General features: G+C 71.4%; 195 protein-coding genes, 4 tRNA genes and 1 pseudogene (1 of these 200 cut by a window edge). 75 read left to right on the forward strand and 125 right to left on the reverse strand.

What is annotated here, in order from left to right:
* Positions 1-791, reverse strand: the start of a protein-coding gene (locus ACFZDA_RS06190) for a SulP family inorganic anion transporter (RefSeq protein WP_391075643.1). The gene continues 916 nt to the left of window position 1, outside the view; only the first 791 of its 1,707 coding nucleotides appear in the window; the start codon lies at positions 789-791; its stop codon lies beyond the left edge, outside the window.
* A gap of 713 nt (positions 792-1,504) precedes the next feature.
* Positions 1,505-2,110 carry a carbonic anhydrase gene (locus ACFZDA_RS06195; protein ID WP_391075646.1) on the reverse strand — a complete coding sequence of 202 codons (606 nt, stop codon included), beginning with the start codon at positions 2,108-2,110 and terminating at the stop codon, positions 1,505-1,507.
* A gap of 227 nt (positions 2,111-2,337) precedes the next feature.
* Between ACFZDA_RS06195 and ACFZDA_RS06200 the strand changes: the two genes are divergently transcribed.
* The 4 genes from ACFZDA_RS06200 (at position 2,338) to ACFZDA_RS06215 (ending at position 5,852) form a co-directional block, all read left to right on the forward strand.
* Positions 2,338-3,126, forward strand: coding sequence for a winged helix-turn-helix domain-containing protein (locus tag ACFZDA_RS06200; RefSeq protein WP_391075649.1), 789 nt, complete (start codon positions 2,338-2,340; stop codon positions 3,124-3,126).
* Complete coding sequence (locus ACFZDA_RS06205; RefSeq protein ID WP_391075652.1) at positions 3,123-4,628, forward strand: ATP-binding protein; 1,506 nt, start codon at positions 3,123-3,125, stop codon at positions 4,626-4,628. The genes ACFZDA_RS06200 and ACFZDA_RS06205 overlap by 4 nt, the downstream gene beginning before the upstream one ends.
* Before the next feature lie 112 nt (positions 4,629-4,740).
* Entirely contained in the window at positions 4,741-5,241 is a 501-nt protein-coding gene (locus ACFZDA_RS06210; RefSeq protein WP_391075656.1) for an excalibur calcium-binding domain-containing protein, read from the forward strand.
* Between the two features lie 92 nt (positions 5,242-5,333).
* Positions 5,334-5,852: an NUDIX domain-containing protein gene (locus ACFZDA_RS06215; protein WP_391075658.1), complete on the forward strand. Its 519-nt coding sequence runs from the start codon at positions 5,334-5,336 to the stop codon at positions 5,850-5,852.
* Positions 5,853-6,139: 287 nt separating this feature from the next.
* Here the strand turns inward: ACFZDA_RS06215 and ppdK are convergent, their stop codons facing one another.
* On the reverse strand, positions 6,140-8,887 hold the full coding sequence (gene ppdK / locus ACFZDA_RS06220; protein WP_391075662.1) for a pyruvate, phosphate dikinase: 2,748 nt from the start codon (positions 8,885-8,887) through the stop codon (positions 6,140-6,142).
* Positions 8,888-9,292: 405 nt separating this feature from the next.
* On the reverse strand, positions 9,293-10,519 hold the full coding sequence (locus tag ACFZDA_RS06225) for an ROK family protein (protein WP_391075665.1): 1,227 nt from the start codon (positions 10,517-10,519) through the stop codon (positions 9,293-9,295).
* Positions 10,520-10,640: 121 nt separating this feature from the next.
* Here ACFZDA_RS06225 and ACFZDA_RS06230 point away from each other — a divergent pair, with 121 nt between their 5' ends.
* From ACFZDA_RS06230 to ACFZDA_RS06240, 3 genes are all read left to right on the forward strand, one after another.
* Complete coding sequence (locus tag ACFZDA_RS06230; RefSeq protein ID WP_391075669.1) at positions 10,641-12,050, forward strand: hypothetical protein; 1,410 nt, start codon at positions 10,641-10,643, stop codon at positions 12,048-12,050.
* On the forward strand, positions 12,050-13,987 hold the full coding sequence (locus ACFZDA_RS06235; protein ID WP_391075672.1) for a glycogen debranching N-terminal domain-containing protein: 1,938 nt from the start codon (positions 12,050-12,052) through the stop codon (positions 13,985-13,987). The genes ACFZDA_RS06230 and ACFZDA_RS06235 overlap by 1 nt, the downstream gene beginning before the upstream one ends.
* 152 nt (positions 13,988-14,139) lie before the next feature.
* Positions 14,140-15,936, forward strand: a complete 1,797-nt coding sequence (locus ACFZDA_RS06240; RefSeq protein WP_391075674.1) for a CDP-alcohol phosphatidyltransferase — start codon at positions 14,140-14,142, stop codon at positions 15,934-15,936.
* On the opposite strand, the gene dusB is transcribed toward ACFZDA_RS06240, so the two are convergent.
* The gene (dusB, locus tag ACFZDA_RS06245; protein WP_391075677.1) at positions 15,937-17,070 is read right to left on the reverse strand and encodes a tRNA dihydrouridine synthase DusB; all 1,134 of its coding nucleotides are present in this window, start codon (positions 17,068-17,070) and stop codon (positions 15,937-15,939) included. It lies immediately after the preceding gene.
* Between the two features lie 78 nt (positions 17,071-17,148).
* Between dusB and ACFZDA_RS06250 the strand changes: the two genes are divergently transcribed.
* Positions 17,149-18,600, forward strand: a complete 1,452-nt coding sequence (locus ACFZDA_RS06250) for a DHA2 family efflux MFS transporter permease subunit (RefSeq protein ID WP_391075680.1) — start codon at positions 17,149-17,151, stop codon at positions 18,598-18,600.
* Here the strand turns inward: ACFZDA_RS06250 and ACFZDA_RS06255 are convergent.
* Positions 18,597-19,535 (reverse strand): helix-turn-helix domain-containing protein, encoded by a 939-nt coding sequence (locus ACFZDA_RS06255; RefSeq protein WP_391075683.1) that lies wholly within the window; start codon positions 19,533-19,535, stop codon positions 18,597-18,599. The genes ACFZDA_RS06250 and ACFZDA_RS06255 overlap by 4 nt on opposite strands.
* 101 nt (positions 19,536-19,636) lie before the next feature.
* Between ACFZDA_RS06255 and ACFZDA_RS06260 the strand changes: the two genes are divergently transcribed.
* Both ACFZDA_RS06260 and ACFZDA_RS06265 read left to right on the forward strand, forming a co-directional pair.
* Entirely contained in the window at positions 19,637-21,070 is a 1,434-nt protein-coding gene (locus tag ACFZDA_RS06260; protein ID WP_391075686.1) for an MFS transporter, read from the forward strand.
* 116 nt (positions 21,071-21,186) lie between these two features.
* Positions 21,187-21,393, forward strand: coding sequence for a hypothetical protein (locus ACFZDA_RS06265; RefSeq protein ID WP_391075689.1), 207 nt, complete (start codon positions 21,187-21,189; stop codon positions 21,391-21,393).
* Between the two features lie 10 nt (positions 21,394-21,403).
* On the opposite strand, the gene ACFZDA_RS06270 is transcribed toward ACFZDA_RS06265, so the two are convergent.
* From ACFZDA_RS06270 to ACFZDA_RS06290, 5 genes are all read right to left on the reverse strand, one after another.
* On the reverse strand, positions 21,404-22,261 hold the full coding sequence (locus tag ACFZDA_RS06270) for a GNAT family N-acetyltransferase (protein ID WP_391075693.1): 858 nt from the start codon (positions 22,259-22,261) through the stop codon (positions 21,404-21,406).
* A gap of 99 nt (positions 22,262-22,360) precedes the next feature.
* A complete protein-coding gene (locus ACFZDA_RS06275) occupies positions 22,361-22,948 on the reverse strand; it encodes a TetR family transcriptional regulator (RefSeq protein WP_391075696.1) in 588 nt (195 codons plus the stop codon).
* A gap of 25 nt (positions 22,949-22,973) precedes the next feature.
* Positions 22,974-23,978: an aldo/keto reductase gene (locus tag ACFZDA_RS06280; protein WP_391075699.1), complete on the reverse strand. Its 1,005-nt coding sequence runs from the start codon at positions 23,976-23,978 to the stop codon at positions 22,974-22,976.
* 78 nt (positions 23,979-24,056) lie between these two features.
* A complete protein-coding gene (locus tag ACFZDA_RS06285; RefSeq protein ID WP_391075702.1) occupies positions 24,057-24,671 on the reverse strand; it encodes a LysE family transporter in 615 nt (204 codons plus the stop codon).
* 146 nt (positions 24,672-24,817) lie between these two features.
* Positions 24,818-26,200, reverse strand: a complete 1,383-nt coding sequence (locus ACFZDA_RS06290) for a glycine--tRNA ligase (RefSeq protein ID WP_391075705.1) — start codon at positions 26,198-26,200, stop codon at positions 24,818-24,820.
* Positions 26,201-26,440: 240 nt separating this feature from the next.
* On the opposite strand from ACFZDA_RS06290, the gene ACFZDA_RS06295 reads away from it, so the two are divergent.
* From ACFZDA_RS06295 to ACFZDA_RS06310, 4 genes are read left to right on the forward strand one after another with little or no spacing between them, the layout of a single operon-like run.
* On the forward strand, positions 26,441-27,415 hold the full coding sequence (locus tag ACFZDA_RS06295) for a metal ABC transporter solute-binding protein, Zn/Mn family (protein ID WP_391075708.1): 975 nt from the start codon (positions 26,441-26,443) through the stop codon (positions 27,413-27,415).
* A 20-nt stretch (positions 27,416-27,435) separates the two neighbouring features.
* The gene (locus ACFZDA_RS06300; RefSeq protein ID WP_391075711.1) at positions 27,436-28,203 is read left to right on the forward strand and encodes an ATP-binding cassette domain-containing protein; all 768 of its coding nucleotides are present in this window, start codon (positions 27,436-27,438) and stop codon (positions 28,201-28,203) included.
* On the forward strand, positions 28,203-29,105 hold the full coding sequence (locus tag ACFZDA_RS06305) for an iron chelate uptake ABC transporter family permease subunit (RefSeq protein WP_391075713.1): 903 nt from the start codon (positions 28,203-28,205) through the stop codon (positions 29,103-29,105). The genes ACFZDA_RS06300 and ACFZDA_RS06305 overlap by 1 nt, the downstream gene beginning before the upstream one ends.
* A 58-nt stretch (positions 29,106-29,163) precedes the next feature.
* Complete coding sequence (locus tag ACFZDA_RS06310) at positions 29,164-29,583, forward strand: Fur family transcriptional regulator (protein ID WP_086848540.1); 420 nt, start codon at positions 29,164-29,166, stop codon at positions 29,581-29,583.
* A 114-nt stretch (positions 29,584-29,697) separates the two neighbouring features.
* Here ACFZDA_RS06310 and ACFZDA_RS06315 read toward each other — a convergent pair whose 3' ends face one another.
* The 3 genes from ACFZDA_RS06315 to ACFZDA_RS06325 are packed head-to-tail and all read right to left on the reverse strand — an operon-like array spanning position 29,698 to position 31,551.
* On the reverse strand, positions 29,698-30,528 hold the full coding sequence (locus ACFZDA_RS06315; protein ID WP_391075715.1) for an isoprenyl transferase: 831 nt from the start codon (positions 30,526-30,528) through the stop codon (positions 29,698-29,700).
* Positions 30,529-30,562: 34 nt separating this feature from the next.
* Complete coding sequence (gene recO, locus ACFZDA_RS06320) at positions 30,563-31,309, reverse strand: DNA repair protein RecO (protein WP_020273157.1); 747 nt, start codon at positions 31,307-31,309, stop codon at positions 30,563-30,565.
* Between the two features lie 26 nt (positions 31,310-31,335).
* Positions 31,336-31,551, reverse strand: coding sequence for a hypothetical protein (locus tag ACFZDA_RS06325; protein WP_086599578.1), 216 nt, complete (start codon positions 31,549-31,551; stop codon positions 31,336-31,338).
* A 399-nt stretch (positions 31,552-31,950) separates the two neighbouring features.
* On the opposite strand from ACFZDA_RS06325, the gene ACFZDA_RS06330 reads away from it, so the two are divergent.
* The gene (locus ACFZDA_RS06330; protein ID WP_391076780.1) at positions 31,951-32,397 is read left to right on the forward strand and encodes a GNAT family N-acetyltransferase; all 447 of its coding nucleotides are present in this window, start codon (positions 31,951-31,953) and stop codon (positions 32,395-32,397) included.
* Here ACFZDA_RS06330 and ACFZDA_RS06335 read toward each other — a convergent pair.
* On the reverse strand, positions 32,388-33,545 hold the full coding sequence (locus ACFZDA_RS06335; RefSeq protein ID WP_391075718.1) for an abortive phage infection protein: 1,158 nt from the start codon (positions 33,543-33,545) through the stop codon (positions 32,388-32,390). The genes ACFZDA_RS06330 and ACFZDA_RS06335 overlap by 10 nt on opposite strands.
* Before the next feature lie 95 nt (positions 33,546-33,640).
* The gene (locus ACFZDA_RS06340) at positions 33,641-34,078 is read right to left on the reverse strand and encodes a protein-tyrosine phosphatase family protein (RefSeq protein ID WP_391075720.1); all 438 of its coding nucleotides are present in this window, start codon (positions 34,076-34,078) and stop codon (positions 33,641-33,643) included.
* Positions 34,079-34,291: 213 nt separating this feature from the next.
* On the opposite strand from ACFZDA_RS06340, the gene ACFZDA_RS06345 reads away from it, so the two are divergent.
* The 5 genes from ACFZDA_RS06345 to ACFZDA_RS06365 are packed head-to-tail and all read left to right on the forward strand — an operon-like array spanning position 34,292 to position 40,811.
* Positions 34,292-35,920 carry an ABC transporter substrate-binding protein gene (locus tag ACFZDA_RS06345; protein ID WP_391075723.1) on the forward strand — a complete coding sequence of 543 codons (1,629 nt, stop codon included), beginning with the start codon at positions 34,292-34,294 and terminating at the stop codon, positions 35,918-35,920.
* A 4-nt stretch (positions 35,921-35,924) separates the two neighbouring features.
* Complete coding sequence (locus tag ACFZDA_RS06350) at positions 35,925-36,887, forward strand: ABC transporter permease subunit (protein WP_391075725.1); 963 nt, start codon at positions 35,925-35,927, stop codon at positions 36,885-36,887.
* The gene (locus tag ACFZDA_RS06355) at positions 36,887-38,857 is read left to right on the forward strand and encodes an oligopeptide/dipeptide ABC transporter ATP-binding protein (RefSeq protein ID WP_391075728.1); all 1,971 of its coding nucleotides are present in this window, start codon (positions 36,887-36,889) and stop codon (positions 38,855-38,857) included. The genes ACFZDA_RS06350 and ACFZDA_RS06355 overlap by 1 nt, the downstream gene beginning before the upstream one ends.
* On the forward strand, positions 38,854-39,882 hold the full coding sequence (locus tag ACFZDA_RS06360) for an oligopeptide/dipeptide ABC transporter ATP-binding protein (RefSeq protein WP_391075731.1): 1,029 nt from the start codon (positions 38,854-38,856) through the stop codon (positions 39,880-39,882). Before ACFZDA_RS06355 ends, ACFZDA_RS06360 begins: the two co-directional genes overlap by 4 nt.
* On the forward strand, positions 39,879-40,811 hold the full coding sequence (locus ACFZDA_RS06365) for a dihydrodipicolinate synthase family protein (protein ID WP_391075734.1): 933 nt from the start codon (positions 39,879-39,881) through the stop codon (positions 40,809-40,811). The genes ACFZDA_RS06360 and ACFZDA_RS06365 overlap by 4 nt, the downstream gene beginning before the upstream one ends.
* 132 nt (positions 40,812-40,943) lie before the next feature.
* Here ACFZDA_RS06365 and ACFZDA_RS06370 read toward each other — a convergent pair whose 3' ends face one another.
* Together ACFZDA_RS06370 and leuA are read right to left on the reverse strand one after the other, a co-directional pair.
* Positions 40,944-41,642 carry a TerB family tellurite resistance protein gene (locus ACFZDA_RS06370; protein ID WP_391075736.1) on the reverse strand — a complete coding sequence of 233 codons (699 nt, stop codon included), beginning with the start codon at positions 41,640-41,642 and terminating at the stop codon, positions 40,944-40,946.
* Positions 41,643-41,828: 186 nt separating this feature from the next.
* Positions 41,829-43,550 (reverse strand): 2-isopropylmalate synthase, encoded by a 1,722-nt coding sequence (leuA, locus tag ACFZDA_RS06375; protein ID WP_391075739.1) that lies wholly within the window; start codon positions 43,548-43,550, stop codon positions 41,829-41,831.
* Positions 43,551-43,870: 320 nt separating this feature from the next.
* Between leuA and ACFZDA_RS06380 the strand changes: the two genes are divergently transcribed.
* From ACFZDA_RS06380 to ACFZDA_RS06390, 3 genes are all read left to right on the forward strand, one after another.
* Positions 43,871-44,941 carry a M4 family metallopeptidase gene (locus ACFZDA_RS06380; protein WP_391075743.1) on the forward strand — a complete coding sequence of 357 codons (1,071 nt, stop codon included), beginning with the start codon at positions 43,871-43,873 and terminating at the stop codon, positions 44,939-44,941.
* A gap of 20 nt (positions 44,942-44,961) precedes the next feature.
* A complete protein-coding gene (locus ACFZDA_RS06385) occupies positions 44,962-45,228 on the forward strand; it encodes a protealysin inhibitor emfourin (RefSeq protein WP_391075747.1) in 267 nt (88 codons plus the stop codon).
* A 71-nt stretch (positions 45,229-45,299) separates the two neighbouring features.
* Positions 45,300-46,622, forward strand: a complete 1,323-nt coding sequence (locus tag ACFZDA_RS06390; protein ID WP_391075750.1) for a GH1 family beta-glucosidase — start codon at positions 45,300-45,302, stop codon at positions 46,620-46,622.
* Here ACFZDA_RS06390 and ACFZDA_RS06395 read toward each other — a convergent pair.
* Genes ACFZDA_RS06395 through ACFZDA_RS06405 form a run of 3 tightly spaced genes read right to left on the reverse strand, consistent with a single transcriptional unit; the run spans position 46,612 to position 48,587 of the window.
* Positions 46,612-47,424 (reverse strand): SAM-dependent methyltransferase, encoded by an 813-nt coding sequence (locus tag ACFZDA_RS06395; RefSeq protein ID WP_391075753.1) that lies wholly within the window; start codon positions 47,422-47,424, stop codon positions 46,612-46,614. The two genes, ACFZDA_RS06390 and ACFZDA_RS06395, sit on opposite strands and share 11 nt — an antisense overlap.
* 42 nt (positions 47,425-47,466) lie before the next feature.
* Positions 47,467-47,718, reverse strand: a complete 252-nt coding sequence (locus ACFZDA_RS06400) for a DUF397 domain-containing protein (RefSeq protein ID WP_391075755.1) — start codon at positions 47,716-47,718, stop codon at positions 47,467-47,469.
* Positions 47,715-48,587 (reverse strand): Scr1 family TA system antitoxin-like transcriptional regulator, encoded by an 873-nt coding sequence (locus tag ACFZDA_RS06405; protein ID WP_391075758.1) that lies wholly within the window; start codon positions 48,585-48,587, stop codon positions 47,715-47,717. Before ACFZDA_RS06405 ends, ACFZDA_RS06400 begins: the two co-directional genes overlap by 4 nt.
* Positions 48,588-48,836: 249 nt before the next feature.
* Between ACFZDA_RS06405 and ACFZDA_RS06410 the strand changes: the two genes are divergently transcribed.
* Positions 48,837-49,283 carry an ATP-binding protein gene (locus ACFZDA_RS06410; RefSeq protein WP_391075760.1) on the forward strand — a complete coding sequence of 149 codons (447 nt, stop codon included), beginning with the start codon at positions 48,837-48,839 and terminating at the stop codon, positions 49,281-49,283.
* A gap of 17 nt (positions 49,284-49,300) precedes the next feature.
* Here the strand turns inward: ACFZDA_RS06410 and era are convergent, their stop codons facing one another.
* Complete coding sequence (gene era / locus ACFZDA_RS06415) at positions 49,301-50,263, reverse strand: GTPase Era (protein WP_391075763.1); 963 nt, start codon at positions 50,261-50,263, stop codon at positions 49,301-49,303.
* A 173-nt stretch (positions 50,264-50,436) separates the two neighbouring features.
* Between era and ACFZDA_RS06420 the strand changes: the two genes are divergently transcribed.
* On the forward strand, positions 50,437-51,747 hold the full coding sequence (locus tag ACFZDA_RS06420) for an ammonium transporter (protein ID WP_391075766.1): 1,311 nt from the start codon (positions 50,437-50,439) through the stop codon (positions 51,745-51,747).
* On the forward strand, positions 51,744-52,082 hold the full coding sequence (locus ACFZDA_RS06425) for a P-II family nitrogen regulator (RefSeq protein WP_010042075.1): 339 nt from the start codon (positions 51,744-51,746) through the stop codon (positions 52,080-52,082). The genes ACFZDA_RS06420 and ACFZDA_RS06425 overlap by 4 nt, the downstream gene beginning before the upstream one ends.
* A 22-nt stretch (positions 52,083-52,104) precedes the next feature.
* On the opposite strand, the gene ACFZDA_RS06430 is transcribed toward ACFZDA_RS06425, so the two are convergent.
* From ACFZDA_RS06430 to ACFZDA_RS06470, 9 genes are all read right to left on the reverse strand, one after another.
* A complete protein-coding gene (locus ACFZDA_RS06430) occupies positions 52,105-52,581 on the reverse strand; it encodes a hypothetical protein (protein WP_391075769.1) in 477 nt (158 codons plus the stop codon).
* Positions 52,582-52,763: 182 nt separating this feature from the next.
* Positions 52,764-53,117 carry a cytidine deaminase gene (locus tag ACFZDA_RS06435; protein WP_391075772.1) on the reverse strand — a complete coding sequence of 118 codons (354 nt, stop codon included), beginning with the start codon at positions 53,115-53,117 and terminating at the stop codon, positions 52,764-52,766.
* 20 nt (positions 53,118-53,137) lie between these two features.
* Complete coding sequence (locus ACFZDA_RS06440) at positions 53,138-53,497, reverse strand: MmcQ/YjbR family DNA-binding protein (protein WP_391075775.1); 360 nt, start codon at positions 53,495-53,497, stop codon at positions 53,138-53,140.
* A complete protein-coding gene (locus ACFZDA_RS06445; protein WP_391075778.1) occupies positions 53,494-54,804 on the reverse strand; it encodes a CNNM domain-containing protein in 1,311 nt (436 codons plus the stop codon). Before ACFZDA_RS06445 ends, ACFZDA_RS06440 begins: the two co-directional genes overlap by 4 nt.
* A 7-nt stretch (positions 54,805-54,811) precedes the next feature.
* Positions 54,812-55,309: an rRNA maturation RNase YbeY gene (gene ybeY, locus ACFZDA_RS06450; protein WP_150480783.1), complete on the reverse strand. Its 498-nt coding sequence runs from the start codon at positions 55,307-55,309 to the stop codon at positions 54,812-54,814.
* Between the two features lie 13 nt (positions 55,310-55,322).
* On the reverse strand, positions 55,323-56,390 hold the full coding sequence (locus ACFZDA_RS06455; RefSeq protein ID WP_391075781.1) for a PhoH family protein: 1,068 nt from the start codon (positions 56,388-56,390) through the stop codon (positions 55,323-55,325).
* A gap of 160 nt (positions 56,391-56,550) precedes the next feature.
* Positions 56,551-57,687 carry a PfkB family carbohydrate kinase gene (locus ACFZDA_RS06460; protein ID WP_391075784.1) on the reverse strand — a complete coding sequence of 379 codons (1,137 nt, stop codon included), beginning with the start codon at positions 57,685-57,687 and terminating at the stop codon, positions 56,551-56,553.
* 143 nt (positions 57,688-57,830) lie between these two features.
* The gene (locus tag ACFZDA_RS06465) at positions 57,831-59,120 is read right to left on the reverse strand and encodes an enolase C-terminal domain-like protein (RefSeq protein WP_391075786.1); all 1,290 of its coding nucleotides are present in this window, start codon (positions 59,118-59,120) and stop codon (positions 57,831-57,833) included.
* Positions 59,117-60,088 (reverse strand): 5-dehydro-4-deoxyglucarate dehydratase, encoded by a 972-nt coding sequence (locus tag ACFZDA_RS06470; RefSeq protein WP_391075789.1) that lies wholly within the window; start codon positions 60,086-60,088, stop codon positions 59,117-59,119. The genes ACFZDA_RS06465 and ACFZDA_RS06470 overlap by 4 nt, the downstream gene beginning before the upstream one ends.
* A 99-nt stretch (positions 60,089-60,187) precedes the next feature.
* On the opposite strand from ACFZDA_RS06470, the gene ACFZDA_RS06475 reads away from it, so the two are divergent.
* Complete coding sequence (locus ACFZDA_RS06475) at positions 60,188-60,967, forward strand: IclR family transcriptional regulator C-terminal domain-containing protein (protein ID WP_391075792.1); 780 nt, start codon at positions 60,188-60,190, stop codon at positions 60,965-60,967.
* Positions 60,968-61,170: 203 nt separating this feature from the next.
* Positions 61,171-62,484, forward strand: coding sequence for an MFS transporter (locus ACFZDA_RS06480; RefSeq protein WP_391075796.1), 1,314 nt, complete (start codon positions 61,171-61,173; stop codon positions 62,482-62,484).
* Positions 62,485-62,532: 48 nt separating this feature from the next.
* Here ACFZDA_RS06480 and ACFZDA_RS06485 read toward each other — a convergent pair whose 3' ends face one another.
* From ACFZDA_RS06485 to hrcA, 10 genes are all read right to left on the reverse strand, one after another.
* Positions 62,533-63,525 carry an adenosine deaminase gene (locus ACFZDA_RS06485; protein WP_391075799.1) on the reverse strand — a complete coding sequence of 331 codons (993 nt, stop codon included), beginning with the start codon at positions 63,523-63,525 and terminating at the stop codon, positions 62,533-62,535.
* A 20-nt stretch (positions 63,526-63,545) separates the two neighbouring features.
* Entirely contained in the window at positions 63,546-64,451 is a 906-nt protein-coding gene (locus ACFZDA_RS06490; protein WP_391075802.1) for a ribonuclease Z, read from the reverse strand.
* 12 nt (positions 64,452-64,463) lie between these two features.
* Positions 64,464-64,817, reverse strand: coding sequence for an HIT domain-containing protein (locus ACFZDA_RS06495; RefSeq protein ID WP_391075805.1), 354 nt, complete (start codon positions 64,815-64,817; stop codon positions 64,464-64,466).
* Between the two features lie 98 nt (positions 64,818-64,915).
* A complete protein-coding gene (locus ACFZDA_RS06500; RefSeq protein ID WP_391075808.1) occupies positions 64,916-68,152 on the reverse strand; it encodes a S41 family peptidase in 3,237 nt (1,078 codons plus the stop codon).
* 45 nt (positions 68,153-68,197) lie between these two features.
* On the reverse strand, positions 68,198-68,755 hold the full coding sequence (locus ACFZDA_RS06505) for a hypothetical protein (RefSeq protein WP_391075810.1): 558 nt from the start codon (positions 68,753-68,755) through the stop codon (positions 68,198-68,200).
* A 49-nt stretch (positions 68,756-68,804) separates the two neighbouring features.
* Positions 68,805-69,197: a VOC family protein gene (locus ACFZDA_RS06510; protein ID WP_391075812.1), complete on the reverse strand. Its 393-nt coding sequence runs from the start codon at positions 69,195-69,197 to the stop codon at positions 68,805-68,807.
* A gap of 17 nt (positions 69,198-69,214) precedes the next feature.
* Positions 69,215-69,955, reverse strand: a complete 741-nt coding sequence (locus ACFZDA_RS06515) for a 16S rRNA (uracil(1498)-N(3))-methyltransferase (RefSeq protein ID WP_391075816.1) — start codon at positions 69,953-69,955, stop codon at positions 69,215-69,217.
* Positions 69,952-71,028: a nitronate monooxygenase gene (locus ACFZDA_RS06520; RefSeq protein WP_391075819.1), complete on the reverse strand. Its 1,077-nt coding sequence runs from the start codon at positions 71,026-71,028 to the stop codon at positions 69,952-69,954. The genes ACFZDA_RS06515 and ACFZDA_RS06520 overlap by 4 nt, the downstream gene beginning before the upstream one ends.
* A 314-nt stretch (positions 71,029-71,342) precedes the next feature.
* Positions 71,343-72,479, reverse strand: coding sequence for a molecular chaperone DnaJ (gene dnaJ, locus ACFZDA_RS06525; RefSeq protein WP_306967031.1), 1,137 nt, complete (start codon positions 72,477-72,479; stop codon positions 71,343-71,345).
* A complete protein-coding gene (hrcA, locus tag ACFZDA_RS06530) occupies positions 72,479-73,495 on the reverse strand; it encodes a heat-inducible transcriptional repressor HrcA (RefSeq protein WP_086563135.1) in 1,017 nt (338 codons plus the stop codon). Before hrcA ends, dnaJ begins: the two co-directional genes overlap by 1 nt.
* A 171-nt stretch (positions 73,496-73,666) precedes the next feature.
* Between hrcA and ACFZDA_RS06535 the strand changes: the two genes are divergently transcribed.
* Together ACFZDA_RS06535 and ACFZDA_RS06540 are read left to right on the forward strand one after the other, a co-directional pair.
* A complete protein-coding gene (locus ACFZDA_RS06535; RefSeq protein ID WP_391075823.1) occupies positions 73,667-74,398 on the forward strand; it encodes an MBL fold metallo-hydrolase in 732 nt (243 codons plus the stop codon).
* Between the two features lie 31 nt (positions 74,399-74,429).
* A complete protein-coding gene (locus ACFZDA_RS06540) occupies positions 74,430-75,233 on the forward strand; it encodes a DUF3097 family protein (RefSeq protein WP_391075826.1) in 804 nt (267 codons plus the stop codon).
* Positions 75,234-75,261: 28 nt separating this feature from the next.
* Here the strand turns inward: ACFZDA_RS06540 and hemW are convergent, their stop codons facing one another.
* Together hemW and ACFZDA_RS06550 are read right to left on the reverse strand one after the other, a co-directional pair.
* The gene (gene hemW / locus ACFZDA_RS06545; protein ID WP_391075829.1) at positions 75,262-76,494 is read right to left on the reverse strand and encodes a radical SAM family heme chaperone HemW; all 1,233 of its coding nucleotides are present in this window, start codon (positions 76,492-76,494) and stop codon (positions 75,262-75,264) included.
* Positions 76,495-76,521: 27 nt separating this feature from the next.
* Positions 76,522-78,696, reverse strand: a complete 2,175-nt coding sequence (locus tag ACFZDA_RS06550) for a SpoIIE family protein phosphatase (RefSeq protein ID WP_391075833.1) — start codon at positions 78,694-78,696, stop codon at positions 76,522-76,524.
* Between the two features lie 102 nt (positions 78,697-78,798).
* On the opposite strand from ACFZDA_RS06550, the gene ACFZDA_RS06555 reads away from it, so the two are divergent.
* Positions 78,799-82,896: a HAMP domain-containing protein gene (locus tag ACFZDA_RS06555; protein ID WP_391075836.1), complete on the forward strand. Its 4,098-nt coding sequence runs from the start codon at positions 78,799-78,801 to the stop codon at positions 82,894-82,896.
* Positions 82,893-83,348 carry a response regulator gene (locus ACFZDA_RS06560; RefSeq protein WP_391075838.1) on the forward strand — a complete coding sequence of 152 codons (456 nt, stop codon included), beginning with the start codon at positions 82,893-82,895 and terminating at the stop codon, positions 83,346-83,348. Before ACFZDA_RS06555 ends, ACFZDA_RS06560 begins: the two co-directional genes overlap by 4 nt.
* Before the next feature lie 65 nt (positions 83,349-83,413).
* On the opposite strand, the gene ACFZDA_RS06565 is transcribed toward ACFZDA_RS06560, so the two are convergent.
* Both ACFZDA_RS06565 and lepA read right to left on the reverse strand, forming a co-directional pair.
* Positions 83,414-85,288 carry an AMP-binding protein gene (locus ACFZDA_RS06565; RefSeq protein ID WP_391075840.1) on the reverse strand — a complete coding sequence of 625 codons (1,875 nt, stop codon included), beginning with the start codon at positions 85,286-85,288 and terminating at the stop codon, positions 83,414-83,416.
* A 266-nt stretch (positions 85,289-85,554) separates the two neighbouring features.
* Positions 85,555-87,423 (reverse strand): translation elongation factor 4, encoded by a 1,869-nt coding sequence (lepA, locus tag ACFZDA_RS06570; protein WP_391075842.1) that lies wholly within the window; start codon positions 87,421-87,423, stop codon positions 85,555-85,557.
* A 245-nt stretch (positions 87,424-87,668) separates the two neighbouring features.
* On the opposite strand from lepA, the gene rpsT reads away from it, so the two are divergent.
* Positions 87,669-87,935, forward strand: a complete 267-nt coding sequence (rpsT, locus tag ACFZDA_RS06575) for a 30S ribosomal protein S20 (protein ID WP_010042013.1) — start codon at positions 87,669-87,671, stop codon at positions 87,933-87,935.
* Positions 87,936-88,157: 222 nt separating this feature from the next.
* On the opposite strand, the gene ACFZDA_RS06580 is transcribed toward rpsT, so the two are convergent.
* Positions 88,158-88,553 carry a nuclear transport factor 2 family protein gene (locus tag ACFZDA_RS06580; protein WP_391075845.1) on the reverse strand — a complete coding sequence of 132 codons (396 nt, stop codon included), beginning with the start codon at positions 88,551-88,553 and terminating at the stop codon, positions 88,158-88,160.
* An 86-nt stretch (positions 88,554-88,639) separates the two neighbouring features.
* Here ACFZDA_RS06580 and ACFZDA_RS06585 point away from each other — a divergent pair, with 86 nt between their 5' ends.
* Positions 88,640-89,089 (forward strand): VOC family protein, encoded by a 450-nt coding sequence (locus ACFZDA_RS06585; protein WP_391075847.1) that lies wholly within the window; start codon positions 88,640-88,642, stop codon positions 89,087-89,089.
* 11 nt (positions 89,090-89,100) lie between these two features.
* Here ACFZDA_RS06585 and holA read toward each other — a convergent pair whose 3' ends face one another.
* The 9 genes from holA to leuS form a co-directional block, all read right to left on the reverse strand.
* A complete protein-coding gene (gene holA / locus ACFZDA_RS06590) occupies positions 89,101-90,090 on the reverse strand; it encodes a DNA polymerase III subunit delta (protein ID WP_391075850.1) in 990 nt (329 codons plus the stop codon).
* A 93-nt stretch (positions 90,091-90,183) separates the two neighbouring features.
* On the reverse strand, positions 90,184-90,429 hold the full coding sequence (locus ACFZDA_RS06595; RefSeq protein WP_086561908.1) for a hypothetical protein: 246 nt from the start codon (positions 90,427-90,429) through the stop codon (positions 90,184-90,186).
* 38 nt (positions 90,430-90,467) lie between these two features.
* Positions 90,468-91,349 (reverse strand): YceI family protein, encoded by an 882-nt coding sequence (locus tag ACFZDA_RS06600; protein WP_391075854.1) that lies wholly within the window; start codon positions 91,347-91,349, stop codon positions 90,468-90,470.
* A 221-nt stretch (positions 91,350-91,570) separates the two neighbouring features.
* Positions 91,571-92,410, reverse strand: coding sequence for an arylamine N-acetyltransferase (locus ACFZDA_RS06605; RefSeq protein ID WP_391075857.1), 840 nt, complete (start codon positions 92,408-92,410; stop codon positions 91,571-91,573).
* A gap of 4 nt (positions 92,411-92,414) precedes the next feature.
* Positions 92,415-95,078: a ComEC/Rec2 family competence protein gene (locus ACFZDA_RS06610; RefSeq protein WP_391075860.1), complete on the reverse strand. Its 2,664-nt coding sequence runs from the start codon at positions 95,076-95,078 to the stop codon at positions 92,415-92,417.
* Positions 95,075-96,253 carry a helix-hairpin-helix domain-containing protein gene (locus tag ACFZDA_RS06615; protein ID WP_391075863.1) on the reverse strand — a complete coding sequence of 393 codons (1,179 nt, stop codon included), beginning with the start codon at positions 96,251-96,253 and terminating at the stop codon, positions 95,075-95,077. The genes ACFZDA_RS06610 and ACFZDA_RS06615 overlap by 4 nt, the downstream gene beginning before the upstream one ends.
* 119 nt (positions 96,254-96,372) lie before the next feature.
* Positions 96,373-97,218: a DegV family protein gene (locus ACFZDA_RS06620; protein ID WP_391075866.1), complete on the reverse strand. Its 846-nt coding sequence runs from the start codon at positions 97,216-97,218 to the stop codon at positions 96,373-96,375.
* Positions 97,219-97,290: 72 nt separating this feature from the next.
* A complete protein-coding gene (locus tag ACFZDA_RS06625; protein WP_391075869.1) occupies positions 97,291-98,082 on the reverse strand; it encodes a hypothetical protein in 792 nt (263 codons plus the stop codon).
* A 147-nt stretch (positions 98,083-98,229) separates the two neighbouring features.
* The gene (leuS, locus tag ACFZDA_RS06630; protein WP_391075872.1) at positions 98,230-101,109 is read right to left on the reverse strand and encodes a leucine--tRNA ligase; all 2,880 of its coding nucleotides are present in this window, start codon (positions 101,107-101,109) and stop codon (positions 98,230-98,232) included.
* Positions 101,110-101,576: 467 nt separating this feature from the next.
* On the opposite strand from leuS, the gene ACFZDA_RS06635 reads away from it, so the two are divergent.
* Positions 101,577-102,845: a cytochrome b/b6 domain-containing protein gene (locus tag ACFZDA_RS06635; protein ID WP_391075875.1), complete on the forward strand. Its 1,269-nt coding sequence runs from the start codon at positions 101,577-101,579 to the stop codon at positions 102,843-102,845.
* On the forward strand, positions 102,842-104,458 hold the full coding sequence (locus tag ACFZDA_RS06640) for an NADH-ubiquinone oxidoreductase-F iron-sulfur binding region domain-containing protein (protein WP_391075877.1): 1,617 nt from the start codon (positions 102,842-102,844) through the stop codon (positions 104,456-104,458). The genes ACFZDA_RS06635 and ACFZDA_RS06640 overlap by 4 nt, the downstream gene beginning before the upstream one ends.
* Positions 104,459-104,583: 125 nt before the next feature.
* Here ACFZDA_RS06640 and ACFZDA_RS06645 read toward each other — a convergent pair.
* From ACFZDA_RS06645 to ACFZDA_RS06690, 10 genes are all read right to left on the reverse strand, one after another.
* Positions 104,584-104,656 (reverse strand) — tRNA-Ala (locus ACFZDA_RS06645).
* Between the two features lie 127 nt (positions 104,657-104,783).
* On the reverse strand, positions 104,784-105,017 hold the full coding sequence (locus tag ACFZDA_RS06650) for a hypothetical protein (protein WP_006136074.1): 234 nt from the start codon (positions 105,015-105,017) through the stop codon (positions 104,784-104,786).
* A 3-nt stretch (positions 105,018-105,020) separates the two neighbouring features.
* Positions 105,021-105,191 carry a hypothetical protein gene (locus tag ACFZDA_RS06655; RefSeq protein WP_391075880.1) on the reverse strand — a complete coding sequence of 57 codons (171 nt, stop codon included), beginning with the start codon at positions 105,189-105,191 and terminating at the stop codon, positions 105,021-105,023.
* Between the two features lie 202 nt (positions 105,192-105,393).
* Positions 105,394-105,466 (reverse strand) — tRNA-Ala (locus ACFZDA_RS06660).
* A gap of 75 nt (positions 105,467-105,541) precedes the next feature.
* Positions 105,542-106,216, reverse strand: a complete 675-nt coding sequence (locus ACFZDA_RS06665) for a histidine phosphatase family protein (protein ID WP_391076783.1) — start codon at positions 106,214-106,216, stop codon at positions 105,542-105,544.
* Positions 106,207-106,653, reverse strand: coding sequence for a ribosome silencing factor (gene rsfS / locus ACFZDA_RS06670; protein WP_391075884.1), 447 nt, complete (start codon positions 106,651-106,653; stop codon positions 106,207-106,209). Before rsfS ends, ACFZDA_RS06665 begins: the two co-directional genes overlap by 10 nt.
* 104 nt (positions 106,654-106,757) lie before the next feature.
* Positions 106,758-108,416, reverse strand: a complete 1,659-nt coding sequence (locus ACFZDA_RS06675; protein WP_391075886.1) for a LytR C-terminal domain-containing protein — start codon at positions 108,414-108,416, stop codon at positions 106,758-106,760.
* A 16-nt stretch (positions 108,417-108,432) separates the two neighbouring features.
* Entirely contained in the window at positions 108,433-109,176 is a 744-nt protein-coding gene (gene nadD, locus ACFZDA_RS06680; RefSeq protein ID WP_391075889.1) for a nicotinate-nucleotide adenylyltransferase, read from the reverse strand.
* Between the two features lie 94 nt (positions 109,177-109,270).
* A complete protein-coding gene (locus ACFZDA_RS06685) occupies positions 109,271-109,435 on the reverse strand; it encodes a hypothetical protein (protein WP_010041970.1) in 165 nt (54 codons plus the stop codon).
* 152 nt (positions 109,436-109,587) lie between these two features.
* Positions 109,588-109,749 (reverse strand): hypothetical protein, encoded by a 162-nt coding sequence (locus tag ACFZDA_RS06690; protein ID WP_391075892.1) that lies wholly within the window; start codon positions 109,747-109,749, stop codon positions 109,588-109,590.
* A gap of 125 nt (positions 109,750-109,874) precedes the next feature.
* Here ACFZDA_RS06690 and ACFZDA_RS06695 point away from each other — a divergent pair, with 125 nt between their 5' ends.
* The gene (locus tag ACFZDA_RS06695; protein ID WP_391076786.1) at positions 109,875-111,011 is read left to right on the forward strand and encodes a M48 family metalloprotease; all 1,137 of its coding nucleotides are present in this window, start codon (positions 109,875-109,877) and stop codon (positions 111,009-111,011) included.
* Positions 111,012-111,041: 30 nt separating this feature from the next.
* Here ACFZDA_RS06695 and ACFZDA_RS06700 read toward each other — a convergent pair whose 3' ends face one another.
* The 5 genes from ACFZDA_RS06700 to proB form a co-directional block, all read right to left on the reverse strand.
* Entirely contained in the window at positions 111,042-112,112 is a 1,071-nt protein-coding gene (locus tag ACFZDA_RS06700; protein ID WP_391075895.1) for a hypothetical protein, read from the reverse strand.
* A gap of 89 nt (positions 112,113-112,201) precedes the next feature.
* Positions 112,202-112,804, reverse strand: coding sequence for a hypothetical protein (locus ACFZDA_RS06705; RefSeq protein WP_391075898.1), 603 nt, complete (start codon positions 112,802-112,804; stop codon positions 112,202-112,204).
* Positions 112,805-112,936: 132 nt separating this feature from the next.
* Positions 112,937-114,223: a glutamate-5-semialdehyde dehydrogenase gene (locus ACFZDA_RS06710; RefSeq protein WP_391075902.1), complete on the reverse strand. Its 1,287-nt coding sequence runs from the start codon at positions 114,221-114,223 to the stop codon at positions 112,937-112,939.
* A gap of 109 nt (positions 114,224-114,332) precedes the next feature.
* On the reverse strand, positions 114,333-114,791 hold the full coding sequence (locus ACFZDA_RS06715; protein WP_391076789.1) for a hypothetical protein: 459 nt from the start codon (positions 114,789-114,791) through the stop codon (positions 114,333-114,335).
* A gap of 133 nt (positions 114,792-114,924) precedes the next feature.
* Positions 114,925-116,031 carry a glutamate 5-kinase gene (gene proB, locus ACFZDA_RS06720; RefSeq protein ID WP_391076791.1) on the reverse strand — a complete coding sequence of 369 codons (1,107 nt, stop codon included), beginning with the start codon at positions 116,029-116,031 and terminating at the stop codon, positions 114,925-114,927.
* 325 nt (positions 116,032-116,356) lie between these two features.
* On the opposite strand from proB, the gene ACFZDA_RS06725 reads away from it, so the two are divergent.
* Positions 116,357-118,429, forward strand: coding sequence for a hypothetical protein (locus ACFZDA_RS06725; RefSeq protein ID WP_391076794.1), 2,073 nt, complete (start codon positions 116,357-116,359; stop codon positions 118,427-118,429).
* A gap of 85 nt (positions 118,430-118,514) precedes the next feature.
* On the opposite strand, the gene ACFZDA_RS06730 is transcribed toward ACFZDA_RS06725, so the two are convergent.
* The 24 genes from ACFZDA_RS06730 to ACFZDA_RS06845 form a co-directional block, all read right to left on the reverse strand.
* Positions 118,515-119,723, reverse strand: coding sequence for a glycosyltransferase (locus tag ACFZDA_RS06730; RefSeq protein ID WP_391075905.1), 1,209 nt, complete (start codon positions 119,721-119,723; stop codon positions 118,515-118,517).
* Positions 119,724-119,927: 204 nt separating this feature from the next.
* The gene (locus tag ACFZDA_RS06735; protein WP_391075907.1) at positions 119,928-122,063 is read right to left on the reverse strand and encodes a hypothetical protein; all 2,136 of its coding nucleotides are present in this window, start codon (positions 122,061-122,063) and stop codon (positions 119,928-119,930) included.
* A gap of 172 nt (positions 122,064-122,235) precedes the next feature.
* Positions 122,236-123,732, reverse strand: coding sequence for a D-ribitol-5-phosphate cytidylyltransferase (locus ACFZDA_RS06740; RefSeq protein WP_391075909.1), 1,497 nt, complete (start codon positions 123,730-123,732; stop codon positions 122,236-122,238).
* A 481-nt stretch (positions 123,733-124,213) separates the two neighbouring features.
* Entirely contained in the window at positions 124,214-125,764 is a 1,551-nt protein-coding gene (locus ACFZDA_RS06745; protein ID WP_391075912.1) for an alkaline phosphatase D family protein, read from the reverse strand.
* Between the two features lie 179 nt (positions 125,765-125,943).
* Positions 125,944-127,425, reverse strand: coding sequence for an FG-GAP-like repeat-containing protein (locus ACFZDA_RS06750; protein WP_391075915.1), 1,482 nt, complete (start codon positions 127,423-127,425; stop codon positions 125,944-125,946).
* Between the two features lie 163 nt (positions 127,426-127,588).
* Entirely contained in the window at positions 127,589-129,025 is a 1,437-nt protein-coding gene (obgE, locus tag ACFZDA_RS06755; protein WP_391075917.1) for a GTPase ObgE, read from the reverse strand.
* 126 nt (positions 129,026-129,151) lie between these two features.
* Positions 129,152-129,406: a 50S ribosomal protein L27 gene (rpmA, locus tag ACFZDA_RS06760; protein WP_010041940.1), complete on the reverse strand. Its 255-nt coding sequence runs from the start codon at positions 129,404-129,406 to the stop codon at positions 129,152-129,154.
* A gap of 14 nt (positions 129,407-129,420) precedes the next feature.
* Positions 129,421-129,741 (reverse strand): 50S ribosomal protein L21, encoded by a 321-nt coding sequence (gene rplU, locus ACFZDA_RS06765; RefSeq protein ID WP_020269559.1) that lies wholly within the window; start codon positions 129,739-129,741, stop codon positions 129,421-129,423.
* A gap of 230 nt (positions 129,742-129,971) precedes the next feature.
* Complete coding sequence (locus ACFZDA_RS06770; RefSeq protein WP_391075920.1) at positions 129,972-134,174, reverse strand: Rne/Rng family ribonuclease; 4,203 nt, start codon at positions 134,172-134,174, stop codon at positions 129,972-129,974.
* A 254-nt stretch (positions 134,175-134,428) separates the two neighbouring features.
* On the reverse strand, positions 134,429-135,211 hold the full coding sequence (locus ACFZDA_RS06775) for a TIGR03936 family radical SAM-associated protein (protein WP_391075923.1): 783 nt from the start codon (positions 135,209-135,211) through the stop codon (positions 134,429-134,431).
* A 48-nt stretch (positions 135,212-135,259) separates the two neighbouring features.
* Complete coding sequence (locus ACFZDA_RS06780) at positions 135,260-136,447, reverse strand: hypothetical protein (protein WP_391075926.1); 1,188 nt, start codon at positions 136,445-136,447, stop codon at positions 135,260-135,262.
* Between the two features lie 98 nt (positions 136,448-136,545).
* Positions 136,546-137,016 carry a GNAT family N-acetyltransferase gene (locus tag ACFZDA_RS06785; protein WP_391075929.1) on the reverse strand — a complete coding sequence of 157 codons (471 nt, stop codon included), beginning with the start codon at positions 137,014-137,016 and terminating at the stop codon, positions 136,546-136,548.
* Between the two features lie 55 nt (positions 137,017-137,071).
* The gene (locus ACFZDA_RS06790) at positions 137,072-139,036 is read right to left on the reverse strand and encodes a TIGR03960 family B12-binding radical SAM protein (RefSeq protein ID WP_391075932.1); all 1,965 of its coding nucleotides are present in this window, start codon (positions 139,034-139,036) and stop codon (positions 137,072-137,074) included.
* 119 nt (positions 139,037-139,155) lie between these two features.
* The gene (locus tag ACFZDA_RS06795; RefSeq protein ID WP_391075935.1) at positions 139,156-140,661 is read right to left on the reverse strand and encodes a CHAD domain-containing protein; all 1,506 of its coding nucleotides are present in this window, start codon (positions 140,659-140,661) and stop codon (positions 139,156-139,158) included.
* Between the two features lie 67 nt (positions 140,662-140,728).
* The gene (locus ACFZDA_RS06800; RefSeq protein WP_391075937.1) at positions 140,729-141,337 is read right to left on the reverse strand and encodes a hypothetical protein; all 609 of its coding nucleotides are present in this window, start codon (positions 141,335-141,337) and stop codon (positions 140,729-140,731) included.
* 21 nt (positions 141,338-141,358) lie between these two features.
* Positions 141,359-142,561 (reverse strand): rod shape-determining protein RodA, encoded by a 1,203-nt coding sequence (gene rodA, locus ACFZDA_RS06805; protein ID WP_391075940.1) that lies wholly within the window; start codon positions 142,559-142,561, stop codon positions 141,359-141,361.
* A complete protein-coding gene (gene mrdA, locus ACFZDA_RS06810; protein ID WP_391075943.1) occupies positions 142,558-144,804 on the reverse strand; it encodes a penicillin-binding protein 2 in 2,247 nt (748 codons plus the stop codon). Before mrdA ends, rodA begins: the two co-directional genes overlap by 4 nt.
* A 184-nt stretch (positions 144,805-144,988) precedes the next feature.
* Positions 144,989-145,660 (reverse strand): rod shape-determining protein MreD, encoded by a 672-nt coding sequence (gene mreD / locus ACFZDA_RS06815; protein WP_391075946.1) that lies wholly within the window; start codon positions 145,658-145,660, stop codon positions 144,989-144,991.
* 13 nt (positions 145,661-145,673) lie between these two features.
* Positions 145,674-146,621: a rod shape-determining protein MreC gene (mreC, locus tag ACFZDA_RS06820; protein WP_391075950.1), complete on the reverse strand. Its 948-nt coding sequence runs from the start codon at positions 146,619-146,621 to the stop codon at positions 145,674-145,676.
* A 144-nt stretch (positions 146,622-146,765) separates the two neighbouring features.
* Positions 146,766-147,785, reverse strand: coding sequence for a rod shape-determining protein (locus tag ACFZDA_RS06825; protein ID WP_004001297.1), 1,020 nt, complete (start codon positions 147,783-147,785; stop codon positions 146,766-146,768).
* Between the two features lie 265 nt (positions 147,786-148,050).
* Entirely contained in the window at positions 148,051-148,464 is a 414-nt protein-coding gene (ndk, locus tag ACFZDA_RS06830) for a nucleoside-diphosphate kinase (RefSeq protein WP_391075953.1), read from the reverse strand.
* A gap of 65 nt (positions 148,465-148,529) precedes the next feature.
* The gene (locus ACFZDA_RS06835; protein ID WP_391075956.1) at positions 148,530-148,886 is read right to left on the reverse strand and encodes a DUF4233 domain-containing protein; all 357 of its coding nucleotides are present in this window, start codon (positions 148,884-148,886) and stop codon (positions 148,530-148,532) included.
* Between the two features lie 5 nt (positions 148,887-148,891).
* Entirely contained in the window at positions 148,892-150,415 is a 1,524-nt protein-coding gene (locus ACFZDA_RS06840) for a glutamate ligase domain-containing protein (protein WP_391075959.1), read from the reverse strand.
* Positions 150,416-150,576: 161 nt separating this feature from the next.
* Positions 150,577-153,201 (reverse strand): valine--tRNA ligase, encoded by a 2,625-nt coding sequence (locus tag ACFZDA_RS06845; protein WP_391075962.1) that lies wholly within the window; start codon positions 153,199-153,201, stop codon positions 150,577-150,579.
* Positions 153,202-153,339: 138 nt separating this feature from the next.
* On the opposite strand from ACFZDA_RS06845, the gene ACFZDA_RS06850 reads away from it, so the two are divergent.
* Positions 153,340-154,290, forward strand: coding sequence for a hypothetical protein (locus ACFZDA_RS06850; protein ID WP_391075965.1), 951 nt, complete (start codon positions 153,340-153,342; stop codon positions 154,288-154,290).
* Positions 154,291-154,350: 60 nt separating this feature from the next.
* On the opposite strand, the gene clpX is transcribed toward ACFZDA_RS06850, so the two are convergent.
* From clpX to ACFZDA_RS06875, 5 genes are all read right to left on the reverse strand, one after another.
* Positions 154,351-155,637 (reverse strand): ATP-dependent Clp protease ATP-binding subunit ClpX, encoded by a 1,287-nt coding sequence (gene clpX / locus ACFZDA_RS06855; protein WP_020271910.1) that lies wholly within the window; start codon positions 155,635-155,637, stop codon positions 154,351-154,353.
* A gap of 182 nt (positions 155,638-155,819) precedes the next feature.
* Complete coding sequence (locus ACFZDA_RS06860; RefSeq protein ID WP_086560987.1) at positions 155,820-156,527, reverse strand: ATP-dependent Clp protease proteolytic subunit; 708 nt, start codon at positions 156,525-156,527, stop codon at positions 155,820-155,822.
* Between the two features lie 109 nt (positions 156,528-156,636).
* Positions 156,637-157,242, reverse strand: coding sequence for an ATP-dependent Clp protease proteolytic subunit (locus ACFZDA_RS06865; RefSeq protein ID WP_010041894.1), 606 nt, complete (start codon positions 157,240-157,242; stop codon positions 156,637-156,639).
* Positions 157,243-157,501: 259 nt separating this feature from the next.
* Positions 157,502-158,899: a trigger factor gene (tig, locus tag ACFZDA_RS06870; RefSeq protein ID WP_391075969.1), complete on the reverse strand. Its 1,398-nt coding sequence runs from the start codon at positions 158,897-158,899 to the stop codon at positions 157,502-157,504.
* Positions 158,900-159,093: 194 nt separating this feature from the next.
* Positions 159,094-159,170: transfer RNA gene (locus ACFZDA_RS06875), tRNA-Pro, on the reverse strand.
* Between the two features lie 165 nt (positions 159,171-159,335).
* On the opposite strand from ACFZDA_RS06875, the gene ACFZDA_RS06880 reads away from it, so the two are divergent.
* Positions 159,336-159,406: transfer RNA gene (locus tag ACFZDA_RS06880), tRNA-Gly, on the forward strand.
* 1,512 nt (positions 159,407-160,918) lie between these two features.
* Here the strand turns inward: ACFZDA_RS06880 and ACFZDA_RS06885 are convergent.
* Positions 160,919-161,113, reverse strand: coding sequence for a hypothetical protein (locus ACFZDA_RS06885; RefSeq protein ID WP_391075972.1), 195 nt, complete (start codon positions 161,111-161,113; stop codon positions 160,919-160,921).
* A 695-nt stretch (positions 161,114-161,808) separates the two neighbouring features.
* Here ACFZDA_RS06885 and ACFZDA_RS06890 point away from each other — a divergent pair.
* Positions 161,809-162,921 carry an acyltransferase family protein gene (locus ACFZDA_RS06890; RefSeq protein ID WP_391075975.1) on the forward strand — a complete coding sequence of 371 codons (1,113 nt, stop codon included), beginning with the start codon at positions 161,809-161,811 and terminating at the stop codon, positions 162,919-162,921.
* A 15-nt stretch (positions 162,922-162,936) separates the two neighbouring features.
* Here ACFZDA_RS06890 and ACFZDA_RS06895 read toward each other — a convergent pair whose 3' ends face one another.
* Together ACFZDA_RS06895 and ACFZDA_RS06900 are read right to left on the reverse strand one after the other, a co-directional pair.
* Entirely contained in the window at positions 162,937-163,398 is a 462-nt protein-coding gene (locus tag ACFZDA_RS06895; RefSeq protein WP_391075978.1) for an HD domain-containing protein, read from the reverse strand.
* 30 nt (positions 163,399-163,428) lie between these two features.
* Positions 163,429-164,607 carry a SpoIIE family protein phosphatase gene (locus ACFZDA_RS06900; protein ID WP_391075981.1) on the reverse strand — a complete coding sequence of 393 codons (1,179 nt, stop codon included), beginning with the start codon at positions 164,605-164,607 and terminating at the stop codon, positions 163,429-163,431.
* Positions 164,608-164,778: 171 nt separating this feature from the next.
* On the opposite strand from ACFZDA_RS06900, the gene ACFZDA_RS06905 reads away from it, so the two are divergent.
* Positions 164,779-166,038, forward strand: coding sequence for a GNAT family N-acetyltransferase (locus ACFZDA_RS06905; RefSeq protein WP_391075984.1), 1,260 nt, complete (start codon positions 164,779-164,781; stop codon positions 166,036-166,038).
* Between the two features lie 25 nt (positions 166,039-166,063).
* Here ACFZDA_RS06905 and ACFZDA_RS06910 read toward each other — a convergent pair whose 3' ends face one another.
* Positions 166,064-166,879: a DNA-formamidopyrimidine glycosylase family protein gene (locus tag ACFZDA_RS06910; RefSeq protein WP_391075987.1), complete on the reverse strand. Its 816-nt coding sequence runs from the start codon at positions 166,877-166,879 to the stop codon at positions 166,064-166,066.
* A 666-nt stretch (positions 166,880-167,545) separates the two neighbouring features.
* Positions 167,546-168,031 carry a ribose-5-phosphate isomerase gene (locus ACFZDA_RS06915; protein ID WP_391075990.1) on the reverse strand — a complete coding sequence of 162 codons (486 nt, stop codon included), beginning with the start codon at positions 168,029-168,031 and terminating at the stop codon, positions 167,546-167,548.
* A 216-nt stretch (positions 168,032-168,247) separates the two neighbouring features.
* Between ACFZDA_RS06915 and ACFZDA_RS06920 the strand changes: the two genes are divergently transcribed.
* A complete protein-coding gene (locus tag ACFZDA_RS06920; RefSeq protein WP_391075993.1) occupies positions 168,248-169,708 on the forward strand; it encodes an amino acid permease in 1,461 nt (486 codons plus the stop codon).
* Positions 169,709-170,076: 368 nt separating this feature from the next.
* Entirely contained in the window at positions 170,077-170,820 is a 744-nt protein-coding gene (locus ACFZDA_RS06925) for a hypothetical protein (protein ID WP_391075996.1), read from the forward strand.
* A 97-nt stretch (positions 170,821-170,917) separates the two neighbouring features.
* On the opposite strand, the gene ACFZDA_RS06930 is transcribed toward ACFZDA_RS06925, so the two are convergent.
* On the reverse strand, positions 170,918-171,499 hold the full coding sequence (locus ACFZDA_RS06930; protein WP_391075999.1) for a biotin transporter BioY: 582 nt from the start codon (positions 171,497-171,499) through the stop codon (positions 170,918-170,920).
* Between the two features lie 539 nt (positions 171,500-172,038).
* On the opposite strand from ACFZDA_RS06930, the gene ACFZDA_RS06935 reads away from it, so the two are divergent.
* Complete coding sequence (locus ACFZDA_RS06935) at positions 172,039-173,421, forward strand: amino acid permease (RefSeq protein WP_391076001.1); 1,383 nt, start codon at positions 172,039-172,041, stop codon at positions 173,419-173,421.
* Here ACFZDA_RS06935 and ACFZDA_RS06940 read toward each other — a convergent pair whose 3' ends face one another.
* The 4 genes from ACFZDA_RS06940 to ACFZDA_RS06955 form a co-directional block, all read right to left on the reverse strand.
* Positions 173,422-175,614, reverse strand: coding sequence for a tetratricopeptide repeat protein (locus ACFZDA_RS06940; protein ID WP_391076004.1), 2,193 nt, complete (start codon positions 175,612-175,614; stop codon positions 173,422-173,424). It lies immediately after the preceding gene.
* Positions 175,611-176,030, reverse strand: coding sequence for a hypothetical protein (locus ACFZDA_RS06945; RefSeq protein ID WP_391076007.1), 420 nt, complete (start codon positions 176,028-176,030; stop codon positions 175,611-175,613). The genes ACFZDA_RS06940 and ACFZDA_RS06945 overlap by 4 nt, the downstream gene beginning before the upstream one ends.
* Positions 176,031-176,190: 160 nt before the next feature.
* Positions 176,191-176,805: a histidine phosphatase family protein gene (locus ACFZDA_RS06950; protein WP_391076010.1), complete on the reverse strand. Its 615-nt coding sequence runs from the start codon at positions 176,803-176,805 to the stop codon at positions 176,191-176,193.
* On the reverse strand, positions 176,802-178,337 hold the full coding sequence (locus tag ACFZDA_RS06955) for an FGGY family carbohydrate kinase (protein WP_391076013.1): 1,536 nt from the start codon (positions 178,335-178,337) through the stop codon (positions 176,802-176,804). The genes ACFZDA_RS06950 and ACFZDA_RS06955 overlap by 4 nt, the downstream gene beginning before the upstream one ends.
* Positions 178,338-178,499: 162 nt before the next feature.
* Here ACFZDA_RS06955 and ACFZDA_RS06960 point away from each other — a divergent pair, with 162 nt between their 5' ends.
* From ACFZDA_RS06960 to ACFZDA_RS07005, 10 genes are read left to right on the forward strand one after another with little or no spacing between them, the layout of a single operon-like run.
* The gene (locus tag ACFZDA_RS06960; RefSeq protein WP_391076015.1) at positions 178,500-179,921 is read left to right on the forward strand and encodes an extracellular solute-binding protein; all 1,422 of its coding nucleotides are present in this window, start codon (positions 178,500-178,502) and stop codon (positions 179,919-179,921) included.
* A gap of 2 nt (positions 179,922-179,923) precedes the next feature.
* A complete protein-coding gene (locus tag ACFZDA_RS06965; protein WP_391076019.1) occupies positions 179,924-180,802 on the forward strand; it encodes an ABC transporter permease subunit in 879 nt (292 codons plus the stop codon).
* Positions 180,799-181,623 (forward strand): ABC transporter permease subunit, encoded by an 825-nt coding sequence (locus ACFZDA_RS06970; protein WP_391076022.1) that lies wholly within the window; start codon positions 180,799-180,801, stop codon positions 181,621-181,623. Before ACFZDA_RS06965 ends, ACFZDA_RS06970 begins: the two co-directional genes overlap by 4 nt.
* A complete protein-coding gene (locus tag ACFZDA_RS06975) occupies positions 181,620-182,708 on the forward strand; it encodes an ATP-binding cassette domain-containing protein (RefSeq protein ID WP_391076025.1) in 1,089 nt (362 codons plus the stop codon). Before ACFZDA_RS06970 ends, ACFZDA_RS06975 begins: the two co-directional genes overlap by 4 nt.
* Complete coding sequence (locus ACFZDA_RS06980; RefSeq protein WP_391076027.1) at positions 182,705-183,529, forward strand: DeoR family transcriptional regulator; 825 nt, start codon at positions 182,705-182,707, stop codon at positions 183,527-183,529. Before ACFZDA_RS06975 ends, ACFZDA_RS06980 begins: the two co-directional genes overlap by 4 nt.
* Positions 183,507-184,586 carry an ATP-binding cassette domain-containing protein gene (locus tag ACFZDA_RS06985; protein ID WP_391076030.1) on the forward strand — a complete coding sequence of 360 codons (1,080 nt, stop codon included), beginning with the start codon at positions 183,507-183,509 and terminating at the stop codon, positions 184,584-184,586. Before ACFZDA_RS06980 ends, ACFZDA_RS06985 begins: the two co-directional genes overlap by 23 nt.
* Positions 184,583-185,614 carry an NAD(P)-dependent oxidoreductase gene (locus ACFZDA_RS06990; RefSeq protein WP_391076033.1) on the forward strand — a complete coding sequence of 344 codons (1,032 nt, stop codon included), beginning with the start codon at positions 184,583-184,585 and terminating at the stop codon, positions 185,612-185,614. Before ACFZDA_RS06985 ends, ACFZDA_RS06990 begins: the two co-directional genes overlap by 4 nt.
* A gap of 30 nt (positions 185,615-185,644) precedes the next feature.
* Complete coding sequence (locus ACFZDA_RS06995; protein WP_391076035.1) at positions 185,645-187,069, forward strand: FGGY family carbohydrate kinase; 1,425 nt, start codon at positions 185,645-185,647, stop codon at positions 187,067-187,069.
* A 26-nt stretch (positions 187,070-187,095) separates the two neighbouring features.
* The gene (locus ACFZDA_RS07000; RefSeq protein ID WP_391076038.1) at positions 187,096-188,157 is read left to right on the forward strand and encodes a glycerophosphodiester phosphodiesterase family protein; all 1,062 of its coding nucleotides are present in this window, start codon (positions 187,096-187,098) and stop codon (positions 188,155-188,157) included.
* The gene (locus tag ACFZDA_RS07005) at positions 188,157-188,378 is read left to right on the forward strand and encodes a hypothetical protein (protein WP_391076041.1); all 222 of its coding nucleotides are present in this window, start codon (positions 188,157-188,159) and stop codon (positions 188,376-188,378) included. The genes ACFZDA_RS07000 and ACFZDA_RS07005 overlap by 1 nt, the downstream gene beginning before the upstream one ends.
* Before the next feature lie 3 nt (positions 188,379-188,381).
* Here the strand turns inward: ACFZDA_RS07005 and ACFZDA_RS07010 are convergent, their stop codons facing one another.
* A complete protein-coding gene (locus ACFZDA_RS07010) occupies positions 188,382-189,017 on the reverse strand; it encodes a DsbA family protein (protein WP_391076045.1) in 636 nt (211 codons plus the stop codon).
* 137 nt (positions 189,018-189,154) lie between these two features.
* On the opposite strand from ACFZDA_RS07010, the gene pepN (ACFZDA_RS07015) reads away from it, so the two are divergent.
* Both pepN (ACFZDA_RS07015) and ACFZDA_RS07020 read left to right on the forward strand, forming a co-directional pair.
* Entirely contained in the window at positions 189,155-191,734 is a 2,580-nt protein-coding gene (pepN, locus tag ACFZDA_RS07015) for an aminopeptidase N (RefSeq protein ID WP_391076049.1), read from the forward strand.
* A gap of 195 nt (positions 191,735-191,929) precedes the next feature.
* Entirely contained in the window at positions 191,930-192,970 is a 1,041-nt protein-coding gene (locus ACFZDA_RS07020) for a hypothetical protein (protein WP_391076052.1), read from the forward strand.
* Positions 192,971-193,049: 79 nt separating this feature from the next.
* Here the strand turns inward: ACFZDA_RS07020 and ACFZDA_RS07025 are convergent, their stop codons facing one another.
* The 3 genes from ACFZDA_RS07025 to ACFZDA_RS07035 all read right to left on the reverse strand — a co-directional run bounded on the left by ACFZDA_RS07025 (position 193,050) and on the right by ACFZDA_RS07035 (position 196,745).
* A complete protein-coding gene (locus ACFZDA_RS07025; protein WP_391076055.1) occupies positions 193,050-194,192 on the reverse strand; it encodes a serine hydrolase in 1,143 nt (380 codons plus the stop codon).
* Positions 194,193-194,284: 92 nt separating this feature from the next.
* Entirely contained in the window at positions 194,285-196,039 is a 1,755-nt protein-coding gene (locus tag ACFZDA_RS07030; RefSeq protein WP_391076058.1) for a TIGR03767 family metallophosphoesterase, read from the reverse strand.
* A gap of 256 nt (positions 196,040-196,295) precedes the next feature.
* A complete protein-coding gene (locus tag ACFZDA_RS07035) occupies positions 196,296-196,745 on the reverse strand; it encodes an NUDIX domain-containing protein (protein WP_391076797.1) in 450 nt (149 codons plus the stop codon).
* A 237-nt stretch (positions 196,746-196,982) separates the two neighbouring features.
* Between ACFZDA_RS07035 and ACFZDA_RS07040 the strand changes: the two genes are divergently transcribed.
* Positions 196,983-200,279, forward strand: coding sequence for a S8 family serine peptidase (locus ACFZDA_RS07040; protein WP_391076061.1), 3,297 nt, complete (start codon positions 196,983-196,985; stop codon positions 200,277-200,279).
* Between the two features lie 62 nt (positions 200,280-200,341).
* On the opposite strand, the gene ACFZDA_RS07045 is transcribed toward ACFZDA_RS07040, so the two are convergent.
* Both ACFZDA_RS07045 and ACFZDA_RS07050 read right to left on the reverse strand, forming a co-directional pair.
* Positions 200,342-201,367, reverse strand: coding sequence for a hypothetical protein (locus ACFZDA_RS07045; protein ID WP_391076064.1), 1,026 nt, complete (start codon positions 201,365-201,367; stop codon positions 200,342-200,344).
* A gap of 1 nt (position 201,368) precedes the next feature.
* Complete coding sequence (locus tag ACFZDA_RS07050; protein ID WP_059420040.1) at positions 201,369-201,905, reverse strand: RNA polymerase sigma factor; 537 nt, start codon at positions 201,903-201,905, stop codon at positions 201,369-201,371.
* A 361-nt stretch (positions 201,906-202,266) separates the two neighbouring features.
* Here ACFZDA_RS07050 and ACFZDA_RS07055 point away from each other — a divergent pair, with 361 nt between their 5' ends.
* Positions 202,267-203,283 (forward strand): aspartate-semialdehyde dehydrogenase, encoded by a 1,017-nt coding sequence (locus ACFZDA_RS07055; RefSeq protein WP_391076067.1) that lies wholly within the window; start codon positions 202,267-202,269, stop codon positions 203,281-203,283.
* Here the strand turns inward: ACFZDA_RS07055 and ACFZDA_RS07060 are convergent.
* Complete coding sequence (locus ACFZDA_RS07060; protein WP_391076070.1) at positions 203,280-203,780, reverse strand: DUF1203 domain-containing protein; 501 nt, start codon at positions 203,778-203,780, stop codon at positions 203,280-203,282. The two genes, ACFZDA_RS07055 and ACFZDA_RS07060, sit on opposite strands and share 4 nt — an antisense overlap.
* A gap of 107 nt (positions 203,781-203,887) precedes the next feature.
* On the opposite strand from ACFZDA_RS07060, the gene ACFZDA_RS07065 reads away from it, so the two are divergent.
* Together ACFZDA_RS07065 and pepN (ACFZDA_RS07070) are read left to right on the forward strand one after the other, a co-directional pair.
* Positions 203,888-204,034 carry a hypothetical protein gene (locus ACFZDA_RS07065; RefSeq protein WP_391076073.1) on the forward strand — a complete coding sequence of 49 codons (147 nt, stop codon included), beginning with the start codon at positions 203,888-203,890 and terminating at the stop codon, positions 204,032-204,034.
* A gap of 55 nt (positions 204,035-204,089) precedes the next feature.
* Entirely contained in the window at positions 204,090-206,663 is a 2,574-nt protein-coding gene (gene pepN, locus ACFZDA_RS07070; RefSeq protein WP_391076076.1) for an aminopeptidase N, read from the forward strand.
* Between the two features lie 96 nt (positions 206,664-206,759).
* On the opposite strand, the gene ACFZDA_RS07075 is transcribed toward pepN (ACFZDA_RS07070), so the two are convergent.
* Positions 206,760-207,731: an EamA family transporter gene (locus tag ACFZDA_RS07075; RefSeq protein WP_391076080.1), complete on the reverse strand. Its 972-nt coding sequence runs from the start codon at positions 207,729-207,731 to the stop codon at positions 206,760-206,762.
* Positions 207,732-207,836: 105 nt separating this feature from the next.
* Between ACFZDA_RS07075 and ACFZDA_RS07080 the strand changes: the two genes are divergently transcribed.
* A complete protein-coding gene (locus ACFZDA_RS07080; RefSeq protein ID WP_391076084.1) occupies positions 207,837-208,355 on the forward strand; it encodes a MarR family transcriptional regulator in 519 nt (172 codons plus the stop codon).
* Between the two features lie 159 nt (positions 208,356-208,514).
* On the forward strand, positions 208,515-209,072 hold the full coding sequence (locus tag ACFZDA_RS07085) for a DapH/DapD/GlmU-related protein (protein ID WP_391076801.1): 558 nt from the start codon (positions 208,515-208,517) through the stop codon (positions 209,070-209,072).
* Positions 209,073-209,182: 110 nt separating this feature from the next.
* Here ACFZDA_RS07085 and ACFZDA_RS07090 read toward each other — a convergent pair whose 3' ends face one another.
* The 3 genes from ACFZDA_RS07090 to ACFZDA_RS07100 form a co-directional block, all read right to left on the reverse strand.
* The gene (locus ACFZDA_RS07090) at positions 209,183-209,482 is read right to left on the reverse strand and encodes a hypothetical protein (RefSeq protein WP_391076086.1); all 300 of its coding nucleotides are present in this window, start codon (positions 209,480-209,482) and stop codon (positions 209,183-209,185) included.
* Positions 209,483-209,567: 85 nt separating this feature from the next.
* Positions 209,568-211,640, reverse strand: coding sequence for a 4-alpha-glucanotransferase (gene malQ, locus ACFZDA_RS07095; RefSeq protein WP_391076089.1), 2,073 nt, complete (start codon positions 211,638-211,640; stop codon positions 209,568-209,570).
* On the reverse strand, positions 211,641-211,937 hold the full coding sequence (locus ACFZDA_RS07100) for a hypothetical protein (RefSeq protein ID WP_086560149.1): 297 nt from the start codon (positions 211,935-211,937) through the stop codon (positions 211,641-211,643).
* 223 nt (positions 211,938-212,160) lie between these two features.
* On the opposite strand from ACFZDA_RS07100, the gene ACFZDA_RS07105 reads away from it, so the two are divergent.
* The 4 genes from ACFZDA_RS07105 to ACFZDA_RS07120 all read left to right on the forward strand — a co-directional run bounded on the left by ACFZDA_RS07105 (position 212,161) and on the right by ACFZDA_RS07120 (position 217,667).
* Positions 212,161-215,019, forward strand: coding sequence for a beta-N-acetylglucosaminidase domain-containing protein (locus tag ACFZDA_RS07105; protein WP_391076092.1), 2,859 nt, complete (start codon positions 212,161-212,163; stop codon positions 215,017-215,019).
* Between the two features lie 82 nt (positions 215,020-215,101).
* Positions 215,102-215,635, forward strand: a complete 534-nt coding sequence (locus ACFZDA_RS07110; protein ID WP_391076095.1) for a helix-turn-helix transcriptional regulator — start codon at positions 215,102-215,104, stop codon at positions 215,633-215,635.
* Positions 215,632-216,318 carry an ATP-binding cassette domain-containing protein gene (locus ACFZDA_RS07115; RefSeq protein WP_391076099.1) on the forward strand — a complete coding sequence of 229 codons (687 nt, stop codon included), beginning with the start codon at positions 215,632-215,634 and terminating at the stop codon, positions 216,316-216,318. Before ACFZDA_RS07110 ends, ACFZDA_RS07115 begins: the two co-directional genes overlap by 4 nt.
* Complete coding sequence (locus tag ACFZDA_RS07120; RefSeq protein ID WP_391076102.1) at positions 216,315-217,667, forward strand: FtsX-like permease family protein; 1,353 nt, start codon at positions 216,315-216,317, stop codon at positions 217,665-217,667. The genes ACFZDA_RS07115 and ACFZDA_RS07120 overlap by 4 nt, the downstream gene beginning before the upstream one ends.
* 99 nt (positions 217,668-217,766) lie before the next feature.
* Here ACFZDA_RS07120 and ACFZDA_RS07125 read toward each other — a convergent pair whose 3' ends face one another.
* A complete protein-coding gene (locus tag ACFZDA_RS07125) occupies positions 217,767-218,303 on the reverse strand; it encodes an HNH endonuclease (protein ID WP_086560153.1) in 537 nt (178 codons plus the stop codon).
* Between the two features lie 314 nt (positions 218,304-218,617).
* On the opposite strand from ACFZDA_RS07125, the gene ACFZDA_RS07130 reads away from it, so the two are divergent.
* The 8 genes from ACFZDA_RS07130 (at position 218,618) to ACFZDA_RS07165 (ending at position 226,969) form a co-directional block, all read left to right on the forward strand.
* Positions 218,618-219,730: a mechanosensitive ion channel domain-containing protein gene (locus ACFZDA_RS07130; RefSeq protein WP_391076105.1), complete on the forward strand. Its 1,113-nt coding sequence runs from the start codon at positions 218,618-218,620 to the stop codon at positions 219,728-219,730.
* A 237-nt stretch (positions 219,731-219,967) separates the two neighbouring features.
* Positions 219,968-221,179: an ROK family protein gene (locus tag ACFZDA_RS07135; protein ID WP_391076108.1), complete on the forward strand. Its 1,212-nt coding sequence runs from the start codon at positions 219,968-219,970 to the stop codon at positions 221,177-221,179.
* Between the two features lie 56 nt (positions 221,180-221,235).
* Positions 221,236-222,573 carry an extracellular solute-binding protein gene (locus ACFZDA_RS07140; RefSeq protein WP_391076111.1) on the forward strand — a complete coding sequence of 446 codons (1,338 nt, stop codon included), beginning with the start codon at positions 221,236-221,238 and terminating at the stop codon, positions 222,571-222,573.
* Between the two features lie 3 nt (positions 222,574-222,576).
* A complete protein-coding gene (locus ACFZDA_RS07145) occupies positions 222,577-223,530 on the forward strand; it encodes an ABC transporter permease subunit (RefSeq protein WP_391076114.1) in 954 nt (317 codons plus the stop codon).
* A complete protein-coding gene (locus tag ACFZDA_RS07150) occupies positions 223,527-224,420 on the forward strand; it encodes an ABC transporter permease subunit (RefSeq protein WP_391076117.1) in 894 nt (297 codons plus the stop codon). Before ACFZDA_RS07145 ends, ACFZDA_RS07150 begins: the two co-directional genes overlap by 4 nt.
* Positions 224,421-224,424: 4 nt before the next feature.
* Positions 224,425-225,690: a 6-phospho-beta-glucosidase gene (locus ACFZDA_RS07155; RefSeq protein ID WP_391076120.1), complete on the forward strand. Its 1,266-nt coding sequence runs from the start codon at positions 224,425-224,427 to the stop codon at positions 225,688-225,690.
* Positions 225,681-226,652 (forward strand): BadF/BadG/BcrA/BcrD ATPase family protein, encoded by a 972-nt coding sequence (locus ACFZDA_RS07160; protein WP_391076123.1) that lies wholly within the window; start codon positions 225,681-225,683, stop codon positions 226,650-226,652. The genes ACFZDA_RS07155 and ACFZDA_RS07160 overlap by 10 nt, the downstream gene beginning before the upstream one ends.
* Before the next feature lie 95 nt (positions 226,653-226,747).
* Positions 226,748-226,969, forward strand: coding sequence for a hypothetical protein (locus ACFZDA_RS07165; RefSeq protein WP_029181646.1), 222 nt, complete (start codon positions 226,748-226,750; stop codon positions 226,967-226,969).
* A 312-nt stretch (positions 226,970-227,281) separates the two neighbouring features.
* On the opposite strand, the gene ACFZDA_RS07170 is transcribed toward ACFZDA_RS07165, so the two are convergent.
* The 4 genes and pseudogenes from ACFZDA_RS07170 to ACFZDA_RS07185 form a co-directional block, all read right to left on the reverse strand.
* Entirely contained in the window at positions 227,282-228,079 is a 798-nt protein-coding gene (locus ACFZDA_RS07170; RefSeq protein WP_391076126.1) for a DUF1963 domain-containing protein, read from the reverse strand.
* 44 nt (positions 228,080-228,123) lie between these two features.
* Complete coding sequence (locus ACFZDA_RS07175) at positions 228,124-228,333, reverse strand: hypothetical protein (RefSeq protein WP_391076129.1); 210 nt, start codon at positions 228,331-228,333, stop codon at positions 228,124-228,126.
* Positions 228,334-228,766: 433 nt separating this feature from the next.
* Complete coding sequence (locus tag ACFZDA_RS07180; protein ID WP_391076132.1) at positions 228,767-229,168, reverse strand: DUF4234 domain-containing protein; 402 nt, start codon at positions 229,166-229,168, stop codon at positions 228,767-228,769.
* A 293-nt stretch (positions 229,169-229,461) separates the two neighbouring features.
* Positions 229,462-229,935 (reverse strand): annotated as a pseudogene (locus tag ACFZDA_RS07185) (site-specific integrase); the annotation flags it as partial.
* Positions 229,936-230,686 lie beyond the last annotated feature (751 nt).

The following is a 230,686-nucleotide window of genomic DNA, read 5'->3' on the forward strand; positions in this document are numbered from 1 at the left end:
GCGATGACCGTGAAGGTGAGGATGGCGGTGATGATCGCCCCGTCCGCCAGGCCGGCGAACTGCTCCGGCCCGGGCAGCGACACGGAGGCGAGCAGATTGCCCACCTGGAGCGTCTTGACGTCCACGCCGGGCAGCGCGGCGACCACGATGCCGATGCCCACGGCGACCAGTGCGGCCGGGATCTTCCCGGCCGGGCCCGGCACCTTCTTCCACAGGAAGCTGAGCACGATCGTGACGACGCCGAGCAGGGCGGCGATCATCGCCTGGGGGTCGGTCAGGATCCCCGCCAGCAGGTCGGGGATGCCGGCCATGTTCTCGATCGCCGTGCCGGGGGCCTTGGCGTCGGCCATCGGATAGGCCTGGCTGAACATCAGCGGCACGCCGATGCCGGCGAGCATGCCCTGGACGACGGCGACCGAGATGGCCTGGAACATCCGGCCGAGCCGCACCAGTCCCAGGATGATCTGGAGGAGGCCGGTGAACAGCACGATCACGCCGAGCATGGCCACGCCGACCTCGGCGACGGTCTCCGCGACCAGCGCGGCGAGGCCTGCGGCCGGCCCGCTGACCTGGAGCGTACTGCCGCGAGCGGCGCCGACGACCAGACCGCCGATCACCCCGGAGATGATCCCGAGCTCGGCGGGCACGCCGGAGGCGACGGCGACACCGATGCACAGCGGCAGGGCGACGAGGAAGACGACGAGCGACGCGGTGATGTCGGTGACGAGGTCACGCTTGGCCCCTGCCTTGCCGCCCCCGCCCGTCACCCGCCCGACCAGCCCACCCAGCACACCGCCCAGGCCGCCCCCGGCACCACCGGTGCCCCCAGGACCACGGGGAGGACCACCGGACCGCCGCCCCGCACCCTCTGATTCCCACGCCGGACCATGACCGGGGACCTCACCCGGGCCGCGGTACGTACCACCACCCGGGCCGACGTACGGGCCGTCATACGGGCTGTCATACGAGCCGTCATACGGACCAGGGGCCGGGCCACCCGACCGAACGCCCATCCGTCCGCGCGCAACGCCCTCCGCCGGACCCCACGCAGAGCCGCCACCCGGCCCACCCGACCGGCCACCCGATCCCCGTCCCGCGACACCCCCGGCCGAGTCCCCGACCGGCCTGCCCATGTCCCAGTCCGAGGCGGCGCCGTCGGAACCAGCCGCCCCCCAGTCCGCCGCGGACTCCTCGCGAGCACCCGTGCCCCAGTCCCCCGGTCCCTCTGCGAAGCCGCCCGGCTCCCAGTGCGCCGCGCCCTGTGAGGAACCGCCCGGGCCCCAGTTCGAGGCACCTCCCTCGGAGCCGGACGAACCCCAACCCGCCGCGCCCTCACCGCGAGCGCCCGGGCCCCCTGGGAAGCTGCCCCGCCCCCAGTCCCCCGGCACCTCCGGGGAACCGCCCACCCCCCAGTCGGCAGCACTCCCCGTGTCCGCGGAACCGGCCTGCCGGCCGCCCGGCATGGCGGCGCCGCCCCGGGTCCGCCCCCGCGCGTGCGCCCCGCTCACGCGGCATGCACCCGGAACGCGCCGTCGTCGCCGAGTTCGTAGACGAACGCCGTGTCGACCTCGTAGTACCAGCCGTGCAGCCGCAGCCGGCCCGCGTCGAGCCGCTGGCGCACCACCGGGTAACTGCGCAGCGCGGCCAGCTGGTTGACGACATTGCCCTGGGAGACCTCCGGCAGCGACGGGTCGTCCGGCGCGGACTGCAGTACGGGGGTCAGTTCGGGGCGGGCGATGTGGAGCCACGCGTCCACGCCGGGCAGCGCGGACAGGTCGTCGCCGGACTTCAGCGCACCCATCGCGCCGCAGTGTGAGTGACCGCACACCACGATGTCCTGAACCCCGAGCACTTCCAGTGCGTACTCGATGGTGGCAGCCTCACCCGAGGCCCCGGACCGTCCGTACGGCGGCACGATATTGCCCGCGTTGCGCAGTTCGAATATCTCCCCGGGCCGCGCACCCGTGATGAGTGCGGGAATGACCCGGGAGTCCGAGCAGGTAATGAACAACGCCTCAGGGTATTGCCCTTCGGCCAGTTTCCGGTATTCGCCACTGTCGAAATCGACGCGCGTCCTGAACGTACGGGCACGATCCAGCAATGCCTTCAACTCCGCCTCCTGAACTCTCCTGAACTGCGGTTTCGTTCGGGTGCACCCCACCGTAGACGGACGACCTACAGAGGAAGGTTAAGTAAGACCCAGAGCCCGGCCAGGAATTGAACATTCTTTGTCGGATACCCAGACGACCAGTCATCTTGTAGCGTGTGAACTCCGGGGCGGAGAATGCGAATTCACGCTGCCCGGATTCATGTCGGCTTCACGGAGAGACAGGACGTATGGGCCTACGAGTGCTGCTCATCGAGGACGACGAGACGATCGCCGAGCCGCTCACCGAAGGGCTGGGCCACTTCGGACTGACGGTCGATCATGTCGCCACGGGCACGGACGGGCTGAGAGGCCCGTACAACGATGTCGTCCTGCTCGACCTGGGACTGCCGGACATGGACGGCATCGATGTCTGCCGCGGCATCCGCCAGGTCTCGGACGTGCCGATCGTCATCCTCAGCGCCCGCGGCGAGGAGGCGGACCGCGTGCTGGGCCTGGAACTGGGCGCCGACGACTACCTGGCGAAACCATTCAGCGTGCGGGAACTGGTGGCCCGGGTCCGCGCGGTGACCCGCCGTACGCAGCGCACCCAGCAGCCCTTCCCCGAGCCCCCGGCCGCACCGGTCACACCCGCACCCACACCCGCCACAGCAGACGACCCCCCTGCCACACCGTCGTTCGATCCGGCCCCCGGCCCTCCGCACGACCCGGGCCCGCTCGTCGTGGACCGCCGCACCCGCCAGGTCTGGGTCGGCGACTCCCCCGTCCCTCTCACCCCCAAGGAGTTCGACCTGCTGGCGCTCCTCAGCGAGGACCCGGGCGCGGTCTACTCGCGCCAGCAGATCCTCGACCGCGTCTGGGATCCGCACTACGACGGCCCGACCAAGACGCTGGACGTCCATGTGGCCGCGCTGCGCCGCAAGCTGGGGCACCCGGCGTGGATCAGGACCCTGCGGGGCGTGGGCTTCCGGCTGGCGGTGCACACGGGCCCGAACGCCCCGCAGGCGGTCTCTCCATGACCCGCCGGCTGCTGATCGGCTACCTCAGCCTCGCCGTGCTGGTGCTGCTCTGCCTGGAGATCCCGCTGGGCTTCGTCTACTCGCGCGGGGAGCGGGAGCAGGTGGTCAACGCGGCGAAGGACGAGGCCGAGTCGGTCTCCGCGTACGCCGCGCTGTCCCTCGCGGCGGGGCGGGCCGAGCGGGACCTGCCCGCGCGGGTGGCGCACTGCGCGAAGCGCATCGGCGGGAAGGTGGTGATCGTCGCCGCCTCGGGCGCGATGCTCGCCACCTCGCATCCGAAGGACACCTCGGTGCCCGGCGCCCTGGCCGACCGGCCGGGCATCGCGGCGGCGCTGCGGGGCACCTCGACGGTGGATGTGCGCACGTCCACGATCGGCGGGGTCGAGTACCTGTCGGTGGCCGCGCCGGTCGGTCAGGAGGCTCAGCCCGTGGGTGCCGTGTGGCTGACGGTGCCCACGCGGACCGTGCACGAGCGGGTCCATCATGTGTGGCTGCTGCTCGCCCTGGGCGGTCTCGCCGTGCTGACGGCGGTGGCCGTGGTCGGCTTCGCCTTCGCCCGCTGGGCCGGCCGCCCCATCCGCGAACTGGAGCAGGCGACGCACGAACTGGCGGAGGGCGTCGGCCGGTTCACCCCGGTGACGATCACGAAGGGTCCGCCGGAAGTGCTCAGTCTGGCCGCCGCGTTCAACCGCACCGCGGCCCGCCTCGCCCATCTGCTGGCCTCCCAGCGGGCGTTCGCCGGCGAGGCCTCGCACCAGCTGAAGACCCCGCTCGCGGCGCTGCGGCTGCGCCTGGAGAACCTGGAACCCGACGTCGCCGCCCGGGCCCGGGGCAGCCTCACCGCGGCCGTCACGGAGACGGACCGGCTCGCGCGGATGGTCGAGCACCTGCTGGCGATGGCCCGGATGGAGGAACACGCGGCGATCCCCGCCACGGTCGACCTGGGCGCGGTCTGCGCGGAACGGCACCGCACCTGGCAGCCCCTGTTCGCACGGGAGAACGTCTCCCTCGTGCTCTTCGCGGGCGGCGTCGGCCCGGTGCTGGCGGTGCCCGGGGCCGTCGAGCAGATCATGGACAACCTGCTGTCCAACGCCCTGCGGGCGTCCCCGCCCGGCAGCACGGTCACGGTCGAGCTGCGGACGCCGGCCCCGCCCCGGCGCGCCCTGCGCGACAGCCGCCCCCGCTGGGTCGACCTGCACGTCACCGACGAGGGCCCCGGCATGACGGAGGAGCAGCGGGCCCGCGCCTTCGACCGCTTCTGGCGCGCCCCGGGCGCCCCCAAGGGCGGCTCGGGACTCGGCCTCGCCCTGGTGCAGCGCCTGGCCCACGCCAGCGGCGGCGAGGCGACCCTGCACGCGGCGGCGACGGGCGGCCTGGACGTGGCGATCCGCCTGCCGTCCGTACGGCCCGCCGCCGAGGGACACGGCCCGGGCACCGACCGGCCGAGGCCGACCCGGAGACGACAGGCACCGGCGCCGCACGCGGCCCCCGTCCAGGCGTAGCCGTCCCACCCGCCTTCACGCGACCATCACAAAATGATCACCCCTCCGTCATCCGGGGCGGCCTGGACCTACGGTCATCCCCTCACGTGTCACCACTGGGGGGATGATGACCATGACCAATCCGTACACCGGGCCGAACGCCCACCCGTATCCCATGCCGCCCGCGCCGCGGCCCGCGCGCCCGGCGCCCCGCTGGGCCCGGAAGCGCTATGTACTGCCCGCCCTCGGCCTGGCCTGGTTCATCGGCGTCGGTATCGGCGCCTCCGGCGACACGACGGCCGACGCGAAGCCCGCGGCCGCCAAGCCGCGGCCGACCATCACGGTCACCGCGACCACCACCGCCACCGCCACACCGCTCGCGAAGAAGCCGGAACCCGCTCCCACGGTCACCGCCACCAAGACCGTCAGAGCCACCACCACGGTCACCGCGCGACCGGCCGCGGGCGGCGGCTCCGACGACAGCGGCTCGGGCGGTTCGGGCGGCTCGGCGGACGTCTACTACGCCAACTGCGACGCCGTCCGGGCCGCCGGTGCCGCCCCCATCCACCGTGGTGAACCCGGCTACGCCTCCCACCTGGACCGGGACAACGACGGGATCGCCTGCGACACGTGACACGAGTACGCCGGTGACCATCGGCGCGTCCGGCCGTTCCACCGTTTGGGCAGCTCGTCGCGGGCTGCCCGGACGACGGAAGGAACACCACCGTGGACACGACCGTGCCCGCCGCCGACGTACCGCGCGTGCTGCCGCGTGACGAGTGGGTCAGGACGCTGCCGCAGACCATCGTCGCCTCGTGCGTGCTGCTCCTCGACGCCGAGGACCGGATGCTGCTGCTGCGCTACGCCGAGGGCCAGCCCGGTGTCGGACTCTGGGGGCTGCCGGGCGGCATGCTCGACCACGGGGAGGACCCCCTCGGTGCCGCGCACCGGGAGCTGCGCGAGGAGACCGGCATCGCCCTGGACGGGGAGCCCCGGCTCATCGGCTACGACCACCGGGCCGATGTGAACGGCACGGGCCCGGTCATCGACTTCTACTTCCACGGAGGCCGTCTCGGCCCCAGGCAGGCCGTCCGGCGCAGCGACGAGCACGACCAGGACGGCCTGTTCGCCCTCGACGACCTGGAGTCCACCGCGCTGGCGGTCCCGCTGCCGGCCCTCGCCGCCCTGCACCGGGCCGCCCTGACCGGGACCGTCGTAGCCCTGCGGGAAGGCCTGCCCGGGTGACCGGGTCGCGTCGCGAGGCGGCGGCCGTCCTGGCGTCCCTCGCGCTGCCCCTGGTCCTCCACTCGCCGTCGTCCCCGGTCGGCACATCGGTTGCGGTCCGCATAGGTGCCCGGCGTCCGGCCTTCCCGAATCCGGCCCCGCCTGAACGGATCGCGGGAGAGCGGGGGCGCGCCTCCGCACAAGGTGCGCCCCCGCTCTTCTCCGTGCTCCGGAGCCGCCGCGATCGGTGAGGGTCGGGGACCGCCGACGGCTCCGGGTCCTTCAGTGGCCCGGCACGGGCCACGGGTCTACCGGTGGTCGCTGCCCTGCGACTGGACCGCCGCCCGGCCCGCCTCCAGCCGGGCGACCGGGATGCGGAACGGGGAGCAGGAGACGTAGTCGAGTCCCACCTCGTGGAAGAAGTGGACCGACTCCGGGTCGCCGCCGTGCTCGCCGCAGACGCCGAGCTTGAGGTCGGGGCGGGTCTCGCGGCCGGCCTGGGCGGCGAGTTTCACCAGGGAGCCGACGCCGTCCTTGTCGATCGTCTCGAACGGGGAGACTCCGAAGATGCCCTTCTCCAGGTAGGCGGTGAAGAAGCTGGCCTCCACGTCGTCCCGGGAGAAGCCCCACACCGTCTGGGTCAGGTCGTTCGTGCCGAAGGAGAAGAACTGGGCGGCCTCGGCGATCTGGCCGGCGGTCAGGGCGGCGCGCGGCAGCTCGATCATCGTGCCGATGGACAGCTTGAGCTGCGTGCCGGAGGCCGCCTCGACCTCGGCGATGACCTTGTCGGCCTCCTCGCGCACGATCTCCAGCTCCTGCACCGTGCCGACGAGCGGGATCATGATCTCGGCGCGCGGGTCGCCCTTGGCGGCCTTGCGTTCGGCGGCGGCCTCGGCGATGGCCCGGACCTGCATGGTGAACAGGCCGGGGATCACCAGGCCGAGGCGCACGCCGCGCAGGCCGAGCATCGGGTTCTGCTCGTGCAGGCGGTGGACCGCCTGGAGGAGGCGGAGTTCGTTCTCGTGCGGCTCCTGGCGGGACTCCGCCAGGGCCACGCGGACCGACAGTTCGGTGATGTCGGGCAGGAACTCGTGCAGCGGCGGGTCCAGGAGGCGGACGGTGACCGGGAGACCGTCCATCGACTCGAAGAGCTGGACGAAGTCCTGCTTCTGCAGCGGCAGCAGCTCCTTGAGGGACTCCTCGCGCTCGGCCTGGGTGTCGGCCAGGATCAGCCGCTCCACCAGCCCGCGCCGGTCGCCGAGGAACATGTGCTCGGTGCGGCACAGGCCGATGCCCTGGGCGCCGAAGCGGCGGGCGCGCAGCGCGTCCTCGGCGTTGTCCGCGTTGGCCCGCACGCGCAGGCGGCGCTTGCGGTCGGCGAACGCCATGATGCGGTGGACCGCCTCGACCAGCTCGTCGGCGTCCTCGGCACCGGCGTGCATCCGGCCCTCGAAGTACTCCACGACCGGGGACGGCACGACCGGTACCTCACCGAGGTACACCTTGCCCGACGAGCCGTCGATGGAGACGACGTCGCCCTCCTCCACGACGTGCCCGCCCGGCACGGTCATCCGGCGGCGCTTGGTGTCGACCTCCAGCTCCTCGGCGCCGCAGACACAGGTCTTGCCCATGCCGCGCGCGACCACGGCCGCGTGGGAGGTCTTGCCGCCGCGCGAGGTCAGGATGCCCTCGGCGGCGATCATGCCGTCCAGGTCGTCGGGGTTGGTCTCGCGGCGGATCAGGATGACCTTCTCGCCGGAGCGGGACCACTTGACGGCGGTGTAGGAGTCGAACACAGCCTTGCCGACGGCCGCGCCCGGCGAGGCCGCGATGCCCCGGCCGACCGTCTCGACCTTCGCGCTCTCGTCGAAGCGGGGGAACATCAGCTGCGCGAGCTGGGCGCCGTTGACGCGGGTGAGCGCCTCGGCCTCGTCGATCAGGCCCTGGTCCACCAGCTGGGTCGCGATGCGGAAGGCGGCGCCCGCCGTGCGCTTGCCGACGCGGGTCTGGAGCATCCACAGCACACCGCGCTCGATGGTGAACTCGATGTCGCAGAGGTCCTTGTAGTGGTTCTCCAGCGTCTCCATGATCTGCATCAGCTGGTCGTACGACTTCTTGTCGATCTGCTCCAGCTCCGCGAGGGGCACGGTGTTGCGGATACCCGCGACCACGTCCTCGCCCTGCGCGTTCTGCAGGTAGTCGCCGTAGACGCCCTGGTGGCCGGAGGCGGGGTCGCGGGTGAACGCCACGCCCGTGCCGGAGTCGGGGCCGAGGTTGCCGAAGACCATCGAGCAGACGTTGACGGCCGTGCCCAGGTCGTGCGGGATGCGCTCCTGGCGGCGGTAGAGCTTGGCGCGGTCGGTGTTCCAGGAGTCGAAGACCGCGTGGATGGCGAGGTCCATCTGCTCGCGCGGGTCCTGCGGGAAGTCCCGGCCGGCCTCGGCCTTGACGATCTTCTTGAACTTGGTGACGAGCTTCTTGAGGTCGGCCGCCTCCAGCTCGGTGTCGACCGTGACCTTCTTGGCCTCCTTGGCCTTCTCCAGCGCGTCCTCGAAGAGCTCGCCGTCGACGCCGAGGACGGTCTTGCCGAACATCTGGATGAGGCGGCGGTAGGAGTCCCACGCGAAGCGGTCGTCGCCGGCCTGCTTGGCGAGGCCCTGCACCGACTTGTCGGAGAGGCCGATGTTGAGGACGGTGTCCATCATGCCGGGCATGGAGAACTTGGCGCCCGAGCGCACCGACACCAGCAGCGGGTCGTCGGCCTGGCCGAGCTTCTTGCCCATGCGCCGCTCCAGCGCGTCGAGGTGCGCACTCACCTCGTCACGCAGTGCCGCCGGCTCCTCGCCGCTGTCCAGGTAGACCTTGCACGCCTCGGTGGTGATGGTGAAGCCGGGCGGCACCGGGAGGCCCAGGTTCGTCATCTCGGCGAGGTTCGCGCCCTTGCCACCGAGGAGGTCCTTGAGGTCCTTGTTGCCCTCGGTGAAGTCGTAGACGAACTTCACGCCGTCAACACTCGTACCGTGATCAGCTACGTGGGGATCTTTGTTTTCCGACACGGGTCTCGACTCCTCGAGGACGCGGTGGCTGCCCTGACGGCGAGGAACATACCCAGATCAAAGGCTTCTGGGTACGTCCACTCGCGCGTCATACGCCTGTAACCACTCGTCCGCCAGCGGATCGAAAGTCAAGGCTCGGCAAGCGATCACAGCCGTATGTTTTCACTTCTTGAACGCACAAACCTCCCATGAGCCAGCGATACGCTCATATGAGCGGCCTTCGGTACGCTTGATTTCGCTCGATGAACGATCAAAGGGTGGCACTCAGTGCCACCCTTTGGAGAAGTGCAGCCGCTCAAGATCCGCTCATCTGAGCGCAACCCTTATCAAGGGTGGCGAGAATCACGCTGCCACAGCCGACGGGATTTCACCATGCGGACGCGTCCCGGGGCCGAAATGTCCCGGTCACACCCCGAGCGCGCGCAGCCGCTCCTCGACCCGTTCGGGGGCATAGAGGTGCTCCACGACCATCGCCCCCGCTCCGACCAGCCCGGACCGCTCACCGAGCCGGGCCGTGACGACGTCCAGGTGGGCGGTGGAGCGGGGCAGCGCCCGCTGGTAGAGCAGTTCGCGCACGCCCGTGAGGAACGGGGTTCCGGCCAGATCTCCGGCGATCATCAGCACCCCGGGGTTGAGCAGCGTCACCACGGTCGCCAGCACGTCCCCGACCCGGCGCCCGGCCTCCCGGGCGAGGCCGACCGCGTCGGGGTGCCCGGAGGCCAGCAGGTCCCGTACGTCCGAGCCGGAGGCCGCCGGCACCCCGGCCTCCGCCAGCCGCCGTGCCACCGCACCCCCGCTCGCGATGGCGGCCAGGCAGCCGTAGGAACCGCACCGGCACAGCGTCTGGGCGCCCTCCGGCACCCGGATGTGCCCGATGTCCCCGGCGCCCCCGTCGATGCCCCGGAACACCGCTCCGTCCACCACGACCCCGGCGCCGATGCCGGTGGAGACCTTGACCAGCACGAAGGCGGAGCAGTCGGGATAGCCGGTGCGCTGTTCGCCGTACGCCATGAGGTTGGCGTCGTTGTCCACCAGCACCGGCACGGGGTCGGCGCCCGTGTGCTCGGTGAGCGCCCGGGCCAGCCGGCTCCTTATGTCGTAGCCGTCCCAGCCGGGCATCATCGGCGGCTGGACGACGCGGCCGGTCTCGGTGTCGACCGGGCCGGGCACGGCCAGCCCCGCCCCGCACACCGACTCGGCCCCGCGGCCGGTCTTCTCCAGCAGTTCGCCGAACCAGCGGCCGAGTTCGCCCAGCACGGCGTCCGGCCCGTCCTCGACGACGAGGGTGCCGGAGTGCTCGGTGAGGATCTCGCCGCTCAGCGACAGCACGGCCGCCCGCGCGTGGCGGGTGTCGAGGTCGGCGGCCAGGACCACCGCGTGCTCGTCGTCGAACTCCAGGGTGATGGAGGGGCGCCCGCCCAGCGGGGAGTCCACCGGCCCCCCGGCGCCCTCGCGCAGCCAGCCCGCGCGGAAGAGCCGGTCGAGCCGCTGCCCGACGGTGGCCCTGGACAGTCCGGTCGCCTGCTGGAGCGCACCCCGGGTCACGGCGCGGCGACTGCGCACCAGTTCGAGCAGTTCGCCGGCACTCGCCTGGCCGGCACCTCGCCCCGTTCTGACGGGCCGTCCGGTCATGCACACCCCCTTGTGTTTCTCAACCTTGCCTTACATAGTGGGTTTTGCGTGTTAAATAGACGTAACCCCACGGTAGCCGCAGCCGAACCGGCCGGCCGGACGTCTTACCGGAGAGCCCCGAGTGGACAGCACCGCCCAACGCGCCCCTCGTCCCACCGGACGAACCGTTGCATACGATCCGTCCAGTGCCGCGACCCCCCTGCACGTCAGGGCCGCCGCCGTGCTGGAGGCCGGCTGGACGGGCTCGTCCACGGTGCCCTCGCGCGGTCTGTATCCGCACCAGTGGTCGTGGGACTCGGCGTTCATCGCGATCGGCCTGCGGCACCTGTCGCCGTTACGGGCGCAGACGGAGCTGGAGACGCTGCTGGCGGCCCAGTGGGCGGACGGACGGATCCCGCACATCGTCTTCAATCCCTCCGTCCCGCTCGACGCGTACTTCCCGAGCCCCGACTTCTGGCGCTCCTCGACCGCGGGGCACGCCGCGGGCGCCCCGCGCACCGTACAGACCTCCGGGATCGTGCAGCCACCGGTCCACGCGCTGGCCGCGTGGCTGGTGCACCTCGCCGACCCCGGTCTGTCCCGGGCGCGCGGCTTCCTCACCCGGATGTATCCCCGGCTCGCGGCCTGGCACCGCTATCTGCTGCACCGGCGCGACCTGGGCGGGGGCGGACTGGTGTCCGTGGTGCACCCCTGGGAGCAGGGTATGGACAACAGTCCCTGCTGGGACCGCCCGCTGTCCCGGGTCACTCCGGCCCCGGCCCGCTCCTTCCGCCGCGCCGACCTCGCCCACGGCTCCCCCGCGAACCGGCCGACGGATCTGGACTACGGGCGGTACGTACGGCTGGCGGCCGACTACCGGGACCGCGGATACGCGGACGGACCGGGAGACTTCGCCGTGGAGGACCCGGCGTTCAACACCCTGCTCATCGCCTCCGAGTACGCCCTGGCCCGGATCGCCCGCGAGCTGGGCGCGGCGGCCCCGGCCCGGCAGGACCGCGCCGAGCGGCTCACCGCCGCCCTGGTGGAGCGGCTGTGGGAGCCGTCGGCGGGGATGTTCCTGTGCCGGGACGTGCGCGCCGGGGAGCTGGTCCCCGAGCGCGGAGTCTCCGGGCTGATCCCGCTGCTGCTGCCGACCCTGCCGCGCGACCTCGCGGCCACCCTGGTGCGCACCCTGGGCGGCCCGCACTTCGGGCTCGGCGGCACGACCCGGCTGGTGCCCAGCTACGACCTGCTCGGCGAGGCCTTCGACCCGCACCGCTACTGGCGCGGCCCGGCCTGGTTCAACACCAGCTGGCTGCTGGAGCGCGGGCTGCGGCTGCACGGCGAGCGCGGCCGGGCCGACGCCCTGCGCAAGGGGATCCTGCACACCGCGGGCGCCTCCGACTTCGCGGAGTACGTGGACCCGTACACCGCACAGGCCTGCGGCGCCACCGGCTTCGGCTGGACCGCCGCGCTCACGCTCGACCTGCTGCACGACCGGCCCGCAGGGGACAGGAACGGCGTCACGGCGATCAAGGGAGGGGACCGGTGATGACCGACCGGCATCATCTGCTCGTGCACGGCGGGACGTTCGCCGCCATCGGCGACCGCGGCGACATCAGCGGCTACCGGGGCGGCAGCGCCCCGGACGGAATGTTCGTACGGGACGCGCGGCACCTGAGCCGGTGGCAGCTCACCGTCGACGGGGCCGTGCCCGACACGCTGACGCCGGTGGCCGACGGGGACACCGCGGCGTGCGTCCTCGTCCCACGCGGTGGGCGCGACGAACCGCCCGCGTACACGCTCTTCCGCGAACAGGCTGTCGGGGACGCCTCGTTCGTGGAGTCGCTGCGGGTCACCAGCAACCGCCCGGCGCCGACGACGGTCCGCCTCGCGGTCACCGCCGACGCCGACTTCACCGACCAGTTCGAGCTGCGCGCCGACCACCGCACCTACGCGAAGGCCGGTGCCGTCCGCGCCCGCCAGGTCCTCGGGCACGGCGTGGAGTTCAGCTACCGGCGCGGCGAGTGGCGGTCCGTCACGACCGTGACGGCCGAGCCCCAGCCGGACACCGTGGAGGAGACCGGCACCGGCGCCCGCCGCCTGGTGTGGACCCTGGACCTCGAACCGCACGGCACGGCCGAGCTGGTCCTGCGGGTCATGGCCCGCCCGCACGGCGACAAGCGCGCCCTGCGCGTGCCCCGCTCCCCCACCGCCCTGAAGGAGCAACTCCTGGCCCGGGAGGGCCGGTTCATGGAGGGCGTGGCCCTGCCCGCCGGCTGGCCGGAGCTGTCCGCGGCCTGCGCCCGGGGCCTCGCCGACCTGGCCGCGCTCCAGGTCCCGGCGAAGGGCCCGGACGGCGAGGAGCTGCGCGTCCCGGCGGCCGGCGCGCCCTGGTTCCTCACCCTGCTGGGCCGGGACGCCCTGCTGACCTCGCTGTTCGCCCTGCCCTACCGGCCCCGGCTGGCCGCCGCCACACTGCCCGCGCTCGCCGCGACCCAGGCCACGGACGCCGGTGCCGGCGAGGTCGCCCAGCCCGGCAAGATCGTGCACGAGGTGCGGCACGGCGAACTGGCGCACTTCGGCCAGGTCCCCTACCGCCGCTATTACGGCTCGGTCGACGCCACGCCCCTGTTCCTCGTCCTGCTCGGGGCGTACACCGAGCAGACCGGCGACACGGGCCCGGCCCGCCGTCTGGAGCCGCACGCCCGGGCCGCGATCGGCTGGATGCTGGACCACGGCGGCCTGACCTCGCGCGGCTATCTCGTCTACCGCGCCGACCAGGGCGGCCTCGCCAACCAGAACTGGAAGGACTCCCCCGGCGCCATCTGCTCCGCCGAGGGCACCCGCCCCCACGGCCCGGTGACGGCCGCGGGCGCCCAGGGCTACGCGTACGACGCGCTGCGCCGCACGGCGTGGCTGGCGCGCACGGTCTGGCAGGACACGACATACGCGGACCTCCTGGAGCAGGCGGCCGGCGATCTGCGCGACCGTTTCCAGCGGGACTTCTGGATGCCGGAGCACTCCTTCCCGGCGCTCGCGCTCGACGGCCGGGGCGAGCAGGTCGACGCGCTCGCCTCCGACGCCGGGCACCTGCTGTGGTCGGGCCTGCTGGACAAGGAGTACGGCGAACAGGCCGGCCGGCGTCTGCTGGAGCCGGACTTCTTCTCCGGCTGGGGCGTGCGCACCCTGGCCGCCGGCCAGCCCGCCTACCACCCGCTCTCCTACCACCGCGGCTCGGTCTGGCCGCACGACAACGCGCTGATCGCCCTGGGCCTGGCCCGCTACGGGCTGCACGACGAGGCCCGCGCGATCGCCCGCGGCCTGGTCGACGCGGCGAGCGCGACCGGCCACCGGCTGCCGGAGGTCCTCGCGGGCTACGGCCGCGACACGCATCCCGAGCCGGTGCCGTACCCGCACGCGTGCGTGCGGGAATCCCGGTCGGCGTCGGCCCCGTTGGCACTGCTCACGGCGGTCGGCGGCGCCTGAGGGCGGTTGGCCGGCCGTTTGCCCGGTGTTTGCCGAGCGCTGGCCCGGTGGGCTGAACACACCTGGTGGGCGCCCCGTACGGAACGGCGGCGGACCCGTACCCCCACGCGGGTCCGCCATCTCGCCGGGTTTCGTACGGGAAGGACCTCCGGGTGCCTGTCTTCACACGCTTTGGCCAGTCATCGCAGCCGGACCTCCCGGGGGACGAGTCCGAGACGGAGGGTGAGGAGAGGGCGGAGGGCGTCACCGCGGCGGTGGGGGCTCCCGCCACCGGATCCCGGCTCGCTCACCTCCGCGCCTGGCGCACCCGCCGTCCCCGGGCCGCCCGCGCCCTCCGTCTGACCACCACCGCCGTCGCCGCCGTCCTGGTGCTCGGGGCCCTGCTCCTGCCCAACACCCTCCCCGCCGTCGAGCCGGACCGCTTCGTGCGGATCCCGGCGGAGGCGGTCGTCGGGGCCGTCGTGATGCTGGTGCTGCCGCGCCGGCCCCGGCTGGTGGCGGCGGTGCTGTACGGGCTCGGTCTCACCGCGCTGACCACGGTGAACCTGCTCGACATGGGGTTCAACGAGTATCTGGGCCGGGGCTTCAACGCCGCGCTGGACTGGGACCTGCTGCCGGACGCGAAGGCCTACGTCGAGGACACCCTGGGCGGGAGCGTGGCGACCGCCGCCGCCGTCGGCGCGGTCCTGCTCATCCTGCTCGTGGCGGCCGTCATGGTCGCGGCGACGATCCGGCTCAGCGACGCACTGGCCCGTCACCGGCCCCGGGCGACCAAAGGCGCCCTGCTCGCCGGCACCGCCTGGGTCACCTGCTCAGCGCTGGGCCTGACGCTGTTCGGCGGCCCGATCGCCTCCGAGCGCGGGGCCGGTGCCCTGCGGGTGCACGCGCAGCGGACGGTGGAGTCGCTGCGCGACGAGGCGGCGTTCGTGGAGCAGTCGAAGGCGGACACCTTCGGCAACACCCCGCCCGGCCAGCTCCTGCCCGACCTGCGCGGCAAGGACGTGATCTTCACGTTCATCGAGAGCTACGGCCGCAGCGCCGTCGAGGACCCGATCATGGCCCCCGGCGTCGACCGCACCCTCGACACGAGCACCGAGGCCCTGGCGAAGTCCGGCTTCCACGCCCGCAGCGGCTGGCTGACCTCGGCGACCTACGGCGGCAGCAGCTGGCTCGGCCACTCCACGACCATGTCCGGCCTGTGGATCGACAACCAGCGCCGCTACCGCACGGTCACCGCGGGGGATCACCTCACCCTCACCAAGGCGTTCCAGAAGACCGGCGCGTGGGACACGGTCGGTGTGATGCCGGGCGTGCAGAAGGGCTGGCCGGAGGAGAAGTGGTACGGCCTCGACAAGCTCTACGACGCCTTCGACCTGGGCTACGAGGGCCCGAAGTTCAGCTGGTCGACGATGCCCGACCAGTACGCGCTGGAGGCGTTCCAGCGCCGGGTGCACGGAAAGAAGCGCGACAAGCCGCTGATGTCGTTCGTCATCCTGACCTCCAGCCACCAGCCCTGGGCGCCCATCCCCAAGACCGTCGGCTGGGACGAACTGGGCGACGGCTCCGTCTTCGACGCCATCCAGAAGTCCGGCAAGAAGGCCGCCGACATCATCACCGACACCACCAAGTCCCGGCAGGAGTACGGCAAGTCCATCCAGTACTCGGTCACCAGCCTCACCCAGTGGCTGGAGCGCTACGGCACCGACGACACCGTCCTGGTCTTCCTCGGCGACCACCAGCCCATCGCCCGGGTCAGCGGCAACCGCGCCAGCCGGGACGTGCCGGTGTCGATCGTCGCGAAGGACCCGAAGGTCCTCGACAAGGTCGCCGGCTGGAACTGGACGGAAGGCCTCAAGCCGGACCGCGACGCCCCCGTGTGGAAGATGAGCGCGTTCCGCGACCGCTTCCTGAAGGCGTTCGGCTCCACACCGCACCCCTCGGGTGGCTGATCAGCCGCCGGAGGTGTCGAGCTCCGCGTCCTCGCCGATGCCCGCGCAGTCGTACGGGTCCTTGAGCCAGCCGTCCGGCAGCACCACCCGGTTGTTGCCGGACGTACGGCCGCGGGGCCCGTCGGCGCCGGCGGGCCAGGGCTGGTCGAGGTCCAGCTCGTCGAGGCCGGCCCGCAGCTCGTCGAGCGACGAGGTGATCGCGAGCCGCTTGCGCATCTCGGAGCCGACCGCGAAGCCCTTGAGGTACCAGGCGACGTGCTTGCGGAAGTCGATCACGCCCCGCGACTCGTCCCCGATCCACTCGCCGAGCAGGGTGGCGTGCCGGACCATGACGTCGGCGACTTCCCGGAGGGTGGGCCGTGCGATGTCCTGAGCGCGCCCCTCGAAGGCCGCGACGAGGTCCGCGAACAGCCAGGGCCGCCCGAGGCACCCGCGCCCCACGACCACTCCGTCGCAGCCGGTCTCCCGCACCATGCGCAGGGCGTCCTCGGCCGACCAGATGTCGCCGTTGCCGAGCACGGGGATCTCCGGCACGTGCTCCTTGAGCCGGGCGATGGCGTCCCAGTCGGCGGTGCCGCCGTAGTGCTGGGCGGCGGTGCGGCCGTGCAGCGCGATGGCGGTGACGCCCTCCTCGACGGCGATCCGGCCGGCGTCGAGGTAGGTGATGTGGTCGTCGTCGATGCCCTTGCGCATCTTCATCGTCACGGGCAGTTCGCCGGCGCCGCTGACGGCCTCGCGCAGGATGCCCCGCAGCAGGTTCCGCTTGTACGGGAGCGCGGAGCCGCCGCCCTTGCGGGTCACCTTCGGCACCGGGCAGCCGAAGTTCAGGTCGATGTGGTCGGCGAGGTCCTCCTCCGCGATCATGCGGACGGCCTTGCCGACGGTCGCCGGGTCCACGCCGTAGAGCTGGATGGACCGGGGGCGCTCACTCGCGTCGAAGTGAATGAGCTGCATGGTCTTCTCGTTGCGCTCGACCAGCGCCCTGGTCGTGATCATCTCGCTGACGAACAGGCCCTTGCCGCGGCTGAACTCCCTGCACAGGGTGCGGAAGGGCGCGTTGGTGATCCCGGCCATGGGGGCCAGGACGACGGGGGGCTGGACGGTGTGCGGACCGATCTGCAGGGGCGTGGACATTCCTCCATTGTGCCGTGCAATGAGATGGCAAAATTCATTAGTTAGCAACACTATCGAAGTCGGCGTACGATGGCGTCCATGCCTGAGCTCAGCCCCCGTCGCCGCATGCTGGTGCTCGCGATCTGCTGCATGAGCCTGCTGATCGTGAGCCTGGACAACACGGTCCTGAACGTGGCCCTGCCGTCGATGCAACAGGACCTGCACGCGAGCACGTCCGGCCTGCAGTGGACGATCGACGCCTACACCCTGGTCCTGGCCTCGCTGCTGATGCTCGCCGGCTCCACGGCCGACCGGATCGGCCGCAAGCGGGTCTTCATGGCCGGCCTGGTCGTCTTCACCCTCGGCTCGGTCCTGTGCTCCCTCGCGCCGAACCTTCAGGCGCTGGTCGCCTTCCGGATGGTGCAGGCCGTGGGCGGTTCGATGCTGAACCCGGTCGCCATGTCGATCATCACCAACACCTTCACCGACCCGCGCGAGCGGGCCCGGGCGATCGGGGTGTGGGGCGCGGTCGTCGGCATATCCATGGCCGCCGGCCCGCTGGTCGGGGGCCTCCTGGTCGAGTCGGTCGGCTGGCGCTCGATCTTCTGGATCAACCTGCCGGTGGGTCTGGCGGCACTGCTTCTCACCCTGCGCTTCGTCCCCGAGTCCCGCGCGCCGAAGGCCCGCCGCCCGGATCCGGTCGGGCAGCTCCTGGTGATCGCGCTGTTCGGCACGCTCACGTACGCGATCATCGAGGCGCCGAGCACACCGCTCACCTCCACCGCCCTGCCGGCCGTCGTCGCCCTGGCCGGGCTGGCCGGACTGCTGTGGTACGAACCACGCCGCGCGCAGCCGCTGATCGACCTGCGCTTCTTCCGCTCGGCGCCCTTCAGCGGAGCCACGGTCATCGCGATCAGCGCGTTCGCCGCACTCGGCGGCTTCCTGTTCCTGTCCACGCTGTACCTGCAGAACGTCCGCGGCCTGAACGCCCTGGAAGCGGGCCTGTGGATGCTGCCGATGGCGGCCCCGACCTTCCTGTGCGCCCCGCTCTCCGGCCGCCTGGTCGGCAGCCGGGGCCCGCGTGTGCCGCTGCTGGTCGCGGGCTGCGCGATGACGGTCAGCGGCATCCTCTTCGCCGCGTTCGAGGCGGAGACGTCGAACGCCACGCTCCTCGCGGGGTACGTCCTGTTCGGCATCGGCTTCGGGTTCGTCAACGCGCCGATCACCAACACGGCGGTCTCCGGCATGCCGCGCGCCCAGGCGGGCGTCGCCGCGGCCGTCGCCTCCACGAGCCGCCAGCTCGGCCAGACGCTCGGCGTCGCGGTGGTGGGCGCGGTGCTCGCCTCCGGCGTGGGCGCGTCCTCCTACCGCGAGATGTTCGTCCCGGCCGCGCGTCCGGGCTGGTGGATCATCGCGGCGTGCGGGTTCGCGGTGCTGGTGCTGGGCGCGGTGAGCAGCGGGCGGTGGGCCCGCAGGACCGCCGAGCGGACGGCCGAGAGGCTGGAGGCGGCGGAGGTGCGGGATGTGGTGGTGACTGCGGAGCGTGCTTAGGGGGCGAGTTGTGGCTGGTCGCGCAGTTCCCCGCGCCCCTGGCGGTCGGTTCCTCTGCTCAGCGCTATGGATCGGAGCTGCTCCAGGCGGTCCCGGGACTCCTGGTCGGCCGGGACGTAGGTGACGATCCGCGGGCCCGTGCCCGGTGTCAGCCACAGGTCCGTGTGGTCGACGGTGATGCGGCCGACGTGGCGGTTGAGGAACTCCTTGCGCTTGGTGCGGTGGGCGACCACCTCGTGGCGGTCCCAGGCCGTGCGGAACGCGGAGGACTCCGTGCGCAGGCGCTTCAGGAGCATCGTCCAGGCGGGCTCGGCGAGATGGCCGGCCATCGCGGCCCGCAAGCGCGCGGCCATCAGCCGCTGCGTCTCCTCCAGGTGCACGATCGACGACTGCCACTCGGCGTGCGTGTAGGACAGGATGACGCAGTTGCGGTCCTCGGGCGGCACCGCGTCCAGGTCGCACAGCAGCAGACCGTACGTGCGGTTGTGGGCGAGGATGTCGTACCGGCTGTTCTGCAGGCAGGCCGGGAACGGCTCGACCTGCTCCAGCAGCGCGCGCATCGCCGGCGTGACCGACGGGCACGTGGTCGCCGGCGTCGGGTCGGCGGCCCCGGCCAGCCGGAAGAGGTGGGCGCGTTCGCTGGGGTCGAGCAGCAGCGCGCGGGCCAGCGCGTCGAGGACCTGGACGGACACCTGGATGTCCCGGGCCTGCTCCAGCCACGTGTACCAGGTGACGCCCACGGCGGAGAGCTGGGCGACCTCCTCGCGGCGCAGCCCCGGTGTGCGGCGCCGGCGGCCGCGGGGCAGGCCGACCTGCTCGGGGGCGATCCGCTCCCGGCGGCTGCGCAGGAACGTCGCCAGCTCGTGCCGCCGGACGTCCGCTTCCCCGGGTGTCCCTGGCGGGCGGGCCGCCGTCTCCTGCGCCATGGTCGTCATACCCTTCAGCCTGCCGCCGCCCGGACCCTGTTTCCAGGTGGCGTTGCTACCAGGATAAGGACACTCTGGTACCAGTCTGGGCGCCACGGCAGGCTGATGACGTGACCACGGAATCCCTCACTTCACGTCCCGTCCGCTCCCCCGCCGCCCCGGCTCCCGTGCTCGGCGGGCTCGGACTGTTCACGGTGCTGCTGGCCGCGGCGCTCCCGCTCATCGACTTCTTCATCGTCAACGTCGCCCTGCCCACCATCGGCTCCGACCTCGCCGCGAGCGAGTCGGTCCTCGAACTCGTCGTCGCCGGGTACGGGGTGTCGTACGCGGTCCTGCTGGTCCTCGGCGGCCGGCTCGGGGACCTGTTCGGCCGGCGGCGGCTGTTCCTCGCCGGCATGGCGGCCTTCGGGCTGACCTCGCTGGCGTGCGGGCTGGCGCCCGGCGCCTGGTCGCTGGTCGCGGCCCGGGTCGCGCAGGGCGCGTCGGCCGCCGCGATGCTGCCGCAGGTGCTGGCCACCATCCAGGCGACCACGACCGGCACCCGGCGCGCGAAGGCCATGGGCCTGTACGGCGCCACCGCCGGGCTGTCCATGGTGGCCGGGCAGATCCTCGGCGGGGTCCTGGTGGCCGCCGACATCGCGGGAACCGGCTGGCGGTCGGTGTTCCTCGTCAACGTGCCGGTCGTCGTCGCCGGGCTGTTCCTGGCCGCCCGCGCGGTCCCCGAGACCCGCTCCACGCGCCCGGAGCCGGTCGACGTCCCGGGCACGGTCCTGCTGGCGGCCTCGCTCCTGACGCTGCTCGTGCCGCTCACCGAGGGCAGGGCGGCGGGCTGGCCGCTGTGGACCTGGCTGTCGCTGGTGGCGTTCCCGTTCGCGGCGGCGGCGTTCTACGTGGTGGAGCGGCGGGCCGACCGCGAGGGCCGTACGCCGCTGGTGCCGCCGAGCCTGTTCGCGCTCGTCTCCCTGCGCCGCGGGCTGCTGCTGGTGCTGCCCTTCTCCATCGGCTTCAGCGGCTTCATGTTCGTGATCGCGGTGGCGTTGCAGCAGGGCGCCGGCCTCGACCCGGTCGCCGCGGGGCTGGCGCTCGCGCCGCTGGCGGTGGTGTTCTTCGTCTTCTCGCTGCTGGGCCCTCGGCTGGTCACCCGGTACGGCACGCGGGTGGTGACGGCGGGAGCCGCGCTCCAGGGCCTGGGCCTGGCCCTGATGGTGCTGGCCGCCTGGCGCTTCTGGCCGCACCTGGGCTTCGTCGAGCTGCTCCCGGGAGCGGCGGTCGCCGGCGCGGGCCAGGCACTGCAACTCCCCGTCATCTACCGGGTCGTCCTCTCCGAGGTGCCGCCCGCCCGCGCCGGTGTCGGCAGCGGCGTGATGATCACCACTCAGCAGTCGGCGCTGGCCCTCGGGGTGGCGACCCTGGGCACGCTGTTCCTGTCCCTGGTCCCGGGGATGGGCATGCGGGACGCCCTGGTCACGACGCTGCTGGTGCAGCTCGCCGGTGTGGTGCTGACCGGCCTGCTCAGCCTCCGGCTGCCGCGCGCGGTCGCCTGAGGTATCTCACGGCCTGATAACTCGCGTCCGGGAAAACCCTGTTGATGTTGGTCTTGCAGCACACTCCTTGCTGCGAGCGGACCGGATCCGCCGTTTTCCTGGACGCGGGAGGCGTCATGGCGCAGAGCGACACCAGCAAGGTCAGCCGCTGGGACCAGCACGGCCGGGAGCATGTGGTGCGGGTGCGGCGCACGGGCGTGCAGCGCACCATCAGATGCGACACCTGCGGCTGGCGCAGGGGCGCCCAGTTCCTGCCCTGGCTGAAGGCCGAGGAACACCTGGCGGAGGCCCACCAGGCGACGGTGGACCCGGCGGCGGCGTGACCGGCCGGCCCTAGTAGAGGATCGAGGGCAGGTACGCCCCGTCGGGCTCGTTGTAGAGCCCGACGGTCATCAGGCTCATCAGCTGCACGACCTTGAGGCCGTTGGACAGGCACCACCTCAGCAGCACGCTGTCGCTCGCGGGGATGAGGATGCCCGGGCCGGCGAACTGCGGGGCCGCCGCGATCAGGGCCTGGAGGTCCGGGGTGGTCTCGCCGACGGCGTGCGCGAAGAAGGCCAGGTCGGTGGCGTACCCGGTGACACGTCCCGCGCGCTCGACGACCCGGGCGGTGCCCTGTTTGAGCCCGTCGGCGACCTCGCCGCCCCGGTCGACGCCGTGGACCTGCCGGCACACGTCGTTGCAGGCGCCCAGGTCCGCGTCCGTGGCCTCCCGCACCACGTAGCCGGGCAGCGCACGCCCGATCGGCGGGCCCTGCACACAGGCCACCGTGGCCCGGTGGACGAAGCCGAGGCTGACGTACAGCGAGAACGACCTGTTGTGGTAGCCGCTCTGCAACAACCGGATGCCCGGCGCCCCGCGCTCGTCGGCCCGCCGCATCACGTCCAGCATCAGGCGGCGGCCCACGCCCGCGTTCTGCACGGCGGGGTCGACGGTGACCGGTCCGACCCCGACGACGGCCGAGCGTTCGTCGAGGAAGTTGCTGCCCACGATCCGGCCGTCGAGCTCGGCGACGACGCTGTAGAAACCGGGGTGCGTCAGGGCTCCCTCGATCACCGCGACACCCACGTCGGGGCTCGGGACGTCGGGTGGGAACGCGTGCTCCCCGGCGATGCCGGCGAAGGCCTCGTAGCAGACCCTTCCGCACTCCGCGGCATCGTCCGCGGTGCCCGGACGCAGTATGAGATCCACGATCGCCAACCCCTTCTCAGCACCCCCGCGCGGCGACCCACCCCTCCCTTCCCATCCTGTGCCTCTCCCGGCGGGGACGCACCCGGTAGGGCGGTCCTCTCAGGCCCGCAGCGCCCGGACCAGCAGGTCCACGAGGGCCGTGAAGTCCGCATCCGTCCCGGGCTCTTCCCACTCCCGGGCGTAGCAGGGGTCGTGGAAGCGGCCCGTGGCGTGGAAGACGGCGCGGGCGGTCGCCCCCGGGTCGGTGGTGGCGAAGGCGCCGGACGCGACGCCCGCCTCGACGATCCGGGTCAGCTGGCCGGTCAGGTCGGCGATGTGCTCGCCCACCACCGTGCCGTTCTCGCCGGTGAGGACCATGTACGTGGCGAACAGCTCCGGATCGTCGCCCGCCTTGCGGCGCTTCGCGGCGAACAGCGTGGCGAGCCAGTCCCGCAGCCGGGCCTCCGGGTCGCGGTCCGCGGCGGCGATGCCGGCCAGCTCCCCGCTCGTGCGGTCCAGCCAGCGCTTGGTGACGGCCTCGCGCAGCGCCGCCTTGGTGCGGAAGTGACGGTAGACGCTGCCGTGGCTGACGCCGAGCGCGCGGGCCACGTCCACCACGGTGGCCTTGGCCGGGCCGTGGCGGCGCAGCACGTCCTCGGTCGCCTCGAGGATGCGCTCGGCGGTAAGGATCTCGCTGGTCGGTGCCATGCCCTGACCGTACCCGGAGCCCGGTTCAGCTCTCGAGGTGTGCCATCTGGGCCGCCGGGTAGCGGTCGCCGGCGGCGGCGCCGGGCGGTACGGCCTCCTCGATCGCGGCCAGGTCGGCCGCGTCCAGCGTGACGTCCAGCGCGCCCAGCGCCTCCGTGAGCCGGTCGCGGCGGCGGGCGCCGACCAGGGGCACGATGTCCTCGCCGCGGGCGAGCACCCAGGCGATGGCGATCTGCGCGACGGTGACGCCCTTCTGCTCGGCGATCTTCCGCAGCGCCTCGACGAGGTTCAGGTTGTGCCGGAGGTTGTCCCCCTGGAAGCGCGGCGACATCGCCCGGAAGTCGCCGGCGCCGAGCTGCCGGTCGGCGGTGAAGTGGCCGGAGATCAGGCCCCGGGAGAGCACGCCGTACGCCGTGATGCCGATGCCCAGTTCGCGCGTGGTGGGGAGGATCTCGTCCTCGATGCCGCGCGAGATGAGGGAGTACTCGATCTGGAGGTCGGAGACGGGCGCGGTGGCGGCGGCGCGCCGGATCGTCTCGGCGCCGACCTCGCTGAGGCCGATGTGCCGCACGTATCCCTTCTCGACCAGTTCCGCGATCGCGCCGACCGTCTCCTCGATCGGCACGTCGGGGTCGAGGCGGGCGATGCGGTAGACGTCGATGTGGTCGACGCCGAGCCGCTGGAGGGAGTACGCGGCGAAGTTCCGCACGGCGGCGGGCCGGCCGTCGTAGCCGGACCAGCCGCCGTCCGGGCCGCGCAGGGCGCCGAACTTCACACTGACCAGGGCCTGTTCACGCCGGGCGGCGGGGGCCGCGCGCAGGGCCTCGCCGATCAGCATCTCGTTGTGGCCCATGCCGTAGAAGTCGCCGGTGTCCAGCAGGGTGACGCCCGCTTCGAGCGCCGCGTGGATGGTCGCGATGGACTCGGCCCGGTCCGCCTCGCCGTACAGCGCGGACATGCCCATGCAGCCGAGACCGAGGGCGGAGACCTGGGGTCCGGTGGTTCCGAGGGTTCGGGTTCGCATCGTCATGGCATCCACCCTGCCATGACAAATGACAGATTTCAATATCTGTCATCCGATACTTGTCAGCCCCTCGCGGAACCCCGGCTACCGCGCCGTGACCGCCAGCTTCGCCCCCAGCGCCACGAACGACCCCGCGAAACCCCGCCGCAGCCACGCCATCACCCGGGGCCGCCCGATCACATGGCTGCGCACCGACGCGGCCAGCACCCCGTACGCGGCGAACACGGCGAAGGTCGCCAGCATGAACACCCCGCCGAGTCCCGCCATGCGCACCACCGCGTGCGGCTCACCGGGGCTCACGAACTGCGGCAGGAACGCGAAGAAGAAGATCGTCAGCTTGGGATTGAGGATGTTGATCAGCACACCCCGTACGATCACCCGCCGCGCGGAGACCGGCGCCGCCCGCCGCTCCTCCACCACGAGCGCCTCCTTGTCCCGCACCGTGGCCCACGCCATGAACAGGAGGTAGGCGACCCCGGCGTACTTCACCACCTGGAACGCGGTGGCGCTGGCGTGCAGCAGGGCGGCGACCCCGGTGACCGTGGCCAGCAGATGCGGCACGATCCCGAGCGTGCACCCGACGGCCGCGACGATGCTCGCGCGCCGGCCGCGGGAGAGCGCTGCCGCGAGGGTGTAGACGACGCCGGTGCCCGGCGTGGCGACGACGACCAGAGTGGTCAGCAGAAAGGCGATGCTCATGCGCTCACCCTGGCGCCGCGCCACGCGCGGAAACAGGGCCAATCGGCGGCGGCCCTGAGGGACCACTCGGCCGTCCACGCGTGAAACGCGCCGGTGCCGGGCCCCTCCGAAGAGGAACCCGGCACCGGCGTGTGTACGGGAAGCGGTCAGCAGCCGACCAGGCGGGCCGCCAGGTAGCCCTCGATCTGGTCGAGGGAGACGCGCTCCTGCTTCATGGAGTCCCGCTCGCGGACGGTGACCGCGTCGTCCTCCAGCGTGTCGAAGTCGACGGTCACGCAGAACGGCGTACCGATCTCGTCCTGGCGGCGGTAGCGGCGGCCGATCGCGCCGGCGTCGTCGAACTCGATGTTCCAGTTCTGGCGCAGCGCCTGGGCGAGGCCCTTGGCCTTCGGGGACAGCTCCGGGTTCCGGGACAGCGGGAGCACCGCGACCTTCACCGGGGACAGGCGCGGGTCGAGGCGCAGCACCGTGCGCTTCTCCATCTTGCCCTTGGCGTTGGGCGCCTCGTCCTCGATGTAGGCGTCCAGGAGGAAGGCCAGCATCGCGCGGCCGACACCGGCCGCGGGCTCGATGACGTACGGAGTCCAGCGCTCGCCGGCCTCCTGGTCGAAGTAGGTGAGGTCCTGGCCGGAGGCCTTGGAGTGGGCACCGAGGTCGTAGTCGGTGCGGTTGGCGACACCCTCCAGCTCGCCCCACTCGCTGCCGCCGAAGTTGAAGCGGTACTCGATGTCGGCGGTGCGCTTGGAGTAGTGGGAGAGCTTCTCCTTGGGGTGCTCGTACCAGCGCATGTTCTCTTCACGCAGGCCGAGACCGGTGTACCAGTTCCAGCGCTGCTCCATCCAGTACTCCTGCCACTTCTCGTCCTCGCCCGGCTTGACGAAGAACTCCATCTCCATCTGCTCGAACTCGCGGGTGCGGAAGATGAAGTTGCCCGGCGTGATCTCGTTGCGGAAGGACTTGCCCATCTGGGCGATGCCGAACGGCGGCTTGCGGCGGGAGGTGGTCTGCACCTGGGAGAAGTTGGTGAAGATGCCCTGGGCGGTCTCGGGGCGCAGGTAGGCGATGGAGCCGGAGTCCTGCGTCGGGCCGAGGTGCGTGGACAGCAGGCCCGAGAACTGCTTGGGCTCGGTGAACTGGCCCTTGTTGCCGCAGTTGGGGCAGTTGACGTCGGCCAGGCCGTTCTCCGGCGGGCGGTTGTGCTTGGCCTCGTAGGCCTCCTCCAGGTGGTCCGCGCGGAACCGCTTGTGGCAGGAGGTGCACTCGGTCAGCGGGTCCGTGAAGGTGGCGACATGGCCGGAGGCGACCCAGACCTCGGGGGCCAGGATCACGGACGAGTCGATCCCCACGACGTCCTCGCGCGACGTCACCATGTAGCGCCACCACTGGCGCTTGAGGTTCTCCTTGAGCTCGACACCCAGCGGGCCGTAGTCCCAAGCGGCGCGCTGACCGCCGTAGATCTCACTACAGGGGAATACGAAGCCACGGCGCTTGCTCAGGCTGACGATGGTGTCGATCTTGTCGGCGGCCACGGTGCTCTCTTCATTACGACGACGAATACTGACGGTGCGGCGCGGAAGCGCCTCGATGAGGGGTGGTGGTCGGGAGACGGGCGGGCGAAGCGAGTTGCTTCCAGCGAATGCTTCAGGTTACCGGCGGGGGCGCCCCCTCAATCAAATCGCTCCCCCTCCCGCGACCGCCAGGCCCCCTCCACGGAACCGGCCCGGCTCCATTGTTGACAACGGTTTCCATATTTGTTGAAAATGAGTGTCATGAACGTACGACGACGCCTCATATCCGCCTCCGCCGTCAGCGCGGCCACCGCTCTCGGCCTCGGCGCCCTCTCCGCCTGCTCCAGCGACAGCGCGGCGACGGGCAACACGGACAAGTTCGATGTCGTCGCGTCGTTCTACCCGATGGCGTTCCTCGCCGAGCAGATAGGCGGCGGCCACGCGAACGTCACCAGCCTGACCGAACCCGGCCAGGAACCGCACGACCTGGAGATCAGCACCAAGCAGCGGGCGCAGCTCGAAGAGGCCGACGCGGCGCTCTACCTCAAGGGCCTCCAGCCCGCCGTCGACGAGGCGGTCTCGCAGACCGGCGTCAAGACGAAGATCGACGCGGCCACGCTGACGACCCTGGAGGACCACGGCAACACCGAGCACGACCACGGGGGCGAGGAGGGCCACGCCGAGGAGGAGGGGCACTCCGAGGAGGCCGAGCACGCGCGCGACCCCCACATCTGGCTGGACCCGGTGAAGTACGCCGAGGTCGCCCAGGGCGTCGGCAAGGCCTTCGAGAAGGCCGACCCCGACCACGCGGCCGACTACAAGAAGAACACCGCGGTCCTGGTCCAGAAGCTGAACGGGCTCAACGGCGACTTCGAGAACGGCCTGAAGGACACGAAGACCAAGGTCTTCTTCACCAACCACGCCGCCTTCGGCTACCTCGCCGAGCGCTACGGCCTCACCCAGGAGGCCATCTCCGGCCTCGACCCCGAGAGCGAGCCCAGCGCCGCCCGGGTCAGGGAACTCCAGCAGGAGGCCAAGGCCGACGGTGTCACCACCGTCTTCTACGAGACACTGGTCTCCGACAAGACCGCGAAGACCCTGGCCCGGGACGCGAAACTGAAGACGGACGTCCTCGACCCGCTCGAGGGCATCACCGACAAGTCCCGCGGCGACGACTACTTCCAGGTGATGGAAGCCAACCTCAAGGCCCTGCAGACGGCCCTGGGAGCCAAGTGATCGACCCATCGGAGGACGGCATGACCGAGCCCGTCGTATCCCTGCGCGGCGTCCGCGCCGACCTGGGCTCGCGCCCCGTCCTGCGCGGCATCGACCTCACCGTGCACCACGGCGAGGTCGTCGCGCTGCTCGGCGCGAACGGCTCCGGCAAGTCCACGGCCGTGCGCAGCATCATCGGCCAGGTGCAGACCGGAGCCGGCAAGATCGAACTGTTCGGCACGGACCGCAGGCGGTTTCGCGACTGGCACCGCGTGGGCTATGTCCCGCAGCGCACCACGGCCGCCGGCGGCGTGCCCGCCACGGTGACCGAGGTGGTCTCCTCGGGCCGCCTGTCCCGGGCCCGCTTCGGCGTGCTGCGCAAGGCGGACCACACGGCCGTACGGCAGGCCCTGGAGCTCGTCGGCATGGCCGACCGGGCCAAGGACTCCGTCAACGCGCTCTCCGGCGGCCAGCACCAGCGGGTCCTGATCGCCCGCGCGCTCGCCTCCGAACCGGAGCTGCTGATCATGGACGAGCCGATGGCCGGTGTCGACCTGGCCAGCCAGGAGGTGCTCGCGCACACCCTGCGCGAACAGGTCTCGCAGGGCACGACCGTGCTGCTCGTGCTGCACGAACTGGGCCCCCTGGAGCCCCTCATCGACCGGGCGGTCGTCCTGCGCGACGGCTGCGTCGTGCACGACGGACCGCCCCCGAAGGCGGTCGGGCAGCACGCCCTGCCCGGCCACGACCACGTACACCCGCACGCACCCGCGGGCGCCGAACCGATCCGCACGGGACTGCTGAGCTGATGGACTTCCTCGACTACGCCTTCATGCAGCGGGCACTGCTCGCCGCCGTCCTGGTCGGCATCACGGCCCCCGCGGTGGGGATCTACCTGGTCCAGCGCCGCCAGGCCCTGATGGGCGACGGCATCGGGCACGTGGCGATGACCGGCGTCGGCCTCGGCTTCCTGCTGACCTGGTCACCGGTGTGGATGGCGACCCTCGTCTCGGTCATCGGCGCGGTCCTCATGGAGCTGATCCGCTGGTACGGCAGGACCCGCGGCGACATCGCCCTCGCGATGCTGTTCTACGGCGGCATGGCCGGCGGTGTGATGTTCATCAACCTCGCGCCGACGGGCTCCAACGCCAATCTGACGTCGTATCTCTTCGGCTCCCTGTCGACGGTGTCCGAGTCGGACGTCACGGCGATCTGCGTGCTGGCCGCCTTCGTCGTCCTGGTCACCCTCGGACTGCGCCGGCAGCTGTTCGCGGTCAGCCAGGACGAGGAGTTCGCCCGGGTGACGGGCCTGCCGGTGCGGGCCCTGAACCTGCTGACCGCGATCACCGCGGCCGTCACGGTGACGGTGGCGATGCGCGTGGTCGGCCTGCTCCTGGTCAGCGCGCTGATGGTGGTGCCCGTCGCGGCCGCCCAGCAGATCGGCCGCAGCTTCGCCGCGACCTTCGTGATCGCCGTCGCGATCGGCGTGAGCGTGACGATCGGCGGCACCGTCACGTCGTACTACCAGGACGTCCCGCCCGGCGCGACGATCGTGCTGCTGACCATCGGCGCCTTCGTCGTGCTGACGGCGCTCGCGGCCCCGCTGGCCCGCCGCCGCGCCCGTGCCCGGAGCGCGGCGCATTCCGCCCATGACCCTGCCGAGTGCGCGATTCCGGCCACCCGGGACGCAGCCGACGAAGTCGGCGTCTGACCGCCCCCGTCCCGGGCTGGCACAATGGCCCGGGCAAGGCAGACGTGAGGAGGCAACGGTGACGACCGCTGGACCGTCCGTGAAGGGCCGCGCCACCAGGCAGCGTGCCGCCGTGGCGGCGGCCCTGGACGAGGTCGACGAGTTCCGCAGCGCGCAGGAACTGCACGACATGCTCAAGCACAAGGGCGACTCGGTCGGGCTCACCACGGTCTACCGCACCCTCCAGTCCCTCGCCGACGCCGGCGAGGTCGACGTCCTGCGCACCGCCGACGGCGAGTCCGTCTACCGCCGCTGCTCCACCGACGACCATCACCACCACCTGGTGTGCCGCGGCTGCGGCAAGGCCGTCGAGGTCGAGGGCCCGGCCGTGGAGAAGTGGGCGGAGGCCATCGCCGCCGAGCACGGCTTCGTGAACGTGGCCCACACGGTGGAGATCTTCGGGACGTGTGCCGACTGCGCGGCTGCCTCCGGCGGCTGAGCCGTTTCCCGCCGTGGGCGTGAGACCCGGTTCCCGGGTGCGGGTCCACGGTGGCCGGTCGCGCAGTTCCCCGCACCCCTGGGGGAACTGCGCCGCCCTTGCCGGTGAGGCCTGCTACTCCTGCTTGCCCTCCATGGCCAGCAGTTCCTCGTTCGGGATCGCGCCGCCGAAGCGGCGGTCCCGGGAGGCGAACTCCAGGCAGGCCCGCCACAGGTCGCGGCGGTCGAAGTCCGGCCACAGCACGTCCTGGAAGACCATCTCGGCGTACGCGCTCTGCCAGAGCAGGTAGTTGGAGGTGCGCTGCTCACCGCTCGGGCGCAGGAACAGGTCCACGTCCGGCATGTCCGGGTAGTACAGGTACTTCGCGAAGGTCTTCTCGTTGACCTTCGACGGATCGAGCTTCCCGGCCTTCACATCGGCCGCGAGCGCCTGCGCCGCGTCGGCGATCTCGGCGCGCCCGCCGTAGTTCATGCAGAAGTACAGCGTGATCTTGTCGTTGCCCTTGGTCTGCTCCTGGGCGATCTGGAGCTCCTTGGCGACCGACCGCCACAGCTTGGGCATCCGTCCGACCCAGCGCACCCGCACACCGAGCTCGTCGAGCTGGTCGCGGCTCTTGCGGATGAAGTCCCGGTTGAAGTTCATCAGGAAGCGCACCTCGTCCGGCGACCGCTTCCAGTTCTCGGTGGAGAAGGCGTACAGGGAGATGGCGCCCACGCCCATCTCGATGGCGCCCTGGAGCACGTCCAGCACCCGCTCGGCGCCGACCTTGTGCCCCTCGGTGCGCGGCAGGCCGCGCTCCTTCGCCCACCGCCCGTTACCGTCCATGACGATCGCCACATGCTGCGGTACGAGCTCGCCGAGCTTCGGCGGCCGAGCGCCGGACGGGTGGGGCTCCGGCGTTTTGTACTCCCGGCGCTGCCGCCCCAGGATCCCGCGTACGGCCATGTGTTTCTCGTCTCCTCGTGCTCTCTTGCTTCGCTTACTTCTCGACGTAGCGCAGGGAGCGCAGCCCGCGCTCCATGTGCCAGTGCAGATACGCGGACACCAGCCCGCTGCCCTCCCGGACGTACCGCGCCTCGCAGGCGTCCGCGGTCTCCCAGTCTCCCGTCAGCAGCGCACCGAGGAGTTCCAGGGCCTGGGGCGAGGGTACGACGCTGCCGGGCACCCGGCAGTCCACGCAGACGGAACCGCCCGAGGCGACCGAGAAGAACCGGTTGGGCCCGGGCATGCCGCACTTCGCGCAGTCGGTGAAGCTCGGGGCGTAGCCGTTGACGGCGAGGGAGCGGAGCAGGAACGCGTCCAGCACGAGATGCGGCGCGTGCTCCCCGCGGGCGAGGGTCCGCAGACCGCCGACCAGCAGCAGGTACTGCTGCACCGCCGGCTCCCCCTCGTGGTCGGTGAACCGCTCGGCGGTCTCCAGCATCGCGGTCCCGGCGGTGTACCGCGCGTAGTCGCTGACGATCCCGCCGCCGTACGGGGCGATGGTCTCGCTCTGTGTGCACAGCGGCAGCCCGCGTCCGACCAGTTCGCTGCCCTTGGCGAAGAACTGCACGTCGACGTGGGAGAAGGGTTCGAGGCGGGCACCGAACTTCGACTTCGTCCGGCGCACGCCCCTGGCCACCGCCCGTACCCGCCCGTGACCGCGGGTGAGCAGCGTGATGATCCGGTCCGCCTCACCCAGCTTCTGGGTGCGCAGCACGATGCCGTCGTCGCGGAACAGACTCATGGCGCCATTCTCGCAGGGTCATGGCGTCAAGGGACCTCGCCCCTGCTGCGGGCGTTGGCGTACGCCGTCGCCGCGCGCAGCCGCTCGGCCGGGGTGGCGTGCCGGACGGCACCGGGGTCGGCGTCCCACTCCTTGCCGCCGCCGTACGGCCTCAGCTGTACGTAGGGCCCCTCATGCCCCATGACGATGCCGATGCGGCCGCTGCGGGTGTCCACGACATAGGCGCCGACCGGGGGCTTCATCGCGGCACCGCCGCGAGCCGCCGGGCGGTCCGAACGGAACTCCGGCCCGATTCGACGAGCGGACAGGGGACTTCCCGCACAAGGTTCACCGGGTGAAGTCCCGGTGACGGCTGGACAATTCCGGTCCTGGCGAGTTCTGCCCGCAATTCTTTCACCGCATCCTCCGCTTCTTCGGCGCAGAGCGCCGAGTGTCGTGCCTCCACCGTGCTCCCCCTCCTTTCGGAGTTTCACTCTTCGCATCTCCACGGTGACGCTCCGCGTCTACACTCGGGAGGGGTCTGTGCCCTACAACTGCGGGGCAGCACAAAGGGGTTCGGCAATGCGAAAAGCTGATTGCCGATAAGCGGTATGCGGTTGTTTCCGCGCCTACGATCCTCCTCCATGGAACAGACCTGGACCATGCGCCCGGCCGAGCCGGCCGATGTCGAGCCGATAGCGGAGCTGCGGGCGGTGGTGATGCGTCCGGACCTGGAGCGCCTGGGCCGCTATGACGAACACCGGGTCAGGCAGCGCCTGCGGGACGGCTTCTCCGCCCGGCACACCTCGATCATCGAGACCGACGGCTCCTTCGCGGGCAGCGTCGCCCTGCGCCCGTCCGAGACCGACGAGAACGTCCACTGGCTGGAACACTTCTATCTCGCCCCGGCCCTCCAGGGCCGGGGCCTGGGAGCGGCGGTCCTGCGCACCCTGCTGACCCGGACCGACGCGGACAGCGCCCTCGTCCGCCTGAACGTCCTCCAGGGCAGCCCGGCCCGCCGCCTCTACGAACGCCACGGCTTCACGATCGAATGCCAGGACCCGGTCGACATCTTCATGGTGAGACGCCCGGACAGCGTTCACCCGTGACCCCCGTGGCCCGCCGCCCCGTACCGGCGGGCCACCGCGTGGAACGCCTCCTTGGGCTCCCAGTGCCAGCCGGAGGCGGGGTCGTCCGGGCGGTCCTTGATCACCTTCGTGAGGGCGTACGTCGCCATGTCGAGGTCGAGGCGGGGCTCCTCCGGGCGGTGCGGGGCGTCCGCGGTGACGAACTCGAAGGTCATCGCCGCGTGCAGGCCCATCGACGCGAAGACGTCCAGCAGTTCGCCCACGTAGTCGGCCTGGACGCGCTCGCTGCGGACCAGGTCGCCCTTGATCTGTGGCGGCTCCTTGTCGTAGTCGACGACGTCCCAGCCCATGCCGGCGGTCTCGGGGGCACCGACGTAGGCGCACGTGCCGAACTCGGTGACGGCGAGGGGCTTTCCCCACCGCAGGTACCGCTTCAGCTCCCGGACGTACGCGGACCGCTTCGGGAAGTACGAGTAGTAGTCGATGCCGACGATGTCGAAGAGGTTCCAGTCCGGGTCGTCGATGGACTGGGCGGCGGCGTAGCTGAGGTTGCCCTTGAAGACGGAGCGGCCGGTCTTCGCGGCCTTCGCCGTGAAGTCGGCGAGGCGGCGCTGCGCCCGGGGCCAGTCGACCGTGCCGTTCTGCAGGTTCCTGATGCGCTCCAGGACCGTCTCGCCCGGCAGGATGCCGGGGACGAACAGCCAGAACTCGCAGCCGACGCTGAAGTCGACACCGGCGCCCTGCCGGCGGAGCCGCTCCGCGAACCGGCCGGTCTCGGCCAGGTGCTCCAGGATGTCCCGCTGCGGGGCGTCCCCGAGCGTCGGCTGCAGCCAGATGTGCAGCCCGCGTTCGGCGGCCTCGGCGGCGGTGGCGGTGAGCCGCTCGACGCCGTCGCCCGTGACGTCGACGGTGTCGGCGTGCAGGTCGTCCCGGATGGCCCGGACATCGGCCCGCATCCGGCGGACGCTCCACGCGGTCCCCGGCGTCTCGCCCTCCCCGACGGTGTAGACGACACCCCGCCGGCGCAGCCCCCTGCCGTGCCGGGGCTCCGCCGCCCGGACCCGTCCCGCCGGTCCCAGCGCCCCGGCGGCCCCCGCCGCCGCCGCTCCGGCCAGGAACTGCGCCCGGCTGATCCCCTTGGCCTGCTTGATTCCCTTGGTCTCTGCCATACCGTTCACAGTGCGAGCCGGCGCCCGGCCCCGCTGTCGGCCGTCGGTCTACGGCGGCGCTACCAAGGTAGGGGGCGCCGCGCCGAAGGAGAGGCTCATCCCTGACCGAACCGGCGTACGAACCGCCGCTGCCAGGGTGTTTCCACCGCATGCCGGTCGTAGTGCCGGCGCACGTACGCCACCGCCTCCTCGGCGGGCACGCCGTCCAGCACCGCGAGGCAGGCCAGGGCCGTGCCCGTGCGGCCGCGCCCTCCGCCGCAGGCGATCTCCACACGCTCCCCGGCGGCCCGTTCCCAGACGTCGGCCAGCACCTCGCGGGCGGCTGCCCGGTCCGACGGGAGGCGGAAGTCGGGCCAGCGGATCCAGCAGGCCTCCCAGGGGACCTCGGGCGGCTGCCTGCCGAGCAGGTAGACACCGTAGGAGGGAAGGGGCGCGCCGGGGTCCAGGGAGTGGCGGAGGCCTCGCCCCCGTACCAGCCGGCCGGACGGCAGTTTCAGGACGCCGGCGCCGCTCTCGGTCCACAGCTCAGTCATGCCCCTCATCATGCCCGCCCTGATGGGGCGTCAACTGCCGCCCGCCGACAGTGCCATTGGTCGCACCTGTGGCGGCTACGCCATTCGTGTGCGATCCCTTGACCGCCCCCACCGCCCCTCTTATGGTCGCGCTGACCGCCGGACGTAGGACGTCGTATCTCCGCTGCTCACCCTCCCCCTGTCTCCTTTCCAGACCTCTCGCTGGAGGACCCCGTGCGCGACGTGACCCACGACGTGCCGGCGACGCACCGCCGGACGTTCCTGAAGTACACCGGCGCGCTGGGCGCGGCCGCCGCCGTCTCCGCGTCGTTGTCGGCCTGTTCGTCCGGGCCGCAGTCCACGAACGACACCGGCGAGGGCGGTGGCCGGGAGCGGACGCTCACGGCCGTGATCGGCTACGGCAACGACGGCAGCTGGGATCCCACCCAGACGGCGTCCGCGTTCTGCATGGCCGCGAACCACCACATCTACGAGGGCCTGCTCGACACCGACCCGATCTCCCGCGAGCCGTACGCGGCGCTGGCGACCGAGGTGCCGAAGGACCCGGGCAGCACGTCGTGGAGGTTCACACTGCGGGAGGGGGCCACGTTCCACGACGGCAAGCCGGTGACCGCCGACGACGTGGTCTTCGTCTTCGAGCGGATCCTCGACCCGGACACCCAGACCCTCGCCAAGGGCTTCTTCGCGAACTGGCTGAAGGAGGTCCGCAAGATCGACGCGCGGACCGTGGAGCTGGTGCTCCAGTTCCCGTTCCCGGACGGGCTGGCGCGGCTGACCCTCGCCAAGATCATGCCGAAGCACGTGTTCTCGCGACCGGGCGCCTGGGACGACGCCATCAAGGGCAAGGCGATCGGCTCGGGGCCGTACCGGCAGACCGCGCACCACCCGAAGTCGAACACGACCTTCGAGGCGTTCGACGGCTACAACGGCCCGCGCAAGCCGGCCTTCCGGAAGATGAACTGGCTGACGATCGTGGACGCGGCACCCCGCGTCGCGAAGATCTCGGGGTCGAGCGCGGGCGCACAGATCGCCGACAACATCCCGTACGCCAACATCGCGCAGTTGGAGAGCGGCGGGCTGACGGTCGCCGGCGGGGCCGGGATGAACAACCTGTTCCTGATGTTCAACACCCAGCACAAGCCCTTCGACGACGTGCGCGTGCGTCAGGCCCTGCACTACGCCATCGACACGCAGAAGATGGTGGAGGTGGCGCTCAAGGGGCACGGCAAGCCGTCGAGTTCCTTCCTCGACGAGGGCAACCCGTCCTACCGCCGGGCCAGAACCGTCTACGACCACGACCCCGACAAGGCGAAGGCGCTGCTGAAGGAGGCCGGGGTCAAGGGGCTGAGCATCGAGATCCTCGCGGTGAACGTCAGCTGGATCGTGGACTGCCTGCCCACCATCAAGGCGTCCTGGGACGCGATCGGCGTGCGGACGACCCTGTCGCCGCAGGAGACCACGGCCGTGTTCACGAAGATGGACCAGAAGCAGGACTACCAGGTCGTCGCCGCCGCCTCCAACCCCAACCAGTTCGGCCTCGACGCCGACCTGATCATGCACTACAACTACGGGCCCGAGAACCTGTGGATGCAGTACACGCGGTGGGCCTCCGACCCCGTCGCCAAGCAGCTCTTCAAGGACATGGACCGGGCCACCCGGGAGCCGGACCCCGAGAAGAAGAAGGCGATGGTCCAGGACTACATCGACGTCGTCGCCGAACAGGCCGTGCTCTACCCGGTCGTCCACAACGAGCTGATGACGGCCTGGGACCCGAAGCGGCTCAGCGGCATAAGGGCCCAGCCCTACCCCGGCATCAACCTCCTCCAGGCCAAGTGGGCCTAGCGGCATGACGGCGGTCCTGCGGATCCTGCTGCGCCGCATCGCCCTGCTCGTGCCGCTGACGCTCGGCATCGTGCTGTTCGTGTTCCTGGTGATGCGGTTCTCGGACGTCGACCCGGCCTCCGCGTTCTTCCAGGGCGCCAACCCCACCCCGCGGCAACTGCACGACTTCCGCGAGGAACACGGCCTGCTCGACCCGCTGCCCGTGCGCTACGCCGACTTCGTCGCCGACCTGCTCCACGGCGACCTGGGCACCAGCGCGCTGACCCGGGCGCCGGTGATCGACCAGGTCACCACCGCGCTGCCGCTCACCCTCCAGCTGACCTTCCTGGGCCTGGGCATCGCGGTCGTGCTGTCCCTGGTGGGCGGCGTGAGCGCGGCGATCCACCGGGACCGGCTGCCCGACCAGATCATCCGGGTCGTGTCGCTGACCGGTGTCGCGGCGCCCGGCTTCTGGCTGGCGCTGCTGATGATCCAGTATCTGGCGGTCGACCTGGGCTGGTTCCCGACCGGCGGCTACATCAACCCGGCCGACTCCTTCACCGGCTGGCTGAAGACGATGACACTCCCCGCCCTCGCCCTCTCCCTGCCGGTGGCGGCGCAGCTGACCCGGATCGTGCGGACGGCCGTGGTGGAGGAGCTGGACAAGGACTACGTACGGACGGCGATCGGGAGCGGGCTGCCGCCCCGGGTGGTGGTCGGGCGGAACGTGCTGCGCAACGCGCTCGTCAACCCGCTCACCGTGCTCGGGCTGCGCGTCGGCTATCTGCTGGGCGGCGCGGTCGTCATCGAGACGATCTTCTCGCTGCCCGGCATGGGCAAGCTGATGATCGACGCCGTGAAGAACGGCGATCCGGCCGTCGTCCAGGGCGTCGTCCTGACCACGGCGGCCGGGTTCGTCGTCGTGAACCTCGTCATCGACGTCCTCTACCTGCTGGTCAACCCGCGACTGAGGGATGCGACCACGTGATGACCCGCAAGAGCCTCACCGAGGCGCTGTCCCGGCCCGGCGTGCGGCTGCGCGGCTGGCGCCGGCTGCCGTCGCTGTCGAAGGCCGCCGTCTGCTTCCTGACGGTCGTCGTCCTGCTCGCGCTGCTCGCCCCGCTGCTCGCCCCGCACGACCCACTCGACCAGCAGCCGCCCGTGGACGGCACCGGGCATCCGTCCGCCGGGCACTGGATGGGCCAGGACAGTCTCGGCCGGGACATCCTCAGCCGGCTGATGTACGGGGCGCGCTGGTCGCTCGCGATCGGGCTCGGCGCCACCGGCCTGGCGCTGGTGGCCGGGGCACTGCTCGGGGCGGTCGCGGCCACCTCGCGCAAGGCGGTCGACGAGACGCTGATGCGCTGCCTGGACGTCGTCATGGCGTTCCCGGGCATCGCGCTGGCCGCCGTGCTGGTGGCCGTGTTCGGCGGCGGCATCACGGTGCTGATCTGCGCGATCGCGTTCCTGTTCACTCCGCCGGTGGCCCGGGTCGTCCGCGCGAACGTCCTCGACCAGTACGGCGAGGACTACGTGACGGCGGAACGGGTGATCGGCGCCCGGACCCCGCACATCGTGCTGAGGCACGTGGCGATCAACTGCGCCGCGCCCGTGCTGGTGTTCTGCACGGTGCAGGTCGCCGAGGCGATCGTCTTCGAGGCGTCGCTGTCCTTCATCGGAGCGGGCGTACGGCCGCCCGACCCGTCCTGGGGCAGTGTCATCGCGGACGGCAAGAACATGGTGCTGACCGGCGGCTGGTGGGCGACCGTGTTCCCCGGCCTGCTGATGCTGGTCACGGTGCTGTCGCTGAACATCCTGTCCGAGGGGGTGTCCGACGCGTGGGCGGCCCCGGCCGCGCGCGAGGTGGAGGTCCCCGAGGACGACCCGGTCCAGGCGCCGGAGCCCGGCAGCGGGGAGGTCGTGCAGCTGCCCGGCCTGCCGGAAGCGGCCCGGCGGCTGCGGGCCCGGGCGCGTCAACTGCCCCGGGACGGGCAGCCGGTGCTCGCCGTGGAGAACCTCACCATCGGCTTCGACCAGCGGCACGGCGGCGTGGACATCGTGGCCGGCATCGGCTTCGAGGTGCGTCCCGGTGAGGTCCTGGGCCTGGTCGGCGAGTCGGGCTGCGGCAAGTCGCTGACGGCCCTCGCGGTCATGGGCCTCCAGCCGAAGGGGGCGCGCGTCGGCGGCCAGGTCCGCTTCGGCGGGCGGGACCTGCTCGCCGAGCCGATGCGCGTACGCCGCAGGCTCCTCGGCCACGAGATGGCGATGGTCTACCAGGACGCGCTGTCGTCGCTGAACCCGGCGATGACGATCCGCGCCCAGCTCAAGCAGGTCGTGCGGCGCGGGGGCCGCCGCAGCCCGGCCGAGTTGCTGACGATGGTCGGCCTCGACCCCGAGCGCACCCTGCGCAGCTACCCCCACGAACTGTCCGGCGGGCAGCGCCAGCGCGTCCTGATCGCCATGGCCCTGTCCCGCGACCCGAAGCTGATCGTCGCCGACGAGCCGACGACCGCCCTCGACGTGACCGTGCAGGCCCAGGTGATCGAGCTGCTGCTGCGGCTGCGCGAGGAGCTGGGCTTCGCGCTGATCCTCGTCTCGCACGACCTGGCCCTGGTCGCGGACGTCACCGACCGGGTGGCGGTGATGTACGGCGGGCGGATCGTGGAGACGGGCGTGACGGCCGACCTGGTGGAGGCGCCGGCCCACCACTACACGCGCGGCCTGCTCGGCAGCGTGCTGTCGCTGGAGTCGGGGCAGGAGCGGATGACACAGATCAAGGGGGTCGTGCCGTCCCCGGCCGACTTCCCCGCCGGGTGCCGTTTCGCCGACCGGTGCCCGCGCGCGAGCGAGGTCTGCCGTACGACGGTTCCGGTTCTGAGCGGAACGCCGGCGCACACGGCGGCCTGCCATCACCCGGCCATAGAGCCGGCGACGACCGGGACCGAGGCGGTGTCATGAACGCACAGCCCGCTCTGGTGGAGCTGTCGGACGCGCACGTGGTGCACAGGGCCCGCAGCGGCGGCCTGTTCACCCGCGACCGGGTGTACGCCCTGACCGGCGCCGACCTGGCGATCGCGCCCGGCGAGACCGTCGGTGTGGTGGGCGAGTCGGGCTGCGGCAAGTCGACCCTGGCGAAGGTGCTGGTGGGGGTGGAGCGGCCGACGCGGGGCACGGTGTCGTTCCGGGGCCGCGACCTGTGGGCGATGCCGCCCGCCGAACGCCGCCGGGCCGTCGGCAGGAGCACCGGCATGATCTTCCAGGACCCGTCGACGGCCCTGAACCGCCGTCTGACCGTACGGCGGATCCTGCGGGACCCGCTGGACGTGCACGACCGGGGCACTCGCGGTCAACGTGACGAGAGGGTCCGGGAGTTGATGTCCCTGGTCGGCCTCCCCCGGGCCCTCGCCGACGCCCTGCCGGGCCAGTTGTCGGGCGGGCAGCGCCAACGCGTCGCGATCGCCCGGGCGCTGGCGCTCGACCCGGACCTGGTGGTGGCGGACGAGCCGACCAGCGCCCTGGACGTGTCGGTTCGCGCCCAGATCCTCAATCTGCTGCTGGATCTGAAGGAACGCCTGGGCCTGGCCCTGGTGTTCGTCTCGCACGACATCCAGACGGTCCGGCGGATGAGCGACCGCGTGATCACCATGTACCTGGGCCGGATCGTCGAGGAGTCCCCGGCCGCCCTGGTCACCGACCGGGCGCGGCACCCGTACACCCGCGCCCTGTTCTCCGCCACGCCCGGTCTGCTCGACCCGATCGAGCCGATCCCGCTGGCCGGTCCGGTCCCGTCGGCGACGCGCCCGCCGAGCGGCTGCCCGTTCCGCACGCGCTGCTGGAAGGCGGACGAGGCGTGCGCGGAGGTGATGCCGGACTTCTCGGTCGCGTCGGCCGCCGCGCACCGCTTCCGCTGCCACCATCCTGTGCAGGAGGACGAGTCGACCCGCGACCTCGTCCGCCGGAGCAACGCGATGGAGGCCCCATGACGATCACCTCGCTGACCGGTGTCATCCCACCCGTCTGCACGCCCCTGACACCGGACCGCGAGGTGGACGTCCCCTCGCTGCTCAGGCTGGTCGACCATCTGGTGGACGGCGGGGTGCACGGCCTGTTCGTGCTCGGCTCGACCTCGGAGGCGGCGTATCTGACGGACGCGCAGCGCAGGCTGGTGGTCGAGTCGGTCGCCGCCCATGTGGGCGGGCAGCTCCCGGTGCTGGCCGGGGTGATCGACATGACGACGGCCCGGGTCGTGGACCACGTCGCGGCGGTCACGGCGGCGGGCGCGGACGCGGTCGTCGTCACCGCCCCGTTCTACGCCCGCACCCACCCGGCGGAGATCGCCCGCCACTACCGCGCGGTCGCCGCCGCGAGCCCGGTCCCGGTGGTCGCCTACGACATCCCCGTCGCCGTCCACACGAAGCTGCCCGCGGACGTGGTCCTGGAGCTGGCCGCCGACGGTGTCCTGGCCGCGCTCAAGGACTCCAGCGGCGACCTGGCCGCCTTCCGCCAGGTCGTGACCGGGGCCAGGACCCACCCGGGCATCACCGGCTTCAGCGTGCTGACCGGCTCCGAGCTGATCGTCGACGCGGCGCTCGCGGTCGGCGCGGACGGCGCCGTGCCCGGCCTCGGCAACGTCGATCCGCAGGGCTACGCCCGCCTGGACCGCCTGTGCCGCGCCGGGGAGTGGGACGCGGCCCGTGCCGAACAGGAGCGGCTGTGCGCCCTGTTCGGCCTGGTCACCGTCGGCGACCCGGCCCGCATGGGCCCCGGCTCCTCGGCCATCGGCGCCTTCAAGGCCGCGCTGCACCTGCGGGGCGTGATCGCCTGCCCGGCCACGGCGGAGCCGCAGGTGCCGTTGTCACAGGCCGAGGTGGAACGGGTCGCGACGTACCTGACGGCGGCGGGGCTGCTCTAGTGGAAGGCGTTCCTGGCCTCCTCGTCCGGGTGTCTGGAACGGTCTCCAGACTCCCGGCGCACGGGGGCGGATTCGTCAGGCCGGGAGTAACGCCCGTGGAGTACCGCCGGGGGCACCCGGCGGGGCGCCACGCTACGACGGGGTGCGTGCCGCCGCAGCCAGTACCCGGGTCACGTCGTCCGAGCAGATGGTGAGCGCGGCCCCCACGGTCGCGAGCACGTCCCGCTCGGCCGGTGTGTAGGGCCCGTCCGCCAGGGCGATGCGCGCCCCCTGGAGCAGGATCGATTCGCGGCCGGCCGTGGCGAGGTGCGGGGCGAGCGGGTCCAGCGCCTCGTGCAGCTCTATGGCCAGCCCCGCACCGCAGGGCTCCCCGGTGATCCGGCCGGTGTCCGCCTCCAGCGCCTCCACGAGGGCGGCCAGCTGCTCCTCCGTGCAGTCGTCGAAGCCGGCCGCGCGCACGGCGAGCACCGCGGCCTCCAGCGCCGTACGGGAACCGGCGCCGCCCGCGGCCAGCACGGCGAGGGCGACGGTGTGCACGGCGTCGCGGAGCATCGCGGAGAAGCGGGTGGTGGTCGGGTGGTCGAGGACGTCCGTGCCGAAGTGGCGGCGGCAGGCGGCGCACTCCACGACCGGGCCGGTCTCGCCGCGCGGCAGCACGGGCAGGCCGAGCAGGGTGAAGCGGCGTTGTCCGGTCAGCCGCTGGTAGTTGCGGTCACCGCCGCAGCCGGGGCAGAAGAACTCTCCGTCACCGGCGGGCGTCCACGCGGTCCGGGTGCCCAGGATGCTCGAAAACCTGGCGGCATGGCCGTTCCGTCCCCGTCCTGGCAGCACGTCGCACCTCCGTCACGCCGCACGGCAGCGTCGCCGCGCTTGCGTGATGTTAGCCACATCCGTGAGGAGGAGTCAGTACCCCGGAGGAGACCTTTCCGTGACCGTCACAAGGATTGGCCGGTATGCGACGGGGCTCCGTCCGCCGGACATCGGCGGACGGAGCCCTCAAACCGGCTGCGGGACTGGTCAGCGCGTCGCGCGGTTGACGGCCGAGACGACCGCCTTCAGCGAGGCCCGCGTGGTGTTCGCGTCGATTCCGATCCCCCACAGGACCTTGTCGTCGATCGCGCATTCGATGTAGGAGGCGGCCTGCGCGGAGGCGCCCTCGCTCATCGTGTGCTCCTGGTAGTCCAGCAGGCGTACGTCGATGCCGACGGACTGGAGCGCGTCGAAGAAGGCCGAGATGGGACCGTTGCCGGAACCGGTCAGGACGGTGTCCTGGCCGTCGACCGTGGCCTCCACCGTCAGCGTGTCCACGCCGTCGGTGTCGGTCGTCGACTGGTTGTTCTTGACCTGGATCCGGCCCCACGGGTTCTCGGGGTTGGGCAGGTACTCGTCCTGGAAGACGGCCCAGATGTCCTTCGGCGTGACCTCGCCGCCCTCTGCGTCCGTCTTCGCCTGGATGATCTTCGAGAACTCGATCTGCATCCGGCGGGGCAGTTCCAGCTTGTGGTCGTTCTTCAGGACGTACGCGATACCGCCCTTGCCGGACTGCGAGTTGACCCGGATGACCGCCTCGTAGGAGCGGCCGACGTCCTTCGGGTCGATCGGCAGGTACGGCACCGCCCACTCGATGTCGTCGACGGTGACGCCCTTGGCGGCGGCGTCGGCCTCCATCGCGTCGAAGCCCTTCTTGATGGCGTCCTGGTGGGAGCCGGAGAAGGACGTGTAGACCAGGTCGCCCACGTACGGGTGGCGCGGGTGGACCTCCATCTGGTTGCAGTACTCCCACGTACGACGGATCTCGTCGATGTCGGAGAAGTCGATCTGCGGGTCGACGCCCTGGGAGAAGAGGTTCATGCCCAGGGTGACCAGGTCGACGTTGCCGGTGCGCTCGCCCTGGCCGAACAGGCAGCCCTCGACGCGGTCGGCACCGGCCATCAGGGCCAGCTCGGCGGCGGCGACGGCCGTGCCGCGGTCGTTGTGCGGGTGGATCGACAGGCAGACGTGTTCGCGGCGGGAGAGGTTGCGGCCCATCCACTCGAAGCGGTCCGCGTGGGTCGAGGGGGTCGAACGCTCCACCGTGGCGGGCAGGTTGAGGATGATCTCGCGGCCCGGGCCGGGCTGCCAGACGTCCATGACGGCCTCGCAGACCTCCAGCGCGAAGTCCAGCTCGGTGTCGGTGAAGATCTCCGGCGAGTACTGGTAGCCGAACTCCGTCTCCGGACCCAGCAGCTTCTCCGCGTACTCCATGACCAGCCGCGTGCCGTCGACGGCGATCTGCTTGACGTCGTCCTTGGAGCCCCGGAAGACGACCCGGCGGAAGACGGGGGCGGTGGCGTTGTAGAGGTGGACGGTCGCGCGCTTGGCGCCCTTCAGCGACTCCACCGTGCGCTCGATCAGGTCCTCGCGGGCCTGGGTCAGTACGGAGATGGTGACGTCGTCGGGGATGGCCCCGGGCTCTTCGATGATCGAGCGTACGAAGTCGAAGTCGGTCTGGCCGGAGGCCGGGAAGCCGACCTCGATCTCCTTGTACCCCATCTTGACCAGCAGGTCGAACATCGCGCGCTTGCGGGCGGGCGACATGGGGTCGATCAGGGCCTGGTTGCCGTCGCGCAGGTCCGTGGAGAGCCAGCGGGGGGCGGTGGTGACGCGCTGGTCCGGCCAGGTGCGGTCCGGGATGTCGACCTGCTCGTAGCGGCCGTACTTGTGGATCGGCATGGAACTGGGCTGCTGGCGGTTCGCCATGATGCGGGGGCTCCTCAGAGTGTCCGGAAGGACGGCCGACGACGCAGCACCAAGCTCCGCGGGGAGGGAGTCGGCCTCGACTACAGGCCCTCGCCGCGGCAGCTAAGGAGAAGCAGCCCGAAACGCATGATGCGCAGCATGCTAGCCGAGGCCCTCCGAGGTGCGCGGGTCCGTATCAGTATGCGGGACCGGGCGCGCATACGGGACAAAAAGTGCGCTATACCACTTCGCCACGGAGCGTGAAAGTCCTTGTCCCGGTATTTCACCAATCATGGTGGCGACTGGTGACAGGACCGTCACGCAGTGCAAGGGTGCCGGGCATGACGACTCACGGGGGCTTCGAGCCCGTCTTCTGCACCATCGTTCCGCCCCATGTCCTCGACAGGCTCGCCCAGGCCGAGGACACCGCGCTCGCCGGACCCGCCCGCCGCACCCTGGAGCGCGACGCCCTGGAGCGCACCCGGCGCCGGCTGACCACGGTCGTGGGCGCAGCGTCCGTCGCCCCGCCCGCCGGGGCCGAGCCCGCGCGGCCGCACCGCACGGTCCACGACGCCCGGCACGGCACGGACCTGCCCGGGCACCCGGTGCGGGCGGAGGGCGACAAGCCCGGCAAGGACGCCACCGTCAACCGCGCCTACGCCGGTCTCGGCGCCACCTTCGAGCTGCTGCTGAAGGCGTACCAGCGCGACTCGATCGACGGCAACGGCCTTCCGCTGAACGCGACCGTGCACTACGACCGCGAGTACAACAACGCCTTCTGGAACGGCGAGCAGATGGTCTTCGGCGACGGGGACGGCGAGATCTTCCTCGACTTCACCATCCCGATCGACGTCATCGGCCACGAGCTGGTCCACGGCGTCACGCAGTACACCGCCAACCTCACCTACTTCGGCCAGCCCGGCGCGCTGAACGAGTCCCTCTCGGACGTCTTCGGCTCGCTCATCAAGCAGTACACGCTCGGCCAGACCACCGCCGAGGCCGACTGGCTGATCGGCGCGGGCCTGCTCGCCCCGCGGGTGACGGGCAAGGCGCTGCGCTCCATGAAGGAGCCGGGCACCGCGTACGACGACGACGTCCTGGGCAAGGACCCGCAGCCGGCCACGATGGACGACTACGTGCGCACCGGCCGCGACAACGGCGGTGTCCACATCAACTCGGGCATCCCGAACCACGCCTTCTACCTGGCGGCCACGGCCCTCGGCGGCCGCGCCTGGGAGCGCGCGGGCCTGATCTGGTACGACGTGCTGACCGGCGGCGAGCTGAAGCAGCAGGCGACGTTCGCCGACTTCGCCACGCTCACCGTCAAGGCCGCGCGGGAGCGGTTCGGCGAGGCCGAGGAACTGGACGCCGTGTCGAAGGCCTGGGAGCAGGTCGGGGTGCGGACCCTGTAGTTCCGTACTAGACAGGTGCCATGCGTATTCAGGTGAGGCGCACGGGCGGATTCGCGGGCATCGAGCGGCATGCCGAGGTGGACACCTCCGGCCGCCCCGATGCCCCCGAATGGCACGCGCTGGCCGAGCAGGCCGTCGCCGCGGGCCGCAGCACGCCGCCGATCGGGGTACCGGACGGGTTCCGCTACCAGATCACCGTCGACGGCAGGACGGTGTACGCCGCCGACCCACGGCTGACGGACGAACAGCGCAAGCTGATCTCGCGAGTGCTGAAGGAAGGGGCGTAACAGGCGGGGTGCAACTGGTCTGCGACGGCCGCCCGTTGACTTTTGTTACCGGCGGTACGGATGATCCGCGCATGGCGACTGACGCAGGCAATCCGATCCCCCGCTTCCCGGCCGGCTTCCTCTGGGGGGTGTCGACCTCGGCGCACCAGATCGAGGGCGCGGCAAACGAGCGCGAGCCGTCCGTGTGGGACGCCTTCACCGCCGAGCCGGGCCGGGTGAAGGACGGCTCGACGGCGGCGGTGGCCTGCGACCACTACCACCGCCACCGCGAGGACGTGGCGCTCCTGGCGGACCTGGGCGTGAACGCCTACCGCTTCTCGGTCTCCTGGCCGCGGGTGCGCTCCGAGAAGGGCCTGGACTTCTACGACCGGCTGGTGGACGACCTGTGCGCAGCGGGCATCCGCCCGGTGCCGACCCTGTTCCACTGGGACCTGCCGGCGGACCTGGACTGGCTGGAGCGGGACACGGCCGCGCGCTTCGCCGAGTACGTCTCGCTGGTCGCCGGCCGCCTCGGGGACCGGGTGCCGCAGTGGATCACTCTCAACGAGCCGGCCGAGCACACCCTGCTGGGCCACGCCCTGGGCGTGCACGCGCCGGGCAGGCAGTTGCTGTTCGACGCGCTCCCGGCCGCCCACCACCAGTTGCTCGCCCACGGCCTGGCCGTCCGGGCCCTGCGCGCCTCGGGCGCCACGGACATCGGCATCGCCAACTCGCACGGCCCGACCTGGGCGGCGTCGACCGAGGCGGAGGACGTGGAGGCGGCCGAGTTCTACGACGTGCTGCTCAACCGCCTCTTCGCGGACCCGCTGCTGCTGGGCCGCTACCCGGACGGCATCGGCGAGCTGATGCCCGGGGACGTCGAAGCCGACCTGAAGGTGATCGCCGAACCACTCGACTGGTACGGCGTCAACTACTACGCGCCGACCCGGGTGGGCGCCCCGCAGGGCACCGACATCACCTTCGGCGGGGTCGCCATGCCCGCCGAACTCCCCTTCTCGGTCCGGGAGATCACCGGCCACCCGGTCACCGACTTCGGCTGGCCGGTGGTTCCGGAGGCCCTGACCGAGCTCCTCACCACCTTCCAGGACCGCTACGGCGACCGGCTCCCGCCCGTCGTCATCACCGAGAACGGCTGCTCGTACCCGGACACCGACGACCAGGACCGCATCGCCTACCTGGACGGCCACATCCGGGCCCTGCACCGGGCGCTGGAGGCGGGCGTCGACGTGCGCGGCTACTTCGTGTGGTCCCTGCTCGACAACTTCGAGTGGGCGGAGGGCTACGCACGCCGCTTCGGCCTGGTCCACGTCGACTTCGAGACCCTTCGGCGGACCCCGAAGTCGTCGTACCGCTGGTACCGGGAGGTCCTGCGGGCCCAGGGGGCTACGGCTTGATGCCGACCCCGGTCCACAGGCTGACCTCGGCGTCCGTCGGGTCGTCGCCGTCGACGGCGTCGGGCCGCCAGCGGTGGCCCACGGTGACGCCCGGGTCGAGCACCTCCAGGCCGTCGAAGAAGCGGGCGACGTCCGCCCGGGAGCGGAACTGCACCGGCGTCCCGGCCGAGGTGTATATGTCGGTGACCTTCTGCCAGGTGGCCGGGTCGAAGTCGGGCGTGCAGTGGCTCAGCGCCAGGGCGCTGCCCGAGGGCAGGACGTCCAGCAGGCGGCGCACGATGCCGTACGGGTCCTGGGCGTCGGTGACGAAGTGCATCAGGGCGTTGAGGGACAGCGCGACCGGGCGGCCGAGGTCCAGGACCTCCGCCAGTTCGGGCGCGGCCAGCAGCGCCTGCGGGTCGTTGACGTCGGCCTCGATGTACGTCGTACGGCCCTCGGCCGTGCTGCGCATCAGGCGCTCGGCGTACTTCAGGACGAGGGGGTCGTTGTCGGCGTAGACCACGCGGGCGTCGGGGACGACGGACTGGGCCACCTGGTGCAGGTTGGGCTCGGTGGGGATGCCGGTGCCGATGTCCAGCCACTGGCGGATGCCGTGCTCGCGGGCGAGGACCCGGGTGGCCCGGTGCATGAAGGCCCGGTTCTCGCGGGCGCAGACGAAGATGGCGGGGTAGGCCTCGGCGACCCGCTCGGCCGCCTGCTTGTCGATCTCGAAGTGGTCCTTGCCGCCGAGGTAGTAGTCGTACATACGGGCGGAGTGCGGCCTGCTGGTGTCGATGTCCCGCGCGGCCTGCGAGTTGCTCATGAGGGGTGCCTCTCGGTGGGGGTGGTGTGGATCAGCGGGGGTTCAGTGGGCCGTGAGGTGGTCGGCGAGGCCCTGCTTGACCCCCGCGACGAACGCGGTGATCTCCTCGGGCGTGTAGATCAGCGCGGGACCGGCGGGATCGGCCGACTGCCGGACCGCCACACGGCCGTCGGACAGTTGCTTGGTCTCCACGCACTGGCCCCCGTTGGGGCCGCTCCACGGACGTTCCCAGCCCTGTTCCCCGAGGTCCGACGCGGGCATCCCGTTGTAGACGGCGCCGTCGGCGATGGTCATGAGTACTCCTTCCGCATGCGGTTCAACAGCGCCTTGCTGTCCGCGGACGAGGTCTTCAGCGACAGCCGGTTGTGGGCCTCCAGATGGGCCACGACATCGGCGCGCTGGTCGAGGTAGACGGACGCGGAGAGGATCTCGCTGTAGACGATGTCGGGCAGCTCCCGCTCCTCGAACCGGAAGTAGGTGAAGGGCGCGCACGCCCCGACGTGGGCGTCCGCGGTGAACGGCACGATGTCGACGCTGACGTGCTCCAGCTCGGACGCCTCCAGCAGCCGGTCGATCTGCTCGCGCATCACCCCGGGGCCGCCCACCACCCGGTGCAGCACGGCCTCCTCCATCACCACCCACAGCGTGGGCGCGTCCGGCTTCGTCAGCAGGCTCTGGCGGCGCAGCCGCAGCTCCACGCGCCTCTCCAGGTCCTCCTCGTCGTCGTTCGGGAAGCCCCCGCGCAGCACGGCACGCGCGTACCCGGGTGTCTGGAGGAGGCCCGTGACGTACTGCGGCTCATAGGTGCGCAGGGTTCTCGCGCCGGTCTCCAGACTGACGTAGGCCGTGAACCAGGACGGCATCACATCGCGGTACGGGTGCCACCAGCCGGGCTCGTTGGCCCGCTCGGCCAGGGTGACGAACTCGTCGATCTCCTGCTGGCCGGCCCCGTAGGTCTGGAGCAGCTTCTCGACGTAGAGGATCTTCAGGCCGACCTCGGCCTTCTCCAGGCGGCGGATGGTCAGCGGCGTGACGCGCAGGGCCCTGGAGGCGTCGTCGAGGGAGAGGCCCGCGCTCTGCCGGGCCTCCTGGAGGCGGCGCCCCAGGATCATGCGGAGAACGGTGGGCGCGCCGGCGCCGGTGCCTGATCGCGCGTCGCTCACGCCGTGCCTCCTGAGGGGTCGTCACCGGAGATGGCCTGGCCGGGCCTTGATCGTCCCGCCAGGCGGCCCGGAGCCGCGATACCTTCCTCCTGAAATTATCAGGCAGATGGTTGCAGCGTGAACTGCTCTGCGAGCATAGTTACTTGTGTGAACCAGGACACCGGAGCCCCCAACTCCCCTTTCCGGCCGGTCCGGTTCGAGCCTCGACCCTTCCTTGACTGCGCCCATCCCCCACGGAAGGCGAACGCCGTGTCCCCCCACACGACTTCCACTCCCCGGTTCCTGGACGCGGTGCGCCCGGGCCCCACGCACTGGCTGGAACTGCCGTCCCACCGGGGAAGCGTCAGGGTCGCCCGTCACGCCACGCAGGCGCGGCTGGCCTCATGGCAGGTGCCCGACGAGGTGTGCGCGAACGCCGTCCTGGTGGTGTCTGAGCTGGTGACCAACGCCGTGCTGCACACGCCCGGCGCGTGGGTCCTGTGCGGCGTCGGCCGGATGACGGCGGAGCGGTTCCGGCTGGAGGTGCACGACGGCGACCTCACGGGCCGCGGCATCCCCGAGCGCCGCCCCGGCCTCGACGACGAGGGCGGCCGCGGACTCCTGCTCGTCCGCGAGATCGCCGACAGCTGGGGCATCACCCGCTCGCCCCTCACGGGCGGCAACGCGGTCTGGGCGAGCCTGACGACGGCGCTGTAGCGCGCCCGGGGACTTCCTTAGAACCCCAGCTTGCGCAACTGCCTGGGATCCCGCTGCCAGTCCTTCGCGACCTTCACATGCAGGTCGAGGAACACGGGTGTGCCGAGCAGGGCCTCGATCTGTTTGCGGGACTTGATGCCGACCTCCTTCAGGCGCTTGCCCTTGGGGCCGATGATGATGCCCTTCTGGCTGGGGCGCTCGATGTAGACGAAGGCGTGGATGTCCAGCAGGGGCTTGTCGGCGGGGCGGTCCTCGCGGGGCAGCATCTCCTCGACGACCACGGCGATGGAGTGCGGGAGCTCGTCGCGGACGCCTTCCAGCGCGGCCTCGCGGATCAGCTCGGCGATCATGACCTGCTCGGGCTCGTCGGTCAGGTCGCCCTCGGGGTAGAGCGCCGGGCCCTGAGGCAGGAGCGGGACGAGCAGGTCGGCCAGCAGGTCCACCTGCTTGTCGCCGACCGCCGACACGGGGACGATCTCCGCCCACTCGAAGCCCAGCTCCTTGCCGAGCTGGTCGATCGCGATGAGCTGCTCGGCGAGCGTCTTGCTGTCCACCAGGTCGGTCTTGGTGACGATCGCGATCTTCGGCGTCTTCTTGATGGACGCGAGTTCTTTGGCGATGAAGCGGTCCCCGGGGCCGAGCTTCTCGTTCGCCGGCAGACAGAAGCCGATCACGTCCACCTCGGCCCACGTCGTGCGCACGACGTCGTTCAGCCGCTCGCCCAGCAGCGTGCGCGGCTTGTGCAGCCCCGGGGTGTCGACCAGGATCAGCTGGGCGTCCGGACGGTGCACGATGCCCCGCACGGTGTGCCGCGTCGTCTGCGGCTGGTTCGCCGTGATCGCCACCTTCTGGCCGACCAGAGCATTCGTGAGGGTGGACTTGCCCGCGTTGGGACGGCCCACGAAGCAGGCGAAGCCGGCCCTGTGGACAGCCTCGGCCGGCTCTTCGGATGACTGGGTACGAACGCTCATGGCGCCCATTCTCCCTGATCCACAGAGCCCTGCCGCACAGGCGCCCGAACACCGCCCGCGCTGTGAGGTTCACGAAACCCGCAAGCAACGAAACGTCACGGAAACACACCCGTACGCGGCCGGAAACGCGGGCCGGTGAACCTCTGACGAGCCCCCGCAGCCCCACCTCGTTGGAGACACCCGTGCCTCTGGCCGCCGCACACGCCGACACCGGCGACACCGCCTGGCTGCTCGCCGCCACCGCCCTCGTCCTGCTGATGACCCCGGGCCTGGCCCTGTTCTACGGCGGCATGGTCCGCACGAAGAGCGTCCTCAACATGCTGATGATGAGCTTCGTGTCGATCGCCCTGGTGACCGTGGTGTGGCTGGGCGCCGGATACTCCCTCGCCTTCGGCGAGGACACCGCGGGCGGGCTCATCGGCGGGCTCGACCACGCCGGGATGAGCGGCCTGGGCCCGGACAGCGTCCAGGGCACGGTCCCCACCCTGCTCTTCGCCACCTTCCAGCTCACCTTCGCGATCATCACGGCCGCCCTGGTCAGCGGCGCGGTCGCCGACCGGGCGAAGTTCGGGGCGTGGCTGGTCTTCGTGCCGGTGTGGGCGCTGCTCGTATACGTTCCGGTCGCGCACTGGGTCTGGGGCCCGGGCGGCTGGATCCTGGACAGGCTCGGTGCCCTGGACTTCGCCGGCGGACTTCCCGTGGAGATCGTCTCCGGCGCCTCCGGGCTCGCGTTGTGCCTGGTCCTGGGCCCGCGGCTGGGCTTCAAGAAGGACGCCATGCGCCCGCACAACCTGCCCATGGTGATGCTGGGCGCCGGTCTGCTCTGGTTCGGCTGGTTCGGCTTCAACGCCGGGTCCGCGCTCGGCGCGAACGGCCTCGCGGCCGCCGCGTTCCTCAACACCCTCGCCGCGGGCTGTACCGGCCTGCTCGGCTGGCTCTTCGTCGAGCAGAAGCGCGACGGCCACCCCACCACCCTGGGCGCCGCCTCCGGCGCGGTCGCCGGCCTGGTCGCCATCACCCCGTCCTGCGGCTCGGTCTCCCTGCTCGGCGCCCTGGTCGTCGGCCTCACCGCCGGGGTCGTCTGCTCGTACGCCGTGAGCTGGAAGTTCAAGCTGAACTACGACGACTCCCTCGACGTCGTCGGCGTCCACCTGGTCGGCGGGATCATCGGCACCCTCCTCATCGGCGTCTTCGCCGTGGAGTCGATGACCGGCGGCGCCGAGGGCCTCCTCTACGGCGGCGGCCTCGGCCAGCTCGGCAAGCAGCTGGTGGCCGTGGTCGTGGTCGCGGCGTACGCCTTCGGTGTGACGTACGGGATCGGCAGGCTGATCGACGCCACCATGGGCTTTCGCGCGAGCGAGGAGCAGGAGCAGACCGGCCTGGACCTTACGGTGCACGCCGAGACGGCCTACGATCACGGGGTCCTGGGCCACGGCGCCCCGGTCTCCTCCTCCGTCGTCTCCTCCGCCCAGAAGGTCACCCCCCAGGCATGAAGCTCATCACCGCGATCGTCAAGCCGTACCGCCTCGACGAGATCAAGAACGCCCTCCAGGAACTCGGCGTGCAGGGCCTGACCGTGAGCGAGGCCAGCGGCTACGGCCGGCAGCGCGGCCACACCGAGGTGTACCGCGGCGCCGAGTACCAGGTCGACCTGGTGCCGAAGGTCCGCATCGAGGTCGTCGTCGAGGACGCGGACGCCGAGGCCGTCATCGACGCGGTCGTGAAGGCCGCGCACACCGGCAAGATCGGCGACGGCAAGGTGTGGGCGCTGCCCGTGGACACGGTCGTGCGGGTGCGGACGGGCGAGCGCGGGCCGGACGCGCTGTAGCGCGCGCCCGGCCCGGCCGGGATCAGTCGAACACGAACGGGCCCGGCGACTGCGGCCCGGTCGCCGTGCAGGTGATGGTGATGCCGAAGACGGTCATCTTCAGCGAGCCGCCGAAGGCCTCCAGGCTGTCGCCGGAGGCCACGGTGCCGCTGAGGGGGCCGACCTCCACGGGGGCGCCGGCGGCCATCGCCGGGTTCTCCGTGCCGGTGAAGTCGACGGTGCCGCCGCCGGCCTTCACCAGGGTCAGGGTGGACGCGATCGAGTCCTCGCCGAGGGCGATCGGCGCGGTGATCGCCGAGGACTTGACGGTGACGGTGGCGGCGGTGCCGTCCTGCGTGGCCGTGAGCGTGGCCTCGCCACTGCCGAAGGTGCCGCAGTCGGCGCTGATCGTCGCCGTCTGTGGGGTGACGGCGAGTGCGGCGGGGGCGAAGGCGAGCCCGGTGACCGCGAGGGCCCCGGCCGCCAGGGCCGCGCCTGCTCCGATTCGCTTGTGTCTCATGGAATTTCGGTTCCCTTTCCGTGGTGGGGGGACCGCTCGGCACGTGGATGCGGACACACTGCCGAGAGCCGGACCTGACGGTCCGTCGGAACTGTCGGTTCCATTGATGCGGCTGGGGCGGAGGGCGGCAAGGCTGAAATCCCGCCGAATTACCGGCGGTTACAGCGAAATTCGGCCAGACCTCAGCCGGCGGTGATCGTGGTGCGCACCGTCCCGTCGGGCCCGGCCACCAGCACCGGCGTCCGCGCGCCACCGAGATCCCGCACCGCCGCCAGGTCCTTGGGGGAAACGGTCTCCGTCTCCGTCACGACCGCCGCCGCCTCCAGAGACGTGGCGCCGGAGGCGACCGCCATCGCCACCGCCGTCTGGAGGGCGCTGAGCTTCAGGGAGTCGAGAGCCACGGTCCCCGCGACATACGTACGTCCGGTCTCGTCCCGTACGGCCGCCCCCTCGGGCACACCGTTGCGGGCCCGCGCGGAACGGGCCAGGGTGACGATCTTGCGGTCCTCGGGGTCGAGCGCGGTGCTGTCGGTCATGATCCGAGCATACGTAAGCGTCAGGGCCGGTCGAGACGGAGGCGGTCCGCTCGGGGCAGTCCCGCGACGACGAGGTCGTACGAGTCCTCGATCAGCTCCCGGACCAGCCGGTCCGGGAGTCCCCCGTCGCACGTGACCGTGTTCCAGTGCCGCTTGTTCATGTGCCAGCCGGGGACGATCAGGCCCTCGTGCTCGCGGCGCAGCCGGAGCGCGTCGTCCGGGTCGCACTTGAGGTTGGCCGTCAGGGGACGCGCGTCGAGGTGCGACAGGGCGAAGAGCTTGCCCTGGACTTTGAAGACCGAGATCTCCGGGCTGAACGGGAAGTCCTCGACCGCCGCGTTGAACGACAGGCAGAACGCGCGCAGTTCCTGCGGGGTCATTCGGGCTTCTCCTCCTCGTCCCGTGAAAGGTCCGCCGGGTCCACCGGCTCGACCAGCACCGTCACGATCTTGTTCCGGCGGCCGGCCGCGGCCTCCGCGGTCAGGCGCAGTTCCCGGCCGTCCGGGAGGGCGACCACGGACGACGCACCGGCGATGGGAACCCGGCCCAGCGCCTTGGCCAGCAGACCGCCGACCGTCTCGACGTCCTCGTCGTCGAACGCCTCCAGGCCGTACAACTCGCCCAGGTCGCCGATGTCCAGGCGGGCGGTGACCCGGTAGCGGTCCTTGCCGAGGTCCTCCACCGGCGGCAGCTCGCGATCGTACTCGTCGGTGATCTCGCCGACGATCTCCTCGAGGATGTCCTCGATGGTGACGATGCCGGCGGTGCCGCCGTACTCGTCGACGGCGACGGCGACGTGGTTGCGCTCCTTCTGCATCTCGCGCAGCAGGTCGCCGGCGTTCTTGGTGTCGGGCACGAAGAACGCCGGGCGCATCGCCGTGGACACCTGCTCGGACTCGGCGTCGCGGCTGATGTGCGTCTTGCGGACCAGGTCCTTCAGATAGACGATCCCGACGATGTCGTCCTCGCTCTCCCCGGTCACCGGGATCCGGGAGAAGCCGGAGCGCAGGGCGAGGGTGAGGGCCTGGCGGATGGTCTTGTAGCGCTCGATGACCACCAGATCCGTGCGCGGGACCATGACCTCCCGGACGAGGGTGTCGCCCAGTTCGAAGACCGAGTGCACCATGCGGCGCTCCTCGTCCTCGATGAGCGACTCCTTCTCGGCGAGGTCGACCAGCGCGCGCAGCTCCGCCTCGGAGGCGAAGGGGCCCCGGCGGAAGCCCTTGCCGGGGGTGAGCGCGTTGCCGATGAGGATGAGCAGCGACGGGATCGGGCCCATGATCCGGGCCAGCGGCACCAGGACGTACGCCGAGACCGTCGCCGTGTTCAGCGGGTGCTGGCGGCCGATGGTGCGCGGGGAGACGCCGACGGCGACGTACGACACGAGGACCATGACCGCGATGGCGATCAGGAGGGCCTCGGTCGTGCCGTCGAACTCCTTCAGGCAGCCGTAGGTGATCAGCGCGGCGGCGGCCATCTCACAGGCGACGCGGACCAGCAGCGCCACATTGAGGTAGCGGGTGGGGTCGGCGGCGACCTGGGACAGCTTCGCGCTGCCCCGGCGGCCGGAGCGCACGGCCTCCTCCGCGCGGAAGCTGGAGACGCGCGCGAGGCCCGCCTCCGCGCAGGCGGCGAGCCAGGCCACGACGACCAGGGCGACCGCGCCCAGGGCGAGTTGCGGACTCATCGGCGGTTCAGGAGACCGTCGGCGCCGGGGACGGGCCGGTCAGGCCCCGCTCCGCGCGCCAGCCGTCCACGATGGCCGCCTGGAGGCCGAACATCTCGGCCTTCTCGTCCGGTTCCTCGTGGTCGTAGCCCAGCAGGTGCAGCACGCCGTGGACGGTGAGGAGCTGGAGCTCCTCGTCCATGGAGTGCTGCGTGTCCGCTTCCTTCCCTTGCTTCTGAGCGACCTCGGGGCACAGCACGATGTCGCCGAGCAGCCCCTGGGGCGGCTCGTCGTCGTCCTTGGACGGCGGGCGCAGCTCGTCCATCGGGAAGGACATGACATCCGTGGGGCCCGGCAGGTCCATCCACTGGATGTGGAGCTGCTCCATGGCGGCGGCGTCCACGACGATCACCGAGAGCTCGGAGAGCGGGTGGATGCGCATCCGCGCGAGCGCGTAGCGGGCGATGTCGAGGATCGCCTGCTCGTCGACCTCTGTGCCGGACTCGTTGTTGACGTCGATCGACATGCTGGTGCCAGGTCTACTTCCCCTTGTGCCCGGACTTGCCGCGGCTCTTGTGCGTGCCGTTCTGGGTGCCGTGCTTGGTGTCGTACTGCTCGTACGCGTCGACGATACGGCCCACGAGCTTGTGCCGGACGACATCGTGGGACGACAGCCGGGAGAAGTGGACGTCCTCGACGCCGTCCAGGATGTCCTGCACCTGCCGCAGGCCGCTCTTCGTCCCCTCCGGGAGGTCGACCTGCGTCACGTCACCCGTGATCACGATCTTCGAGTCGAAGCCGAGGCGGGTGAGGAACATCTTCATCTGCTCGGGGCTGGTGTTCTGGGCCTCGTCCAGGATGATGAAGGCGTCGTTGAGCGTGCGGCCGCGCATGTAGGCGAGCGGCGCGACCTCGATCGTGCCCGCCGCCATCAGCCGCGGGATGGAGTCCGGGTCGAGCATGTCGTGCAGCGCGTCGTAGAGCGGGCGCAGGTACGGGTCGATCTTCTCGTAGAGCGTGCCCGGGAGGAATCCGAGCCGCTCGCCCGCCTCGACCGCCGGGCGGGTCAGGATGATGCGGTTGACCTGCTTGGACTGCAGGGCCTGCACCGCCTTGGCCATCGCCAGGTACGTCTTGCCGGTGCCGGCGGGGCCGATGCCGAAGACGATCGTGTGCTTGTCGATCGCGTCCACATAGCGCTTCTGGTTGAGCGTCTTGGGGCGGATCGTGCGGCCGCGCGAGGACAGGATGTTCTGCGTGAGCACCTGGGCCGGGGTCTCCTGGCCGTCGCTCTCCCCGTTCTCGCTCGCCTTGAGCATGGCGATCGAGCGTTCCACTGCGTCCTCCGTCATCGGCTGTCCGGTGCGGAGCACCAGCATCATCTCGTCGAACACGCGGGCGATGAGGGCGACGTCCACAGGGTCGCCGGCCGCGCTGATCTCATTGCCCCGGACGTGGATGTCGGCCGCCGGGAAGGCCTTCTCGATCACGCGCAGGAGGGCGTCGCCGGAACCGAGCACCGTCACCATGGGGTGCTGGGCGGGGACGGTGAACTGTGCTTTCGCCTGCTCCCGCGCGGGGGTGTGAGCTGTCGGTGTCTGAGTCATGGGCCGGCGCTGAAGGCCTGCGGTTCCTCCTCTTCACGGCCGCGTAGCTGAGGGCGGCCTCGCGATTCCCAGGGTACGACGGGGGACTGACAACGCCGTAGGGGTTTTGGGAGCGGGGTTGGAATCGGAGGCGACAGGGCCCCCTGGTCGGCCGGGACACTCACGCCGAGCGCCGGAACCCGATCGTCGGCACGGCACGCCGCAACGGCCAGGGCCTGTCCAGCTCCTCCGACACCAGCCCCGCCAGGAACCCGTACCGCCGCAACGCCGCCGGATCCTGCCCCTCCACCGACTGCACCCGCCGCCACCACGCCGCGATCTCCGACCACCCCGGCGCCGACAACGACCCCCCGAACTCCTGCACGGACAGCGCGGCCGTCAGCCCGGCGAAGGCCAGCCGGTCCGCCAGCGGCCAGTCCGCCAGGGTCCCGGCCACGAACCCGGCGACGAACACGTCCCCCGCCCCCGTCGGATCGAGCGCCTCGACCTCGATCGCCGGCACCTCCGCGGTCTCCCCCGTACGCCGGTCCGCCGCGTACGCCCCGTCCGCGCCGAGCGTGACCACCGCGAGCGGCACGTGCTCGGTCAGCGCGTGCGCCGCCGCCCTGGGGCAGTCCGTGCCCGTGTACCGCATGGCCTCCTCCGCGTTCGGCAGGAACGCCTCGCAGTGCCGCAGGTCGGGCAGCGCCGCCAGGTCCCACACGCCGGTGTCGTCCCAGCCGACGTCGCCGAAGACCCGGGTGCCCTTGCCCGCGGCCTGGGCGATCCAGGGCGCGCTCACGCCCGGGGCGAGGGAGGCGACGGCGGCACGCGCGCGGGGCGGGCACGCGGGCGCGGGCTCCTCCGGGGGCGGCTCGTGGCCGTGGGAGACCATCGTGCGCTCGCCCTCGTAGGCCATGGAGACCGTCACCGGGGAGTGCCAGCCGGGCACCCTGCGCGACGGGGCGAGGTCGATGCCCTCGCCGTGCTCCAGGGCGTCCCAGCAGTAGTCGCCGTAGTGGTCGTCGCCGAAGGCCGCCGCGAGGGACGTGCGCAGGCCGAGGCGGGCCAGGGCGGTGGCCATGTTGGCGACGCCGCCGGGGCTCGACCCCATCCCGCGCGCCCAGGACTCGGTCCCGCGCACCGGGGCGCACTCGAGCCCGGTGAAGATGATGTCGAGGAAGACCGTGCCGGTGAGATAGACGTCCCAGGGCGGGTCGTTTGGCGCGCGCAAGGGGGCGAGGGGATCGACCTGGCTCTGGCGGTGCGATCCCTTTCCGGCCGGGCCCTTTCCTGCCGGGGCGGTGGACGCGATCACGATGCGCTCCCTGACGTGGTGCGGATCAGGCCAGTGTGCACCACACCACCGACAACGTGACGCCGATCACGCCAGGCTCGCCTGTTCCGTGAGCTCGCACCGGCCCCCGCGCGCCCCGGGGCGCGCGGGGGACCATAGGCGGGCTACCAGCGGGGCATCGCGGGCGTCACCCACCCGGGGTCGGCGACCCGCATGGCCGCCGCGTCGTCACGGTCGCGCAGCGCACCGTCGTCATCCAGCCACCGCCGGTGCAGCACGGCCAGCCGCTCACGGTCGAGCTCCACGCCGAGCCCGGGCGCGTCGGACACGGTCACCGTGCCGCCCTCGAAGGCGAGCCGCTCGGTGAGTACGTCCTCCGACTGCCAGGGGTAGTGGGAGTCGCAGGCGTGGTGGAGGTTCGGGACGGTGGCCGCCACATGGGTCATCGCGGCGAGCGAGATGCCCAGATGGGTGTTGGAGTGCATCGACACGCCGACGCCGAAGGTGCGGCAGATGGCCGCGAGCTGCTGGGTGTTGCGCAGTCCGCCCCAGTAGTGGTGGTCGGAGAGGACCACCTGGACCGCGCCCCGGGTGAACGCCTCCTTGATCTCGGCGAAGGTGGTCACGCACATGTTGGTGGCGAGCGGCACCCCGGTCCGCTCGGCGACCTCGGCCATGGCGGGCGTGCCGAGTGTCGGGTCCTCCAGGTACTCTAGGACGTCCCCGAGTTCCCGCGCCACCTCCAGCGAGGTCTGAAGGGACCAGGCGCCGTTGGGGTCGAGCCGCAGCGGATGCCCGGGGAACGCCTCGGCGAGCGCCCGTACGGCCGCGATCTCCTCGTCGGGCGGGAAGACACCGCCCTTGAGTTTGAAGGAGGTGAAGCCGTACCGCTCGGTGAACCGGCGGGCCTGTGCCACCACCCCGGCCGGGTCGACCGCGGCCCCCCAGTCGTCCTTCTCGCAGGCGACGCCCTCCGGGTGGCCTGCCCATTTGTAGAACAGGTACGCGCTGTACTCGACGGCGTCGCGCACCTTGCCGCCGAGCAGCGCGTGCACGGGCAGCCCGAGGGCCTTGCCGAGGGCGTCGAGGCAGGCGACCTCGAAGCCGGAGACGACGGACAGACGCAGTTTGTCGGCGGTCTGGACGCCGCGCAGCCCGCCGACGTCGACGGCGTTCTCGACCCGGGAGGCGTCCACCGTGACCTGGTCCGCGACCGTGAACAGCCCGTTCAGATCGCTGACCTGGCGTCCCTTCAGCCGCTCGGCGAAGGGACGGGCCAGCTCCAGGTACTTGGTGTCGCCGTAGGTCTCCCCCACGCCGGTGATCCCGGCCGCCGTGACGACCTCGACGATCAGCCGGGGCGTGTAGGGCTGGTGCACGCCCTGGGTGTTCAGCAGCGGCGGGTCCGCGACCAGGATCGGCGTCAGCCGTACGTCGGTGATGGCGAGGTTCACGAGGCGACTCCCACAAGGTCGAGTCCCGCTTCGAGGAGGGCGCCGAGGGCGGCCAGGTCGGCGGGCGAGGGGTCGGTGAGCGGGGCGCGGACGGGGCCCACGGCGTGACCGCGCAGCCGGGCCGCCGCCTTCACCAGCGACACGGCGTACCCGGGGACGCGGTCGCGCAGTTCGACGAGCGGGACGTAGAAGCCGCGCAGGAGTTTGTCGACGGTGCCGTGGTCGCCGTCGCGCAGGGCGGTGAAGAAGGCGTCGGCGATCTCGGGGGCGAAGGCGTGGACGGCGGAGGAGTAGGCGGGGACGCCGACGGTGGCGTAGGCGCGGGCCTGGATCTCGGCGGTGGCGGCGCCGTTGAAGAACAGGAAGTCCTCGGGCGCGGCGAGGGTGAGGCGCTGGAGCCGATCGAGGTCGCTGTGGCCGTCCTTGAGGCCGATGACGCCGGGCAGGGCCGCGATACGCCTGAGCGACTCGGCGGTGAACGTGACCTGGCCGCGCTGGTAGGCGATCAGGGGCAGCCGGGTGCGGGCGGCGATCTGTTCCAGCTGGGCGACGAGGCCGTCCTGCGGGGCGGCGACGAGGTAGTGCGGCAGCACGAGGAGCGCGTCGGCTCCGGCGTCCTCGGCGATGCGCGCGAACCGGACGGCCTGCGCCCAGCCGTAGCCGATGCCCGCGACGACGGGGACGCGGCCCGCCGCCTCCTCGACGGTGATGGTGACGACCTGCCGGTACTCGTCCTCGTCGAGCGAGAAGAACTCGCCGGTGCCGCAGGCGGGGAAGACGGCGCCGGGCGAGGCGGCGAGCCGGTCCGCGACATAGGCACGGAAGCCGTCCGGGTCGAGGCCGCCGTCGTCGCGGAAGCTGGTCAGCGGGAACGACAGCACGCCCTGGGCCATACCGTCCCGCAGCCGGTGCGCGACCGCACCCGGTCCACCGCTCACGGTCGTCTCCTGGCTCGTTTCCGGGGCCATCTCCAGGCCATCTCCTCATGTAGACGTCATCTATGTATGAGAATGCGGGGTGGATACGGGAACGTCAACCGCGCGGGGCGGTCCGATTACGATCGGCACATGCCAGACACAGGGGGCGTCCGCGAAGTGAAGTCCGCGGCCCGCACGGTCGAACTGCTGGAACTGCTCGCGGCGCGCGGCGACCGCCCGGCCCGGCTCCAGGAGCTGGCCGACGAACTCGGCGTGCCCCGCAGCTCGATGTACGCCCTCCTGCAGACCCTGGTCTCGCGCGGCTGGGTCCGCACGGACGTCACCGGCTCCCTGTACGGCATCGGCATCCACGCCCTGCTCACGGGCACCAGCTACCTCGACTCGGACCCGCGGGTCAGGGTCGTACGGCCGTATCTCGACGAGGCGTCCGAGGCGCTGGGCGAGACGATCCACATGGGGCGGCTGGACGGCCGGGACGTGGCCTATCTGGCGACGCGGGAGTCACACGAGTACCTGCGCACGATCAGCCGGGTGGGGCGGCGCCTGCCCGCGCACGCCGGGGCCCTGGGCAAGGCCCTGCTGGCACAGCGCCCGGACGCGGAACTGCCCAAGGGGCCGTACGAGGCGCTGACCCCGAACACGCACACCAGCCGGGAGTCCCTGGCGGCCGATCTCGCCCGGGTCCGGGCCCGCGGCTGGTCCGAGGACCGCGAGGAGGGCGTGACCGGCATCGTCGGCTTCGGATTCGCACTGCGCTACGACACCCCCGCGCTGGACGCGATCAGCTGCTCGGTGCCGGTGGCCCGGCTCACGCCGGAGCACGAGGAGCGGATCGTCGCCGTGATGCGGGAGATCCGGGCGAAGGCGGAGGCGACGGTTCCGGGGGCCGGGTCGGTGCACTGGCGTTAACGAAAACGCCCACGTCACCACGCGAAAAGGCGCTCTTCTACCCGGACTTCACCGCACCAAACGCAACGTGCGCCACATCACACTCTCCGGGTTAACTCGTACGACTACTTGCTTGATACAAATTGCCCGCGCGTTCCTGTCCGTCGACGGTCGTCGCCCACCCCCCTCCTCCACCGCTCCTTTCGCATGCCCTGGGAACGCCCGTGTTCGCCCCCCGCACCACCCCCTGGCCCCTCGTCGCCCTTTTCACGGCCGGGTACCTCGCCCCGTATCTGCTGCCGACCACCGTCGGCAGACTCGACTCGGGCCTTCCGCTCTCCGCCACCGAGGCCGGCGCCGTCGGCAGCGCTCTGCTGCTGAGTTCGGCGACCGCCGGATTCGCCCTGGCCGCACGGGTCGAACGGATCGGGGCCCGCACACTCGCCCGGCTCGGGCTCGCACTCACCCTGCTCGGCTACGGCGCTGCCGCGCTGACCACCACCGTCCCGGCCGTCGTCGCCGGCGCGATGGTCGGCGGATTCGGTTCCGGCACGGCCACCACCGTCGCCGCCACCCTCATCGCAGCCCAGCGCGATCCGCACCGGGCCTCCACGGCCGGACTGCTCACCGTCTCCGCCCTCGCGGGCGCCGTGTATCTGACGGTGCCGCACCTCGGCCCCGGTCACGGCCTGCCCCTGGCCGCGATCGCCCTCACCGCCCTGGCCGTGTGGCCGCTGACCGGCCGCCTGCCCGCCGGCACACCCGCCGCGCCCGCGCGGCACCACAAGGCCCGGCTGCCCCACGCCCGTTCGGGCCTGGTGCTGGCCGCCGCCATGCTGTGCTGGTCGCTCGCCCAGAACTCCCTGTGGGGCGTGAGCGGACAGATCGGGCTGACCCAGGCCCGCCTCGGGGAGGCCACCGTCGGTGCCGTCTTCGCCGTGGCGCTGGGCGCCGGACTGACCGGCGTCCTCGCGGCGGGCGCGCTCGGGGCGCGGCTGGGCCGCGCGGTGCCGATCGGGGCGGGCACGGTCCTCATCGCCGGCTGCATCGTGCTCAGCGCCTGCGCGACCGACCTGGCGAGCTTCGCGACCGGCGAGATCGCCTGGAACACCCTGTACCCGGTGGTGCTGTCGTACCTCATCGGGCTCGCCGCCTCGCTCGACCCGCGCGGCCGCTGGGCGGTGCTCGTCGGCTCGGCGTCCTCGCTGGGCACGGCCGCCGGGCCGCTGGCCGGCAGCGTGCTGTCGGCGCAGGCCGGGTTCCCGGTCATGGGCGCGATCCTGGCCGCCGGTCTGCTGGTGATCGCCCTGCCGATGACCGCCGTCGCCCTGCACACCGGCGGGCGCCCGCTGCTCGCCGGGGCGATCCGCCGCCGCGGCGGCCACCCGGCCGCCCTGGTCGCCGCCACCACGGGCACCCCCACCGGCGCGGTCCCCGAGATCGGCGCTCCGGAACAGCAGGTGGTGGAGATTCCCGTGGACACCCCGGCGGTCCCCGCCCAGCGCGCCTACGGCAAGGCGGGGTCGGAGGTCCTGTGAGGCCGCGGGCCCTCTGAGGCCGGGGGGCCTTCTGCGGCTGCGGGTTCCTCAGCGGAACTCGTAGGCCTCCACCTCGGCGAGATACCGCGCCCGCAGCTCCTCGTCGTCCTCCAGGAACGAGGCGAGGAAGGAGTTGCGGGCGAGCTCGCGCAGCCGCTCCTCGCCCAGACCCAGGGTGTCGCGCACGGCGTCGAAGTTGTCACCGGCGTACCCGCCGAAGTAAGCCGGATCGTCCGAGTGCACCGTGCACATCAGCCCGGCGTCCAGCATGGCGGGCAGCGGATGGCCGGCGAGGGTGTCGACGGTGCGCAGCCGGACGTTCGACAGGGGACACAGCGTCAGCGGCACCCGCTCCCGCACCAGCCGCTCCACCAGAGCCGGGTCCTCCACACAGCGCAGCCCGTGGTCGACCCGCTCGACGCCGAGGACGTCCAGGGCCTCGGTGATGTACTCCGGCGGCCCCTCCTCGCCGGCGTGGGCGACCCGCCGCAGCCCGAGCGCGGCGGCGGCCTCGTACACCTCGCGGAACTTCGCCGGCGGATGCCCGACCTCGGCCGAGTCGAGGCCGACGCCGGTGATCCGGTCCAGGTACGGCTTGGCCGCGTCCAGGGTGGCCAGGGCCGACTCGGCGGACTCGTCGCGCAGGAAGCACATGATCAGCCGGGTCGAGACGCCGTGCCGTGACGCGCTGTCGCCGAGCGCCCGCCACAGACCCTCGACGACCGTGCCGAGCTCCAGGCCGCGGCTGGTGTGGGCCTGCGGGTCGAAGAAGATCTCCGCGTGCCGCACACCCTGGGCGGCGGCGCGTGCGAGGTAGGCGTTCGCGAGGTCCTCGAAGTCCCGCTCGGTGCGCAGGACGGCCATGAGCTCGTAGTACAGGTTCAGGAACGACTGGAGGTCCTCGAACCGGTACGCCTCGCGCAGCTCGTCCGTGTCCGCGTACGGCAGGGTGACGCCGTTGCGCGCGGCGAGCTCGAAGGCGAGTTCGGGTTCCAGGGTGCCTTCGATATGAAGGTGCAGTTCGGCTTTGGGGAGGGACATCAACTCATCGTACGGGCGTTTCACCGACGCTTCGGAACCGGCACTCGCAGCAGATCGTGCGCCACGGTCAGCTCCCCCTCGTACCCCGCCGCCCGCGCCTGCCGCTCGAACTCGTCCGGGTCGGTGTAGCGCTGGCTGAAGTGGGTCAGCACCAGGTGCCGCACACCGCCGTCCCGGGCCACCCGGGCCGCCTGACCTGCCGTCAGGTGCCCGTGCTCCACGGCGAGTTGCTCGTCCTCGTCGAGGAAGGTCGACTCGATGACGAGCATGTCGCAGCCCTCGGCGAGCGCGTACACCCCCTCGCACAGCCGGGTGTCCATGACGAACGCGAACCGCTGCCCACGCCGCGCCTCGCTGACGTCGTCGAGCGAGACCCCGCCGAGCGAGCCCTCGCGCTGGATCCGGCCGACGTCCGGTCCCTTGATGCCGTGCGCGGCGAGCCGCTCGGGAAGCATCCGGCGGCCGTCGTGCTCGGTGATCCGGTAGCCGTACGACTCGATCGAGTGCGACAGCCTGCGGGTGTCCAGCGTGTACGACGGCGTGACCGCGAGGACGCCGTCCCCGTCGGCCGGGGCCTCGGTGAGGAAGACGCTCGCGCGGAAGGGCGTGGCGAAGTGGAGCCGCTCGTAGAAACGCTGCCCGGACTTCGGGTAGTGGGCGGTGATCTCGTGCGGCACCTGGTCGAGGTTGATGCGCTGGATGACCCCGGGCAGACCGAGCGCGTGGTCGCCGTGGAAGTGCGTGACGCAGATCCGGTTCAGGTCGTGCGCGGCGACCCCGGCCCGCACCATCTGGCGCTGGGTGCCCTCGCCGGGGTCGAACAGGATGCCCTCGCCGTCCCAGCGGAGCAGGTAGCCGTTGTGGTTGCGGTGGCGGGTCGGGACCTGGCTGGCGGTGCCGAGCACCACGAGTTCGCGTACGGACAAGGCGTTGTCCCGTTATCCGGGGGGCCAGTCGAGGCCTCGGCCGCCGAGCACGTGGCCGTGCACGTGCCAGACCGTCTGGCCGGCGCCGCCGCCGGTGTTGAAGACGAGGCGGTAGCTGTCCAGCTTTTCCTCGTCTGCGACGGCCTGGGCCTCGCGGAGCACGTCCGCGGTGAGGGCCGGGTCGGCGGTGGCGAGGGCGGCGGCGTTCTCGTAGTGCGCCTTGGGGATGATCAGGACATGGGTGGGGGCCTGGGGGTTTATGTCGCGGAACGCGACGGTCGTTTCCGTCTGGCGGACGATCGTCGCCGGGATCGTCCCCGCGACGATCTTGCAGAAGAGGCAGTCGTCTTGGGGTTCCCCTGCCATGTTCCCTCCGGGAGTCAGCCGAAATGTGGTCGTGCCTGGCATCGTATCGTCGTCGCGTGCGGGTTCGTCGGGGCTGGTCCCGTAGTTCTTCGCGCCCCTTAAGTCGGCAGGCCCGGAGGCGTTTTTGCCGGTGCCGTCTCCAGGCTTTCGAGCGCCAAACGGATGGCCTCGTCCAGTTGGGGGTCCCTGCCCGCCGCGTAGTCCTGGGGGCGCTGGAGGACCTCCACGTCGGGGTCCACCCCGTGGTTCTCCACCCCCCACTCGTAGCCCTCCAGCCAGAAGGCGTACTTGGGCTGGGTGACCAGGGTGCCGTCGACCAGGCGGTAGCGGCTGTCGATGCCGATGACGCCGCCCCAGGTGCGGGTGCCGACCACCGGGCCGAGGCCCAGGGCCTTGATCGCGGCGTTGACGATGTCGCCGTCCGAGCCGGAGAACTCGTTGGCGATGGCCACGACGGGGCCGCGGGGGGCGTCCTCGGGGTAGCTGTAGGGGCGCATGCCGCGCGGGACGGCCCAGCCGACGACGCGGCGGGCGAGTTTCTCGACGACCAGCTGGGAGGTGTGGCCGCCGCGGTTCTCCCGGACGTCGACGACCAGGCCCTCGCGGGCCACCTCGACACGCAGGTCGCGGTGGATCTGGGCCCAGCCGGGCGCCTGCATGTCCGGGACGTGGAGGTAGCCGAGGCGGCCGGCGGACTTCTCGTGGACGTAGGCGCGCCGGTCGGCGACCCAGGCGTGGTAGCGCAGCGGCTCCTCGTCGGCGACCGGGACGACGACGGCGTGCCGCGGGTCGCCACCGCCGGACGGGGAGATGGTCAGCTCCACCGGCTTGCCCGCCGTGCCGATCAGCAGCGGCCCGGGGCCGGTCACCGGGTCGACCGGCTGTCCGGCGATGGCGAGGATCGCGTCCCCGGGGCGTACGGCGACGCCGGGGGCGGCCAGCGGGCTGCGGGCGTCGGGGTCGGAGGTCTCGGAGGGCAGGATGCGGTCGACGCGCCAACTGCCGTCCTCGTGGCGGGAGATGTCGGCGCCGAGCAGACCCTGGCGGGGGCCTGAGCCGAAGCCGCCGCGCGGGGTGACGTAGGCGTGCGAGGTGCCGAGTTCGCCCTGCACCTCCCACAGCAGGTCGACCAGGTCGTCGTGGGTGGCGAGCCGGTCCACGACCGGCCGGTAGCGGTCGAGGACGCCGGCCCAGTCGACGCCGCTCATGTCCGGCCGCCAGAAGTGGTCGCGCATGATGCGGCCGTTCTCGTCGAACATCTGCCGCCACTCGGCGGCCGGGTCGACGAACTGGCGTACGCGCCCCAGGTCGACGGTGATGTTGGTGTCGCTGTCGTCGTCGCCGGAGGCGCGCCGGTCGCTGGGGACGACCTTCAGCCGTCCGTCGGTCCACAGCAGCACCCGCTTGCCGTCGCCGCTGACCTCGAAGTGGTCGGCGTCGACGGCGAGATGCTCGACGCGCTGCTGGGCGAGGTCGTACCGCTCCAGCTCGGACTTGGGCTCGGGGTCGTCCGGGGTGGCCCGGGAGGCGCCGAGCACACCGGCGACCGGGTGGCGCAGCCACAGGACGCCGTCCTTGGCGGCACGGAGGTTGGAGTAGCGGGCGGCCTCGACCGGGAAGGGCACGATGCGGTCGGCGAGGCCTTCGAGATCGATGCGGGTGGTGGGGGTGCCCTCGCTGTCGGGGGTCTCCTCGCGGTCGGGCGTCTCGAAGGACCGGCCGTGCCGCTGCGGCCCGAACGGGGAGGGTGTGGTGGCCGCGAGGGTGATCAGATGCGGCCGGGCACCCTCCACGAAGGCCAGGTCGAAGACGTGCTCGTCGTAGACCGGGTCGAAGGAGCGGGTCGACAGGAACGCGAGGTGCTTGCCGTCCACCGTGAACGCCGGCGCGTAGTCCTGGAAGCGCAGCGGGGTCGCCTCGGTGACCGACAGGTCGGTGGTGTTGGCGAGCTTCAGGTGCGACAGGGGGCGCGGCCCGGGGTGGGACCAGGCGAGCCAGGCCGAGTCGGGCGAGAAGACGAGCCCGGACACATCGCCGTCCTCGCTGCGGTCCACCTCCCGCACCTCGCCCGTCTCCCTCTCGACGAGCAGCAGGCGACCGTCGTGGGAGGCCACGGCCGCGCGGCTGCCGTCCGGGGCCATGGCGAGGTCCAGCACCCTGCCGAGCTGCCCGGCGGCGAGCCGGCGCGGTGTCGCCCCCGGGGCGAGGCCGGTGGCGGGCGCGAACTCCAGGGCGTCGTCGCCCTCGGCGTCCGTCACCCACACCACCCACTCCTCGCCGTCCGCGCGGAACGTCCGCGGCAGCCGGGCCCGTACGCCGGGCGTCGCGGCCAGGGCGCGGGCCGGGCCGGAGCGGTGGGTGACCCAGTGGACGCAGCCGCGTACGGACACGGCGCTGCCGCGCGCGGTATGGTCCGGGGACGCCGATCCGAACCACCGGGACGCGTTCACCGGGAACGGCTGGAGATCGACGCGCTGTCCGCCCAGCCGCACGTCCAGCCGCCGCGGCTCGGCCCCGTCCAGGTCGTCCAGCACCCACAGCTCACCGGCGCTGGAGTAGACGACACGGGCGCCGTCGGTCGCGGCGTGCCGGGCGTAGAAACCTCCCCCACTCCCGACTTCGCCGGAGCGGGAGGTGCCCCCGAGCGGGGTGTGCCGGCGCAGGTCGGACCCGTCGGCGAGCGAGGAGTACAGCGCGCCGGTGCCCTCGTGGTCGGAGAGAAAGGCCACGCGCTCCCTTACCCAGAGCGGGTACTCGATGTTCCCGTCGAGGTCCTCGTGCAGCCGGACGAACTCCCCGTCGCCGTCCGGGTCGATCCACAGCTTGCCCGCCGTGCCGCCCCGGTACCGCTTCCACCAGGCGGCCTCGCGCCCCATGGGCGCGGACAGCAGGACGACGCTCGGCCCGAAGGCGATGTCACCGACCGGCCCGTACGGCAGGGTGGTGGCCGGACCGCCGTCGAGCGGGACGGCACGCGCCCAGGTGCGGCGCAGGCTCGCCTGGCCGTGGGAGCTGATCGCGAGGACCTCGCCGTCCGGGGTCCAGCCGCGCACCTGGGTCTTCGGACTGCCCCAGTACGTCAGGCGCTTGGCGGGGCCGCCGTCGACCGGGGCGATGTGCACCTCGGGGGCGCCGTCGCGGGTGGAGGTCCAGGCGACCGTGGTGCCGTCGGGTGAGATACGGGGCAGGGTCACCGGCACGTTCTCGGCGCTGACCCGCCAGGCCCGTCCGCCGTCGAGAGGAGCGAGCCACACGTCGTCCTCGGCGGTGAAGGCGACCAGGTCACCGTGCACGTGCGGGAAGCGGAGGTAAGCAGGCGATGCGGACTGAGTCACCCGATCACCCTATGCAGGGAGGGCGCCGTGCGGACAGGGTTCGGATCACTTGCCCTCGACAGGACGGCAGTCCGGGTACCGGTCGCACCAGATGGTCTGCGTGACGGTCACGGTGACGGTGGCACCGGGCTGCCCGTTCGAGGGCCCGCCTCCCACGGGCGGCGGACTGGTGGAGTCGCAGTCGCCGAGCCCGTCGACCTGGAACCACACCTTGCCGTCCACCTTGGCGGTGATGTTCCCGCGCACACAGGCGCCGTCCACCGCGTGCGTGATCCTGCCGTCGACGGTGATGTCCTTCCCGTCCTTCGTCTCCCCCTCGCAGTCGACGGTGACCACGGTCTTCTCACTCGCCGAGGGCGACGGCTTCCCGCCTTTTCCCGAGTCCCCGTAGGAGGCGGTGCACGTCAGCCAACGCACGTCGGCCTTCTGCCGGTTGAGCTCCTTGGTGACGGTCTCGTCGGTGGTGTAGGCGACGGAGGCGGAACTGATCCCGCCGCCGGGTTCACACGCGACCACGCCGCCGACGGCAGCCACCGCGCAGGTCACCGCGACCGCCACCGCACGGTTGCGCGGCCCTCGCCAGATCCTCCTCAGTGCCCCCATGGAGAGGAGCCTGCCACCGTCGGGAGCCGCGCGGTAGGGCGCAAAGGCGTCAGCCGCGGAGCAACAACCACTCCTGCAGCTCCACCAAGTTGCCCTCCGGGTCCTTGAGATGGGCGACGCGCAGGCGGTCGGTCAGGTGGGTGGGGCCGTGGAGGATCGTGGCGCCGCGCATCGTGATCTCCTCGCAGTACGCGTCCAGGGCGTCGACACGCAGCACGACCAGGGAGCGGTGGCCGTTCGCCGTGGCGCCCAACTCGTCCAGGACCTCGGCCATCATCGAGCGGTCCTGCAGCGCGATCCCCGCGGAGCCCATCGCGGGGCTGAACTTCTCGTACGGCCCGTCCACGGCTCCCGACTGCGGCTTGAGGCCGAGGACCTCGCCGTAGAAGTGGTAGCAGGTGGCGAAGTCGGTCACGAGCAGTCGTACCTGTGCGAGTTCCACGGTGCCTCCGAGAAGGGTCAGGCCCAGCGGCCGGTGCGGGCCAGGAGCACGGCCGCGGCCGCCGTCCCGGCAGTCGATGTGCGCAGCACACTGCGCCCGAGGCGATACGCCTTGCCCCCCGCCTGCGCGAACAGCGCCAACTCCTCCGGCGCCACGCCCCCTTCGGGCCCCACGACGAGCACGATCTCACCGGACGACGGCAGTTCGGCCGTCGCCAGCGCCTCGTCCCCGCTCTCGTGCAGCACCGCGGCGAAGTCGGCACCGGCCAGCAGCGCGGCGACCTGCTTGGTCGTCGCCGCCTCCGCGACCTGCGGGAAGCGCACCCGGCGGGACTGCTTGCCCGCCTCCCGGGCCGTCGCCCGCCACTTGCCCAGCGCCTTCAGCCCGCGGTCGCCCTTCCACTGCGTGATGCAGCGCGCCGCCGCCCACGGCACGATCGCGTCGACGCCGACCTCCGTCATCGTCTCGACGGCCAGTTCCCCGCGGTCGCCCTTGGGCAGCGCCTGGACGACGGTCACCCGGAGCTGCTCCGGCGGTTCCTCCGTCACCGTGTCCAGCCGGACGATCAGCCGGTCCTTGCCCTCGGTGTCGAGCACGACACCGTCCGCCCAGCGCCCGGCGCCGTCCGTGAGGACGACGTCCTCGCCGGGCCGAAGGCGCTTCACGGACACGGCGTGCCGTCCCTCCGGGCCGTCGAGGACGAAGCGGCCGCCTCCGGCCGCGTCGAAGTGCTCGACCACGAACACCGGTGCCGTCATCGCACCCCGCCTCCGCCCCACAACGCCGACCGCGCCGCGGCGAGTTCACCGGCCAGCACCTCCACGAGCTGCCCGGCGGGCAGCTCCCGCGCCATCCGGTAGCCCTGCCCGGCCCACAGCGCCATGCCCTGCGCGTCCCCCGCCTTGGCGGCGGCCTTGCGCAGCGGCGAGGTGAGGTGGTGGATCTCGGGATAGGCGGCGGGCGCGTACGGGCCGTGCTCGCGCAGGAACCGGTTGACCAGGCCGCGCGCCGGGCGCCCGGAGAAGGCGCGGGTCAACTCCGTACGGACGAACAAGGGGTTGGTCAGCGCCTGCTTGTGCAGGGCGTGCGCACCCGACTCGGCGGTGGCGAGGAACGCCGTGCCGAGCTGGGCGGCGCTCGCGCCCGCGGCGAGGACCGCGGCGATCTGGCCGCCGCGCATGATGCCGCCGGCGGCGATGACCGGGATGCTCACGGTCTCCCGGATCTGGGCGACCAGTGACAGCAGCCCGATACCGCAACCGTCCGTTTCGGGGATGTCCCGGTGCGTGCCCTGGTGACCGCCCGCCTCGACGCCCTGCGCGATGACCGCGTCCGCGCCCGCCCGCTCCACGGCCCGGGCCTCGTCGGGAGTGGTGGCGGTGACCAGGACGAAGGTGCCGACCCGGTGCAGGAGGTCGACGACCTCCCGGCTCGGCGTGCCGAAGTGGAACGACACCACCGGTACGGGGTTGTCGCGCAGGACCGCGAGCTTGGTCTCGTAGCCGTCGTCACGGCCGCTGTCGGGGTCGCCGAGCTCGGCCTCGTACCAGGAGGCCTCGCCGGCCAGCTGGTGGGCGTAGACGTCGACGGCGGCGGGGTCGGCGTACTCCGGCTGCGGCATGAAGAGATTCACACCGAAGGGCCTGCCGGTGAGGCTCCTCAGCTGCTTGATCTCCTGGTACATCCCGTCGGCGGTCTTGTACCCGGCGGCGAGGAACCCGAGTCCGCCCGCCTCGCACACGGCGGCGGCGAGCTTCGGCACGGAGACGCCGCCCGCCATGGGGGCCTGCACGATCGGGTGCGGGAAGAGATCGGTCAGCGCGGAGGACATGACCGCATGTTGTCACGTCCTCCGGACTACTCCGAAACCGCCCTGCCGCGTGGCATAGACCAGAGGAAACGCCACCCGCCGGCCCCTGAGGAGCCGGCGTCAGCGCCCGTTGAACGCATCCTTCAACCGCGAGAACAGCCCCCGCTGCCCCGGCTGACTGTGCCTGCCCGGGGGCCGACCCCCGGACCCCCAGCAGCCCCCGGACCGCCGACGTCAGCGCCCGTTGAACGCGTCCTTCAACCGCGAGAACAGCCCCTGACTGTGCCTGCCCGGAGGCCGACCCCCGGACCCCCAGCAGCCCCGGACCGCCGACGTCAGCGCCCGTTGAACGCATCCTTCAACCGCGAGAACAGCCCTTGCTGCCCCGGCTGGAACTGGCCCGTCGGCCGTTCCTCGCCGCGCAGCTTGGAGAGCTCGCGCAGCAGGCGCTCCTGCTCGGGGTCGAGCTTGGTCGGGGTCTGGACCTCGACGTGGACGATGAGGTCACCGCGTCCGCCGCCCCGCAGATGCGTGACACCGCGGCCGTGCAGCGGGATCGACTGGCCGGACTGGGTGCCGGGGCGGATGTCGACCTCCTCCAGGCCGTCGAGCGTCTCCAGTGGCACCTTCGTGCCGAGGGCCGCCGCGGTCATCGGGAGCGTGACCGTGCAGTGCAGGTCGTCGCCGCGCCGCTGGAACTGCGAGTGGGGCAGTTCGTGGATCTCGACGTACAGGTCGCCCGCGGGACCGCCGCCCGGCCCGACCTCGCCCTCGCCGGCGAGCTGGATCCGCGTGCCGTTGTCGACACCGGCCGGGATCTTGACCGTGAGCGTACGGCGGGACCGCACACGCCCGTCGCCCGCGCACTCGGGGCACGGCGTGGGCACCACCGTGCCGAAGCCCTGGCACTGGGGGCAGGGCCGCGACGTCATGACCTGGCCGAGGAAGGACCGCGTGACCTGGGACACCTCACCGCGGCCGCGGCACATGTCACACGTCTGTGCGGAGGTCCCCGGCGCCGCGCCCTCACCGTTACAGGTGTTGCAGACGACCGCCGTGTCGACCTGGATGTCCTTCGTCGTGCCGAAGGCCGCCTCGTCGAGTTCCACCTCGATGCGGATCATCGCGTCCTGGCCGCGGCGGGTGCGCGAGCGCGGACCGCGCTGCGACGCCGTGCCGAAGAACGCGTCCATGATGTCGGAGAAGTTCCCGAAGCCACCGGCTCCGAAGCCGCCCGCTCCGCCGCCTCCGGCCTGCGAGAGCGGGTCGCCGCCGAGGTCGTAGACCTGCTTCTTCTGCGGGTCCGACAGCACCTCGTAAGCGGCGTTGATCTCCTTGAACCGCTCCTGGGTCTTCGGATCGGGGTTGACGTCCGGATGCAGCTCGCGCGCGAGCCGCCGGAAGGCCTTCTTGATCTCTTCCTGCGACGCGTCGCGGCGCACGCCGAGTACGGCGTAGTAGTCCGTGGCCACTACGACTCCGCCAGGATCTGTCCGACGTACCGTGCCACTGCGCGTACCGCTCCCATCGTTCCCGGGTAGTCCATGCGGGTCGGTCCGACCACGCCGAGCTTGGCGACAGCCTCGCCGCCCGAACCGTAGCCGACCGACACGACGGACGTGGAGTTGAGTCCTTCGTGGGCGTTCTCATGACCGATCCGTACGGTCACGCCCGGATCCTGCGCCTCGCCGAGCAGCTTGAGGAGCACCACCTGCTCCTCAAGCGCCTCCAGCACCGGCCGGATCGTGAGGGGAAAGTCATGCCCGAAGCGGGTCAGGTTGGCGGTGCCGCCGATCATCAGCCGCTCCTCGTTCTCCTCGACGAGCGTCTCCAGAAGTGTGGAGAGCACCGTGGAGACCGTACCCCGGTCCTCGTGCTCGAACGCCTCCGGCAGATCCTCCACCAGACTCGGCACATCCGTGAAACGGCGGTTCGCCACCCGGCTGTTGAGCCGCGCGCGCAGATCCGCGAGCGAGGCCTCGCCGAAGGGCGCCGGGCAGTCGACCACGCGCTGCTCGACCCGCCCGGTGTCCGTGATCAGCACGAGCATCAGCCGCGCGGGCGCGAGAGCGAGCAGCTCCACGTGCCGCACGGTCGAGCGGGTCAGCGACGGGTACTGCACGACGGCGACCTGGCGCGTGAGCTGCGCCAGCAGCCGTACCGTCCGCGCCACGACGTCGTCGAGGTCGACGGCGCCCTCGAGGAAGTTCTGGATCGCGCGCCGCTCGGGCGCGGTCATCGGCTTGACGCCGGCCAGCTTGTCCACGAAGAGCCGGTAGCCCTTGTCGGTGGGGATGCGCCCGGCGCTGGTGTGCGGCTGGGCGATGTACCCCTCGTCCTCCAGAGCCGCCATGTCGTTGCGGACGGTGGCCGGCGAGACGCCGAGGTTGTGCCGCTCGGTGAGGGCCTTGGAGCCCACCGGCTCCTCGGTGCCGACGTAGTCCTGGACGATGGCGCGCAGCACCTGAAGCCTGCGTTCACTGAGCATTCGCGCGCACCTCCAGAAGTCGTCCGCCCGGTGTCCTGCCTGTGGGGCCTGGCACTCTGCGCGTGCGAGTGCCAGCATTCCCCGCCCAGTGTACGGCGGTGAGGTACACCCCCGGCAAGGCTGGTCGCGTGCTGTCGTGCCCCGGGCGGCGGTCACCGCTAGCGTCGCCGTATGACGGTGACTTGGGAAGAGCTCGGATGGGAGCGCGTGGCCCACGGGGTGGGGCGGTGCCGGCTCCCGGTGTGGGACTGCACGGCGGGGCTGGTCGCCGGTGAGGGCGCGGTCCTCATGATCGACGCGGGGTCGAGCCCGGCCGAGGGCGCGCGGTTGCGCGAGCAGGCGCGGTCGCTCACCGGTCACCGTGTGACGCATCTCGCGCTGACCCATCCCCACTTCGACCATGTCTTCGGGGTGGCGGAGTTCACGGACGCGGAGGTGTTCGGAGCGGTGGGCGTGGACGCGCTGCTGACGCGCCTGCGGGACCGCGAGGAGCTGCGCGCGGACGCGGTGCGCCACGGCCTGGCGGAGAGCATCGCGCGGGAGGCCGCGGACCGGCTGGTCGCGCCCCGCCACATGGTCTCCGGCGAGTGGACCCTCGACCTGGGCGGCGGACGCCAGGTGCTGCTGGCGAACGTGGGCCCGGGGCACACCGCGCACGACCTGGCGGTGCTGGTGCCGGGGGATCCGGAGGTCGTCTTCTGCGGCGACCTGGTCGAGGAGTCCGGCGAGCCGCAGGCGGGCCCGGACGCCGTGCCGTCGCACTGGCCGGCCGCCCTGGACCGGCTGCTCGACCTCGGCGGCGAGGACGCGCTGTACGTGCCCGGTCACGGAGCGGTGGTGGACGCGGCGTTCGTGCGCGCCCAGCGCGACGCGCTGGCCGCCGGTTTCGGCGTGTCTCCGTGACCGCCCGCCGGCTTCTCCTATCGTCATCAGAATGCGCCAGTACTCGCCCGATCTGACTCCGCCGTGGAAGAAGCCGCAGCCGGTCCCCGAGGTTCCGGCGGAGCCGGGCCTGGTGGTCGAGGAGCCCGGGACCGGTTTCTGCGGGGCGGTGATCCGCTGCGAGGCGGGCACGGTGACCCTGGAGGACCGCTTCGGCAAGCACCGGGTGTTCCCCATGGAGCCGCGCGGCTTCCTCCTGGAGGGCAGGGTCGTGACCCTGGTCCGTCCCTCGCCCGCCGGCCCCGCGCGCCCCTCCCGCACGGCGTCCGGTTCGGTGGCCGTCCCCGGCGCCCGCGCCCGCGTGGCCCGCGCCGGGCGTATCTACGTCGAGGGCCGGCACGACGCCGAGCTGGTCGAGAAGGTCTGGGGCGACGACCTGCGCATCGAGGGCGTGGTCGTGGAGTACCTGGAGGGCGTGGACGACCTGCCGTCGATCGTGGAGTCCTTCGCCCCCGGCCCGGACGCACGCCTGGGCGTCCTGGTGGACCACCTGGTACCCGGCTCGAAGGAGTGGCGCATCGCCCAGTCGGTGACGAGCGATCACGCCCTGGTCGTCGGCCACCCCTACATCGACATCTGGGAGGCGGTGAAACCGTCGTCCCTGGGCATCGAGGCGTGGCCCCGGATCCCACGCGGCCAGGACTGGAAGACGGGGGTGTGCGGGGCACTGGGCTGGCCGGAGAACACGGGCGCGGCCTGGCAGCGCATCCTCTCGTCCGTACGGTCGTACAAGGACCTGGAGCCGGAACTACTGGGCCGGGTCGAAGAACTGATCGACTTCGTGACGGCTCCGTAGCCGCACCCGGCACCGACGCCGCAGCACCTCAGTCCACGAGATCCCGAACCACCGCATCGGCCAGCAACCGCCCCCGCAACGTGAGCACCGCACGCCCCTCCTCGTACGGAGCACCATCCAAAAGCCCGTCCGACAAGGCCCGCCGCGATGCCGCAAGCCCCTCCTCCCGCAGCAACGACAACGGCACCCCCTCCCGCAACCGCAACTCCAGCAGAATCCGCTCGACCCGCCGGTCCTCCTCCGACAGCACCTCACGCCCGGCCCCGGGCGACCGCCCCGCCGCGAGCGCCCCCGCATACGCCCCGGGATGCTTCACGTTCCACCACCGCACCCCGCCCACATGGCTGTGCGCCCCCGGCCCGGCCCCCCACCAGTCGGCCCCCCGCCAGTACAGCTCGTTGTGCAGACAGCGTCCCGCCGACGACGTGGCCCAGTTCGACACCTCGTACCACTCGAAGCCCGCGCCCGAGAGGACCTCGTCCGCGATCAGGTAGCGGTCGGCATGCACATCGTCGTCGGTCATCGGCACCTCGCCGCGGCGGATCCGCCGAGCCAGCTGCGTCCCCTCCTCGACGATCAGGGCGTACGCGCTGACATGGTCCGGCCCGGCCCCCAGCACCGCGTCCAGCGACGCCCGCCAGTCGTCGTCGGACTCCCCCGGCGTGCCGTAGATCAGGTCGAGATTCACATGCTCGAACCCGGCGGCACGAGCCTCCGCCACACACGCCTCCGGCCGCCCCGGCGTATGCGTCCGGTCCAGCACCTTCAGCACGTGCTGCCGCGCACTCTGCATCCCGAAGGAGATCCGGTTGAAGCCCCCCTCACGCAGGGCCGCCAGATACGCCGGATCCACCGACTCCGGGTTCGCCTCGGTCGTGACCTCGGCGTCCGGCGCGAGCCCGAACTCGTCCCGGACGGCCGCGAGCATCCGCACCAGGTCACCGGCGTCGAGCAGAGTCGGCGTCCCCCCGCCCACGAACACCGTGCGAACGGGCCGCGGGTCGTCCCCCAGTACCTTCCTCGCCAGCCGGACCTCGTCGACCAGCGTCCCGGCGTAGTTGTCGCGCGAGGCCAGCACACCACCGGTGCCGCGCAGCTCGGTCGCCGTGTAGGTGTTGAAGTCGCAGTAGCCGCAGCGGGTCGCGCAGTACGGGACGTGCAGGTAGAACCCGAGCGGTCGGTCGGCGGCCCCGGTGAGCGCGGCGGCGGGCAGCGCGCCGTCGTCGGGGACGGGCTCGCCGTCGGGGAGTGCGGAAGGCATGTCCCCCATTGTCCAGCACCCGGGCGGTCAGTCCGCCTGGAGCACCAGCAGCGCCAGGTCGTCCGCCGGGGGCCGCGCCCCGAACTCGTGCACCAGGCGCTTGATCCGCTCGGCTATCAGCTCCGCGTCCAGCCCCGCGCAGCCGGCCAGCGCCGCCGCCAGCCCGTCCCCGTCGTCGAACTGGCGGGAGCCGCAGCGGCGCTCGGTGACGCCGTCGGTGACGCACAGCAGCGTGTCGCCGGAGCGCAGCTCGAAGGTCTCGCTGGTGTACGTGGCGTCCTCGACGACGCCCAGGAGCGTCTGGGGCTGCGCGGCCGTGTGGACCTCGCCGCCCGCCCCGAGCAGCAGGGGCAGCGGGTGCCCGGCGGAGGCGACGGTGCAGCGGACACCGCCGTCGAAGGGGACGAGTTCGCCGTACAGCAGGGACAGGAAACGCGTCTGGGGGCCGTCGCAGGGCGGGGCCGGCCGCGCGCCCGCCGCCACCAGCGCCCGGGCCGCCGCGTCCGCCGCCTCCGTGGCGTCGTCGAGCAGGAGCTGGTTGAGGCGGTCGAGGACGTCGGCGACCCGGTAGCCCTCTCGGGCCAGCAGCCGCAGCCAGGGCCGGGCCAGGCCGATCACGACGGCGGCCTCGGGGCCCTTGCCCTGGACGTCGCCGACGGCGAAGCACCAGCGGCCGTCGCCGGCCGGGAACAGGTCGTAGAAGTCGCCGCTGGGCCCGCCCTTGTCGTACGGCTCGTAGACGAGGGCGCTGCGCACGCCGGGGATCTCGGCCACGGCGCCGGGCAGCAGTCCGCGCTGGAGCACGGCGCTGATGGTGGCCTGGCGGGCGTACTGGCGGGCGGCGCCGACGGCGAGCGCGACCCGGCGGCTGAGGTCCTCGACCAGGCCGGTGATCTCGTCGGGGAAGCCGGCGGCCCCGGACCGTCCGATGACGAGGGTGCCCAGCGGGCGTCCGCCGGCGACGAGCCGGTACGCCAGGGCCGAGCCCGGCTCGCCGGGGGCGTCACCGAGCGCCTCGCCGGGCCAGGGATAGTCGGACGGCCCGGCTTGCAACGGGTCGGAGGGGTGCGGGGTGTCCTTCTCCAGGGCCCGGCGCAGCTCCTCGATGCGGTTCTCGCTGCCGTGCCAGACCCGGGCCAGCCGGGGCCCGCCCGCTCCGGCCCCGCCGCTCCAGCCGCCGGCGGTGGCCTCGTCCTCCAGCCACACCGCGCACCAGTCGGCCAGCCGGGGCACGATCAGCTGCCCGGCGAGGGCGGCGACCAGGTCCTCGTCGAGCTGTCCGGCGAGGAGGTCGGAGGCCTCGGCGAGGAAGGAGAGGGCCCCGCGGCCCAGCCAGGAGCCGTCGCGTCCGTCGCGTCCGTCGCAGTCCTCGTACCGCTCCCGCCAGTCCCGCAGGTCCTGCCAGTCCCGCAGGTCGCCCGAGCCGCCGCCGGGGTCATACGGGTCCTGTGCGTCCCTTGATGCCCTCCCCTCGGCCTCCTGCCCGGGGGGCGGGTCCGGCGCCAGGATCTCCGCCACCCGCAGCCCGCGCGCCAGCGCGTGCTCCCCGGCGTACGCCTCGATCTGATCGCCGGCCTCGCAGCCCCCGGCGGGCAACCGCGCCCACACGGTCTTCCGGCCTGTGCGGTAGGTGATGCCCCAGGCCTCACTGAGGGCGCCGACGAGCCGCAGGCCGCGCCCGTACTCCGGGGTGTCCCGCGGCGCTTCCGGCTCGGCGCCGCGCGGGGCGCGGGAGGGGTGGTGGTCGGAGACCTCGACGAGCAGCGCGGCCGTGTCCTTGTCGTCGCCTTCCAGCCGGCACTCCACCTGGACGTCGGTGCCGGCGTGCACGACGGCGTTGGTGACGAGTTCGCTGACGACGAGCAGGGCGTCGTCGGTGAGACGGTCGGTGAGGTGCTCGGCGCCGGGCAGGCCGAGTCCGGTCCACTCGGCGATCGCCGCGCGCAGCAGAGTGCGAGCGGAGCCCGGCGCGAGTGAGCTGCCGGACAGGGTCGCGTACGCCCGCGCACGCTCCTTCGCGGGCGCCTCGGCCCCGTCGGATGCGAGCACGGGCGCGTCGGACCCGAGGGCGGGTGCCTCGGAAGGCAGCGCACACTCCTCGGAGACGGCCTCCTCGTGCGCCGGCACAGGTGTCTCCGAAGCGTGCGCAGGCGCCTCTGAGGCACGGGAAGCGGTCTCCCGTTGCGTCGGAATGGCCCCCATGGGCAGCTCCCCGGGCAGTTCGTACGAATACGCCACAGTCGATGCCGACAGGGTGACAGACTGGCCACGCCCATAAGCGCCGAGTTACCGAAGTGGGCCGTCATGAGTGAGAACAGTGCTACTCCTGTGGTCGAAGACCGATACGAAGACGGTCAGATTCGTGCATCCGATCTGCGTCCGCTGCTCGCAGCCATGACCGCCGCACGCGACGGCGACTTCACCAAGGTGCCGGAAACCGGCCACGGGCTGGTGGCCGAACTCACCGCGGTCTTCAACCAGATCATGGACCGCGACATCCACTTCACCACCGAGGTGCGGCGCGTCAGACGGGAACTGGTGCGGCACGGCCGGCTCGACGAGCGGCTCTCGGCCAGCCCGGGACAGGGCCTGTGGACGTCCCGCGTCAACGACGTGAACCAGCTGCTCGACGCCCTCGTCGCCCCGGCGGCGAACGCCACGCGCGTGCTGGACGCGGTGGCCGGCGGCGATCTGACCCAGCGGGTCGATCTGCACGACGGCACGCGCGAGTTACGCGGCGACCTGCGACGCCTCGGCCGGGCCGTGAACAAGATGGTGGACCAGCTCTCCCTGTTCACCGGCGAGGTGACGCGGGTCGCGCGCGAGGTCGGCACCGAGGGACGGCTCGGCGGCCGGGCCAAGGTGCAGGGACTGTCGGGCAGTTGGCGGGACGTGACCGAGGCCGTCAACACGATGGCGGCCCGGCTGACGGCCCAGGTGCGGGACATCGCGGCGGTCACGACGGCGGTGGCACGCGGCGACCTGACCCGCACGGTCACGGTGGAGGCGACCGGCGAGCTGCTGGAACTGAAGCTGACCGTGAACACGATGGTGGACCAGCTCTCCGCCTTCGCCGACGAGGTCACCCGGGTCGCCCGCGAGGTCGGCACCGAGGGGCAGTTGGGCGGCCGGGCCCAGGTCAGGGGCGTGTCGGGGGTCTGGAAGGACCTCACCGACAACGTCAACTTCATGGCGTCGAACCTGACCTCGCAGGTCCGCAACATCGCCCAGGTGACGACGGCCGTGGCCAACGGCGACCTGTCCCAGAAGATCACGGTCGACGCACAGGGCGAGATCCTCGAACTCAAGTCGACCATCAACACGATGGTCGACCAGCTCTCCGCCTTCGCCGACGAGGTCACCCGCGTCGCCCGCGAGGTCGGCACCGAGGGCAACCTCGGTGGCCGGGCCCAGGTCCGGGGCGTCTCCGGCGTCTGGAAGGACCTCACCGACAACGTCAACTTCATGGCCGACAACCTCACCTCGCAGGTGCGGAACATCGCGCTCGTCTCCACCGCCGTCGCCCAGGGCGATCTCGGCAAGAAGATCACGGTGGAGGCCAAGGGCGAGATCCTGGAGCTCAAGTCCACGATCAACACGATGGTCGACCAGCTCTCCGCCTTCGCCGACGAGGTCACCCGCGTCGCCCGCGAGGTCGGCACCGAGGGCAACCTCGGCGGTCAGGCCCAGGTCCGGGGCGTCTCCGGCGTCTGGAAGGACCTCACCGACAACGTCAACTTCATGGCGCTGAACCTGACCTCGCAGGTCCGCAACATCGCCCAGGTGACGACGGCCGTGGCCAACGGCGACCTGTCGAAGAAGATCACGGTCGACGCCCGCGGCGAGATCCTGGAGCTGAAGGACACCGTCAACACCATGGTGGAGCAGCTGCGCGCGTTCGCCGACGAGGTCACGCGGGTGGCCCGCGAGGTCGGCACCGACGGCCGGCTCGGCGGCCGGGCGCAGGTGCTGGGCGTCTCCGGCGTCTGGCGGGACCTGACGGACAACGTCAACTCCATGGCCGACAACCTCACCTCCCAGGTGCGCAACATCGCCCAGGTCGCGACGGCCGTGGCGCAGGGCGACCTGTCCCGGAAGATCGACGTGGACGCGCGCGGCGAGATCCTGGAGCTGAAGACCACGATCAACACGATGGTCGACACGCTGTCCTCCTTCGCCTCGGAGGTCACGCGCGTGGCCCGCGAAGTCGGCTCCGAGGGCCAACTGGGGGGCCAGGCCAGGGTCGAGGGCGTCTACGGCACCTGGAAGCGCCTGACGACGAACGTCAATGAACTGGCGTCGAACCTCACCACCCAGGTCCGCGCGATCGCCGAGGTCGCCTCCGCCGTGGCCCAGGGCGACATGTCCCGCTCGATCACGGTCGAGACCCGCGGCGAGGTCGCCGAGCTGAAGGACAACATCAACCTGATGGTGGCCAACCTGCGCGAGACGACCCGCGCGAAGGACTGGCTGGAGTCCAACCTGGCCCGCCTCGCCTCCCTGATGCAGGGCCACCGCGACCTGATGGAGGTCGCCGACCTGATACTCCGCGAGCTGACACCGCTGGTGAACGCCCAGTACGGCGCGTTCTACCTGGCCGACCCGGAGGAAGCCGGAGCGACGGTTCCCACCAGGGGGCTCGCCTTCATCGCCGGCTACGGCGCCGCCCAGGACGCGACCGTCGAGACCGGCGCCCTCCCGGTGCACGGCCTGGTCGCGCAGGCGGCCCGGGAGAAGAAGCGGATCCTGGTCGAGGGCGCCCCGCCCGACTACATCAAAATCAACAGCGGCCTCGGCGAGGCGGCCCCGACGACGATCGTCATCATCCCGATCCTCTTCGAGGACAAGCTCCTCGGCGTCATCGAGCTCGCCTCCTTCTCCCGCTTCTCCGACGTGCACCTGGCCTTCTTCGACCAGTTCGTCAACACCATCGGCGTCGCCATCAACACGATCATCGCCAACTCCCGCACGGAGTCGCTGCTCGGCGAGTCCCAGCGCCTCGCCATGCAGCTCCAGGAACGCTCGGACGAACTCCAGAAGCAGCAGGGGGAACTTCAGCGCTCCAACGCCGAACTGGAGGAGAAGGCCGCCCTGCTGGCCACGTCCTCGCAGTACAAGTCGGAGTTCCTGGCGAACATGTCGCACGAGCTGCGCACGCCGCTCAACTCCCTGCTGATCCTGGCCCGGCTGCTCTCCGACAACCCGGACGGTCATCTCTCCGACCAGGAAGTGCAGTTCGCGACGACGATCCACCGCTCGGGCTCGGACCTCCTCCAGCTGATCAACGACATCCTGGACCTGTCGAAGATCGAGGCCGGCCGGATGGACGTACGCCCCAAGCGGCTCCCCCTCATCAAGCTGCTGGACTACGTCCACGCCACGTTCCGCCCCCTGACCATCGACCGGGGGCTCGCCTTCGAGCTGGCGGTCGGCGAGGACGTCCCGCGCGAGATGTACTCGGACGAGCAGCGCCTCCAGCAGATCCTGCGCAACCTCCTCTCCAACGCGATCAAGTTCACCGCGTCGGGCAAGGTCGAGCTGCGGGTCGACCGGGTGCGGGACGCCGAGCACCGGGACAACGACGACGTCATCGCCTTCACCGTGTCCGACACCGGCATCGGCATCGCGCCGGAGAAACTCCCGGTGATCTTCGAGGCGTTCCAGCAGGCCGACGGCACCACCAACCGCAAGTACGGCGGCACCGGCCTCGGCCTGTCCATCAGCCGGGAGATCGCGGGCCTGCTCGGCGGCCGGATCGTCGCCGAGAGCGAACCCGGCAAGGGCTCCACGTTCACCCTGTACGTGCCGGTCGTCAGTCCCGGTCACACGGCGCCCGGACCGGCCCCCGTGGAGCTGTCCGGACCGCCCCTGACCCTCCAGCCGGCCACCGCCGGACCGTTCCCGGCCGCGTACGACACGGACGACGCCTGGCCCTCGCCGACCCGGCTGGAGGCGTGGACGTCCGGCAGGCCGGGCCGGATCCTGGCCGGGCGGCGGGTGCTGATCGTCGACGACGACATCCGCAACGTCTTCGCCCTCACCCATGTCCTGGGCCGCGTCGGCATGAGCGTGCTGTACGCGGAGAACGGCCGCGAGGGCATCGAGATGCTGGAGCGCAGCGCGGACGTCGGACTGGTCCTGATGGACATCATGATGCCGGAGCTGGACGGCCACGAGACCATCTCCGCCATCCGCCGCACCCCGCGCTGGGCGGACCTGCCCATCGTCGCCCTGACCGCGAAGGCGATGCCCGGCGACCGTGAGAAGTCCATCGCCCGCGGCGCCGACGACTACGTGCCCAAGCCGGTGGACATCGACCGGCTGCTGACGGTCGTGTGCGAACTGCTGGACCCGGATGACACGCCGGAACCGGAGGGCACCGAGGAGGCCCGGCCGTCATGAGCGCCGAACGCGCCGGAATCCTCCTGGTCGACGACATGGACGACAACCTGACCGCCCTGGAGGCCGTCCTCGCCTCCCTCAACGAGCCTCTGATACGCGCCCGTTCAGGCGAGGAGGCGCTGAAGGCCGTGCTGCGGCAGCCCGTCGCCCTGGTCCTGCTCGACGTCCGCATGCCCGGCATGGACGGCTTCGAGACGGCCGCCCACATCAAACGCCTGGACCAGACCCGCGACGTCCCGGTCATCTTCCTGACGGGCGCGGCCGACGACTCGGGCTACGCCTTCCGCGGCTACGCGACAGGCGCCGCCGACTACGTGACCAAGCCCTTCGACCCCTGGGTCCTCAGAGCAAAGGTCGGCGTCTTCCTGGACCTCTACCGCAAAGGCAGAGAGGTGGAACGCCTACGGGCAGAGATCCAGGACCTGAAACGCCGGGTTGAGCAAGCACCTTAGGGGCGCGGGGAACTGCGCGAGCAACCACGGACAACCCCCAGTCGCCCGCGCTCCCGCACCGCCCCCTACGCCTCGCGAGACCCCTCGTACATCTCCTCGATCAGATGCTTGTACTCCCGCTCCACAACGGGCCTCTTCAGCTTCAGACTCGGCGTGATCTCACCATGCTCGACGTCAAGGTCACGCGGCAGAAGGCGGAACTTCTTGATCGTCTGCCACCGCTGAAGCCCCTCGTTGAGCTGCTTCACATACCCGTCGACCATCTCCACCGTGACCGGCGAGGAAACGATCTCCTCGTACGACTTCCCCTCCAGCCCGTTCTCCTCGGCCCACTGGGTGATCGCGACCTCGTCGAGCGCGATGAGCGCCGTGCAGAAGTTCCGGTCGGCCCCGTGCACGAGGATGTTGGACACGTACGGGCACACCGCCTTGAACTGCCCCTCGACCTCGGCCGGCGCGATGTACTTGCCGCCCGACGTCTTGATGAGGTCCTTCTTGCGGTCGGTGATCCGCAGATACCCGTCGGGCGACAGCTCCCCGATGTCCCCGGTGTGGAACCAGCCGTCCGCCTCCAGCACCTCGGCGGTCTTCTCGGGCAGCTTGTGGTAGCCCTCCATGATGCCCGGGCCGCGCAGCAGGATCTCCCCGTCGTCGGCGATGCGCACCTCCGTGCCGGGCAACGGCTTGCCGACCGTGCCGGTGCGGTAGGCCTCGCCCGGGTTCACGAACGACGCCGCCGAGGACTCGGTCAGGCCGTAGCCCTCCAGGATGTGGATGCCGGCGCCGGAGAAGAAGTACCCGATCTCGGGTGCCAGCGCCGCCGAGCCCGAGACGCAGGCCCGCAGGTTGCCGCCGAAGGCCTCGCGGATCTTGGCGAACACCAGCGCGTCGGCGACCTTGTGCTTGGCGCCAAGACCGAACGGCACGGACATGGTCCCGGTACGCCGGAAGTTGTCCTGCGCGACCTTGGCGTACTCGCGGGCGACCTCGGCGGCCCACTGGAAGATCTTGTACTTGGCGCCGCCGCCCGCCCGGGCCTTCGCGGCGACACCGTTGTAGACCTTCTCGAAGATGCGGGGCACGGCCGCCATGTACGTCGGCTGCACCACCGGCAGATTCTCGATGATCTTGTCGACGCGGCCGTCCACCGCGGTGACGTGCCCGACCTCGATCTGGCCGGAGGTGAGGACCTTGCCGAAGACGTGCGCGAGGGGCAGCCACAGGTACTGCACGTCCTCGCCGCTGATCAGCCCGGTCGCGGCGATCGCCTTCGCCATGTACGACCAGTTGTCGTGCGGCAGGCGCACGCCCTTGGGGCGGCCGGTGGTGCCGGAGGTGTAGATGAGGGTGGCCAGCTGGTCCTTGGTGATCGCGCCGACCCGCTCCTTGATCAGGTCGGGGTCCTTCTCCAGCCGGGCCGCGCCGCGCTTCTCCAGCTCGTCCAGGGTGAGGATCCAGTCGGCGGTCTCGACCCCGGCCGGGTCGACGACCACGACGTGGGTGAGGTCGGGCAGCTCGGCGCGCTTCTCCTGCGCCTTGGCCAGCTGCTCGACGTTCTCCGCGATCAGCACCCGGCTCTCGGAGTCCGACAGGATGTACGCCGACTCCTCGGAGTTGGTCTGCGGGTAGACCGTGGTCGTGGCGGCGCCGGCGCACATGATGCCGAGGTCGGCGAGGATCCACTCGATGCGGGTGCTGGACGCGAGGGCGACGCGCTGCTCGGACTGCACGCCGAGCTCGATGAGCCCGGCCGCGATGGCGTAGACCCGCTCGGCGGCCTGCGCCCAGCTCAGCGACTTCCAGTCGTCCGGCCCCTGCCCCGAGGACGCGGGCACCGGATAGCGGTAGGCCTCGGCGTCCGGCGTGGCGGCCACGCGGTCCAGGAAGAGGCCCGCCACGGACGGCGGACGGTTCTCGATCAGTGTCTGTGTGTCGCTCACGACATCCTCCGGGGCCCGCGACGGCGCGGCTGGCTCAGGTGCGGCTGGGTTCTCACTCACGAGCTGCTGTTCGCGAGCCGTTGTTTAACTCACGAGTAACTATCGAGCAGGGATCAGAGTAAAGGCCGACCGGCCCCTGCGTAAGGGTCCGCGGCCTGTCACTTCCTACAGAGAGCTACCCCGCGAACGCACAGGGGCCCGCCGCACTTTCGCACGACGGGCCCCTGTTCTACCCGGTTTGCGGTGTAACCCACGGTAATCAGTGATTACTTCTTGCCCTTGCCCGACCCCGCGCTGTCATCGCTCGACAGGACGGCGATGAACGCCTCCTGCGGAACTTCCACGGAACCCACCATCTTCATCCGCTTCTTGCCCTCCTTCTGCTTCTCCAGCAGCTTGCGCTTACGGGAGATGTCACCGCCGTAGCACTTGGCGAGGACGTCCTTGCGGATGGCGCGGATGGTCTCGCGGGCGATGACCCTGGAGCCGATGGCGGCTTGGACCGGCACCTCGAAGGCCTGCCGCGGGATGAGCTCCTTGAGCTTCGCGACGAGCCGCACGCCATAGGCGTACGCCTGGTCCCGGTGGGTGATCGCCGAGAACGCGTCGACCTTGTCGCCGTGCAGCAGGATGTCGACCTTGACCAGGCTGGACGTCTGCTCCCCGGTGGGCTCGTAGTCGAGCGAGGCGTAGCCGCGGGTCTTGGACTTCAGCTGGTCGAAGAAGTCGAAGACGATCTCGGCGAGGGGCAGGGTGTAGCGGACCTCGACCCGCTCCTCGGAGAGGTAGTCCATGCCGAGCAGGGTGCCGCGCCGGGTCTGGCACAGCTCCATGATCGAGCCGATGAACTCGCTGGGCGCCAGGATGGTGGCCCGTACGACCGGCTCGTAGACCTCCGAGATCTTGCCCTCGGGGAACTCGCTCGGGTTGGTGACCGTGTGCTCGGTGCCGTCCTCCATGACGACGCGGTACACCACGTTCGGGGCGGTCGCGATCAGGTCGAGCCCGAACTCGCGCTCCAGCCGCTCCCGGATCACGTCCAGGTGCAGCAGGCCGAGGAAACCGACGCGGAAGCCGAAGCCGAGGGCGGCGGAGGTCTCCGGCTCGTAGACCAGCGCGGCGTCGTTGAGCTGGAGCTTGTCGAGGGCCTCGCGCAGCTCCGGGTAGTCCGAGCCGTCCAGGGGGTAGAGGCCGGAGAAGACCATGGGCTTGGGGTCCTTGTAGCCGCCCAGCGGCTCCACGGCACCCTTGGACTGACTGGTGACCGTGTCACCGACCTTGGACTGGCGGACGTCCTTCACGCCGGTGATGAGATAGCCCACCTCGCCGACGCCGAGACCGTCGGACGCCAGCATCTCCGGCGAGTTGGTGCCGATCTCCAGCAGCTCGTGCGTGGCACCGGTGGACATCATCTTGATGCGCTCACGCTTGTTGAGCTGCCCGTCGATGACACGGACGTACGTCACCACGCCCCGGTAGGAGTCGTAGACGGAGTCGAAGATCATGGCACGCGCGGGGGCGTCCTTCACGCCGACCGGGGCCGGGACCTGTTCGACGACCTTGTCCAGCAGCGCCTCGACACCGAGCCCGGTCTTGGCGGAGACCTTGAGCACGTCGTCGGGCTCGCACCCGATGAGGTGGGCGAGCTCCTCGGCGAACTTCTCGGGCTGCGCGGCCGGCAGGTCGATCTTGTTCAGCACGGGGATGATCGTGAGGTCGTTCTCCATCGCCAGGTAGAGGTTGGCGAGGGTCTGCGCCTCGATGCCCTGGGCGGCGTCGACCAGGAGGATGGTGCCCTCGCAGGCGGCGAGTGATCGCGAGACCTCGTAGGTGAAGTCGACGTGCCCCGGGGTGTCGATCATGTTCAGGATGTGCGTCTTGCTCTTGTCGTGGGTCGGGGCCCACGGAAGTCGCACCGCCTGGGACTTGATCGTGATGCCGCGCTCACGCTCGATGTCCATGCGGTCGAGGTACTGAGCACGCATCTGCCGCTGCTCGACCACTCCGGTCAGCTGGAGCATCCGGTCGGCGAGCGTGGACTTGCCGTGGTCGATGTGCGCGATGATGCAGAAATTGCGGATCAGAGCCGGGTCGGTACGGCTCGGCTCGGGCACATGGCTAGGGATCGCGGGCACGCAGGGTCCTGATTCTTGAGGCGTCCGCAGTGTCTGCGGTCTCGGGTCGGATCGGATCGATACGTAGCCTCCATCGTCCCACGGGTGGGGACCATGGACGGGTTTGGGCCATGGATGAGCCCGCTGGTACCGTGGGGGGCTGTGCCTCATGCCCTCTCGCAGGAGGCACTCCTTCAAGAAATCACCCGGTACAGGACCGTGCGGTACTCGTGCGGCCCCGTGCCAGAACCTGAGAAGGCTCATTCGTGGCGAACATCAAGTCCCAGATCAAGCGGATCAAGACCAACGAGAAGGCGCGGCTGCGCAACAAGGCCGTCAAGTCCTCCCTGAAGACCGCGATCCGCAAGGCCCGTGAGGCTGCTGCCGCGGGTGACGTCGAGAAGGCCACCGAGTACCAGCGCGCTGCCGCGCGTCAGCTCGACAAGGCCGTCTCGAAGGGCGTCATCCACAAGAACCAGGCTGCCAACAAGAAGTCGGCGCTGGCTCAGAAGGTCGCCGCGCTCAAGGGCTGACGTCTGATGTGACGCCGGAGGGAATCGAGCGGGCCCTCTCTCATCCGCTCCCGTCCGGCACCCCTCGGGTCCGCGCGCGGCCTGCGTTCGCCACGCGGGCGCGGATCCACCAGCTTGAACCAGAGGCCGGATGCTCCTCCTGTTCCCCATGGGAGGGCACCCGGCCTTCGGCATGTTCGGGACCCTGCCTGTTCAGGACCCTGCCGTACCGAACCCTGCCGTTCAGGACCAGAACTCGTTGTTCTTGTCGATGTCCTCGGCGCACTGGTCGAGGTCGGTGACCTTGTCCCCGACGATCCGGAAGATGATGCAGCCGGTGTCGTCCAGGCGCTTGCCGCCCCGTTCGGCCGAGAAGCGGGTCATGCCGACCGCGTGGCCGCGGCCGTCGACACAGACGCCGATCAGGTCGGCACGCGCCGTCCCGTTGGTCTCCATGCCGAGCCGCTCGTACATCTCGATGATCGAGTCCACGCCTTTGAAGTCGCCGGACAGCGGGTGATCTCCTGGCACGTGGTGCGTGGCGTCCCCGGCGATCAGCCCGCGCAAGGTGTCCATGTCACCGCGCGAGAAGGCCTCGAATCCCTTGCGGACCAGCGCTGCGTGCGGGTGCTCAGCCATGGCCTTCGCCACCTCTCCGTCGCTTGGCGAGTACGGCTGACACTCCCGATTCTCCCTCCGGGCGCCTCTCGCGGCACAGTGGAGACATGGACGCGGACGACAGGGCGGACGGCAGGGCGGACGACAAGGGCGTGCTGGCCGGGGCCCGTGTGGCGACCAGACTTCCCGCCCAGGACCTGGACCGGGCGCGGCGCTTCTACGCCGAGAAGCTCGGCCTGGAGCCGGTCGACGAACGGCCCGGCGGGCTGCTGTACCGCTGCGGCGGCGCGGAGTTCGTGCTGTTCCGCTCGACGGGGACCTCGCCCGGCACCTTCACCCAGATGGCGCTGGAGGTCGGCGACATCGAGGCCGCCGTGGCGGAGCTCAAACGGCGCGGCGTGGTCTTCGAGGAGGTCGACGTGCCCGGCTTCCGCACGGTGGGCGCAATCGCCGAGATCGAGGGGAACTACCCGAGCAAAGGCGCCCGGGGCGAGCGCGGCGCCTGGTTCCACGACAGCGAGGGGAACCTGCTGGGGATCGGTCAGCCCCTGACTTGAGTCCCGTGGTCTCAGCCCCGGCCCCGGGAGCGGGCCGCCCGCGCGATCGTGACCACCGCCTTCTCCAGGGCGTACTCGGGATCGTCCCCGCCGCCCTTCACGCCCGCGTCCGCCTCGGCCACCGCCCGCAGCGCCACGGCCACGCCGTCCGGGGTCCAGCCCCGCATCTGCTGGCGCACCCGGTCGATCTTCCACGGCGGCATGCCCAGCTCCCGCGCGAGATCGGCCGGCCGCCCGCCACGCGCCGACGACAGCTTCCCGATCGCCCGGACGCCCTGCGCCAGCGCGCTCGTGATCAGCACCGGCGCCACCCCGGTCGACAGCGACCAGCGCAACGCCTCCAGCGCCTCCGCCGCGCGCCCCTCGACCGCCCGGTCGGCGACCGTGAAGCTCGACGCCTCGGCCCGGCCCGTGTAGTACCGCCCGACGATCGCCTCGTCGATCGTCCCCTCGACGTCCGCGACCAGTTGCGAGACCGCCGACGCCAGCTCCCGCAGATCACTCCCGATCGCGTCGACGAGCGCCTGGCACGCCTCCGGCGTGGCGGACCTGCCCACCGCACGGAACTCCTGCCGCACGAACGCCAGCCGGTCCGCCGGCTTCGTCATCTTCGGGCAGGCCACCTCGCGCGCCCCCGCCTTGCGCGCCGCGTCGAGCAGCCCCTTCCCCTTGGCCCCGCCGGCGTGCAGCAGCACCAGCGTGATCTCCTCGGCCGGCGCCCCGAGGTAGGCCTTCACGTCCTTGATCGTGTCGGCCGACAGGTCCTGCGCGTTGCGTACGACGACGACCTTGCGCTCGGCGAACAGCGACGGGCTCGTCAGCTCGGCGAGCGTGCCGGGCTGCAACTGGTCCGGGGTCAGGTCCCGTACGTCCGTGTCGGCGTCTGAGGCCTTCGCGGCGGCCACCACCTCCTGCACGGCACGGTCGAGCAGCAGCTCCTCCTGGCCCACGGCGAGCGTCACGGGGGCGAGAGGGTCGTCATTCGCAGTCTTCCTGGCCATCGCGACAAGCATCGCACGCGGCACTGACAACCAGGCCTGCGGTTCTCATCCAGGCCTACGGTTCTTGACCAGACCTGCGGTTCTTGACCAGGCCTACGGTTCCTCCCGCCAGCCCTCCCACTCACCGGCGAACCGGTCCAGCTCCCCGGGATCCAGCCGCTCTTCCTCGTCCCTCAGGACGACCAGCCACTGCGCGTCCTCGGCGTCGTCCTCACCGGCCAGCGCGTCCCGCACCAGCTGCGGCTCCTCGACGACGCCGAAGCGCTCGGCGAGCGCCTGCACCACCTCTTCCGCCGCGTCCCTGTCGGGCAGCACCAGCACATGTCGCACATCACTCACGCGGGCCATTGTCCGACACCGGCTCACGACCCGGCCGCTCAGGCCTTGCGGACGACCTGCACGTCGAGGTCGACCTTGATGCTCGGTCCCACCACCGCGATGCCGCGGGCCAGCATCGTCTGCCAGCTCACCGTGAAGTCGTCCCGGTGCAGTTCGGTCGTGGCCCGGCAGGCCGCCCGGACCTCGCCCTCCATGCCGTTGCCCAGCCCCAGGTACTCCGTGTCCAGCGTGACCGTGCGCGTCACGCCGTGCAGCGACAGCGCCCCCGTCACCGCCCACCGGTTCCCGCCCTTGTGCACGAACCGATCGCTGTAGAACTCCAGGGTCGGGAACCTCGCGACGTCCAGGAAGTCCGCCGACCGCAGATGGTCGTCGCGCATCCTCATGTTGGTGTCGATGGACGCCGCGTCGATCACCACGTGCATCGCGGACCGCTCCAGCGGCTCGGCGATCCGTATGACGCCCGCGAAGGACTTGAACTGTCCGTGGATGCGGGCCATGCCGATGTGCCGCGCGGTGAACCCGATCGAGGAGTGCGCCGACTCGATCTCCCAGTCGCCGGGCTCGGGCAGCTCCGGCGGCCGGGCCACCTGGAGCGTCACGTCACCGAGCGAGGCGAGCGAGTTCTCGGCGACCTGCGTGGTCGCCCGGTACGGCGTGTACCCCTCCGCCGACACCGCGAGCCGGTACTCCCCGGCGGGCACCGTCGTCATGAACGACCCGAAGGGATCCGCTCCGCCGCTGACCACCGGACGCCCCATGGCGTCGGTGACCGCGAACTCGGCATGCCGCACCGGCTCGTTGACGGGGTCGAGCACGCGGCAGGCCAGCACGCCGGCGCTCGGCGGCGTCGGCACCGCCGCCAGGGGGCTCGTCCGTTGCACCCGGTTGGTTCTGCTTCCCAGCCAGCGGCCGATCATCTGGACACCTCGTCCGACTCGAAGTCAGCGGTTTGATCACTCATCACCGAGGAGGCATTCGACCACCGATGAGGCTTTCGAGGCAACACGGGACCACATCACGGGAATCCAGCACTTGTGCTGGGACTACGCACGAGTAGCACCATGTGGGCCAAGTGGGGTGTCTGGCCCCTCTGCCCCTTCTGGTCCCGCCGCTCCCGGACCGGCCCCTCCGGCCCGGATCAGCCGTCCTGGCCGGTGCCCCGGACCGTCGGCACCGAGCCGAGCTCGATCCCGAACCGCTCCCGGTACACCCCGAGCACCTCCTCGTCCGTCCCCAGTTCCCGCACCCGACGGCTGCCGTCGCCTCCGGTCACCGTGAACCTGCGGCCGCTGAGCGTGATCCTCCCGCCGTCCTCGGTGACCCGCGAGCAGACCAGCGACCGCGTGAAGTGCGACACCGGCGACGTACTGTGCCACCACGCCCCGGCCACGAAGTCCCCGAGCACCCGCGGCCGTACCTCCAGGCGGTACTGCGGTCTGCCGTCACGGATCACGTCCAGGTCCGCCGCCTCCACCGTGTCGTGCCCACCGCGCACCCCGGCCGCGTCCGGCCGCGCCTCGACGATCCGGAACGTGCCCCCGGGATCCTCCTGTTCCCCCCTCTCCCCGAACGCCAGCGGCAGGTGGCTGTGTGCCCCGAACCCGACGTCGGCCAGCCAGTCACCCCCGTCCACCGTCCGCACCCGCAGCGCGAGATGGTCGTACGGGATCCCGAGCCGCTCCTCGTCCCCGTACACCCGCCCCGCGAGCAGCGCCACGTCGTACCCCAGCGCGGCGAGCAACGTCCCGAAGGCGCCGTTGAGTTCGTAGCAGAACCCGCCCCGCCGGGCACCCACCACCTTGTCCAGCAGCCGCTTCTCCTCCAGCGAGATCTCCTCGCCGAGATGGATCGACAGGTTCTCGAACGGCACGGCCCTCAGGTGGCGCAGATGCAGTTCGCGGAGCACGTAGACGGTTGGCCATGCCGGGTGCTCGACTCCCAGACGGCGGAGATAGGCGTCAACCTGTGCTGAGTTCATGCCCTCAGTCTCGCGCTACCCTCAGCTCCCCGCCCCCTCCCACGACCGCCAGTGCGCCGTCCCGGTCCGTCCGCAGCACCACCGCACCCCCGGCGCGCAACGCCGCGACCGTCCCGGGCGCCGGATGCCCGTAGCTGTTGTCGGCGCCGCAACTGATCAGCGCCAGCCGCGGGGCCACCCGGCCTGTCAGACCCGGGTCCTGGTACGCCGAACCGTGATGGGCGACCTTCAGCACGTCCACGTTCTCCAGCGCCTCGGCCGCCGGTGATCTCGCCAGCGCCCGCTGAGCCGGGGGTTCGAGGTCCCCGAGGAGCAGCAGGCGCAGCCCGGCCGACCGGACCAGCATGGCGACACTGGCGTCGTTCGGCCCCTCCGGAGCCGGGTGCGCCGGGTGCGCCTGGAGCACCTGTGGCTGTGGGGCCGGCGGCGGGCCCGGGGGCGGACTCGAAGGTGGCCACACCACCTGCCAGGACAACTCCCCCGCGCGGCGCTGCTCCCCCGCGGCGGCCCGCGTGACGGGAATCCGCCGGGCCGCCGCCTGCCTCCTGACGAACGCGGCCTGGTCCGCGGGCTCTTCGAAGCCGGTCGTCTCGATCGCGCCCACCGCCCGTCCACGCAGGACACCGGGCAGGCCCGCCACGTGATCGGCGTGGAAGTGGGTGAGCACGACCAGCGGAATCCTCGTGATGCCGAGGGAGCGCAGGCAGTGGTCGACGAGCTGTGGATCGGGTCCCGCGTCCACCACCACACCGGTGCCCTCGCCCGCGGCGAGCACCATGGCGTCGCCCTGCCCCACGTCGCACATCACCAGTCGCCAGCCGGGCGGCGGCCAGCCCGTGATCACGCGGGTCAGCGGCGGTGGCCGCACCATCACCAGGACGAGCAGCAGGCCGCAGACCCCGCACCACCAGGGATGCCCGAGCAGCCGCCGCCCCAGAAGCAGCACGACCAGCGTCACGGCCGCGAGCAGCGCCGCCCCCGCCCAACTGCCCGGCCAGTCCACTCCCGCTCCCGGCAGCGCGGCCCCGGTACGGGCGACCTGTGCGATCCACTCGGCGGGCCACTGCGCGCTCCACGCCAGGGCCTTGGCCAGGGGCATCGCCATCGGTGCCGTGGCCAGTGCGGCGAAGCCCAGCACCGTGGCCGGAGCGATCGCGAACTCCGCGATCAGATTGCACGGCACCGCCACCAGGCTCACCCGCGCCGACAGCACGGCGACGACGGGCGCGCACAGGAACTGCGCGGCGGCAGCGGCGGCCAGCGCCTCGGCGAGTCGCGGCGGCACCCCACGCCGCCGCAGCCCGGCGCTCCAGCGCGGCGCGAGCGTGAGCAGGGCGCCGGTGGCCGCGACGGAGAGCAGGAACCCGTAACTGCGCGCCAGCCACGGGTCGTACAGCACCAGCAGCAGGACCGCCGTCGCCAGCGCCGGGACGAGTGACCTGCGGCGGCCGGTCGCGAGGGCGAGCAGCGCGACGGCTCCGCAGGCCGCGGCCCGCAGCACACTCGGATCCGGTCTGCACACGACGACGAACCCGAGGGAGAGCACGCCCCCGAGCACGCCGGTGGCCCGCAGGGAGACACCGAGGCGAGGCGCGAGCCCTCGCCGCTCGGCGTGCTGGGCCAGTCCCGGCGGCCCGAGCAGCAGGGCGAGCAGGATCGTGAAGTTGGCACCGGACACGGCCAGGGTGTGCGTGAGGTCGGTCTCCTTGAAGGCCTCCTCCAGCTCCGGGGTGATCCGCGAGGTGTCCCCCACGACCAGCCCCGGCAACAACGCCCGGGCATCCGCCGACAGCCCGTCGGTCGCCTCCCGCAGCCCCGCCCGCAACCGCCCGGCGAGCCGCTGAGCGGCCGAGGGTTCCCCGACCACCTCCGGTTCGGCCCGGCCCCGCACCCGCAGCACGGCCGCGACCCGGTCACCGCCCGTCATCGCGGGCGCCAGCCGGGCACTGACCCGCAGCCGCGTCGACGGCAGCAGTCCCGTCCACGGTGACCGCATCGGCCCACCGGCGGCAGAGCGCCCGCCGTCGGCAATCCCGGTCGCGGGTGCCGACCGGCCGGCCGGCCCCAAGTCGACGATCATCAGCACCGGTGTGCGTGTCCCCACGGTCGCGCCGCCCGCCTCCTGGACGCGCCGCACCTCGGCCTCGATCAGGAGGGCGGCCGGAGCGACGTGATCGCCCCGGACCTTCGGCCGGGTGAACCGGGGATCGGAGGTCAGCTCCACCTCGGCGGTCACCGTCGCGTACTCCCGCGCCAGCCCAGGGACAGGTCCCCGGCGCAGATCCGCTCCATGCAGCCCGGCCGAGGCGGCAGCCGCGGCCACGCACAGCAGCACGGCCGCGGCCGACGCTCGCGGCCAGGCGGCCCACCCCGCCCGCCGGGCGAGCGGCAGCAGGCCGGCGGCTGCCAGGCAGCCGGCTGCGATACCCAGGACCCACCCCGGCGACATGTCCAGCACCAGCGCCGCCGTGCCCCAGGCCGCGAGGGCGGGTGGGACGAGCCGCAGGTCCGTCGGTCCCTCCTGCCGCGGACGGGAGCTGCCCAGCCGCTTCCCGGAGGAGGCGTGCACGGACGAACGGGCGGGCGAGGCCGGCTGGAGGGGAAGCGCCGACCCGGCATCCGGTGCCGCCTGGTCCCGTCCCGTCGGCACGTCACGGGAGCTCCTCATGGCTGGACGAGATTCCGCAGGTCGGCGAAGCGGCGGTCGCCGATGCCGTTCACCTCGCGCAGCTCGTCCACGGATCGGAACCCGCCGTGCTGCGTGCGGTAGTCGATGATGTGCTGCGCCAGCACCGGGCCGACCCCCGGCAGGGTGTCGAGCTGGTCGACGGTGGCCGTGGTGAGCGAGACGGGAGCCCCAGGCGTCACACCGCCCGCCGGCACACCGCCCGTGCCTCCGGCAGCCGTACCGCCGGCCCCGGTCCCCGCAGCCGGAGCCGGTCCCCCGACGATCACCTGCTCTCCGTCCACGAGGAACCGGGCGCGGTTGAGACCGTCGGTCTTCGTGCCCGGCTTCACCCCGCCCGCCGCGCGCAGCGCGTCCGCGACACGCGAGCCGGCCGGCAGCCGGTGGATCCCGGGTTCACGGACCTTCCCGCCGACGTCCACGACGATCTCGGCCGACCCTGCCGCGCCCGCGCCGCCGGTCGCCTTCGCCGCCGCCCCCACGGGCGTACCCGCTCCTCGCGAGGGCTCGGCCTGTCCACTCTCTCCCCGCTCCTCGTAGGGTGCCGCCGCTCGCACCACTTCGGGCGGCCGCACGGACTGGGTCCGGCCCGCCCAGAAGTGCTGCACGGCGAACGCCGCTGCGACGACGAGCACGACCGTCAGCGCGAGCACGCTCCGCGACTCCAGGCCACACCTCGCCTGCAACCACACAGGCATGCGCTCCCGCACAGCGAGCCCGGCCCGCTCCCGCCAGGTCCCTTCCTCCGCACGACCGTCCCCGCCGACGGTCCCGGCACCCGTCCCATCGTCGCCCCCGACCGGGACAGCGGCCTGCGGACCGAACTCCGGAGCGGGCTGAGAGGACTGAGCGGACTGAGCGGACTGCGGACCGGACTCCGGCTGACCGGACCTGCGCCCGCCCCGCCCCGCGGAAACCCTCTCCTCGAGTGCGGGCGGGCCATGCCCCAGCCCCCGCCGCTCCCCGCCCCGTCCGGCATGCTCGCCGAACAGCACCTCCGCACGCCGGCGGAGCTCCTTTGCCGAGGCGTGCCGATGCCGGGCCCGGCCGCGTGGGGCGGGCCGGTGACGGCGGTGACGGACGCGGCCGTCGGACGCCGGTCCACGGCCCGGCCCGCTGGTCGCAGTCGCTGTGCGTGAACGTGATCCAAGTGCCATGCGACGAGGATCGGCCATCCCGGCACACCCGCGATGATCTTGGTCAATTCCCGGGGACCACGGCCGACTTGTGGATAACCCGGCCACCCACACGGGTGATCAGAGCCCGCCGTGACCGTTCACTGCGGCGAAACCACGACCCCCAGCAACCCGGGCCCCGTGTGCGCCCCGATCACCGCCCCGACCTCGCTGACGTGCAGATCGGCAAGCCCGGGCAGCCGTGCCCGCAGCCGGTCGGTGAGGGCCGACGCCCGGTCCGGGGCGGCGAGATGATGGACGGCGACGTCGACCTGGGCGCTGCCCGCACGCTCGGCCGCGATCTCCTCCAGGCGGGCGATCGCCTTCGACGCTGTCCGCACCTTCTCCAGCGGTTCGATACGGCCGTCGGCCAGCTGCAGCAGCGGCTTCACCGCGAGCGCCGATCCCAGCAGGGCCTGCGCGGCACCGATACGGCCGCCGCGGCGCAGGTAGTCGAGGGTGTCGACGTAGAAGTAGGCGGACGTGCCCGCGGCCCGCTTCTCCGCGGCCGTGACGGCCTCGTCCATCGTGCCGCCCGACTCCGCGGTCCGCGCCGCGGAGAGCGCGCAGAAGCCGAGCGCCATCGCGATCATGCCGGTGTCCACCACCCGCACCGGCACCGGAGCCTGCCGCGCGGCGACGACAGCCGCGTCGTACGTACCGGAGAGTTCGGCGGAGAGATGGAGGGAGACGATGCCGGTGGCGCCGGACTCGGCGACCTTGCGGTAGGTCTCCTCGAAGAGGGCGGGGCTGGGCCGCGAGGTCGTCACCGGGCGCCGCTTCTGCAAAGCCTGGGCGAGGGCGCGGGTCGAGATCTCGGTGCCCTCCTCCAGCGCCCGGTCGCCGAGGACGACGGTCAGAGGTACCGCTGTGATGCCGTGGCGCTCCATCGTCCGGGCCGGCAGGTAGGCCGTTGAATCGGTGACGATCGCGACATGGCGGGACATGAGCTGGAGGTTACCTGCCGTAGTGCCCGTGGGGCAGCCCGGCCCCCGTGCGCTGTGACACGAGTGGCCGGATCAAGTGGTGCTCTCGGGGCGGGGCTTCTTCTGCCAAGGGTAGGCCGGGCGCGGTCCCGAGGAGCTGATGGCGGGCCGTGCCGGCTCGTGCGCCGGGCTCGACCGCGGGGTCTGCGGCCCGGTCTGTCCGGCCGAGGGGGCATCGGCGGCGGGCGCCTCGGGCCACGGCCTTGCGGCCTGCTCCGGCTCCGGCTTCGGCTTCGGCTTCGGCTTCGGCTTCGGCGAGGCGGTGAGCCGGGACTCCGGCTCCGTCGTCCAGTGCCGCAGCGCCCCCGACTCCAGGTCGATCTGGGCGCTGAGCGAGTCCAGGTCGTCGTCCGCGAAGCGGCGGGCGCGGTCGCGGGCGGCCCAGCGCAGCGAGTCCGCGGAATGGGTGATGCGTTCGGCGCGCTCGCGCAGCTCGGGAAGTCGCTCGGTGAGCGCGGCGCGGTCGGGCTCGGACTCCAGGCGTTTCAGCTCGTCGTCCAGCTCGTGGCCGTGCGCACTGAGCCGTTCGAAGAGGCCGAGGGACTCCTTCAGGGACGCGTCCTCGGCGACGGCCGTGTGCAGCGCTTCCTGAGTGGCGCGCATCGACGTACGCAGTTTCAGCCGGAGTTGGGCGAGCTCTCCCGCGGCGCCCGGCTGGGCGAAGGACTTGGCGCGCAGGGTGTGGTCCTCGACCGTGCGGCGGGCCTGGGTGAGGCCGCGGTCCACGCCGCGCTTGGCGGCGCCGACCATCTTCACCGTGGCGTACGCCCCCAGCCCGGCAAAGAGCACGAAGAGCAGGGCGAGTACTGCGATCACTGCTTCCACCGGCTCCTCCTCAGGGCGTCTCGGCACATCTCACGCCGCTCTTCAACGGTAAACGCAACAGGCAGGCCCGGAGTTCCAGAAAAACCCCGAACCTGCCCGTAGGGGACCACCCTGATGGACCCCGATGGAGCCCTGCCGGCCCCGCGCCTACGCCGGGACGATGTTCACCAGCTTCGGTGCCCGCACGATCACCTTCCGGATCCCGGCCCCGCCCAGCGCGGCGACGACCTTCTCATCGGCCAGGGCGACCTTCTCCAGCTCGTCCTCGGCGATCGACGGCGACACCTCCAGCCGCGCCTTGACCTTGCCCTTGATCTGCACGACGCAGGTCACGGTCTCGTCGACGACGTACGCCGGGTCGGCCACCGGGAAGTCCTGGTGGACCACCGAGTCCTCGTGCCCCAGCTTGCGCCACAGCTCCTCGGCGATGTGCGGGGCCAGCGGCGCGACCATCAGCACCAGCGGCTCGGCGACGGACCGCGACACCGGCCCGCCCGCCTTGGTCAGGTGGTTGTTCAGCTCGGTGACCTTGGCGATGGCGGTGTTGAACCGCATGCCCTCCAGGTCCCCGCGCACGCCGTCGATCGCCTTGTGCAGGGCGCGCAGCGTCTCCTCGTCCGGCTCGGCGTCGACGACGGTCACTTCGCCGGTCGTCTCGTCGACGATGTTGCGCCACAGCCGCTGCAGCAGCCGGAACTGGCCCACCACCGCGCGCGTGTCCCAGGGCCGGGAGACGTCCAGCGGGCCCATCGCCATCTCGTACAGCCGCAGCGTGTCGGCGCCGTACTCGTCGCAGATCTCGTCCGGAGTGACCGCGTTCTTCAGGGACTTGCCCATCTTGCCCAGCAGCCGGGAGACCTTCTCGCCCTGGTAGTAGTAGGCGCCGTCGCGCTCCTCCACCTCGGCGGCCGGCACCGCGATGCCACGGCTGTCGCGGTAGACGTAGGCCTGGATCATGCCCTGGTTGAACAGCTTGTGGAACGGCTCGGCGGAGGAGACGTGCCCCAGGTCGTACAGCACCTTGGACCAGAAGCGGGCGTACAGCAGGTGCAGCACGGCGTGCTCGGCGCCGCCGACGTACAGGTCGACACCGCCGTGCGGCATGCCCTCGCGCGGGCCCATCCAGTACCGCTCGATCTCGGGGTCGACCAGCTGCTCGCTGTTGTGCGGGTCCAGGTAGCGCAGCTCGTACCAGCAGGAACCGGCCCAGTTGGGCATGGTGTTGGTCTCGCGGCGGAACCTGCGCGGACCACGGCCGTCGCCCAGGTCCAGCGTGACGTTGACCCAGTCCTCGTTGCGGGACAGCGGCGTCTCGGGCTGGGTGTCGGCGTCGTCCGGGTCGAAGGTGCGCGGCGAGTAGTCCTCGACCTCGGGCAGCTCCAGGGGCAGCATCGACTCGGGCAGCGCGTGGGCGATGCCGTCCTCGTCGTAGACGATCGGGAAGGGCTCGCCCCAGTAGCGCTGACGGCTGAACAGCCAGTCACGCAGCCGGAAGTTGACGGTGCCCTCGCCGATGCCCTTGCTTTCCAGCCATTCGGTGATGCGCGCCTTGGCCTCGGCGACGCCCAGGCCGTCCAGGCTGACCTCGTCGTTCGACGAGTTGATGATCTTGGCTTCGTAGGAGGAGAAGGCGTTCTCCCACGCGGCGGTGTCCGTGCCGCGGCCGTCGGTCGGCTCGACGATGCAGGTGATCGGCAGCTCGAAGGCGCGCGCGAACTCGAAGTCGCGCTGGTCTCCGGCCGGGACGGCCATGATCGCGCCGGTGCCGTAGCCCATCAGCACGTAGTCGGCGATGAAGACCGGGACCTGCTCGCCGTTGACCGGGTTGGTCGCGTACGCGCCGATGAAGACGCCGGTCTTGTCCTTGGCCTCGGCCTGCCGCTCCACGTCGGACTTGGACGCGGCCTGCGCGCGGTAGGAAGCGACGGCCTCCCCCGGGGTCGCGTGGCCGCCGGTCCACACCTCGTGGGTGCCCTCGGGCCAGGCGGCCGGGGTGAACTTCTCGACCAGCGGGTGCTCGGGCGCCAGCACCATGTAGGTGGCGCCGAACAGGGTGTCCGGGCGGGTGGTGAAGACGGTGATGCGCTCGCCGTCGATGGGGAAGTCGACGCGGGCGCCCTCGGAGCGGCCGATCCAGTTGCGCTGCTGCAGCTTGATGGCCTCGGGCCAGTCCAGCTCCTCCAGGTCCTCCAGCAGGCGGTCGGCGTAGGCCGTGATGCGCATGTTCCACTGGCGCAGCTTGGCCTTGAAGACCGGGAAGTTGCCGCGCTCGGACCGGCCGTCGGCGGTGACCTCCTCGTTGGCCAGCACGGTGCCCAGCCCGGGGCACCAGTTGACCGGCGCGTCCGAGGCGTAGGCCAGCCGGAAGTCGCCCAGGACGTCGGCCTTCTCGGCGGCGCTCAGCTCGCTCCACGCGCGCGTGTGGCCGGGTACGGTCCGCTCACCCGACTCGAACTGGTCGATCAGCTCCGAGATCGGGCGGGCCTTCCTCGCCTCGTCGTCGTACCAGGAGTTGAAGATCTGCAGGAAGATCCACTGGGTCCACTTGTAGTACTCGGGGTCGATCGTGGCGAACGACCGGCGCTTGTCGTGGCCCAGGCCCAGCCGGCGCAGCTGGGACTTCATGTTCTCCATGTTGGCTTCGGTGGACGCGCGCGGGTGCGTGCCGGTCTGCACCGCGTACTGCTCGGCGGGCAGGCCGAAGGCGTCGAAGCCCAGGGTGTGCAGGACGTTGTGGCCGGTCATGCGCTGGAAGCGGGCGAAGACGTCCGTGGCGATGTAGCCCAGCGGGTGGCCGACGTGCAGGCCCGCACCCGAGGGGTACGGGAACATGTCCATGATGAACTTCTTGGGCTTGGCGGCGGTCTGCGGGTCGCCCGCCAGGTCGCCCTTGGGGTTGGGTGCGCCGTAGGTGCCGTCGGCGTCCCAGAAGTCCTGCCAGCGTGCTTCGATCTCGGCAGCCGTCGCGGCCGTGTAGCGGTGCGGCGCTGCCACCTCGGAGGCGGCAGCGGGGTTCGTCTCGCTCATGATCCTCAAAGCTCCATCGATCGTCTCTGCCTGCGGCTGTGTCGTTCGAGAAACGAAAAATCCCCTCGCACAGGAGGGGACGCCGCGCCGATGCCGGCCACTCGACTCGTCCGGTGGCCGGGACTGATCAGCGCGGCCCGCTAAGCAGAAGGCGTACGGCACGCATGGCGTTAGGGTACCGCAGCCCCCCAGCGCGTCGCGACGCGCTTCCGAGGGGCCGTCTCGGCGCCCAGAAGGCTGAACAAAGGTCAAAAGTTACTTCGCGTAACAGTCACTAAGGGACATCACAACAGCCACATTGTCCTTTGATAACAACGCAATAACTCAAACCTCGTACCCATCGGTATGGCGCCGCTTAGAGTGCGGCAGCGGGACCGCTTTCCCGAACCGCTCGGAGTTGCCCCCATGAACCCTCATCGCAGTAACACCTCGCTACGCCCGGTCACCGGGACGCGGGGAGGCCGGCCGTGACGAATTACGACTCCACCGTGGACGACTCGTTCGCCGACTTCCTCAACTTCGGCGCCGGCGTGCTGTCCCTCGTGTGCCTTTCCTGCTCGGTGATCTGGGGGCTGGTCGCCCAGGACCGGATCCTGCTGGACACGCGCAGGCGCATCCTGGCGCAGGCCGTGCACCGGGTCACGGCGGTCGCCTCGATCGTCTTCCTGCTGGTGCACATCGGGGTCAAGCTGGCGCTCGCCCACACCACGTGGGTCGCGGTGTTCATCCCCTTCGGGCTCATCGCCAGCGACAACGACGAGCTCATGGGCCGGTCGTTCCTCGTCGGCCTCGGCACCCTGGCCAGCATGCTCATGATCTTCGTGGGCGTCACGGGCGCGCTGCGCAACCGCTTCGCGTCCCCGGCGCCCGTCGCGGCCCGCTGGCGGGCCATGCACATGCTGGCCTATCCGGCCTGGTGCGCCGCCTTGGTGCACGGCCTCTACGCGGGTCGCTCGGCCAAGCCGATCTTCGTCATCCTGTACTGCCTGTCCCTGGCCGGCGTGGCCGGAGCCCTCCTCCTGCGCGCCGCTCCGCGCCCGGTCAAGCGCAAGGTCGCCGACAAGTTCGCCCAGTTCATCGGCCCCGGGGAGGGCCTGGGACGCAGGGACCTGGAGGAGAGCCGGGCCCGGGCGGGCAGCGGCTCCGCGCTGCCCGGCTACGAGAGCCGGGACGTGCCCGTGGGGGCCGCGGCCTCCCCGTCGGGGCTGCGGTACGAGACGGCGGAGCGCGCCGCGCCACAGGACTCCACGAACGGCTTCGCCGCGGCCTACCGGGCCGTCTCCAGCCCGCCCCCGGGCCGGCAGGCGTTCGCCGCGCCGGGGCCGACCGACCGCACGGAACTGCCGCTGGACATGCAACCCACCCAGGCCATCCCGACCGTGGACGGCCCCTCCAGCACCTCGGGCAACTGGCCGATCCCGTCCCCGCCGCCAGTCGGCGAGGCCCCGCCGTCGTCCTACGACCCGCTCCAGGACACGGGCTTCAACATCCCGCCCTACGACCCCCTCCAGGACACCGGACAAAACATTCCGGCCTATGGCAATCCAGGCGCCGCCGGCTATGGATCGAGTGACGTGTACGACACGGGTGAGACGAACGCCGTCTACGACACGTACTACCCGAACGACACGTACAACAGCGGTCCCGCCACTGAAACACTGCCCGGTGCGTCCTACGACTTCGACGCACCGGGATCGGGCGAACCTTGGAACACGCCTTCCGGAGGCTTTAAGTGAACGAGGCTTTGCCTGACGTACCCGAAGTCCGCGTCGTCGGTCTTCCCCAGCTCACGTCCGGCTTCGACCTTGTCGATCGGCTCGATCTGCCCATGCACCTGAAGGTGCACGGGCCGCTGGAGCCGATGGGCGGCGAGCAGCTCGCGCAACTCGCCGAACGCATCAACCTCAAGGGCCGCGGCGGCGCGGGCTTCCCCTTCCACAAGAAGCTGCGCTCGGTCGCCGAGGCGGCGATCAAGCGTGGCGTCCGGCCGGTCGTCGTCGTGAACGGCAGCGAGGACGAACCGGCCTGCCGCAAGGACACGGTGCTCATCAACCGTGCTCCCCATCTGATCCTGGACGGCGCACTGCTGTGCGCCGAGGCGCTGGGTGCCCGCACGCTCGTGGTGGGGGTCACCCGTGAGTCCACACAGCGCTCCATGGAGGCCGCGCTCGCCGAACGCGGCCTCAGCAACGGCCGCAGATCCGCTCTGCGCGCACGGGTGCAGCGCAACCCGGTCCGCATGGTCACCGGCGCCGCCGCGTCGCTGATCCGCTCCATCGACGGCGGCCCGGCCATCCCGCCGGGCCGCAAGGTCAGCGCCTCACAGAACGGCGTCGGCGGCGCGCCCACACTGCTGTCGAACGCCGAGACCTTCGCCCAACTGGCCATCGCCGCCCGCATCGGCCCGGAGCGCTACGGCAACACCGGCCTGTACGACGAGCCGGGCACGGTCATGCTCACGGTCTCCGGCGCGGTCGCCCGCCCCATGGTGATCGAGGTCCCGACGGGCGTGCCGCTGCGGTACGTACTCCAGCTCGCCGGCGCCCCGCCGGTACCCCAGGGCGTGCTCACCGGCGGCTACCACGGCAAGTGGATCGACGCCGCCACCGTCAACGAGGCGATCGTCTCGCGCAACTCCCTGGACGCCGTGGGCGGTGCGCTCGGCGCCGGCGCGATCCTGCCGATCACTCAGGAGACCTGCCCGCTGGGCGAGTCACTGCGCGTCGCCCAGTGGCTGGCGGAGGAGAGCGCGGGCCAGTGCGGCCCCTGCTACCTCGGCCTGCCGGCCGCCGCGCGCGGCATGGAGGACATCCTCAACGGCGGCGGACCGGCGGCCCTGGAGGCGCTCAAGCAGGTCGCCAAGAACGTGAAACGGCGCGGCGCGTGCTCGCACCCGGACGGCTCCGCGATGTTCCTGGAGTCGACCATCAAGGCGTTCACGGACGACCTGGCCGCCCATGTCCTCGGGAACGGCTGCGGACGGCCCGTGGAGGGCGTACTGCCGCTCTTCGAGGGGGGCAGGGCCCCTACGGGCATCCCCGGCGGCGCCGAGTCCGAGGAGAACGGCCCCAGCCGCCAGAAGATCTACGTCGACTGGACGCTGTGCCGGGGCCACGGCCTGTGCGCGGACATCCTCCCCGAGGTGTTCCAGCTCGGCGCCGACGGCTTCCCCACCGTGGCGCAGGCGCAGGTGCCGCGGTACGCCGAGGCCAAGGCCCTGCGCGCGGTACGCCGCTGTCCGGCACTGGCCCTGCGGATCGAGGAGGACACGCGCGCTCAGGGCGGCGCGCCGTCCCGAAACCTCCCGGTCCTGTCCCAGGGCCGCGGCCGCCGCGCACTCGGCCGCTGAGCAGACGTCATACGGCGGGCTTCCCCCAGGGGAGCCCGCCGTAGGCGTACACGGACACCGCGCACGGACAGCGCACACGACGAAGGCGGGCCATCCGATCGGATGGCCCGCCTTCTCATCTGCTGTGGAGCTAAGGAGAATTGAACTCCTGACCTCCTGCATGCCATGCAGGCGCTCTACCAACTGAGCTATAGCCCCTTGCTGCGCCCCTCCGGGTTTCCCCGGCGGCGACGCCAACATTACTGGTCCTCCGGGCTCAACACCAAATCGATTTCGCCTCGCACGGAGATGCCCGCTATGTCGGGTTTACACCGACCCTGCGAGGCTATGCCGTGACGAACGAATAGAACCGCTTGAGCGTGCAGTGCTCCTCCAGAAGCCGGCCGTAGATCGGCTCGCCCTCCAGCTCACGGTACGTCTCGATCGGGTCGCCCTTTATGATCAGCGCCCGCGCGCACTCCTCGCACCAGTACTGGTAGTCGGGATTGATCGGCTCCATGTCGCGGACGATCGGAGTCCCGCTGCCACACCAGTCGCATTTCCGCCTGTGTGCACCCATCGATCAGCTCCAGCTGTGGCCGCAGGCCGTGCACACGTAGGAGATCCCGCCGTTGTCGCCGAGCATCTGGGCCACGTGCGCGGATCCGCAGGAAGGGCAGCTGAGGCGGGTCGACATATCCCGTGTCCATGCTGCTCCGAGGAGGTGGTCGACCTCCTGGATGCTCGCAGGCATCGCTACTCCTCCCGTCGGGCCGCGCCCCCTTCCGGCCGTTTGATTCTGCCACGACCGGACCAATACGGTCAGCGACGCCTCAGTACCAGTCCGGACACGGCAACCCGGCGGGGCCGTAGAGGTATACGCCTCAGGGTGCCCCAGTGACTCAAGGGGGAGCATGAAAAATCCCGCCCCCTGACGGGAACGGGATCTTGAAGCGTGGAGCTAAGGAGAATTGAACTCCTGACCTCCTGCATGCCATGCAGGCGCTCTACCAACTGAGCTATAGCCCCTCGTGTTCGTCTCCCCTGGCGGGGCGAACAAGAAGAACTTTAGCCTGCGACCAGCCGGAAAGTGAAATCCGGGGGTCAGTCGTCGTCGCCGAGCACCGGTTCCGGCAGGGTGCCGGCGTTGTGCTCCAGCAGGCGCCAGCCGCGGGCGCCTTCGCCGAGGACGGACCAGCAGCAGTTGGAGAGCCCGCCGAGGCTCTCCCAGTTGTGGGAGTCCAGGGCGAGGAGGCGGCCGATGGTGGTGCGGATGGTGCCGCCGTGACTGACCACGACGAGCGTGCCGTCCTGGGGGAGCTTCTCGGCGTGCCGCAGCACCACGGGGGCGGCGCGGTCGGCGACCTCGGTCTCCAGCTCGCCCCCGCCCCGGCGCACCGGCTCGCCGCGCTTCCACGCGGAGTACTCGTCGCCGTACCGGGCGATGATCTCCTCGTGCGTCAGTCCCTGCCAGGCGCCCGCGTAGGTCTCGCGCAGCGCCTCGTCGTGAGTGACGTCGAGGTCGGTGAGCGCGGCGAGTTCGGCGGCCGTGTTCGCGGCCCGCTTCAGGTCGGAGGCGATGATCGCGTCCGGCTTCAGGGCGACCAGCAGCCGGGCCGCGCGCCGGGCCTGGGCGACGCCGGTCTCGGTGAGCTCGACGTCCGTGGTGCCCTGGAAGCGGCGCTCCACGTTCCACGCGGTCTGGCCGTGCCGCCAGAGGATGACGCGGCGGCCCCGGCCCTTGCCGCCGGACGCCTCACTGAAGGAGGTCACCGCCAGTCACCGTCCAGCTCCGCCGCCTCCTCTGCCGCTTGCAGCTTGGCGTGCTCCTCGCCCTTGCCGCGGGTGGCCTTGGCGTCCTCGGGCAGGTCCAGCTCGGGGCAGTCCTTCCACAGCCTCTCCAGGGCGTAGAAGACGCGCTCCTCGCTGTGCTGGACGTGGACGACGATGTCGACGTAGTCGAGCAGCACCCAGCGGGCCTCGCGGTCGCCCTCGCGGCGCACCGGCTTGGCGCCGAGCTCCTTGTTGAGGCGCACCTCGATCTCGTCGACGATCGACTTGACCTGGCGGTCGTTGGGCGCCGAGGCCAGCAGGAAGGCGTCCGTGATGGACAGCACGTCACTGACGTCGTAGGCGACGATGTCGTGGGCCAGCTTGTCGGCGGCCGCCTGGGCGGCGGTGTTGATCAGCTCGTGAGAGCGGTCGGTCACGGTCACTACAAGGCTTTCCGTCGGCGGTCACTTGCCTCCAAGGGTCTCACGGACCGCCGCGCGCGCCCCACGTGATGGCGCGGACCACGTGGGGAGCACACGCCGGCCGGCTAGTCCGACGACGGCTTGTAGTCCTGGCCCAGGATGACGGCGACGTCGGCGCTCGCCGAGATCCTGCCCTTGGTGACGGAGCCCGCGGGCAGGCCCAGGGTCTTGGCCACCTCGGCCGCCTTGGCCTTGTCCGCGGCGTCGGCGTAGGTGACCTTGGACGTGGCCTGCGCGGAGCCGGCGGTGCCGCCCTCCAGGAAGGTGAAGCCGCCGTTGAGGAGCACCACACGGGCCTTCTCCGTGTTGTCCTTCACACCGCTGGCGTTCTGGACGGAGACGCTGACGGCGGCGTCCTTGTCGGGGCTCTTGGCGGTGCCGCCGAGGACGTTCTTGACCACGCCCGCACTGGCCTGGGCGCTGAGCGTGCCGTCGGCCTGGACGGGCAGCAGGTCCGTCCGGTAGTCGCCGCCCTTGGCGAGGTCGGAGAGCCCGGCGAGGAAGGAGCCGAGGTCCTTGTCGGTCAGGGAGGGGTCCAGGATCTGCGCCAGGGTCTGGATGGTGGTCGTCGCGGCCTGCGGGTCGGAGGACAGCTTGCGCAGGACGCCTTGCAGGACCTGCCCGAAGCGTTCCAGCTGGGCGCTCTGGGCCTCGCCGGGGGCGCGGTAGGTGGCGTAGGCGACGGCCATCTTGCCGCTGAGGGTCTGGGCCTTGCCCTTGTTGACCAGGGGGGCCTCGCCCTTCTTCTTGGCGTCGGGGTCGGGGACCTCGGCGTTGGTGTCCACGTCGATGTTGCCGACGAGGTCGACGAGGTTCTGCAGATAGGGGGTGTCCAGGCGCCAGGTGCCCTCGATGTCGGTGCCGAGGACCGTGTCGAGCGCGTCGCGGGTGCCGTCGGAGCCGTCGTCCTCGACCGACTTGGCGAGCGTCGTCGTGGTGCCGTCGTCGCTGTTCAGGGCGAGGGAGTTGGGCAGCAGGACGGTGGTGCCCCGCTTGGTGGTGGTGTTGTCGACGAGCAGGGCCGTGGCGGTGCCGCCGCCCTTGGTGTCGTGCAGGTGGACGACGATCACGTCGCGCTTCTGGGCACCCGCGGCCGTCGCCGTGCCCGTCGCGGAGTCGTCGGAGGACAGGCCGGGCAGCTTCCCCGCGTACCAGAGGTAACCGACGCCGCCGACCGCGGCGAGCGCGAGGACGACGACCAGGGCGACGATCCGGCTGCGGGCGCGGCGCCGGGCCTCCTCGCGGCGCTCGGTGCGGTTCTCGGTGAACTTCAGCCAGTCGATGACGTCTTCGGAGTTGTCGTCGGGTTCCTCGACGAAGGCGAACTGCTCGGTGTGGTATTCCCGTTGGGGTCCGCCTCGGACGTCCTCGGCGTCGGCCGGGCCCGCCTGCTGGGGGATGTGGGGGGTCTGTTCGGCGACGCGGGGCTGCTGGGCCGTACCGGCGCCGGCCGCGGCCTGGCCATAGGGGTCGTGAGCGGCGGTGCCGCCCTGCTGCTGCCCGGAGGCGTAGGGGTCGTAAGCCCCGTAGTCGTACGCGGGCGGGGACTGCTGCCCGGCCTGGGCGTACGGGTCGTAGCCGTAGCCCTGCTGTTGCTGCTGGGCGTACGGGTCGTACGTCTGCTGCTGGGTCTGGACCTGCCGGTAGACAGGCCGGCCGTACTCGTCGTAGCCGACGAGCTCGTACTGGTCGCCCCCGTACCCCGGGTCGTATCGGTCGTTCACCGGTGCCCCTCTCGGCTCACTCGCCGCGGTACAGCTCGCGCTTGTCGATGTAGCGCACGACTCCGTCCGGCACCAGGTACCAGATGGGGTCGCCCTTGGCGACTCTCGCACGGCAGTCCGTGGAGGAGATGGCGAGGGCGGGCACCTCGACGAGCGAGACACCGCCCTCCGGGAGTCCTGGGTCGTTCAGGTGGTGGCCCGGCCGGGTGACCCCGATGAAGTGCGCGAGGGAGATCAGTTCCTCGCTGTCCCGCCAGGTGAGGATCTGGGAGAGCGCGTCGGCGCCGGTGATGAAGAACAGGTCCGTGTCGGGGTTGAGCGCGCGCAGGTCGCGCAGCGTGTCCACGGTGTAGGTGGGGCCGCCGCGGTCGATGTCGATGCGGCTCACGGAGAACTGCGGGTTCTCCGCGGTCGCGATGACCGTCATCAGGTAGCGGTCCTCGGCCGGGGAGACCTTGCGGTGGCTCTTCTGCCAGGGCTGGCCGGTCGGGACGAAGACCACCTCGTCGAGGTGGAACGCCGCGGCGACCTCGCTGGCCGCCACCAGGTGCCCGTGGTGGATCGGGTCGAAGGTGCCGCCCATGACGCCGAGGCGGCGCTTGCCCGGCTGGGGCCGGCCGGTTCCGGGGCCGTCGATCTGGCGGTGCGCCGTGGTGGCACGCCGGGGCTCCGGGTGTCGCCCGGTGCCGCTCGCCGTGTCCTGTGCCGGGTCGTGCGGCGTCTCGTTCGCCGGACCGGTAGGCATGTCCTGCTCTCCCATGCGTGCAGACCCTACCGGCCCTGCCTGAGGGCCCCTGAGGGTCCGGCCGCCCCCGTGGTCCCGGGGCGCCCCGCGCGGGGCGCCCGGCCAGGGGTCAGCGGTCGCGGTTGAAGCGGGTGGTGATCCACAGCAGGAGCAGCAGGGCGAAGAGGGCGCCGCCACCGGTGAGGTAGGGGCTGAGGCTCTCGTGGTTACCGCCGTGCTCCTCGCCCTCGGCGGCGAGGGTGACCAACTGGGCAGCGGTGCTGTGGAAGCTCATCTTCGGCAGGACCTATCGCGTGTGGGCGGGTTAAAGACGTCGGCTCATCGTAAGCGGGCGCCCCGACGGCGATCACCCCGACTCCGTCTGTTTGTGACACGGAACCGGTGCGCGGTCCCGCCGGGGCCCGGCCGGGGAACCTTCCCGGCGGCTCAGTCGTCCTTCCGGCTGTAGCCACGCAGCAGGAACCACGCGGTCAGCACACAGCCCACGATCATCACGAGCAGTACGTACCGCAGCATCCCCGGCCCCCCTTGCCGATCGGCGGCGGTCGCGGCCTCGGCGAGCCAGGCGGCTGCGGGGTGGTGCTCCATGGCGGTGGTCTCCTTCGCTGTACTGCCCGACCACCGTAACTCCGCCTAGGCTGGGCTCAGCCTCGGGGAAGCAAAAGGCCGCACAAGGCGCCGCAAAGGTCATACAGACGCACATGGGGGAAGACATGTCCGACGGCCACGAGCACAACGGGCACGAGCACGTGCCGAGCAGGCAGCGCAGGCGCTTCCCCGGAATCTCCTCGCGCACCTACGAGCACCCGGCCGACCGCTCCGCCCTGGTGGCCCTGCGCAAGCTGAGCGGTTTCGACACGGTGTTCAAGGCGCTCAGCGGCCTGCTGCCCGAGCGCAGTCTGCGGCTGCTGTTCCTGTCCGACTCGGTGCGGGTCTCGGACCAGCAGTTCTCGCATCTGAACGTGATGCTGCAGGACGCCTGCTACATCCTGGACCTGGAGAAGGTCCCGCCGATGTACGTCAGCCAGGACCCACAGCCGAACGCGATGTGCATCGGCCTGGACGAGCCGATCATCGTCGTCACGACGGGGCTCGTCGAGCTGCTCGACGAGGAGGAGATGCGGGCGGTCGTCGGGCACGAGGTGGGGCACGCGCTGTCCGGGCACTCCGTCTACCGGACCATCCTGCTGTTCCTGACCAGCCTCGCCGTCCGGGTCGCCTGGATCCCGCTGGGCAACCTCGCGATCATGGCGATCGTGACCGGGCTGCGGGAGTGGTTCCGCAAGTCGGAACTGTCCGCGGACCGGGCGGGGCTGCTGGTCGGGCAGGATCTCCAGGCGTCCATGCGGGGTCTGATGAAGATCGCGGGCGGCAACCACCTGCATGAGATGAACGTGGACGCGTTCCTCGCCCAGGCCGAGGAGTACGAGGCCGGAGGCGACCTGCGCGACTCGGTGCTGAAGATCCTGAACGTGCTGCCGCGCTCCCACCCCTTCACCACCGTGCGGGCGGCCGAGCTGAAGAAGTGGGCCGAGTCGCGGGACTACCAGCGGATCATGGACGGCCACTACCCGCGCCGCGACGAGGACAAGGACACCTCGGTGCGGGACTCCTGGCGGGAGTCGGCGAACCACTACACGACCCATGTGAAGAGCTCCAAGGACCCGCTGATGAAGCTGGTCACGGACCTTGCCGGGGGCGCCGGCGACCTGGGCGACCGCGTCCGCCGGGGCTTCGGCGGCTTCGCGAACCCGGGCCAGAAGCCGCCCCGGGGCCCCGAGACGCCGGACCCGTCGGACTCCTCCTCAAACTCCCCGGACGACGACCAGCCGCCGCGCGACGGCAGCTGAGGCGCCCGCCTCGGCCTTGGAAAGCCCGCCTCACACCCTCGGCTGCGCGCTCGTCGCCAGCGTGCCGCACAGGGCCGTGGCGCTCCCCGTGGCGTAGGGGTCGGTGCCCGCGGGGCCGCCTTCCTTGGCCGTCTGGCCGGCCAGCAGGGGGCGCAGGTGGCTCGTGGAGTCCTCGGCGCAGGACAGCGGGCCGGCCTGGACGTAGGAGACGACCAGCTGGCCCTGGTGCAGGCGCAGATCGTCGCGGTCGAAGCGGAAGTGCAGCTCGCGCCGGACGGTGAACAGGGACACCTCGGCCTTGCCACCGGCCCCGGCCGGCCGCAGCGCGTACACGAGCGTGTGGTCGGCGGTGACCTCCAGCGTGGACGCGTCGACCTCGGCGGCCTGAAGCGTGCCCTGGACCCGCACCCTGCGGTCGGCCAGTTCGGCGCGGGAGGGGTCGAAGCGGACGAGCCAGCCGGTGGGCGCGTGGCGTCCGTCCGCGGTGGGACGGGCGAAGCTCTCGTCGAACTGGCCCAGTTGGTCGGGGTCCAGCAGGACACGGACGGCGCGGACCTCACCGCCCATGAGCACGCCCGGGTCGAGGGCGGAGCGGACGACGTAGTCCTTGGCGGTGGTCAGGGCGCTGACGACCTGGCTGTCCGAGAAGTGCGCGGTGCGCCGCGAGGCGGGCAGCGGCACTCCCTCCGCGCCGCTCTTGAACTGTGCGGCGGGGCTGCGCTCGTACAGGTGCGCCGTGTCGGCCGTGCCGGGCACCCTGCCCTCGGGGGCGAGCGGGATGACGGTCATCCGCAGGGGCTCGGCGGAGTCCCGGGCGGCGGGGGTCTGGTAGGGGTGCCGTACCCCCATGTAGATCGCGGTGCCGAAGGCGACGGCGATCAGCAGGACCAGGACCAGTGCCTGCCGGGACAGGCCCCGGCGCAGGGGCGGGGCGCGGCGTACGGCGGGCGCGTGATCGCCGATGCGCTCCTGCGCGGAGTACTCCTTGAGGCGGGCAGCCCGGACGAACGACTCGTCGAAGACGACGGATCGATACTCGTCCTCGCCACCTCCGGGAGCGCCCTCCGGGGCCCCCTCAGGTGGGTCTCCAGGCCCGCCCATATCTTCAGGGTAGGTCTCCGGAAGCTCGGGTAAACGCCCTGCCGCACCACAAGTTGTGACAGGTCCTCACCAAGACGGGCGGCTTCCGGTCAGGGGTTGCGCGGGATCACCGAGACGGCCGGCGGGGAGTACTCGGCGGAAGCGGAGGGAGCCGCCCCACTGCCCTGCCCCAGCCCTGTGGAGGTGGGCACCGGCACGGGATTCTCGCGGTCGGAGGAGGCGCCCCGGTAGACCGCCGCGAAGGCCAGCGCGACCATGCCGACGCCCATCACGAGGGCGAGCAGCCAGGCGACGGGGCGGTGCCAGCGGACCTGTTTGGAGTACGGCCCCGTACCGCCGTAGCGGTCCTCCAGCATGCCGGGGTCGTCCAGCTCGTCCAGCTCGGGATCATGGCCGAAATGGCCGGGCCCGTCCGGGCCGTATCCCTCGTCGTACCGTTCGCCTCGGGAGTGGGCGCGGCGCGCCTCCGCCTCGGAGGCCTCGGCTCTCGCCTTGGCGGCGGCCAGGAGGCGCTCCACGGCACTCGGCTCGTGCACCACGGCCGCGCGTACGAAGGCCTCGTCGAAGACCACGGAGGCGAACTCTTCGTCCGACACCCCGCGGTCGTGGTCGTCGTCGGGCTCCCGGCCGTCAGGAAACGGCGTGCCCCCCACGTCCTCCGGCACGGTTCCAGAGTAGACCTGGGGGGTCATTTTGGGCAGACGGTATGGAAATTCATCCGCTGGTTGAGACGGCGTTCACGGGTCCCGGGCGGCGCACGCGCGGCCCGTTCACCCCTGCCGCCCACATGTGCGCCGCCCTCACACAACCGTGGGGCGGGCGGCTCAGCGCCGTACGTGCCCGTCCCCGGTGACGATGTACTTCGTGCTGGTCAGCTCGGGCAGCCCCATCGGGCCGCGGGCGTGCAGCTTCTGCGTGGAGATGCCGATCTCCGCGCCGAAGCCGAACTGGCCGCCGTCGGTGAAGCGGGTGGAGGCGTTGACCGCGACCGTGGTCGAGTCGACCAGCTGGGTGAAGCGGCGGGCGGCCTGCTGGGACGTCGTGACGATGGCCTCGGTGTGGCCGGAGGTCCACAGCCGGATGTGCTCGACGGCCTTGTCCAGCGAGTCCACCACGGCCGCGGCGATGTCGTACGACAGGTACTCGGTCTCCCAGTCCTCGGCCGTCGCCTCGACGACCGTGGCCTTGGAGTCCTTGGCGTAGGCCTGCACGCGGTCGTCGGCGTGCACGGTGACCCCGGCCTCCGCGAGGGCGTCCAGGGCGCGCGGCAGGAACGCGGCGGCGATGTCCTGGTGGACCAGCAGGGTCTCGGCGGCGTTGCAGACGCCGACGCGCTGGGCCTTGGAGTTGACCAGGATCTCGACGGCCATGTCGAGGTCGGCCTGGGCGTCGACGTAGACGTGGCAGTTGCCGGTGCCGGTCTCGATGACCGGGACGACGGACTCCTGGACGACCGTGTTGATCAGGGAGGCGCCGCCGCGCGGGATGAGCACGTCGACTAGGCCGCGGGCGCGCATCAGCTCGCGCACGCTGTCGCGGCTCTCGCCGGGCACGAGCTGGACGGCGTCGGCGGGCAGCCCGGCCCCGCCCACGGCGTCGCGCAGGACGCGCACGAGCGCGGTGTTCGACTGGTAGGCCGAGGAGGAGCCGCGCAGCAGGACGGCGTTGCCGGACTTCAGGCACAGGGCGGCGGCGTCGACGGTGACGTTCGGCCGGCCCTCGTAGATGATCCCGACGACACCGAGCGGCACGCGGACCTGGCGCAGGTCGATGCCGTTGGGCAGCGTGGAGCCGCGCACGACCTCGCCGACCGGGTCGGGCAGCGCGGCGACGTCGCGCACGTCGGAGGCGATGGCACGGATCCGCTCGGGGGTGAGCGTGAGCCGGTCGATCATGCCCTCGCTGATGCCGGCCTCGCGGGCCTTGGCGACGTCCTTGGCGTTGGCCTCGACGATCTCGCTCGTGCGGACCTCCAGCGCGTCGGCGATGGCGAGCAGCGCGTCGTCCTTGTCGGCCCGCGGCAGCGGCGCGAGGCTCGCGGCGGCGGCCTTGGCGCGGTAGGCGGCCTCGGTGACCGGGGACATGGAGTCGTACGGCGAAAGCGTGGTCATAAGGGAAGCGTAGTGTGCCGGGCGGGACCGTTCACGGCGCGTTCCACACCCCGAGACGCATCCCGGGACAGCTCCCGAGGCGCGTGCCGGGGCCTCCGGGCGGACCGGGTCAGAACGGATGCACTCCGACCGGCGACGCCGGCGGGGGCCCGTACCCCTCGGCGATGCGCTGGTGGTAGGTCGCGCGGTCGATGACCTCCAGGCCGACGATCTCCCAGGGCGGCAGCCCGGCGGTCTGCCGGTGCTCGCCCCACAGGCGCAGGGCGACGGCTGCCGCGTCGTGCAGGTCGCGGGCCTCCTCCCAGTAGCGGATCTCCGCGTGGTCGACCGCGTACCGGCTGGTCAGGAGGAAGGGGTGGTCGTGGGCGAGCTGTTCGAGGGCGCGCCGGACCTCGGGGAGGGGGGCCTCCTTGCCGGAGACGCTGAGGGTGACGTGCCACAGGCGCGGGGTGTCACCGGGCTCCTCGCCCTCGAAGCGGTCCCCCGCTGCCACGCTCGTCAGGGCCCGCTCCTCACCGGCCGCGCGGGAGCCGGCACCACCACGGGACGCCGAGGCCCCAGGGCGCACTCGTCTCACGACGGCCTCCTTTCGCTGTGGCGCTGCTGCGGAACATGTCCCCGGGACAAAGTTGAGCAGGCCGCGGGAGATCGCGGGGCGGTTTTGCGGAACGTCCACCACCGGGGGCGGACGTTTCGACACATTACGGATGCAGGAGCACCAGGTCGTCCCTGTGTACGACCTCGCGCTCGTACGCGGGTCCGAGTTCACGGGCCAGCTCGCGGGTGGAGCGGCCGATCAACCGGGGGATCTCCTTGGCGTCGAAATTGACGAGCCCGCGGGCCACGGCGTGCCCCGTGTCGTCCCGCAGCTCGACCGGGTCACCGGCGCTGAACTCGCCCTCGACGGCGGCGATGCCGGCCGGCAGCAGCGACGTGCGGCGCTCCACGACGGCCTGGACGGCGCCGTCGTCCAGGGTGAGGGCGCCCTGTGGGGTGGAGGCGTGCTGGAGCCACAGCAGCCGGTCGGCGGAGCGCTTGCCGGTGGGGTGGAAGTAGGTGCCGGTGTCCTGGCCGGTCAGGGCGTCGGCCGCGTGGACGGCGCTGGTGAGCACGACGGGGATGCCGGCGGCGGCGGCGATCCGGGCGGCCTCCACCTTGGTGACCATGCCGCCGGTGCCGACGCCGGCCTTGCCCGCGCTGCCGATCTCGACGCCCGCGAGATCGGACGGCTCACGCACCTCGGCGATGCGGGAGGTGCCGGGCTTGCCGGGGTCGCCGTCGTAGACACCGTCCACGTCGGACAGCAGGACCAGCAGGTCGGCGCGGACGAGGTGGGCGACGAGGGCGGCGAGGCGGTCGTTGTCGCCGAAGCGGATCTCGTCCGTGGCGACGGTGTCGTTCTCGTTGACGATCGGGAACGCGCCCATCGCGAGCAGCTTGTCCAGGGTGCGGGAGGCGTTGCGGTGGTGGGCGCGGCGGCTCATGTCGTCGGAGGTGAGGAGCACCTGGCCGACGCCGACGCCGTAGCGGGCGAAGGAGGCGGTGTAGCGGGCGACCAGCAGGCCCTGGCCGACGCTGGCGGCTGCCTGCTGCCGGGCGAGGTCCCTGGGGCGGCGGCGCAGGCCCAGCGGGGCGAGACCGGCCGCGATGGCGCCCGAGGAGACCAGGACGATCTCGCGCTCGCCGCCGCTGCGGACCTTGGCGAGCACGTCGACCAGCGCGTCCACCCGGTCCGCGTCCAGACCGCCCGAGGCGGTGGTCAGCGAGGAGGACCCGACCTTGACGACGATCCTGCGGGCCTCGCCCACGGCCTGCCTTGCCCCTGCCACGTCGCCGTCCGTCCCCTCGCGTCGATCCGTTCGCTCACCAGGAAATCTACGGGACGGGCGGACCGGGCGCGGCGCCGGTCCACGCTACGGACGGTGCTGCTCACGTCACGGGAGCGGCCGTCGCCCGCTTCGGTCCCGCCCCACCCCACGACAGGAATGTGATCTTCCGCTACCGTCCGACGACACGCCGGACGGCAGCCGCCCCACGCCCGGACGACACTCGCGTGTCGTCGGGAGGTCGCCGCACGTTAACCCGGACGGCCGACCTGCGCCGCGCCGACCCGACGCTCCTGGAGTGACCGCAGTGCCCCTACCTCTCCCCCGCCCACCGGCCCTGCTGAAGGGGCTGGTCACCATCGTCCTGGCCGCCGCGTTCGCCGCTCAGGCGGTCGCGGCGCTCATGCCCCACGTCCCCCTGCTGCTCGCCTCGACCACCGTCTCCCTGGCCACCGAGGGCGTCCTGTACCGGTGGCAGCGCGGGGTGCTGTCGCTGTTCGCCAAGTCGCACGCGGACATCGCCGTGCGGCACGTCCTGCGGGACCTGCTGCTGGTCGTGGGTCTGCTGCGGCTCGGGGAGCAGGACCGGGAGACGGTGTACGCCCCGCTCGTGGCCGGTCTGCTCGCCTTCTACGTGCTGCACTGCGCGATCCAGGCGCTCTCCGTGCTGGTGCGCCGGACCCGCACCCTGCCGGTGGTGACCCGGAACATCGACGCCTCGGCCCTGCGGCTGTCCCCGGCCCCGTCCGTGCTGCTGCGCCGCCCCGGCCACCGGCTGCTGGTGTTCGGCCTGCCGGCGACGGCCGGGCTGCTGGCCGCCGCGCCGGGCGACGAGCCGGTGTACGCCGCCGCGGGCATCGCGCTCTCCCTCGCCCTCGCGCTGACCGGCCTCGGCGCCCTGCTCCTGAGGCTGCTGCCGGGTCGCCGCCCGGCCGGCGAGCAGGAGGCGCTCGCCTGGTTCGACGCGTGGCTGGCCGAGTACCGGCCGACCGTGGGCCTGTACTTCTCCGGCGGCATCTCCTCGGCCTACCAGGCGAACATGTGGCTGGAGCCGGTCGCGAAGCTCGACGGCAAGCCGGTCATCGTGCTGCGCGAGCGGTTCATGGTGCAGAAGATCGCGGCGACGGACATCCCGATCGTGTGCCTGCCGAAGGTGTCGACACTGATGCGTCTGGAGCACTCCACGCTCCAGGTCCTCATCCACCCGTCGAACTCCGGCAAGACCTCCCAGGTGCTGCGCATCCCCACGATCAGGCACACCTTCGTCAACCACGGCGAGAGCGACAAGCTGTCCTCGTGCAACCCGTACGCGAAGGCGTACGACGAGGTCTGGGTGGCCGGTCCCGCCGCGCGCGAGCGCTACGCCCTGGCCGAGGTGGGCGTCGAGGACAAGGACGTGGTGGAGACGGGCCGCCCGCAGCTGGACGCCGTACGGCCGTACGCGGGCCCGCCGACCGGGACGTACACGACCGTGCTGTACGCGCCGACCTGGGAGGGCTGGGACGGCAACCCCGGCAACACGTCGGTGATCGCGGCCGGTGAGAACCTGGTGCGGGCGCTGCTCGCCGATCCGGGCGTGCGGCTGCTGTACAAGCCGCATCCGCTGACGGGGTCGGTGGACCCGCGCGCGGGCGCGGCCGATCTGCGCATCCGGGAGCTGATCCGGGCGGCCAACCGGGAGCGCACGGACGGGCGTCGCCCCACGGCCGGTGCCCCGCTCGCCCGCCTCACCGAGGAGCTCGACCGGCTCACCACGGCCGACTTCCGGGCCGGGGCCGACACACTGGAGCGGATGCTCGTGCAGTCGGCGCCGGAGCCGGGCCGGGCGGAGGCGGTGGCACGGGCGACGGCGGCCTGGGAGGAGGCTTACTGGGCCTCGCTGCGGGAGGGCGAGCACCAGATCATCACGGACGCCCGGCCCGCGCTGTACTCCTGCTTCAACGTGGCCGACCTGCTGATCAGCGACGTGTCGAGCGTGATCAGTGACTTCCTGGCGAGCGAGAAGCCGTACGCGGTGGCGAACACCAGCGGGCTGCCCGAGGATGCCTTCCGTACGGCGTTCCCGACGGTGGCGGCGGCGACGGTGCTGACACCGGACGCGGCCGGGGTGCCGAGCCTGCTGGAGTCGGTCCGGTACCCGGAGAAGGACACCCTGGCCGAGGCACGCGCCGCGCTGAAGCTGCGCCTGCTGGGCCCGGCCGATCCGCCGTCGCAGGAGCGCTTCAACGCGGCCGTACAGGCCCTGTGCGCTCAGGCCCGGGACTACCGGGCGCGGGTGGCGGAGCGCCTGGTGGCGGAACGGCCGGCAGCGGAACTGCCCGGCCAGCGCACGCAGCCGGCGAGCGGCGAGGCGGCCCTGCCGACGACGGCACCGCGCTAGCGGCACACACGACCGACCAGCCGGCGAACCAACCGACCGGACCGCGGGGCCGGTGGGCGATCGCCCACCGGCCCCGCGCCCGCGTTCACGCCGCCTGACGCACCTCACGCGAGGTCAGCACGCGCCGCGCCTTGCGCACCGCCCGGCGGACGAACGTGTCGACGCCGCCCTCGCGGTAGCCCGGGAAGGCGCGGGCCTCGCGCGGCTCGGCGAGGTACACCGAGTCGGGGATGCCCGCCGCGCGGTCGCGGAAGTGCGGGTAGACCAGGTAGACGCGGCGGCCCTTCTTCTCCAGCAGCGCCGCCGCCTGCTTCTTGGCCTTGACGAACTTCACGACGTCCAGCAGCAGTTCGGGCCGCTGCTCGGCGACCAGATGCAGCCGCAGCCGCTCGTGGACCTTGAGGCGCTGGGCGACGCCCTCGGTCCAGTACGCATCCATCAGCGGCTTGGCCAGCTCGAACTTGTGCCGGCGTATCTCCTCGCTGTCCGTCAGGTACTTGGGCCCGAACTGCGGCAGCAGGGTGACGAGGAACGGCCGGACCATCAGCTGGTCGCGCCGGCCGCCCGCGGGGACGAGTTCGGCGACGAGGTTCATCAGGGCCCGCGCGGAGTCGAAGCGCAGCGTGTAACTGCCGCTCTTCGTCACGTGCTTGCCGTCGTCACGGCCCACCAGGTAGTAGCAGGTGTGGTCGGCGACCACGGAGACGCCGTCGGCCCGCAGGTACGCCTCCATCGTGAACAGGGCGTCCTCGCCGGTGAACAGCGACTCGTCGAACCGCATGCCGTGCCGGTCGAGCAGCGCGCGGCGGAACAGCTTCTGCGCGCTGAGCGTGAACTTGATGTTGGACGAGTAGACGTCCGTGCGCTCCACCGTCCTGCCCCACATGGACTTCGGTGCCGAGCGGTTGACGCCCTCGACCTTGCCGAGGACGACGTCCGTCCCCGCGCGGTCGGCCATGCCGACCATCCGCTCCAGGGCCTCGGGGCCCAGCCGGTCGTCGGCGTCGAGGAAGAAGACGTAACGGCCGCTCGCCTTGGCCAGACCGACGTTGCGCGGACCGCTGGGGCCGCCGGAGTTCTCCTGCCGGATCACCAGGACGTGCATGGGAGCGCGCTCGGCGAACTCCTCCAGGTACTCCCCCGTACCGTCCGTCGATCCGTCGTCCACCGCGATGACCTCGATGCGCTCCGGATCGATGGTCTGTGCCTCGACGGACGCGAGGCACTCGATCAGGTACGGCATCGCTTCGTACGCACCGATGATCACACTCACATCAGGCTGCGTCACGGTCACGTTTCCCCCTAGTCAATGGGATATTCCCCCCGTATCGCCTCATTCGCTACTTGATAGACGAGTGATCGGGGCAAGCGGTTGCCTCAATCACACGTGTGAGTGAGTCACCTCACATGATGAACCGTCAGGAAGCGGGCACGAGAAAGAGTTCGGCCCCCGAGGAAGACTCCTCGGGGGCCGAACTCCGAAGCGGGCGGCGGCGGTTCAGCCCGTGCCGACACCGTCCGTGTCACCGGCGGAGGACACCCGCTGCCCGGGCACGGCGTTCGCCAGTTCCGACTCGGCCGTGGCGGCCGCGACCCGTGACTCCTGGCCGACGTTGCGCGTCTCGGCCTTGAGCGCGAGGTTCGCGACGGCGGTGTTGAACTGGTCGATGGAGGCCGGCTCGTCCGGGCCCAGCAGGTACTGCTTGAGCTCCTTGCGGTCCTCGGCCAGCGGATCGGCCGCCGGGTCGCGGACGGCGCTCAGCAGCTCGCCCAGCTCGTCCGCGCTGTTGGAGAGGATCACCGCGGCCCGCACGGCCGTGTTGTTCCGCTTGAACTCCTCGGCGCCCACCTCCGCGGAGTCGGTGACCGCGTACGGCTTGCCGCTCGCGATGAAGTCGGACACCACGCTGGAGATGTCGGAGACCATCGCGTCGGAGACGTTGAAGCAGTCGTACAGCCGCGGCTCGGCGCCGGTGATGACGCGGTGCTCCCAGGTGGGGAAGGAACGCCAGTAGGCGTCGTTCCACTCGGCGCGCAGCCGGGCGACCTCCGCGTGCCGGGCGATGTCGATCTGCCCGTCACGGGTGGCCTCGGCCTCGTCGCGGCCCTTGTCGCCGCGGTTGCCGACCAGCTGGGCGATCCGGGCCTCGATCCGGGCCAGCTCGGCCTTGGCCTGTGCCTGGGCGGCGCTGTCGGTGACGAAGCGCGCGTCGGCGGCACGCTCGGCGGCGGCCTCGCGGACCAGGGCGGTGATGCGCTGGTGGGCGGCCTTGGCCTCCCTGCTGCGCGTGCCGGTGAAGGGGTGCGGCTTGTACAGGACGCGCACCGGCGGGTCGGCCGCGACCAGGTTCCGCACGATGTTCTCGCCGGCCAGCAGGATCGAGGTGTTGCCGGGGTTGTCGTCCCAGCCCTCCCAGGTGGGGGCGTACAGCACGGTCGGGCAGCGTCCGTCAGTGGCTCCGCCGCGGGGCCCCTCGGGGACACCCTCCCAGGTCTGGATCGGGGCGAGCTGCGGGCGGCCGACCTCGACGATGTCGTCGTCGCGGACACCGACGTCGGCGATGGCGTAGCGGTCGCGGCCCGCGCGGCCGGCCGTCCACACCTCGTCGTAGACCTTGCTGAACGGGTTGACGCTGGCGAGCTTGTCGCTGTCGCCGTGGCCGATGAAGACGTGCTTGATGGTGGGCACGCGCAGCATGTGGATGTTCTTGCCGACGTTCGCCGCGTAGAGCGCGACCCGCACCGTGGACAGGTCCATGTTCATCAGGTGCACCCCTCCGGGCACGCAGATGACGGGGACCGTGGTCGGTGCGAGGTTGTTCAGGATGGCCCGCTCACGCAGGATGATCAGCGGCTTGGAGTCCAGGTTCTCCATGGTGTCCAGCCACATGTTCACCTGGTACGCCGAGTCCTTGGAACCGGAGAAGTACAGGACGGTCTCCGGCTTGTACTCGCCCAGCCAGTCGTCGACGGCGGCCAGCACCTTCTCGGCGTTCGGCGGGATCCTCCGGCCCCGGACGTACGGCACGAGCGCCAGGACGTACAGGGTGGCGACGGCCACCGTGATGCCGATGCCGACGAAGCCGACGAGGGCCGACTTCACCTGCGCGGCGAGCAGGATGCCGGCGACCGCGAAGAGGTCGAGGTGCAGCATCTTCTCGGCGGAGCGGTGCAGCAGCCGGCGCGGCGGGGCGTCGGGGATGCGGATGCGCGACTTCAGGTCGACGTTACGGGTGGCGACCGGCATACGACGCCGGTTGCGGATCAGCTGGACCAGCGCGCCGTGCGGGGCCTGCAGACCGTAGAAGGCGATGAAGCAGGCGATCGCCCCGTAGTAGATCAGGTTGTCCGCGAGGGACAGCCGGGCCAGCAACAGGACGAGCAGCAGCTGCCGGATCAGGAAGCGGATCGACAGGCCGGCCCGCACCTTGCTGAGGCGGTTGATCAGGTAGCTGCCCTTGCGGTGCAGATAGTGGTCCGCCAGGTACGTCACGGCGGCCGCTGCCGCGAAGGCGGGGACGCTCGGGACGAGCGCGGCCAGCATGAGGCAGGGGAAGCCCAGCATCATGAGGACCGCCGCGGCCAGCTCGGCCGCGCTGCCCACCCGGGCGACGCGAATAGCGGTGGATATCACGGAAAAACCTGCTCTTGGGAGGGGTGTGCCGGTCTTGGTTCTAGAATGCGGCTGGTCTGTGAATATTCGCGAGTCTGTATGGATTCAGGCCCCTGCGAACACTCCTGTTGACGTACCTGTTCACAGGAGGGCGCAGAGGCCTGAATTACCGAAGTCTATTTGGCGTCAATTATTACACGCCGTCCTGCCGGTCCAGGACCGAGGCGAGCGCCTGCTCGAAGCCGGAGGCGCGGGCCGCACCGGCGGTCGGGTCCTGCTGACGGACGTCGATGACGTGTCCGGTCAGCTCGGACAGCAGCACGTCGAGCGAGGTACGGGCCACGGCCTCGGAGGACAGCAGCGAGCCGGCCGGCTCCTGGCCGAACGCCTTGGTGCGCATCGGGGTGGCCGTCCGCTCCGGGTTGATGCAGTTGACGCGGACGCCGTCGTCGGCCCACTCGTCGGACAGGGCCTGGGTGAGGTTGACCATGGCGGCCTTGGTCGAGGAGTACAGGCTGTACTCGGCGCGACCCCGGGTGTAGCTGCTGGAGGTGTAGAGCAGCAGCTGGCCCTTGGTCTCGGACAGGTACTTGTACGACGAGCGGGCGATCTGCACCGGGGCCAGGTAGTTGACCTTCAGCGCCTCCTCGATGGTGGCGTTGTCGGTCTCGGCGAGCTTGCCGATGCGCAGCACGCCGGCGGTGTTGACCACGTAGTCGATGCGGCCGGTCTCGGCGTAGGCCTTGGACAGGGCGTCGTCGACCTCCTCCGGGTTCTCCACATGGGTGCCGGTGGTGGAGCGGCCCAGGGCGTAGACCTTGGCGCCGTAGGACTCGGCGAGCTCGGCGATGTCCTTGCCGATGCCGTAGGAGCCGCCGAAGACGACGACCGTCTTGCCGGTCAGCAGCTCCCGGTAGGCCTCCTCGGAGACCTGCTCGGGCGCGGCGGCGGAGGCCAGCTGGAAGAGCTTGTCGGCGATGAAGACGTCGACGGGCTGGGTGACCTTCATGTTGTACTCGTCGCCCGCGACGACGTGGATCGGCACGTCGGGCAGGTACTTGAGCACGACGGAGCAGTCGTCGGTGGCCTGGAAGTTGGGGTCGCCGGCGGCGACCTCGTAGGCCCGCCTGATCGTGGACAGCTTGAAGGCCTGCGGGGTCTGGCCGCGGCGCAGCCGGGAGCGGTCCGGGATCTCCGTGATGAACTCGCCGTCCTCGCCGTGCGTGCGCGTCACGATGATCGTGTCGGCGGAGGGGATGGCCACGTCGACGGCCTGGTAGCGCTCCAGCGCGGTGACGCAGTCGTCTATGACGCGCTGCGAGAGCAGGGGGCGCACGGCGTCGTGGAAGAGGACGTTGGCGTCCTCGCCCTCGGCCAGGCCCTCGCCCAGGGCCGAGATGGCGCGCTCGGTGGTCTCGTTCCGCGTGGCGCCGCCCTCGATGATCTTCGAGACCTTCTTGAATCCGGCCTTCGCGACGATCTTCTCGACGTCGGGCACGTAGCCGGGTGCCATCAGCACGATGATGTCGTCGATCGAGTCGGCGTTCTCGAAGGTGGTCAGCGTGTGCTCGATGACTGCCTTGCCGGCGATCTTCAGCAGCTGCTTGGGGATCGACAGACCCACCCGCTGACCGGTGCCACCGGCCAGGATCACTGCGGTGGTACGGGGCTTGGCTATGTGCTGGGACACAGGTGACCTACCTTGGGGCGACAGGGAACTTGGAAATGGTCCCACTTGTGGTTACCGCAGTGCAAGGTGAGCGCCCTCCGCCGCATATGTGCGCGCAACCTGTCATTCACCTCCCACTCCTGGTGATTGGTGAGACGGTTCCGCGCGCCTCCGGGAAATGCGCTGTGAGTAACTCCACAGGTGCTCAGCGACGTCGGAGCCGCGTGAGACAGCGGTGACCCAGGACCTTCACGAGTTCCTCGGACGATGTCTCGTGCACGGTACGCGCTTTGACGGCGCCGGCCCGAACCGTCGCCCCGATGCCGGTCGCGGCGGCTCATTGCCCCGGAATTCCCGGTCAAGATTCCGCAGCGTTCCGGTCTCGGCGAGAGCAATACGCGCGCGGTCCGGGTCGGACTTCTCACACGGCTCACGTGTCTCGCACGCCGCAGAGCCCGGCACTCCGGGGAGTACCGGGCTCACGTGTGCGCCAGGGGCCGGGTCAGACCACCTCGACGCCCGGCCGGCCGGCCTCGACCCGCAGCCTGGCCAGGGTGCTCGGCGTCGCCGACGGCTGCCGTACGGTGTCGACCACCCTCACCTGCGCGTCGATGCCGCCGCGGCTGATGTCGAAGAGGTGGTAGCCGCGGTGGGCGTCGAGCAGCTTCCAGTGCGGGTTGTCCGGGCGGCGCGGGTCCCACTCCTTGCGGAAGGCCGCCTGGTCCTGGTCGCCGTTGCTGGAGATGGAGGTGCCGACGAACTCGGCGCCGACGACCGCGGAGTCCGGGTCGGCGTAGTCCTCCTTGAGGTCGCTGATCATCGTCAGATGCCGGTCGCCGGAGAGCACGACGGGGTTGCGCACCTGCTTGAACTCCTGCAGGAAGCGGTTGCGTTCGGCCTGGTAGCCGTCCCAGGCGTCGTAGAACCAGAGCTTGCCCTCGCCGACCTGGAGGTCCGTCTCGGCCATCATGATCTGCGAGGCGATCAGGTTCCAGCGGGCCGGCGAGTTCTGCAGCCCGTTCAGCAGCCACTGCTTCTGCCGCGCGCCCAGCATGGTCAGCGACGGGTCCTGGGCACCGGCCTGGCTGGTGGCCTGGTCGCTGCGGTACTGCCGGGTGTCCAGGACGTTGAGCCGGGCCAGCCGGCCGAACTCCAGACGGCGGTACATCCGGATGTGCGGGCCGTCCGGGACGGCGGTCGCACGGACCGGCATGTGCTCGTAGTACGCCTGGTAGGCGGCGGTCAGCCGGGCCACGAAGGCGTCGTGCGGCTGCTTGTCCGGGTCCTGCGGGATGTCGCCGGCGAAGTCGTTGTCCACCTCGTGGTCGTCGAAGGTCACCACGAAGGGCGCGTTCGCGTGCATCGCCGCGAGGTCCGGGTCGGTGCGGTACTGGGCGTACCGGTTGCGGTACTGGACGAGGCTGACCGGCTCACCGGCCCCCTCGTGGCGCCGTACACCCGTCGCCGACGGCGTGGACTCGTAGATGTAGTCGCCGACGAACACCACGACGTCCGGGTCTTGCTCCAGCATGTCGGCGTATGGCGTGAAATAGCCGTGCTGCCAGTTCTGGCAGGAGGCCAGGGCCATGCGCAGGGAGCCACCGGAGCTGTAGGGGTGGGGCGCGGTGCGGGTGCGGCCGACGGGCGAGAGCTGCCCGCCGGTGCGGAAGCGGTACCAGTACGCACGGTCCGGGCGCAGCCCGCGTACGTCCACGTGAACGCTGTGCCCGTACTCGGGCTGGGCCTGGGCGGTGCCCCCGCGGACGACCTTTCTGAACCGCCGGTCCTCCGCGAGCTGCCACTCCACGGGCACCACCCGGTCGGGCATACCGCCGCCGTTCAGCGGGTCCGGGGCGAGGCGGGTCCACAGCACGATGCCGTCCGGCAGCGGGTCTCCGGAGGCGATGCCGAGGCTGAACACGCCGTCGGGCAGCGGCGTCTCGGCACCGTGGGCGGTGGCGGGAAGCCACAGCTGGGCGGAGGCCGCCGCACCGAGGACCGCGGCACCGGCGGTCAGAAAACGGCGTCGGTCGGGGGATACTGCTCCGGTCATCGTCTGACTCCCTTACCTCGCTGGCCACTTGGACACGGGGAAGCTTCACGCTCGCGGGCGGTCCGCCCGCTGAACGCCGGAGTTCACGTACATGACAACTAAGCAGACAAAAGGAGACCCACCGCCAGCATCGGAACAAGCCGTTGCCGGGGTGGGTCTGACAGATGATCAGCCAGGGATCACCGGGCGAAGCCCGCGCCGAGGGCGGAGCCGTCCGCCACGGTGCCGAGGGTGCCCGCGCCGAAGCTGACCGAGCCCGTGGCGCTGGGGGCGTTGACCGGGTTGGGGAACGCCCAGACTCCCCCGTCCCGGTTCTCCCCGGTGGCGCTGACGAACAGCTCGGGCCGGCCGTCGCCGTTGACGTCGAGCAGCTTGGTCTCGGCGCCGAAGAAGTCGTTCTGCTCCGCCGTGCCCGGGACGTTCGCCGTGTTCTGGTTCATGGACACGGCGCCGTCCCCGGTCAGCCCGGACGTCCCGCCGCGCAGGACGGTGAACTGCCCGGCCGCGTACACGTCCCCGATGCTCTCGCTCCCGCTGCCGGTGGAGACGTCGGCACTGCCGTCGCCGTTGACGTCGGCGACGGAGATGCCCCCGCCGAAGCCGTCGCCCCACTCCGGGCTGCCGGGCACACCGGCGGTGTCCTGCGTGATGATCGTCGTACGGGAGGTGTCGGGGCCGTCGGCCGAGCCGTACACGACTCCGATCTGGCCGCCCTTCAGCAGCGGGTCGTCCAGCGGGACTTCACCGGAGCCGTCGACCGGGCGGCCGATGACGAGGTCGCCGAACCCGTCCTTGTTCACGTCGCCGATGCCGAGGCTCTCGCCGCCCCGCATCCGTGTGCCGTCGGGATTCTTCAGCGGGGCGGGGGTGCTCAGCCCGTCCGGGGTACCGCGCAGGTAGACCGCGCGGCGGTGCTTGGCGTCCGGGTCGTGCAGGTCGTCGTCGCTGTGGTCGTGGATGAGCGCGACCAGGTCCGCGATGCCGTCGTGGTCGACGTCACCGGCGGCCACGTCGTCCGTGACGTACTCGGCCTCCAGGGCGAGGCGGTGGCTGCTCGCGGCGCCGGTGGTGCGGTCGAACGGCCCGTACAGCAGGCGGTTGCCGGTGGCGAGATCCAGGTGACCGTCGCCGTCGAAGTCGCCGAGCGCCGGGCGGAGCGGGTCGACGCGGTCCTCCTCGGTGCCGGTGGCCACGGCCGTACCCCCGGACAGGCCCTGCGGCCCGCCCCACAGCACGGCGAGCGTGCCGGCGGATATGACGTCCCCGACGTCCTCGCCCTGCGCACCGACGACCAGGTCGGAATATCCGTCGCCGTCCAGGTCACCGGCGGCCAGACCGTCGCCGTAGTAGTCCTCGGCCTCGGCGGTACCGGGTATGCCAGGGGTGTCCTGGCTGATGACCTGCTTGTGGGCGAGGTCGATGCCCTTGGCCGAGCCGTACACGACGGCCACGTACCCGGCACGGGTCTTGCCGCCCGCCTTGCCGTGAGGGGCGGCGACGGCCAGGTCCTGATAGCCGTCGCCGTTGAAGTCGTCGTGGAGCTTCGCCGCGGCGGCCGGGGCGGTGGGGGCGGCGTGCGCGGCCACCGGGACGGTGACGGCAGCGACCACGGCGATCGCCGCCGCCACCCCGGCTCCTCGGCCGATGCTGCGCTTGCTCATGGACTGGGGCACGTGAACTCCGGTGATCCGCTGGGCAGTTGCGACGCGGCAAAGAACAAAATCCGCATCCGCGCTGCCCGGTACGACTCACCGGAGCACGAGTTGGTTGCCTCGGGATACGTCGCGAATTCACTTGCCGTTGACGAGGGGGCCCTGAAACGGATCAGAACGGCTCGAAGTCGTCGAACGCCCGCTCCGCCTCGTCCCGCTCGGCCTGCCGGTCCCTGCGGCGCTGCGCGGCCGGCCGCGCCTCCTCCAACCGGTGGTCCTCACCGCGCCGGCCGAGCATTTCGGCCCCGGCCATCACGGACGGCTCCCAGTCGAAGACGACCGCGTTGTCCTCGGGACCGATGGCGACACCGTCGCCGCTCCGGGCCCCGGCCTTCATCAGTTCCTCTTCGACCCCGAGCCGGTTGAGCCGGTCCGCCAGGTAGCCGACCGCCTCGTCGTTGTTGAAGTCGGTCTGCCGCACCCAGCGCTCGGGCTTCTCGCCGCGCACCCGGAACAGCCCGTCGTCCTCGCGCGTCACGGTGAAGCCGGTGTCGTCCACGGCCTTGGGCCGGATCACGATCCGCGTGGCCTCTTCCTTCGGCTTCGCGGCCCGCGCCTTCGCCACGAGCTCCGCGAGCGCGTACGACAGCTCCTTCAGCCCCATGTGCGCCACGGCCGACACCTCGAACACGCGGTACCCGCGCGCCTCCAGGTCGGGCCGCACCATCTCGGCCAGGCCCTTGCCGTCCGGTACGTCGATCTTGTTCAGGACGACGAGGCGCGGACGGTTGTCCAGCCCGCCGTACTCCCGCAGCTCCTCCTCGATCGCGTCGAGGTCGGAGGCCGGGTCGCGGTCCGACTCCAGCGTGGCGGTGTCCAGGACGTGCACGAGCACACTGCACCGCTCCACGTGCCGCAGGAACTCCAGGCCCAGGCCCTTGCCCTGGCTGGCTCCCGGGATCAGCCCGGGCACATCGGCGATCGTGTACACCGTCGAGCCGGCCGTGACGACACCGAGGTTCGGCACGAGCGTGGTGAACGGGTAGTCGGCGATCTTCGGCTTGGCGGCGCTCAGCACCGAGATCAGGGACGACTTGCCGGCGCTCGGGTATCCGACGAGCGCCACGTCGGCGACGGTCTTCAGCTCCAGGACGACTTCGCGCACGTCTCCCGGCTCGCCGAGCAGCGCGAACCCGGGCGCCTTGCGCCGCGCGGACGCCAGCGCCGCGTTGCCGAGCCCGCCCCGGCCGCCCTGCGCGGCGACGAACGACGTGCCGTGCCCGACCAGGTCGGCGAGGACGTTGCCCGCCTTGTCGAGCACCACCGTGCCGTCCGGCACCGGCAGGACGAGGTCCTGGCCGTCCTTGCCGAAGCGGTTGCCGCCCTCGCCGGGCTTGCCGTTCGTGGCCTTGCGGTGCGGGGAGTGGTGGTAGTCGAGGAGCGTGGTGACGGACTGGTCGACGGTGAGGATCACGTCCCCGCCGCGACCGCCGTTGCCGCCGTCGGGCCCGCCGAGCGGCTTGAACTTCTCACGGTGGACGGAGGCACAGCCGTGACCTCCGTTACCCGCGGCGACATGCAGCTCGACGCGGTCCACGAAGGTGGTCATGGTGTGTGCCTCCAGTGATGTACGGGCGTTGCGTACGGGTTGTACGGGGTTGTTCTCTGCGTAACACGCGAAAGGCGGACCCGCTTCCCGTGAGGGAAGTGAGGTCCGCCTCGCGAAAGCCTCCGGTCAGGCGACCGGAACGATGTTCACGACCTTGCGGCCACGGTGGGTGCCGAACTGCACCGAACCGGCCTGGAGCGCGAACAGGGTGTCGTCGCCGCCACGGCCGACACCGGCGCCCGGGTGGAAGTGGGTGCCGCGCTGACGGACCAGGATCTCACCCGCGTTGACGACCTGACCGCCGAAGCGCTTCACGCCGAGCCGCTGGGCGTTGGAGTCGCGACCGTTCCGGGTGGACGATGCGCCCTTCTTGTGTGCCATTTCTCCTCAGTCCCTTACTTCGCAGCCGTGGGGATCTCAGTGACCTTGATCGCCGTGTACTGCTGGCGGTGGCCCTGGCGACGGCGGTAACCGGTCTTGTTCTTGTAGCGCAGAATGTCGATCTTCTGGCCCTTGTGGTGGTCCACGACCTCGGCCTGGACCTTGATGCCGGCCAGCACCCACGGGTCGCTGGTCACGGCGTCGCCGTCGACAACGAGCAGGGTCGAGAGCTCGACCGTGTCGCCAACCTGGGCAGTGGAAATCTTGTCAACCTCAACGATGTCGCCGACAGCAACCTTGTGCTGGCGACCACCGCTGCGCACGATGGCGTACACGCGGACTCACTCTCTCGCTCGGGAAACGGCACCCCCGCAGGCCAGCCACCCGACACAGCGAGCGGCCTCTCCTGGGCGCCCGGCGCCCGGAGGATGAGGTTTACGGGGATGTGACGCGTCATTCGACACGCCGACGGTCAAGGTTACGGGGCCGCGGCCAAGAGGGTCAAACCGAGCCGGGCCCGCCGACCTGTGCGACCGGTCACGCCGGTCGCACAGGTCGTGGGATGTCAGCCCTCGTCGCTGGAGGCAGAGACGTCGGTGGAGGCAGAGACGGAGGAGCGGGACTGCTCCGCCGCCACGGTCTTCTTCGCCGCGGTCTTCTTCGCGGCGGTCTTGGTGGTCTTCGCCGCCGCCTTCTTCGCCGTCGTCTTCTTGGCCGCGGTCTTCTTCGCCGCGGTCTTCTTCGCCGCGGTCTTCTTGGTGGCGGCCTTCTTCGCCGTGGCCTTCTTGGCCGTCTTGCGGGCCGTCTTCTTGGCCGGGGCCGGCTCCTCCGCGGTCTCCTGCGGGCCGGCGCCGTCAAACGCGGCGGCCTCCGGAGCCTCCTCGGACGCGGCCGACGGGACGACCACGACGGCCGCCTCCTCGGGCGCGGTGGACACGGTGGGCTTGCGCACGGCACGGCGCCGCGGACGGGCCGGGGCGGCGCTCTCGGCGGGCGCCTCCGCGGCCGGCTCGGCAGCCGTCGCGGGCGCTTCGGCCTGCTCGGGCGCCGCCGCGGCCTCGGCCGTGGCGGGCGCGGGCTCGGACACCGTCACCACGGTCGCCTCCGCCCCCGCCGGAGATCCGGCCGGCGCGGACACCTTGCGCGTCGCCCGCCGACGGCCACGGCCCTTGGGCGCGGCTTCCTCGGCGGCCGGGGCCTCGACGACCGGGTCCTCGACCGCGCTCGGCTCGGCGTGCGCCTCGGCGGCCGGTTCCGGCTGCACCGGACGGGCGACCTCCTCGGCGGCGGTCACGTCCTGAGCCGTCGGCACCTCGGCCTGCCCGGCCTTGCCGTCCTGGTCGGCCTTCGGCTCCGCCGTCTCGCCGCGCGGCGCACCCGCCGGAGCCGACGCCCGCCGGCTCGTCCGGCGCCGCGACCGCCCGCGCGTGGCCGCGGCCTCCGCCTCGGCGGCGCTGCTGAACAGCTCCTCGTCGGGCTCGAAGACCGGCTCGGGCAGCGCGATCGGCTCGGCGATCTCGGCGCCGACCTCGGCCTCGGTCTCCGCCTCCTGCTCGGCGGTCTCGACGGCCGCCTCGTGCACATGCGGCTGGTCGGCGGCACCGGCCCGGGCACGCTTCTTGCGCTTGCCGCCGCCTCCGCCGGCGCTGGTCGGCTGCTCCATGTGCACGATGACACCGCGTCCGTTGCAGTGGACGCAGGTCTCGGAGAAGGACTCCAGCAGGCCCTGTCCGACCCGCTTGCGGGTCATCTGCACGAGCCCGAGCGAGGTCACCTCGGCCACCTGGTGCTTGGTCCGGTCCCGGCCCAGGCACTCCAGCAGGCGCCGCAGCACCAGGTCCCGGTTGGACTCCAGCACCATGTCGATGAAGTCGATGACGATGATGCCGCCGAGGTCGCGCAGCCGCAGCTGGCGGACGATCTCCTCGGCCGCCTCCAGGTTGTTCCTGGTGACGGTCTCCTCGAGGTTGCCGCCCTGACCGGTGAACTTGCCGGTGTTGACGTCGACGACGACCATCGCCTCGGTCCGGTCGATCACCAGCGAACCGCCGCTGGGCAGCCAGACCTTGCGGTCGAGGGCCTTGGCGAGCTGCTCGTCGATCCGGTACGTGGCGAAGACGTCGACCTCGGAGGTCCACTTCTGGAGCCGCTCGGCCAGGTCCGGCGCGACGTGCGAGACGTAGCCGTGAATGGTCTGCCACGCCTCGTCGCCGCTGACGACGACCTTGGAGAAGTCCTCGTTGAAGATGTCGCGCACGACCCGGACGGTCATGTCCGGCTCGCCGTACAGCAGCGTCGGCGCGTTGCCGCCGTTCTTGGCCTTCTTCTGGATCTCCTCCCACTGCCCCTGGAGCCGCTCGACGTCCCGGCGCAGCTCGTCCTCGCTCGCGCCCTCGGCGGCGGTGCGCACGATGACGCCCGCGTCCTCGGGGACGATCTTCTTGAGGATGGTCTTCAGCCGCGCCCGCTCGGTGTCGGGCAGCTTGCGGCTGATGCCGGTCATGGAGCCCTCGGGCACGTACACGAGGTAGCGCCCGGGGAGGGAGACCTGGCTGGTCAGGCGGGCGCCCTTGTGCCCGATGGGATCCTTCGTCACCTGGACGAGGACGGACTGCCCGGACTTCAGGGCGGACTCGATGCGCCGCGGCCCGCCCGCCATGCCGAGCGCCTCGAAGTTGACCTCGCCGGCGTACAGCACCGCGTTGCGGCCCTTGCCGATGTCGATGAAGGCGGCCTCCATCGACGGCAGCACGTTCTGCACCTTGCCGAGGTAGACGTTGCCGACGTACGAGACCGCCTGCTCCTTGTTGACGTAGTGCTCGACGAGCACGCCGTCCTCCAGAACGCCGATCTGCGTACGGTCGCCGTGCTGGCGGACGATCATCACGCGCTCGACGGCCTCACGCCGGGCCAGGAACTCGGCCTCGGTGATGATCGGGACGCGCCGGCGGCCCTGTTCGCGGCCCTCCCGGCGGCGCTGCTTCTTGGCCTCCAGACGGGTCGAGCCCTTGATGGACTGCACCTCGTCGGACGGTTCGGCCTTGGGGCGGGGCTCGCGGACCTTGACGACCGTGCGCTCCGGGTCGTCCTCGGACGGCTCGGCCTCGGGCGCGCTGTCACCGGCACGGCGACGGCGCCGACGGCGCCGGCGGCTGCTGCTGGAGCCGCCCCCGGACGACTCGTCGCGGTCGGCACCCTCGCCGGACTCGTCCTGGTCCTCCTCGGTCTGCTCCGCGGTGTCCTCGGCGTCCTGCTCGGACTCGGCGTCCGTGCCCTCGCCGGCCTCGGCGTCGGTCTCGGCGGACTCACCACGCCGACGGCGGCGGCCGCCCCGGCGGCGGCGACGGCGCGAGCCGGTGCCCTCGGCGTCGTCCTGGTCGTCGCCCTCGGCGGACTCCTCGGGCTCCTCGGCTTCCTCGGCCTCCTCGACGGCACTCTCCGCGGGGGTCTCGGTGGTCTGGGCCTCGGGCTCGTCGGCGGCACCCCGGCGACGACGCCGGCGGCGCGACCCGCCGGGCTGCTCCTCCCGCACCTCCGCCGGCGCGGACTCCTCCGCCTCCTCGGGCTCCTCGGCCCCGGCCGCCTCGGCTGCGGCTGCGGCGGCGGCCCGCTCCGGCGTCTGGAACTGGGGCTCGGTGAACACGGGCGCCTGGAACAGGGCGACGGCGGGCCGCGCGGGCCGCGCCGACGTCTCCTCCTCACCGGCCGCCTCGGCGCCGGCTGCGCCGCGCGCGGACTTCGAGCCCCGGGAGGACTGCGCGGGCTCGGCGAAACCACTGGCGGCCCGGCGGACGGCCCGGCGACGGCGCCGCGGAGCGGCGTCCCCGTCGGGCTCGGACGCCTGGGCGGGGGCCTCGGCGGCAGCGGCCTCGTCGGCTCCGTCGGACTCGGCGGCGGGGGAATCGGTCACAGGTGCCTTCGCCTCCTCGGCGGGCGTGCCGGCGGGGGCCTCGGCGGGCCCGCCGGACACGGCAGCGGCGGCCTCGGCGGGCGCGTCGGTCGTGGCGACGGAGCCGGACCGGCCCGCGTCGGCGGTTGTTTGCGCCGCCTCGGCGGCGACAGGTGCTGCGGTGGGCGCGGTCACCCGTCGCGTGGCACGCCGCCGGGTCCTGCGCGGAGCGGCCTCCTCGGCGGCCTCCGCGGTCTCGGCGCCGTCGGCGGCAGCGGCGGCCTCGGGGGCGCTCGGCCCGGCCTGTGCGGCGGCAGCGGGCGCCGCCGTCTCCACCGCCTCGGCCTCAGCCGCTGCGGGCGAGGTCACCGTGCGCGTCGCACGACGCCGGGAGCGCCGGGGAGCGGCGTCCTCGGCCACGTCGGCGGCGGCCTCGGTCTGCTCCGGCGCCTCGGAGGCAGCGGGCACCGCGGCGGTCGCCGGCACCACGGTCTCTGCGGCCTCGGCGCCCTCCGGAGCCCCGGCGGGTGCGGCGGCACGGCGCACCACACGGCGCCGCTTCGGAGCGGCAGGCGCGGGCTCCTCGGCGCTCTCGGCGGCCTCGGGTGTCTCCTGCGCTACCACGACGGTCTCTTCGGCCTGTTCGGCGGCGGTCTCCTCGGCCTCGCCGGCCTCTACGGCGTCGGCCGCGAGGTCGTCGGGCTCCGCGGCCGGTATGGCCGGCGTGACGGTCTCCACGGGAGCGTCGGAGGAGGTGCCGACGGGCGGACCCGCCGGCCGGGACGCGGCACGGCGCCGCCGGCGAGGCGGCAGGGTGTCGCTGGGGGTGTTCTGTTCGGAGTCCGTGGCGGACTCTGTGGGTTCGGTCGGTCCGAGCATGCGGGCTTTTCTCCCGTCAGGCTCCCGGGCGCCGCACCTGGTCCGGCTGTGCCGGTGACGTCCGCGGCTCGCGCTGTGCGCGTCGCCGCCGTCCGGGGCGCGGGCGCCGCACGGGAGCTCTCTGTGTCCTGTCTCGCCGGTTCCGTACGCCGAATGCGTACGGCCTGGCGAAAGTCTTCTGGTCGGTGCGCTGCCCGACCCAGGTGGCTCCCGAGTCCGAGGGCGGCGCTACGACGTCCGTCCCTTCGCGGAACCTACGCCGGCGCCGTCGCGGCGGCAGGCGGTTCGGCCGTTGAGCGGGCCTCCGCTGCCTCGCGGTCGGGCGCGAGCGGGTCGGTCACCGTGCCGGTCTCTTCATCGAACAGCCCCTGCGCCAGCCTGGTCACCGCTGCGGGGACCGGCGGCGCCAGGTCGGCCACGGCGCGGAGACCGGACAGGACGTCGTCGGGTCGTACGGCAGGCGTCACGTGCCGAACAACCAGCCGCAGTATCGCACAGGGCTGGTCGGTCGGCCTATCGGCCTGCGAACTGTGCGTTTCCGTGAGGTCGGGGATCTCCAGGCTCGCGACGGCCGAGCGGGCGTCGAAGGTGCGTACCCCGTTCTTGGCGAGGCGCTGGACCTCCACGGTCTCGGCCGCGTTGAAGGCGTCCGCCGCCCGGCGGGCCTCCTCCTGCGACACGCCGTCCAGCCGCAGCTCCCACACGGAAGCCGTCAGCCGGTCGGCGAGGCCCGGGGTGCGGGCCTCGACCGCCTCGACGATGTCGAGCCCGGTGGGCAGCGACTCGTCGAGAAGGATCCTGAGCTGCTCCGGGTCGCGCGGCGCGGTGAGCCCGATCTCCAGGTACTCCGCCTCACTGCCCGTGCCGGTGGGTGCGGCATTGGCGTACGACACCTTCGGGTGCGGTGTGAAGCCCGCCGAGTAGGCCATCGGCACCTCGGCACGGCGCAACGCACGCTCGAAGGCGCGCTGGAAGTCACGGTGGCTGGTGAACCGGAGGCGGCCGCGCTTGGTGTAGCGCAGTCGGATGCGCTGCACCGCGGGTGCGGGCGGCGGGCCTTCGGGCTGTCGCTTGCCCAGTGTCGTTCAGTCCTTCGTGAGAGCGGTCGTACTGCTACCAAGAGTACGTGCCTCGCGGCCCGAAGGTTCCCCGAGGTCGACCGGCTGCGGCTGCGCGGGCGCGCCGAAGAGCATCCGCCGGAAGTCGGCGCGCGCCTGCCGTACGGACTCCCGGGCGGAGGCCAGCGCCTGCCGCATGGCCCGTCCCACACCGCGCGCGGCCTCGGCGGCGGGCCTCAGGACGGCGTCCCGCACGACATGCCCGACGGGTGTCAGCACGCTCCGGTACACCCACCGCACCGGCTCGACGAAGATCCACCTCAAGAGCGTCGCGAGGAACCGCCCGACGGCCAGCGAGATGTGCCCGGCGATCCGCCACGCGTGCCCGAGCGCCTCCCCGACCTCCCGCCCGATGACGGCCAGGACCCTCCCGACCGGCGTGAGGATCCAGCGCCACACGGCGAGCGCGGGAAGGACCAGCAGGATCCGCGCGATCCAGTACAGCCCCGTCCCGATACCGGTGACGACCATGCCCACCAGCCACACCAGCCCCTTGGCACACCAGGCGATCGCCCGCCCGACCGGGGCGAGCACCCACGTGTACAGCCACACGGCGGGCACGACGACGAGATACCGGCCGAGCCACGCCACGACCGCGTACACCCCGGCCCCGACCGCGGCGAGCACGGCGCCGAGCCCCTTCAGCACCCACACCACGGCACGCCCGACCGGCGTGAGCAGGGACGAATACACCCAGCCGAGCGCGGCCCCGACGCCCCTGGCGACCCAGCCGACGACCCAGGCGACCGCGCGCCCCACCGGCGTCAGCACCTGCCGGTAGAGCCACACCAGCGGCACGACGAGGAGGACGTTCCCCAGCCACCCGAGCGCCCCGGCCACCGGCACGACGACATACCGCCACAGCCCCACGAACGGCCAGACGAACACCGCCCGCCCGAGCCACAGCAGCGCCCGGCCCAGCGGCCGGAACAGCACGTCGTTCAGGAACCGCCCGGCCACGACGAGCGCGTCCCACAGCATCCGCACGGGGACGACCAGCACGAGCACGACGATCCGCACGGGAATCCGGATCGCGACGGCGAGACACCGCTCGGGCGCCGCCTCACGCACCGGCGGCGCGCCCGGTGCGGGCACCCGTTTGCGCAGATCGACTCGCGTCTCGGAGCCCTCGCGGGCCGGTTTCTCCAGATCCATACCGTGGGAGACGCCTCAGCGCCCCGTCCGGATCCAGCACCGCACAGCCCCGCCCCGTTCTTCCTCAGACCCTCCACCTGGCGTCGTGATCATATGACTCACGCGCCGGCGACCCGCGCGTGCAACAGCCGTGGCGACTCCTGGAAACCGCACCGGGCGTACGCGGGAATCGCCCGCGGGGACGAGTGCACGGTCACCCGCTCCAGCCCGAGCTCCCGGGCCCCGTCCAACACGGCCCGGATGAGCGCACCGCCCACCCCGCCGTCGCGCGCCTCGGGTACGACGTACACGCACTGGAGATCACCAGAGGCCCGCCGGCGCGCCCCCGGCGTGGGCACCCGCTGCACCACCGCCAGCCAGGCCATACCGATGACGACGCCGTCGTCGCGCACGACCACCATGCACCGATGCGACCCGTCGTTCTCCCGGGCCCATGTGACGAAGTGCCGTACGAATTCCTCGCGTTCCCCGGGTGCCTCGCCTTCGTTCTCGACGAGCCACTGCCAGCGAAGCCCGGCGACGGCGGCCAGTTCGCCCGGCCGTGCGGGCCGGACAGCCAAGTTCACCATCCCCGCATTGTGCGGACCGGCGGCCTCACCCGTCCACGCCGCCGACGGCCACCCCTCAGTGCCCGTGCCCGCTCGGCGCCGGTACCGCATTCTTGACCGTCAGGGGCAGGAGCTTCTTGCCCGTCGGGCCGATCTGGATCTCGGTGTCCATCTGCGGACACACCCCGCAATCGAAGCACGGCGTCCAGCGGCAGTCCTCGACCTCCGTCTCGTCGAGGGCGTCCTGCCAGTCCTCCCAGAGCCAGTCCTTGTCGAGGCCGGAGTCCAGGTGGTCCCAGGGGAGGACCTCCTCGTACGTGCGCTCGCGCGTCGTGTACCAGTCGACGTCGACGCCGAAGGGGGCCAGGGCCTTTTCGGCGCAGCGCATCCAGCGGTCGTACGAGAAGTGCTCGCGCCAGCCGTCGAAGCGGCCGCCGTCGTCGTAGACCGCGCGGATGACGGCGCCGATCCGGCGGTCGCCGCGGGACAGCAGGCCCTCGACGATGCCGGGCTTGCCGTCGTGGTAGCGGAAGCCGATGGAGCGGCCGTACTTCTTGTCGCCGCGGATCTTGTTGCGCAGCTTCTCCAGGCGGGCGTCCGTCTCCTGAGCCGACAGCTGCGGCGCCCACTGGAAGGGCGTGTGGGGCTTGGGGACGAAGCCGCCGATCGAGACCGTGCAGCGGATGTCGTTGGAGTTCGACACCTCGCGGCCCTTGGCGATGACCTTCGTCGCCATGTCGGCGATCTGGAGGACGTCGTCGTCGGTCTCCGTCGGCAGGCCGCACATGAAGTACAGCTTCACCTGGCGCCAGCCGTTGCCGTAGGCGGTGGCGACCGTGCGGATCAGGTCGTCTTCCGAGACCATCTTGTTGATGACCTTGCGGATGCGTTCCGAGCCGCCCTCGGGGGCGAAGGTGAGGCCGGAGCGGCGGCCGTTGCGGGTCAGCTCGTTCGCCAGGTCGATGTTGAAGGCGTCCACGCGGGTGGACGGGAGGGAGAGGCCGACCTTGTCGTCCTCGTAGCGGTCGGCGAGGCCCTTGGCGATGTCGCCGATCTCCGAGTGGTCCGCCGAGGAGAGGGAGAGCAGGCCCACCTCCTCGAAGCCCGTCGCCTTCAGGCCCTGCTCGACCATGTCGCCGATGCCCGTGATGGAGCGTTCCCGGACCGGGCGGGTGATCATGCCGGCCTGGCAGAACCGGCAGCCGCGGGTGCAGCCGCGGAAGATCTCCACCGACATGCGCTCGTGAACCGTCTCGGCCAGCGGGACCAGGGGCTGCTTGGGGTACGGCCACTCGTCGAGGTCCATCACCGTGTGCTTGGAGACCCGCCAGGGGACGCCGGAGCGGTTGGGTACGACGCGGGCGATGCGGCCGTCCGGCAGGTACTCGACGTCGTAGAAGCCGGGCACGTACACCCCGCCCGTCTTCGCGAGGCGGAAGAGGAGCTCCTCGCGGCCGCCGGGGCGGCCCTCCGCCTTCCAGGCGCGGATGATCGCGGTGACCTCAAGGACGGCCTGCTCGCCGTCACCGATCACCGCGCAGTCGATGAAGTCCGCGATCGGCTCGGGGTTGAACGCGGCGTGGCCGCCGGCCATGACGATCGGGTCGTCCAGGCCGCGGTCCTTGGCCTCCAGGGGGATCCCGGAGAGGTCCAGGGCCGCCAGCATGTTGGTGTAGCCCAGCTCCGTGGAGAAGGACAGGCCCAGGACGTCGAAGGCCTTCACGGGCCGGTGGCTGTCCACCGTGAACTGCGGGACGCCGTGCTCCCGCATCAGCTCCTCCAGGTCCGGCCAGACGCTGTAGGTGCGCTCGGCGAGGACGCCCTGCTGCTCGTTGAGCACCTCGTAGAGGATCTGGACGCCCTGGTTGGGCAGGCCGACCTCGTAGGCGTCCGGGTACATGAGCGCCCAGCGGACGTCACAGGAGTCCCAGTCCTTGACCGTGGAGTTGAGTTCTCCGCCGACGTACTGGATCGGCTTCTGCACGTGCGGGAGCAGAGCTTCGAGCTGCGGGAACACCGACGCAGCGACTTCGGCAGGCATGTCGCGCACCTTCGTGGGCTGGACTGAACGGACAGGGTGACCATCCAGACTAACGCGACCCGGCGGCGCCTTCGTACGCGCGGAGGATTCAGCGGAAGGTCTCAGGCCCAACCGCTCCGTCAGAGGTCCGCAGCTCCGTCCTTGATCCCTGCCCAGAACCGGGGCAGCTCGGTCTCCACGCGCACCGCGCGCTGCTCCTCGCGCTCGTGGAGCAGGCCGTAGGTGAAGGTGTTCTCTCCGGCCGCGTGGGCGACCGCCGCGAGCTCGCGCAGCGCCTGCCGGGCCATCACGCTGTCCTGGTGCTCGCCGAGCAGGGTCTGGAGCGCCTTCATGGACTTGACCAGGTCCTTGGCCGGCTTGCCGAGGGCCGGCCGGGCGGCCTCCGCCGCGTAGCGGGCGCGCTTGGTCTTCTTGCGGGCCTCGTGGATCGCGACGTCGCGGTCGGTGCCGGGCTCCAGTTCCACAGCCCGCTCGACCAGCCCGGCGACCTTGCGGAAGTCCTTCGTGACGGCCTTGGCGATCTTCTTGTGGGGCTTCTTGCCGGCCGCCTTCTTGAGGGGCGGGTCGGCGATCAGCGTGTCCAGGGTGTCGAGCAGGGCGAGGTAGCGGCGGGAGTCCAGGACGCCGATGAGCCGGCCCCGGGTCCCGTCGTGCTCGGCGCTCGCCCAGGTGTGCAGCCGCTCGCGGACCGGGCCGCGCACCAGGGTGGCCGGCACCTCGTCGAGGGCCGCCGTGAGCCGTGCGGTCAGCACCTCGCGGTCCCGGTCCAGGCCCAGCTCACCGGCCAGCCACTTCAGTTCGTCGCCGACCGGGTCGGTGACGGTCCGGTCGAGGAGCTCGCCGTACGACGCGAGGGCGCTGCGCAGCCTGCGGGTGGCCACGCGCAGGCTGTGCACGGAGTCCTCCACGTCCCGCCGTACGGCGGGGTCGAGTTCGACGATGGCGTCCCGCTGGGCGCGCACGTACGCCAGGACGTGGTCTCCGGCGGTCACCGGCCGCGCGGCGGGGGCCGACGCGCGCTGCGGGTGCGGCGCCGTCTCCGCGAGGGCCCGGGCCAGCTTCGACGGCGAGGCCGACGGCCGTACGCCCGCCTTGCGCAGGCGCTTCTCGACCTTGTCGAGGAAGGCCGGGTCTCCCCCGTCGGCGAGCTCCACCTCGATCTCCGTCCACTGCGCTTCACCGCCGCCGGCCGTGAGCCGGCCGGCCCGTACGGTGTCGACGCTGACCTCGGCGAGGAGCCTGCCGTCGGTGTCCATGAGGTGGCGTACGTCGCGGTCGGAGCGCAGCCGGACGACGGGCAGCAGTGCGCCGCCGCGGACGCGGGAGCGGACGAGCCCGGCGAGGTCGTCCGGGAGGGTGTCGGAGAGCGGGGCGCGGATCTCGTCGCGGACGCCGGGGGCGACGGGGAGCTTCAGATGCCACCCCGCGTCCGAGCCGCCGGTGCGGCGGCGCAGGGTGATGGACGACGCGGCGAGGCGTTCGTCGGCGGTGTCGTAGTAGGTGGCGTCGAGGTGGGCGACGCCCTTGTCGAGCACGGTCGCGACGCCGGCGACACCGGTCAGGTCGGGAAGCCTGCCCTCGTCGGATTCATACTTGCGTTCGACTTCGCGTTTCGTCTCCGCCATGGCACTGAATCTAGTAGCCGAGCGTCCGGGACGGCAGTGGTCGGCGCCCTCACGAGGGGCGTCGCGTTCAGGTCGTCAGCAGGGCCCGCATCTCCTCGCCGTCCGGGAACGGCGCGTCCTTCACCGTCCGGGAGACGAGGTACACGTGGGCGTCCTCGAACTGGTGGTACGACAGCGGCTCCGGGCCCTGTCCGACGATCAGCACGTTGTGCTCCAGGCGCCAGCTGACGTACCGGGTCGTGAACCTGGGCTGCCGGATGTCGTGGTTCGGCAGGCCCAGCCGGTCCGTGAAGCGCCGCACCACGGTGCCGAAGTGCGCGTCGAACTCCGGCCGCCAGGCGCCCTCCTCGCTGGTCCATCCGGGCAGGGTGCCCCAGCAGTCCTCGTCGAGCAGGCCGCCGTCGACCGAGTAGAGGTAGGCGAACGGCAGGTAGAGCGAGCCGTCGCCGTCGCAGGTGACGAAGTGGCCCTGCGGGGTGACGTGGGTGGCTTCGGGGACATCGAGTGTGTCCTCGTACGCCGGCCCTCGCACCGCCTGCGACCAGTCGGGCCAGCCGCCCTCACGCATCCGCGCCTCGATGGCGTCGTCGTCGGTCAGGTCCAGCTCCGCCAGCGCGAGGAGCTGATCCACCAGGTCCTCGGTCACCGGGCACAGGGCCACGTACTCCCCGGACATTCCACTCCTCTTTACTGCCCGCTAGGCCGACATCGGTCGTTGTACCCGGATCGACTGCAGCAGGCCGACCGCTATCCATACGGCGAACATCGATGATCCGCCGTACGACACGAACGGCAGCGGCAGGCCGGTGACCGGCATGATGCCGAGCGTCATCCCGACGTTCTCGAACGTCTGGAAGGCGAACCAGGCGACGATGCCGGCGGCCACGATGGTGCCGTACAGGTCGGTGGTCTCCCGGGCGATACGGCAGGCCCGCCACAGGACGATGCCGAGCAGCACGATGATCAGGCCGCCGCCGACGAAGCCCAGCTCCTCCCCCGCCACGGTGAAGACGAAGTCCGTCTGCTGCTCGGGCACGAACTGGCCGGTGGTCTGCGAGCCGTGGAAGAGGCCGGAGCCGGTCAGGCCGCCGGAGCCGATGGCGATACGGGCCTGGTTGGTGTTGTAGCCGACGCCGGCCGGGTCGAGCTCGGGGTTGGCGAAGGCGGCGAAGCGGTTGATCTGGTACTCGTCGAGCACGCCGATCTGCCAGACGGTGACCGCGCCGAGGGTGCCCGCGCCGAGCAGGCCGAACACCCAGCGGTTGGACGCCCCGGAGGCGAGCAGCACGCCGAGCACGATGATGACCATGACCATGACCGACCCGAGGTCGGGCATGAGCATCACGATCAGCATGGGCACGGTGGCCAGGCCCAGCGCCTGCATGACCGTGCGGTGGTCGGGGTACTGCCGGTCGCCGGCGTCGACTCGGGCCGCCAGCAGCATCGCCATGCCCAGGATGATCGTGACCTTCACGAACTCCGAGGGCTGGAGGGAGAAGCCGCCGGGGAGCTTGATCCACGAGTGGGCGCCGTTGATCGTGGAGCCGAGCGGGGTGAGCACCAGCAGGATCAGCAGGAGCGAGAAGCCGTACAGGACCGGCACGGCCGTGCGCAGGCCGCGGTGGCCGAGCCAGATCGTGCCGGCCATCAGGGCCAGGCCGATGCCGGTGTTGAGCAGGTGCCGGATGAGAAAGAAGTACTGGTCGCCCTGGTTGAGCTCCGTGCGGTTGCGGGTCGCCGAGTACACGAGGAGCGTGCCGAGCAGCGACAGCGCCATGGCCGACAGCAGGATCGGCCAGTCGAGCCGCCGCGCCACCGAGTCGCGGGCGAGGAGCTTGGTCCAGCCGGAGCGCTCGGGGCCGTAGCCGGAGACCTGGAAGCTGTTCACACCGCCGGTCATGTCGGCAACCTCCGGCTTCCCCTCCGGCGCCGGCGCCTTCGGGTGTCACGGTTCTCCGGCGACGGCGGGGCCGACGTGGCCGGCTGGAGCGGGTCGGCCGGGGCGTTCGGGTCGTTCTCGTCCGCCCGCTGGTCCTTGGCCGCGTCCTTGGGGACCTTCGGGGAGGCGATGGTGCCGTCCGTCTTGACCTTGGGCAGGGCCTTTTCCGGGGTGGGCAGCAGGGCCTTCTTCGCGTCGATGTCGCCGTCCTCGGAGACGCCGTACAGCGCGTTGTAGATGTTGCGGACGGCGGGGCCCGAGGCGCCGGAGCCCGTACCACCCTGGGAGATCGTCATGACGACCGAGTAGTCCTTGGTGTACGTGGCGAACCAGGAGGTGGTCTGCTTGCCGTAGACCTCCGCCGTACCCGTCTTTGCGTGCATCGGGATCTTGTCCTGCGGCCAGCCGCCGAACCGCCAGGCGGCCGTACCGCGGGTGGCGACTCCCGCGAGGGCTTGGTCTATCGCGTCGCGCGTCTGGCGTGTCATCGGCAGTTTGCCGTGCGACGTGGGCTTGATCGGCGTGACGGTCTTGCCGTCTGCGCTGATGACGGCCTTGCCGACGGCGGGGTTGTAGAGGGTGCCGCCGTTGGAGATGGCCGAGTAGATGGTGGCCATCTGGATCGGCGTGACGAGGGTGTCGCCCTGGCCGATGGAGTAGTTGACGGAGTCACCGGCGCGCATGCGGTTGCCTTCGAGGCAGTTCTCGTAGGCGATCTTCTCGGCGTAGCTGCCGTTGCGCTTGCCCGTGCGGCACCAGGCGTCCTTGTTGGCCTTCCAGTAGTCCAGCTTCCACTTGCGGTCCGGTACGCGGCCGGTGACCTCATTGGGCAGGTCGATGCCGGTCTCCTTGCCGAGGCCGAACTGGTGGGCGGTCTTGTAGAACCAGTCGCCCGGGTGCTTCTTCGGCTTGTTGCCGCCGTCCTTCTTCCACTCCTCGTGGGACAGCCGGTAGAAGACCGTGTCGCAGGAGACCTCCAGAGCGCGGCCGAGGCTGATCGGGCCGTACCCCTTGGACTCGAAGTTCTTGAAGACCTGGCCGCCGATCGAGTACGAACTGGAGCACTGGTAGGGGCCGTCGAAGGAGTAGCCGGCGTTGACCGCGGCGGCCGTCGGGATGACCTTGAAGATGGAGCCGGGCGCCGACTGGCCCTGGATCGCGCGGTTGAGCAGCGGGTAGTTGGAGCTCTTGCCGGTGAGCCGCGCGTAGTCCTTGGCGGAGATGCCGCCCACCCAGGCGTTCGGGTCGTACGTCGGGTTGGAGGCCATGGCGACGACGCGGCCGGTCTTGGCCTCCATGACGACGACGGCGCCGGAGTCGGCCTTGTAGTTGGTGCCCGTGTTGCGGTCGTGTTCCTTGCGGGCCTGCTTCATGGCCTCGTTCAGCTGGTACTCGGCGATCCGCTGGACGCGGGCGTCGATGCTGGTGACGAGGCTGTCACCGGGCTGGGCCGGGTCGGCCTCGGCCTTGCCGATGACGCGGCCGAGGTTGTCGACCTCGTAGCGCGTGACGCCGGCCTTGCCGCGCAGCGCCTTGTCGTACTGGCGCTCCAGGCCGGAGCGGCCGACCTGGTCGGAGCGCAGATACGGGGAGTTGGTGTGCTGGGCCTGCTTGATCTCCTCGTCGGTGACCGGCGAGAGGTAGCCGAGGACCTGGGCGGTGTTGGCCTTGCCCGGGCTCGGGTAGCGGCGCACGGCCTCGGGCTCGGCGGTGATGCCGGGGAAGTCCTCGGCGCGCTCGCGGATCTGGAGGGCCTGCTTGGGGGTGGCCTCGTCGGTGATGGGGATGGGCTGGTACGGCGAGCCGTTCCAGCAGGGCTGGGGTGTCTTGGCGTCGCAGAGCCGGACCTTCTCCATGACCTCCTTGGGGGTCATGCCCAGCACACCGGCGAGCTTGGTGAGGACGGCCTTGCCGTCCTCCGGCATCTTCAGCAGGTCCGTGCGGGAGGCGGAGACGACCAGTCGCGTCTCGTTGTCGGCGAGGGCCACTCCGCGCGCGTCCAGGATGGAGCCGCGGACGGCGGGCTGGACGACCTGCTGGACGTGGTTCCCCGACGCCTCCTTGGCGTAGGCCGCGCCCTCACGGATCTGGAGGTACCACAGGCGGCCGCCGAGGGTGAGCAGGAGGGACAGGACGAGGACCTGGATGACGACGAGCCGGATCTGGACCCGTGAGTTCCGCCCGGTCTCGGGAATGTTGGTCACTGCGGCTGCCTCCCCCTCTCAGTGCGCGTACGGATGTGCGGGTACAAGGCCCGTCCCGGGTGCGAAGCCCGGCCCGAGTGCGAGCGTCTGTCCCGGCACGTGTGTGCGGATACGAGTGAGGAACGACGGGCCCACGCGACGGCGTTCCTACCGGAGGGGCCCGTTCGGGTGAACTTCCGTGCGTTCACAGCCGCTTGACCCCCTTGATGCGCCCGGCCCGCGCCATCCGCGCCCGGGCCGCCTTCACACGCAGCCCGTTCCGCTGGCTGCCGATCCTCAGGCCGGTGCCGCCGGAGAGCCAGCCGGAGGAGATGTCGGTGGTCTTGACGGCGGAGCCGGTCTCGGCGAGCGGATCGTTCTCGGCGCGTCTGGCCAGCGCCATCACCCCCGGCACCACGAACGGGGCGAGCAGCAGGTCGTACAGGGCGGCCGTGAACAGCAGACTGCCCAGGCCCACATGGCGTGCGGCGGTGTCCCCGACGAGGGCCCCGACCCCGGCGTACAGCAGGGTGGAGCCGAGGGCGGCGGCGACCACCACGACCATGGGGCCGGTCGCGGACTTCAGCCGGCCCGTCTCCGGTTTCACCAGGCCCGCGAGATAGCCGATGACGCACAGTACGAGCGCGTAGCGCCCGGCGGCATGGTCGGCGGGCGGGGCCAGATCGGCGAGCAGGCCCGCGCCGAAGCCGATGAGGGCGCCGCCCACATGCCCGTACACCAGGGCGAGGCCGAGGACGGTGAGGAGCATCAGGTCGGGCACGGCGCCCGGCAGGTGCAGGCGGGCGAGGACGCTCACCTGGATCACCAGGGCGACGACGACCAGGGCGGAGGAGAGCAGGATCCGGTTGACGCGCATGAGGTGACAGCTCCTACTGCTCTTGCTGGTTCTGGCCGTCTGCGGGGGCGTCGGCGGACGGCGTCACGGTCACCGTCACCGTCGGCCTGGGAGTCGGCTTGGGCTTGGGCGGGAGCACCGTGTCGCGCGGGTCCTTCTTCGGGGCCTCGACGACGACGCCGACGACGTCGAGCTTGGTGAAGGCGACGTACGGCGTGACATAGAGCGTGCGGGTCAGACCGCCGCCGGACGGGTCGACGCGGGAGACCACACCGACGGGCACGCCGGGCACGAACGGCCGGTCGGCCTGCGAGCCGAAGGTGACCAGGCGGTCGCCCTTCTTCACCTCCGCCTTGCCGTTGAGGAGTTCCACGCGCAGCGGGCGGTCGCCCTGCCCGGAGGCGAAGCCGAGCTCGTCGCCGGCCTCCATCCGGGTACCGACCGTGAAGTCGGGGTCGCTGGCGAGCAGGACCGTGGCGGTGTTGGGTCCGACGGTGGTGACCCGGCCGACGAGCCCGTCCCCGTTCAGGACGGTCATGTCGCGTTTGATGCCGTCGTTGGCGCCGACGTCGATGGTGACGGTCCAGGAGAAGCCCTGCGCGGCTCCGATGGCGATGACCTCGGCGCCCTTGATGCCGTACTGGCCCCGGCCGGCGATCTTCAGCATCTTGTCGAGCTGCTTGAGGCGGCTGCGGCTGCGGTCGTCGCTGCCGAGCCGCGCCTTCAGGGCCGCGTTCTCCTCTTCCAGCGCGGCGAGACGGTCGTGCCGCTCACCGGAGTCCCGGATGGCGGAGACCGCGTTGCCGACCGGGTCGACCGCGGCCGACACACCGCTCTCGATCGGGCCGAAGACCGCCGCCGCGCCCTGCCGGGCACCGTCGACCGGGGAGTCCTCCCCACCGCGAATGTCCACCGTGATCAACGCGAACGCGATGGCGACCAGCAGCACCAGGAGCAGCCGGCTCTCTCGTGTGTCCCTCACGTGCGGCGGCCGTGCCCTTCCTCATAGGAATTCGGGAAGCCCCAGGGAAACCCGAGGGGCTGCATTGTGGGAGCTTATGCATCTATATCAACGATCCGCCGTACGAGAGGAGATCGTCCCGTACGGCGGAATCGAAGAGTTACGTCATCTGCGCGGCTGGGCGTCCAGCACCTGCTGGAGCGCCTCGAACTCCTCGACGCACTTTCCGGAACCGAGCGCCACGCTGTCCAGCGGGTCCTCGGCGATGTGGATCGGCATGCCGGTCTCCCGGCGCAGCCGCTCGTCCAGACCCCGCAGCAGCGCTCCGCCGCCGGTCAGAACGATTCCTCGGTCCATGATGTCGCCGGACAGCTCCGGCGGGCACTTGTCGAGGGTCGTCTTGACGGCGTCGACGATCGCGTTGACCGGCTCCTCGATCGCCTTGCGGACCTCGGCCGCGGAGATGACGACGGTCTTCGGCAGCCCGGAGACCAGGTCCCGGCCGCGGATTTCGGTGTGCTCGTCGGAGTCGAGGTCGTACGCCGAACCGATCGTGATCTTGATCTGTTCGGCCGTCCGCTCACCCAGCAGGAGGGAGTACTCCTTCTTGATGTGCTGGATGATCGCGTTGTCCAGTTCGTCGCCCGCGACCCGGATGGACTGGGCGGTGACGATGCCGCCGAGGGAGATGACCGCGACCTCCGTGGTGCCACCGCCGATGTCGACCACCATGTTGCCCGTGGCCTCGTGGACCGGCAGGCCGGAGCCGATGGCCGCGGCCATGGGCTCCTCGATGATGTGCACCTGGCGGGCGCCGGCCTGGGACGACGCCTCGATGACGGCACGGCGCTCGACGCCCGTGATGCCCGAGGGCACACAGACGACGACCCGCGGACGAGCGAGATACCGCCGCTTGTGGATCTTCAGGATGAAGTAGCGGAGCATCCGCTCGGTGATCTCGAAGTCGGCGATCACACCGTCCTTCAGCGGACGAACGGCAACGATGTTGCCGGGCGTGCGCCCGATCATCTTCTTCGCTTCGGCACCGACCGCGAGGATGCCACCGGTGTTGGTGTTGATCGCGACGACGGACGGCTCGTTGAGTACGATCCCGCGACCCCTGACGTACACCAGCGTGTTGGCGGTCCCGAGGTCGACAGCCATGTCACGGCCGATGAACGACATTGAGTTCCCCATCAGGATTCGTCTGGCCTTCCCACTAGCTTTTGAGGGCTTTTCAGGTAGGCAAAGGTGGGTGCTGTGACGTGAAGGCTTCCATGGTAGACGCGCCTTCGCGAACACTGCGGGAGGGTCTCCGCCATTGTCAGCAGATGCTGAGCGCGTTCGCTTCTGGAGACGAGCGTTCGGGGACCATCGTTCCCTCGATCGCCACGCATATGCCAGAAAAGTCCGGGAGCCGCGGCCCCCAGACTTCTCCCACCGTTTCCCCTCAGGCGCGGCCCGGGAAGAAGATCTTCACTTCGCGCTCGGCGGACTCCTCCGAGTCGGAGGCGTGGATCAGGTTCTCCCGGACGATGACGCCGTAGTCGCCGCGGATGGAGCCCGGGGCCGCGGCGATCGGGTCGGTCGGGCCGGCGAGCGCGCGCAGCCCCTCGATGACCCGCTCACCCTCGACGATCATCGCGACGACCGGGCCCGAGGCCATGAACTCCACCAGCGGCTCGTAGAAGGGCTTGCCCTTGTGCTCGCCGTAGTGCTGCTCCAGCGTGTCCTGGTCCAGGGTGCGCAGCTCCAGCGCGGTGATCGACCAGCCCGCCTTGCGCTCGATGCGGCTGATGATCTCGCCGGTCAGGCCACGACGGACGGCGTCGGGCTTGAGGAGGACGAGGGTGCGCTGGCTCACGACGGGCTCCTTATGCGTCAAGATTGTGCGGTGGGACGAGGTTACCCGGCGTGTCGGGGCGCCTGTTACGCAGCGTCAGGTGTGGAGGAGCCGGACTGTGCCGCGAATCTCGCCTTCGCCTCGTCCACCTTCCGCCCGTAGTGCACGGAAGCCCACCACAGGGCCGCGAAGACCACGCCCAGGAAGTACATCATCGGCACGGCGAAGCCCGACGCGATGAGCGCGATCTGCAACGCCCAGCCGAGCACGACCCCGCCCGGGCGTGTCACCAGGCCGCACAGCACCAGGCACAGGAACATCGCCACCCCGCTGACCGTCCACACGGTCGTCAGGGACAGGTCGGGATCCTTCATCGCGACCAGACCGGCGAAGCCGATGATGAAGAACTCGCCGATCAGGGTCGAGGAACAGAGCGTACGCACGGATCTCAGCCCCTTCCCAGGAGCAGTCGGGCCTCGCCGACGGTGATGACGGAACCGGTGACGAGCACACCGCCGCCCGCGAACTCGCCCTCCTCCTCGGCCAGCGTGATCGCGGCCTCCAGCGCGTCGGGCAGCCGCGGCTCGACCTGCACGCGTTCCTCGCCGAACACCTCGACGGCGATGCCGGCCAGCTCGTCGGCGTCCATCGCGCGGTGAGTGGAGTTCTGCGTGACCACGATCTCGGCGAACACCGGCTCGAAGGCCTCCAGCAGCCCCCGCACGTTCTTGTCGCCGCTCGCGCCGACGACACCGATGAGCCGGCTGAACTGGAAGGCCTCACCGATCGCCTCGGCCGCCGCCCGGGCACCCGCCGGGTTGTGGGCGGCGTCCAGCACGACCGTCGGGGAACGCCGCACGACCTCCAGCCGGCCCGGCGAGGCGACGGCCGCGAACGCCTTGCGGACCGTGTCGAAGTCGAGCGGCTCGGCCCGCTGCGCGCCGACGCCGAAGAACGCCTCGACGGCGGCGAGCGCGACGGCCGCGTTGTGCGCCTGGTGCGCGCCGTGCAGCGGCAGGTACACCTCCGGGTACTCGCCGCCCAGGCCGCGCAGCGTCAGCAGCTGACCGCCGACGGCCACCTGCCGCTCCACGACACCGAACTCCAGGCCCTCCCGGGCCACCGTCGCGTCCACCTCGACGGCCCTCTTCAGCAGCACCTGCGCCGCGTCGACCGGCTGCTGCGCCAGGATGACCGTCGCGCCCTGCTTGACGATGCCGGCCTTCTCGGCGGCGATCTCCGCGTGGGTGGTGCCGAGCCGGTCGGTGTGGTCGAGGTCTATGGGGGTGACGACGGCGACGTCGGCGTCGATCACGTTCGTGGCGTCCCAGGAGCCGCCCATGCCGACCTCGACGACGGCGACATCGGCGGGCGCGTCGGCGAACGCCGCGTACGCCATGGCCGTGAGCACCTCGAAGAACGACAGCCGGTACTCCTGCGACGCGTCGACCATCTCCACGTACGGCTTGATGTCCTGGTACGTCTCGATGAACCGCTCGGCGGAGATCGGGGCGCCGTCCAGGCTGATGCGCTCGGTGATCGACTGCACGTGGGGCGAGGTGTAGCGGCCGGTCCGCAGCTCGAAGGCGCCGAGCAGGGCCTCGATCATGCGGGCCGTGGAGGTCTTGCCGTTGGTCCCCGTGATGTGGATCGACGGGTACGACCGCTGCGGCTCCCCCAGCACGTCCATCAGCGCGGCGATGCGGCTGACGGAGGGCTCCAGCTTGGTCTCGCCCCAGCGCGTGGCGAGCTCCGCCTCGACCTCGCGCAGGGCCTTGTCGACCTCGGGGTCGGCGGGCCGGGCCGGGATGTCGGCGTCGGGCGGGCCGCCCTGAGTGCGCAGGGTTCGGCTGCCGGCCTCGATGACCGCGAGGTCGGGGTCGCGGGTGGTCTCCTCCGCGATGATCTCTTCGAAGGTGTTGAGGGGGTCGGGCTGGTCGTCGGCGCTGTGGTCTGGAGGGAGCTCGCTCACGGGGCCCAGTCTACGGAGACGGACTGACATTGCCTGCGGTGGCTCGTGCCCGTGGACGACCGCGGGTCCGTGGGGGGTGCTCGCGCAGTTCCCCGCGCCCCTGAACTGCGTCGGGGCCCCGGCGCCGACCAGCACCGGGGCCCTGACGACCGTACGAACCCTTACGCCTGCGGCAGCCGCTCCAGCTGTGCCTGGATGCGGGTGATGTCCTCCTCCGCCTTGGCGAGGCGGGTGCGGATCTTGTCCACGACGTGGTCGGGGGCCTTCGCCAGGAACGCCTCGTTGCCGAGCTTGGCGTTCGCCTGGGACTTCTCCTTCTCCGCCGCCGCGAGGTCCTTCGCGAGGCGCTTGCGCTCCGCCGCCACGTCGATCGTGCCGGAGAGGTCGAGGGCGACCTCCGCGCCGGCGACCGGCAGGGTCGCCGTGGCCGTGAAGGCGTCGCCCTCCGGCTGGAGCCGGAGCAGCTGGCGGATGGCGGCCTCGTGCGTCGCGAACGGCGTGCCGTCCAGGGTCAGCCGGGCCGGGACCCGCTGGCCGGGCTGGAGGCCCTGGTCGGCGCGGAAGCGGCGGACCTCGGTGATGACCGACTGGAGGCTCTCGATCTCGCGCTCGGCGCCGGCGTCCCGGAAGCCACTGTCCTTGGGCCAGTCGGCGATGACGACCGACTCGCCGCCGGTGAGGGTGGTCCACAGCGTCTCGGTGACGAACGGGACCACCGGGTGCAGCAGCTTCAGCGTGACGTCGAGGACCTCACCGAGGACGCGCTTGGAGACCTCGGCCGCCTCGCCGCCCGCCTGGAAGGTGGTCTTCGACAGCTCGACGTACCAGTCGAAGACCTCGTCCCACGCGAAGTGGAACAGGGCGTCGGACAGCTTCGCGAACTGGTAGTCGTCGTAGTACGCGTCGACTTCCGCGACGACCGTGTTCAGGCGGGAGAGGATCCAGCGGTCCGTCGAGGACAGCTTCGACGCCTCGGGCAGCGGGCCGTCCACCGTCGCGCCGTTCATCATCGCGAAGCGCGTCGCGTTCCAGATCTTGTTGGCGAAGTTGCGGGAGCCCTGGACCCAGTCCTCGCCGATCGGGACGTCGACGCCCGGGTTGGCGCCGCGGGCGAGGGTGAAGCGCAGGGCGTCGCTGCCGTACTTGTCCATCCAGTCCAGCGGGTTGACCGCGTTGCCGAAGGACTTCGACATCTTCTTGCCGAACTGGTCGCGGACCATGCCGTGCAGGGCGATGGTGTGGAACGGCGGGGTGCCGTCCATCGCGTACAGGCCGAACATCATCATCCGGGCGACCCAGAAGAAGAGGATGTCGTAGCCGGTGACCAGGACGGAGTTCGGGTAGAACTTCGCGAGCGACTCGGTCTGTTCGGGCCAGCCCAGCGTGGAGAACGGCCACAGGCCGGAGGAGAACCAGGTGTCGAGGACGTCGGTGTCCTGGCGCCAGCCCTCGCCGCTCGGCGGCTCCTCGTCGGGGCCGACGCAGACGACCTCGCCGTTCGGGCCGTACCAGACCGGGATGCGGTGGCCCCACCACAACTGCCGTGAGATGCACCAGTCGTGGAGGTTGTCGACCCAGTCGAAGTAGCGCTTCTCCATCTCCTGGGGGTGGATCTTGACGCGTCCGTCGCGGACGGCGTCACCGGCCGCCTTCGCCAGCGGGCCGACCTTGACCCACCACTGCATGGACAGGCGCGGCTCGATCGTCGTCTTGCAGCGCGAGCAGTGGCCGACCGAGTGGACGTACGGCCGCTTCTCGGCGACGATCCGGCCCTCGGCGCGCAGCGCGGCGACGATCGCGGAGCGGGCCTCCAGGCGGTCCTGGCCCTGGAAGGGGCCATGGGCGGTGATGACCGCGTGCTCGTCCATGATCGTCAGAGCCGGGAGGTCGTGGCGCTGGCCGATCTCGAAGTCGTTCGGGTCGTGGGCCGGGGTGACCTTGACGGCACCCGTGCCGAACTCCGGGTCGACGTGCTCGTCCGCGACGACCGGGATGGAGCGGTCGGTCAGCGGCAGCTTGACCAGCTTGCCGACCAGGTGCTTGTACCGCTCGTCGTCGGGGTGAACGGCTACGGCCGTGTCACCGAGCATCGTCTCGGCGCGGGTGGTGGCGACGACGATGGTGTCGTCCCCGTCGCCGTACTTCATGGAGACGAGCTCGCCGTCGTCGTCCTGGTACTCCACCTCGATGTCCGAGATGGCGGTCAGGCACCGGGGGCACCAGTTGATGATGCGCTCGGCGCGGTAGATCAGCTCGTCGTCGTAGAGCCGCTTGAAGATGGTCTGGACGGCCTGGGACAGGCCCTCGTCCATGGTGAACCGCTCACGCGACCAGGCGACGCCGTCACCCAGGCGCCGCATCTGCCCGCTGATCTGCCCGCCGGACTCGGCCTTCCACTGCCAGACCCGCTCGACGAACGCCTCACGGCCCAGGTCGTGCCGGGACTTGTTCTCCTTGGCGAGCTCGCGCTCGACGACGTTCTGCGTGGCGATACCGGCGTGGTCCATGCCGGGCTGCCACAGCGTCTCGAACCCCTGCATCCGCTTACGGCGGGTCAGGGCGTCGATGAGCGTGTGCTCGAAGGCGTGCCCGAGGTGCAGGCTGCCCGTGACGTTCGGCGGCGGGATGACGATCGTGTACGGCGGCTTGTCGCTCTTCTCGTCCGCCTCGAAGTAACCCCGCTCTACCCAGCGCTCGTACAGCGGCCCCTCTACGTCGGCCGGCGCGTACTGGGTCGGCAGGTCGGTGCTGGGCGCTGGTGGCTGCTGCTGAGCGTTCTCGGTCACGGGGGTCAGTTTAGGGGTGTCACCACCCCGTCCCGAAACGCGTTTGCTGTGTAACGGTGGGGGCCCCGATGCCATGCACACGACGGGTCTGCGCCAGGATGTCTCGAACCCATAAGCATCTGGAGGGGAACCCAGAACATGAGCTACAACCAGCCGGGCCCGTACGGCGGGCAGCCCCAGCAGCCCGGACCGTACGGCCAGCCCGGTCCGTACGGCCAGCCGCCGCAGGCGCCCCAGCCCGGCTACGGCTACCCCCAGCAGGCCCCTCCGCCCCAGCCCGGTCACGGCTACCCGCAGCAGCCCCCGCAGGGCGTCCCGCCGCAGCAGGGCTACGGCCAGCAGCCCCCGTACGGCCAGCAGCCGCCCTACGGCCAGGCCCCGTACGGCGTGCCCCAGCCGCCCGCGCCCGAGGGCGGCAAGAAGAAGACGGGCATCGTCATCGGCGCGGTCGCGGTGGTCGCGGCGATCGGTGTGGGCGCGTACTTCGTGATCGGCGGGGGCGGTGGCGGACTGGAGGACGACGGGCCGCACAAGCTCACGACGCCGGCGACCGTGCTCACCGACTACAAGCGCACCACGAAGGACGGGCTGACCGCCGGCGACGACTCGACGGCGGAGCTGGAGAAGAGCGGCGTCAAGAACGCCAAGACCGTGACGGGCCTCTACAGCACGATCGACGCGAAGGACTACGACCCCGACGACCCGGCGTCCGCGGCGAAGCTGGCGACGGCCAAGACCCTGTCGGTGGCCGGTGCCTACGGTGAGATCTCCGACCCGGAGGCGGCGCTGGACCTGTTCTTCGCCAACTTCAAGAAGTCGGCCGAGAAGGAGTCCGCCACCGGGTCCGACAAGCCCGAGCTGGTCGGCGAGCCCGAGGCGGCCGACCTCGACGGCGCGGTCATGAAGTGCCAGTCGGTCAAGGGGAAGGACCGGCTGAAAAAGACGGAGAAGACCAACTGGTTCTGCGCGTGGGCCGACTACAGCACGCTCGCCCTCGTGTCGCCGGGTGACGCGGCGCAGGGCGTCACCAAGGACGTGGCGATCGACCTCACGACCAAGGCCCGCGAGGAAGTCCGCGTCAAGGCCTGACGCGGCAACGACGAAGGCGCCCGGCACACGTGCCGGGCGCCTTTCGCGTGCGGTGGGTGACTAGGCCGTCTTCTGCTCCCCCGGGCCGCGCCCGCGCGCATCCCGCGGGATCAGCGTCGGGTTCACGTTCGACTGGACCACGTCCGCCGTGATGACGACCCGGGCCACGTCCTTGCGGGACGGGACCTCGTACATCACGCCCTGGAGGACCTCCTCCATGATGGCGCGCAGGCCGCGCGCGCCGGTCTGGCGGAGGATGGCCTGGTCGGCGATGGCTTCGAGGGCCTCGCGCTCGAAGTCCAGCTCCACGCCGTCGAGTTCGAAGAGGCGCTGGTACTGCTTGACGAGCGCGTTGCGCGGCTCCACGAGGATCTGGAGCAGGGCCTCGCGGTCGAGGTTGTGGACCGAGGTGATCACGGGCAGGCGGCCGATGAACTCGGGGATCATGCCGAACTTGACCAGGTCCTCCGGCATGACCTCCTGGAACTGGTCCTTGGACTCCATCTCGCGCTTGGAGCGGATCTGCGCGCCGAAGCCGATGCCCTTGGCGCCGGCCCGGGACTCGATGATCTTCTCCAGACCGGCGAAGGCACCGCCCACGATGAACAGCACGTTCGTCGTGTCGATCTGGATGAACTCCTGGTGGGGGTGTTTACGGCCGCCCTGCGGCGGGACGGAGGCCGTGGTGCCCTCCAGGATCTTGAGGAGGGCCTGCTGTACGCCCTCCCCGCTCACGTCGCGCGTGATCGAGGGGTTTTCGCTCTTCCTCGCGACCTTGTCGATCTCGTCGATGTAGATGATCCCGGTCTCGGCCTTCTTGACGTCGTAGTCCGCGGCCTGGATCAGCTTGAGCAGGATGTTCTCGACGTCCTCGCCGACGTAGCCGGCCTCCGTGAGGGCCGTGGCGTCGGCGATCGCGAAGGGGACGTTCAGCATCCGCGCGAGGGTCTGCGCGAGAAGGGTCTTGCCGGAGCCCGTGGGGCCGAGGAGGAGGATGTTGGACTTCGCCAGCTCGATGGCGTCGTCGCGGCCGTTCCCCCCGCCGTTCTCGCCGGCCTGGACCCGCTTGTAGTGGTTGTAGACCGCGACGGAGAGGGCCTTCTTGGCGGCCTCCTGGCCGACCACGTATCCCTCGAGGAACTCGTAGATCTCGCGGGGCTTGGGGAGCTCCTCCCAGCGGACCTCGCTGGTCTCCGCCAGCTCCTCCTCGATGATCTCGTTGCAGAGGTCGATGCACTCGTCGCAGATGTACACACCGGGCCCTGCGATGAGCTTCTTGACCTGCTTCTGGCTCTTGCCGCAGAACGAGCACTTGAGCAGATCGCCGCCGTCACCGATGCGTGCCACGGTGTGCTTCCCCTTCGCCTGGGAGACTCCTGGACGCCGACGTCCAGGCGGACTCCTGGTGCTGCCTTATGTCCGACGGTACCTTGCCGGGCCCCTCGTTCGGGCCCCCCTTGGCGCGGTTCACTTTGACGTGGACCGTCCGAAACCGTGCCAAGGGGCGGCAGACGATACAGCCTCTCGCCTCAGCGCAGGCTCGAGTTGTCCATCTTCCGGGTGGAGATGACCTGATCGATCAGGCCGTAGCTCAGCGCGTCCTCGGCCGTGAGGATCTTGTCGCGCTCGATGTCCTCGCGGATCTTCTCGATCGTCTGGGTCGAGTGCTTGGCCAGCATCTCCTCCAGCTGCGTACGCATCCGGAGGATCTCGTTGGCGGCGATCTCCAGGTCGGAGACCTGGCCGCGGCCCGTCTCGCTGTAGGGCTGGTGGATCAGCACGCGCGCGTTCGGCAGGGCCATGCGCTTGCCCGGCGTACCGGCGGCGAGCAGGACGGCGGCGGCGGAGGCCGCCTGGCCCATGCAGACCGTCTGGATGTCCGGCTTCACGTACTGCATCGTGTCGTAGATCGCCGTGAGCGCCGTGAAGGAGCCACCGGGGCTGTTGATGTAGACCGAGATGTCACGGTCGGGGTCCATCGACTCCAGGCACAGCAGCTGCGCCATGACGTCGTTGGCGGAGGCGTCGTCGATCTGGACGCCGAGGAAGATCACGCGCTCCTCGAAGAGCTTCGCGTACGGGTCGTACTCGCGGATGCCCTGGGAGGTGCGCTCGACGAAGCGCGGGATGATGTAGCGGGACTCGGCCTGCGGGCCGGTGTACTCGCCCTGAGCGGCGCGCATGTCCTGCACGGCGTGCATACGGTCGTAGATCCCGCTGCCGGGGAACTGGTTCACGGTGTCTCCTGAAAAGGGCTGAGGCGGTCGGCTGGGGCTGTCTGGGGTCGCGGGGGCCCGGGAGGGCTCCGTGGGCCTCACGGGGCGCCACAGGCCCCGTGGGGACCTCTCAGGCCCCGGTGCCGCCGCCGCCCGGCATGCCGGCGGCCGTGGGCATGACGTCGTCGATGAGGCCGTACTCCTTGGCCTCGAACGCGTCGAACCAGCGGTCGCGGTCCGAGTCGCGGGTGATCTGCTCGACCGTCTGGCCCGTGTGCTGGGCCGTGAGCTCGGCCATGCGCTTCTTGGTGTGCAGCAGCCGCTCGGCGTGGATCTTGATGTCCGAGGCCGAGCCGGCCAGGCCGGCGGAGGGCTGGTGGATGAGGATCTCGGCGTTCGGCAGCGCGAAGCGCTTGCCGGGGGTGCCCGCGCTGAGCAGGAACTGTCCCATCGAGGCCGCGAGGCCCATGGCGATCGTCACCACGTCGTTCTTGATGTACTGCATGGTGTCGTAGATCGCCATGCCGGCCGTGATCGAACCGCCGGGGCTGTTGATGTACAGGTAGATGTCCTTGTCCGGTTCGGCGGCAAGGAGCAGCAGCTGTGCGGTGATCTTGTTCGCGATGTCGTCGTCGACCGGCTGGCCGAGGAAGATGATCCGCTCGTTGAGCAGCCGGTTGTAGACCTGGTCGCCGAGGCCACCACCGATGGAAGGCTCGCCGGCGGCTGAAGGCATCAGATTCGTCACGTATCCACCTGCTCGTCTTACGACGGCGCCGGGCCGTCTCACGTGTTCCCTGCGGGGCGGGAGCCGTATCGGAGACTCCACTGCCCTGGTATTCATGGACCCTAACGCGCGGGTCCCTTCGGGGAATCCCGGAGATGGGAGTGTTCGCCGGGGGCGTAGCGACTCGGGGGCCGGTAACGCGACGGGCCCCGAGAAGCGCTGTGCGTCTCGGGGCCCGTCCTCACGGCGTCACGAAGTGCCCGGGGGCTCAGCCCTCGGTCTTCTCCTCGGCCTTCTCCTCGGCGGTCTCGGCCGGGGTCTCCTCGGCGGAGGCATCGGCGGAGGCCTCGTCCTCTTCGTCGTCGAGGTCGATGATCTCGCCGTTGGTGTCCTTGACCGTGGCCTTCTCGACCACGACGGCCAGGGCCTTGCCGCGGGCGACCTCGCCGACCAGGAGCGGAACCTGGCCGCCCTCGACGACGGCCTGGGCGAACTGGTCGGGGGACATGCCGGAGGAGGCCGCACGCCGCATGAGGTGCTCGGTGAGCTCCTCCTGGTTGACGTTGAGCTTCTCCTGCTTGACGAGCTCGTCGAGGACGAACTGGGTCTTGATGCCCTTGACCGCGGCGTCGCGGGTCTCGGTCTCGAACTCCTCCTCGCTCTTGCCCTGGATCTCCAGGTACTTCGCGAGGTCCAGACCCATCTGGCCGAGCTGGTGGTGCTCGAGGTTGTGCTTGCGGGTGTTGACCTCGTCCTCGAGCAGCTTCTCGGGGACGGGGACCTCGACCAGCTCGAGCAGCTTCTCCAGGACGCGCTCCTGGGCCTGCGTGGCCTGGTCGTACTGCTTCATGTTCTCCAGGCGCTTGCGGCTGTCGGCGCGCAGCTCCTCGATGGTGTCGAACTCGGAGGCGAGCTGCGCGAACTCGTCGTCCAGCTCGGGCAGTTCACGCTTGGCGACCTGGGTGACCTTGACGGTGACCGCGGCCTCCTTGCCGGCGGCGGAGCCGCCCTTGAGCTCGGAGGTGAAGGTGGCCTCGCCACCGGCCTCCAGGCCCTTCACGGCGTCGTCGATGCCGTCCAGCAGCTCGCCGGAGCCGATGGTGTAGGAGACGCCGCTCGCGACGCCGTCCTCGAGGACCTCGCCCTCGACCTTGGCCTCCAGGTCGATCGTCACGACGTCGCCGTCCTCGGCGGCACGCTCGACCGGGGCGGTGGTGGCGAAGCGCTCGCGGAGCTCCTCGACCGCCTTGTCGACGTCCTCCTCGGTGACCTCGACGGCGTCGACCTCGACCTCGATGCCGGAGTAGTCCGGGATCTCGATCGCGGGGCGGATGTCGACCTCGGCGGTGAAGTTCAGCGTCTCGCCGTCCTTCAGCTCCGTGATGTCGACCTCGGGCTGGCCCAGGGGGTTCAGTTCGGCCTCGTTGACGGCGTCGGTGTAGAACTTCGGCAGCGCGTCGTTGACGGCCTCCTCCAGCACCGCACCGCGGCCGAACCGCTGGTCGATGACCCGGGCCGGGACCTTGCCCTTACGGAAGCCCTTCACCGTGACCTGCTGGTTGATCTTCTTGTACGCCGCGTCGAGGCTGTCCTTGAGCTCCTCGAAGGGCACCTCGACAGTGAGCCGAACCCGAGTCGGGTTCAGGGTCTCCACGGCGCTCTTCACGGTTCGGTCTCCTTGTGGCTGACTTCTTGGGTTCTGCCGGTGCCAGAGCGGCCCGGCGGATTTCGCCGCCCGGAGGACTTCAGACGATGAGACACACGGGCGTGCAGCTTGCATAGTAACGGCAGCGACTACACCGCCCAAAAGGCGATCACGCGAGTGATTCAGGAGACGATCACGCGAGGTGACCGGATGGCTGGTCGGGGTGGCGGGATTTGAACCCACGGCCTTCCGCTCCCAAAGCGGACGCGCTACCAAGCTGCGCCACACCCCGTCTGGTGCGACACGTAGGGTACATGCCGCCAGGCGGCGTGGCCGCCGCATTTCCACCGGGGTCCGTGCCGCGTCGGCCTGGGCGGGAATGCGGTGTGCGACGGACGGGCCCGACCCGCTACGATGCCTTCAGTGCCGCGGTCCCCCGACCTGCGGCGCGCGCTGTGCGGGCGTAGCTCAATGGTAGAGCCCTAGTCTTCCAAACTAGCTACGCGGGTTCGATTCCCGTCGCCCGCTCTTCAGGCCGAAGGCCCGGACGAGAGGTTCTCCTCTGTCCGGGCCTTCGGTGTTCGCGAGGCGGTCCCGCGGGTGCGCGGGTTCACAGGGTCCGGCCCGTGTGCGGCGAGACCGCGCTGACGCCGCCGCCGGTGCGGGTGAAGGAGACGGTTCCGTGGACCAGGTAGGCGCGCCTGGCCGCGACGCGCAGTCGGCAGTCGTCCGCGACCTTGGGCTTCGGGCGCTTCCAGCGGACCTCGCCGGTGTCGGCGGCCAGGTGGCGACCGTGTGGGTGAACAGCGGGCCGGCGCCGCCCGCCGGCTGTCGCTCGTCCGCCTGGCAGGCGTAGCCGCGGCCGTGGTCCGTGCCGATGATCGCGCCCTCGGCCGCGGACAGGCCGTCCGGAGCCGTGGGGTCGACGAACCGGGACCAGGTGTTGCGGCCCCCGGCGAGATCGCAGCGGGTCGCCATGATCTGGGCACCGGCGCACACCAGTCCACGAGGCGGTGGAGGAGGGGTGGGGTCGCCGTCGCCCGTGCGGACGACGGTGGTGACGACCACTGCGGCGAGTACGGCGGTCAGGGCGGTGGAGATCAGCAGCAGGCGGCGTTTGCGGCGGCCGTCGGGGGCGGGAGCGGAGGTCGGCGTAGACGGCGGCGTTGGCGTCGCGGGCGGGGCGTGCGGCCGTTCGTCTCGCTCCGTCCGGGCTCTGCCGGGGCGGTGGGGATGCCCTTCGTCCTGCTCGGCGCCCGCCGCGTCGGGCCGGGGATGGCCGGCGGAGGCGCTGCCGTCGCGGAGCAGGGTGAGCGGGTCGTGCGCGGTGGGGTTCGTTCGGTACGCCGGAGAGCTCCGGCTCGCCCTCGGCGACCCGCGGAGCCGTCTCGTAGGGGCTCGGGCTGTGGAAGGGGAGCGGCGGGTGGCAGCCTGGGTCAGGACGGAGCCGAGGGAGAAGACGTCGGCGATCTGCCCGACGTCCTGGGGGACGCGAACTCGTCCGGATGAGGACGTCGGAGGTGGCGGACTCGGCGGCGCGGAGAGATGCCGTCGTCGTCGGCGAGCATCACGTCGGCCGGCTGCAGATCGCGGTGGACGACTCCGGCGCGAGTGCATGTCGCGCAGCGCCTCGGCCAGGACGGCGGTGAGTCCGCGCGGGCGGGGCAGCGGGAGCGGCCGTGCTCGTGAAAGTGGGGGCTGAGGCGCTGCGCCTGGTATGGAGGGCGTGGAATCCTGGAGCGTGGCGCGTCGGCGTCCGCGTCCGCGACGGGGGCCGTGAAGGATCCGCCGACCTTGCGGGCGGCGGCCACCTCGCGGCGGAAACGGGCGCGGAACTCTTCGTCGTCGGCGTACTGGCCGTGCACGACCTTGGGCGCGAGGGGCCGGCGTAGATCACACCGATGCCGCCGGAGCCGAGGCGGTCCTCGATGCGGTAGCCGCCCACATCCGACGGGTCCACGTCGCGCAGCGCCATCCCCGTACGCCCCCCGTCACGCACTGTCCCCTGGTCGGGAGGAACGCCTCCGGACGCACCGCGGGTCAGAAGCTGATGGAGTTGATGGTCTCCGCTATCGAGTTGAGGAATCGCTGGATGGGGGGGGCCATGCCGGTCGAGGCGAGGAAGAAGCCGAAGAGGATCGCCACGATCGCGGGCCCTGCCTTGATGGATCCCCCTCTCAGCAACACCACAAGGATGATCGCCAACAGCAGCACCACAGACAGTGAAATGGCCACAACTGATCACACCCTCGGTCGGTCCGCTCTCCCGGCCCGGGGACGCGACCCCGCGCACCCCGCCAGAACCATCGTGCCACCAACCCGGCCGGGCTATGCGGGTCGTGAGGCATCGACCACCTCACTCGTGTCGGGACCGGTGTGCGGCGCCCGGGGCCAGGGGCCGAACGGCGGGGACTCGTACGGGATTTCGACGCACCACCCTCGCAGTGAATTCGACCGGATCGTTTCCGTGTCCACACAATGCGTTCGCAGGTAATTCGAATTGCCCCCGCAAGTTCCTCAACGGCCCTGCGGGCAGGCTCCGGAGAGGCACGGAAGTGGACATTCCGCCGGAGTCGCCTGCTGGTCTTATGCGCCGCTTAGTCCGGAAGTGTCAGGACAAGCAGGGCGGGCGCGAGGAGCACAGCCCACCATCCCTTGATGTGTTGACCATCACTCCCGCAAGGACGTCAACTGCCCGAAATCCGGGGTACCCACAGTGAATAGCCAGGATTCACATCCGGCGTTTTACGAATAGCCGCAGGGAACGCTAGGGTGCCTCAGATGTTCCACGCTGCCTCGTCCCCCGCAAGCGCAGCGAGGTCCCGGATCGTCTCCCCGAGCTCCTGGTGGGAGGGTCTGTGACGAACTCGCTGCGACCGAACGGCGACCGCAGGGCGCCACTTCCCCCGGCACAGTCCTCTGCCGACGGAGTGCCGAGCCCGCGCGCGCCGCAGAGCCCCCAGAAGAAGCAGAACGGCAAGCAGCGCGACGCGTTCTTCGACAACGCCAAGTACCTCGCGATCGTGCTGGTCGCCATGGGCCACGCCTGGGAGCCGCTCAAGGGCGACAGCCGGATACTCGAGGCCGCGTACCAGGTCGTCTACGCGTTCCACATGCCGGCCTTCATCATCATCTCCGGCTACTTCTCGCGCAGTTTCGACATGCGGCCCGACCGGCTCAAGCGCCTCATCACCGGCGTGGCCGTGCCGTACATCATCTTCGAGACGGCCTACCCGCTCTTCAAGCGGTTCATCGACAACGATCCGCACCAGGAGATCAGCCTCCTCGACCCCTGGTACCTGACCTGGTTCCTGGTCGCGCTGTTCATCTGGCGGCTGACCACCCCCATCTGGAAGATGGCGCGCTGGCCACTGCCGCTCGCGCTCGGCCTCGCGATGCTGGCGACCGTCAGCCCGGAGATCGGCGACGACCTCGACCTCCAGCGGGTCCTGCAGTTCCTGCCGTTCTTCGTGCTGGGCCTGGTGATGAAGCCCGAGCACTTCCACATGGTGCGCCGGCGTTCCGTGCGGATCGCCTCGGTGCCCGTGTTCGCCGCCGCGCTGGCCTTCAGCTGGTGGGCCGTGCCGCGGATGAACACCGCGTGGTTCTACCACCGGGACGCCGCCCAGGAGCTGGGCGCGCCGTGGTGGACCGGCCCGGTCATGGTGCTCGCGATGTTCGGCTGCTCGCTGGTGCTGACCGCCTGCTTCTTCGCCTGGGTGCCGCGCCGTCACATGTGGTTCACCGCGCTCGGCGCCGGCACGCTCTACGGCTACCTGCTGCACGGCTTCCTGGTGAAGGCCGGTGACTACCAGGGCTGGTTCGAGCCGGCGTGGATGCACCGGCCGCTCGGTGAGATCGCCGTGACCGTCGCCGCGGCCGCCGTCGTGACGGTGCTGTGCACCAAGCCGGTGCGGCGGGTCTTCCGGTTCGCGATGGAGCCGGCGATGGAGTGGGCCTTCAAGCGGGACGCGGCCGAGGCCGCCCGTGAGCGCCAGGGCGCCGAGCGGCGCGAGCGCGAGCGCGAGAAGGTCAACGCCTGACGCCCATCCCCGAGTTCATCCGACAAGACCGAGAAGTGCGCGCATCCGCGTGTACTTCTCGGTCAGTCGTTTCCGGGTGGCCTCGTCGAGGACCGCGAGGCGGGCGGGGTCCGCGTTGTGCGCCAGGTCCGACTCCTTCACCAGCAGCGCGCCGGGCGTGGCGAGGATGCGGGCGGCGTACGCCTCGGGCGGCTCCCCGGCCCGCTTGGTGAGCGCGAGGACGATGTCCTTGGTACGGCTGCTCAGCGCGGCCTCGCGCAGCCACCCGGGCGAGAGCGCGTGGTCCTCGACGGCGTCGTGCAGCCAGGCCGCCGCGATCTGCTCCTCGTCACCGCCCCGCGCCCGTACGCCCTCCGCGACGGCCTGGAGGTGCTCGGCGTAGGGCCGTCCGGCCTTGTCGGTCTGACCGGCGTGCGCGGCGCGGGCGGTGGCCTCGACCTGGGCCAGGGTCAGCGGGGTGCGGGGTGTCTCGGTCACGGCACCAGTGTGCATCTGGAGCAGCGCACGTCAGCGGGCCGCGGCGGCCGTCGGGCCCTCCCGGCAGATCAGCAGCAGCGCCCGGTCGTCGTTGACGTCCTTGGCCACCGCCTCGATGAGGTGCCAGGCCGCGCCGTGGAAACCGCCCGCCACGTACCTGTCGGCCTCGCCGGTGAGGCGGTCGATGCCCTCGACGATGTCGCGGTCGGAGGTCTCCACCAGGCCGTCCGTGAACAGCATCAGCACGTCGCCCGGGCGGAGCGTGCCCTTCACCGGGTCGAACTGGGCGCCGTCGTACACGCCGAGGAGCGGGCCCTCGGCCGTCTTCTCCTCCCAGCGGCCGCTGCCGGCGCTGAGCTGGAGGCCCGGCGGGTGGCCGGCGGAGTAGAGCTCGTAGTCGCCGGAGTCCAGGTCGAGGACCAGATGGATGGAGGTCGCGAACCCCTCGTCCCAGTCCTGGCGGAGCAGATAGCCGTTCGCGGCCGGGAGGAACGCGTGCGGCGGCAGGGAGCCCAGGAGGCCGCCGAACGCGCCGGACAGGAGCAGCGCGCGGGAGCCCGCGTCCATGCCCTTGCCGGAGACGTCGGTGAGGACGACCTCCAGTGTGCGGCCGCCGTTGGTGCGCGCCGCCACCACGAAGTCGCCCGAGAAGGACTGGCCGCCCGCCGGGCGCAGCGCCATCTCCCGGTGCCAGCCGTCCGGCAGCGGGGGCAGCTTGCTCTGCACCCGGATGCGTTCGCGCAGGTCGAACAGCATGGTGCCGCCGCGCCGCCAGGGCACGCCGACCCGGCTGCGGAACTGGGCCAGCAGCAGCCCGAAGAAACCGCAGGCCGCGACCACGAGCACCACACCTGGGCTGACCCTGGACGGGCCTTCCGTGTAGGGACCGAGCCGCACCGACTCCACGATCAGTGCCGTGGCCGCCGCCGCGTACAGGCCGAGCAGGCTCGCCGGACGTAGCACCAGGCCGCCCACGACGACCGGCAGGACCAGCGCGGCGGGCGAGAACCACACCGAGTTCGCCAGCGTCGCCGCCGCGATCACCGGAACCATCAGGAGCAGGCCGGCCAGGGCGATCCAGTCCGAGCCGTCGCCGCGGAAGTAGTCCACGGCGGCTCGGCGCACGCCGACGAGGACCCGGTGCCACTGCTTCTTCAACCGGGCCGTGAACGTCTCGGCTTCCGCGCGCCGCTCTCGTCCTGCTGCCATTAGTTCGGGACCCTATCCATCGGACCGGCCACTTGGCACGGGAGGTCCTACTTGTCCCCCGTCCGAGCGCCGACTTCACAGTGAACTTCAGTGAACTTCACAGGGCGGTGCCTGTCTGCGGCCGGGGGAAATTCCCTCGCTCGCCCCGCATTGCCCTGGTAGGCATGGGACATGGTGACTGACACGACCGGCTCCGCGGCGAGCCTGCGGGTGCTTCGGCGGGACGACTGGGACAAGTGGTACGACACCCTCGTCCGCGCCTTCGGCGGAGTGCCCGAGCCCGCCGAGGAGCGGGAGTTGTGGGACTCGCTGACCGAGTGCGACCGCTCGCTCGGTGTGTGGGACGGGGACGCCTGTGTGGGGACGGCGGGGGCGTTCTCCTTCCGGGTCACCGTGCCCGGCGGGGCCTCGGTGCCGGCCGCGGGCGTCACGATGGTGAGCGTGGCGGCCACGCACCGCCGGCGCGGTGTCCTGACGTCGATGATGCGGCGTCAGCTGGAAGACGTCCGTTCCTGGGGTGAGCCGCTGGCCGTGCTCACGGCCTCCGAGCCGGCGATCTACGGCCGGTTCGGATACGGCGCGGCCAGCTTCCAGTTGAACGCGGAGATCGACACGAGCCGGGTCCGGCTGGCCTCGCTGCCGGCGGGCACGGACGACGTACGCCTGCGCTACGCCGATCCCGCCGAGGTCGTCGACGTGTGCGAGGCCGTGTACGCGCGGCTGGTGCCGTCGCGTCCGGGGATGCTGGCGCGGCAGCCCGGCTGGGAGCGGGTCGGGATACTCGATCCGGAGAGCGGGCGGAACGGGGCGTCGCCGCTGCAGTGCGTCCTCGCCGAGCGGGACGGGGAGGCGGTCGGGTACGCGCGGTACCGCGTCAAGCCGGGCTGGGAGTACACCGGCGCCAACGGCACGGTGACGCTGGAGAACTCGGCCGCGCTGGATCCCGCGGCGGACGCGGCGCTGCTGCGGTTCCTGTTCGGTATCGACCTGACGTCGACGCTGGTGATGCGGGGGCGGCCGGTCGACGACGCGTGGAAGTACATGGTGTCCGACATACGGCGGTGTCAGCCGCGGTTGCGGGATTCGCTGTACGTACGGCTGGTGGAGGTCGGGGCCGCGCTGGAGGCGCGGACGTATCAGACGCCGGTGGACGTGGTGTTCGAGGTGGAGGACGCGTTCTGTCCCTGGAACGCCGGGCGTTGGCGGCTCAGCGGGGATGCGAAGGGGGCGTCCTGTGAGCGTACGGCGGATGCGGCGGATGTCGCGCTGTCCGTACGGGAGTTGGGGGCGGCGTATCTCGGTGGGGTGAGCCTCGGGGCGCTGGGGGCGGCGGGGCGTGTGCGGGAGGTGCGGCCGGGGGCGCTGGCGGAGGCGTCACTGGGGTTCGGGAGCGGCGGGATGGCGGCGCCGTGGTTGCCGCACGGGTTCTGAGGGCGGGGTTCAAGGACCTCGTTTTTCACGGGCGTTGGCAGGTCGGGCACCAGAAGAGGTTGCGGGCGGCGAGATCGGCGGTGCGGATCTCGCCGCCGCAGATGTGGCAGGGCTGGGCGGCCCTGCGGTACACGTACACCTCGCCGCCGTGGTCGTCCAGCCGGGGTGGGCGGCCCATCGCCTCCGGGGTGTGTTCCGGGCGGACCGTGTCGATGCGGTTGGTGCGGACGCCCTCGTGCATGAGCTCGACCAGGTCGGTCCAGAGCGCGTGCCACTCGGGTGGGGTGATGTCCTTGCCGGGGCGGTACGGGTCGACGCGGTGCCGGAAGAGGACCTCCGCGCGGTAGACGTTTCCGACGCCGGCGATGACCTTCTGGTCCATGAGGAGGGCGGCGATGGTCGTACGGCTGCGGGAGATACGGCGGTACGCGGTGTCCGGGTCGGCGTCGTCGCGGAGGGGGTCAGGGCCGAGGCGGTCGTGTATCGCCTGCTTCTCCGGGGGTGTAATGAGGGCGCAGGTGGTGGGGCCGCGGAGGTCGACGCAGGTGGTGTCGTCGGCGAGGCGGAGGCGGATCGTGTCGGTGGGTGGGGGCGCGGGGGTGGGGGTGCGGGTGAAGGTGACCTTGCCGAAGAGGCCGAGGTGGATGTGGATCCAGTCGGTGTCGCGGAAGCCGAGGAAGAGGTGTTTGCCGTGGGCTTCGGTGTGGGTGAGTTCCCTGCCGGTGAGGAGGGTGGCGGCGGCGGTGAACTTGCCCTGGGGGCTGGTGATGCGGGGGGTTGTGCGGAGGAAGGCGGTGGCGTAGTCGTGGGCCAGGCGGTGGATGGTGTGGCCTTCTGGCATGGGTACGAGTGCCTCCTGTGATTGTCGCCTTGCCTTCTCACCCGGTTTCCCGACGCAGTTCCTCAAGGGGCTGAGGTCGAAGTTCCTCAAGGGGCTGGAGTCGAAAAGCCTCGGGGCTCCGCCCCGGACCCCGGGGGGAACTTTCCCACCCACCCACCCGACGCAGTTCCTCAAGAGGCTGGAGTCGAAAGGACCCGGGGCTCCGCCCCGGACCCCGGCGGGGACTGCGTCCCCTGCACCCCACAAGGGGGCTGCGCCCCTCGCCCCCACACAGGCCCGGATGCACGTCGGGCCCGTTTGCGCGGAACGGCCGTGGTGGGGCCGCGCCCCCGGAACAGCCGTGGTGTGGCCGGACCCTCGGAACGGCTGTGGTGGGCCGGGACCTGACGGCAGTGGTCGGCCCGGGCGCCGTACCCCCGAGAGCTCAGACGCTCGGCGCCCTACCCCCACGTCGGTTGGGACGCTCGGCGCCGCACCTCCACGTCGGCTCGGACGCTCGGCGCCCTACCCTCACTCCCGCTCACGCACGGCCCCCTACCCCCACGTCCGTTCAGACGCCGGGCCCCGCCCCCGGCTCCGGTGCTGGAGTCCCCGGAGGCCTGTTTCCGGGGGGTCGGAGTTCGGGGTGGGCGCCTGGTCGCAGGGCTTGGGCAGGGGCTGGGGGGATTACTGCTGGGGGTGGTGGGGTGGGATGGGCGGGAGGTCGCCCGTTGACTCGTATGCGTTGAGCATGTCGATTCGGCGGATGTGACGTTCGTCACCGGAGAACGGCGTGTTGAGGAACGTCTCGATGAACGCCGTCGCCTCGTCCTGCGCGTGCATGCGCGCGCCCACCGCGACGACGTTGGCGTTGTTGTGCTGGCGGCCCAGGGCCGCCGTCTCCTCGCTCCAGGCGAGGGCCGCGCGGACGCCCTTGACCTTGTTCGCGGCGATCTGCTCGCCGTTGCCGGAGCCGCCGATGACGATGCCGAGGGCGTCGGGGTCCGCGGCCGTCCGCTCCGCGGCGCGGAGGCAGAAGGGCGGGTAGTCGTCCTGGGCGTCGTAGATGTGCGGCCCGCAGTCGACGGGGTCGTGACCCGCCTTCTTCAGCCACTCGACGAGGTGGTTCTTGAGTTCGTAGCCCGCATGGTCCGAGCCGAGGTACACGCGCATGGGTCGAGTGTGACACGGGTGTTTCGGGGCAGGCGCGCGGGGTGTCGCTCACGAAAACCTGACGTGAGTGTGAGCCGGATTACAGAAGCTCAGGAAAACCTCAAGTAACAATCTGGATTCAAAGGTTCTCCTATTTGTTCGCCTCCGATTCACTGGACCGGCTCGTACACCGCTCGTACGAGCGAACAGCTCCCCGGCGCAAAGGAAATCCGTTCCATGACTTCGCAGCCGACTCTGAAGACGACAGGAAGCGAACCCGGAGGGCCCGCAGAGCCCGGTGACGGCTCCGGGCTCCAGGCCGGGCTCAAGAGCCGGCATCTGTCCATGATCGCCATCGGTGGCGTCATCGGGGCGGGCCTGTTCGTCGGGTCCAGCTCCGGTATCGCCACCGCCGGGCCCGGCATCCTGCTGTCGTACGCCCTCGTCGGCACGCTCGTCGTGCTGGTCATGCGGATGCTCGGTGAGATGTCGGCGGCCAACCCGACGTCGGGTTCCTTCTCCGCGCACGCCGACCGCGCACTCGGGTCCTGGGCCGGTTTCTCCATCGGCTGGCTGTACTGGTTCTTCTGGGTGGTCGTGCTGGCCGTCGAGGCGACCGCCGGTGCGGTGATCCTCGAGGGGTGGATACCGGCCGTGCCGCAGTGGGCCTGGGCCCTGATCGTGATGCTGGTGCTCACCGCCACCAACCTCGTCTCCGTCGGGTCGTACGGAGAGTTCGAGTTCTGGTTCGCCGGGATCAAGGTGGTCGCGATCGCCGCGTTCATCGTCATCGGCGGGCTGGCCGTGTTCGGGATCCTGCCGGGTGTGGACAGTGAGCAGGCCGGGCTGAGCAACCTCACCGAGCACGGCGGCTTCCTGCCGCACGGTGCCGGGGCGATCCTCACCGGTGTGCTGCTCGTCGTCTTCTCCTTCATGGGCAGCGAGATCGCCACCCTGGCCGCCGGCGAGTCCGAGAACCCGCAGCAGGCCGTCACCAAGGCCACCAACAGCATCATCTGGCGTGTCGCCGTGTTCTACCTCGGCTCGATCTTCGTCGTGGTGTCCCTGCTGCCGTGGGACAGCAAGTCCATCGCCGACGACGGCTCCTACGTCGCCGCGCTCAACTCCCTCGGTATTCCGCACGCCGGTCAGATCATGAACTTCATCGTGCTGACCTCGGTACTGTCCTGTCTCAACTCCGGCCTCTACACCGCCTCCCGCATGGCCTTCTCGCTCGGCCAGCGCGGTGACGCGCCGAAGGGCTTCGCCCGGACGACCGCCAACGGCGTGCCGCGCACGGCGATCCTCGCGTCCGTCGCGTTCGGATTCGTCGCCGTGTTCTTCAACTACAAGTTCCCGGACTCCGTCTTCCTCTTCCTCGTCAACTCCAGTGGCGCCGTCGCCCTGTTCGTGTGGCTGGTGATCTGCTTCTCCCAGCTGCGGATGCGGAAGATCATCCAGGCCGAGGCGCCCGAGAAGCTCGTCGTGAAGATGTGGCTGTACCCGTACCTGACCTGGGCGACGGCCGCCCTGATCGTGTTCATCCTCGGGTACATGCTCACCGACACCGAGCACGACGGGCGCGAGACCATGCTGCTGTCGCTGCTCGTCGCGGCGCTCGTCCTCGTCGTCGCCTTCGTGAAGGAGAAGGTCCTCGGGGGACGGCGGGCCGCCGCCGACGAGGTCTCCGTCGACTGACCGACCCCCGGCCCTTCGCCGGTGCCCCCCGTTCGTCGTGAACGGGGGGCTTTTCCGTTGCCGATCGCAGCACCGTGAAGCCGGCACGCCCGGCGGCAGGCTCCGCGGCCTGGATGTGCCTTCGACGGTGGGTGAGGGCACGCCGCCGGTGGTGGGTGGTGTACGACGTTGCCGATACATTCGACCAGCCGATAACGCCCCGTCACCAATGCCCCTGGAACACCGCCCACGTTCGCATTACCCGACACAACGGTCACACTTCGTGCCGTACCAGGATAGTGCCGGGAAATATTGTGGTAGCTCTTTCAGTACTGCGAATTCTGGTGCAGGCCAGGGCAGTTCAGGGGGACGCAAAGGGGGGGGCGAACATGAGTTCTCGTCGGACGGCGGCGGTCGCGGGATCGCTGGTGGCAGCATCCTTCTCGGCCGTGGTGATCCTTTCCGGAACGGCCGGAGCGGAAGACGAAGGGCCCGGGAGCAGCAAGGGAGGAAAGGTCGTTGACGAGGCACCGGCGGGGGTGAAGCTGACCACGCGGCTGCCCGAGAAGATATCGGTCGACAACGGATCGGGAAGGACAGCGCTTACCGCCACGGTGAAGAACGACGGGAACAAGTACAGCGGGAAGGTCCTCCTTTTGGTCGTCGGTTTCGACGGGCTCACCGTCAAGAGCGTCCAGGGGTGTTCCCGGATTGCGGAGATGAATCTTCCGGAGGGTTCGAACAGCGGTTTCCGCTGCCCCGTCGGCAATCTCGCGGCCGGTGAGTCGACGTCGTACGCCGTCGACGCGACGTACGACCTGGGCAAAGCCGGGAAGATCTGTCTGTCCGTGCAGACGGGCGACGGGAAGAAGACGCTCTGGCAGCAGGGCCCGGTGCCGTTCGGCACGACGAATCCGTCGCCGGACGCACCGGCGACGCCGCTGCTGCTCGGCACCGACAACAAGCCGGTCTCCCCCGGCAAGCCGGACTCACCTGGCGGCAAGGAGTTGCCGAAGACCGGTCCGGCGCGTGCTCTGCTGCCGCTGGGCGCGGCCGGTGCGTCGCTGCTCGCGGCGGGCGCGGCCGGGATGTGGTGGTCCCAGCGGCGGCGGCCGGTGCGGCAGGAGGTCTGAGCAGGCCGGCTGACGCGCACACAGCAGGAGAGGCTCGCCGAGGTTTTCCCTCCCCGGCGAGCCTCTCCGTTGCGTACGACGGCTACGTGCTACGGCCTCAGCGCTTGTCGGCGAACTTCCACGCCGTCGGCAGCGCCCCCATCGCCAGCGCCGCCTTCAGCGCGTCGCCGATCAGGAACGGCGTGAGGCCGGCCGCGATCGCGGCGGTGGCGGACATGCCGGTGGCGAGGGCCAGGTAGGGCACACCGACGGCGTAGATGATCGCCTCGCCCACCAGCATCGTGCCCGCCGTGCGCAGCACCGAGCGGTCGGCGCCGCGGCGGGCCAGGGCGCCCACCACCGTGGCGGCGAGGATCATGCCGAGGATGTAGCCGAACGAGGGGGCGACGCCGGAGGTGCCGCTCGCGAACCACGGCACACCGGCGAGGCCCGCCACGGCGTACAGCGCCAGCGCGAGGAAACCGCGCCCGGCACCGAGGGAGGTGCCGACGAGCAGCGCGGCGAAGGTCTGGCCGGTCACCGGCACCGGGGAACCGGGCACGGGCACCGAGAGCTGCGCGGCGAGGCCGGTGAGCGCGGCGCCGCCGAGCACGAGGGCCGCGTCCCGTACCCGGGAGGCGGGGAGCAGGTCGGCGAGGACCTGTCCGGTGCGGGCGGGTGTGGCGGCAGCGGTGCTCATGGGGACTCCGCGGGAGTGAGGGCCGGTCAGGACACTGTGACGCTATCCCAGCGCCCTCATCCCGATCACCGTCAGCGCTCGACAAAGGCATGGACCGGCAGTTGGTCGGCTTCGAACAAAGGGGGGCGCCGCGTCCCTCGTCTCACCCGTCGGTCACTGTCCGGGCAGCTCCGGGCCGTTTCGCCGGCGTCGCGGACATGGTTGCGCAGGTCCGGTACTTCTCGTCGCGTCGCTATGTCTCGGACCGGCCTCCAGGAAGATTCGCAGGCCGCCTACCGCCGTGCCCGACGAGGACGTCGACGAGGTGCAGGCCGCCCAGCGCGCCCAGTTGGTTCATCGGCGGTTTCGCGCAGCGGATCACGGGCCTGTCGCCGGACGAGTCCCGCAAGCACTACGTGTACACGTCGGTCGCCGGGCAGTCACGAAGAGCGACGCGGCAGTCCGGATGGTGGGACGCCTCTCCGTTTCCCGGGGAGGCGTCCGAGACTGGCGGCGTTTTTGCCCTCGCACGCCTCTCACGCATTGGACGAGCCGCGCCCATGCCCAGCAGCACCACCACGGAGACACCCAGCAGGGACGATGTCTTGCTCTCCCACGGCCTGAAGCAGCGCCACCTGTCGATGATCGCGCTCGGCGGCGTGATCGGCGCCGGCCTGTTCGTCGGTTCCGGCGCGGGCATCGCCGCCGCCGGTCCGTCGATCGTGGTCGCCTACGCCCTCTCCGGCCTCCTCGTGATGCTGGTGATGCGGATGCTCGGCGAGATGTCGGCCGCGTATCCGTCGTCGGGTTCGTTCTCGGCGCACGCGGAGAGGGCGATCGGCCCCTGGGCCGGTTTCACCGCCGGATGGTCCTTCTGGGTGCTGCTGTGCACGGCCGTCGGCCTGGAGGGCATCGGTGCCGCGGAGATCGTGAGCGGCTGGCTGCCGGGCACGCCGGAGTGGGCGTGGGTGGCGCTGTTCATGGTCGTGTTCTGCGGTACGAACCTCGCGGCCGTGAAGAACTTCGGCGAGTTCGAGTTCTGGTTCGCGGCCCTGAAGGTCGGCGCGATCACCCTGTTCCTGGTGCTCGGCGTCCTGGCGATCCTCGGCATCCTGCCGGGCACGGACTCCCCTGGCGCCTCGCACCTCACCGACTTCCTCCCCAACGGCGGCGAGGGCCTGGTCATCGGCCTGCTCGCCTCGGTCTTCGCCTACGGGGGGCTGGAGACGGTCACCATCGCGGCGGCCGAGTCGGAGAACCCCGTCAAGGGCGTGGCGGGCGCGGTCCGTACGGCGATGTGGCGGATCGCGCTGTTCTACGTCGGCTCGATGGCGGTCATCGTCACGCTCGTCCCCTGGGACTCCAAGGAGGTCGTCGAGAAGGGCCCGTACGTGGCCGCCCTCGACGAGCTGGGCATCCCGGGCGCCGGCCAGCTGATGAACGTGGTCGTGCTGGTGGCCCTGCTGTCCGCCATGAACGCCAACATCTACGGTGCCTCGCGCATCGCCTACTCGCTGGTGGGGCGCGGCCAGGGCCCGAAGGTGCTGGGCCGGGTCTCGGGCGGGGTGCCGCGGATCGCCGTCCTCGCCTCCTCCGTCTTCGGATTCCTGTGCGTGCTGCTGAGCTACTGGCGGCCCAACGACGTCTTCTCCTGGCTGCTGAACATGATCGGCGCGGTGATCCTGGTCGTCTGGATCTTCATCGCCGTCTCGCAACTGCGGCTGCGGCGGCGCCTGGAGCGGGAGGCGCCTGTGAAGCTGGTCGTGCGGATGTGGGCGTTCCCATGGCTGACGTGGGTCGCGCTGGCCGGCATGGCCACGGTCTTCGTCCTGATGGCCCGCCAGCCCGACACGCGGGTGCAGCTGTACTCGACGGGCGGGATGGTCCTGGTCCTGGCGGCGGTCGGGTACGGGTGGCAGAAGGCGCGTGCCACCAAGGGCTGATCAGCCCCGGGCCTCCTCCTGCCAGCCGGCGACCCAGGCCCGGTCAGCGGCGGCGAACGGGTGCTCGTGGCCCAGCACCCGCGCCCGGCGTTCGGACAACTCCTTCATGATCCCGATGGCTTCGTCGATCCTGCCCAGACCGTGGGCGATCCGGGCGGTGAGGGAGGTGGCCGACAAGGTGAGGGGGTGGTCCGGGCCCTGGAGCCGGTACCGGTCGGCCAGCACCCGGCGCGCCAGGGGTTCGGCCTCTTCATGGCGGCCGAACTCGAACAGGCCGCCGGCGTAGTCGTGCCGGGCCAGCACCGTCGTGGGGTGGTCCGGTCCGAGGGCACGCTCACAGGCCGCGACGAGTGCGGGCCCCTCCTTTGTGAACTCCCTTTCCTTGCCGAGCTGGGGCAGGATCTCGATCAGGCCGCACCAGATGAACAGCGCCTCCGCGCTCTCCTCGCCCAGCATCCGGCGGTAGCCGTCGAGCGCCCGCCTCCCCCAGCTCTCGGCCTCCTCGTCCCGGTCGAGCAGGTCGAGCGACTGGGACAACGCGGCACAGCTGTGGAGCGTGTCCACGTCATCGGCGCCGAACAGAGCCTCCCGGCGTTCCAGCACCTCGCGGTGCGAGGCCTCGGCCTCGGCGAACCGCCCCATCCGGAACAACGCCGTTCCCCGCAGGTGCCGGGCCCCCAGGACCAGCCTGTGCCCAGGACCCAGGGTGCCCTGGACGGCTTGGACGACCGAGGGTGCGAGCGCCAGCGCCGCCGCGTAGTCCCCCGACTCGTAGACCTGCCCCAGGACCCGCACCGCGAGGGTCGCGGTTCGTTCGTCCCCGGCCACCGCGAGCAGTCGCGTGGCGTGCGGTGCCAGCAGCGCGAGCCGGCTGCGCGTCTCGGGAGAGCCGGAACCCTCGTCGGGCAGCGCGGCCTCCAGGAGCGCGGCCGCCGAGTCCGCGACGATCGCCCGCCGGTCCTGCGGCACTCCCTCGGCCACGCTGTCGAGCAGCACCCCGTGGGCCCGCACGCAGCGCGTCCCGTCCACCTCGACCAGTTCGGCCAGCGAGTGGTCGATCAGCCCCCTCAGGGCCGGCTCCAACTGTTCGGCCCGCAGGGCGGGTTCCAGTCCGGCGAGCGTCACCTCTCCCCGGGCCACCGGCGCCAGCACGCTCAACGGCACGGGATCCGCGGCCAGGAACGACAGCAACCGGAGCAGTGTCGTCGCCTCGGGCAGCCCCTGCTCCGCCAGCGTGTCCAGCGACAGCTGCCAGGTCCGGCCGACCAGCCGACGGGACTGGCCGCCACCGCGGCCGGACGCGCCCCGGTCGACGATCGTGGTCGACTCCTCGCCGAGCTTGCGGGCGTACTCGTCCATGGACCACGACTCCAGAAGTTGGTGGGCGAGATGGGACCCGGCGAGCGTGAGAGCGAGCGGCAGGCGGCCCAGGCGCTCGGCGACCTTCCGCGCTGACTCCAGGTCACCCGCGTCGGGCGCCAGGTCGCACAGCACCCGGGCCGCCTCCTCCAGCGGCAGGACACCCAGCGCGTGCCGGTGCACGCCCGGTGCCCGCCACAGCGGCGACGTGGCGTGCCGGGTCGTGACCAGCACCGTGCCGCGATCGCTGGAGCGGAGCCACGCACCGCCCTCCAGGACCGTCGGGTCGTCGGCGTTGTCGAGGACGAGAAGCCAGGGGTCGGCGGAGCGGTCGAGGTAGTGCCAGACGAGGTCGGCGGCGGCGCGCTGCCCCGCTGCCGCGGCGGCGAGCTCGCCGGGCGCCGCGCCGCGGTCCCCCGCCACCGCCAGCATCCCGGCGCGCAGGGACATCAGCTCGGAGGCGTTGACCCAGAAGCCGACGCGGCCGTGCTCGCGTACCGCCTCGTTGAACAGCCAGTGCGCCAGCGCGGTCTTGCCGCAGCCGCCCATGCCGTGCACGACGTGCACCTCGCCGCCCGGGCCGGCGACGGCCGCGCCGAGTGCCGCGCGGAGTTCCTCCCGGTTGCGCAGGATGCCCGGCGCCCGGCCGACCAGCGGCATCCGCACGGAGTCGGGAGCGGCCGGCCCGGCTCCCGCAGCGGGCACGATCTGGCGGGCGAAGAGCGGTCCGCCGGCGCCCGTGTCGTAGTGATGGTGGTGTTCCTCGATGTACTGGTCGCCGGAGGTCTGGAAGATCCGCCCCTGGCCCGAGGCGCGGGCGCCGAGTTCGCTCATCGCTCGGTGATGTGCTGGTCGCGTCCGGCCTGGTAGACCCGGCCACTGCCGGAGACCTCGGCGCGCAGCCGGACGTCCATCGCCCCCGGTGCCTGGGCGGGCTCGGGACTCAACTCGGCGAGGATCCGGCGGAGTTCGTCGGCGACCTCGGGCCGGGCGACCAGGAGCCGGCGCAGCCTCGCCTGCCATTCGGCGGCGAGCTCGGCCTCCGTCTCGGTGTCTCCCGACTCGCGGGCGAGGAGCAGGTCCTCGCGGGTGGCCTCGAGCTCACCGCCCACGGTGTCGGCCCGGTCGGGCTGGAAGCGCCGCCACAGGGCGAGAACTCCCTCGCGGGTGGACTCCCAGGCCTGGCCGGCCATCAGCGTCACCATCGTCGTTCCCGCCGTTCTGGCGAGCTCGGCCATCTCCGGACCCACGGCATCCCCCTGTCGCGTACACACCGATGGTAGATCGCGTTCTCAGCCCTGCCGAACGCATTCACGCAACGCTTTCGACCCTCCCACCTCCGCCACCTTGATGCTGAGGGAAGCCCTCGCGAGGACGTGACTCGCGGGGGTTTTCCGTGCGTGCACCGTGCTACGGCTCGCAGGGCACGTTGAGGGAGAGGAGTGCGGCCGAACCGTCGGGGTGCATGCGCAGTTCGCTGATCGCCGCGTTCCGCAGGCGCGGGAACACGCGGCGGTACTCCCCGGGCGGGATCGACAGCAGGGTGCACAGGACCAGGCGCAGCAGGGTGTTGTGGGCGACGACGAGGACGCGTCCGCCGGGGTGGGCGCCGGTGATGCGGCGCAGGGCGGCGGCGCCGCGGACCGCCGCCGCCGTCGGGTCCTCGGCGCCGGGGAAGGGATGGGCGACGGGGTCGGCGCGGAAGGCCGCGGCCCGGTCGGGGTCCTCGGCCTCGAACTCGGCGAGCGTACGGCCCTCCACGACTCCGAAGTCGCATTCGACGAGGCCGGGTTCGCGCCGCGGGAGGAGGCCCAGGGCACGGCAGGCGGGCTCGGCGGTGGCGACGGCCCGGGAGAGCGGGGACGTCCAGACCGCGTCGACGGGGTGGGCGGCGGCCCAGCGGCCGAGGGCCTCGGACTGGGCGCGGCCGGTGTCGGTGAGGCCGATGTCGCTGACGCCGGCGTACCGGTTCTCGGCGTGCCAGACGGTCTGTCCGTGACGGGCCAGCAGCAGCGTGGTGGTCATGACTCCCCCATGTCCGGGTGCAGACGGGTCAGGGCGTGTTCGGCCACGGGGGCGGGCAGCCAGCCGCGTTCCCGCAGGGCGTGGACGAGGCGGGCGTACGGCTCGGCGAAGGCCGCCGTGCGCCCGGGCCGGGGTTCCAGGACGGTCCGGACGTGGACCATGCGCTCGGCGACGTCCGCGAGGGCACCCGCCCCCGACGCCCCGTACGCGGCCAGCGCGGCCATGCCCAGGGCCGGTTCGGTCTGCTCGGGGACGCGGGCCGGGCGCGCCAGGATGTCGGCGCGGAGCTGGTTCCAGTACGGGCTGCGCGCGCCGCCGCCGGTGAAGGTGAGCGGGCCGTCGAGCGGGGCGCCGAGGTGGTGCAGATAGTCCAGGCACAGGCGTTCCGCGAAGCCCACGCCCTGGAGCAGCGCGGCCCACCGGCCGGCGTCGCCCTCGGGTTCACCGAGGATCAGGGCGGTGGCGTCCGGCGCCCGGAACGGGAACCGCTCCCCCGGCGAGACCAGCGGGTAGGCGACCGCGCGGGACGGCTCGAACGCCGCCGCCCGCTCGTCCATCGTGGCGGGGTCGGCGTGCGGGAAGTGCGCCGTGAGCGCCCCGGCGCCGACGCTCGACGCCCCGCCGGGCAGCCAGGTGCCGTCGGGGGCGCGGTGGTTGTAGACCACGCCGGTGGGGTCCCGGACCGGGTCCCGGGCCGCCCCCTTCAGCACGAGGGTCGTGCCGAGCACCGAGTTCCAGGAGCCGGGGCGCAGCGCGCCCGAGGCGATCTGGGCCGCGCAGCCGTCCGTCATCCCGGCGAGCACCGGGGTGCCGGCGGGGATGCCGGTGGCGTCGGCGGCGTCCGGGCGGACCTCGCCGAGGCGGGTGCCCGGGCGTACGACGTCGGGCAACAGGTCCCCGGGGACGCCGAGTCGCGCCAGTGCGGCCTCCGGCCAGGCCTCCGCGTGCAGGTCGTAGCCGGTCTTGAGGGCGTGGCTGGAGTCCGCCGGGGGCGGTTCGCCGGTGAGGCGGGTGATGACCAGGTCGGGCTGGTGGGCGAGGCGGAGCCGCGGGGTGGTGCGGTGCCGGGGGGCGGGCGCCCGTCCGCCGGGCCCGGCCGCCCGGACGGCGCTCGTCCCGCCGCCGTACTCCCCCAGCAGCCACAGCGCCTTCGGCAGCGCCCAGGTGTCCTGGACCGCGAGACCCGCCTCCCGGGCTCGCGCGGCCTCGGCTGCCGCACGGCCGTCGTCGTACATCAGCGCGGGGCTCACCGGCCGGCCCGAACCGTCCGTGAGCAGGACCGTGCCGGACGTGCCGCACACCGCGAGGCCGCCGACCGGCACGCCGGGCGCGGAGCCGAGTGCCGCGCGGGACGCCGTGCACAGCGCCGACCACCACTGCTCCGGGTCCTGCTCGTGCCGCGCTCCGTCCCGCCGGCCGGTCAGCGGGGCCGAGCCGCTGCCGAGGACCCTGCCGCCGGCGGTGACGAGCAGCACGCGGACGCTCTGCGTGCCCAGGTCGACGCCCAGCCAGCCCGCATCCTCGTCCGCCATCCGGAACCTCCCACGATGTCGCAGCCGGATCTGTGAACTTCTCACTGTGCCCCGATATTTTCCCGTGCGCGAGGGATTGACGCCCAACTTCAGCCGTTCCACCCTCTGTTAACGAGTCGACTCGACGTGTTAACCAGCCCCATCCCCCACGTGGAGGTACGGATGGACACGCACGTGCACGACCGGCGGCGCTTCCTCGCGCTCGCCGCCGGGGCTGCCGCGGCCCCGCTGCTCACGGCCTGCGGCGCCGGATTCGGCGGGGACGACAGCAAGAGCGACGGGTCCGCCGCGGACGACGTCACCGGCTCCTTCGACTGGAAGCGGGAGAAGGGCACCACCGTCAAGGCGCTGCTCAACAAGCACCCGTACACGGACGCGTTGATCGCCGACCTGAAGTCCTTCACCGCGAAGACCGGCATCAAGGTCGAGTACGACGTCTTCCCGGAGGACAACTACTTCGACAAGCTCACCGTGGACCTGTCCAGCGGTCGTGCCTCCTACGACGTGTTCATGCTCGGCGCGTACATGGTGTGGCAGTACGGTCCGCCGGGCTGGCTGGAGGACCTCGGGCCCTGGATGCGCAACTCCTCGGCGACGGGCGCCGAGTGGGACCAGGCGGACTTCTTCCCGAACCTGCTGCAGGCCGACCAGTGGTCGCTGAAGGCGGGCGCACCACTGGGGCAGGGCGGGCAGTACGCGCTGCCGTGGGGCTGGGAGACGAACGTCGTCGCCTACAACACGGAGGTGTTCGGGAAGCTGGGCCTGAAGCCGGCCGAGACCTTCGAGGAACTGACCGAACTCGCGGGCACCATCAAGCAGCGGGCGCCGGGCGCGGGCTTCGACGGGATGTACGGGATCGCCGTACGCGGGTCCAGGAGCTGGGCCACCATCCACCCCGGCTTCATGACGATGTACGCCCGCAACGGACTGACGGACTTCAGGGTCGACGGCGGGAAGCTCACCCCCGTCATGAACAGCTCCGATGCCGTCGCCTTCACGGAGGACTGGGCCGGCATGGTCAAGCGGGGCGGGCCGCCGTCCTGGACGTCGTACACCTGGTACCAGTGCTCCAGTGACCTCGGCGCGAAGAAGGCCGGGATGCTGTTCGACGCCGACACGGCGGCCTACTTCCAGGCGGTGAAGGGCGCGAGCCCCGCCTCCGGGAAGATCGCCTTCCACCCCGGCCCGAAGGGGCCCGACGGGTCCCTGGCCACCAACATGTGGATCTGGTCGCTCGGCATGAACGCCAAGAGCAAGAAGAAGAGCGCCAGTTGGCTGTTCCTGCAGTGGGCGACCGGCAAGGAGCACCTGCGCAAGAGCGCGATCACGCACAACCACATCGACCCGGTGCGCAAGTCGGTCGCCGACGACGCCGCGTACAAGGACAAGATGCGGCATCTGCCGGGCTTCCTGGAGACCTTCGAGACGGTCGTCGACCAGACCAGGATCCAGTTCACCCCGCAGGCGCAGTTCTTCGACGCGACGACCAGCTGGGCCGCCGCCCTCCAGGAGATCTACGGCGGCAAGGACGCGAAGTCCGTCCTGGACGGGCTGGCGGACGACCTCGCCGACAAGGTGCGTTAGCGATGCGGCTCGCGCTGCGTCCGTACCTCCTGATCGTGCCCGCACTGCTGCTGACCTGCGGGATCCTCTACCCGTTCGGGCTCGGCCTGTACTACACGCTGTTCGACTTCTCGGCGAGCAAACCGCAGCCGGACATGGTGCGGCTGGAGAACTACAGAGCCGTCTTCACGCAGGAGGCGTTCTGGAACTCGGCGTGGGTGACGGTGCTGTACGCGGTCGGGGCGGCCCTCGCCGAGACCGTGCTCGGGGTGGCCGTCGCCCTGCTGCTGCACCGCTCGACCCTGGTGGGCCGGGTGCTGGAGAAGATCCTGATCCTGCCGCTGATGATCGCCCCGGTGATCGCCGCGATCATCTGGAAGCTGATGCTCCAGCCCTCGGTGGGAGTGGTCAACTACCTGCTGCGGCCCCTCGGTCTGGGCGGGGTGCAGTGGACGGACACCCCGACGGGTGCCCTGCTGTCGTCGATCGCCGTGGACGTGTGGGTGTACACGCCGTTCGTGGCGATCCTCGCCCTCGCCGGTCTGCGGTCGCTGCCCACCTCCCCCTTCGAGGCGGCGGCCGTGGACGGCGCGGGGTGGTGGTACACGTTCCGGCGGCTGACCCTGCCGATGCTGTGGCCGTACGTGCTGGTGGCGGTGATCTTCCGGTTCATGGACTCGCTGAAGGTGTTCGACATCATCTACGCCCTCACCGAGGGCGGGCCCGGTGACTCGACCGTCGTCCTGCAGATCCGGGCGTATCTGGAAGCCATCCGCTTCCAGCGCTACTCCTTCGGGATCAGCTACACGATCGTGCTGTGGGCCGTGGTGTATCTGGCCGCGATGGTGCTGGTGAAGCACCTGGGGAAGATCCAGCGCAAGGCCGCGGAGGTCACCACATGAGGAAACGTGTCCTGGGGTGGCTGGGCGACGCCGCCCTCGTCCTCTACTTCGTCTTCGCGCTGTTCCCGATCGCCTGGATGGTGATCCTGTCGCTGAAGCCGGCGGACCAGCTCTTCTCCACCTACTTCTCCTTCTCCCCCACCCTCGACGGCTACCGGACGGTCCTCGGCGACAGCGAGGGCATCCCGTTCGTGCGGTTCTTCGTCAACAGCCTGGTGGTGTCGGTCGGTGCGGTGGTGCTGTCGCTGGTGGTCGGGCTGCCGGCGGCGTACGCCTCGGCGCGGTGGCGGTTCAAGGGCTCGGAGAACCTGATGTTCACGCTGCTGTCGTTCCGCTTCGCGCCCGAACTGACCGTGATTATCCCGCTGTTCGTGCTGTACCAGAAGCTCGGCCTGTTCGACACGTACGTCGGCATGGTGTGGGTGCTGCAACTGGTCACCCTGCCGCTGATCGTGTGGATCATGCGGTCGTACTTCGCCGACCTCACGCCCGAACTGGAGCAGGCGGCCCTGCTCGACGGCTACACCCGCAAGCAGGCCTTCTTCAAGGTGGCCCTGCCGCTGGTCAAGCCGGGCATCGCGGCCGTGTCCCTGCTGGCGTTCATCTTCGCCTGGAACAACTTCGTCTTCCCGCTGATCCTGACCTCCAACGAGGCCCAGACGGTGACCGTGGGCGCGCTGTCCTTCCTCGGCGGCGACCGGCCCAAGTACAACCTGACGGCCGCCGCCGCGCTGGTGTCCGTCGTACCGCCGCTGCTGCTGGCGCTGACGATCCAGCGGTATCTGGTGCGGGGACTGTCCTTCGGGGCGGTGAAGTCATGATCCGGCTGAGCGGGATACGGAAGCGGTACGGGAAGACCGTCGCGCTCGACGAGCTCGAACTGGAAGTCCGGGAGGGCGAGTTCTTCTGCCTGCTCGGCCCGTCGGGCGCGGGCAAGACCACGACGTTGAAGACCGTCGCCGGGCTCGAACAGCCCGACGCCGGCACGGTCGTGCTCGACGGCAGGGACATGCGGGGTGTGGAGCCCTACGACCGGGGCGTGGCGATGTGCTTCGAGAGCTACGCCCTTTACCCGCACCGCTCGGCCTACGACAACCTCGCCTCGCCCCTGCGCTCGCCCCGGCACCGGCTGCCCGCCGCCGAGGCCCGGCAGCGGATCGGCGCGATCGCCGAACTGCTCGGGATCTCGGGGCTGTTGGACCGGCCCGTGGGCCGGCTGTCCAACGGGCAGCGGCAGCGCGTCGCCCTCGGCCGGGTGCTGGTCCGCCCCGCCCGGGCCTTCCTCCTCGACGAGCCGCTCTCCCACCTCGACGCCAAACTCCGCCAGCAGATGCGGGCCGAGCTGAAGGCGATCGGGGCCGTGCAGCACACCACCACCCTGTACGTCACCCACGACTCGGTCGAGGCACTGGCCCTCGGCGACCGGATCGGGGTGATCCGGCAGGGGCGGATCGTGCAGACGGGCACGCGGGAGGAGATCTGGTACCGGCCGTACGACACGGAGGTCGCGCGGGCCTTCGGGCGGCCCCGGATCAATCTGCTGCCGGGCGTGGTGACGGAGCACGGGGTGCGGTCGGACGGCGGGGTGGAGCTGCCGGTCCGGGCCGGAGCCCCGGCGGGCACCGAGGTCCTCGTCGGCATCCGCCCCCGGGACATCGCCCTGCACGGCGAGGGCCACGAGGTGACCGGGACCGTGTACGTGACCGAGGTGCTCGGCCGGGCCGTCGAGGTCACCGTCCGGCTCGGGACCGGGGAGCAGCGGGTGTCGCTGGTGGCCCCCCGGGCGGACGCGGCACGCCTTCGTCCGGACGATCCGGTACGGCTCGCGGTCCGGCCTGAGAACCTGCTGCTGTTCGAGGCCGACCGGCCGGAGCGACCGGGACGACGGATAGAGACACAGCGATGAGCGGCAGCAGTGGCGGACAGCAGGGACCGGCGGCGCGGCAGGCCGCCATGGCCGAGCGGGTGCTGGCCGACGGATCGGCGACGGCGGCGGAGCTCGCCGAGCGGTTCGGGGTGAGCCTGATGACCATCCACCGGGACCTCGACGAGCTCGAACGGCAGGGCATCGTACGGAAGTTCCGGGGCGGGGTGACCGCGCAGCCCTCTGGGGTCTTCGAGTCGAACGTGCAGTACCGGCTGAAGACCATGCGGGCCGAGAAGGCCGCGGTCGCCGAGCACGCGCTGCGGATGGTGGAGCCCGGCATGGCGATCCTGCTGGACGACTCCACGTCCACCCTGGAGATAGCCCGGCGCCTGCGCACGGGCGAGGTCACGCCGCTGACGGTCGTCACCAACTTCCTGGAGGCGATCAACCTGCTGGCCGACCAGCGGGGCATCCACCTGATGGCGCTCGGCGGCGACTACGACCCGCTGCACTCCTCCTTCCTGGGGGTGTCCTGCGTGGAGGCGGTCGAGCAGTTGCGGGTGGACGTGTGCTTCGCGTCGACGTCGGCCGTGCACGGGGGCTACGCCTACCACCAGGAGCAGCACATCGTGTCCGTGAAGCGGGCGATGCTCGACGCGGCGGCACGCAACGTCCTGCTGATCGACCACACCAAGCTCGGCCGGGTCGCCCTGCACCGGGTCGTCCCGCTGTCCCGCTTCGACACGCTCCTCGTGGACGACGGGGCGTCGGCGGAGGCACTGCGGGACCTGGACGAGCACAAGGTCCGTTACGAGGTTTGCGCGACGAAGGGCAGCGATGACCGAGCTGGAGCTACGTGATCTGCGCAAGACCTACCGGGCCCGGGGCCGTCCGGGCGTGGACGCGGTGCGCGGCCTCGACCTCGGCTTGCGTTCCGGGGAGCTGCTCGGGCTGCTCGGCCCGTCGGGCTGCGGCAAGTCGACGACGCTGCGGATGATCGCCGGCCTGGAGTCGGTGACCGGCGGTGACATCCTGGTCGGCGGGGCGTCGGTGGTCGAGCGGCCCGCGCAGCAGCGCAACATCGGGGTGGCGTTCGAGAACTACGCGCTGTATCCGCCGCTGTCGGTCGCGGAGAACCTGGCGTTCGGGCTGAAGGCCCGGGGCCGTAAGGCTCGTGGGGACGTCGACCGCAAGGTGAGGGAGATCGCCGAACGGGTCGGTCTGACCGACCTCCTCGACGCCCGCCCGGCCGGCCTGTCCAGCGGTCAGAAGCAGCGCGTGTCGCTGGCCCGGGCCCTGATCCGCGAGCCGGACGTGCTGCTGCTCGACGAGCCGCTGTCCCATCTGGACGCGGCCCAGCGGGACACCACCCGCCGTGAACTCAAGCGGATCCAGAAGGACCTGGGCCACACCACGATCCTGGTCACCCACGACCAGGAGGAGGCCCTGTCCCTCGCCGACCGGATCGCCGTGATGAAGGACGGCGTCATCCAGCAGCTCGGCACCCCCTACGAGATCTACGACAGCCCGGCCAACGTGTTCGTCGCGGACTTCGTCGGGGAGCCCGCGATCACCCTGCTGCCCGGTATCGCCGACGGCGACGGCCACGCCCGCCTCTCCGACTCGGCGCGGATCGCGCTGCCCGTGCCGGTGGAGGAGGGCCGGGAGGTGGTGGTCGGGATCCGCCCGGAGGACGTCCGGCTCACCGCCGAGGAGGGCCTGTCCGCCCGGGTCGTCGCCCACGAACCCCTGCTGGAGTCGGGCCTGGCGACCCTCGCCCTCGACGGGGTGGAACGGCACCTGGTCGTCCTCACCGACCCCGAGGTACGGCTCGCCCACGACGAGCGGGTCCGGGTCGCCGCCGACCTCCGGCACACCCATGTCTTCGACGCCGAGACGGGAGACTCCCTGCGATGACTGACGGAAACAGCGTGCGTGTGGTGGCCGCCGGTGACCACTTCGTCCTGCCGTCGCTGATCACACGGGCGGTGCGGCACGAGGTGGAAGAGGCCCGGGTGACGGAAGTGAGGCTCGGCTGGCCGCTGGAGCCGTTCGGGCCGGTCGCCGAGGTGCGGGAGGCCAGTGACGCCGAGGACGAGATGATCGAGGCGCTGGCCGGGGCACAGGTGCTGGTCACGCAGATGGGGCCGGTCACCGAGCGGGTGCTCGCCGCCTGCCCCGAGCTGAGGCTGGTCGTGGTCTGCCGGGGCGGGCCGGTCAACGTCAACCTGGACGCGGCCAAGCAGCGGGACGTGCGGGTGTGCTTCGCGCCGGGCCGCAACGCCGCCGCCACCGCCGAGTTCACCGTCGGCATGATGCTGGCCGCGCTGCGCCGCATCCCCCAGGCCCACGACCCGCTGGCCCGGCAGGGCAGCTGGGAGGGCGCGACGTACTACACGTACGAGCAAAGCGGTCTGGAGCTGGAGGACCTGCCCGTCGGGCTGGTCGGGTACGGGGCCGTCGGCAGCCGGGTGGCCCGCGTGCTGTGCGCGTTCGGGGCGCGGGTGATGGTCTACGACCCGTATGTGCACGGTGAGATCCATGGACTGCGGGTGACCTCGCTGGACGAACTCCTGGGCCGCTCCCAGGTGATCACCCTGCACGCCCGGCTCACCCCCGAGACCCGCGGGCTGATCGGCGCCCGGGAGCTGGGGCTGCTGCCGTCCGGCGCGGTGGTGGTGAACGTGGCCCGGGGCCCGCTGCTGGACGAGGGCGCGCTGTGCGACGCGCTGGAGAGCGGGCGGGTGTCGGCGGCGGCGCTCGACACCTACGAGCGGGAGCCGCTGCCGGCGGATTCGCGGCTTCTCGGGCTGGGCGACCGTGTCGTCCTGACCCCGCATCTCGGTGGCGCGTCGCGCGCCGTGGCTCAGAAGGCGGCGCGGATCGCCGCCGAAGAGGTGGGCCGCTGGGTGCGCGGCGAGCCGCTCGCGCACTGCCTGACCTGAGGCCTTGACAGGACCCTTGAGGGGAGCCGCATGTACGTCGGTATCGATGTGGGCACGTCCATGGTCAAGGCGGCGGCCTTCGACGACACGGGCCGGGAACTGGCCGTGTCCTCCCGCCCGGTGGGCCTGGAACTGCACGGCGGGTTCGTCGAGCAGGACATGGACGAGGTGTACGGGGCGGTCGTCGCCGTGCTCGACGAGGTCACCGGACGGGTCCCGGGGCCGGTGGAGCTGGCCGGGCTCACCGGGCAGGGCGACGGGGTGTGGCTGGTCGACGGCGAGGGGCGGCCCGTGCGGGCGGCGGCCTCCTGGATGGACGGGCGGGCGCACGAACTGGTCGACCGGTGGCTGGCCGACGGCACCTTCGAGACGGTGTTCCGGCGGACCGGCAGCGCGATGTTCCCGGGCTGCCCGGGGCCGCTGCTGGCCTGGCTGGACAGCAACGAACCGAAGGCGCTGGATGCCGCGAAAGCCGCCCTGTACTGCAAGGACATGGTGTTCCAGCGGCTGACGGGGGCGGGCCCGGCGACGGATGTGTCGGACGCCTCGATGCCGTTTCTGGACCCGCGCACCCGGACGTACGACAACCGGGTCGTGGAGCTGCTGGGGCTCACGCACCGCCGCCGTCTGCTGGCCCCCGTCAGCGACCCGGTGGCCACGGCCGAGGCGCACGGCGAGGGCCTGCCGTCCGGCACCCGGATCGCGAACGGCCCGTACGATCTGCCGGCCTGCGCGCTGGGCGCCGGGGTGACGGCCCCGGGGGACGGTCTGCTGATCGTCGGCACCTGCCTGGCCAGCCTGGTCGCCACGACCGAGCTGGACCTGAGCGGCGAGCCCGCGGGCCTGTACATCTCCACGGACCGGCCCGGCCACTGGCTGCGCGCCATGCCCGCGATGGTCGGCACGGCGGCCGTGGACTGGGTGCTGTCGACGACGGGCGTACGTCACGACGAGGTGGACGGCCTGCTGGCGCAGACGCCGCCGGGCGCGAACGGCGTCCGCGTGCTGCCCTACTTCGCGCCCTCCGGGGAACGGGCCCCCTTCGTCGAGCCCCGGCTGCGCGCCGAACTCACCGGTGTCTGCCTGGAGTCGACCCGGGGCGATCTGGTCCGCGCCACCTGCGAGGGCATCGGCTACGCCGCCCGGCACTGCCTGGAGGCGGCGGGCCTCGACGGGAATCTGGCCGTCTGCGGCGGCGGCACCCGCAGCCCCGCCTGGATGCGGCTGCTCGCCGATGTGCTCGGCCGGCCGCTGCGGGTCGTCGAGGGCGAGGTGGGCGCCCGGGGCGCGGTCCTCGCGGCGGCCGAGCGGTACGGGGTGCCGCTGGACGCGCGGGTGTGGACCCGGCCGACGGAGGTCGTCGAGCCGGACCCGGCCCGGGCCGCGTCCTACACCGAGGGCTACGAGGAGCATCTGGTCCGGCTCGCGCAGGCGCGGGCCCGGGCCCGTACATGAATCCGCCTACCGGGAAAGGGAGTCGCATGCGGCTCGCACGGAGATCTCTGCTGCTCGCGGCGGCCGCGGGAACGGCCACAGCTGCCACAGCCACCACAACCGCCACAGCCGCACCGGCGGGGACCGAACCCCGCGGCGGTCCGGTGGTCATCGGCCACCGCGGCGCGGCCGGCTGGCGCCCCGAGCACACGGCCGCCTCGTACACGTACGCCGTGCAGACGGGCGCCGACTGGATCGAACCGGACCTGGTGCCGACGAAGGACCACGTGCTGGTGGTCCGGCACGAGAACGAGATCTCCCAGACCACCGACGTGGCCCGCAGGCCGGAGTTCGCCGGCCGCCGCACGACGAAGACGGTCGACGGCCGGTCCGTGACCGGCTGGTTCACGGAGGACTTCACCCTCGCCGAACTGAAGACGCTGCGGGCGGTGGAGCGGCTGCCGCAGGTCCGCAACCGCAACACGGTCTTCGACGGGCGCGAGGAGGTCATGACCTTCCAGGAGGTCGTCGCCCTGGCACGGAAGCTGTCGAAGGCGCACGGCCGGACGATCGCGGTCTTCCCGGAGACCAAGCACCCGACGTACTTCCGGTCCATCGGGCTGCCGCTGGAGCCGAAGCTGGCGACCGCGATCCGCCGGGCCCGGCTCGGCCCGCGCGAGTGCGTCGTGCAGTCCTTCGAGCCGACGAGCCTGCGGCGCCTGACGGGCCTGGGCGTGCCGCTGTGGCAGGCCCTGGGCACGACGGGCGGGCCGTACGACCTGGCCTCGTCCGGCGACCCCACGACCTACCGGGACATGATGACGCCGGCGGGCCTGGCCCGGATCGCGCGGTACGCGGACTGGATCGGCCCGGACAAGTCCTCGCTCGCCGGCACGTCGCTCCTCGCGGACGCGCACGCGGCGGGCCTGCGCGTGGGGCCGTACACCTTCCGGGCGGAGAACCAGTTCCTGCCGGCGGACTTGCGGCGGGGAACCGGACCGAACGATTTCGGGGACGCGTTCGCCGAATACGCGCTGTACTACCGCATGGGGGTCGATGCGGTCGTCACCGACTTCCCGGACCTGGCGGTGATGGCGAGGAGCGGCTGATGTTCTTCAAGGACAAGCACTGCCCGACCTGTGGCGGCGGCGGTACGCAGGTGTTCACACCGCTCAAGCCCGAGGAGAGGAAGGCGCTCGGGACGGACCGCACCGACCTGTGGCGCTGCACCGCCCCGGGCTGCCGGTGGTATCAGCCCTGGGGCCATCAGGCCGGCGGGGGCCGGCTCCCGGAGGAACTGCAGAACCCGGGAGCCGACGCACCGGTGTGAGCCCTAGAGGTTGGAGAAGTCCGGCCCCTTGGTGCGGGTGCGCTTGATCTCGTAGAAGCCGGGGACCGAGGCCACGGCGAGGGTGCCGTCCCAGAGGCGGGCGGCCTCCTCGCCCTTGGGGGCCGGGGTGACGACGGGACCGAAGAAGGCGAGCTGCCCGCCGTCCGCTCCGGGCACGGCGATGACCGGGGTGCCGACCTCCTGGCCGACCTTGTCGATGCCCTCCTTGTGGGAGGCGCGCAGCTCGGGCTCGTACCGGGTGCCGTCCCAGTGCTCCATGAGGGACTCGGGCAGGCCGACGTCCTTCAGGGCGGCGGCGACCGTCTCCTTGCCGGGGCCCTCGCCCTGGTTGTGGATGCGGGTGCCGAGTGCGGTGTAGAGGTCGCCGAGCACCTCGGCGCCGTGCTCCTGCTGTGCGGCTATGACGACCCGGACAGGGCCCCAGCCCGTCTCCAGCAGCTCGCGGTACCTCTCGGGCAGCTCGTCCAGCTTGTCCTCGTTGAGCACCGAGAGGCTCATGACGTGCCAGCGGACCTCGATGTCCCTGACCTTCTCCACCTCCAGCACCCAGCGGGAGGTCATCCACGCCCAGGGGCACAGCGGGTCGAACCAGAAGTCGACGGGCGTCTTGTCCGACATGTCTCTCCTCATGAGGAAACCGTTTCTCCGGCAACGTCTCCGCTCGCTCCGGTCATTCCCGGCTGCCCGGTGTCAGGGGCGCGTGGCAGGATCGGTGCTGTTCAGCCGTATCCGACGACGCTTGAGGAGTTCCGCCCGTGCCCGGTGAGAATCTGTCCCGCGACGAGGCCCGGGAGCGGGCCGCCCTGATCGGCGTCGACGGGTACGAGGTGTCCCTCGACCTGCGGTCCGCGGTCGGTGAGGACGACACCGACGGGCCCCGCACGTTCCGGTCGGTCACGACCGTCCGGTTCCGCTGCAACGAGCCCGGTGCGAGCACCTTTGCCGATCTGATCGCCCCGAGCGTGACGGCCGTCTCACTCAACGGACGGGATCTGGACCCCGGCGAGGTCTTCGACGGTTCGCGGATCACGCTGGAGGACCTGGCCGCCGACAACGAGTTGGTGGTCGACGCGCAGTGCGCCTACTCCCGCACCGGCGAGGGCCTGCACCGCTTCGTCGATCCCGAGGACGGCGAGGTGTACCTGTACACGCAGTACGAGCCGGCCGACTCCCGCCGCGTCTTCGCGGGCTTCGAGCAGCCCGACCTCAAGGCCCCGTTCCGCTTCGAGGTGCGGGCGCCCGAGGGCTGGACGGTGTGGAGCAACGGGGCGGGCGAACGGGCCGACGGGGTGTGGCGGTTCGCCGAGACCAAGCCGATCTCGACGTACATCACGTGTGTGGTGGCGGGCCCGTACCACTACGTGACCGACACGTACACGCGTACGTTCGCGGACGGCACGACGCTGGAGATCCCCCTCGGCGCCCTGTGCCGCAAGGGCCTCGCGCCCCACTTCGACGCCGAGGACGTCTTCCTGGTCACCAAGCAGGGCCTGGACTTCTTCCACGACCACTTCGACTACCCGTACCCGTTCGGGAAGTACGACCAGGCGTTCGTGCCCGAGTACAACCTGGGCGCGATGGAGAACCCGGGTCTGGTGACGTTCCGGGAGGAGTTCATCTTCCGGGGCAAGGTGACGCAGGCGTCCTACGAGGGCCGGGCCAACGTCATCCTGCACGAGATGGCGCACATGTGGTTCGGCGACCTGGTCACCATGGAGTGGTGGGACGACCTGTGGCTGAAGGAGTCGTTCGCGGACTTCATGGGCGAGTTCTCGCTGGTCGGCGCGACCCGATTCGTCAACGGCTGGATCACCTTCGCCAACCGCCGCAAGTCCTGGGCCTACCGGGCCGACCAGCTGCCCTCCACACACCCCATCACGGCCGACATCCGCGACCTGCAGGACGCCAAGCTGAACTTCGACGGCATCACGTACGCCAAGGGCGCGTCGGTGCTGAAGCAGCTCGTGGCGTACGTCGGCCAGGACGCGTTCCTGGAGGGCGCCCGGCGCTACTTCAAGCGGCACGCGTACGGCAACACGCGCCTCGGTGACCTGCTGTCGGTGCTGGAGGAGACCAGCGGCCGGGACATGAGCGCCTGGGCGCGGTCCTGGCTCCAGACGGCCGGGGTGAACGCGCTGACCCCGCAGCTGCTGCTGGATCCGCAGGGCCGGGTGGCGGAGCTGGCGGTGGTGCAGGAGGCGGCCGAGTCCCATCCGGAACTGCGCCCGCACCGGGTGGCGGTGGGCCTGTACCGGGCGACGGACGACGGGGCGGTCGAGCGGTACGCGCGCGCCGAGGTGGACGTCGAGGGCCCGCGGACGGTCGTGGCGGAGCTGTCCGGCGCCGAGGCGCCCGACCTGGTCCTGGTCAACGACGACGACCTGACGTACTGCAAGATCCGCTTCGACGAGACCTCGCTGGCCACGCTGCGCGAGCACCTGGGGTCGGTGACCGACCCGCTGGCGCGTGCCCTGTGCTGGTCGGCGCTGTGGAACATGACGCGGGACGCGCTGCTCCCGGCGGGCGACTTCGTGGACCTGGTGCTGCGGTTCGCGGGGGGCGAGTCCGAGATCGGCGTGGTGCAGATGCTGCATGCGTGGGCCGAGTCGGCGGTCACGCACTACGCGGCGCCCGCTCGGCGGGAGACGACCGCCCGCCTGCTCGCCGAGGGCGCGCGGCGCGAGCTGTACGCGGCCGGGCCGGGCAGCGAGCACCAGCTGGCGTGGGCGCGTTTCTTCGCCCGGACGGCCACGGCCGAGGCGGACTTCGAGCTGCTGAGTGATCTGCTGGCGGGCACGGCCTCGGTCGACGGCCTCGCCCTGGACCAGGAGCTGCGGTGGGTGTTCCTGGAGCCGCTGGCCGCGCACGGGGCGGTGGACGAGAAGGCGCTGGCCGAGGAGCTGGCCCGGGACGACACGGCCTCCGGCAAGCGCCACCAGGTGCGCTGTCTGGCCGCCCGGCCGTCGGCGGCGGTCAAGGCGCAGGCGTGGGCGCGGGTCGTGGAGTCGGACACGCTGTCCAACGCCATGGTCGAGGCGACCATCGCGGGCTTCTCCCAGGGCTCGCAGCGGGACCTGCTCGCGCCGTACGCGCAGAAGTACTTCGCGGCGATCGAGCGGGTGTGGGCCGAGCGGTCCATCCAGATCGGGATGCACGTGGTGCAGGGCATGTTCCCCTCGCTCCAGCAGTCCCCGGAGACCCTCGCCGCCACGGACGCGTGGCTTCAGACCCACCGGGAGGCGGCCCCGGCCCTGCGCCGGCTGGTGCTGGAGGCCCGGGACGACCTGGCGCGGGCGCTGCGCGCGCAGGCGTGCGACGAGGCCTCTGGCCAGTAGCTTTGGCCTGAGGTCGGGGGTTCCGCCATCGTTACGAGATGAGTGCCCTCCGAGCCGTAACCCCTGGCCCGCACCCGAACGGACCAGGGGCTTTCGGCAACCGAACACCCGTCCTTTAGGGCTGGGTTGTTGGCATTTGTCGACGGGCCTGTAACAGCGGTTAAAGAGCGGTCCCGGCACGGGAAATTGCGGGGCATGACCCACAACGCCCCGCTCTCCCCGCGCCCCCTGCACGACCTGTCCGGCCGCGGCCGGCTGCGTGTGATGACGGTCGCGCAGCTCCGCTCGCACGGCGTGACGACGTCCGCGACGAACGAGCAGTGCCGCCCCGGCGGGCCCTGGCAGCAGTTCCTGCCGGGCGTCGTCCTGCTCCACCCGGGCCCGCCGACCAGCGAGGAGCGGCTGCACGCGGTGCTGATGTACGCGGCACGGGAGCGCGGCACGGGTGTCCCGGCCCAGCCCGGGGCGGACCGGCGGCACACCCCCGCCCACCCGGAGGCGATGATCACCGGCCTGGCCGCCCTCACGCTGCACGGCTTCTCCTCCACTCCCCCGCTGCCGTCCCTGGACGTGATCGACGTCCTGGTCCCGCGGCTGCGCCGGCTTCGCTCGACGGGCTGTGCGCGCATCGTCCGCGGCACCGCGCTGCCCGTCCCTGAGCAGGTCACGGGCCTGCCGGTGGCCCCGGTCGCCCGCGCGCTGGCCGACGCGGTGGCCGACCTCCGGGACGCCGGCACCGTGCGCCGGCTGATGACGGAGGCGGTGCGCGGCGCCCACTGCGAGCCGGCGGCGGTGGTGCGGGAGCTGAACCAGGCGCGGCTGCTGAGCCGTCCGCACGTTGTGGACGCGGTGGACTCCCTGCTGGCGGAGGGCCGGGCGCGTGCGGAGGACCGCCTGTACCGGATGGTCCACGAGTACGGCCTGCCCGACCCGGTCTGGAACGTGGACCTGCGCCTGCCCGGCGGCCCCTACCTCGGTGGCCTGGACGCGTACTGGCCCGACCAGGCCGTGGCGGTGGAGCTGGACACGCGGGCGCCCCGGCAGGACGACGACGCCCTGTGGTCCGAGTACGCACGCAAGCGCGAGCACCTGGAGCGCCTCGGCATCACGGTCGTCCACATCACGCCCAGGAAGCTCCGCGACTGTCCGGAACAGCAGGCGACGGTGGTCCGCACGGCCCTGATGGCCTCGGCCGACCGCGAACCGGCCGCGTATGTCCTGGTCCTGCCCCGCTAGTGAGGGACCGGGGGCAGGACCAGGAGACGAGAGGAGGGGCTGCCGGGGGTGCCGGCGGCCCCTCCTCGTGCGAGGGCTCCTACGTGCCGCAGAACTCCGCCTCGATGATCGCGTCGGTGCTGCCCGACCAGTCGCCGTTGAAGTTGACGGCCAGGGAGTGCCGGCCGTCCTCGGTCGTCACGGCGTCCGAGTTCGAGCCGAAGATCCCGCCGTCGTGGCCCCAGACGTGGACGCCGCAGCTGAGCTCGCGGTCGACGAGCCCCAGGCCGTAGCGGCTGGTGTCCCGGCTGGAGGGGACCGTGGTCTTCATCTCCTTGAGCTGCTCCGGCGGGAGCAGCCTGCCGCCGAGCAGGGCCGAGTAGAAGCGGTTCAGGTCGGCCGAGCTGGAGACCATCTGGCCCGAGCCGTAGGCCAGGCGCGCGTTCAGTTCGGTGACGTCGTACGTGGGTCCGGTGTCCGTCCTGGCCAGCTTGGAGTAGGCGCGGCCGCTGGGCCGGGGCAGGGTGACCCGGGTCGTGGGGACGGACGTGGAGGTCAGGTGCAGTGGGGCGATGATGCGCCGGTCGATCTCGTCGCCGTAGTCGTCGTTGCCCGTGGCCTTCTCGATCACCCGCGCGGCCAAGAGGTAGTTCGTGTTGGAGTACTCGAACGACGTACCCGGCGTGAAGTACGGCTCGTTGGCCAGGGCGTAGGCGAGCAGCTCCTCGGGTTCCGCCTCGTCGAACCGGTGCTTCATGAAGCCGTCCGCGGTCATGTAGGTCCGCTGGAAACCGGCGTCCCCGAGGTAGTCGAAGATGCCGCTGGTGTGGTTCAGGAGCTGGCGGAGGGTGATCTCGCGGCCGTCGTGTCCGTGGCCCCGGACCACGCCCGGCAGCCATTTCTCCACCGTGTCGTCCAGCGACAGCCGCCCTTCCGCCTCCAGTTGCAGGACGACGGTGGCGACGAACGTCTTCGTGATGCTGGCGACGCGGTAGTGGTCGCGCGTCGAACGCGGTGTGCCCTTGTGGAGGTTGCCGACTCCCGCCGTGGCCGCCCAGGTGCCGTGCCCCTGTTGCACTCCGGCGATCACGCCCGGGACGCCGTCGGCGACCGCGGCCCGTATCGCCTGCCGGGTCGCGTCGTGGTCGCCGGCGGGCGGGGCCGCGACCGCGGGGCCCGCCAGGGCCGCCGACAGTGCCACCACGGCCGCCGCCGTCAGGATCGTGCGTGTGCGTCTGTCCATGTCCCCTGTCCCCGTCACGTCGAGTGGTGTCAGGGGGCGGGACCCGGGCCGCCCGGGCCGGGGTTGACCGGCCCGGCGAGGTTGAGCGGGAATCAGCCCTTCTTCAGCACCAGTTCGGTGTTGCGGTCCTGCGGGTCGCCGCCGAGGGTCGTGCTCGCGCCGGGGGCGTTGAGGGACAGCTCGCGGTAGAGGGCCGCGAGGCCGGTCTGGGAGAGGTCGGAGAAGTCCGTGCGGTGCGGGGCCGAGGACTCCACCAGCGTGGTGAACAGGGAGATCGTGCCGTCCTTGTTGTCGGTCAGCTCGATGACCCGGGCGAGCTGGGGGTAGTCGACGTGGGAGGCCGTGGAGATCTCCCAGAAGGAGCCGCCGCCGGACGTCGCGTGCGGGGTGATGACGTTCTTGTGGATGTGGCCGTTCACCCAGGCGAGCACATTGCGGTGGCCGCCGAGCAGGGCGAGGACCTCCTCGCCGGTGTGCCGGCGCTCCTGGGGGCGGGCCGGGTCCGGGCGGGTGTTGGTCATCGTCTTGCTGGTGTGATGGCTGAAGATCACCGCGTGGGAGTCCTTGTTCTCCCGCAGGGTCCGCTCGAGCCACTTCAGCTGGGCCGTGCCGAGCGAGCCCTCGTAGTGGCCGCCCGCGTCGGTGGTGTCCAGGCTGATGCCGATGACGTCGTCGGAGATGCGGAAGGCGTAGTACTGGGTGCCCGCGTCGAGGTTGGCGGAGGAGTAGCCGTGGCCGGCCGGGCCGAGGCCGCGGTAGGCCGGGTCCAGGTGCGCCCGGAGGTACTCGGCGGGGGTGAAGGGGGCGCGGCTCTCGTCCGGGGTGACCGAACGCATGGCGCGGGCGTGGGACTTCAGGAAGTCCTCGTAACGGACACCCTCAGGGTCTCTTGCGTTCTTGATCAGGGTCTTCAGCCGCTGCGCCTCGGCCGCGGACACGTCCATCAGCTTCTTTCCGCCGACGGCGAGTTCGGTGAGGTAGGAGTCGCCGTGCGAGGCGTAGCAGCCCATCGGCAGGGAGTCGTGGTTGCCGACCGTGGAGTACCAGGGCAGGTTGAGGCCGGGGCTGCGGACCTCGCGGATGGCGGCCTTGAGGAAGCCGTCGAGGTGCGGGAAGCCGGCCTGCTTGTCGCTGTCGCGGACCGCGGCGTCCGGCTGCCAGTACTGCGTGAGGCCGCTGTTCTGGACGCCCTCGTAGCGGCGCGGGTCACCGGAGTTGGGCGTGATGCGCCCGCCGCTCATGACCGTCAGGAACCACTCCAGCTCGGACCTGGCGTTGTTGTCGGTGTTGTCGCCCGTGGTCATGGCGAAGTGCAGCGGGGCGCCGGTGACGGGTGCACCGCGCAGCGCGTTGATCCGCTCCACGAGGGCGATCGCGCCCTGCACGGTCAGCGCCTCGTGCGGCCGCCAGGCGTGCACGTCGGCGGAGCGCAGGTACTCCAGGCGCAGCGGATGCTGGGCGTCGATGATGTGCAGGTCGGTGAGCTGCACGAACGCCGCGAGCGCGGTACGGCGCCCGGCGCGGCCGGACTTGGGCGCGGCCAGGTCGGAGCGCACCACGCGCTGCCAGCCGGGTCCGTCGCCCAGGCGCCGGTAGCCGGAGCCGCGCGGGGTGGCCACGGACGCCAGGGTCGTGCCCTTGGTGTAGGGGGCCAGCGGCGCGGCCGGGGCGCGGCGGGAGGAGGCGGCGACGGCCTCGGTGGTCTCCGTGGCGGTGGCGGCCTGGCTGTCGCTGGGCCGCAGGGCGTAGCCGACCCCTGCGGACAGGGCGACCGCTCCGGTGGCGGCGAGGACGGAACGACGGTGGATGCCCTGGCCGGAGCCGGCGACTGAGCGTGTGCGCGACATGCGCTTCTCTCCCCGAGTGCGAACGCGTCGGCAGTGGTCGCGGGATGCTCGGCACACGAACATCCCGCTCGTACTGGATCGTTGGCACCGGGAATGACCTGCGCGTAAACGGGGCGGCAACGCGCAACGCCGATCACCGTACGTGGATCTTGGACTACCCTGCGCGTCGTCGCCCGCTCCGGGAACGGCCGGGAGCCGGTCACGCGCTGTTCATCTTCCGGGGTACTGCACCTGAGATTCGCCGTTCGGACAGGCCCTATTCGGCATCCTCCAGGACGTCTGCGAGCCGTCCGGTGGGCGGCCGTTCCCGCCACAGGCGCAGGGCGATGTCGACCATCCCCACCCGGACCAGTCCGGGCACCGCGTCCAGGTCCTGCCAGGCCGCGAGGTCGGTGGAGCCGTTCACCTCGTTGCGCAGTTCGCCGCCGATGATCCGGCCCTCGTAGACGAAGCGGACGGCGTGATGGTCGACGGCGCGTCCGAGGCCTTCGCGCAGGACGCGGTGGCTGGAGTCCACACCGAGCAGTGCGGTGACCTCGATGAGGTACCCGGTCTCCTCCTCGACCTCCCGCCGCACGGTGTCGTAGGGGTCCTCGCCGTGCTCCATGCCGCCGCCCGGCACGACCCACTCGGGGGTGCCGTCGGGAGCCGGCGAGCGGGCGAGCAGGAGCTGTCCGTCACGGACGCATATGGCGTAGGCCGCCACCCTCAACTTCTGTCGCACTCCGGGACGTTAACCGATTTCGCCGCCTTCGGGACTGATACCCGCAAAACGCATCGCGGGTTTTCCCCATACATCCATTTCGTTTCGGTCAACCCTCCCCAAAGAACCTCCCCTTGCGTAAAGCTGTGCGATCGTCCGGGCCTGCGATCCGGACGGTCGCGACCAGGAACGATCGTTCCTGGTCGCTCCCGCTCGTTCCTTTACCTCCAAGGGATGCCGATGACCAACACCCCCCAGCGTGACCCGATATCGGCCCGCAGACGGGTGGCGCGCGTCGCCGCGGCCGCCGGTCTCGTCGCCGCGCTCTGTGCGGCCGGGCCGGTCCCCCTGGCCTTCGCCGCCGACGAGCCCGGCGCGTCCGCCCCGGCCGACACCGACGTCAAGTCGGCGCACGCCAAGCTCGGTTCGGACGACGCGGACCTGCTCGCCGAGGCCAAGGCCGACGGCGACAAGACCGTCACGATGATGATCGCCACCGCACCCGGGCAGACCGAGCAGGTCGCCGGGCAGCTGGACGCGGTCAAGGGCGGCTCGGTGGGCCGGGCCGACGACAAGCTGGGCTACGTCCGCGCCACCGTCCCGACGTCCCGGGCGGACTCGGCCATCGCCGCCGCCGCCAAGCTCTCCTCCGTGCACGGCATCGACCTGCGCGAGGAGATCCCGCTGGACGACCCGGCACCGGCCGCGGACACCGCCGAGGGCGCCAAGGCCGCCGCGGGGACCTACCCGGCGCCGGGGAAGAAGACCCCCGCGGAGAACCCGTACAACCCGTCCTTCGAGACGGGCGCGGTCGACTTCGTCGAGGACCACCCGAAGGCGGACGGCCGCGGCATCACCATCGGCATCCTGGACTCCGGCGTCGACCTGGGCCACCCGGCGCTGCAGAAGACCACCACCGGCGAGCGGAAGATCGTCGACTGGGTGACGGCGACGGACCCCGTCCTCGACAACGACAACACCTGGCGCCGGATGGACACCCCGGTCTCGGGCCCCACGTTCACGCACGACGGCAGGACCTGGAAGGCGCCTTCGGGCTCGTACCGGGTGAGCACCTTCAAGGAGTCGTACACCACCGGCGGTGACGCCGCGGGCGACGCCAACCGCGACGGCGACACCACGGACTCCTGGGGCGTGCTGTACGACCCGGCCGCCGGCACGGTCCGCGTCGACCTGAACAACAACTTCGACTTCGCCGACGACACCGCGATGAAGCCGTACAAGGACGGCTTCCAGATCGGGTACTTCGGCACCGACGACCCGAAGACCGACATCGCCGAGCGGCAGCCGTTCGTCGTCGAGATCCGCAAGGACGTCGTCTACAACGGCGCCGGCGCGAAGGCCGACTTCGTCAACATCGGCGTCATCGAGTCCGAGCACGGCACGCACGTCGCGGGCATCACCGCCGCGAACGGCCTGTTCGGCGGCAGGATGAACGGCGCCGCCCCGGGAGCCAAGCTGGTCTCCTCGCGTGCCTGCACCTGGTCCGGCGGCTGCACCAACGTCGCGCTCACCGAGGGCATGATCGACCTCGTCACCAAGCGCGGCGTCGACATCGTCAACATGTCCATCGGCGGCCTGCCCGCGCTGAACGACGGCAACAACGCGCGCGCCGAGCTGTACACGCGTCTCATCGACGAGTACGGCGTCCAGCTGGTGATCTCCGCGGGCAACTCCGGCCCCGGCGCCAACACCATCGGCGACCCGGGCCTGGCCGACAAGGTGATCTCGGTCGGCGCGTCCGTCTCCAAGGAGACCTGGGCCGCCAACTACGGCTCGGCCGTGGAGAAGAAGTACGCGCTGATGCCGTTCTCCTCGCGCGGCCCGCGTGAGGACGGCGGCTTCACCCCGACCCTGGTCGCCCCGGGTGCCGCGATCAACACCATCCAGACCTGGATGCCGGGCGCCCCGGTCGCCGAGGCGGGCTACTCCCTGCCGGCCGGCTACGCCATGCTCCAGGGCACCTCGATGGCCTCCCCGCAGGCCACCGGTGCCGCCGCGCTGCTGCTGTCGGCCGCGAAGCAGAAGCGCATCGACCTCACCCCGGCGACCCTGCGCACCGCCCTCACCTCGACCGCCGACCACATCAAGGGTGTGCAGGCGTACGAGGAGGGCGCGGGCCTGATGAACATCGAGGACGCCTGGGACGCGATCCGCGACGGCGCCACCTCGCACACCTACACGGTGAAGGCGCCGGTCGACACCGCGATGGACGACAAGCTCAAGACGCCCGGCTACGGCACGGGCCTGTACGACCGTGAGGGCGGCCTGAAGGCCGGCCAGAAGAAGACGTACGAGATCACCGTCACCCGTACGTCCGGCGCCGACAAGGCGGTCCGGCACGAGCTGCACCTCGAGAACAACGCGGGCGGCACGTTCCGGATCGTCGGCTCCGACGAGGTGAGGCTGCCGCTGAACAAGCCGGTCACCGTCAAGGTCCAGGCCGCGCCGAAGTCCGCGGGGCTCAAGAGCGCGATCCTGGAGGTCGACGACCCGAAGACCGAGGGCGTCGACAAGCAGGTCCTGAACACGGTCGTGGTCTCGGCGCCGCTGAAGTACACGTTCTCCGCGTCGGACTCGGTGCAGCGCAACAGCTCGCGGCACTACTACGTCACCGTGCCCGAGGGCGCCAAGACGCTGGAGGTCGCGCTGGGCGGGCTGAAGGACAAGAGCCAGACCCGGTTCATCGCCATCCACCCGTTCGGTGTCCCGGCCGACCCGACGTCGACGGTCAACTGCTACCCGAACTACACGAACCCGGCCGACACCTGCCGCCCGGACCTGCGCTCCTACGCCGACCCGCAGCCGGGCGTGTGGGAGATCGAGGTCGAGTCGCGCCGGACGTCGCCGCTGCTTGACAACCCCTACAAGCTGGATGTCGCCGTGCTCGGCGTCGCCTTCGAGCCGGAGATCGTGACCGTGCCCGAGGCGAAGGTCGGCACCCCGGCCGCCGCCTCCTGGAAGGTGACGAACGGCTTCGCCGCGATCGACGGCAAGCTGGTGGGCGGTTCGCTCGGCTCGTCCAAGACGGCCCGGCCGTCGATCAAGCAGGGCGAGACGCAGAGCACCACGGTCGAGGTGCCCGCGGGCGCGAAGTCCCTGGACGTCGCGATCGGCCGCGTCTCGGACGCCGCCGCGGACCTGGACCTCGCGGTCTACGACGCCGCCGGCAAGCAGGTCGGCAGCTCCGCGGACGGCGACTCGGAGGAGTCGGTCTCCGTGCCCTCCCCCGCCGCCGGTAAGTACACCGTCCAGGTCGTCGGCTACTCGGTGCCGGCCGGCACGACCGAGTACGACTACCAGGACGTGTTCTTCGCTCCCTCCCTCGGCAGCATCACCGTCGACGGGTCGGCGCCGGTGAAGCTCGGCACGGGCGACTCGGCGACGGTCTCGGGCAGCGTCACCGCCGCGGCCGCCGCGCCCGAGGGGCGTGAGTTCTTCGGCGAGGTCCAGCTGGTCAACGCGCGCGGGACGGCCGCGGGCGTGGGCAGGGTGAAGATCGAGAAGGTCGTGCCGTAGCGGTTGGACGGCATCGGGGGGGCGGGCGTCCGGCTGGGCGCCCGCCCTCTTGCCGTCTCTCCTCACTCGCAGGGAAGGGTGGCCGACTCGGGCAGGGCTGCGGTGATCCATGCGCGTGCGCGCGCTATCTCCTTCTCGCCGACGCTCCACAGGTCCGGCTGGGCCTGCCCGCGCGTGATCCCGACGAGGACGTGGTCGCCCGGCCGCAGCAGGGGGTCGACGTCCTCGTCCAGGGGGAAGACGATCCGGTCCCGCGCCTTGGCGGGCTTGTAGGAGCGGTCCACGTCGAGGGTGACACGGTCCTGGCCGGTGCCGGGGACCGGTTCGACCTCGGCGACGGTGCCCTCCACCACGAGCCGGGCGCAGGCGAGATAACCGGCGTGACCGGCCCCGGCACCCTCCTGGCCCCGCGCCGGACCGGCCGCGGCATCGGCGGTCGAGCCGGAGTCCCCACCCGACCCGGACCCGGCCTGGACGACGAGCCACCCCATACCGACCACGCCGGTGGCGGCCACGGCGGCGACGAGCCCGCCCAGCACCACGCCGCGCGCCCGGGACCGACCGCGCCGCCCGGACCGGCCCCCGTGTGCCCCGGGCCCCAGGGACAGCACCCTCACGGACGCGGGCTGCTTCCCTGCCGCCCGGTCCCACGCCCCGGCCTCCGTCTCGGACGCGCTCCCCGCCGGGTCGGCGGGCCCTCCCAGGGCATCAGCGGACACTCCCCGCAGCCCGTCCGCCGGGGCTCCCGCTTCCGGCGACAGACCGGCAGCAGCCCCCGACCCGCCCGCATGCACAGACGCCCCTGCGGCGGGGCTCCGCCCCGCCGGATCCCCTGGCTCCGGCGACAAGCCGGCCGTCGTTGCCGGCCCGGTCGCGTCCGCCCGTGTGTCGCGCGCCAGCGTGTCTCCCATCAGCAGCAACTGTTCCCGCAGCAGTGCCACGTCCGCAGCAGCCGCGCGGTGGGCCGTCATGAAACTCGGGTCCCGCAGGGCCCCCTCCGGCAGCGGGTCGCCGACGAGTGCCGCCATCAGCGCGTCCATGCCGTCGTAGTCGGCGTCGCGCCGGTCGTCGTCGTTCCGGGCGGTCACGTCACACCACCTCGTCCTCGTGCAGGCGGGCGCGCAGGGCCCGTACCGCCGTGTGCAGCCGGCTCTTGACCGTGCCCTCCGGGACGCCGAGCTGCTCGGCGATGGACCGGACCGGCAGGTCGGCGTAGAAACGCAGCACGACGACCTGCCGCTGGGCGTCGGGCAGCTCGTCCAGGCCCTGGGCGACAGCGACGGACAGCACGCTGGTGTCCTCCCCGGAGGGGTGCTCCAGTTGCCGCAGGGCGGCCAGCCGCTCCCCGAGGCGCTCCTGGCGGCGCTTGGCCCGGTGCCAGTCCATGGCGAGGTTGGAGGCGACGACCGCCGCCCACGCCGAGACGTCCCGCGGCGCCTCCCTGCCGCTCGCGGCCCGCTCCAGCAACCGCAGGCGGACCTGCTGCACCCCGTCCGGCAGGTCCGCCTGCGGTACCCCGCCCAGCGCGAGCACCGCCCGCACCCGGCGCTCCTGTGCCGCGTCCAGCGGATCGTCACCGGTACCGGCGTGCGCCTCCCGGCCCCGCCGTGCCCTTCCGCGCAGCAGCACAAGCCACCCCCCTAGCCGTGTTTCTCCTATGACGCCGGCACGGCCCCGAACGTTCGGTCTTTTTTCCGGCAGGACGACGGCAGGTCGACGGCACGGCGACAGAGGCGTACGTCACACTCCCGTGTGGCCGAGACCAACAGGGGCAGGCGACCTTGCGGCGTGTGACCCCCGGCGAATGAATTCCTCCAGCTCAGCGGGGGTGGGCGCCGGACGTCCGCAACCATGGAACGGGACACGTCGTCCCACTCCGCGGGCAGACCGGGGAAAGAAGTGGACAGGCGGGCCTTGGTCGGCCGCATGATGGAAAAGCCTCGGCCAAGCAACGAGCACGTGAAGAGACGCAGGAGAGGGAGTCACCGTGAGGGTCGGAATCGTCGGAGCCACCGGACAGGTGGGCACGGTCATGCGCAGGATCCTCACGGAACGGAACTTCCCGGTCACGGAACTGCGCCTGTTCGCCTCGGCCCGCTCGGCGGGCACGGAGCTGGACGGCGTGACGGTGGAGGACGCGGCGACCGCCGACTACACCGGCCTGGACATCGTGCTGTTCTCCGCGGGCGGTGCCACGTCCAAGGCGCTGGCCGAAAAGGTCGCCTCCCAGGGCGCCGTCGTGATCGACAACTCCTCCGCGTGGCGCAAGCACCCGGAGGTGCCGCTGGTCGTCTCCGAGGTGAACCCGCACGCGATCGCGAACCGCCCCAAGGGCATCATCGCCAACCCGAACTGCACGACGATGGCCGCGATGCCGGTCCTGCGCCCGCTGCACGCGGAGGCCGGCCTGGAAGCCCTGGTCGTCGCCACGTACCAGGCGGTCTCCGGCTCCGGCCTCGCCGGCGTCGCCGAGCTGCACGGCCAGACGCAGAAGGTCGTCGCCGAAGCGGACAAGCTCACGCACGACGGCGAAGCGGTCGACTTCCCCGAGCCGGGCGTCTACAAGCGCCCCATCGCCTTCAACGTACTGCCGCTCGCGGGCAACATCGTCGACGACGGTCTGAACGAGACCGACGAGGAGCAGAAGCTCCGCAACGAGTCCCGCAAGATCCTGGAGATCCCCGGACTGAAGGTCTCCGGCACCTGTGTGCGCGTCCCGGTCTTCTCCGGCCACTCGCTGCAGATCAACGCCCGCTTCGCCCGCCCGATCTCCCCGGAGCGCGCGACGGAACTGCTGAAGGACGCCCCGGGCGTCGAGCTCTCCGACATCCCCACCCCGCTCCAGGCCGCCGGCAAGGACCCGTCCTACGTCGGCCGCATCCGCCGCGACGAGACGGTGGACAACGGCCTGGCCCTGTTCGTCTCCAACGACAACCTCCGCAAGGGCGCGGCCCTCAACGCGGTCCAGATCGCGGAACTGGTGGCGGCCGAGCTCAAGGGCTAGTCCCCGCGCACCTCATACCCCCTGCGCACCTCGTAGAGGAAACACCCGTACTCGACGGCCCGGACGTGGACGAGCGCCACGGCCGGGTCGTCGAACGCTTGCCTGAGGGCCTCATCGAAGGCGTCCGGCTCCTCGACCAGCCGCCCGCCCAGGATGTGTCCCTCGGCGGAGTAGCGGCGGACCGTGCGGTGGGCGTTGGTGAAGGGCAAGGCCACGCCGGCGTCCGGCCCCGGGCAGTCGTCGGCGTGGATGAAGACCGGGCCCACTTCGTCGTACGCGCCCGGGTCGACGCCCTGGTCCGCCGCCCAGCGGCGCAACGGGGCGTACGAGACGAGGGCGATGCGCTCGCCGGGCTCGCTGCGGCCCAGGCAGCAGCGCAGGGGGGCGCCGCCCTCGGTGTCGGTGAAGGGGGCCGTGGCGCGGCCCGCGTCGTCCGTCGAGCGGAGTTCCTTCAGGACGCGCGGGGCGATGGGCCGTGCGGTGTACGTCGTCGTCATGCTCCTGAGGCTGGCGCGCCCGGGGCCTTTGTACCGGCGGGATCCGGACGTCGTGTTGCTCCTTCTGCTCCGGGCCGCCCACGGCCGCGTACCACCGGCGCGAGGACGTGGTGTTCGTGCCGGTGGAGGGGGTGCCCGAGTCGGCCCTCGGCCTGGTGTGGCACCGGGACGGTGAGACGGCGGCGGTGCGCGAGTTCGCCCGGGCTCTCGCCGGGCGAGGGGTATCCCTAGGAGACCCCCAGGTCGTCGCCTGAGGCGAGGCTGCCGTGGAAAGATGGCGCAACCCACCCATACCGAGGAGATGACCGCGTGCCTGGCACAAACCTGACCCGCGAAGAGGCGCAGCAGCGGGCGAAGCTGCTCGCCGTTGACTCGTACGAGATCGAACTCGACCTCTCCGGCGCGCAGGAGGGCGGCACCTACCGGTCCGTGACCACGGTGCGCTTCGACGTCACGGAGAACGGGGCGGAGTCGTTCATCGACCTGGTGGCCCCGGCCGTGCACGAGGTGACCCTCAACGGGGACTCCCTCGACCCCGCCGAGGTCTTCGAGGACTCCCGGATCGCCCTGCGGGGCCTGCTGGAGGGCCGCAACATCCTCCGGGTGGTCGCCGACTGCGCGTACACCAACACCGGTGAGGGCCTGCACCGTTTCGTCGACCCGGTCGACGACCAGGCCTATCTCTACACCCAGTTCGAGGTGCCGGACGCCCGCCGGGTGTTCGCGAGCTTCGAGCAGCCGGACCTCAAGGCGACCTTCCAGTTCACCGTGAGGGCGCCGGAGGGCTGGACCGTCGTCTCCAACTCGCCCACGCCCGAACCGCAGGACAGCGTCTGGGTCTTCGAGCCGACGCCGCGCATCTCGACGTACATCACGGCGCTCATCGTCGGCCCGTACCACTCGGTGCACAGCGTGTACGAGAAGGACGGCCAGTCCGTGCCGCTCGGCATCTACTGCCGCCCCTCGCTCGCCGAGTACCTCGACTCGGACGCCATCTTCGAGGTGACCCGGCAGGGCTTCGCCTGGTTCCAGGAGAAGTTCGACTACACGTACCCGTTCAAGAAGTACGACCAGCTGTTCGTGCCGGAGTTCAACGCGGGCGCGATGGAGAACGCGGGCGCGGTGACCATCCGCGACCAGTACGTGTTCCGGTCGAAGGTGACGGACGCGGCGTACGAGGTGCGCGCGGAGACCATCCTGCACGAACTGGCCCACATGTGGTTCGGCGACCTCGTGACCATGGAGTGGTGGAACGACCTGTGGCTGAACGAGTCGTTCGCCACGTACACCTCCATCGCCTGCCAGGCCGCCGCGCCCGGCTCGCGCTGGCCGCACTCGTGGACGACGTTCGCCAACTCCATGAAGACCTGGGCGTACCGGCAGGACCAGCTGCCCTCCACGCACCCGATCATGGCGGACATCAGCGACCTGGACGACGTCCTGGTCAACTTCGACGGCATCACGTACGCCAAGGGCGCCTCCGTGCTCAAGCAGCTCGTGGCGTACGTCGGCGAGGACGAGTTCTTCACGGGCGTACAGGCGTACTTCAAGGCGCACGCGTACGGCAACACGCGCCTGTCCGACCTGCTGGGCGCCCTGGAGACGACCTCCGGGCGTGATCTGAAGTCCTGGTCGAAGGCGTGGCTGGAGACCGCCGGCATCAACGTCCTGCGTCCCGAGATCGAGACGGACGCGGACGGCGTCGTCACCTCCTTCGCGATCCGCCAGGAGGCCCCGGCCCTGCCCGCCGGCGCCAAGGGCGAGCCGACGCTGCGCCCGCACCGGATCGCGGTCGGCCTGTACGAACTGGACGACGCCAGCGGCAAGCTGGTCCGCGAGGAGCGCATCGAGCTGGACGTGGACGGCGAGCTGACGGCCGTACCGCAGCTGGCCGGCAAGCGCCGCCCGGCCGTGATCCTGCTCAACGACGACGACCTGTCCTATGCGAAGGTCCGCCTGGACGAGCAGTCCCTGGCCTTCGTGACGGAGCACCTCGGCGACTTCGAGTCGTCCCTGCCGCGCGCCCTGTGCTGGGCGTCGGCCTGGGACATGACCCGCGACGCCGAGCTGGCGGCCCGCGACTACCTGTCGCTGGTGCTGTCCGGCATCGGCAAGGAGTCCGACATCGGCGTCGTGCAGTCGCTGCACCGCCAGGTGAAGCTGGCGGTCGACCTGTACGCCGACCCGGCCGCCCGCGAGGCGCTGCTGGCCCGCTGGACCGACGCGACGCTGGCCCATCTGCGGGCGGCGGCGCCGGGCAGCGACCACCAGCTGGCGTGGGCGCGCGCGTTCGCGGCGACGGCCCGCACGCCCGAGCAGCTGGACCTGCTGGACGCGCTGCTGGACGGTTCGCAGACGATCGAGGGCCTGGTCGTCGACACGGAGCTGCGCTGGTCGTTCGTCCAGCGGCTCGCGGCGGTGGGCCGGTTCGACGAGACGGAGATCGCGGGCGAGTACGACCGTGACCGTACGGCCGCCGGTGAGCGCCACGCCGCCACGGCCCGCGCGGCACGGCCGACCCCGGAGGCCAAGGCGGAGGCGTGGGCGTCGGTCGTCGACTCCGACAAGCTGCCGAACGCCGTGCAGGAGGCGGTCATCGCCGGCTTCGTCCAGACCGACCAGCGCGAGCTGCTCGCCCCGTACGCGGACCGCTACTTCGAGGTGGTCAAGGACATCTGGGAGTCCCGCTCCCACGAGATGGCCCAGCAGATCGCGGTCGGCCTCTACCCGACGGTCCAGGTCTCCCGGGAGACTCTGGACAAGACGGACGCCTGGCTGGCCTCCGCCGAGCCGAACGCGGCCCTGCGGCGGCTGGTGTCGGAGTCCCGGGCGGGCGTGGAGCGCGCGCTGCGGGCGCAGCGGGCGGACGCGGCGGCGGAGTAGCCGTTCCTGTCGCTACGGCTGTGGGGGCGCTCGGCGTTGTGCCGGGCGCCCCTTTGCGCGGAGTCCGCTGAGGGTTCACCGGCGAGATCCAGGCCGTCATCGCCGTGGACCGGCCCCCGCGCTGACGTACGCCTCGGGCCCGGGGCCGCTCCGGGAAGCGGAGGGCCGTACCCGCCGGCTCACGGCGAGGGTGCGCGGGGCCGCCGCCGTCCGCCGCGGCCCGGCCTGCCCCGCCACCGTCGCCCCGAACGCCAGTGCCATGCCCGCCAGTTGCAGCGGCGTCAGCGCCTGGCCGAGTGCCGCCCAGCCGACGACGGCCGCGGTCAGCGGGGAGAGCGGGCCGAGGAAGGTCGCCTGGGTGGCGGTGAGACGGCCGATGCCGCGGAACCACAGCCAGTACGCGATCGCCGTGTTCGCGACGGCGAGGTAGAGGTAGCCGCCGACCGCCCGGCCGTCCAGCGCCGGCGGCGCGCCCTCGACGAGGAACGCGAGGGGCGCGATGAGCAGGCCGCCCGCGGTCAGCTGCCAGCCGGTGAGGGCCAGCGGGCCGACACCCTCGGGCCGGCCCCACCGCTGGGTGAGCACCGTACCGGCCGACATCGACACGGTCGCGGCGAGGGCCGCCAGCACGCCGAGCGCGTCCAGAGCCCCGGCCGCCCGCAGGACGACGAGGCTGACGCCGAACGCCGCCACGGCCCCGGTCAGCAGCGTGCGCCGGGCCGGCCGCTGCCCGAGCAGCAGCGCCGCGAGCCCGGCCACGAACAGCGGCCCGGCCGAGCCGACGACCGCCGCCATACCGCCGGGCAGCCGGTACGCGGCGAGGAACAGCAGCGGGAAGAAGGCACCGATGTTCAGCGCGCCGAGCACCGCCGCCTTCCACCACCAGGCACCGCGCGGCAGTACCCGGGCGAGGGCGAGCAGCAGCAGACCGGCCGGCAGGGCGCGCACGAGGCCGGTGAACAGGGGGCGGTCGGCGGGGAGGAACTCGGTGGTGACGGCGTAGGTCGTCCCCCAGGAGACGGGGGCCAGGGCGGTGAGGGTGATGACAGCCGGTCGGGAGATGGCCATGGGAGGCGCCCTTCAAGTAGGTCGGTAGAAAGTAGCTTAGCGCTAAGCAACTTTCCGTCAAGCCACTTTCTTGCGGGTGACCGAGAGGCGGCGGATACTCGTGCCATGAACGCACGCCCCGAGCAGCGCAAGGACCCCGTGGACGCGATCATCGACCAGTGGGCGACGGTGCGGCCCGATCTCGACACCCGGGCGATGGAGGTCTTCGGCCGGATCCACCGGCTCTCGCGCGCGATGAGCGACCGGTCGGAGAAGGCGTACGCGCGGTTCGGGATCGGCCGCGGGGAGTTCGACGTCCTGGCGACCCTGCGCCGCTCCGGGGAGCCCTACACGCTCTCGCCCCGCCAGCTCTCCGCGACGCTCATGCTCACGACCGGGGGCATGACGGGGCGCCTGGACAAGCTGGAGCGGTCCGGTCTGCTGCGCCGCTCCCCCGATCCGCACGACCGGCGCGGCCTGCACGTCACCCTCACCGACAAGGGCCTGGAGCTGATCGACCAGGCGGTCGGCGCCGGACTCGCCGCCCAGACGGAGGCACTGTCCGGCCTCGACACCGAGCAGGCCGGACAACTGGCGGAGCTGCTCAGGGAGTTGCTCCGGACGACGGAGGGCGGCCGGGACTAGGCGTGCTGTCCGGGGACATTGGTCCGCAGCGCTTCAGCGTCCAGGCCCCCCACCCTCTTTCTACAACCATTGGTTGTGTCTGGTGTGGCGCAGGGTTGTTTGATCAAGTGTTCTGCGCGGTGGTGGGATCAGCGCATGTCTACCCGCACAGAGCAGGTCATGTATGTCCAGACGCCTGAGTTCGCGCGTCACGCGGAGCGGATCATGGAGGTGACCGATGCGACGTCTCGACTGAACGTGCTTCCGTTCAGCGACAGTGAAGGTCGCGCGGAACTCCTTTCCGTTGTGTTCGGTGGTCCGCTGCCGGAGTCGGTGGTGATCTACCCGCCGTTCTTCACCGAGTATGGGCTCAACACGACGTTCGGGGAGAACGTCTTCGTCAACCAGGGATGCACCTTCATGGACAAGGGAGGCATCCGTATCGGGAACGGCGTCATGATCGCCCCGAAGGTCAGCCTCATCACCGGAGGCCATCCACTCCGCGTGGCCGAGCGCCGCGAGTACCTCTCCTTCGCCCCGATCGTCATCGAGGACGACGTCTGGATCGGGACGGCTGCCGTGATCACGCAGGGGGTGACCATCGGCGCCGGTGCGGTGGTCGCTGCCGGTGCGGTGGTCACTCGTGATGTCCCTGGCAGCACAGTGGTCGCGGGCGTGCCCGCCCGGGTGATCAAGACGATCGACTGTGGAGAACGAGGTGCTCACGGCCCCTGCTGAGAAAAGCCGAGGGCGCCGCCCCGGTCGTCGTACGGCGGCATGCGCGGCGTACGTACGACGGGGACGGCGCCCTCGGAAAAGGTGCGCGGCGGACTCGAAGCGAGCCCTGGTCAGGCCTTCGCGTCGGCCTTGGTGTCGGCCTCGGCGCCGGCCTTGGTCGTGATGTTGGAGCTGGTCTGGTCCTTCCGCTTGTGCGACTTGTCCCCGACCATCACCAGAGCGGCGATGACCAGGTACAGCACGATCGGGGCCACGACGAACAGGCCCAGCGTCTCGATGACGCTCAGGCCCGGACCGGGGTCGTCACCGTCGTCGCGGGTGAGCGCGGAGGCGGGCGACGACATGAGCAGCATCATCAGCGTCGTACCGGCTGCCAGGGCGCCGGCTCGCAGGGCGTTCTTCTTGTCCACGGTGCCAAAAGTATCCAACGCCGGTCGGAGCCGCGCGCCCGGGGTGCCCTAAGCGGGGCCGTAAGAGGTGCGGCAGCAGTCGCCCTCAGTCGCGCAGCACCTCGATGAGGGCGTGCAGCCGGGGGGAGGCCGCCAGGTGTTCCAGCGTGACGGGACGTCCCTGCGCGTCCGCGATCGGCAGGCGCCAGTTCGGGTACTGGTCCCACGTCCCCGGGAGGTTCTGCGGGCGGCGGTCGCCCACCGCGTCCGGGAGCCAGACGCCGACCATGCGGGCCGGGGTGCGCAGCAGGAAGCGGTGGACGGCCTGGATCTCGGCCTCCTCCGAGGAGGCGTCGGTGCCGCCGGTGCCGTCCAGCAGGCCGAGGTGGGTGAGCAGGGCCAGCCACTCGCCGGTGTCGGCGGCGGCCTCGGCGCGCTCCTCCTCCAGGGGGCGGGTCAGCAGGCCCAGGCTGTCGCGGAGTTCGACGTGCTCGCCGGTGAGGCGGGCGGCGGTGGAGGGCAGGTCGTGGGTGGTGGCGGTGGCCAGGCAGTCGGCGCGCCAGCGGTCGGGGGGCAGGGGGCGGCCGTCGCCGTCCCAGTCGCGTTCGAACCACAGCACGGACGTGCCGAGCACCCCGCGCTCGCGCAGCGCCTCACGCACGCCCGGTTCGACGGTGCCCAGGTCCTCGCCGATCACCAGCGCCCCGGCCCGGGAGGCCTCCAGGACGAGGACGGCGAGCATGGCCTCGGCGTCGTAGCGGACGTAGGTGCCCTCGGTCGGGGGGCGGTCCTGCGGCACCCACCACAGGCGGAACAGGCCCATGACGTGGTCGATGCGCAGGGCGCCGGCGTGGCGGAACAGGGCGCGCAGCAGCTCGCGGAAGGGGGCGTAGCCCGACTCGGCCAGGCGGTCGGGCCGCCAGGGCGGCAGACCCCAGTCCTGGCCGCGGGCGTTGAAGGCGTCCGGCGGGGCGCCCACCGACATGCCGGCGGCGAAGTACTCCTGCTGGGCCCAGGCGTCGGCGCCGCCGGGGTGGACGCCGACCGCGAGGTCGTGCACGATCCCGACCGGCATGCCGGCCTCCCGCCCGGCGCGCTGCGCGGCGGTCAGCTGGGTGTCGGTGAGCCAGGCGAGCCGGGACCAGAAGTCCACCCGGTCCATCAGGCCGTTGCGGGCCCGGGCGGTCTCGGCCGAGCGCGGGTCGCGCAGACCGGTCGGCCAGCGGTGCCAGTCCGGGCCGTGGACCTCGGTGAGCGCGCACCAGGTGGCGTGGTCCTCCAGGGCCTGGCCCTGCTCGGCGAGGAAGTCGCAGTAGGCGGCGCGCCTGCCGGGGCCGAGCGGCACCTGGCACAGCAGCTCCAGCGCCTCCCGCTTGAGCTCCCACACGGCGTCCCGGTCGATCAGGGCGCCCTTGTCCAGGACGGCTTCGCGGAGCCGGCCGGAGCGCTCCAGCAGCGTGCTCAGCCGCTCGCGGTCCTCGACGTACGCGTACTCGGGGACGTCCTCGATGCGCAGGTGCACCGGGTCGGGGAAGCGACGGGAGGACGGGCGGTACGGGGAGGGGTCGGTGGGGGCGCCCGGGACGGCCGCGTGCAGCGGGTTGACCTGGACGAATCCGGCGCCGAGCGACCGCCCGGCCCAGCCGGCCAGCTCGGCGAGGTCGCCCAGGTCGCCCATGCCCCAGGAGCGGCGGGACAGCAGGGAGTAGAGCTGGACGAGGAGTCCGTAGGAGCGTCCGGCCGGGGTGGGCAGACGGGGCGGGGCGATGACCAGGTGGGCGGTGGCCGTGCGGCCGTCGGGGACGGTGGCGGTCAGCCGGTGGATCCCGGGCGGGAGGTGCTCGGCCGAGGCGCGGGTCTCGCCCTGCTCGGTCTCGATGAGCAGCCGGCTTCCCTCGGGGAGCGCGGCCAGGGCGGCCGGGGGACCGGCGCCCCAGCCGACCACCGTGGGCGGCAGCAACCTGGCGCCCAGGTGCCGCTCCCGGGTGGCGAGCGCGGCGCGGATCGCGCCGGGCGTGCTCGCGTCCACGCCGAGAGCGGCCAGGGTGAGGGTGACCGCGGCGGCCGAGGCCGCGACCGTACGGTCCGGGGACGGGCTGTACGAGGTGGCGACGCCGTGCAGTGCGGCGAGGCGGGACAGGTCCTCGGAAGGCGGTTCGGCCGGCCGGGGTTCGGTCATCTACGACCTCGAGAAGTCCGGGACGAAGGTGAAGGCGGAGGGTTCGCTGGTGAGGGGGGCTGATTCGGCGAGCGGCGGCTCGCTGGTGAGGGGCTCGGCGTCGGGCAGCGGCGTCTCGCTGGTCAGCGGGGGCTCGGCGCAGGTGTTCTCGGAGCTGAAGACGCAGTAGTGGGGGTCTTCGTAACGGGGATCGTCATAGTGGGGGTCGAGGTCGGCGGACGTGTCCGCCACGGGTTTGGACGGGTCCGCCACGGGTTTGGACTGGGCCGGGAGCGGGAGGAAAGTCATCGCAGCCACGGGGGCCTCCTTGTCGGGTACGGCGTTCAACGGTTATCGCAGCCCTACCCAGTCGACGCGAAGGCAGACACCCCGGGCCGGACATCGTGCTTCTGCTCACATTCCCCCACCCTCTGCTCCTTCCACATTCCGGCAATCCAGTGATAACGGCCACTCTCGTTGACACCTTCACCGGGCGGGTGGTGGGCTCGTTCTCCCGGTCGAACACACCTGGAGGGGGCCTGTGGGACTGCGGCGTGGGAAGCGGGCAGCGGCTCTGGCCGTCGCCGTCGTCGCCGGAACCCTCGGCTCCGCGCCCGCCGCGGTGGCGGCCCCGCCCGTTCCGGACACGACCGCGGCCCCCGTCGCCGACTCCGCCGGGCCGGGCCTCTCCGTCTGGCCGCGCCCCCAGTCCCTGCGCGCCAACGGCGCACCGGTCGCGGTCCCCGACGAGGTCGCGCTGATCACGGAGCCGACGGCGGATCCGTACGCCGTCGAGACCCTGCGCGCGTTGCTGCGGCAGGCCGGAGCCCGCCGCGTCACGGACTCCGCCGGACCCGGGGCGCTGGTCGTGCGGCTGCGCACGGAGCCCGTCCGCCGGGGCGACCGCCACGCCCTCCCGGCCGGGGGATACGAACTGTCCGTGGGCGGGGACGGCGTCCTGCTCACCGGCACCGGAGGGGACGGCCTGTTCCACGCGGTCCAGACGCTGCGGCAACTGGTGCGCCCCGACGGCACGATCGGCGCCGCCGTCGTGCGCGACTGGCCGGGCACCGCCGTGCGCGGCGTCACCGAGGGCTTCTACGGCACCGCGTGGACGCACCGGCAGCGGATGGGGCAGCTCGACTTCATGGGGCGCACCAAGCAGAACCGCTACCTGTACGCCCCGGGGGACGACCTGTACCGGCAGGCGCGCTGGCGTGAGCCGTACCCGGCGGGGCAGCGCGCCGGGTTCCGGGAGCTGGCCGAGCGGGCGCGCCGCAACCACGTCACGCTCGGCTGGGCGGTGGCCCCGGGCCAGGCGATGTGCTTCGCGTCGGACGCCGACGTGCGCGCGCTGACGCGCAAGCTCGACGCGATGTGGGCGCTGGGCTTCAGGGCCTTCCAGCTGCAGTTCCAGGACGTCAGCTACAGCGAGTGGCACTGCGACGCGGACGCCGGCCGGTTCGGCTCCGGCCCGCGGGCGGCCGCGCGGGCGCAGGCCCGGGTGGCGAACGCGGTGGCCCGGCACCTGGCGCGGCGGCACCCCGGCGCCGCCGGTCTGTCGCTGATGCCGACCGAGTACTACGAGGACGGCACGACCGACTACCGGCGGGCCCTGGCGAGCACGCTGGACCCGGGGGTCGAGGTGGCGTGGACGGGCGTCGGGGTGGTGCCCCGCACCATCACGGGCGGTGAACTGGCCGACGCCCGGGAGGCGTTCCGGCATCCGCTGGTCACGATGGACAACTACCCGGTCAACGACTACGAGCCCGGCCGTCTCTTCCTCGGCCCCTACCGGGGCCGCGAGCCGGCCGTCGCCACCGGCTCGGCGGCCCTGCTCGCCAACGCCATGCAGCAGCCCGAGGCGTCCCGCGTCCCGCTGTTCACCGCCGCCGACTACGCCTGGAACCCGCGCGCCTACCGCCCCGGTGAGTCCTGGCGGGCCGCGATCGCCGACCTGGCGGGCGGGGACCGGCGCCGCGAGGAAGCCCTGACCGCACTCGCCGGGAACGACGCGTCGTCGGTCCTCGACGAGGAGGAGTCTGCGTACCTGCGCCCCCTGACCGAGGCGTACTGGCGGGCCCGTACAGCCGGTGGCACCACCGGCGACGACGCCGCCCGGCGGCTGCGCGAGGCGTTCACCGTGCTGCGGGAGCTGCCCCGGCGGCTGGCGGGCACCGGCCTCGCCACTGAAGTCGCCCCCTGGTCACGGCAACTGGCGCGCTACGGCGAGGCGGGCACCGTCGCGCTCGCCCTGCTGGACGCGCAGCGCGCCGGCGACGCGGCGGCGGCCTGGACGGCGTATCGCAGGCTCGGCGCGCTGCGCGCCCGGCTGGAGCCGGCACCGGTCAAGGTCGGCACGGACGTCCTGGATCCCTTCCTCCAGCGCGCGCAGAAGGCGTACGCGGCCTGGGCGGGCATCGAGCACGAGCCGCCGCCCACTCCCGGCGACCCGGGCGACGGCCGCACCCTGCGCTTCCCGCACCCCCGGTCCCTGACGGCTGTGACGGCCCTCACCGACCCCGGCACCGAGGGCGACGTCGAGGTGCACGTGCCGGGCGGGGGCTGGCGCCGGGCCGGCCGGCTGGCCGCTTCGGGCGCGACCGAGGTGCGGGCCGGGCAGCGGGTGGACGCCGTACGGGTCACCGGTCCGGCCTCGTCCCGCGTACGCCATCTGGTGCCGTGGTTCGCGGACTCCCCCGCCACTTCCCTGGAGCTGGCACGCGACCGCGTGGACGCCGAGACCGGCAGGACGCGGCGGCTGACGGCCCGGCTGGGCTCGCTGCGCCCGGCCGACGCCCGCGGCAGGCTCACCGTCGAGGCACCCGAGGGCGTGCGGGTGAAGGTGCCCAGGACCGAACTGGCCGTGCCGCGCGGCACGGAGGTGGAGGTCCCCGTCGAGGTGACCGTGGAGCGCGGCCCGCCGAAGCGGTCCTACGACATCCGGCTGGGGTTCGCGGGAGCGGCCCGCACCCTCACCGTCCGGGCCGTCCCGCCCGCCGGCGGACCCGACCTGGCCCGCACCGGCACGGCGCGTTCCTCGGCCGACGAGACGCCCGGCTTCCCCGCGTCGGCGGCGAACGACGGCGACCCGGACACCCGCTGGTCGTCCCCCGTCGACGACGGCGCCTGGTGGCAGGTCGAGCTGCCGCGCCCGGCGCGGCTCGGGCAGGTCGTGCTGCGCTGGCAGGACGCGCACCCCTCGGCGTACCGCGTCCAGGTCTCGCCGGACGGCCGCCGCTGGCGCACGGCGGCGGCGGTACGGGACGGCCGGGGCGGCCGGGAGAGCGTCCGCATGGACGAGCGCGACGTGCGCTTCGTACGGGTGCAGGGCGAGAAGCGGGCCACACCGTACGGGTACTCGCTGTGGTCGGTGGAGGCGTACGCCGTCACGGACTGAACCCATCCCCGCGTCCGATGGCGGGAAATGGATCGACGTCAGCTATTCACTCAGTACATATACTGAGTACATAATGCCCGGCATGAGCACCCGTCACATCCTGCTGGGCCTGCTCGCCGCGGGTCCGAGCCACGGCTACGACCTCAAGCGACGCCATGACGAACGCTTCCCGCAGGCCCGCCCGCTGGCCTACGGGCAGGTCTACACGACCCTGCAGCGCCTCGTCCGGGACGGCCTCGCCGAGATCGAGGGCACCGACTCGGACGGCGGCCCGGAGCGGACGATGTACCGCGCCACGGACGAGGGGACACGCGAACTGTCCCGGTGGGCCGGGGAGATCACGCCGCCCGCGCCCTTCGTGGCGAACGAGATCTTCGCCAAGGTCGTCGTCGCGATCCTCTCGGGCGATGACCCGGCCGTGTACCTGAGCGCCCAGCGCGCCGCCCACATGGAGCGGATGCGGGAGCTCACGGCCCTCAAGGCCGCGAAGGGCGCGGACCTGGCGACCGTGCTCTCGGCGGACTACGCCCTCAACCACCTCGACGCCGACCTCCGCTGGGTGAACACCACGGCGGCCCGGCTCACCACCCTGACCGCGGAGGTCGACGCAGCATGAACAGACCCGTGCCTCTTCTCACGGCCAGTGGTCTCACCAAGGCGCACGGCAGGACGCCCGCCCTGCGCGGCGCGTCGGTCGAGCTGCACGCCGGGGAGATCCTCGCCGTGACCGGCGCGAGCGGCAGCGGGAAGTCGACGCTGCTGCACTGCCTGGCCGGGATCGTCCGGCCGGACGAGGGCTCGGTGACGTACGACGGCCGGCGGCTGGCGGACCTGCCGGAGAAGCGGCTGAGCGAGCTGCGGCGGACCGAGTTCGGCGTGGTGTTCCAGTTCGGGCAGCTCATCCCCGAGCTGACGGCCCTGGACAACGTCGCCCTGCCGCTGCTGCTGGCGGGCACCGGCCGCGCCCGGGCCCGGACCCTGGCCGGTGAGTGGCTGGAGCGGTTCGGCGTGCGCGGGCAGCGGGACCTGCGGCCGGGCGAGATGAGCGGCGGCCAGGCCCAGCGGACCGCGCTGGCCCGGGCCCTGGTCACCGGCCCGAAGGTGGTCTTCGCCGACGAGCCGACGGGGGCCCTGGACTCGCTCTCTTCCGAGCAGGTCATGACGGCCCTGGTCCACACGGCCCGCGAGTCGGGCACGGCGGTCCTGCTGATCACCCACGACGCCCAGGTGGCGGCGTACGCGGACCGGGAAGTCCAGCTGCGGGACGGCGCCGTGGCGCCGCTGGGGGTGACGGCATGAGGGCTCTGCGCGCCGATCTGCGTCTCGCCTGGGAGCTCACCCGTGGTTCGGATCGCGGGGAGTGGTGGCGGGTGACGCTGACGGCGACGGGCGCTGCCCTCGCGACGGCGTTCGCGCTGGCCGCCGTCGCCCTGGGCGCGCTGCGGGGCAGCTACCGGGTGCCCGTCGCCGCGGGCCTGCTGGACGAGCCCGGCACGCGGTCCGGGGTGATCGTCGGCCTGCTGCTTCTGCTGGTGCCCGTGCTGGGGTTCCTCGGTCAGTGCGCCCGGATCGGCGCCGTGCACCGCGACCGGCGGCTGGCCGGGCTGCGGCTGGCCGGGGCGACGCCCTGGCAGGTGCGGCGGATCGCCGCGCTGGAGACCGGGCCGGCCTGTCTGCTGGGCTCGGCGGTCGCGACGCTCAGCGCGGTGCCGCTGCTGCTGCGCCTGTGGGACCGGCCGACCGCCCTGGCCTGGGCGGGGATCGCCCTGGTCGCCGTGGCCGTACCGGTGCTGGGCGCGGCGGCGGGCGCACTGGCGCTGCGCCGGGTCGTGGCCTCCCCGCTCGGCTGGGTGCGCCGGGTCGGGCCGCGCGGCGGGCGGGGGCCCGGGCTGCTGTTCCTGACCGGGATCCTGCTCGTCGGGCTGCTGGCGCTGCTGACCGTGGGCACGACGTCCTCGGCGGCCTCCGACCGGCCCAGCGGCGGGCTGCCGCTGACGATGACGGGCGCGGTCCTCGCGGTCGGGGCGGGCGCGGTGTGGCTCTCCGGGGCCACCGCGAGGGCGACCGGGCGGATCCTCGCGGTCCGGGCCCGGTCGGCGGCGACGCTGATCGCGGCGGAACGGCTGCGCGACGACCCCTGGTCGGCCGCCCGCACGCACGCGGCGGTGCTGCTGGTGACGGTCGCGGGCACCGGCTTCCTGGGGATCCGGCAGGTGCTGAGCGATGTGGTGCGCACCCAGCGTTTCTCCGCACCCGCGTCCTACTACACCACCGGCCTCGACCTCACCGGCGCCGCCATCGCCATCGCCTTCGCGATCACCCTGTCCGGCCTCGCCGTGGGCACCGCCGAGTCCCTGGCCACCCGCCGCCGGGGCCTGGCCGCGCAGGCCGCCGCCGGAGTGCCGCGCCCGGTGCTCGGCCGGGCCCTGCTGCTGGAGACCGCGCTGCCGCTCGCCCCCGCCATGCTGCTGTCGGGCCTGGGCGGGACGGCCATCGGCACGTGGTACGCCCTGCTGCTCGGCCGGCCGGTGCCCTGGGCGATCACCCTGGTGCCGGTCGCCGTCTACGCCGCCTGCCTGCTGGCCGCGGCCACCTCACTGCCGCTGCTACGCCGGTCGCTACGCCCGGGGGAACTGCGGTACGCGTAGGCGCCCTCCTCGCGACAGGCCCGCCCGGGGGGAACGGGGGTTCCCCGGGCCGGTCGGCCGTACGCGGCATACGCGGCAATACGAAGGCCCGGATCCTCGTCAGGCGGAAATGCCGTCGATCCGGGCCATGGCGTCGTCCGCGCCGTACGGCTGCAAGTACGGCAGCCAGCGCGGGTCCCTATGGCCGGTCCCGATGATGCGCCAGGCCAGGCCGGAGGGCGGAGCGGGTTTGTGGCGCAGCCGCCAGCCGATCTCGAAGAGGTGACGGTCGGCCTTCACGTGGTTGCAGCGGCGGCAGGACGCCACCACGTTGTCCCAGACGTGCTTGCCCCCGCGGCTGCGCGGGATGACGTGGTCGACGCTGGTTGCGACGCCACCGCAGTACATGCACCGGCCCCCGTCACGGGCGAACAGTGCCCGGCGGGTCAGAGGAACGGGCCCCCGATAGGGAACCCGGACGAATCGCTTGAGCCGGACCACGCTGGGTGCGGGGACTGTGACGGTCGCGCTGTGCAGATAGGCGCCGGACTCCTCGAGGCAGACGGCCTTGTTCTCGAGGACGAGGACGAGCGCGCGGCGGAGCGGTACGACACCTAGCGGCTCGTACGACGCGTTGAGGACCAGGACGTGCGGCACGGATGCCTCCTTGGACGCCGGCGGCGCGTGGCTCGCGCCGGGACGATTCGTAGCCAGTCTCCCCTCATGCCTGGTGAAAGCGCCACCATGTCCCCGTAACGGGCTGGGAGTGTTTTCGACCACATCTCATTCATCCCCAGGACCATGGCCGGTTCAAGCCCAGGTGAGCACGGTCTCTCCTTCACACATCCCGCGGGAGCACACACAATGCCCCGTTAGTGTGGTGGTTCTGCCCCTTCGGTGACCCAGTCGTGACCTTGCCCCCCCCTGAACCGCCGCGCCGAGGCAGACCGCTGCACCTGGAGGTACCTGCCGTGTCCTTGTCCTTCGCGGACGCCGTCCTGCTTGCCGCCGGCCCGTCGCCGTCGCCGACTCCCTCGGACACACAGACCCCGAGAGTCCCCTCGCTCCAGGACGCCCAGGAGAAGGCGACGAACGCCGCCGGCTGGGTCGAGCAGAACTGGTCGACGTGGCTCGCGATCGGCCTGCGGGTGCTGCTGATCGTGGTGATAGCGGCGGTGCTGAGGGTCGTCGTCCGGCGCGCGATCACCAAGCTGATAGACCGCATGAACCGGACCGGCCAGTCCGTGGACGGCTCCGGGCTCGGCGGGCTGCTGGTCAACGTCGAGCGCCGCCGGCAGCGCTCGCAGGCCATCGGCTCGGTGCTGCGCTCGGTGGCGTCGTTCCTGATCATGGGCACGGCCGCGCTGATGGTCCTGGGCACCTTCCAGATCAACCTGGCCCCGTTGCTGGCCTCGGCCGGTGTCGCCGGTGTCGCGATCGGCTTCGGCGCTCGCAACCTGGTCACCGACTTCCTCTCCGGCGTCTTCATGATCCTGGAGGACCAGTACGGCGTCGGCGACACCATCGACGCGGGGGTCGCCTCCGGCGAGGTGATCGAGGTGGGTCTGCGCGTGACCAAGCTGCGCGGCGACGGCGGCGAGATCTGGTACGTCCGCAACGGCGAGGTCAAGCGGATCGGCAACCTCTCGCAGGGCTGGGCGACGGCCAACGTCGATGTCACCGTCCACGCCGGCGAGGACCTGGACAAGGTGAAGGCCACCCTGGACGAGGTCGCCGAGAAGATGAGCGCCGAGGAGCCCTGGAACGAGCTGCTGTGGGGCCCGATCGAGGTCCTCGGCCTGGACAGCGTGCTGCTGGACTCCATGGTCGTGCGCATCTCCGCCAAGACCATGCCCGGCAAGTCCCTGACCGTGGAGCGCGAGCTGCGCTGGCGCGTCAAGCGGGCGTTCGACGCGGCGGACATCCGGATCGTCGGCGGCGCCACGGCCCCCGCGCAGGAAGCGCCCGCCGATCCGACGGCGGGGACGGCGCCCCCGTCGGTGTACGCGAACTCGTCGTCCCCGCAGTCGGCGGCGGCGTCCCCGCTCACGCCCGTCACACCGCCGACGAGCACCACGAAGTAACCGCCTCACCGCAACGAAGAGGGCGGCACCCGGGCCTTCCGGGTGCCGCCCTTTCGCGTGCCCGGGCAACGACCGCGTTGCCTGAACCTCCCCTCTTGACGCCCGCGCGGCGCCGGGCTTACCTTCCTCCCCATCGATAGGAAACTTTCCTAACAGTGATCGGGCGCAGGTCGGCCGATGGACTTCCCCGCCTGATCACTGAAAAACTGAGCAGCCGAAGGGCAGGTGTGGACACGCATGGCAGGAACCGCCGGCACGCCGGGCACCCCGCGCGTCCTGCGCGCCATGAACGACCGGGCCGCCCTGGACCTGCTGCTGGAGCACGGGCAGCTGTCCCGCACCCGGATCGGCAAGCTCACCGGCCTGTCCAAGCCGACCGCCTCCCAGCTCCTGGCCCGCCTGGAGGCCGCGGGCCTCGTCCTGGCCACCGGCACCACCGAGGGCCGGCCGGGGCCGAACGCCCAGCTGTACGAGGTCAATCCGGCGGCCGGGTACGCCGCCGGACTCGACGTCACCCCCCAGCGGATCCTCGCCGCGGTCGCCGACATCACCGGCCGCACGGTCGGCCGCCACGAGCTGCCCACCCCCGGCAGGCGCACCGGCATCCCCGTCGTCCAGCAGGTCACCGACGCCCTGGACGGCGCGGTGAAGGCGGCGGGCCTGGCCCGGGGCGACATCCACCGGCTCGTCATCGGCACACCCGGCGCCTTCGACCCCACCACGGGCCGCCTGCGCTACGCCTCCCACCTCCCCGGCTGGCACTCCCCCACCCTGCTGGAGGAGCTCGCCGCCGCCCTGCCGATGCCGTTCGAGTACGAGAACGACGTCAACCTGGTCGCGCTCGCCGAACAGCGCCTCGGCGCGGCCCGGGACCACGCGGACTTCGTGCTGCTGTGGAACCAGGAGGGCCTGGGCGCCGCCCTGGTGCTGGGCGGCCGGCTGCACCGCGGCTGGACCGGCGGCGCCGGCGAGGTCGGCTTCCTGCCGGTGCCGGGCGCGCCCCTGGTCCGCCAGGTCACCAAGGCCAACAGCGGCGGCTACCAGGAGCTGGCCGGCTCCCAGGCCGTCCCCCGGCTGGCCCGCGAACTCGGCATCGAGGACATCCCCGCGGGCCCGTACACCGAGGCCGCCGCACACCTGGTGGCCCGGGCCGCAAAGACCGGCGACGAACCGCACCGCCACCTCCTGCGGACCTACGCGACCCGGCTGGCCACCGGTCTGGCCTCGCTGGTCTCGGTCCTCGACCCCGAGCTCGTCGTGTTGAGCGGCGCGTCCCTCACCTCGGGCGGCGAGACGCTGCGCGCCCTCGTCCAGGCCGAGCTGGAGGAGCTGGCCGCGTCCCGCCCGCGCCTGGTCGTGGGCGACGTCCGTGAACACCCCGTGCTGCGCGGCGCGCTGGAGAGCGCGCTCGCGACCACGCGCGACGAGGTCTTCGACACCTCCCGCTGACTCCACCCCCCTCCGGTATTTCCCTCCCCTTCCCCCGTACCTCAGGGAGCTCCGCCATGCCCGGAATATCCAGAAAAGCGGCCATCGCCCTCGCCGTCTCCGCCTCCCTCGCCCTCCTCGCCACGGCCTGTACGGGCCAGGCGGACTCCGGTGCCTCCGACGACGTCTCCAAGGAGACGACCCTCAACTTCTGGCACGCCTGGAGCGCGCCGTCCGAGGTGAAGGCCGTCAAGGACCTGGTCGCCGGCTTCGAGAAGACGCACCCCACCATCCATGTGAACGTCGTCGGCAACATGACCGACGACAAGATCAACCAGGCCCTGCGCACCGGCGGCGGCAAGGCCCCGGACGTGATCTCGTCCTTCACCACGAACAGCGTCGGGCGGTTCTGCTCCTCCGGTGCCCTGGTGGACCTCAACCCGTTCTTCGAGAAGTCGGGCATCGACCCGCAGAAGACCTTCCCGAAGGCGATGAACGAGTACACCCAGTTCCAGGGCAACCGCTGCGCGGTCCCCCTCCTCGGCGACGCGTACGGCCTCTACTACGACAAGACGGCGTTCGAGAAGGCCGGCATCGCCGGCCCTCCGAAGACCTGGTCCGAGTTCGAGAAGGTCGCCAAGAAGCTGACGATCCCCCAGGGCGACTCCTACAAGCAGCTCGGCTTCATGCCGGACTACCACGGCTGGGAGACCACCACCGAGCACTACCTCGGCCAGTTCTCCCCCACGTACTTCGACAAGGACGGCAAGTCGAACGTCGCCAAGGACCCGGCTTTCGCCCAGGCCTTCACGGTCCAGAAGAAGCTGGTCGACGCACTCGGCGGCTACCGCAAGCTGGAGACCTACCGCTCCGGGCTCGGCGACGAGTGGGGCCCCAAGCACCCCTTCCACACCGGCCAGGTCGCCATGCAGCTCGACGGCGAGTGGCGCCTGGGCATGGCCATGGACGCCAAGCCCACGTTCGAGATCGGCGTCGCCCCGCTGCCCGTCCCCGACGACCAGGCCGACCAGTACGGCAAGGGCTACATCACCGGCACCATCGCCGGTATCGCGGCGACCAGCACCAAGCAGAACGCGGCCTGGGAGCTGGTGAAGTACATGACCACCGACACGGACGCGGTGGTGAACTTCTCCAACGCCATCCACAACGTGCCCTCGACGCTCGCGGCCCTGAAGTCCCCGAAGCTGAAGTACGACCCGCGCTTCAAGACCTTCCTGGACATCGCCGCCAACCCGGACTCCACCACGGCCCCCGCCTCCGTCAACGGCGGCGTCTACCTCACCACGATCCAGGAGTTCGGCTACGACTACGAGAGCGGCAAGGCCACCGACCTCAAGGCCGGCCTGAAGAAGACGGCCCGGCAGATCGACACGGACATCGCGCAGGCGAAGTAGGCCATGACCATCACGGGCACCTGCACACTGCGCGCGAAACACCGCCGCTCGACGCTGCGCACCCTCGCCTTCCTCTCCCCCTGGCTGATCGGCTTCACGGTCTTCTTCGCCTACCCCCTGCTCTCCACCGTCTACTTCTCCTTCATGCACTACGACGGCTTCAAGCCTCCGGTGTGGTCCGGCACGAAGAACTGGACGTACGTCTTCACGCACTACCCGCTCTTCTGGCCCGCCCTGCGCAACACCCTGTGGCTGGTCCTCGTCATGGTCACGCTCCGGGTCGCCTTCGGCCTGGGCGTGGGCCTGCTGATCACCAAGATCAAGACGGCTACGGGTGTCTTCCGCACCCTCTTCTACCTGCCGTACCTGGCCCCGCCCGTGGCGGCCACCATGGCCTTCGCCTTCCTCCTCAACCCCGGCACGGGCCCGGTCGACTCCCTCCTGGAGAAGGCCGGGCTCCCCGCCCCCGGCTGGTTCAACGACCCCGCCTGGTCGAAGCCGGCCCTCACCCTGCTGGCCCTGTGGGGCATCGGCGACCTGATGGTCATCTTCATGGCCGCGCTGCTCGACGTACCGAAGGAGCAGTACGAGGCGGCCGAACTGGACGGCGCGACACCCTGGCAGCGCTTCCGGTACGTCACGCTGCCGAACATCTCCCCGATCGTCATGTTCGCCGTCGTCACCGGCGTGATCCAGACCATGCAGTACTACACACAGCCGCTGATCGCCGGGAAGGTCGCCTCGGGCGTGATCCAGGGCGCGGGCACCCAGTTCGAGCCCGGCTACCCGGACAAGTCGACCCTCACCCTCCCCCAACTCGTCTACAACCTGGGCTTCCAGCGCTTCGACTACGGCTCCGCCTGCGTGGTCGCCCTGGTCCTCTTCGCCCTCTCCATGGCCTTCACCGCACTCCTGATGCGCCGCCGGGGCGGTCTGATCCAGACAGGTGACCGATGACCCAACTACTGGACAAACCACTGGAGTTGACGGCAGCCCCCGCTCCCGCCGAACGCACGGCCCACCGCAGGGCGTTCCTCGAATGGATCGCGATCCACTCCCTGGGCGTCGCGGCGGCCCTCTTCTTCACCCTCCCCTTCCTCTTCGTCTTCCTCACCTCGCTCATGAGCGACAGCCAGGCGCTCAGCCGCGACCTGATCCCGCACACCTGGGAATGGGACAACTACCGCAGGGTCTTCGACACCCCCGGCTTCCTCACCTGGTGGCGGAACACCCTGTTCTACGCGGTCCTGGGCACGGCGCTCACGGTGGTCTCCTCGATCCCGGTGGCCTACGCCCTCGCGAAGTTCCGCTTCCCGGGCCGCAACCTCGCCCTGATGCTGGTCATCTCGATGATGATGCTGCCGCCCCAGGTGATCATCATCCCGATGTACCTGTTCTGGGCGAAGCAGCTGGACCTCTCCGGCACGCTCTGGCCGCTGATCATCCCCATGGCGTTCGGCGACGCGTTCTCGATCTTCCTGCTGCGCCAGTTCCTCACCACGATCCCCGACGAGTACCTGGACGCGGCCAGGGTGGACGGCTGCGGCGAGCTGCGCACGCTGCTCAGGGTCGTGCTCCCGATGGCGAAACCGGGCATCGCCGCAGTGGCCCTCTTCCAGTTCTTCTACGCGTGGAACGACTACTTCGGACCCCAGATCTACGCCTCGGAAAGCCCGGGCGCGTGGACCCTCTCCTACGGCCTGGAGTCGTTCAAGGGCGCCCACCACACCGACTGGAACCTCACCATGGCCGCCACCGTGCTGGTGATGGCCCCCGTGATCCTCGTGTTCTTCTTCGCCCAGAAGGCGTTCGTAGAGGGAGTCACGCTCACAGGAGTAAAGGGTTAGACACATGAAACTCACCGTGGTCGGCGCAGGCTCGACCTACACCCCCGAACTCGTGGACGGCTTCGCCCGCCTGAGGGACACCCTGCCCGTCGGGGAACTGGTCCTGATGGACCCGGCGCAGGACCGTCTGGACCTGGTGGGCGGCCTCGCCCGCCGCATCCTCGCCCGCCAGGGCCACCCCGGCCGCGTCACCACCACGACCGACGTCGACCGGGCGGTCGACGGCGCGGACGCGGTGCTCCTGCAACTCCGCGTGGGCGGCCAGGCGGCCCGGGAACAGGACGAGACCTGGCCCCTGGAGTGCGGCTGCGTGGGCCAGGAGACGACCGGCGCCGGGGGCCTGGCGAAGGCCCTGCGCACGGTCCCGGTGGTCCTGGACATCGCGGACCGGGTCCGCCGCACGAACCCGCACGCCTGGATCATCGACTTCACGAACCCGGTCGGCATCGTGACCCGCGCCCTGCTCCAAGCGGGCCACAGGGCGGTGGGCCTGTGCAACGTGGCGATCGGCCTCCAGCGCAAGTTCGCGGGCCTGCTGGGCGTGGAGCCCCCGGAGGTCCACCTGGACCACATCGGCCTCAACCACCTCACCTGGGAGACGGGAGTACGCCTCGGCGGCCCGGAAGGCGAGGACGTCCTGCCCAAACTGCTGACCGACTTCGGCGACACGATCGCGGCGGACCTGCGCCTGCCCCGCCCGCTCCTCGACCGCCTGGGCGTGGTCCCGTCGTACTACCTGCGCTACTACTACGCTCACGACGAGGTCGTACGAGAACTCCAGGCGAAGCCCTCCCGCGCGGCCGAAGTGGCCGCCATGGAACGCGAGTTGCTCACCCTGTACGCCGACCCGTCCCTGGACGAGAAGCCGGCCCTGCTCGCCAAGCGGGGCGGCGCGTACTACTCGGAGGCGGCGGTGGACCTGGCGGCGGCCCTGCTGGGGGGCGGCGGCACGCCCTACCAGGTGGTGAACACGTACAACCGGGGCACGCTCCCGTTCCTACCCGACGACGCGGTGATCGAGGTACCGGCGGCGGTGGGCCCGCAGGGCGCCTCCCCCCTCCCGGTCCCGTCCGTGGACCCCCTCTGCGCGGGCCTGATGGCGAACGTGGCGGCCTACGAGGACCTGGCCCTGGAGGCGGCTGTGCACGGCGGCCGGACCCGCGTCTTCCGGGCCCTCCTCTCGCACCCCCTCATCGGCCAGTACGAGTACGCCGAGACGCTCACCGACCGACTGATCGCACACAACCGGGAGCACCTCGCGTGGGCCTGATCGCACGTGTCCTCGCCATCGACGCCGGCAACAGCAAGACGGACGTCGCGGTCGTGACGGCGGACGGCGAGGTCCTGGCCACGGCACGCGGCGACGGCTTCCGTCCGCCCGCGGTGGGCCTGGACACGGCGATGATCACTCTCGCCCACACGGTCGGCCAGGCCCTCTCCACCGCCGGGCTCCCCTCCGTCGACCATGTCTCGGCCTGCCTCGCCAACGCCGACTTCCCGGTCGAGGAGGACCAGTTGGCGGCAGCGCTGCACGCACGCGGCTGGGGCACGACGGTGACGGTCCGCAACGACACGTTCGCCATCCTCCGGGCCGGTGTGACGGAACCCCGGGGTGTCGCGGTCGTCTGTGGCGCCGGCATCAACTGCGTCGGTATGCGCCCCGACGGCCGCACGGCCCGCTTCCCGGCACTCGGCAGGGTCTCGGGCGACTGGGGCGGCGGCTGGGGCCTGGCGGAGGAGGCCCTGTGGCACGCGGCGCGCGCGGAGGACGGCCGTGGGCGCCCCACGGCCCTGGCGCACGCCCTCCCCGCCCACTTCGGTCTGCCGTCCATGTACGCGCTCATCGAGGCCCTGCACCTGGGCGCCGTGGAACCATCCCGGCGTCACGAGCTGACGCCGGTCCTCTTCGCCACGGCGGCGGGCGGCGACCCGGTCGCCCGCGCGATCGTCGAACGGCAGGCGGACGAGGTGGTCGCGCTGGCCGTGGTGGCGCTGACCCGCCTGGACCTGCTGGACGAGCCGACGCCCGTCCTCCTGGGCGGCGGGGTCCTGGCCGCCCGGCACGCGCAGCTGAACGGCAGGATCACCGAGGTGCTGTCCGGCCGAGCGCCCAAGGCGACCCCGCAGGTCGTCACGGCCGCCCCGGTCCTCGGGGCGGCGCTGCTGGGTCTGGACGAAGCGGGAGCCGGGGAGGGGGCGCAGGAGCGGTTGCGGGCGCACTTCGGGGCGTGAACCAGGCCCGCCCACGAGCCCGGCCCGGGCCCTGCGGGACAGCGGAGACGGACAGACGAAGACGCCCGAACACGCGAGGGCGCATACTAGGGGCAATGACTAAGCCTGCTGCACCGAAGCGCCATCTGCCCACCAGCCCTTTCAGGGCCCCGGTCATTCCAGCTCCCAAGCACTTCGCTGTGGGCGACCAGGTCACCCACGACATGTACGGCCTCGGCCGGGTCATCGGCATCGAGGACGGAATCGCGGTCCTCGTGGATTTCGGCTCGGCCCAGCATCGGATCCTGAGCCCGTACGCCAAGATGACCAAGCTCTGACACCGCTGTGCCCGGTCACGGCACACCAGGTCCCTCCCGGGGCTTGGCACCAGAAGGAGACCTCTCATCGATCTGACCTCGCTCTTCTCCGCCCCGGAAGGGGCACCCCGCAGCACGGCCACGGCCTCGCCGCCTCCCGCCACGAACCCCTTCCAGGCCCCGGACTTCCCAGAGGACGACGGCCCGACAGCCCCGGAGCCCCTCAACGGCGACCGGCACTGACCCCATCACTCGCCCGCAGAGGGCATGAAAACGCCCCTCACCAGCCGTTTCCTTGCCGATGAGGGGCCGTTTCCGGCGGGCTCGGACCTGTCAACCGCACAGGACCTGTGCCACTGCCTCGCGGAAGTCGCCGGTCGCGAGTGCCCTGACCGGGATCGTGAAGTACATGGTCCCGGCGTCCCCCCAGCCCCATCCGAGTTCACTGTCCTCGGCGAGCTGGAGCAGATGGACGGCCGGGCCGTCGTCGTCGCGGGACGACACCTGGAGCGTGTGCGAGGTGTCCGGCCAGCCGAAGGCGCAGTGACCGCCGGCGGTGTTCCCGTCGAGATCTCCCATCTCGCCGAGGATGAGCGATGCCGCTCCCCAGTGCTGCTCCCTGTCGAACTCCAGGTCCGTGTCCTCGACGTCCCAGCAGTCCGGGAGCATGGTCACCTCAGCCGCGTGGACGGGCGTGGCCGGGTAGCGTCGCGCGGGTTCGGGCGCCGTCGCCTCGACGGCCCGTGCCGGGTCGGCGGGAATCACGCGCCACACCCCGGATCCGTACAGGTCCAGCTTGCGGTACTCCTCGTACGGCACGTCCGGATCGAGATAGAAGAAGTTGAGCAGACCAGGCCGTACGGGCAGTTCATCGCCCAGCCACGAGGCGAGCGCATCGGTGTCCAGTACGGCATGCAGGGACAAGGGAACCCCGCTGTGTTCGGGCCAGACGGCCTCCGGTTCGAGGAGGGCGGGCCCACCGAGCCGGCACCGACCGGTGGCCTGGACATCTCCCGTCGAGCGCACCAGCCGAAAGCCACGCCGGGCCATCGCGGCGAACTGCCGACCGGCCTTCTCACCGAGCCGTTGTGAACATACGCGGCCCAAGCCGGCGGGATCATCGAACTGCATGCCGGGATCTTCTCAACATCCGTCCGCACCCGGCCACCCTTCGGTCAGCGGTAGCCGGGCCAGTGCGGATCCGTCCAGCGCTCCTCACCGGTGAGTCCGAGCAGCCGTATCCGGTGCCGCAGATCCGCCGGTGCGCCCGCCTCGCGGAGCCGCGTCGCGGCGTGGCCGAGGAGCCAGGCGACCAGTTCGTCACGCAGTTCCTCCTCGTCGTGCTCGTACCAGCCGACGCTCCACGGCAGAGCGTGCCGAACCAAGGACCGAGCGTTCCGGACGCCTCGGCGCACATCACGAAGACCTGGTGTGCCGGGACGACCGCATCCGGGTCGGTGAGGCTCTGCACCCACCAGGCATGCGGGAACTCGCGTACCGAATCGGCTTGTTCGTCGGGCCATTGCTGCCAGCGGCCGCGAGCGCACGAGTATCCGGCCTCTTCCAGCCCGAACAGCGGCTCCGCGCGACCGGCGACCAGGACCCTTGCGAACTGCGGCAGTATGCGGCGCGGCACGGCAGCGTGATCGGTCCAGTCGATGGCCTGCCAGGTACGGCGCAGAAGATCCGGCTCCAGTTCCACATCCGGGGTCTTCACAAGGGAAAGCTCCTCGGGGCTCCCCCAGTGGCATGCGCAGTTGTGCTCATCCGGATACGGCTTCCGCCGAGCGAAGATCGCCACGCTACGCGGTCCCCACGTCAGGCCGCAAGCGGCACCTGCTCACCCTCTTCGGGCACCTGGTAGTGAGCCCAGATCTGGTTCAACTCGTGCTGGTAGTAGAGCGGGTACAGCCCGGCCACGATGAAAAGGATGAGGCCTATCCAGGGATTGCAGGTCCGCTGCATCCCGGCCGACTCCTGCATGCGGGCAATGCGCAGGCCGGTGTTGTAGACCGATACGAAGGGGGGAATGATCAGCAACCAGCCCACAGCCAGAGCCAGAAGCGCCACCACCGGATTGACTTCGATCCGGTGATCGAAATCCTGGGCTTCGCGATTCACCTTGTAATACCAGACCAGATGGTAGATGCCCAGCGTGATCAGCGGCCAGACCAGCCAAACAAGGAATATGTTGCGGGTCTTTCCAGCGCGACCTGACATGACGCACCTCCCATGAATCCAGTGCATCACGATCAGCCGCCACGCGCGCGCGGTGAGGTCCGGGGCCCTCGGGCCGGGCCGTCTCCGGGCCGTGCGAGGCGCCCCCGACCGCCGACGGCGACCGGCACTGGCCGGCGAGCCTCCGCCACCAACCAAGAAACCCCAGGTCAGAGGCCTCTGACCAAACGCGTTTCCACCCAGGGCTGGCGGTACGGCAAGATGGGGTGTTACTTACCGCGAGAGGGCATAAAAAGGCCCCTCACCAGCGGTTTCCCTGCCGATGAGGGGCCGTGTCAGGCGGCCTGGGCCGTCTCTGGGCCGTCGGGCGTCTCCGGGCCGTCATGAGCGTGACCGGCTGCCCGGTACATCGCGGAGATGGCTTTCCGGGTGCGGGTCTCACTGGACGGCATCAGGTGCGTGTAGACGCGGAGAGTGAAGCCCGGATCGCTGTGGCCGAGGTAGAGGCTCAGGGCCTTAATGCTCTCCCCGGCGTCCAGGAGGACCGAGGCGTAGAAGTGCCGCAGGGCGTGCATGCCGTGTTCGCGGGCGGCGGCGTAGCGCTGGCCTTTCTCGGGGGTCGGGATGATGCCGGCGGCTGGGAGCGCGGGCTTCCAAGCCTGGTCGTTGAAGGCCTGGCTCCAGATGGCTGCGCCGATGCCGCTCGTGAAGACGAGCCGGTGCGTGACCTTGGGGCCGGTCGGGGTCAGCCAGGGCAACGTCACTTCGACGGGCGGGAATCACTCCATGTGCTCGCTGAGCGCGACCGAAGCGTGACCAGGAGCCCCGTTATGTTGTCCGCGGCTCCGCAACGGGGCCGCTGGCCTCTGGGCCCGGCGTGACTGTTGCCCCCTGTCGAAGGCATGACCTGGGGGGGTGGTGTCACCGGGCCCGGGAGGTGCCGTCGGAGACGCTGATCAGAGGTCCGGCCACCGTCCGGTCCGGTGCAACACCGGGCAGTTCGCGGACGGCAGGTCTGCATAACGTGGATGCGCGAGCACGACACCCAAGCCGAGGCCGGCACCGTCAACACCCGGAAAAGGGCACGATGCCCGCTACTGGCAGTGGTGAACCCGCTGTGCCATGCGAACCCGGAGACTTCATGGTCACTTTGACGTCACCTCCGGATGAGGAACTCTTCGCGCATTTGTGGTTCTGCAGGATGAAGAACCAGTGGGTCTCGCTTGCTTGATCGCTCACTAAGCCCTGGGCCGACGCCTTCACCACCGCCTGGTGGCGGCTGCCCGCTCTCCCAGCCATCACCTGACCGACCGACCCCCGCCCCGAGAACCGAAGAGGAGAGGACCGCACTACCCCGGGAGACACGGGCGATCCCCCGGGTCGATCAACGACTGGCCCCAGCTGACGGATCGAGGCTGGGCTTCAGAAGGTCACAAGGGCGAAATGTCCCTTCTGGTGCGGCGCTCATCCGACTCCGCGGAACGAGTACGCCGAGAGTTCCACCAACTCCGGATCGTGTGAATTATTAGAGCCAAAGCAACAGCACCCGCGATGAACCGA

Origin of the sequence: Streptomyces sp. NPDC007991, from assembly GCF_042958445.1 — a bacterium.
Lineage (GTDB): Bacteria > Actinomycetota > Actinomycetes > Streptomycetales > Streptomycetaceae > Streptomyces.

Excerpts from the sequence above, each read along its gene's own strand:
- ACFZDA_RS06200 (WP_391075649.1), top strand. The coding sequence starts at position 2,338 with ATGGGCCTACGAGTGCTGCTCATCGAGGACGACGAGACGATCGCCGAG.
- ACFZDA_RS06205 (WP_391075652.1), top strand. The coding sequence starts at position 3,123 with ATGACCCGCCGGCTGCTGATCGGCTACCTCAGCCTCGCCGTGCTGGTG.
- ACFZDA_RS06210 (WP_391075656.1), top strand. The coding sequence starts at position 4,741 with ATGACCAATCCGTACACCGGGCCGAACGCCCACCCGTATCCCATGCCG.
- ACFZDA_RS06225 (WP_391075665.1), bottom strand. The coding sequence starts at position 10,519 with ATGACCGGACGGCCCGTCAGAACGGGGCGAGGTGCCGGCCAGGCGAGT.
- ACFZDA_RS06235 (WP_391075672.1), top strand. The coding sequence starts at position 12,050 with ATGACCGACCGGCATCATCTGCTCGTGCACGGCGGGACGTTCGCCGCC.
- dusB (WP_391075677.1), bottom strand. The coding sequence starts at position 17,070 with ATGTCCACGCCCCTGCAGATCGGTCCGCACACCGTCCAGCCCCCCGTC.
- ACFZDA_RS06250 (WP_391075680.1), top strand. The coding sequence starts at position 17,149 with ATGCCTGAGCTCAGCCCCCGTCGCCGCATGCTGGTGCTCGCGATCTGC.
- ACFZDA_RS06255 (WP_391075683.1), bottom strand. The coding sequence starts at position 19,535 with ATGACGACCATGGCGCAGGAGACGGCGGCCCGCCCGCCAGGGACACCC.
- ACFZDA_RS06265 (WP_391075689.1), top strand. The coding sequence starts at position 21,187 with ATGGCGCAGAGCGACACCAGCAAGGTCAGCCGCTGGGACCAGCACGGC.
- ACFZDA_RS06275 (WP_391075696.1), bottom strand. The coding sequence starts at position 22,948 with ATGGCACCGACCAGCGAGATCCTTACCGCCGAGCGCATCCTCGAGGCG.
- ACFZDA_RS06280 (WP_391075699.1), bottom strand. The coding sequence starts at position 23,978 with ATGACGATGCGAACCCGAACCCTCGGAACCACCGGACCCCAGGTCTCC.
- ACFZDA_RS06285 (WP_391075702.1), bottom strand. The coding sequence starts at position 24,671 with ATGAGCATCGCCTTTCTGCTGACCACTCTGGTCGTCGTCGCCACGCCG.
- ACFZDA_RS06295 (WP_391075708.1), top strand. The coding sequence starts at position 26,441 with ATGAACGTACGACGACGCCTCATATCCGCCTCCGCCGTCAGCGCGGCC.
- ACFZDA_RS06300 (WP_391075711.1), top strand. The coding sequence starts at position 27,436 with ATGACCGAGCCCGTCGTATCCCTGCGCGGCGTCCGCGCCGACCTGGGC.
- ACFZDA_RS06305 (WP_391075713.1), top strand. The coding sequence starts at position 28,203 with ATGGACTTCCTCGACTACGCCTTCATGCAGCGGGCACTGCTCGCCGCC.
- ACFZDA_RS06315 (WP_391075715.1), bottom strand. The coding sequence starts at position 30,528 with ATGGCCGTACGCGGGATCCTGGGGCGGCAGCGCCGGGAGTACAAAACG.
- recO (WP_020273157.1), bottom strand. The coding sequence starts at position 31,309 with ATGAGTCTGTTCCGCGACGACGGCATCGTGCTGCGCACCCAGAAGCTG.
- ACFZDA_RS06325 (WP_086599578.1), bottom strand. The coding sequence starts at position 31,551 with ATGAAGCCCCCGGTCGGCGCCTATGTCGTGGACACCCGCAGCGGCCGC.
- ACFZDA_RS06330 (WP_391076780.1), top strand. The coding sequence starts at position 31,951 with ATGCGCCCGGCCGAGCCGGCCGATGTCGAGCCGATAGCGGAGCTGCGG.
- ACFZDA_RS06335 (WP_391075718.1), bottom strand. The coding sequence starts at position 33,545 with ATGGCAGAGACCAAGGGAATCAAGCAGGCCAAGGGGATCAGCCGGGCG.
- ACFZDA_RS06340 (WP_391075720.1), bottom strand. The coding sequence starts at position 34,078 with ATGACTGAGCTGTGGACCGAGAGCGGCGCCGGCGTCCTGAAACTGCCG.
- ACFZDA_RS06350 (WP_391075725.1), top strand. The coding sequence starts at position 35,925 with ATGACGGCGGTCCTGCGGATCCTGCTGCGCCGCATCGCCCTGCTCGTG.
- ACFZDA_RS06355 (WP_391075728.1), top strand. The coding sequence starts at position 36,887 with ATGACCCGCAAGAGCCTCACCGAGGCGCTGTCCCGGCCCGGCGTGCGG.
- ACFZDA_RS06360 (WP_391075731.1), top strand. The coding sequence starts at position 38,854 with ATGAACGCACAGCCCGCTCTGGTGGAGCTGTCGGACGCGCACGTGGTG.
- ACFZDA_RS06365 (WP_391075734.1), top strand. The coding sequence starts at position 39,879 with ATGACGATCACCTCGCTGACCGGTGTCATCCCACCCGTCTGCACGCCC.
- leuA (WP_391075739.1), bottom strand. The coding sequence starts at position 43,550 with ATGGCGAACCGCCAGCAGCCCAGTTCCATGCCGATCCACAAGTACGGC.
- ACFZDA_RS06380 (WP_391075743.1), top strand. The coding sequence starts at position 43,871 with ATGACGACTCACGGGGGCTTCGAGCCCGTCTTCTGCACCATCGTTCCG.
- ACFZDA_RS06385 (WP_391075747.1), top strand. The coding sequence starts at position 44,962 with ATGCGTATTCAGGTGAGGCGCACGGGCGGATTCGCGGGCATCGAGCGG.
- ACFZDA_RS06390 (WP_391075750.1), top strand. The coding sequence starts at position 45,300 with ATGGCGACTGACGCAGGCAATCCGATCCCCCGCTTCCCGGCCGGCTTC.
- ACFZDA_RS06395 (WP_391075753.1), bottom strand. The coding sequence starts at position 47,424 with ATGAGCAACTCGCAGGCCGCGCGGGACATCGACACCAGCAGGCCGCAC.
- ACFZDA_RS06400 (WP_391075755.1), bottom strand. The coding sequence starts at position 47,718 with ATGACCATCGCCGACGGCGCCGTCTACAACGGGATGCCCGCGTCGGAC.
- era (WP_391075763.1), bottom strand. The coding sequence starts at position 50,263 with ATGGGCGCCATGAGCGTTCGTACCCAGTCATCCGAAGAGCCGGCCGAG.
- ACFZDA_RS06425 (WP_010042075.1), top strand. The coding sequence starts at position 51,744 with ATGAAGCTCATCACCGCGATCGTCAAGCCGTACCGCCTCGACGAGATC.
- ACFZDA_RS06430 (WP_391075769.1), bottom strand. The coding sequence starts at position 52,581 with ATGAGACACAAGCGAATCGGAGCAGGCGCGGCCCTGGCGGCCGGGGCC.
- ACFZDA_RS06435 (WP_391075772.1), bottom strand. The coding sequence starts at position 53,117 with ATGACCGACAGCACCGCGCTCGACCCCGAGGACCGCAAGATCGTCACC.
- ACFZDA_RS06440 (WP_391075775.1), bottom strand. The coding sequence starts at position 53,497 with ATGACCCCGCAGGAACTGCGCGCGTTCTGCCTGTCGTTCAACGCGGCG.
- ACFZDA_RS06445 (WP_391075778.1), bottom strand. The coding sequence starts at position 54,804 with ATGAGTCCGCAACTCGCCCTGGGCGCGGTCGCCCTGGTCGTCGTGGCC.
- ybeY (WP_150480783.1), bottom strand. The coding sequence starts at position 55,309 with ATGTCGATCGACGTCAACAACGAGTCCGGCACAGAGGTCGACGAGCAG.
- ACFZDA_RS06455 (WP_391075781.1), bottom strand. The coding sequence starts at position 56,390 with ATGACTCAGACACCGACAGCTCACACCCCCGCGCGGGAGCAGGCGAAA.
- ACFZDA_RS06470 (WP_391075789.1), bottom strand. The coding sequence starts at position 60,088 with ATGGCCCCGGAAACGAGCCAGGAGACGACCGTGAGCGGTGGACCGGGT.
- ACFZDA_RS06475 (WP_391075792.1), top strand. The coding sequence starts at position 60,188 with ATGCCAGACACAGGGGGCGTCCGCGAAGTGAAGTCCGCGGCCCGCACG.
- ACFZDA_RS06485 (WP_391075799.1), bottom strand. The coding sequence starts at position 63,525 with ATGTCCCTCCCCAAAGCCGAACTGCACCTTCATATCGAAGGCACCCTG.
- ACFZDA_RS06495 (WP_391075805.1), bottom strand. The coding sequence starts at position 64,817 with ATGGCAGGGGAACCCCAAGACGACTGCCTCTTCTGCAAGATCGTCGCG.
- ACFZDA_RS06505 (WP_391075810.1), bottom strand. The coding sequence starts at position 68,755 with ATGGGGGCACTGAGGAGGATCTGGCGAGGGCCGCGCAACCGTGCGGTG.
- ACFZDA_RS06515 (WP_391075816.1), bottom strand. The coding sequence starts at position 69,955 with ATGACGGCACCGGTGTTCGTGGTCGAGCACTTCGACGCGGCCGGAGGC.
- ACFZDA_RS06520 (WP_391075819.1), bottom strand. The coding sequence starts at position 71,028 with ATGTCCTCCGCGCTGACCGATCTCTTCCCGCACCCGATCGTGCAGGCC.
- hrcA (WP_086563135.1), bottom strand. The coding sequence starts at position 73,495 with ATGCTCAGTGAACGCAGGCTTCAGGTGCTGCGCGCCATCGTCCAGGAC.
- ACFZDA_RS06535 (WP_391075823.1), top strand. The coding sequence starts at position 73,667 with ATGACGGTGACTTGGGAAGAGCTCGGATGGGAGCGCGTGGCCCACGGG.
- ACFZDA_RS06540 (WP_391075826.1), top strand. The coding sequence starts at position 74,430 with ATGCGCCAGTACTCGCCCGATCTGACTCCGCCGTGGAAGAAGCCGCAG.
- hemW (WP_391075829.1), bottom strand. The coding sequence starts at position 76,494 with ATGCCTTCCGCACTCCCCGACGGCGAGCCCGTCCCCGACGACGGCGCG.
- ACFZDA_RS06550 (WP_391075833.1), bottom strand. The coding sequence starts at position 78,696 with ATGGGGGCCATTCCGACGCAACGGGAGACCGCTTCCCGTGCCTCAGAG.
- ACFZDA_RS06555 (WP_391075836.1), top strand. The coding sequence starts at position 78,799 with ATGAGTGAGAACAGTGCTACTCCTGTGGTCGAAGACCGATACGAAGAC.
- ACFZDA_RS06560 (WP_391075838.1), top strand. The coding sequence starts at position 82,893 with ATGAGCGCCGAACGCGCCGGAATCCTCCTGGTCGACGACATGGACGAC.
- ACFZDA_RS06580 (WP_391075845.1), bottom strand. The coding sequence starts at position 88,553 with ATGGCTGAGCACCCGCACGCAGCGCTGGTCCGCAAGGGATTCGAGGCC.
- ACFZDA_RS06585 (WP_391075847.1), top strand. The coding sequence starts at position 88,640 with ATGGACGCGGACGACAGGGCGGACGGCAGGGCGGACGACAAGGGCGTG.
- holA (WP_391075850.1), bottom strand. The coding sequence starts at position 90,090 with ATGGCCAGGAAGACTGCGAATGACGACCCTCTCGCCCCCGTGACGCTC.
- ACFZDA_RS06600 (WP_391075854.1), bottom strand. The coding sequence starts at position 91,349 with ATGATCGGCCGCTGGCTGGGAAGCAGAACCAACCGGGTGCAACGGACG.
- ACFZDA_RS06605 (WP_391075857.1), bottom strand. The coding sequence starts at position 92,410 with ATGAACTCAGCACAGGTTGACGCCTATCTCCGCCGTCTGGGAGTCGAG.
- ACFZDA_RS06610 (WP_391075860.1), bottom strand. The coding sequence starts at position 95,078 with ATGAGGAGCTCCCGTGACGTGCCGACGGGACGGGACCAGGCGGCACCG.
- ACFZDA_RS06615 (WP_391075863.1), bottom strand. The coding sequence starts at position 96,253 with ATGGCACTTGGATCACGTTCACGCACAGCGACTGCGACCAGCGGGCCG.
- ACFZDA_RS06620 (WP_391075866.1), bottom strand. The coding sequence starts at position 97,218 with ATGTCCCGCCATGTCGCGATCGTCACCGATTCAACGGCCTACCTGCCG.
- leuS (WP_391075872.1), bottom strand. The coding sequence starts at position 101,109 with ATGAGCGAGACGAACCCCGCTGCCGCCTCCGAGGTGGCAGCGCCGCAC.
- ACFZDA_RS06650 (WP_006136074.1), bottom strand. The coding sequence starts at position 105,017 with ATGGGTGCACACAGGCGGAAATGCGACTGGTGTGGCAGCGGGACTCCG.
- ACFZDA_RS06655 (WP_391075880.1), bottom strand. The coding sequence starts at position 105,191 with ATGCCTGCGAGCATCCAGGAGGTCGACCACCTCCTCGGAGCAGCATGG.
- nadD (WP_391075889.1), bottom strand. The coding sequence starts at position 109,176 with ATGGGAGAGCAGGACATGCCTACCGGTCCGGCGAACGAGACGCCGCAC.
- ACFZDA_RS06685 (WP_010041970.1), bottom strand. The coding sequence starts at position 109,435 with ATGAGCTTCCACAGCACCGCTGCCCAGTTGGTCACCCTCGCCGCCGAG.
- ACFZDA_RS06690 (WP_391075892.1), bottom strand. The coding sequence starts at position 109,749 with ATGGAGCACCACCCCGCAGCCGCCTGGCTCGCCGAGGCCGCGACCGCC.
- ACFZDA_RS06695 (WP_391076786.1), top strand. The coding sequence starts at position 109,875 with ATGTCCGACGGCCACGAGCACAACGGGCACGAGCACGTGCCGAGCAGG.
- ACFZDA_RS06700 (WP_391075895.1), bottom strand. The coding sequence starts at position 112,112 with ATGGGCGGGCCTGGAGACCCACCTGAGGGGGCCCCGGAGGGCGCTCCC.
- ACFZDA_RS06705 (WP_391075898.1), bottom strand. The coding sequence starts at position 112,804 with ATGACCCCCCAGGTCTACTCTGGAACCGTGCCGGAGGACGTGGGGGGC.
- ACFZDA_RS06710 (WP_391075902.1), bottom strand. The coding sequence starts at position 114,223 with ATGACCACGCTTTCGCCGTACGACTCCATGTCCCCGGTCACCGAGGCC.
- ACFZDA_RS06745 (WP_391075912.1), bottom strand. The coding sequence starts at position 125,764 with ATGACCGGAGCAGTATCCCCCGACCGACGCCGTTTTCTGACCGCCGGT.
- ACFZDA_RS06750 (WP_391075915.1), bottom strand. The coding sequence starts at position 127,425 with ATGAGCAAGCGCAGCATCGGCCGAGGAGCCGGGGTGGCGGCGGCGATC.
- obgE (WP_391075917.1), bottom strand. The coding sequence starts at position 129,025 with ATGACCACCTTCGTGGACCGCGTCGAGCTGCATGTCGCCGCGGGTAAC.
- rpmA (WP_010041940.1), bottom strand. The coding sequence starts at position 129,406 with ATGGCACACAAGAAGGGCGCATCGTCCACCCGGAACGGTCGCGACTCC.
- ACFZDA_RS06770 (WP_391075920.1), bottom strand. The coding sequence starts at position 134,174 with ATGCTCGGACCGACCGAACCCACAGAGTCCGCCACGGACTCCGAACAG.
- ACFZDA_RS06780 (WP_391075926.1), bottom strand. The coding sequence starts at position 136,447 with ATGGATCTGGAGAAACCGGCCCGCGAGGGCTCCGAGACGCGAGTCGAT.
- ACFZDA_RS06785 (WP_391075929.1), bottom strand. The coding sequence starts at position 137,016 with ATGGTGAACTTGGCTGTCCGGCCCGCACGGCCGGGCGAACTGGCCGCC.
- ACFZDA_RS06790 (WP_391075932.1), bottom strand. The coding sequence starts at position 139,036 with ATGCCTGCCGAAGTCGCTGCGTCGGTGTTCCCGCAGCTCGAAGCTCTG.
- ACFZDA_RS06795 (WP_391075935.1), bottom strand. The coding sequence starts at position 140,661 with ATGGCGGAGACGAAACGCGAAGTCGAACGCAAGTATGAATCCGACGAG.
- ACFZDA_RS06800 (WP_391075937.1), bottom strand. The coding sequence starts at position 141,337 with ATGTCCGGGGAGTACGTGGCCCTGTGCCCGGTGACCGAGGACCTGGTG.
- rodA (WP_391075940.1), bottom strand. The coding sequence starts at position 142,561 with ATGACCGGCGGTGTGAACAGCTTCCAGGTCTCCGGCTACGGCCCCGAG.
- mreD (WP_391075946.1), bottom strand. The coding sequence starts at position 145,660 with ATGCGCGTCAACCGGATCCTGCTCTCCTCCGCCCTGGTCGTCGTCGCC.
- ACFZDA_RS06825 (WP_004001297.1), bottom strand. The coding sequence starts at position 147,785 with ATGTCGTTCATCGGCCGTGACATGGCTGTCGACCTCGGGACCGCCAAC.
- ACFZDA_RS06850 (WP_391075965.1), top strand. The coding sequence starts at position 153,340 with ATGAGCTACAACCAGCCGGGCCCGTACGGCGGGCAGCCCCAGCAGCCC.
- ACFZDA_RS06865 (WP_010041894.1), bottom strand. The coding sequence starts at position 157,242 with ATGCCTTCAGCCGCCGGCGAGCCTTCCATCGGTGGTGGCCTCGGCGAC.
- ACFZDA_RS06900 (WP_391075981.1), bottom strand. The coding sequence starts at position 164,607 with ATGGCAGCAGGACGAGAGCGGCGCGCGGAAGCCGAGACGTTCACGGCC.
- ACFZDA_RS06905 (WP_391075984.1), top strand. The coding sequence starts at position 164,779 with ATGGTGACTGACACGACCGGCTCCGCGGCGAGCCTGCGGGTGCTTCGG.
- ACFZDA_RS06910 (WP_391075987.1), bottom strand. The coding sequence starts at position 166,879 with ATGCCAGAAGGCCACACCATCCACCGCCTGGCCCACGACTACGCCACC.
- ACFZDA_RS06915 (WP_391075990.1), bottom strand. The coding sequence starts at position 168,031 with ATGCGCGTGTACCTCGGCTCGGACCATGCGGGCTACGAACTCAAGAAC.
- ACFZDA_RS06920 (WP_391075993.1), top strand. The coding sequence starts at position 168,248 with ATGACTTCGCAGCCGACTCTGAAGACGACAGGAAGCGAACCCGGAGGG.
- ACFZDA_RS06925 (WP_391075996.1), top strand. The coding sequence starts at position 170,077 with ATGAGTTCTCGTCGGACGGCGGCGGTCGCGGGATCGCTGGTGGCAGCA.
- ACFZDA_RS06930 (WP_391075999.1), bottom strand. The coding sequence starts at position 171,499 with ATGAGCACCGCTGCCGCCACACCCGCCCGCACCGGACAGGTCCTCGCC.
- ACFZDA_RS06935 (WP_391076001.1), top strand. The coding sequence starts at position 172,039 with ATGCCCAGCAGCACCACCACGGAGACACCCAGCAGGGACGATGTCTTG.
- ACFZDA_RS06940 (WP_391076004.1), bottom strand. The coding sequence starts at position 175,614 with ATGAGCGAACTCGGCGCCCGCGCCTCGGGCCAGGGGCGGATCTTCCAG.
- ACFZDA_RS06950 (WP_391076010.1), bottom strand. The coding sequence starts at position 176,805 with ATGACCACCACGCTGCTGCTGGCCCGTCACGGACAGACCGTCTGGCAC.
- ACFZDA_RS06955 (WP_391076013.1), bottom strand. The coding sequence starts at position 178,337 with ATGGCGGACGAGGATGCGGGCTGGCTGGGCGTCGACCTGGGCACGCAG.
- ACFZDA_RS06960 (WP_391076015.1), top strand. The coding sequence starts at position 178,500 with ATGGACACGCACGTGCACGACCGGCGGCGCTTCCTCGCGCTCGCCGCC.
- ACFZDA_RS06965 (WP_391076019.1), top strand. The coding sequence starts at position 179,924 with ATGCGGCTCGCGCTGCGTCCGTACCTCCTGATCGTGCCCGCACTGCTG.
- ACFZDA_RS06970 (WP_391076022.1), top strand. The coding sequence starts at position 180,799 with ATGAGGAAACGTGTCCTGGGGTGGCTGGGCGACGCCGCCCTCGTCCTC.
- ACFZDA_RS06975 (WP_391076025.1), top strand. The coding sequence starts at position 181,620 with ATGATCCGGCTGAGCGGGATACGGAAGCGGTACGGGAAGACCGTCGCG.
- ACFZDA_RS06980 (WP_391076027.1), top strand. The coding sequence starts at position 182,705 with ATGAGCGGCAGCAGTGGCGGACAGCAGGGACCGGCGGCGCGGCAGGCC.
- ACFZDA_RS06985 (WP_391076030.1), top strand. The coding sequence starts at position 183,507 with ATGACCGAGCTGGAGCTACGTGATCTGCGCAAGACCTACCGGGCCCGG.
- ACFZDA_RS06990 (WP_391076033.1), top strand. The coding sequence starts at position 184,583 with ATGACTGACGGAAACAGCGTGCGTGTGGTGGCCGCCGGTGACCACTTC.
- ACFZDA_RS06995 (WP_391076035.1), top strand. The coding sequence starts at position 185,645 with ATGTACGTCGGTATCGATGTGGGCACGTCCATGGTCAAGGCGGCGGCC.
- ACFZDA_RS07000 (WP_391076038.1), top strand. The coding sequence starts at position 187,096 with ATGCGGCTCGCACGGAGATCTCTGCTGCTCGCGGCGGCCGCGGGAACG.
- ACFZDA_RS07005 (WP_391076041.1), top strand. The coding sequence starts at position 188,157 with ATGTTCTTCAAGGACAAGCACTGCCCGACCTGTGGCGGCGGCGGTACG.
- ACFZDA_RS07010 (WP_391076045.1), bottom strand. The coding sequence starts at position 189,017 with ATGTCGGACAAGACGCCCGTCGACTTCTGGTTCGACCCGCTGTGCCCC.
- ACFZDA_RS07020 (WP_391076052.1), top strand. The coding sequence starts at position 191,930 with ATGACCCACAACGCCCCGCTCTCCCCGCGCCCCCTGCACGACCTGTCC.
- ACFZDA_RS07025 (WP_391076055.1), bottom strand. The coding sequence starts at position 194,192 with ATGGACAGACGCACACGCACGATCCTGACGGCGGCGGCCGTGGTGGCA.
- ACFZDA_RS07030 (WP_391076058.1), bottom strand. The coding sequence starts at position 196,039 with ATGTCGCGCACACGCTCAGTCGCCGGCTCCGGCCAGGGCATCCACCGT.
- ACFZDA_RS07040 (WP_391076061.1), top strand. The coding sequence starts at position 196,983 with ATGACCAACACCCCCCAGCGTGACCCGATATCGGCCCGCAGACGGGTG.
- ACFZDA_RS07060 (WP_391076070.1), bottom strand. The coding sequence starts at position 203,780 with ATGACGACGACGTACACCGCACGGCCCATCGCCCCGCGCGTCCTGAAG.
- ACFZDA_RS07075 (WP_391076080.1), bottom strand. The coding sequence starts at position 207,731 with ATGGCCATCTCCCGACCGGCTGTCATCACCCTCACCGCCCTGGCCCCC.
- ACFZDA_RS07080 (WP_391076084.1), top strand. The coding sequence starts at position 207,837 with ATGAACGCACGCCCCGAGCAGCGCAAGGACCCCGTGGACGCGATCATC.
- ACFZDA_RS07085 (WP_391076801.1), top strand. The coding sequence starts at position 208,515 with ATGTATGTCCAGACGCCTGAGTTCGCGCGTCACGCGGAGCGGATCATG.
- malQ (WP_391076089.1), bottom strand. The coding sequence starts at position 211,640 with ATGACCGAACCCCGGCCGGCCGAACCGCCTTCCGAGGACCTGTCCCGC.
- ACFZDA_RS07110 (WP_391076095.1), top strand. The coding sequence starts at position 215,102 with ATGAGCACCCGTCACATCCTGCTGGGCCTGCTCGCCGCGGGTCCGAGC.
- ACFZDA_RS07115 (WP_391076099.1), top strand. The coding sequence starts at position 215,632 with ATGAACAGACCCGTGCCTCTTCTCACGGCCAGTGGTCTCACCAAGGCG.
- ACFZDA_RS07120 (WP_391076102.1), top strand. The coding sequence starts at position 216,315 with ATGAGGGCTCTGCGCGCCGATCTGCGTCTCGCCTGGGAGCTCACCCGT.
- ACFZDA_RS07135 (WP_391076108.1), top strand. The coding sequence starts at position 219,968 with ATGGCAGGAACCGCCGGCACGCCGGGCACCCCGCGCGTCCTGCGCGCC.
- ACFZDA_RS07140 (WP_391076111.1), top strand. The coding sequence starts at position 221,236 with ATGCCCGGAATATCCAGAAAAGCGGCCATCGCCCTCGCCGTCTCCGCC.
- ACFZDA_RS07145 (WP_391076114.1), top strand. The coding sequence starts at position 222,577 with ATGACCATCACGGGCACCTGCACACTGCGCGCGAAACACCGCCGCTCG.
- ACFZDA_RS07150 (WP_391076117.1), top strand. The coding sequence starts at position 223,527 with ATGACCCAACTACTGGACAAACCACTGGAGTTGACGGCAGCCCCCGCT.
- ACFZDA_RS07155 (WP_391076120.1), top strand. The coding sequence starts at position 224,425 with ATGAAACTCACCGTGGTCGGCGCAGGCTCGACCTACACCCCCGAACTC.
- ACFZDA_RS07165 (WP_029181646.1), top strand. The coding sequence starts at position 226,748 with ATGACTAAGCCTGCTGCACCGAAGCGCCATCTGCCCACCAGCCCTTTC.
- ACFZDA_RS07170 (WP_391076126.1), bottom strand. The coding sequence starts at position 228,079 with ATGCAGTTCGATGATCCCGCCGGCTTGGGCCGCGTATGTTCACAACGG.
- ACFZDA_RS07180 (WP_391076132.1), bottom strand. The coding sequence starts at position 229,168 with ATGTCAGGTCGCGCTGGAAAGACCCGCAACATATTCCTTGTTTGGCTG.